The following is a 230,686-nucleotide window of genomic DNA, read 5'->3' on the forward strand; positions in this document are numbered from 1 at the left end:
GAGCCTTACCTGACCGACCAGTGGTATGTGAATGCGGCTGAACTTGCAAAGCCAGCTATGGCTGCGGTTCGTGATGGGCGCACGCAGATTGTGCCGAAGAACTGGGAAAAGACCTACTTTGACTGGATGGAAAACATTCAGCCATGGTGTGTTTCGCGTCAGCTCTGGTGGGGTCATCAGATCCCGGCATGGTATGGACCAGATGGAAAGTGGTTCGTCGAGAAGAGTGAAGAGGAAGCCAAAGCTGCGGCTCTCGCACATTACGGCGAAAACGTTGCTCTGGAACGCGATACGGACGTTCTGGATACCTGGTTCTCATCAGGTCTCTGGCCGTTCTCCACACTCGGCTGGCCTGACAAGACACCTGAACTCGCGGCCTATTATCCAACCAGCGTTCTGGTAACTGGTTTCGATATTCTGTTCTTCTGGGTTGCCCGCATGATGATGATGGGCATGCAATTCATGGAGGAGATTCCGTTCCACACGGTTTATCTCCACGCACTCGTGCGCGATAAGCACGGCGCAAAGATGTCGAAGTCCAAGGGCAATGTTATCGATCCGCTTGAGCTGATGGATGAGTATGGCGCAGATGCTCTGCGCTTCACACTTGCGATCATGGCGGCTCAGGGACGCGACGTGAAGCTCGATCCAGCGCGTATTGCTGGCTATCGTAACTTCGGCACCAAGCTCTGGAATGCAACACGTTTCGCGCAGATGAATGGTGTTAAGCTCGACCCGAACTTCAAGCCTGATGATGCGAAACTCGCTGTTAATCGCTGGATTCTGACTGAGCTTACGAAAGCAACAAGCGCAGTTACTGACGGCATTGCGAACTATCGTTTCAACGAAGCAGCAAGCGCTGCCTATCGTTTTGTCTGGAACCAGTTCTGCGATTGGTATCTGGAACTGCTCAAGCCGATCTTTATGGGCGATGATGAGGCTGCCAAGGCAGAAGCACAGGCAACGGCTGCTTACTGTCTGGATGAGATCTATAAAATCCTGCATCCATTCATGCCGTTCATGACCGAAGAGCTTTGGACGTTGACCGCAGGCGAAGATGCAAAGCGCGATACAGTTCTTGCTTTGGCAGAATGGCCAGAACTGTCGTTTGAGGATGAAGAGTCCGCCGCAGATATCAACTGGCTGGTTGATCTTGTCATGGGCATTCGTTCTGTTCGTGCGGAGATGAATGTTCCGGCAGGTGCTGTTGCACCGATTGTTGTTCTCGAAGCGAATGAAACAACCATTGATCGTTTCGCGCGTCATGATGCTGCTATCAAGCGTCTTGCGCGTGTGGAATCGGTTTCCTTTGCTAATGAAGCACCAAAAGGCTCTGCTCAGCTGGTGCATGGCGAAGCCACGATTTGTCTTCCTTTGGGCAGTCTGATTGATCTGAAAGCTGAAGCCGCTCGCATGGCGAAGGAAGCAGGTAAGATCGCGGCCGAAATGGAAAAAATCGAGAAGAAGCTCTCAAACGAAAAGTTCGTGGAGAACGCCAAGGAAGAAGTTGTTCAGGCAGAACGTGAACGGCTCGCTGAGCTCAAAGATGCGGCTGCACGCGTTGCAACCGCCGAAGCACGTATCCGTGAAGCAGGCTGATTTCGGCAGTTAGCAACAGCTTTACCTCGAATCACAAGCCCGGCAATTTCGCATTGCCGGGCTTTTCTGCGTCGGTGGGTCACAATTAGCTTGTTTCAAGGCGCTCTAAAGTTCATCGAACCGCCGTTTCGATTGTTTTTCCGCGCTGTTGCGCTTTAGCAACAAGGCGTGATTTGGGCCGAAAAGTGGCTAAAATTGGCGTTTTAAAGAAGGTTAGAACCAAGAAATTTAGAAGAATTCGCAATTAGCATGCTAATTTTGTGCTTTTCGCCAAAACACATCTTCGCTACTCGCTGTTCTCCCAATTTATCTATCTTGCGGGCTGAATCCTTCCTGATTTACGTTTGCGTCAAAGTAAATTGCTGAAGTTCATTGCATTCTGTTTGGGAGGACACTTTATGAAACTGCAGCGCATGAAAGCTGTCGGAATCGCAGCCGGTCTGTTGGGGAGTGCCGTAAGTGCACATGCAGGCGGTTTGGAGCGTAGCTCGCAGGATTTTGATATCCTGTTTGAGCAGGGAACCGTGATCGACACGACGGGGACTTTCGTTTCGCCACAGCGTAAGCTGAAGAACATTCGTGGTCCAATTGGCGACAGAACCGGCAACATCAACCCGTTGAGCGGTCGTCCTTATTCCTCTGACGTCGATGAGGCCAAGAGCTATTGGGTTCCGAAGTTTTCGGCAAAGGTTGATCTTACTGACGATCTCGCTTGTGCGGCCCAGTACCGTCAGCCTTGGGGTATTCATACGGATGTAGGTACAGACAACCTTCGTATGTTTACGGCTATCGAGCAGAAGATTTCCTCCAACGATTACGGCCTGAACTGTTCTTATCGGTTCAATGCGGGGGAAAAGGGTTACTTCCGCCTTCTCGGTGGCGTTAGCTATCAGGAGCTGAAGGGTGAGCAGACCCGTATGATCCCTCCGGGTTCAGCTTTCGGTGGTACGTTCCGTGTCGCTTCGCTTGATGTTGAAGACAAAGCTTTTGGCTGGCGTATCGGTGCTGCCTACGAACTTCCTGAATACGCAATTCGTGCAAGCGTCGTGTATCAGTCTGAAGTCAAGTACAATCTGGAAGGCACTATTGATAACCTGGCTCTGAGCCCGCTCACTGGGCGCTCGCTTCCAATCGCTGTCGCAGGTGATGTTGCTACGCCGCAGTCTGTAGAGTTCAAGTTCCAGACGGGTATTGCTCCTGACTGGCTCGCATTCGGTTCGGTCAAGTGGACCGATTGGTCGAGTGTTGAAACTGTTGCGTTCGACTCTTCTGCCAATCTTCAGCTGGCACCTGGTGTAATTGTTCCTAAGGGAACGAACATCACAAACCTGAACCTCTACTATCAGGATGGCTGGACTGTCAGTGGCGGTGTTGGTCACAAGTTCAACGAACAGTGGTCTGCTGCTGCAACCGTTACCTGGGATCGCGGAACGACAACCGGTTTGACATCGCAGACCGACCTCTGGCTCTTTGGTCTGGGCACAAACTACAAGGCAACGGAAAACTTTGAAATCCGTCTCGCTGGCGCTGCTGGCTGGCTCACGTCGGGCGAAATGGACGATACCATCGTGAACGGTAAGCCAAACGCTACCGGCTCGAAGGGTGAGTTTGGTAATGATTTCGTCGGCGGTCTGTCGCTGACGGCCAAAGTTAAGTTCTGATCGTCTGAACACCACAATGAAAAGCCCGGCTTCGAGCCGGGCTTTTTTGTTTCAAGCTTAGTATCTTATTGCTCAAGTCGAGCGAGCAGAGAGGAGGTATCCCAGCGACCGCCGCCGATCTTCTGCACTTCCTTATAGAACTGATCAACAAGGGCTGTTACCGGAAGAAGCGCGCCGTTGCGGTTGGCTTCCTCAAGGCAAATCCCAAGATCCTTGCGCATCCAGTCAACGGCGAATCCAAACTCATATTTGCCTTGGTTCATCGTGTTATGACGATTTTCCATCTGCCAGGAGCCTGCAGCTCCTTTGGAAATAACGGCAACCAGTTTCTCGATATCGAGACCAGCTTTTTTGCCAAAGTGAATACCTTCCGCCAGTCCTTGCACCAGACCTGCGATGCAAATCTGATTGACCATCTTGGCAAGTTGTCCAGAACCAACAGGCCCCATAAGCCCGACCGAGCGCGCATAGGATTCAATGATCGGCTTTGCTTTTTCAAAGACCGCCTCTGATGCGCCGACCATGACGGTAAGGACGCCGTTTTCAGCTCCAGCTTGACCGCCGGAAACTGGCGCATCTATGAAGTGAAAACCGCGCTTTTGCGCTTCCGCGTCAAGCTCGCGTGCAACTTCGGCTGAAGCTGTCGTGTTATCGATGAACACGGCATTCTTTTTCATTGTTGCAAAGGCGCCGTTCGGCCCGGTTGTCACTTCACGCAGATCGTCGTCGTTGCCCACGCAGCTGAAAACAAAATCTGCATCACGAGCTGCTTCCGCCGGGGTGCCCGCATGATTTCCACCAAACTGTTCTGCCCACTTGGAAGCTTTTGCACTTGTTCGATTATAAACGGTAACGTCGTAGCCGCCCTTGGTTTTCAGGTGACCAGCCATTGGATAGCCCATCACGCCGAGGCCGAGGAAGGCCACTTTAATTGCTGTCATTGTCAGATACCTCCGGAGGGAATGCGTAGAAACATCGATTAGGTGAGGGGTGTCATCACTGCCTTACGATAGGCTGCACGCTGCGTAAGACGCTGATACCAGCCTTCAAGGCGCGGCATTGAGGGGCGTGTGATGGGTAATCCGAACCAAGCATAGGCATAGCAACCAAGTGGAATATCACCTATGCCGAAATTTTCGCCGGAAAACCACGGCTGTACGGCAAGTGCTTCTTCCGCAATTTGGAGCGATCGAGTCATGCCTTCAATGCCGCGCTGCAAAATCGCTGGATCGCGCTTGTCTTCAGGTAAACGGATCAGATGCATCATCACATCTCGGAAATCGCCAAACAGGGTGGTCGACGACCAATCCATCCACTTTTCAGCTTGGGCGCGCTTGGCAGGATTTTCGATCCATAAGCTGCCATTGGCGCGGCTAGCTGCAAGATAGCGTACAATGACGTTGGATTCCCAAAGTGTTGTGTCACCATCCTGTAAAAGTGGAATGAGTCCGTTGGGGTTTAGCGCCAGAAAGTCGGTATCCTGTAAGCCGCCAAATGAACCGCCAATGTTGACCTGTTCATATTCAAGGCCAAGCTCTTCAGCCGCCCAAAGCGCTTTTCTTACATTGGTGGAATTAATTCGACCCCAGATTTTCAGCATGATGTAGCCTATCGCATTGCTATGAAAACGCGCGGGCAGCGCATTTGAATAAGTATGCATTTAAAGCAGATCGCCCCCGGTAGCTGCAAGGCTAACGGGGGCGATAAATTTTCTTTTGTTTCGATGATTAGCGGACCAAATGTCTTGTCAGTCGCCGTTCAATGAAATCCCATATATGTCGCAAACACTCGACGATCAGCAGATAAATAACTGCCGCCCAGAGGTAGGTCTGGAAGTCGAATGTGCGCGAATAAGCACGGCGCGTTTCACCCATCAGATCGAGGATCGTGATGATCGAGACAATCGCAGAACCTTTAATCATCAGAATGATTTCATTGCCGTAAGGACGCAGAGCCACGATCAGTGCCTGAGGCAGAATGACCTTCCAGAATGTTACGCGTTTGGAAATACCAAGCGCTGCTGCACCTTCCCATTGCCCGAGAGCCACACTCTGAATCGCACCGCGAAGAATTTCGGCCTGATAGGCAGCTGTATTGAGCGAGAATGCGAGGATAGCGCAATTCCAAGCGTCCCGGAAAAACACCCAGAGACCAATGCTTTCAAGAAACGGACGGAACGTACCGAAGCCGTAATAGATCAAGAATGTCTGCGCGAGCAGTGGCGTGCCGCGGAAGAAGTAGACATAGCCAAACGCAATGCCACGCAACCAGCGATTATTGGACATACGCGCTGCGGTAATTGGCAGGGAAAGCAGCGCACCGATGACGATAGACACTGCAACCAGTTGCAGCGTCGTCAGCAGACCCGACCAATAACGCGGCGCATAGGTTTCAAAAAGATCGATGCGCCACGTATTATAAAGATAAATGGCAAGTCCTGCGAAAAGCAGAGCCCAGAAGGCTACGATGAGGTGGCCAGCGATGCGGATGCCTGTCCAGCTTTTAACGACTGGCGGCGGTGCGAGAACTTCTGCTGCGCCTCGTGATGTGATCTCACTCATGATCATGCACCCCGCGACGCATTGTTGCCGGCATCAGCCCAACGAGCGATGCGGTTGATGAAGTAGGACGAAATGATCGCAAGGCCGAGATAGAGAAGACAAGCCACGCCGAAGAACAGGAATGGCTCTTTCGTAACGCGTGCTGCAATCGAAGTCTGGCGCAAGATGTCTGACAAAGTGATCACGGATACCAGAGACGTATCCTTCAGCAGAACGAGCCAGAGATTGGCGAGACCCGGAAGGGCGATACGGATCAGCTGTGGAAGCACGACTTTGCGCATGGTCTGCCAATGGGAAAGACCGACAGCATAGCCGCCCTCATATTGACCGCGCGGGATCGCACGAAATGCGGACAGGAAGACTTCACTCGAATAGGATGAGAACACGAAACCAAGCGCCACCATACCGGCGGCAAAAGCATTGATTTCAACATTTGCATCAACGCCAAACAGACTAAGTAGGCGCTGCAAGCCCAAAGATGCACCAAAATAAACCAGGAAGAGCGTCAGAAGCTCAGGCAGTCCGCGGAAAATGGTGGTGTAGATATTGCTGGCGAGTCGGATGGATGGTTCTTGTGATTGTTTGCCCAAGGCAACAAGAAATCCGAGCGCGAGGCCGACTGGCAGAGTTGCTATTGCCAAAGATATCGTGACCAGAAGGCCCCAGGCAATACTCATCCCCCAACCGTCGGGACCGAAACTTAACAAGGTGGCGTAGTGTTCCATGCGCCTAATCTCTTCCTAGGGCTTCTCAGGTCTGCGAGTAGCAAAGCCCGATAACTTTTGAAGTTTCTCTTTATAGCCCAAATAGTTACGCCGGCTTACTTGTGAGTAAACCGGCGTTTTGATGTTAAAATATCTTAGTTTTCTGCACCGTAAGCGTCGAAATCAAAGTACTTGTCGTTGACTTCCTTGTACTTACCGTTTGCGCGGATCGCTTTGATTGCTTCGTTGAACTTTTCAATCAGCTCAGGGCGACCCTTTTTGAAGGCAACGCCGGCACCAGGACCGTGAATCTCGATCACTGGAGGGAAGGTGCCAACCATCTTACAGCAAGCGCCATCTGGCGTCTTCAGCCATTCAGCCAAAGTCACGCTATCATCGTTGACGGCATCGAGACGACCGTTCGCGAGATCAAGACGATATTCTTCGGCTGTCGGATAAGCCTTGATGGTGCTGTCGGTGAAGGTCTTTTCCGAATAATTGGCGTGCGTTGTCGAAACCTGAACACCGATTGTCTTGCCAGCGAGATCTTCCTTGGTCACGCCCTTGATGTCCGTGTCCTTAGGTGCGGCGATACCTGGAGGTGTGTTGTAATACTTGTTCGAGAAGTCGACCTGCTTCTTGCGCTCATCCGTAATGGACATGGATGCGATGAAGGCATCGAATTTGCCGGACTGAAGGGCTGGAATAGCGCCGTCCCACTCCTGGGTGACGAACTCGCATTCAGCCTTCATTTCTTCGCAGAGCGCTCTGGCGATATCGACGTCGAATCCCGACAGCGTGCCATCTGGCTTGATAAAGTTAAACGGAGGATACGCACCTTCCGTGCCGATCTTCAGCTTCAGTGGTTCCTGAGCGGTCGCAGTGCCTGCGGTCATGGAGCCAATGGTAATTGCAAGTGCTGCAACTGATGCTGCTGCGGCGATACGCTTTAATACGCGCATTCTAAGTCCTCTCGTTTGTTAAGGCTGGTTCCCTGATTATTCTTCTGGTTCAGCCGCTTCAAGGTACACTGTCATTCTAAACTTTAAGTAGCAATTCTGACAGTGAATCCCTTGTTGTCTACAATTAGATGCTAGAGCTGACAACGCGCAATATTTTTTCGCACTTATGCCCAATCATCCGCCCGTAATCTGATATTCCCACCATTTTCCATGTCATGGCAATACGGCTAGAGTAATTTAATTGTGCATGCAAAAAGGCTGATTTAAAAGGATATCCGTGCTATATCTGCGCGTGGTAGAATTTTACCCTATAGTTTAACGTTTAGATGGGGAAATTCTCAAAGCTCCATCAGCTCTACGATGAAATCGGCAATTTCTTCAATTTTATCGATATGGAAAACGGGCAATCTTTCATCATTGGAGAGATGGTCACTGGCCAGTGCAACGATGCTCGGATCATCATCAGAAAGCGGTGGTCCATCATGCCCGCCGCTACGCCTCAGCTCGACCTTCCTATGAGATTCGCGCTTATAGCCCTCGATCAAAACGAGATCGCATGGGGCCAGCTTGCTAACGATGGCTTGTAGCGAAGGTTCTTCTTCACCCATGTTTTCATGCATAATCGCGTAGCGAGCTGATGAGACTATGGCGACTTCGGAAGCTCCGGCATTTCTGTGTCGCCACGAATCCGTACCGACGTGATCAATATCGAAGTTATGGTGAGCGTGTTTCACGGTCGAAATTTTATAACCGCGCTTGGTCAGTTCCTGAACCAGCCGTTCGGTCATGGTGGTCTTGCCCGAGTTTTTCCAGCCGGTGATACCGAATAGTTTATGAGTCATCTCAGAGCCTCATTCAGCCGTTTTGCTTCAGCAAGATCGTCTGGTGTGTTGATGTTGAAGAATGGATCAAATGTTTCGCCATTGGCAAGTTGTACCAAAGGGAACTCTACCTCTTCAAAGCCGATATGCCGTGCGAAAGCAAAGACACTGGCTTTTTCAGCCTGTACCAACCAGTCATTGAGCGGCTGCGCCAAATCAGTTTTCCATAGCCCGAAGATTGGATGAACACGTCCGCCTGAACTCGCCAGCACGATAGAAGCCCCTGTTTTCTTTTGTCTTTCACAAAGTTGAGTCGCAAGATCGAGTGGAAGAAAGGGGCTGTCAGCTGCGACGCTCAACAGAAACGGGAACCCAGATGCATATTCGAATGCTGTTCGAAGACCGACAAGCGGCCCACCATGAGCGGAGGGCAAATCTGAGACAATTGGAATATTGAGCTTTGCTAGACGGTTAGGGTCGCCATTCGCATTGACAAAGAGGTTGCTCACCTGTGGCGAAAGCCTTGAAGCGACGTGTTCAATTATCGTTCGGGAATCAAGTGATTGGAGAAACTTGTCGCCTGCGATGCCACCTTCCTGCATACGGCTGGATAGGCCACCTGCGATGATAACCCCTGCAAGTCTGATCCCGTCTGGTGTCACGACGGCTCTACTCCTGTCGGTGTTGTGGCCAAGGTGCTCTTGTTCTGCTCGCGCCTTTTGCGAATGTTCTCGCGGTAAACCATATAGATACCGCTGCCAACGACAAGGATTGAGCCGGCAATTGTGTAGGAGTCCGGGGCTTCGTTGAAAACGACGGTGCTCAACAAAATGGCCCATAACAGGCTCGAATAACGGAATGGCGATACGAAAGAGATCTCGCCTTCACGCATCGCCATGATGATAAAATGATAACCTACCAGCAATAGCCCGGCGGCCAGCGCCATAATCAGCACTGGTCCAATACCAACCGGTTGCCATCCGCCCATCGGGTGGATGAGCCCTCCGCCTGTCAATGCTATGGCCCCAGCAGTCAGCGTTGAGAGATAAAGGGTAGGGACATGCGCTGGCACGCGACGCGTTGCGATATCCCGCATAGCCGCGAAGCAAACGCTGGATAGCAAAATTCCGACGGCTGCGAGACTTGCTGAGCTATCGGTGCCGGGGCGGATGATGATGATAACCCCCACAAGGCCAAAGGAAATACACATCCAGCGTCGCCAGCCGACTTTTTCGTTGAGGAAAAGAACAGCGCCAAGGGTTACGACCAAAGGGGTTGCCTGAAAAACTGCAGAGCAGAAAGCCTGCGAAAGGTGACCAAGAGAAAAAATATAGGTGACTGTCGCTAAAACCTCGCCGAGAACGCGAAGAACGGTCATTAAATCCAAAGAAAGGTTGCGAAGGGCGCCGTTGCGCCAGGCGAGTAAGCCAATTGCAATTGTCGCGAATATGCCCCGGATGAACATATACTGACCGCTATTCATCTGGGTCAGCAGATATTTCGTCATAGTATCGCCGATGGTGAATGTACCCATAGCGAGAAGCATAAAAATACTTGCACGGAAGTTTGCTGACTGCGGCACGATATGAAATCCGGTTTAGGATTGTATATCGCTATCGTATCATTTGGATTCGGTCCAATTTATACTTGTTGCAAATCCATCTAATTTATTTATCCGCCGGTAAGGCTCATATGGCGTGCGACTGCCGGGCGATTATGGTCGCGATCAATAATGAAATCATGGCCCTTGGGCTTACGTGAGATTGCCTCGTCAATCGCATCGTTTAGAACGCTGTCACCTTCACTTGCACGCACCGCCGCACGCAAGTCTGCATCATCATTCTGGCCAAGGCACATATAAAGCATACCTGTGCAGGTGAGGCGCACGCGATTGCAGCTCTCGCAGAAATTATGCGTAAGTGGCGTGATGAAACCGAGACGCCCGCCCGTTTCTGCAATCGTGACATAGCGGGCAGGGCCGCCGGTGTGATACGGGATATCGGACAGGGTGAACTGTTGGCCGAGGTCGTCGCGGAGCTGCGAAAGCGGGAGGTATTGATCGGTGCGATCAAATTCGATTTCGCCCATCGGCATGGTTTCGATCAGGGTCATGTCCATGTCACGGCCATGCGCCCAGCGGATCAGTTCAGGAATTTCAAATTCATTGAAATTCTTGAGTGCTACCGCGTTGATTTTGACACGAATGCCAGCCTTTTGCGCGGCCTCGATGCCTTCGATGACGCGGTTAAGATCGCCCCAGCGGGTAATCGTGCGAAATTTTTCAGGATCAAGCGTGTCCATCGAGACATTGATGCGCCGTACACCGCAATCTGCGAGTTCGTCAGCATAGCGCGCAAGCTGTGAACCATTGGTAGTCAGCGTCAGCTCGTCCAGCGCACCGGTCTTCAGATGCCGCGAAAGCTCGCGAATGAGATGCATGATATTCTTGCGAACAAGCGGTTCACCGCCTGTCAGACGCAGTTTACGAACACCCTTCTCGATAAATGCGCTGCAGATGCGGTCGAGTTCTTCCAGTGTCAGCAGATCTTTTTTCGGCAGGAAAGTCATGTGTTCCGCCATGCAGTATGTGCAGCGGAAATCGCAACGGTCAGTAACGGAAACGCGCAAATAGGTGATGGCACGCCCGAACGGATCAATCATTTGTCCGGTCGGGGAAACAACAGGCAGTGTTTGAGAACGTTGCATAGAGTAAGCCATTGTTTCCACATGCTGCAGAGCCCGTCTGCATCTTAGTCCTAGAGATAGGTTCCGCGAAGCGCTTTGTCCAGTTTACACCTTGGTATAGCAGCTTCAAGCAAGAGCACATTAATCGAACAGATCGATCCCTTGGCTCTTCTCATAATGGATAAAGATCAATATCTCTTTGATTTGACGCAATTCGAAGCGGCTACTGCAGTAATTATATGCAAGCCGTCAGATATTGCAGAATGAAACACCGCTGGAATGACGGAGAACAATTATGAGTGATGTCTGGCCTACCGAATTGCGGGTCTCGAAGGATCGCAAGCTTTTGACGGTGGCTTTTGAAAGCGGTGAACGTTTTGAGCTGACTGCAGAACTTTTGCGGGTTCTGTCGCCTTCAGCGGAAGTGCAGGGGCATTCACCTGAACAACGCGTGACGGTCGGTGGCAAGCGCGATGTTGAAATCATGCGCATGGACCCGATTGGCAATTATGCCGTCCGCATCACCTTTGACGACATGCACGATACCGGGCTGTTCTCATGGACCTATCTTCACAAGCTGGGCACCGAGAAAGACACGCTTTGGCAGACTTATCTGGACGAGCTTGCGGAAAAAGGTCTGAAACGCGATCCGCGATGAGGAAAAGGGCGGACTTTATTTTTTGCGCATCCCGAAAACCGCTGCACAGTTTTGGGGATGCGCTTAAGCCGCCCTTTTTTCTTTAACCGAGATTGAGTTCCTTGAAGAAGTCGTTGCCCTTATCGTCGATGACGATAAAGGCTGGGAAGTCGACGACTTCAATACGCCAGATGGCTTCCATACCTAGCTCTGGATATTCGACAACTTCGACCTTCTTGATGCAGTCTTGCGCGAGACGAGCGGCTGGGCCACCAATCGAGCCAAGATAGAAGCCACCATGCGTGCCACAGGCTTCGCGAACCTGACGCGAACGATTGCCCTTGGCGAGCATTACCATCGAGCCACCGAACGACTGGAACTGATCGACATAAGAATCCATACGACCAGCAGTGGTTGGGCCGAACGAACCAGATGCGTAGCCGGTTGGTGTCTTGGCCGGGCCTGCATAATAGATCGGATGGTTCTTGAAATAATCCGGCATAGCTTCGCCGTTTTCCAGACGTTCGCGGATTTTCGCATGCGCGAGATCGCGCGCAACAATAATCGAGCCGGTCAAGGAAAGCTGCGTCTTCACCGGATGCTTCGACAATTCCTTGAGAATGTCTTCCATCGGTTGATTGAGGTCTATCTTGACCACATGTGACGACAACTTTTCTTCGTCGATTTCCGGCATATATTGTGCTGGATTGGTTTCAAGCTGCTCTAGGAAAATACCTTCCTTGGTGATCTTTCCCTTGGCCTGACGATCCGCCGAGCAGGAAACACCGAGGCCAATCGGCAGCGATGCGCCATGACGTGGCAGACGGATAACGCGCACATCATGGCAGAAATATTTGCCACCAAACTGCGCACCAACGCCGAGTGACTGGGTCAGTTTGTGGATTTCAGCTTCCATCTCCAGATCACGGAACGCATGGCCGTTATCGGAGCCTTCGGTTGGAAGCTCATCGAGATAGCGGGTGGAAGCGAGCTTCACCGTCTTCAGGTTCATTTCAGCCGAAGTGCCACCAATGACAATCGCCAGATGATACGGCGGGCAGGCGGCTGTTCCGAGACTGAGGATCTTATCCTTGAGGAAGTCGATCATGCGGTCATGCGTCAACAGCGATGGCGTTCCTTGAAACAGAAACGTTTTGTTAGCCGAACCGCCGCCCTTGGCAACAAACAGGAATTTGTAGGCGTCTTCGCCTTCTTCGTAGATGTCTATCTGCGCAGGCAGATTGTTCTTGGTGTTCTTTTCCTCGAACATCGACAGTGGAGCGAGCTGCGAATAGCGCAGATTCTTCTTATTATAGGCATCGAGCACGCCAGCACCCAAAGCATCGGCATCGCCACCTTCGGTCCAGACGCGGCGGCCCTTCTTGCCCATGATGATCGCTGTGCCTGTATCCTGACACATAGGTAGAACGCCGCCCGCTGCAATATTTGCGTTCTTCAAGAGATCATAAGCCACGAAGCGGTCGTTATCGGTTGCTTCGGGGTCCTTCATGATATTTGCGAGCTGTTGCAAATGGCCTGGGCGCAGCAGGTGATTGATGTCAGCAAAGGCAGCTTCCGAAAGGATGCGCAGCCCTTCAGCGTCGACGCTCAGAATTTCCTGCCCCTTAAACGTATCGACCGACACATGATCGGAAGTCAGTTTGCGGTAAGGGGTTTTGTCTTCGCCAAGTGGGAATAGATCGGCGGCGCTTGCTTCTGCCATTGTGGTACCTCGCTTGCTTGCCTGCCGCATCCAAGTGCCGCCTTCGGCCCAACGGATGCGCTCCGTGATTCAGCCCTGACAAAGTCAGGGGCATATTCTGCGGGGCTTTTAGCGCGATGCAGGGCGGAATCCACTGCGGCACATTGTTCTGTTCGACACGAAACGGAGCTCGAGTGTGTCCGCAAAATCGCTTTTCAAGAAAAATTGATAGAGTTGGACGCAAAATAATAGGAGGATGCGTTAACGTTAAAAGATTCTATACGAGATTCATCAATTCTATGGGCAAAGATTGACGCGGCTTCGCTTAATAGCGGTTGCATTGAATTGGCGGTTGGAATGCAGTTCTCCAGAAATTTGAATCGGAACATTAAAGATAATCGCAAGCGCGGTCCTTATGTCCGTAACGCGATGGCTTTCGCACTGGCAGCATCGACACTTTTCTCGACAGCGCAGGCGCAGGCAGCTAACTCTCTGCTTGAGCTGTTCCAGCAGCGTCGTCAGCAACAGGCGCAGCCGGTTCAGCCGCCTGTGCAGGTCGCGCCAGCACCAAATACTGCTAAGCCAGTTTCCGTGCCGAGAGCTGCCGTGCCGCCAGCACAGCGCGTCACGGTTAAAGGACCGCAGATCTACAATTATAAGCCGGATGCTTTGATCAAGGTCGATTTCAGCGCTCTTGATATGCAGGTGACAGCGGCAGTTGATCCCGCGCGCGTCGATCCTCTGACATCGGGAATGTCGCCGATTGGTCCGGTAAAAAAGACTGACGAATCCCAGGGTGAGCTCGCTTTCGATGCCGCAACGGATTATCTGAAGACCGTCGATGTCAAAGCGGAAAAGCAAATTGCTGAAGCTATCGTCAGCTTCTATTCCGAAAAACGCACCTTTCTTTGGTCAGCAGACAACAAGGCGCTTGATAAAGCCCGCAATGTTGCAGCCTTTTTTGCTCAGGCTGACGATGATGGTCTGAACCCGGAAGAATATGCCGTCGCTATTCCTGGCGATCATTTCGAAGAAGCACAGCTTGCCGAACGTCAGCAAAAACTTGCTGACTTTGAAATTCGCATGTCTGCGCGTGCATTGCGCTATGCAATTGATGCGGGCGAGGGCCGTGTGATTGCAGACCGCCTCAGTGGTTTTTATGATCTGCCGCGTAATCGCGTCGATCCTAAAGCTGTTCTGGCCCGTCTGGCATCTGAAACCGACCCGGTTGCTTATCTGAAAAGCTTCCAGCCGAACAACCAAGCCTATGCTTCATTGAAGCGTGAACTGGCCAATACGGAAGCGCCAGCTGGCGAACCTATTCGCATTTCGCTTGATAAAGCTATTCGTCCGGGTGATTCCAGCGATCAGCTTGCAAATGTTGTCGCGCTCATCACGAGACATGCTCCAGCTAGCTATCTGGAACAGCATCGCAATGTTCTGCAGGCTCACGCAGATGGAAGCATCTATGATCCGGAACTGGCCGCTGCCATCAAGGATTACCAGAAGCTTTCAGGCAGCACGCCCGATGGCATCATTGGTAAGAACACGATTGCAGCCCTTCAAGGCGAGCAGGATTCGGTGAAGCGTGATCGCATTCTCTATTCGATGGAACGCCTGCGCTGGCTGCCACATGATTTCGGCTCGCGTTACGTGATGGTCAATCAGCCATCCTACCGCGCCGAATATTTTGAAGACGGCAAAGAAAAGCTGGCCATGAATGTGGTCATCGGTTCGCCAACCCATCAGACCTATTTCTTCTATAACAAGGTCCAGACGGTTGTTTTCAATCCATCCTGGGGCGTGCCGCGTTCGATTATTCTGAACGAAATGCTGCCAAAGGTGATGCGTGATACGAGCTATCTCGATCGCAACGGCTACGAAGTTTATGTCAGCGGCAAGAAGGTTTCGGCGAGCGCTGTAAACTGGAGTGCAGTTGCTGCAGGCAAGGCGCATGTCGGCATCCGCCAGAAGCCAAGTCTCGATAATGCTCTGGGCGAACTGAAGATTCTTTTCCCGAACGCTCATGACATTTACATGCATGACACTCCGGCGAAATCCTATTTCAGCCGCGATATGCGTGCCTTGAGCCATGGCTGCATCCGTCTGGAGCGCCCGCGTGATATGGCAGCAGCAGTTCTTGGTAAGCCGGTTGAAGAGCTGAGCAAATATTTCGGTAAGGACGAACGCGGCTTGAAGGTTGCAAATCCGGTTCCGGTCTATATCGCTTACTTCACGGCTTGGCCTGATGCCAACGGTAACGTTCGTTACTTCAGCGACGTTTACGACCGTGATGCGGGTATGCAGAAAGCTTTCGATAAGACGGCAGAGTCACGCATGGCCGCTCTTTGAGCGGTCGGCGGTAACTCGGCTAAAGAATGTTTTTATCGAACAGTGCTGCTTGCATAGACAAATAACATCAAGAAAAAAGCGGACTTAGAGCATTTCAAGCAAAAGTGCGAAGCGTCTCTGCAGGGAAATCAGTTCGTCGGACTGATTTCTTTTCCTGCTGCGCTGCGTCGGATACTGCCATAAAAACAAATAGATAGAGCGGTTTCAAAGATTCGGTATTAACTGGAACCGCTCTACCCCTCTTTTCGTTCTTAATTCTGAATGAAACAGGCTTTTCCGACACCGCGTGCTGGATCACCGAAAGCACGGTTGTCACATCGTACGCCATCACGGAATACGCGCTCTACAAAACGCCCTTTCGCTCCGTAACGAACGACCTTACGACCATAGAAATCGCAGAAGCCTTTTTCTTTTGCGCATTGCTGCCACTCGCCACGACGACGATCATCGCGTCTGTTATCACGCCAATCATCACGGCGATCGTCACGCCAATCGTTTCGGCGATCATCACGACGATTGTCGCGCCAATCGTTGCGACGATCATCACGTCGATCTTCATAACGATCACGGACAACGAATGAGCAGCTTTTCTGTGCGCCAGGGGCCGGATCACCGAAAACTTGATTTGAGCAGCGCACATTCGGACCATCGATAAACTGAGACGTGCCCCGGCCATTCGCGCCATAGATCACTTCAGTTGGATACGGAAGCCTGCAGGTTTCATTTTCACCGGCGCAACGCTGCAATTGCGCAGCCTCAGCGGGTGCTGGAGCAATTACGTACATAGATGCAATAAAAGCTGACATGCCTGCGACGAGGCTAAGTTTATTAGACAGAAGAGCTGCCATGGCTAACACCATTGTTTGAATGTCTGATGAGTTCTTATAGATTTCAGTTCTTGAACATAGAATGAACGGCGACTTACGTTTCAACTGGTCAATATCGCGAATGATTGTAAATATTTGAACGCAAATCGTGTAAAAATTCCAGATAGATAGTTCCCTTTTTTTGCTGAATCCGCAAGAGTGCGAATAGATGTTTCTCGTCAGCAAGGTCGTAAGAAAATGCATGGTGAATACAAGGTCCACGGTGGCAAGCTGGTTGTTATCGATCTCGAAGTTCAGGATAACAAACTGAGCCAGGTTCAGGTCGCGGGGGACTTTTTCCTCGAGCCTGCAGAAGCCCTTGATGACATTCGTGATGCATTGAACGGTTTGCCTGCGACTGCCTCATCGGAAGAAATTGCTAATGCGGTCCGCAAAGGACTTCGCCCAGACGCTTTTATGATCGGTTTCAGCCCTGAAGCTGTCGCTATTGCTGTGCGTCGCGCTCTTGGCGTTGCACGTACCTGGCGCGACTACGAATGGCAGATCATCGATATTCCGCCGCTGACGCCAACGATGCATCTCGCGCTTGACGAAGTTCTGGCACGTGAAGTGGCCGCTGGGCGCCGTGCGCCGACCTTGCGCTTTTGGGAGTGGGAGCGTCCATCCATTATCATTGGAGCATTCCAGTCGCTGCGCAATGAAGTGGATATGGAAGCGACTGCTGAACTCGGCGTCGAAACAGTGCGCCGCGTAACAGGCGGCGGCGCGATGTTCGTCGAGCCGGGCAACTCGATTACCTATTCTCTTTATGCGCCGGGTGAACTCGTGCGTGATATGAGTTTTGCCGATTCCTACGCATTTCTCGACGAATGGGTCCTGAAGTCGCTTAATTCGCTTGGCATCGACGCGTTCTATAAGCCGCTCAATGATATTTCGAGCTCGAAAGGCAAGATCGGTGGAGCGGCCCAGAAGCGCTATTCAGGCGGAACTGTTCTGCATCACGTCACCATGGCTTATGACATGGACGCCGAGAAAATGGTGAAGGTGTTGCGCATTGGCCGGGAAAAGCTGTCTGACAAGGGTACGGCCAGTGCGGTCAAACGCGTCGATCCTGTCCGCGGCCAGACGGGGTTGCCGCGCCGCGAAGTCATTGATCGCATGAAAGAGATGTTCGTTTCGTTGAATGGCGGTGTCACCGGGACGATAACACCGGAAGAATACGCAGCAGCCGAGAAGCTCATTGAAGAAAAATTTGCCACGAAGGAATGGCTGCATCACATTCCGTAAGCAAACATAGCTCGCAATGTCATCGCGCCGCGTGACAGCGGGGGCAAGCCATGTCATAGGGAGGCCAAGTTATCACAAGGCCTCCCACGCACATGATCCGCATCGACAGCATCAGCAAGTCCAACAGCCACCGTATTCTTTTTATCGAAGCTTCTGCCGCGTTGAATCGTGGGGAAAAAATAGGTCTCGTCGGCCCAAACGGTGCCGGTAAAACCACGCTTTTCCGCATGATTACCGGCGAAGAACTGCCCGATGAAGGGCAGGTGAATGTCGAAAAGGGTGTGACGATCGGCTATTTCAACCAGAATGTTGGTGAAATGGGTGGTCGTTCGGCTGTCGCGGAAGTTATGGAAGGCGCAGGTCCGGTCAGTGTTGTGGCCGCAGAGTTGCGCGAACTTGAAGCCGCGATGTGCGATCCTGATCGTCTTGATGAAATGGACGCGATTATCGAGCGATACGGCGAAGTGCAGGCTCGCTATGAAGAACTCGACGGCTATGGTTTGGATGGCCGTGCGCGCGAAGTGCTTGCGGGTCTGAGTTTCAGCCAGGAAATGATGGATGGCGATGTCGGCAAATTGTCCGGCGGCTGGAAAATGCGCGTGGCTCTCGCTCGCATTCTTCTCATGCGCCCCGACGTTATGCTTCTCGACGAACCGAGCAACCATCTCGATCTTGAAAGCCTTATCTGGCTTGAAGCTTTCCTTAAAAACTATGATGGCGCATTGCTGATGACCTCGCACGACCGCGAGTTTATGAACCGCATCGTGACCAAGATTATCGAAATCGACGGCGGCTCGCTCACGAGCTATTCCGGCGATTATGCCTTTTATGAAGGCCAGCGTGCACTGAACGAAAAGCAGCAGCAAGCGCAGTTTGAACGCCAGCAAGCAATGCTTGCCAAGGAAATCAAATTCATCGAACGCTTCAAGGCACGCGCATCACACGCATCTCAGGTACAGAGCCGTGTGAAGAAGCTTGAAAAGATTGATCGCGTGGAACCGCCACGTCGTCGCCAGACAGTGGCTTTCGACTTCGCACCAGCGCCACGATCTGGCGAAGATGTCGTGAGTCTCAAGGGTGTCAACAAAAGCTATGGAAGCCGCACGATTTATGACGGGCTGGATTTCATGGTTCGCCGTCGTGAGCGGTGGTGCATCATGGGCGTCAATGGTGCAGGCAAGTCGACATTGCTCAAGCTTGTCACCGGCACAACGGAGCCTGATCAGGGTATCGTCAATCTCGGTGCGAGTGTGAAGCTTGGCTATTTCGCACAGCACGCCATGGATATTCTCGACGGTGACAGCACCATTCTTGAATGGCTGGAACAGCGCTTTCCAAAGGCGGGGCAGGCGCCTTTGCGTGCACTCGCAGGCTGCTTCGGCTTTTCTGGCGATGATATCGAAAAGAAATGCCGTGTGCTTTCTGGCGGTGAGAAAGCGCGATTGGTCATGGCAGCAATGCTGTTTGATCCGCCAAATTTCCTTGTACTCGATGAGCCGACTAACCATCTGGATCTCGACACCAAGGAAATGCTCATTCGGGCCCTTTCCGCTTACGAAGGCACAATGCTTTTCGTATCGCACGATCGTCGCTTTTTGTCGGCGCTCTCCAATCGCGTATTGGAACTCACGCCGGACGGCATTCACCAATATGGTGGCGGCTATACGGAATATGTTGAAAGCACAGGCCAGGAAGCGCCGGGCTTACACGTTGGTTAAGAAAAGGCGGGAAATTTCCCGCCTTTTCTTTTGTCATATGCTTAGCGGTAAACAATGCCGCCATCAGTCAGGATAGCCTGTCCGGTAATATAATCTGAATCTGGACTCGAGAGGAACGATACCAGCGATGCAACGTCTTCCGGGGTCTGGGCGCGGCCAAGAGCAATGCCTTCCACATACTTCTTGTAGGTTTCGCCCTTTGGCGCGCCAGTGATTTCCGAGAAGCGCTCATCGATCTCAACCCACATATCGGTGCCGACGATGCCCGGGCAATAGGCATTCACCGTTATGCCTGCGCTCGCATATTCTTTAGCGGCGGCTTGAGTCAGCGCACGCACAGCGAATTTCGTAGCCGAATAAACACCCAGCATTGCGAAGCCATCATGGCCAGCAATCGACGAGGCATTAATAATCTTGCCCTTATGTCCGCGCGCTTTGAATTTGGCTGCTGCTGCCTGAATGCCCCACAGAACACCTTCGATATTGATTTTCAGGATACGGTCGACTTCTTCGGGCTTAACATCGGAAATAGGCTGAACCTGTGCGATGCCCGCATTGTTGACGATGACGTCGAAACCGCCGAGTTCCTTTTCTGCATGGTCAATTGCCGCGTAGACATCATCGCGTTTGCTTACATCTGCTGAGAACGTAGAGGCCTTGCGACCCAGTGCTTCAACTTCCTTTTTTACGGATTCTAGCTTGTCTGCTTTCAGGTCGACCAGTGCAATATCAAAGCCGTCTTTTGCAAGGCGCAGAGCAATACCGCGACCAATGCCCTGTGCTGCACCTGTGACCAATGCAACTTTAGCTGTGTTTGACATGATTTATCCTTTTCTGCTGTTAAGCTGATAAGCAGTCGGGAGAACTGCTGTTGTTCAAGCTGGCATTGCCAGATGACATGCACAAGACTGTAGAACGCCGTGCTTTCTGTTCATTGATCACAATCAAGTGCGCGCTAAATTATTGATGTGCCAATCAGAAACAGCTTCTTAATTAGATTGGTAAGCAGTATAGTGGATTAAATTTATCAACTTTTAGAATGTGCCATGCGCTTCCGTTCCGACGACAGAAAAACATCCTCAAAAATTGAACTACAACGCCGTCGTTTTCTCGCGATATCAGCGATGGCTTTCGCTACAAGCTTGCTGCCATCGATGCTCTATGCCGAAGAGAGGCAATCTCTACGTATTGCGCTTGCAACTAGTGTTTCCAACCAAGCTGCGGAGGTGGCAGCTACTGAAGCAAAAGAGCAGGGGCTCGATGTCGAACTGATCGAATTCAGTGATTGGAATACGCCGAATACGGCAGTTGCCGATAAGACTGTTGACGCCAATCTTTTTCAACATATTCCCTATCTGGATTACACCAACTCCAAGACTGGAAACGGACTCGTGCCCATAGCACCTGCTTTCAGCACGCCATTCGGGCTTTACTCGAAGAAATATTCAAAGCTCGAAGATCTTCCGGATAATGCGCAGATCGCGTTTTCAGGCGATGTGATCAATACCGGCCGGTCGCTTCTTCTTCTGCAGAAGGCGAGCTTTCTGGAGTTGAAGCCAGGCACAGACCACCGTGCGAGCCTCGAAGATGTTGTTATCTGGAAGAAACCGCTCAAGATCGTGCAACTGGACGGACCACAAATCGCGCGATTACTGGACGAGGTGGATGCTGCGGCAACCTATCCCACTTTTGCAAAACTCGCAGGGCTGGAAGTGTCATCAGGACTGATCTTCGAGAACGAACCGATCTATGCCTTTCAGTTCGTCACACGTCCGGAATTGCGAGATGATGTTCGATTAAAGAAGTTCATCGAGATTTATCAGAACTCACCCGCTGTTAAAGCAAAGCTGCAGGAGCTCTATGGCGTTATGGTTTCGTTCCCGCGTTAAAGTGCGTAAAGCGCTTGCATTTGATCTCTGGTGGAACATGCGGTTTTTAGTGGTCATTTTGCCAAATAGACCATTGATGCAGAGACGTGGTTCAGCTAGAAACGCCTAGATTGAGGCGATCACGCCTCCCGGCAATGCACCCGTAGCTCAGCTGGATAGAGTGCTGCCCTCCGAAGGCAGAGGTCACAGGTTCGAATCCTGTCGGGTGCGCCATATAATCAATGACTTAGCGTAAATTTAGGTGATGCTCACAGGTTCATTGAACCTTCTGGTCAAATGTTAAATTCGCGTTTGGATCTAGCCTACAAAGATTCGTTACGAGTTTCGTTGCGCTGACACTGTTACTTTTAACTTTCCTAATTCTTATTGTTGCTCCAAGAGCGCTCGTGCCTTGTCTCATTAGAAGACTCAGGTTTTATTACGCCCAACTTTAAGAGGGTAAGGTAATATGGCTAAGAAAAGTGTGGCGGGTGCTCCAGCCGTTATGGCTGTGGTAGGAGTAATACTCTTGGGTGGCGGGTTTTATCTCCAGTCCAGCGGATCGGGTGTTTCACCGGCCGATCAGTCGCGCTGTGAGGAAAACGTCAAGAACCTCTACAAAGATAGCGCTGAAGCCCAACAAACATTTATATCCAAATGCAATGAACCGGGCGTCGTTGCGATGATTGATGCACGGGTAAATGACTCTGGTGCGTCTGATACAGCCGCGGCCATTGCGTCGGCCAACCAGTCCGAGATCGGCTCTGGCGCTCTTGGTTACGGTATCATGGGTGTGGGCGTAGCACTGCTTATTTCAGGGCTTTTCGGCCTGTCTCGCGCCAAAAAGCGTGGTTGAAGCCACCGTTTAATGCCGGCTCTCTGCAGCTGGCATTAAACAACGAATATGGAATAATCCACATCTTTGAAATCGACTGAATCAGCCGATTATGTCGCTATTTTCCGTAAAGAACTGAAAGTAGGTGATGAGCAGAACTGCGAATACATCCTGCAAAACGGGTTCCGGCTTCCAATCTAGTATGCTTTAAGAAGCCCAACGTATTTTAGCAGGAGTTCGACGTGCGCTTATCCAGCAAAGCAGCCCTAACCAGCGTGATGGCTTTTCTGATGGTTTCTCCGGCGCTTGCCGATGCAAAAACGGATTCGCTTCAACTTAGAAAAACCGTGGTCGATGGGCTTTATACCTATATCGAACTGGGCGAAAATTCCGAAGGGCGATCAAAAGCTCTCGGTGTCGAGATGGAAGACAAGGTAAAAGTACCTGTTGCAAAAGCGCAATCGGAGTGGCGGGAGATAGCGCAGAACAGTACAGATCAGGCTGGCTATCAAACCTATAAAATGTGCGATACGGCAGCCAGCTCGCTTCAAGATATTATTGATACAATTGCTGGCTACATTAAAAGCGACAGCACGCAAGAGCCTGACTACGAAGCCACTTTGACCAAGTTTGGCGCGGATTTGACCGAGTGCGAAAAGGCACTGGATGTGCAGTTAACTTTCTAGCTTTCAGGATAATGGCGGCATCCATATTTCGAACGCCGCCATTCAGATAATTACTTTAGTTCAGCAATCATATCATCATAGACTTTGCATGCGCTCGTTGGATCAGAAGCGAGCTGCGACTGCGCGCCGGAAAGCTTCTGAGCAACTTCAGCTGCTTTCTGAGGGTCCTTTGCTGCCAGTTCCTGCATCTTTGTAGAAAATTCTGTCGCTTTTGCAGTAACGTCTTCAGCTGTGCAGGCGAGCGAAGGTGAAGCAGCGGCCATCACAACAGCGATTGCGAGAAGGTATGCTTTCATTGTTCTTTCCTCGTGACTAGTCAAAGTTATATTAGACAACTCCCTATAACCGGCTGAATATAAGAGGGAAATAATATTTGAATCACATAGTGTGTACAGATTTAACAATATTCCGGAGCATTATGTACGAGGTGCTTCCGCGCCGCATTTCTGATAATTTTGTTAATATCGGTTCTGCTTGATTAGAATAGATCTAGTAAGATCAAAATAGTTGTCGATACTCAAACATTAAGCTTCGTTTTGTTTTCAATTCTCTGAGTTTTGCGCTTATTGAGCACTTATTAATTAAGCGTAACAGGAGATGATATGCGTCATATTCCAACTGCTATTGCCGCATTTATCGGCTTAGCCATTTTGAGTGTCGTTCTGGGGTCCTGGTATACTGTCGACGAGGGGGAACGTGGCGTCATTCTGCGTTATGGAGCCGTGGCCGGCGTTGCACAGCCGGGGCTTGGTTTCAAAATTCCATTGATAGATTCCGTCGTTCGCGTTTCGGTTCAATCCAAGGCAGCTATCTATAACGGCATGGAGGCCTATAGCCGGGACCAGCAACCAGCAACGATGAACCTCTCGGTCAACTATCGTATTCCGCCGGACCGCGTTGAAGAAGTTTACGCCACCTATGGCGGTGAAGATGGACTTCTGTCGCGTTTGGTTGAACGGCGCGTGTTCGAGGAAAGCAAGACTGTATTCGGTCGCTTCGCAGCTGTAACAGCCATTCAGGAGCGCGGTCGCCTTAATCAGGAAATCGCAGACGCTATCCAGAAAAGCGTAAGCGGTCCGGTCATCATCGATAGCGTGCAGATCGAGAATATTGATTTCTCTGATGCCTACGAGGCTAGTATTGAGCAGCGTATGCTTGCTGAGGTCGAAGTTCAGCGTCTGCGTCAGAATGCAGAACGTGAAAAGGTGCAGGCGGAAATTACCGTGACGCAGGCTAATGCGCAGGCTGACGCCCGTCGTGCAGATGCGCAGGCGCAGGCTGATTCTGTGAGGCTTCAGGCACAAGCTGATGCAGAAGCCATTCGTCTGAAAGGTGACGCTGAGGCTCAGGCCATCAAGGCGCGTGGTGATGCATTGCGCGATAACCCGGGTCTGGTTTCGCTCACACAGGCCGAAAAGTGGAACGGACAACTTCCGACGACAATGCTGCCGAACGGCGCCATTCCGATGTTGAACCTTACGCAGGAATAAGACGTTTTGATTAAATGGCGGGTCGCGAGGCTCGCCATTTTTCGTTCGTCCGAAAACAAAGAAAACACGCAAAGCTTCCGCTCTGCGTTTACATTATCTAATTTAACTATCTAATTGATAGGGAAGCAAACTTTGTCCCTGAACATTCCTCTATCTAAGAGAGGAATGGCGCGAGTGACGGGGCTCGAACCCGCGACCTCCGGCGTGACAGGCCGGCACTCTAACCAACTGAGCTACACCCGCGCATTGTTCCGATGCTTTCGATCAGGAACGGTGCTCATGTATGCGGGAACGGGATCAGCGTCAATCGTTTCTATGCGTAAGACCATAAAAAAATTCGGATAATTCTAATTTAAGGCTGATCTTGTGGAAAAGATGGAGGAATGGGAGCATTTCAGCGGTTAAAAAAGCGTATCAAATGGCGGTTTCACTAAGAAGCGGCACATCTGACTAATGTGCCGCCTGCTGGAGATTCGTTTTATCGAACAGATTCGCCTGTTTTGGGATCGATCTTGATTTCGACCTTTGCCCCATTCTTCATAAAATATTCGATTTCATAATAACCGCGATCATTCCAATCGACTTCATCAATATATTGCACATCGGCTGTTTGCTCGATTTTGGCGATTATCTCGGATAGCTTTGCGCCTTCTGGCGCGGCTGCAAAAGCGCCGACGGAAGTCGCAGTGAGAAGAATGGCTGCAAGCATGGTGCGCATGAAGAACTCCTTTGATCGTTACAACCTCTAGGTAAGGCCGCAAATTCACTAATCAAGGATACGCTTAGCTGGATCTCTTATTGCCACGAGCCGAAGTGTGTCTGCAGAAAGCAGCCAAACACGAGGAAGGCCGCTATGGCCAGGGCGATCAAGAGTATTTTCATTTTTTGATCATCCGCATTGTTCAGATCACATACAAGAAAACTGTATGTGATCTGAAGCTGTCAGATAGACCGCCTTAAGGAAATGATTTCGATCAACGGTTACGATTATCGACCGAAAATGCGCCAGCGCCAGTTGCGACGAGCGTCAGGAATACGAAGCAGAACAGAATTGCCGCATCGCCACCATTCGCAACTGGGAAGAAGCTTTTCGGAAAATGCGCCATGAAATAGGCAAAAGCCATATGACCCGATAGGATGAAGGCGACAGGACGGGTGAACCAGCCCAGCAAGATCAACGCGCCGCCAACAACCTCCAGCAAGGCTGATGCGATTTGCAATGCAGACAGGCTATCAGGGCCGGCAATAGGAAAACTGAATGCTTTCTGCGTGCCATGCTCGATATAAAGCAATGCCGTCACAATACGAAGTATGCCAATGGCATGAGGTTGATATTTGTTGAGCGAGCTGGTTTCTGCCATTAGTTTCTCCAAACATGAGTTTAAAATTCAACAAACCCATGAAGCCGGAAACAGGAAGAAATGCAAGCAATTGCTAATTAGAAATTGCGGGTGATGTCAGCGACAACGAGATTGTCCCAACTTCACATCAAACTGGCGCGGACCGACCATCCCATTTTTCATAGACTTTGAAACGATCGTCGCTCTTACGGAACAAGGGCCAGCAATCACCTGATACTGATCTTCTTTTTGATAGATGACCTTGCTGATCGGGTAATTCGGAATGGCTTGTGCAACCGCTTCAATAACAGCGTTCAGTTCTTTTGCGCGCTGAAAATTTGGTGCAAGCGCCGCATAGGATACATGGGTCGCAGCCAATAAAGAAACTGCGCCGAGCATGAGTGTTAACCGTGCCATTGCAATCTCCATCCAATAGCAAGTGAGTTACATTGGAGCGGGTAGCGGGAATCGAACCCGCGCATTCAGCTTGGGAAGCTGACAAGCTACCATTACATCATACCCGCCCGCCGTGGTGATAAGGTAACATCAAGTCAGAGCGTTTTCATAATTGAAATTGATGGTATTCGCGACACTCAGTTTAATCCTGGTGCATTCATTAAAAGCCGTAAAAAGAATTCATCTCGTTTCCCCATTGATATCCGAGAATCCATCGCCATTTCCGGTGTTCGATAATTCAACTTGAATATTCAATGGGTAGTTTATGGCCATAGCTTCCAAGCGCCGAGCATTGCTGATCGTCAACCCGAAAGCCCGAAATGGTAAAGGGTTCAGCGCTGATATGCGCGCGATTCTGGAGCGAGGCGGGATATCACTGGTAGAGAAGACTGCAAAAAGCGACGAAACAATTTCAGATGTCATTCTTGGCAATCGCGATGTTGATTTGGTGATTGTCGGCGGAGGCGACGGTACACTCAATGCAGCCGCAAAAGGACTTATGGAAACGAAACTGCCACTGGCTATTCTGCCCTTAGGTACCGCGAATGACTTTGCTCGTACGATTGGCATCCCCGCAGACCCAACGGAAGCCACGCGCCAATTACTGAATTATCAGCAACTCCCCATCGATCTGGGCGAGGTCAACGGTCATCTCTACTTCAACGTCGCAAGCATCGGTTTTAGTGCTGAATTGGCGCAAAAACTCAGTGCCGATGCCAAGAAGAAATGGGGCAAGCTTGGCTATGCCATCGCCGCTAGCCGTATTCTGATGAGATCCGAGCTTTTCACGGCCTATCTTGAACATGACGGCATAACCGAAAAGATAAAGACGCTTCAGGTGTCGGTTGGAAATGGCAAGTTTTACGGCGGCGGCATGGCTGTCGAAAAAGATGCAGCCATTGACGATGGAAAGCTCGATTTTTATAGCCTCGAAGTCGATCATTGGTGGAAGCTGTTGCGGCTTCTGCCAAGTCTTCGACAGGGTACCCAGTCCAAATGGGATGATGTGCGTGCATTCCCTACGACGGAAGTCATCATACGCACCAAAAAACCACGCCCAGTGAATACCGATGGCGAGCTCTCGACCTGGACGCCGGCTCATTTCCGCCTGCACCGCAAAGCAATAGAAGCATACCGGCCAGCATCGTTTTAAGATGAGATAAAAAATGGCCCGCTCTCATGGAACGGGCCCAATTCATGACGTTAGGTGACTGGCTCGGAGGTCATAAGAGCCGTATAAGTAACGGCTCAACTCCGGGATTGTTCCCGGACTAGAAGAAAAAGTACCAGATAAACAGCACTACAATAAAAGGCACGCCAAGAAGCCAAAGGATAAGTGCACGGAACATTTTATTTCTCCTTCATGTTGAAAAATCAACGCGCTAGAAGCACCAAAGTTCCCTGTTCGTTGAGACAGATATTTAACCATCCACAACGACTCAATTGTGGGATTTGCAAAAGCTTTAATGATCCGTCAATAATTCGGTGACATCACTAATTCCTAATAGATATTTTCGATCGACTGGTCGTGTGTAGAGTTGCGGGCGTGTGGCGTATGAGTTCGAACCGGTGGCAAAACCGTGCTGGAAACGTAGGGCTATCGATTAAGCGTGAAAAACGCGGATCGACTGCAATGTTGACATTCATGGCATTAGCCGTGGCGCTCGCGGGTTGTGCAAGCGCCCCTCAACCGAAGTCATCGAAGAAAAAGCACCCCAAAGAATATTTTGCCGAATCCAAATATGGCGTCAAAGCCAGCCCTCGCGTTACCAATGTTCAAGGGAAGCCTCTGCCTCGCGGCGGTGGGCGCAACCAGATCGGTCAACCCTATCAGGTCAAAGGCCGTTGGTATTATCCAAAAGAAAACAAGAACTACGCCTCGACAGGCCGCGCCTCTTGGTATGGCAGCGCTTTTCATGGCCGTCTGACCGCCAATGGCGAAATCTACGACATGACGCATCTGACGGCAGCGCATCCAACAATGCCGCTGCCAAGTTATGCGCGTGTCACCAACACTTTCAATGGCAGCTCCATCATTGTTCGCGTGAATGATCGTGGGCCATTCGAGCGTGATCGCGTTATCGATCTGTCGCAGAAGGCTGCCGAAATGCTGGATTATCAGCATCATGGTACCGCTGATGTGAAGGTTGAATATGTTGGGCGTGCGCCACTTGATGGGCAGGATGATGCTTATCTGATGGCGTCTTACCGTTCAGGCAATGGCGATCCTATCGGACAGCCAGCCACGGGCGTCATGATGGCCATGAATGCGCCGACACCAACACCTGCGGGTATTGCAGCCATGCCGGTTCCACAGTCTTCGCCATTTGAAGTTAATCCCGCTTATGGCGATGGTGAATTGCCGTTGCTTCCTGCCAACGTTCCAGTTCCATCACAGCGTCCGGCTGGCAGCTTTGGCGTCGCCACAGCAGCGCGTATTGGCGGTCTTGGCTATGCGTCGGATCGCCTGGCTGCATCAGCCTATGCAGAAGAGCGTACCTATGGCAGCATCCTGACAGCAAACGCTGTTTCCGATGCATGGAAGCGTCGCAATACGGAAGATCAGCGTGAATATGTCGAAATCGGCATGTTTAACTCGCTGGAAGATGCGATGAAGCTCGAAAAATCTCTGCCTCGCTCTGCGCGCGTTACGCGCACAAAAATACCGACAGAGCAGGGTGATATTTACGAGCTGACAGCTTTTGCCGAAAAGGGCAATAACGACGATCTGCTTCGCGCTGCATGGAAGGCTGGAGCGACCGACGCCTTTGTCGTTCGTGCGGACTGATTTCGGCCAGAAACGCCGCTTAGCTTCGTCAAAGAAGAAGCATGACGGGTGTAAGATGGGGCGTTTCTCGATAAGCATAAAGCTTGCATCGGCGGTTGCCGCTGCCGTTTTAATAGCCGCACCGAGCTATGCGCAGACGGTGCAGGCAGGCTTTGCAACGAAAGCGCCACATGTGCTTTTGTTAGACGACAAGAGCGGCACAGTTCTTCTTTCAAAAAATCCGGATATGAAAGTCCCACCGGCATCACTTGCCAAGCTGATGACAGCGGAAGTTGTCTTTGAGGCGCTTGAAAAAGGCAAAACGACACTCGAAACCACCTATCCGGTTACTGAATATGCCTGGCGTACCGGCGGGGCGCCGTCCGGCACATCGACCATGTTTGCTGCCATCAAATCCACCCCGACCGTTGCCGATCTTCTTCAGGGCATGATCGTGCAGGCGGCCAATGATGGCGCCATCATTCTCGCCGAAGGCCTGTCTGGTAGTGAAGGTGCTTTTGCTCAAGCAATGAATGAGCGTGCGAAAGAGCTTGGTTTGACTAGCTCGAATTTCGTGAACTCCACCGGATTACCCGCTCCTGGACAAACGGTGACGCTGTCGGACCTGATAAAACTCGCGCGCCACATCCACAGCGCTCATCCGGAACGCTATAAATATTACGCGCAAGAAGCGTTTACCTGGAACAAGATCATGCAGCGCAATCGAAACCCGCTTTTGCGGCTCGATATCGGTGCTGATGGCATGGGAACGGGTTACACTGAAGCGTCCGGTTATGCGCTTGTTGGATCGGCCGAACAGAACGGGCGTCGGCTTTTCCTGGCGATGAGTGGTCTAACAAGCATTAAAGAGCGTGAAGAAGAGGCCAAAAAGCTCATTCAGTGGGGCATGACTTCGTTCGATACCGTCGATATTTATGCGGCTAATGAAGAGATCAGCACGGCGCAGGTTTTTGGTGGTTCGGCGTCCAGTGTTCCGCTGAAAGTGAATGCTGACGTTGAATTGTTGCTCCCCAAGGAAGGGCGCGACAAGCTGAAAGCGCGTATTACATATCAGGGACCGCTCAGTGCGCCTGTTTTGGCAGACACGGAGGTCGGGACGCTGCAGTTTGAACTGAATGGCAATGTCGTTCAGCAAATGCCACTTTACACGGCGCAGGAAGTACCTGTTGGTACGCTATCGCAGCGAGCGATGGGCGCAGTCATGGAACTCTCAACCGGTTGGTTGAGGAAGTATCTTTAACGCGCTTCCTGAAAAGTGCGCACCGGTTTTCGGATGTGATGCGCGTTAGAAGAGATATCTGGCGTGCTGATCTGATGTAATCAGATCGAAAAGCGGTCCAGATACTCGACCTTGTGAATAAACGCCGTTAAATAGATTAAGAGCCTGAACAGGCGATAATTCAGTTTGCGGAAGTCAATTTGACCGGATTATTCATTACATTCGAGGGTGGGGAAGGCGCGGGTAAATCAACCCAAATCGCCTTGCTGGCAGAGCATTTGCGCGCTCTTGGGCTTGATCCATTGATAACACGCGAACCCGGTGGTTCTGCGGGTGCAGAGGCTGTTCGCCATGTGATTCTGAGCGGTAATGCCGAAAACTATGGTCCGGCCATGGAAGCATTGCTGTTTGCCGCCGCGCGTGCCGATCATGTTGATCAGCTGATCCGTCCTGCGCTTGCTGAAAACCGCATTGTGCTTTGCGACCGCTTCATCGATTCGAGCCGCGCCTATCAGGGTGTTACAGGCAATCTCAATGCCACCTATATGGCGGCGATCGAGCGTATCGCCATTGACGGCGCCATGCCTGATCTCACGATCATGCTCGATATTCCTGCGGAAAAAGGTCTTTCACGAGCCAATAGGCGGCGAGGGGCTGACGAGGCGGACCGTTTCGAGAAAGAAGCGATTGCTGTGCATGAAGCGCGCCGTCAGGCGTTTCTTGCCATTGCAAAAGCTGAACCCGACCGCTGCAGGGTCGTCGATGCGGACCGCGCTCAAGATGTAATTTCTGCCGACATCATCGCCATCGCTGATGAAATTTTGAAGAAAAGAGGTCTTCTGTGATCGAAGAACTCGATGTCCCAAAAGCCCATGATTCCATTGAGGGTGTCGCCGAACCGTCGGCAAGCGATTATCTCACCGGCCATAGTGAAATCGCAGCTTTTCTCGCGCAAGCCTATCGCGAAGGCCGTATGCATCATGCGCTGCTTTTTGAGGGCGAGCAGGGTATTGGCAAGGCGACGCTGAGCTTTCATCTGGCAGGCCATATGCTGGCCCATGCAGATCAGGCACTTGCCCCTGAAACTATAGGCGTACCTGATTTCAGTAAGCCACTCTGGCGACAGATCGCAGGCGGTATGCATCCAGCTGTGCTGCATATCAACCGCCCCTTTGATCAGAAGACGGGCAAGTTTAAAACCGGTATTCCCGTTGAAGAAATTCGCCGTGTTACCCATTTTCTGACCCGCACGGCATCTGACGGCGCATGGCGTATTGTGATTGTCGACCCCGCCGACGACATGAACCGCAACGCTGCCAATGCGCTTCTCAAAACGCTGGAAGAGCCGCCAGCCCGCGCAATCTTCATTCTGATTTCGCATTCGTCGGGACGGTTATTGCCGACGATCCGTTCACGCTGCCAGAGCATCCAGTTCAAGCCACTTGCGGATGAACCACTCACCAATGCATTGGAACATATAGGGCCAAGTGTTGGCCTTGATGCGGGTGACATCACGCCAGCGTTGCTCACGCGTTCAGAAGGCAGCGTGCGCAAGGCGTTGCTGCTTGTGGCGCATGGTGGGCTGGAAATATCCGATACGGTTGATGCAATCTTGCAAGGGCAGAATTTCGACCTGCCGAAAGCACAGGCGCTATCAGGTGTTCTCAATGGCCGTGAGGCGGAGGTTCAGTATGAGCTGTTCCGCGATTATCTCATGAGCCGGATCGCCGATGAAGCTCGCCGCTATGCAGATTCGGGCCAACTGCGCGAAGCCGATCAGTGGTCACGCTACTGGAGCGAACTGACACGCGAAATTTTCAATGCCGAGACCTATAATCTCGACCGCAAGCAGGCCGTTATGATCCTTTTGGAAAAAACGCATCGTGCTTTTCGATCTGGCGTGCCTCCGCTTACGTGACATGCCGACTTAGTTGCGTTATGTCACCGCTAACGTTTTTTAAACATCACACTTGAAGAAGCCGGATTTCTGATGAGCCGCGAAAAATTCTACATCACCACCGCGATTGCTTACCCGAATGGCAAGCCGCATATCGGCCATGCTTATGAGTTGATTGCGACCGATGCCATGGCGCGTTTTCAGCGTCTGGATGGTAAGGATGTTCACTTCCTGACCGGCTCGGATGAACACGGCATCAAGATGTTGCAGAGCGCGCGCAAGGAAGGCATCACGCCCCGCGAACTCGCAGATCGCAACACGGCTGCTTTCCAGCGCATGGGTGAGTTTCTGAACAGCTCGCACGACGATTATATCCGCACCTCGGAAGAACGCCACTACAAGGCCAGCCAGGCAATCTGGCAGGCAATGTCGGCCAATGGCGATATTTATAAGGGCGGTTATGCGGGCTGGTATTCAGTTCGTGATGAAGCCTATTACGGCGAAGAAGAAACTGAGTTGCGTGCGGACAATGTTCGCTACGGTCCACAGGGCACGCCGGTCGAATGGGTTGAAGAAGAAAGCTATTTCTTCCGCCTGTCGAATTATCAGGACAAGCTCCTTGAACTCTATGAAAACAATCCCGGCTTCATTATGCCTACGGAGCGTCGCAACGAGATCGTTAGCTTCGTAAAGTCGGGCCTGAAGGATCTGTCAATTTCGCGCACGACGTTCGACTGGGGTATTCCTGTTCCGGGCGATGAAAAGCATGTCATGTATGTGTGGGTCGATGCGCTGACCAATTACATTACCGCACTCGGCTATCCTGATACGACTGACGAGAAGTGGGCTTACTGGCCTGCGGATGCGCATATTATCGGCAAGGATATTTCGCGTTTCCATGCGGTTTACTGGCCTGCATTCCTGATGTCGGCGGGCGTTCCCCTGCCAAAGCGCGTATTCGCGCATGGCTTCCTGTTCAACCGCGGTGAAAAAATGTCGAAGTCTCTCGGCAATGTCATCGATCCGTTTGAACTGGTCCAGCGCTACGGCCTTGATCAGCTGCGTTACTTCCTGATGCGTGAAGTGCCGTTCGGTCAGGATGGCAGCTACAGTCACGATGCAATCGTCAACCGCACCAATGCCGATCTCGCCAATGATCTTGGCAACCTCGCACAACGTTCGCTGTCGATGATTGCAAAGAACTGCGAAGGCAAGGTTCCGGTTCCTGGTGCATTCTCAGATGCTGACAAAGCCATTCTCGATCAGGCTGATGCTGCATTGGAAACCGCGCGGAAAGCTGTCGGCGATCAGGCATTGCACATCGCCCTCGGGGCTATCTTTGCCGTTGTTGCGGAAGCAAACCGCTATTTTGCGGGGCAGGAGCCTTGGGCGCTGCGCAAGACTGACATGGAACGGATGGGCACAGTGCTCTATGTGACGGCAGAAGTGATCCGCCGCGTTGGCATCATGGTTCAGCCTTTCATTCCGCAGTCGGCAGAAAAGCTGCTCGATACTCTGGCAATCCCGGCAGATCAGCGTCAGTTCTCTGACGTAAGCGCACATCCGCTTGTCGGTGGCGCAGAGCTGCCTGCACCGCAGCCGGTTTTCCCGCGCTATGTGGAAGCGGAAGAACAGAACTGAGCTGAATATGCTGGTTGATAGTCACTGCCATCTCGACTTTGCGGACTTCGAGCCCGAGCGCGACGCTATTGTAAGCCGCGCGCTCGACGCCGGCATCAAACGCATGGTCACGATTTCAACGCGAGTGCGCAAGTTCGATACGATCCTCGCACTGACCGAGAAATATGATTCAGTCTATTGTTCGGTTGGTACGCATCCGAACAACGCACATGAAGAGCTGGATGTTACTGCCGACGATCTCGTGCGGCTGGCAGAGCATCCGAAAGTTGTCGCCATAGGCGAGGCGGGGCTTGATTATCATTATGATTATGCGCCGCCAGAAGCCCAACGTCAGGGCTTCCTCGTGCATATTGAAGCTGCACGTCGTACGCAGTTGCCACTTGTGATCCACGCACGCAGCGCGGATCAGGACATGGCTGACATTCTGGAATCTGAGACAGCGAAGGGTGCATTTCCCTTCATCCTGCATTGCTTTTCGTCAGGACGCGCTCTGGCCGAAAAGGGCGTCGAGCTGGGCGGCTACGTGTCATTCTCGGGCATTCTGACTTTTAAGAACTCGGCTGATATTCGCGAAATAGCACAGATTGTTCCGCGTGACCGTTTGCTGGTTGAGACTGATGCGCCTTATCTTGCGCCTATGCCGCATCGCGGCCAGCGCAATGAGCCTTCATTCGTGCAGCACACAGCAGCCGTGTTGGCTGAAACGATTGGTGTAAGCCGCGAAGAAATCGCTGACATTACCAGCGAAAATGTCTTCCGGCTTTTCTCCAAAATGCCAAAGCCTGCCGGGGAATAATCATCGTGGTATCGCCTCGCAATTGTCTGCGTTTCACAATTCTCGGGTGCGGTTCGTCTCCCGGTGTGCCACGCATCAACGGTGATTGGGGCAATTGCGATCCTGAGAATCCAAAGAACAAGCGCCGCCGCGCGGCTTTGCTTGTTGAACGGTTCGACGCCGACGGGAACAGCACGGTCGTTGTCATCGACACGGGCCCGGATTTCCGGGACCAGATGATTGATGCCAACGTGCCGTCGCTTGACGCTGCTGTTTACACGCATCCCCATGCCGACCATATCCACGGCATCGATGACTTACGAACCTATGTCGTTGAAAACCGGCGATTGATGGATGTGTATGCCAACCGGCTGACACGCAACCGCCTGTTTGAAGCCTTCGGCTATTGTTTTGAGACGCCAGTGGGATCGAGTTATCCGCCGATCCTTTCGATGCATGATATTATGGCAGAAACAGCATTCTCGATCAGGGGGGCGGGCGGCTCGATCCGCTTTGAGCCATTTATGCAGGTGCATGGCGATATTGAATCGCTTGGCTTCCGCATTGGCAATGTCGCTTACTGCACGGATGTCAGTGCGTTCCCGGATGAGAGCCTGAAATATATCCGCCATGCCGATGTGCTGATTATTGGTGCGCTGCAATATCGCCCGCATCCAAGCCATTTCTCGTTAGAACAGGCGTTGGAATGGATCGAATTCTTCGGACCAAAACGCGCAATTCTGACCCATATGCATGTGCCGCTCGATTACGACACGGTTATGCGGGACACGCCTGATCACGTAGAACCCGGCTATGACGGCTTGCGATTTGAAGTGCCTCTTTAGAAAGAAAAAGCCCGCTGCGAATTTCGCAGCGGGCTTTTTTCATTGATACGCAACGGTATCAGGCAACAGAGCCCTTAACCGGGAATGGCATCACATTGCTTTCTTCAGCTTCTCCGTTCTGAGCCTTTTCAGATTTGTCTTCAAGCTGCAGACCGCCAGCACGAAGCAGGTCGGAGAAGCGGCCACCACGCGCAGCCAGTTCATCGAAGCTGCCGCGTTCGACCAGATGACCTTTGTCCATGAACAAGACAATATCGGCAGAACGGACGGTCGACAGACGGTGCGCGATAATGAAGGTCGTGCGGTTCTGGCTTAGATCATCAACAGCCTGTTTGACCTTTTCTTCTGTCTCGACGTCAAGCGCACTGGTCGCCTCGTCGAGTACCAGGATTGGTGAATCTTTCAGGATAGCGCGGGCAATCGCCAGACGCTGACGTTCACCACCCGAAAGCTGCGAACCACGTTCACCGACCACTGTATCGTAGCCATTGCCCTTCGCAAGAATGAAGTCGTGGGCAGCAGCAGCCTTGGCAGCAGCATGAACCATTTCATGAGACGCATCTTCATTACCGACGCGGATGTTTTCTTCAACCGAACGATTGAACAGACCGGCATCTTGAAACACGGTTGCAATGGCATGGCGTAGCGAACGACGGCTGACAGTACGTGTATCGGTGCCATCAATCAGGATGCGACCAGCGGCAGGATCGAACACGCGCTGAAGGATATTGATCAGTGTGGTCTTACCGGCACCTGTAGGACCAACAATAGCGACGGTCTGTCCCGGTTTCACTTCAAACGAAACGTCATAGACGCCCTGACCCGAATTCGGGAATTCGAAGGTCACATTGTCGAACACAATGCCACCCTTGACGTTTTCAAGATCGGTTGCGCCTTGCGGTTCCTGACGGTCGGCCGTCGCGTCTTCCATCTCGAAGAATTCTTCAAGCTTGGCACGGGCGGTCACAGTCTGGTTGATGAAGGCGCTGATCTGGTCAAGACGACCGATCATCAGCTGCGCAAAGCCGATAAAGGCAATCACGTCACCAACGCGCATCTGACCCTTGGTCACAAAATATGCGCCAAGCAAAAGCACGATAACCATCGAGAAGGTCGAGGCCATACGGTTAAGACCGCTGGCGAGGGCCCACCAGTTGAGAACCGGGAACTGGACGTTTTCGAGGTTTTTGGCATAGGTACGCAGGGCCTGCGTTTCAGAGGCAATGCGGTTATAGCTCTGCACCACCGAAACATTGCTGATCGTGTCGCTCACATGCTCGAACAGCTTGTGGTGATGCTTTTCAACGGCGGTCTGGCCATCTTTAGTCTTACGCATGACGAGCTGGCCAATCATCACATAGATGACGCCGAGCACGATAAGAACCATGGACATGCGAAGGTCCATGCTCATTGCAACCGGAATAAGCGCGCCCAGAGCCACAATCGTGGTCAAGTGCTGACGCATGAATTCAAGCCAGAGAGTGAAGAGCGAGTCTGTCGCGCGGATCAGCGTATGCAGTGCATTCGACGTACCGCGCTTCTGGTGCCAGGAAAGTGGCATGGTGATGATGCGCTCATAGGAGTCTATCATCACGCCCAGACGGCGACGATGGGCGAGGCGGTCAGCCCCACGCGCAACGAAGACTGCTGCAATGATGTTAAACCCGCCAAGAGCGGCCCACATGGCGAGCTGCGTAACGATATCTCCCTTGTCGGAGATAGCCTGAATTACCCGACCGAAAAGGATCGGTTCGGCCAGCATGACAAGGGCAACCAATACGCTTGCTATACACATGGTTATGGTTGCGGCTTTCTCAGCCGCAAGATATTCCATGGCACGCCAGTAGATTTTGAGCAATGACACCTTCGGACTCCCGCTCGTTCTATTTCACTGGACTAAATGGTGCAGTCCCGTTGTTCTATCAATATGCAATGACGGCAAGAAGTGGCGATTGGGTGTCAAGGTTGACCATAAATTAAAAATAGATGTAACCGACCGTGAAGAGTCTAAGGCAGTTTTGTTACAGTGGCAGATTGTTGTTTTCGTCGATTATGCCTAGCAATCCGGCCTTGGCGCGTCTATTGACAGATTTAAAGCGCATTCCGGCGACCGGCTCACGGTTACGGCCTGTAAGACGCACCAGAGACAGGCACGCGAAGCTCGTGCCCCTAAGAAGTATTGATCGGGTTTTCCATGGCAGGCGTTGAACAAAAGAATGTGGCTGCAGACGAGACGGGTATGCGTCTTGATCGCTGGTTCAAGGTCCATTTTCCCGGACTTGGGTTCGGACACCTGCAGAAACTGCTGCGTTCCGGACAGGTTCGCGTGGATGGCGGTCGCGTAAAGGCAGATACACGTCTGCAGGCAGGCCAGTCGGTCCGTATTCCGCCATTGGGCGTTGATGAGAAGGCCACCGGTCCTGTAACTGCGCGCACCATTCGCAGTCAGGAAGATGGTGATGTCCTCAAGCAGATGTTGATTTATGAAGACGCGAAGGTCTTTGTTTTCAATAAGCCTGCGGGTCTGGCAGTGCAGGGCGGTTCCGGCCTTGTCCGTCATGTGGACGGTATGCTTGAAGCATGGCGCAATAAGAAGGGTGAAAAGCCTCGCCTCGTACATCGTATTGACCGAGATACTTCGGGCTGCCTTGTTGTTGCAAAGACACGCGGTGCTGCACAGGCTCTGACCGCTGCATTCCGCGAACGTGACACCAAGAAAACCTACTGGGCACTTGTGAAGGGCGTTCCACGCAAGCGCGAAGACAAGATTTCAACTTGGTTGGTCAAAGAACAAACGCCGGATGGCGATAAGATGCGCGTTTGCCAGCATGGTGAACCGGATTCCGATCATGCCGTCTCTTATTACAGGATCATCGAGAAGGTCGGTAACAACCTGACGTGGTTGGAAATGGAGCCTTACACGGGCCGCACTCATCAGCTGCGCGTTCATGCAGCGCATATCGGTCATCCAATCATCGGCGATCCAAAGTATTTTGAAGCTGACCAGAACTGGGAGTTCCCGGGCGGCATTCAGAAGAAATTGCACCTTCACGCCCGCCGCATTCGCATCCCAAATCCATCGGGTGGCACCATTGATGTCACGGCACCGCTGCCACCGCATATGGTGCAGTCGTGGAACTTGCTTGGCTTTGATGAGGCAGACGCGGAAGAATAAAGATGTCGGCTACGGGGGGAGGATCGGTTCAGGGCCGGGTGTCGTTCGACGGGCTGGCAATTGCCCTCGTCATGTTCATCATGTTCACCTGGGGGCTTAACCAGGTTGCCATCAAGATAGGCAATCGCGGCTTTAATCCCATGCTCATGGCCGCAGGTCGTGCAGCTTTAGGCGGCCTTTGCGTTTTTCTCTGGTGTTACTGGAAGCGCATTCCGCTGTTTGGCCGTGATGGCACACTGAAGCCGGGTATTCTGGCCGGTCTTCTTTTTGGTGTCGAATTTGTTCTGATCTTTCTGGCGATGGAACTGACCAGTGTGGGACGTGTCACGCTGATGATGAATGTCATGCCGTTCTGGGTAGCCATCGGCAGTCATTTTCTTTTGGGCGAACGAATGTCCATGCGTGCCTTCATAGGCATGTGCGTGGCGTTTCTTGGTGTTTTCGTGGTCTTTTCAGATCATATCAGCCGTCCCGGCCCCAATGCGGTCTACGGCGATCTGCTCGCACTGATTTCCGGTATGCTTTGGGGAATGACTACACTCGTCATTAAGCGGTCGAAGCTTGCAAGTGCTGCGCCTGAGAAGACGTTGCTTTATCAGCTTGCCGTGGCAGCACTCGTGCCGTTGCCATTCATGACTTTGAGCGGACCATTGATCCGCGATCCCGATATGCTCTCGGTTCTGTCATTTCTATTTCAGTCAATGTTCGTGGTAGCTGTGACATATCCATTGTGGTTCTGGATGGTGCGTCGCTATCCGGCGTCCAAACTGTCCAACTTTGCATTCCTAACGCCAGCTTTCGGCGTACTCCTCAGCGGACTGCTGCTCAATGAACCACTAGGTTGGAAAATCTTTGCGGCACTCGGTCTGATCGGGCTAGGCCTCATTATCATCAATCGACCAGCAAAAGCCGGAGCCGCCCGATGAAACTCGTTCTCTTTGATTGTGATGGCACGCTTGTCGATAGTGGTGACACTATTCACCATTGCATGGTCGCCAGCTTTGTTGACGCTGGACTTGTTCCGCCTGAAATCGAGCAGACCCACTCAATCATCGGTCTTTCTCTTCCAATCGCCATTGCGCAGTTGCTCGGTCGCGAAGTTGACGAACAGGCGCACTGGCTCACGCAGCGTTACAAGGAAAACTTTGTAAAGTACCGTCAGAAACCTGATTTTGCAGAGCCGCTTTATGACGGTATTCTGCCACTTCTGACTGAGCTTGGCAGTCGCGATGATTTGTTGTTAGGCATCGTTACCGGTAAGTCGCAGCGTGGCGTGCGTTCGATTTTCGAACGTCATGGCATTGGACATCATTTCATGACCGTTCGTACCGCCGATGATTGCCCGTCCAAGCCTCATCCGGCTATGGTGCTTGAATCCTGTGCCGAAATGGGGATAGAACCAGAGCGAACAATCGTGATCGGCGATGCGATTTACGATATGCAAATGGCTCGTTCAGCGGGTGCGCGTGCCGCTGGTGTTTCGTGGGGCTATCATAAGCCTAACGCACTGAAAGATGCAGGCGCCCATTATGTCATGAACAAGCCTGAAGAGCTTCATGCGATTCTGCATGAAATGGATGCTTTCGCATCCTGACCTACAATAATTGGATATTATTATGCGCGACACTCTGAGCGATCCCCAAGCTGAAATGCCGATTTCGCAAACCGACCCGGTAAAGCGCTCTCAGGAATTGATGCGCACACCGCTGCCAAAGCGCTTTTATGAAAAAGCTGAAGTTGCCGAAACCGAAGGCGGGTTCACCGTGCATCTCGATGGTCGTCCGGTCAAAACACCGGCACGGGCTGTTCTGCTTCTCCCAACAAGCGAAGCTGCGGAAATTATTGCGGAAGAATTCCGTGCACAGGTGGAAGTTATAGATCCTTCCAAAATGCCTGCAACGCGTTTGGTGAACACCGCGATTGATGGCATTGCTCAAGATCCGCAGGCGGTTTTCGAAGACATTCTGCGTTTTGCCGGAACGGACATGATCTGTTACCGCGCCGCAAGCCCGAAAGAGCTTGTTGCTCGCCAGACCGAGCAATGGGACCCGCTGATCGATTGGGCTGAGAGCCTTGGCGCACGTTTTGCGCTTGCAGAAGGTGTGATGCATGTCGAACAGTCACGTGAAGCAATTTCAGCTTTCGGCATTCATCTGTCGGAATTCAAGAATCCTATTGCGCTGGCATCGCTCCACACGATGACCACGCTGACCGGCTCCGCACTGATTGCATTGGCAATTGCCAAAGGTGAAGTCTCTGTCGAAGACGGTTGGAACCGTGCCCATCTCGATGAAGACTGGACCGTCGAACATTGGGGCGAAGATGCTGAAGCGCAGGCACGTCGTAAGACGCGTCTAGGCGAAATGATGGTCGCAGCCCGCGTACTTCAAGCGCTCTAGTTATTATTTATCTAATAGCTGTAACAAACTGTATAAAAAGAGAAAACCCGGCTTTCGCCGGGTTTTCTTTCGCGCGCCTTCTGGCACGTCGTTCCCCTCGGTAACTCAAGCGCATCCCCAAAATCGTAAAACGGTTTTCGCATAAGAGGCGCTTTAAAGAAGTAACCGGAGCGCGTGGCAATCTCTGATTGCCACGCGCAATCCCGATTAAACCGAGTAGTACATATCGAACTCAACCGGATGCGGCGTTGTTTCATAACGCAGCACTTCAGCCATCTTGAGTTCGATGAAGCTATCGATCTGGTCGTCCTCGAATACGCCACCAGCCTTGAGGAATTCGCGATCCTTGTCGAGCGCCTGCAGGGCTTCACGAAGCGAACCGCAAACGGTTGGGATCTTCTTCAGTTCCTTTGCAGGCAGATCGTAGAGATCCTTGTCCATGGCCTGGCCCGGATGAATCTTGTTCTTGATGCCATCAAGACCAGCCATCAGCAGCGCTGAGAAGCAGAGATATGGATTTGCTGATGGATCCGGGAAGCGAACTTCAAGACGCTTCGACTTCGGCGACGAACCGAATGGAATACGGCAGGAAGCAGAACGGTTGCGAGCCGAGTAAGCCAGCAGGACTGGAGCTTCATAGCCAGGGACCAGACGCTTGTAGGAGTTGGTCGATGGGTTGGTGAATGCGTTCACAGCCTTGGCGTGCTTGATAACGCCGCCGATGAAGTACAGGCAGTTTTCCGACAGACCGGCATATTCATTGCCAGCGAAGGTTGGCTTGCCGTCTTTCCAGATCGAGAAGTGAACGTGCATACCCGAGCCGTTGTCGCCGAAAACTGGCTTTGGCATGAAGGTTGCAGTCTTGCCGTAGGCATTGGCTACCTGATGCACGACATATTTCTGGATCTGCATCTTGTCGGCGTTGCGGACGAGCGTGTCGAATTTTGTACCCAGCTCGTGCTGAGCTGAAGCCACTTCGTGGTGATGCTTTTCAACCGTTACGCCCATTTCCGTCAGAACGGTGAGCATTTCGGAGCGCATGTCCTGAAGACTGTCCACTGGTGGAACAGGGAAGTAACCACCCTTGACGCGTGGGCGATGGCCCATATTGCCGGTTTCGTAATCGGTATCATCGTTCGATGGCAGTTCGGTCGAATCGAGCTTGAAGCCGGTGTTGAACGGATCGACCTTGTACTTGACGTCATCGAATACGAAGAATTCAGCTTCCGGGCCGACGTAAACAGTGTCGCCAATGCCGAGCGACTTCATGTAGGACTCAGCCTTCTTTGCAGTCGTGCGTGGATCGCGGCCATAAGCTTCACCCGAAATCGGATCAAGAATGTCGCAGAGAATTACCAGTGTGGACTGAGCAAAGAACGGATCAATGTGAGCCGTTTCCGGATCTGGCATGAGAACCATGTCGGATTCATTAATAGCCTTCCAGCCACCAATCGAAGAGCCGTCGAACATGACGCCATCTTCAAACATCTCTTCATCGATCAGGCCGACATCCATCGTAACGTGATGCAGTTTGCCTTTTGGGTCTGTGAAGCGGAGGTCAACAAACTTGACGTCGTTGTCTTTGATCTGTTTCAGAATGTCATTGGCAGTCGTCATTTTGGTATCCTGTTTGCACGACGATGGTCGGTAGACTTGGTTTCGTTAGATCGCGTCCACGCCGGATTCGCCGGTACGGATACGGATAACTTCTTCGATATTGGAGACGAAAATCTTACCGTCACCAATGCGGCCCGTCTGGGCTGCCTTGCGGATAGCTTCAATGGCGCCATCGACGGTTTCGTCGGCGACGATGACTTCGACTTTCACTTTTGGAAGAAAATCGACGACATATTCCGCGCCACGGTAAAGCTCGGTATGGCCCTTCTGTCGGCCGAAACCCTTGGCTTCAATTACAGTAATACCCTGCAAACCAACTTCCTGAAGGGCTTCCTTCACTTCATCGAGCTTGAAAGGCTTAATGATGGCTTCGATCTTTTTCATCAGAGAATTGTCTCCGCTCTTGTTCGGAAATGGACATTGTGCCCGTTTCGTAAATATAGAAGCATGAACTGTGCCAACTCGATCTATGCCGATCAAATTTTTTAAGTTCCTTGCTTTTTCAAGCAAAAATTCCCGAAGTTGCCCTGTCATTCCCAGAGAAAATGGCACCAAAGTCAAGGCTAGCGCATTTTCAGTAATTTCAGAAGTGCAACTTTCTTTGGCCCAGAGTGGCATTATTATTGTCATTGAGACAAGGCTGTCCGTATGAAAGATATTCAACAAGGTTTCGAGCTTGTTAGCGATGCATAAAAAATAGACAAAATGCGCAGAAGTTAATCAATCTTGATGGAGCGCAAGTGCCGCGTAATTAATCACTTCGATAATAAGGGGAAGTGGAAGCCATGTTTGAACTGCTGACACCAGCGGAAATGTCGAGTGCGGATCGACTGACTATCGAATCTGGCACGCGTGATGGTTTTTCACTGATGCTTGCCGCCGGTCATGCGGTCGCGCATGCGGCTCTGGGCATGTTTGCAGGTAAGGGGCCGATAGCCGTTCTTTGCGGACCCGGAAATAATGGTGGGGATGGTTATGTAGCCGCGCAGTTTCTGCTTGAGGCTGGCATGGATGTCATGTGCTTTGGCACTGCGCAGCCCCGGCAGGGCTCCGACGCGATGCGGGCATTGCTGTTCTATAAAGGAGAAGTGCGTCGGCTCAGTGCGTTTTCGCCGGCCGATTTTGCATGCGTTATTGATGCGCTATATGGTGCAGGCCTCACGCGTAGCATCGGGGGTGTCGAAGCTTCCGTTATTGGAGAGTTAAACGCATCCGGCATTCCGGTTATAGCTGTCGATTTACCGAGCGGTATTTCCGGCGAGAACGGACAAATATCGGGTGGAGCCGTCAATGCACGCGCAACGGTGACGTTTTTTCGCAAGAAGCCGGGCCACTTGCTGCAACCGGGCAGGGCACATTGCGGAATTCTTCATGTTGCAGAGATTGGCATTGCTGATGACGTTCTGACCACTATCAAACCCCAGACATTTGAAAACTCACCTGAGCTTTGGCGAGGTCAGCTGCCGCAGCTTTCAATCAACGCGCACAAATATAGTCGTGGTCACGCGGTTGTCTTTTCCGGACCTGCGCATTCAACCGGTGCCGCGCGACTGTCAGCAATGGCTGCGGCACGGAGTGGTGCCGGGGCAGTTACACTTTTATCGCCGCCTGATGCACTTCTGACAAATGCCGCGCATCTGACGAGCATCATAGTACGCGAAACCCGCAATATCAAAGATGTAGAGACATTCGTGAAGGATCGCAAAGTAGCTGCCTGTGTGCTCGGTCCGGGATATGGCAGCCCGTCATTTGCGCGAGATCATGCTTTGGCACTCTTTTCCGCGATTGATGGGCAGGCAGAATATCTGAAAGGGGTGGTGCTCGATGCGGATGGCATAACGGCATTTGAAAATAAGCCAGATCAGCTTTTTAAGGCCAAGCGTAGTGCGCATACGGCTCTTGTGCTCACGCCACATGAAGGCGAGTTCAGACGTCTTTTCCCGGATATTGCTGCGGAAGCAGATAGTTCAAAGACGGATAAAGTGCGCAAAGCCGCAAGCTGCGCAAATGCCGTCGTGATCTATAAAGGTCCTGATACGGTGATTGCTGCGCCTGACGGTCGTGCCATTATCAACGCAAACGGTACAGCGTTTCTCGCAACAGCTGGATCCGGCGATGTACTGGCGGGTATTGTTTGCGGACTGCTTTCACAGGGGATGCCAGCCTTTGAGGCGGCAAGTGCAGCTGTGTGGATACACGCTGACGCTGGACGACGCTTCGGTCACGGGCTTATTGCAGAGGATTTGCCGAACCAACTTCCCGCTGTCTTGTCTGCACTTGAACGATTAGCGCCCTGAGCTGCGGCTACCACCGGTTCCGACATCGACTGTAACACTGCCGGAAATCGAAACATCGGTATTGCCGACGCGGAAGTTTTTCCAGCTTCCGGCGGGTTGCGAATTGGGTTCCGGGGCAGGCGGAGGCGCAGATACAATAGGCTTCTGCGGTTCTACGCCTGGCAATCCTGTCGGTGCTTGGTCTTGAGCAAAAGCGCTAGCTGATAATACTGTTGAGGAAACAGCAGTAAATATTAGAAATCGCTTCATATTCTCAATCCTTATTTCAGACTTGATCTGCAACTGCTTCCAGAAGCTGTTCAGCCATATTGAGCGTGAACTCATCATAGTGAGAGATGACGCGGCTCGGTTCATAGTGCTGTACCGGCAAGTCAGTATAACCGAAATCTACGGCAACCACAGGAATACCAGCTGCCTTGGCCGTGTCGATGTCTGTACGGCTGTCGCCAACCATGATGGCGCGGTCGCGATTTCCGCCCGCTTTGGCAATCGTATCTGTCAGGTGGCGTGGGTCAGGCTTGCGATAAGCAAAGGTATCTGCACCACAAATTGCTGCAAAACGGTTGGCTTCACCCATAGAAGTCAGCAATTTGACGGCCAGAGCCTCAAACTTGTTTGTGCAGACCGCCAAGGTGTAACCATTCGCGCTGAAGCGATCCATTGCTTCAAGAACGCCAGGATAAAATGTCGAGTGACCCGGCATATGCGCTGCATAATGTTCACGGAACTCTTCGACAAGGTGATCAAGCTTCACGTCATCGACCTGCTTCTGCTGCGCTGCAAAAGCGCGCTCGATCATGACGCGGCCGCCCTGTCCAACGAAGCGGCGCAGAGATTCACTATCAGCGGTCCGCAGGCCTGAAATAGCAAGGCAATGATTCAGACTGTCCAAAAGGTCCGGAGCCGTTTCGACCAGGGTTCCGTCGAGATCGAAAACGATAATGGGCTTGGAATTGACAGCAGACATGTGACTTCCTTCAGGAATGATACTTGCGAGCGCATTGCTAAACGCTTTCTCAAATAGGCCAAATTGCTCGCAGAAACGAGAGCCTATCGCAAAAATCGCGATATTTTGTATTGAGCGCTTTGTTGCGCTGCACGCACATGCTAGAGGCGTTCACGGAGCCGGCTGAGAATCCGCTGGGAATATAGGAATTCAGGCATGGATGAAGCACGCAAGCTGAAAATCGCCGCCGCTGCAGAGGCACTGACGCACGTCAAGGACGGAATGCGTCTGGGAATTGGAACAGGCTCAACTGCCGAAGAATTCGTGCGTCTGCTGGCCGAAAAGGTAAACGGTGGTTTCAAGATCATCGGTGTGCCGACATCTGAGCGGACTGCTGCTCTTTGCGCTGAACTCGGTGTTCCACTGACGACACTCGAAGAAACGCCGCATCTCGATCTGACCATTGACGGTGCGGACGAAGTCGATGCCAATCTGTCGCTTATAAAGGGCGGCGGTGGTGCGCTTCTTCGTGAAAAGATTGTCGCGGCTGCATCCGACTCAATGATTGTTATTGCGGACGGATCGAAGGTTGTTGAAGCGCTTGGACGCTTTCCGCTGCCGATTGAGGTTAATCGTTTCGGTCTTGGCGCAACTTTGCGCAGCATTGAGTTGGCAGCATCGCAATGTGGCCTTGCAGGTCCACTGGTCCTGCGGTTAAAAGATGGCTCGCCGTTTGTAACGGATGGTGGACATTATATCGTGGATGCATCTTTTGGCCGCATTCCCGATCCAAAGATTCTATCTGACGCTCTCTTCGCCATACCGGGCGTTGTTGAGCATGGACTTTTCATCGGACTGGCACGGGCCGCGATTATCGCAGGCGCTGACGGTATCCGAACCATGAACCGGCCTTGAAGCGCCGACACGAATTGTTTGAACGGAGTACCGACCATATGATCCCGGCAACTGGCTTCCGCCGTCTGATTGCACCGTTTTCCGCACTTGTCCTGATGTCAGGCGTTCATGCGGCTTCTGCACAGGAAATTTCCGCTTCGCATCTGGAAGCTGCACGCGCAGCGATCGCTTCTATCAATGCGACGGAGCAGTTTGATGAGATCCTGCCAAGTGCAGCTCGCGCTCTGAAGGGTGAACTCATCCAGAAAGATCCGAATCTCGAAGCTCTCATCACCAAGACCGTTGATGACAAGGCTCTCGCTCTTGCGTCGCGTCGCGCAGACCTCGAAACCGAATCTGCCCGCGCTTATGCAAACGCATTCAGCGAAGATGAACTCAAGGCAATTTCGGCTTTCTACACCTCGGAAGCAGGCAAGAAGCTTCTCGCTGAAGGTCCAATCGTGACTCGTGAAGTCGTTAAGGCTGCAAATATCTGGCAGAACGGCATTGCTCGTGACCTCGCAACCGGTGTTGCAGAAGTTCTCGCAGCGCAGGCTGGCGCAACTGCTGCCCCAGCTACCCCTGAGCAGCCAGCGCAGCAGTAATTGCTTGCAGTAAACTAAAATTTAGAAGCCCGGCGACTTGGCCGGGCTTTTTCTTTTGCTTACATAAAGCGCAGTGTTGATTTTGAATGGAGAGCACCATGGCCGACTACGATTATGATCTTTTTGTTATCGGCGGTGGTTCCGGCGGTGTCCGGGCAGGGCGTCTGGCCGGTGCCATGGGCAAGAAGGTTGGTCTGGCCGAAGAATATCGCATGGGTGGAACATGCGTTATCCGTGGTTGTGTTCCCAAGAAGCTCTTTGTCTATGCTTCGCAATTTCCCGAGCATTTTGAAGACGCCGTTGGCTATGGCTGGGAAGTTGGCAAATCGAGCTTTGACTGGAAGAAGCTGATCGAAGCCAAGGACAACGAAATTACCCGCCTTGAGGGCCTTTATCGAAAAGGTCTGGAAAATTCCAAGGTCGATATTTTTGCAAGCCGCGCCGAGCTTATCGATGAGCATACTATTGAGCTGAAAGCAGATGGTCGTCGCGTAACCGCTGACCAGATTCTGATTGCAACCGGTGGGCACCCAAGTGTGCACGACTCTCTACCGGGCGCAGAATATTGCATCACCTCCAACGAAGCATTTCATTTGGAGGAACTGCCGAAAGCAATCGTCATTGCAGGCGGCGGTTATATCGCTGTCGAGTTTGCCAATATTTTCCACGGTCTCGGCGTTGAAACCACGATTGTCTACCGCGGCAAAGAAATCCTGTCGCGCTTTGATCCTGACCTCCGTCATCTGCTCCATGAAACGATGGTAGCAAAAGGCATCCGTATCATCTGTGGTGCAGTTTTTGAGAAGGTCGAAAAGCAGTCTGACGGCGAACTGAAAGTTTCACTGACCAATGGTGAGGCACTCAATGTCGGTCAGGTCATGATGGCTATCGGCCGCAAGCCTAACACGAAGGGCCTTGGTCTCGAAAAGGCTGGCGTTAAAACCGACGCGCAGGGTGCTATCGAAGTCGACGACTATTCGCGCACCAGTGTTTCCAATATTTGGGCCGTCGGTGACGTTATCAATCGCGTTCAGCTGACACCGGTGGCAATCCATGAGGCCATGTGCTTCCTCGAGACCGCCTTCAAGGACAATCCAACCAAGCCGGATCATGAGCTGATCGCCACTGCAGTCTTCTCGCAGCCTGAAATCGGCACCGTTGGATTGCCGGAAGATGAAGCTGCGAAGAAGTATCCAGAATTGGAAGTCTATCGCGCCTTGTTCCGCCCGATGAAGAACACGCTGTCTGGCCGTAACGAAAAGATGCTGATGAAGCTCATCGTTGACGCCAAGAGCCGCAGGGTTGTTGGCGCCCACATCATGGGGCCGGATGCCGGTGAAATGGCACAGCTTCTGGGCATTTCGCTCAAGGCTGGCGCAACGAAGGATGACTTCGACCGCACCATGGCCGTTCACCCCACAGCGGCTGAAGAACTGGTCACGATGTACAAGCCGACCTACCGCGTTGTGAACGGAGAAAAGGTCGACGGCTAAATCTTTCGTCGCACGCTGATCCTGTTAACGATTCTTGCTGGTATAAAGCGAGCGACTACATTATATCAACGCGATCACGTATGCCGGTTTCCGTGTTTGGGCATTGAGTTGTCCAATAGAAACGGATGCCGGCTTTCGTGTTAAGGAGGACAAAATCCGAGAGAAATCGCGCGGATAATTAAAACAGGTGTGAAATGACGAAGAACTGGACCCCGAATTCCTGGAGAGACAAACCGATCAAGCAAGTGCCGTTTTATCCAGACGCACAGGCTCTGACCGATGTTGAAGCTCGCCTTCGTACCTATCCACCGCTCGTATTTGCAGGTGAAGCCCGCAAGCTGAAGAACCAACTCGCGGATGTTGCCGAAGGCAAGGCATTTCTGCTTCAGGGCGGCGATTGTGCGGAGAGTTTCGCAGAACATGGCGCGGATAATATCCGCGACTTTTTCCGCGTCTTTTTGCAGATGGCCGTTGTTCTGACGTTTGGTGCCTCCAAGCCTGTTGTTAAGGTTGGCCGTATTGCTGGTCAGTTCGCCAAGCCGCGTTCTTCCGACATGGAAACGCTCAATGGCGTCGAGCTGCCATCATACCGTGGCGACATCATCAACGGCATCGATTTCGATGAAGCTTCGCGTATCCCTGATCCGCAACGTCAGGACATGGCTTACCGCCAGTCTGCTGCAACGCTGAACCTGCTGCGTGCATTCGCGCAGGGTGGTTACGCTAACCTTGAGAACGTGCATCAGTGGATGCTCGGCTTTGTTGGCAAAAGCCCGCAGGCAGAGCGTTATGCAGCTCTCGCACAGCGCATTTCGGAAACGATGAACTTCATGCGTGCCATTGGGATCACTTCCGATAGCAATCATTCGCTCCGTGAAACCGATTTCTACACCAGCCATGAAGCATTGCTGCTTGGCTATGAAGAAGCGCTCACACGCGTCGATTCGACTTCTGGCGACTGGTACGGCACTTCAGGTCACATGATCTGGATTGGCGACCGCACACGTCAGGCCGATCATGCGCATATCGAATATTGCCGTGGCATCAAGAACCCGCTCGGTCTGAAATGTGGCCCATCGCTGCAGCCGGATGATCTCATCCGTCTGATAGATCTTCTCAACCCAGAAAACGAAGCAGGTCGTCTGACGCTCATTGCTCGTTTCGGTTACGACAAGGTCGGCGATCATCTGCCACAGCTCATCCGTGCTGTTGAGCGTGAAGGCCGCAAGGTCGTCTGGTCTTGTGACCCGATGCACGGCAACACGATCACCGCAGGCGGTTACAAGACGCGCCCGTTCGACCGCATCCTCAAGGAAGTGGAATCCTTCTTCGCGATTCATCGTGCCGAAGGTTCGCATCCGGGCGGTATTCATGTCGAAATGACTGGCAAGAACGTCACCGAATGCACCGGCGGCGCTCGCGCAATTTCGGCGGAAGACCTGCACGACCGTTACCACACGCATTGCGATCCACGTCTCAACGCGGATCAGGCGCTGGAACTGGCCTTCCTTTTGGCAGAATTGCTCAAGAAGGAACGTGACTCGGGCGCGGAAAAGCAGGCCGTTAACGCCTAGTCGGATCAAGCCACATCAATTCAACACAGGGCGGAGGATTTATCCTCCGCCCTGTTGTGTTTCGGCTGAATTCGCTTATTGATTTTGGCGAAAACTCACTTGGGGGCATCGATGAAGCGGATTATTCTGGCGTTTCTCAATTCAATGCGTGCTCTCCGGCATTTGGCCAAGCACGAGAAAGCGGTTCAGCAGGAGCTTGTCCTGTTTCTGCTTTCGCTGCCAATCGCATTTTTCCTGGCTCCTAGTGCGCTGGCATTTCTGCTGATGACGGGATCGATCCTGTTCCTCATTCTGGTTGAAGTGCTCAACACGGGTATTGAGGCCACTTGCGATGCAGTCTCGCGTGATTTTCATAAAGAAATTCAGATTGCCAAGGATTGCGGGTCGCTCGCCGTCCTGATCGCGATTGTGTTTGTAGCTGCCACATGGGGCTATATTCTTATTACGACCTATATGATCTGACAAAGAACAGCCGTTCTTGAACTCCATCCGTTGCAATTAATTGCACAAGCGCGCTAAAGCTTGGGCATGATCAGCACCAGCGAGAATCTCGATATGCTTCGTATTGCCGTTGCACAGCTCAATCCTGTTATGGGCGACATCGCCGGAAATCTTGCCAAGGCTCGTGCAGCCCGCGCAGAAGCAGCCAAAATGAACGCCGACCTTGTGATGTTCACCGAGTTGTTCATTGCAGGTTATCCGCCGGAAGATCTTGTGCTGAAGACTGCCTTTGTCGCGGCCTGTGAAAAGGCTGTTGGTGAGCTAGCCAAAGACACCGCTGACGGCGGCCCGGGCGTTATTATCGGCACGCCTATGCAACGCAATAGCGGTTTGCATAATTCGATTGCTGTACTGGATGGCGGCGAAATTATTGCCGAGCGTTTTAAGGTCGATTTGCCGAATTACGGCGAATTTGACGAAAAGCGCGTCTTCCAGCCGGGTCCAATGCCAGGTCCGGTTAATTTCCGCGGTGTGCGCATTGGTATTCCGATTTGCGAAGATATCTGGGGCGACCTCGGAGTAGCCGAAACGCTAGCTGAAAGCGGCGCTGAATTTCTCTTGGTGCCAAACGGTTCGCCTTATCACCGCGCCAAGATCGAACGCCGCTATCAGGTTGTTCTGAAACAGGTTATCGAAACCGAACTTCCGATGCTCTACGCCAATCAGGTTGGCGGGCAGGATGAACTGGTTTTCGATGGTGGTTCCTTTGTGTTCAATACCGACAAGACTCTTAGCCTGCAGATGCCGCAATTTGCGGAAGCGATTACGCTAACTGTCTGGAAGCGGGACGGCGAGGGCTGGCATTGCGAAGCAGCCGAAAAGGCAAAGCTGCCAGAAGGTTTGGAAGCTGATTATGCGGCCTGTATGCTGGGTCTGCGTGATTATGTGAACAAGAACGGCTTCAAGGATGTCGTGCTTGGTCTGTCAGGTGGTATCGACTCCGCAATCTGCGCGGCATTAGGTGTCGATGCGCTTGGCAAGGATCGCGTGCGCTGCGTGATGCTGCCATATCGCTACACCTCGGAAGAGTCGTTGAAAGACGCTGCTGATTGCGCGAAGGCGCTCGGCGTGCGTTACGATATTGTGCCTATCGCTGAGCCTGTCGAAGGCTTCCTGTCTGCATTGAAGCCAATGTTTGAAGGTACTGAGAGCGGCGTTACTGAGGAAAACCTGCAAAGCCGCGCACGCGGCACCATCCTTATGGCAATTTCCAACAAGTTCGGTTCGATGGTTGTGACCACAGGCAACAAGTCGGAAATGTCGGTGGGCTATGCAACGCTTTATGGCGACATGAATGGTGGCTTCAACCCCATCAAGGACGTCTATAAGATGCAGGTTTTTGCTCTGTCCGAATGGCGCAACAACAATGTTCCGGTTGGCAGCCTTGGCCCTTCTGGCGAGATTATCCCGACAAACATCATCACAAAAGCGCCATCCGCAGAATTGCGTGAAAACCAGACAGATCAGGACAGTTTGCCACCTTATCCGGTGCTGGACGACATTCTCGAATGCCTCGTTGAAAACGAAATGAGCAATGCCGAGATCGTCGCGCGTGGCCATCAACTTGAGACGGTGCAACGCATCGAGCACCTGCTTAATCTGGCAGAATACAAGCGCCGCCAATCTGCGCCTGGTGTCAAAATTACCAAGAAGAATTTCGGACGTGATCGTCGTTATCCAATAACGAACCGCTTCCGCGACCGCTGAGAGATTTCATAATGACCGTAACAGTTCGTTTTGCACCGTCGCCGACGGGGTATATTCATATTGGCAATACACGTACCGCACTTTCAAACTGGCTTTACGCCAAGAAGAACGGCGGCAATTTTATTCTGCGTTACGATGATACAGACGTTGAACGCTCCAGGCAGGAATATGCCGATGCTATTGCCATTGATCTCGCATGGCTGGGTGTCACGCCTGACCGGGTCGAATATCAGTCAAAGCGCTTTGATGTGTATGCCAAGGCTGTCGAGAAGCTGAAGCAGGCCGGTCTTCTCTATGCCTGCTATGAAACGGCCGACGAACTCGAACGCCGTCGCAAGCTGCGACTCGCGCGTCGTTTGCCGCCAGTCTATGGCCGCGAAGCTCTGAAGCTGACCGATGATGAAAAGGCAGCTTTCGAAGCTGAGGGCCGCAAGCCGCACTGGCGCTTCCTTCTACCAAACTTTGAAAGCGATCCTTTCGCAACCACACGCACCGAAGTCCATTGGGATGATCTGGTGCGTGGACCACAGACTGTAGATCTGGCTTCCATGTCCGATCCGGTTCTGGTTCGCGAAGATGGCACTTATCTCTACACGCTGCCATCAGTTGTTGATGATATTGATCTTGGCATCACCCACATCATCCGTGGCGACGACCATGTCACTAATTCGGGCGTGCAGATTGCAATCTTCAAGGCGCTCGGTGCCGAACCGCCGGTCTTTGGCCACCACAACCTGCTCACCACGGTTTCGGGCGAAGGGCTTTCCAAGCGCTCTGGCGCTCTTTCGGTCGGTAGCTTACGTGAAAGCGGTTATGAGCCGATGTCTGTCGCTTCGCTGGCCATTCTGATCGGAACATCCGAGTCCGTTTCGGCTGCGATCGATATGGATGCCTTGGCAGAACGTTTTGATCTGGCTGCGATTTCAAAGTCGTCGGCAAAGTTTGATCCAGCAGAACTTGATACGCTTAACCGCGCTTTGCTGCATGATATGCCTTTTGAGAAAGCGAAAGAGCGTCTCGAAGCACTCGGCATTTCAGGCGATCAGGCAGAGGCTTTTTGGGCAACTGTTCGTGGCAATCTTGAGCGTTTCAACGATGCGGCTCATTGGTGGCAGATCATCAATGGCGATCTGCCGGAAAAGCCGGAGCTAGCCGAAGAAGATCAGGTGTTTGTGCAGGAAGCCTTTAAACTGCTACCTGCAGCTCCTTGGGATAAGCAGACCTGGAAAACATGGACCGATGCTGTGAAGATCGCGACGGGACGCAAGGGCAAGACATTATTCATGCCCCTGCGTATCGCCCTTACGGGACAGGCGCATGGTCCGGAGCTTGCGGACCTACTGGTTTTGCTTGGTCCGGATAGAACGAAGACCCGACTACTCTAACTTTCGAGCTTTCCGTATAGGTGCGCTCCGCTGGCGGTGTGGTTGCTGTCGGAGCGATATAGTCAGTTGGTTGAACTTTTGGTTGTGATGTCGGCGCGTAACTCGATTCCGATGCTTCGTATGGTGGAACAACGAAATCTTCGACCGGTTCACTTACGGTTTTCGCGACTTTAGTCTGGTCGTTTTTAGATATTTTGTTTGAGGCTGTTTTTCTGGGAGCAGCCTTCTGCGCTTTTCGAGCGGGTGCCCAAGTCGCTGAACATGCCTGAACATATCGACCAGCGTGCGATCTGCCAGCTATCGTGGCGTTTAGCTCAGAGAGCTGGTTTTCAAGAGTTTTAACGTCCGACTGCAGTTTATCGGCTCGTGTCTTAAGGCGCGTGCACGATGTGGATTTGCCCGCACTGAAACAGCTTTGCTTTGATAGTTCAGTACGAGTCCGTGCAAGCTGAGCTTTGCTTTGTTCAAGTTTTGCTTTCGTCGATGCAACATTGCTCGACAATCGCGCTTTCTCTTTTGGAGAGCATTGCTGCACCGGTTGGGTGGTTGTACAGCCGGCTATCAATAATGCGGTCGTTAACACCATCGCTGGCGATGCCAGGCGAAAAAAACGTCTACAAGCAATCATCATAGAACAAGCCCGTCCTGTTTGTTCGTACGTATCGATTGTTATGTATTGTATTTAAGAAAGCATAAACGCCAAGTATGATTATGCATACTTGGCGTTTATTATACATTGATAATATATATTATGGCAAGTTCTTATTCTATTTTACTTCTTCAACTCTCCCGAGCGCTGAAGTGCTTCAACAACTGCCAGAGCCGTCATATTCACAACGCCACGCGATGTAACTGACGGCGTAAGGATGTGAGCAGGGCGCGCTGTGCCGAGCAGAATTGGCCCAACATGCAGTGCATCAGTCACCGTCTTGACCACGTTTAGCGTGATGTTTGCCGCGTCAAGGTTCGGGAAAACCAGAAGGTTTGCTTCGCCCTTGAGGCGCGAGTTCGGGAATACACGATCCCGCAAAGCTTGCGAAAGCGCAGAGTCGCCATGCATTTCACCATCAGATTCAAGCTCTGGAGCTTTTTCTGCCAGCAACGCTGCGGCCCGACGCATCTTCTCTGCGCTTGCGGATTCTTTCGATCCGAAGTTGGAATGTGAAACGAGTGCAGCCTTTGGTTCAATTCCGAAACGGCTGATTTCCTTGGCAGCCAGAATTGCCATTTCAGCGATTTCTTCGGCTTCCGGTTCTACGCTGACATAAGTGTCGGTGAGGAACAGTGCGCCGCGCTGCGAAATTAGCAGGCTGAGGGCAGAATAATCGCTGATACCTGGAAGCTTGCCGATAATCTGCTTCACGACGCGCATATGGCGCTCAAAGCGTCCTTCCAGACCACAGATCATGGCATCTGCTTCATCGCGCATCACAGCCAGCGCTGCAATTGCCGTCGAGTTGGTACGTACGATTGTACGTGCCGCCTCAGGGGTCACACCCTGACGGCCCGTATAGGACAGATAAAGGTCGACATAATCACGGTAACGTGGATCATCTTCTGGATTGATAAGATCGAAATCAGTGCCTGGACGAATCTTTAGACCGTAGCGCTGAAGGCGTGTTTCGATAACGTGTGGACGACCAACGAGGATTGGTGCAGCAATACGTTCTTCGATAACCACCTGAGCAGCACGCAATACACGTTCATCTTCACCGTCAGCATAGATCACGCGCATCGGCTTGCTCTGCGCGCGGGCTGCCGCGAAGACTGGCTTCATGATGAGGCCGGAACGGAAGACGAAGCGGTTCAGCCTGTCGGTATAAGCTTCCCAGTCTTCGATTGGACGCGTTGCAACACCGCTTTCCATCGCAGCCTTGGCAACCGCAGGAGCGATACGCAGGATCAAACGCTGATCGAATGGCGATGGGATAATGTGATCTGGTCCGAAAGTCGGTGTATCACCCGAATAGGCCCGGGCAGCAACATCAGAAGGTTCTTCGCGAGCCAATGCTGCAATAGCACGAACCGCTGCGAGCTTCATTTCTTCATTGATTGCAGTCGCACCCACATCAAGTGCGCCACGGAAGATGTAAGGGAAGCAGAGGACGTTGTTGACCTGGTTCGGATAGTCTGAACGTCCTGTGCAGATCATAGCATCGGCGCGTGCTTCGCGCGCAGCTTCCGGCATGATTTCTGGATTTGGATTAGCCAGTGCCATGATCAATGGCTTTTCAGCCATCTGCTTGAGAAGCTCAGGCTTCAGAACACCAGCCGCCGACAAGCCGAGGAAAACGTCTGCGCCGCCGATAACATCGGCCAGCACGCGTGCGTCGGTCTTCTGTGCGTACACTTCCTTCCAGCGATCCATAAGCGTATTGCGGCCTTCATAGACCACGCCTTCAATATCGCAGACAAAGATGTTTTCGCGCTTGGCGCCAAGATTAACCAGCAGGTTAAGACAGGCAAGCGCCGCAGCACCAGCGCCTGAAGTTACAATCTTGGCAGTGCCAATTTCTTTTCCAGCCAATTCCAGTCCATTGAGCACTGCGGCGGCGACAATAATTGCCGTTCCATGCTGATCGTCATGGAAGACCGGAATATTCATTTTGGCGCGCAGTTGCTCTTCAACTTCAAAGCATTCAGGTGCCTTGATGTCTTCGAGGTTGATACCGCCAAAGGTCGGTTCGAGTGCGGATACAACATCAACGATACGGTTGATTTCATGTGCATCGACTTCAATGTCGAAAACATCGATATCCGCGAATTTCTTAAAGAGAACGGCCTTGCCTTCCATCACTGGCTTGGATGCAAGTGCGCCGATATTGCCAAGGCCAAGAACCGCGGTGCCGTTTGAAATAACTGCGACCAGATTGCCACGCGCCGTATATTCGGCAGCTGCAGCGGGATCTTCATGGATGGCGAGGCAGGGGGCGGCGACGCCTGGCGAATAAGCAAGCGCAAGGTCGCGTTGATTTCCGAGCGGCTTGGTGGCTTGAATTTCCAGCTTGCCCGGCTTCGGGTAGCGGTGGAAGAACAGGGCCGCTTCGTCAAAATCCGAACGCGTGGAAGTGGAGGGGGTCTTTTTATTCGTCATTATCGCATCGCTTTCCGGTTCATGCGCGCAGCTGGGGGAGGAAACCGCGCAGGGACGCTTATTTGCGTCTTTTGAGCCATTATCGTTCTTATCTCAAACTATCAAATCACTATAGGCCCGATTTCGAGAAGCAGTTATTCCGCAGTTGAATGGTATTTCGAGTGAAACAGCTTCTTTTATGGCAACAGACATGCCACCAAGCCAATGTCGCAATCAACCGGATTTTGGTTGACGCGCGGAAATGTCCACCTGTTCCGCGCTTTTTTACCACTCAAATAATTGCGACCTTAATTTTACCGGGAATATCGCTTCGATTTTGAAAATTTGTATCCCTCATTATCTGGGATAATTTATATAAGAAATTACTTTAATAGCTAACTATATAGCACTGTTTCGTTTAATTTTTGGAGGCTTATACTTAGTAAAATTCAGTAAACAGACTAGGATATATGTGTCATGCGCAGTGGCCTTGAAAATATTGTCGTCGCCGAAACCGTTTTGTCGGATGTCGATGGTCTTTCGGGAAAACTCATCATTCGTGGGCGATCGCTCGATAATCTTGTTCCTCATACCAGTTTTGAGGATTGTATTGAGCTTCTATGGGATGGCTTGTTTGATGACCTTCCCAAGGGAGAGGAACTTCAGCGTGCGCTCGGTGAGGCTCGTGCTCAGATTTTTCATCACACCGATGCAATAGACGATGTGTTGCTTGAACTGCCGCCGATAGAAGTCGTGCGTGCGCTGATGGCCAGAATCCCCGACGGAGATGACCTTACAGCCGCTCTTTATATGGTTGCAGCTCCGGCTGTTTTCACTCCTGCCATTATGCGTATGAAACGTGGACGACAGATGCTGTCTCCCGATCCTTCTCTTCCGCATAGCGTCGACTTTCTACGTATGATGAATGTCAGGATGCCGGAGGAAATTGATGTTCAGGCCCTCAATAGCTACCTCGTATCTGTTTCTGATCACGGTTTGAATGCATCGACCTTCGCTGCCCGTGTGGTTGCTTCGACACAGGCGGGGATGACGTCATCAATTCTGGCCGCAATCGGCGCTTTGAAAGGCCCACTTCACGGCGGAGCACCTGCTCCTGTGCTTGATATGTTGGACGCGATTGGAAATGCCAAGAATGCAGAAGTTTGGCTGGATAGGGCTGTTTCCGAAGGTGAGCGTTTAATGGGGTTTGGTCATCGGATTTACCGCATTCGTGATCCCCGGGCCGTTGTAATCAAAGCCGCGCTTCATCGCATTATAGAGAGCAAAAACGCTAACAAAGACAGGCTGCATTTGGCTGAAGCGGTGGAAACTGCAGCAATCGCTGTTCTGAATAAGCATAAGCCGGAACGAATGCTGTCAACCAATGTCGAATTTTACACGGCTTTACTGCTTGAACAGCTTGATATCCCTCGCGCAGCTTTCACCTCCGTATTTGCCATGGGGCGAACATTGGGTTGGGTTGCACACTGCCGTGAACAAATAAAAGAGAACAAACTTATTCGTCCACAGTCGATCTATGTTGGTCCCAAGCTTGATACAGTCACTTAGTTTTGCATCGACATATTTGATCTCAGCCCCTGAGATAAACATTCAGATATACTGAAAATTTTGTTTGAGAGACGCGAAGTTATTGGCTTTGCGTCTCTTTTTTGACCGTCATATGTCTGTGACATGAATCGGGTTTTCTGCGCTCAAATCCGGGTTGCCATCGGAAGGACAACCAAATGAGCGATGAACAGACTGAGTCAAAGAAATACCGCACTCTGTTTATTTCTGACGTGCATCTTGGCTCCAAAGCGGCTCAGGCCGAACTTTTGCTGGACTTCCTGCGTTGCCATGATGCTGAAACGATCTATCTGGTTGGTGATATCGTTGATGGCTGGCGTCTGCGACGCAACTGGCATTGGCCACAGGAGCACAACGATGTTGTGCAGAAGCTTCTGCGCAAAAGCCGCAAGGGCGCGACAATCATTTATATTGCCGGCAACCACGATGAGTTCCTGCGCAATTTTCAGGGTACGCATTTTGGCGGCATCGAAGTGATGAACCGCGCTATTCATGAAGCGGCGGACGGACGTAAATTCCTCGTCATTCACGGCGATCAGTTCGATGTTGTGGTGCGCAATGCTCGTTTCATCGCCTATCTCGGTGACTGGGCTTACGATACGGCCATCTGGATCAACACGATCATGAGCCGCGTGCGTGCAATGTTTGGTCTGCGTTACTGGTCGTTTTCCGCTTGGGCTAAATTCCGCGTCAAGAAAGCGGTCAACTTCATCGGCAAGTTTGAAGACGTGGTTTCAGAAGAAGCACAACGCATCGGCGTCGATGGCGTTATCTGCGGTCACATCCATCATGCGACCATCGAGAAGATGAACGGCGTTGAATATATCAACACCGGCGATTGGGTAGAAAGCTGCACAGCGGTTGTCGAGCATTTCGATGGACGCATGGAGTTGCTCGAATGGACTGAACGTCTGGGCCAGAAACCATCACTCCCTGCCGTGCAAGACGCAAATCCAGGTGGAAGAATAATCAGGCTTCCGAGAGCAGCCCGAAAAGCGGTGAATGGCAGCAGATGAAGAAACTGGTCATCGTAACAGACGCCTGGCATCCACAAGTAAATGGCGTTGTGAGAACGCTGGCGAAATGCTGTGAACTGATGACCGAACGTGGCTATGAGGTGATTGTCATCTCTCCACAGGATTACCGTTCGGTACCTTGTCCGACATATCCCGAAATTCGTCTGGCCATGACGACCCCATCAGCCTTCCGCCGACGGCTCGTGAAATTGCAGCCGGACTATGTGCATATAGCCACCGAAGGTCCGCTGGGCTTCATGGCGCGGCGTGCATGTCTTAAAATGGGTTGGAGCTTTACAACAAGCTTTCACACCCGCTTTCCTGAATATCTTCAGGACAGGTTTCCAATTCCGCCAAAGTGGACTTATGCGTTCTTGCGCCGTTTTCATAATGCGGCGTCTCATACACTTGTTCCAACCCAATCAATCCTCGACGATTTGCATGGACGTGGTTTTACAGGGCTGGAGCTTTGGACCCGCGGTGTTGATCGCACGCTTTTTCATCCACGCGACGATGTTAAAAGGGACCTGCCGCAGCCGGTCTTTATCTGCGTCGGACGCGTCGCTACAGAAAAGAACCTGCCAGCATTTCTGGAGTTGAAACTGCCGGGAACGAAATTGATCGTCGGTGATGGTCCGGCACTCGACGATTTGAAAACCCGTTTTCCTGAAGCCGTTTTCATTGGCAAGAAAGAGGGCAAAGACCTCGCGCGTGTCTATGCATCGGCGGATGTGTTTGTGTTTCCGAGCAGAACCGACACGTTTGGCCTCGTTCTGCTGGAAGCCATTTCGTCGGGCCTGCCTGTGGCGGCATTTCCCGTACCGGGATCATCCGATGTTGTGGGCGCAACAGGAGCGGGGGTTTTGTCCGAAGATTTGCATGAAGCATGCATTGCGGCACTTGAAATGCCAGCCTTTGATCCCGCTGAAGTGCTCAAGCCTTTCACATGGGAAGCCTGTGCGGACATCTTCGAAAACGTTCTGTCGTCAACGAAGAGTGTCGCAAAATCTTTCAGCAGAACCGAGAATCAACCCCAGACAGTCGCCTCTGGCGGATAAACCAATGCCCCGTCATAGCGCAGTCCCGGATCACGGTCGTGTGCCAATAACAGCGGACCGTCCAGATCAACGACATCGGCTTTCTGCGCAAGCAAAACGGCAGGCGCCATGCCAAGCGATGTACCAACCATGCAGCCAACCATGATTTGCAGCCCGAGCGAAGTAGCCTTTTCGCGCATAATCAAACCTTCGGTCAGGCCACCAGCCTTATCGAGCTTGATGTTCACAGCATCATAGCGCTTGGCGAGATCTTCCAAACCGACAGACGTATGAACGCTTTCATCGGCGCATATAATCACCGGGCGTTCGATGCGGCTTAGAATATCATCTTTACCGGCGGGCAGGGGCTGTTCAATCAGAACCACGCCTGCTTTGGCTGCGGCAGCCATATTTTCTTCGATATTATCTTCAGTCCAGCCTTCATTTGCATCGATAATGATGCGGCTGTTTGGAGCCGCATCGGCAACTGCGTGAATACGCTCGATATCGTTGTCGCCGCCCATTTTCACTTTGATTAGAGGGTAATGCGCGACCTTCGCAGTCGATTCCGCCATTTCTTCGGGCGTTCCGAGCGACACTGTAATGGCGGTTTCCAGCGCCCGCGTTGGTGTGCCAAGTGTATCGGCGACACTCTTGCCAGAGAGTTTGGCTTCCAAATCCCACATTGCACAATCAACCGCATTGCGGGCTGCACCTGCTGGCATGAGCGTCTGAATATCCTGACGTGTGGCACCGCTTTCAATAGCTGAGCGCACGGCTTCAATTTGTTCGCTTACGCTCTCAATTGATTCGCTATAGCGTGCATATGGAACGCATTCGCCGCGCCCCAATAGGCCATTATGCCCGATCTCGCATACGATCACTGCGGCTTCAGTCTTCGAGCCGCGGGAGATTGTGAATTTCCCAGCGATGGGATAGCGTTCATGAATGATTTTCAAGCTATTGTGCATGGATATGCCCTTTAGGACGCAGTATTTCGGTCGTGCAACGACTCGTGTATGAGGTTAGGCCATGTTGACCGACACTGCCGACAAAGCAAGTACTGCTGCCAATGTCGCGCCAAAGATTGATTTGGCCGAGCACGATGGCGCGCGTCTTGTTAGCCTGAGCGGACGCTGGGTTTCCCAAAGCGTCAACTTCGTTGACAAGAAAATGCGCGAGCTTGAAAAAGTTGGCGGTTCGCAGGCAGTCATCATAGATGCGACTGACGTGGCAGGCCTCGACACGGCTGGTGCATGGCTCATAGAGCGTCTGCGTCAGAGGCTGAAGTCTCAAAATATTGATGTTCGTCTTGAGGGTGTTAAGCCCGCCTGGCTTCCGCTTATGGAAGAGGTCGGTAATGCCGTCGAGCGTACACTTGATGTGCCGCAAGTCAAAAAGCCATTCGTCATTATTCGTATGCTGGAATCGCTGGGCCGAGGCGTCGTCTCGATCTATGACGATTTCAAAATGGCCATGCATATTCTTGGCGCTACCATCCGTGGAGCTCAGCTGAAAGCTGGTCGCGGCAGTGGTATTCCTATCCCGGCTATCGTCACACAGATGGATCGTATGGGCGTTGGTGCCATTCCGATCATTATACTTATGTCGACGATTGTTGGTGCGATTATCGCACAGCAGGGTGCCTTTCAGCTCCGCTATTTTGGCGCTGAAATCTTTGTTGTCGATCTGGTCGGTATTCTTGTACTGCGCGAACTGGGTGTCTTGTTGACCGCCATCATGATCGCGGGCCGTTCAGGAAGTGCGATTACCGCTGAAATTGGTTCGATGAAAATGCGCGAGGAAACAGACGCGCTTACGGTTATCGGTCTTAATCCGGTCGGCGTTTTGGTGTTTCCGCGTCTTGTGGCACTCGTCGTCGTTCTGCCGCTGCTGACAATCATCGCCGATCTTGCGGCTTTGATCGGTGCCGCAGGCGTTGCCTGGTTTTACTCAAATATTTCACCGGAAGCTTTTATCAGCCGTCTGCATGATGCAGTGGCGCTCAATACATATTTCGCTGGCCTCATTAAAGCGCCGTTTATGGCAATGATCATTGGCATTCTCGCCTCGGTTGAAGGCATGAAGGTCGGCGGCAGCGCAGAATCGCTTGGGCGTCGCGTTACTGCTTCTGTGGTCAAAGCGATCTTTGTCGTAATCGTAGTAGATGGCATGTTTGCCATGTTCTATGCCGCTATTGATTTTTAAAAGTGTGACGATCCGTTGTTTTTATGGGCTATTTCGGACACAGTCAGAGATAAATCAGACTTGAGATTCTCGCTTGCGGTTCAGTCTCAGAGCAAGCTCGGATAAAGAATAGGTATGGAGAGCAGTATCGATCAGCAGCCACAATCACACGACGAGGAAAGCAATCAGGCGCCCGTGCCGATCATATCGGTGCGTGATGTTACTGTTTCTTTCGGCGGTCGTGCGCCTGTTCTCGATAAGCTGTCGCTTGATATATACAAGGGCGAGGTGCTTGGCTTCATCGGACCGTCCGGTTCCGGTAAGTCGGTGCTTATGCGCACAATTCTCGGACTGAATAAAAAGCAGTCTGGAGATATCGAGATATTGGGCAAAAACATCGATCGTCTGGGCGACGTCGAGAAAATGGCCATCGATATGCGCATGGGTGTTCTGTTCCAGCATGGTGCGCTTTTCTCAGCGCTGAATGTACTGGAAAACATTCAGGTGCCGATGCGTGAATATCTCGATCTTTCACCAAAGCTTATGGATGAGCTTGCGCGTTTGAAGATCGATCTGGTGGGACTGAAACCGGATACAGCTGAGAAATTCCCGTCAGAGCTTTCAGGCGGCATGATCAAGCGCGCAGCTCTAGCCCGCGCACTGGCTCTTGATCCCGATATCGTCTTCCTTGATGAGCCGACTTCGGGTCTTGATCCGATCGGTGCAGCAGACTTTGACGAGCTGATTGCGAACCTTCGCGATACAATGGGACTGACTGTCTATATGGTCACCCACGACCTCGACAGTCTGTTTGCGATTTGCGATCGCATTGCAGTTTTGGGCAACAAAAAAGTGTTGGTCAGCGGTTCCATTGAAGACATGCTGACTGTAGACGATCCATGGGTTAAATCCTATTTTCAAGGCAAGCGCGCGCGCCAGATTGACACTTCGGCGCCAAGCAGACGGCGGCCGGGTAGCCGCTTGCAGACTGGATAAGGTATGGAAACGAGAGCCAATTACGTACTGGTAGGAGTGTTCACGCTGATCGTCAGTCTGCTGGCGTTCGGTTTCGTGTACTGGATCGCCCGCTTCGGTGAAGCGAGGGATTCGGTTGCTCTTGATGTGCGCATTCCGGGTTCGGTAACGGGCCTCAGCATCGGTAGTCAGGTGTTGTTTAACGGTATCAAGGTTGGTGATGTGCGCCGCCTGCATCTCGATGAGACCAATCCCGGCATGGTGATCGTGCAGACGCGCGTTAATGCGACAACGCCGATCACGCGCTCAACTGCCGCTACGCTCGGTTTTCAGGGCCTTACAGGCCAGGCTTACATCGAATTGAAGGGCGGGCGTCTGGATGAACCCAATCTTCTGACCGAAGCTGCAAAGGAAGACACGGTTGCGCGTATCGACGCCGATCCGTCCTCAATCAACAATCTTCTCGCCACCGCACAGGACATCTTTGCCCGCGCGAACAGTGTTTTGGGCGAATTGGAAGGCTTTGCAAAAGATGCGCGCGGCCCTCTGACTGACACGATCAAGAACACGAAGACTTTCACAGACGCGCTGGCGAAGAATGCCGATGTGATTGAAGAACTTGGTTCCAATACTGGCAACATCAATCAGATCATCACAGATGCAAAAGATATGATGGCCCGCTTGAATGCAGCATCCGTTCGCGTTGAAGGTATCATGGCCAAGGCTGATAAGCTTCTGTCTAGCGACGACAAGGATGGCGTCGTAGCGCAGGCAAAAGCCACGCTTGAATCAATCCGCCAGACCTCAACCAATCTCGACAAGCGTCTCGGACCGATTGCAGACAATCTGCAGCGTTTTTCAGGCCAAGGTCTGCGCGATGTTCAGTCGGTTGTGGTTGACAGCCGTCGTTCGATCCAGCGTATTGAACAGGCAATTACAGATCTCGAACGCAATCCGCAGCGTCTGATTTTCGGCGGACAAGGTAACGTACCGCAGTATAACGGGAGGGCGCGTCATTGATTTCCAGAATCGGTTCCGTTGATATGAAATCACGCCGCTCGCTCATCAAAGCTTCTGCTGTGTCTGCACTCGTTGTGGGCCTTCTCGCAGGCTGTGGAACGACAACGCCTCTCGACACTTTCAACCTTTCGGCACCGCAGCCCAATGTTTCTTCCCCTAGCCGGAAGAGCATTCAATTGCTGATACCGACTCCTACGGCGTTGAAAGCCCTCGACAGCGAAAATATCGTTATCAGCTCTTCACCGGGCTCAATCGAATATCTGAAGGGCGCACAATGGGGCGACCGCCTGACGAATATCGTTCAGTCGCGAATTGTGCAGGCCTATGAAAATACGGGTGTCTTTGGTGGTGTAGGCCGTCCTGGCGACGGCTTGGCAATCAATTATCAGATACTCACCGATCTGCGCATGTTCGGCGTTCAGGTCTACGGTGGACAGCGTGTTGCAGTCGTAGAGCTTGCCGTGAAGCTGATGAATGACAAGAATGGTGAAGTACGCTCAACGCGCGTGTTCCGCTCATCCGTTCCGGTCAGTGGCGCGACAAACAGCGCCTATGTCAAAGCACTGGACGCTGCGTTTGATCGGACTGTAAGCGAGGTCGTGGGCTGGACGATATCGTCGCTCTAATCATTTCAGAACGCGTCTAAAGTCAAAGCATAATCCTATCGGGGTGAATCGAGGATCGATAAGATTATGCTTCAAATAAAAAGGCTTAGGGCGTCGATCTAATCCAATCAAATCAAATCGAAACACACTCCAAAGCAGGTCGGATAATCTCCGGCCTGCTTTTTTCGTGCCAGCCTAAAGCATGTTGCAGCTAAATGGATTCATTTAGCGTTCGCGAACATGCGACAACTAACAGTATCTGGAGCGAGCGCCATGGGTGCGACTAAGCGCGACACGCTCTGGTGCATGACGCGGAAACGTCGGAGCCGGGGATTTGCGTGTAATCAGTCCAATGAACTGATTATTCATCCCGGTTTGCTCCACCTTGAACTCGTTTCACTCGGTTGCTCGGTTTCGATAGTTCGCGACGTGCAGCTTCGATAATCCGTCTTCATTCCAAAACAAAAAACGCGGCCCGAGAGCCGCGTTTTTCTTTCATACTATATGGTCCGCGATTAGCGCAGACGTCCGCTTGCGTGAGCGAGCATGGTGTAAACCTTGCCGGTATCCGACGTGAGATAGGTCTGTGTGACCATGTTATCGCGATCGTTGCGTGCAACGTCTTCAAGCAGGCGCTGGAAGTCGTCCATGTAACGGTCTACGGCGCGGCGGAATTCACCATCCGTCTGATACTTACGCTTGATGTCGTCAAATGTCTGCTGACCCTTCAGCGTGTAAAGACGACGGGTGAAGACATTGCGTTCGCCACGGCGGTAGCGGTCCCAGAGCTCAACCGATGCTTCATGATCGATTGCACGAGCAATATCGACCGAAAGCGAGTTGAGCGATTCAACGACGTGGCTCGGTGAACGCGGAGCCTGTGTCGACTGCGGCTGCGATGGCGCTGCAGCTTCATCGTCACGGGAGGCGCGAGCCAGAAGGTCCGAAACCCAACCGCGTGGCTTTTCAGCCGATTGCGCAGGCTGAGCGGCCTTTGGTGCCTCTACAGGGCGGCTACGGACTGCAACATCAGCCTGTGGTGCCTGAGCCTGTGGGCGTGGCGCGACAGGAGCTTGAACTGGTGTCGGAGCTGGAGCAGCGCGCTGGGTCTGAACCGGACGGGAAACCGAGCGGTCTGCACGGCTTTCGCCAACATCGACCAGACGTCCCGACTTGTTGACGATTTCAGCAAGCTCCTTGAGAGCATTGATCTGCTCGCCAACCGCCTTGCGCATGGCACTCGTCGTTTCTTTTGCTTCTGCAGGCATGTCGAGAACGCCACGCTTGAGCTCGCCACGGGTTGTGTCGAGTTCGCTGCGAATTTCCGAAGCCGTGCGACGGATATCGTCGGTGGCAGCAGAGAACTTCTGCGAAGCCTGTTCCACGATCTCGGAAACGCTTTCGCGCATCTTTTCAGCAGAAACGCGAGTCTGTCCTTCAGCACGCTGGAAGGCAGATGCAACAACCGTTTCAAACGACTGCATCAGCTTCTCGATGCCTTCCGACTTTTCAACCAGACCGGAAGCTAGCTTGTCGAGCGCCAGGTGACGGTCTTCAAGAGTACCTGCAAGGCCATTCTGAGCCGAGTTGATCATGTCCGAAGCAGACGAGAGAACCTTGCCGTGTTCTTCAAAGCGTTCCGCAATATCAGCGATCTGCGACAGAGTACCATCCGAAAGCGCACGCAGCGTTCCGATGTTGTTGTCGATGAGACCGGTCGAAGCCTGGAACATCTGTGCTGCGCGGTTTGCATTTTCAACGAAGCTGCTGGTTGTTTCAACGAGACGACCATCAATGTCTGTCAGGTTGCGGGCTGCAGCGTCGATCAGTTTGCCGAGTTCACCGTTTGAAGCGGCGAGGCGGTCGATCAGTTCGCTGACATTTTCCGAAAGGCCAGACTTCGCCTGCTGAACAGCAGCAATTGTTTCAGCCGTACGGCTGGCCAATGCGTTGACCAGTGCTGCATTTTCCGAACGAAGACGGTCAGTTGCTGCATGGGTTGCTTCTTCAAGCTGCTGAGCAAGGCCGCGACCGCTATCTGCAAGACGCTGTACAAGCGGTTCAGCAGTATCATTGAGGATCTGCGTGATTTCCTGTGAACGTGCAGCGAGGACAGCATTCAGCTCACGGGTACGTTCTTCAAGCGTAACGGCAGTCGTATCGGTAACTTGAGCGATACGGGCTTCAACCGAACCAAGTTCCATCGTGATGCGCGAACCGATGTCGCCGAGGCGCGTTGCAATGGCATCTGCGCGTTCAGCAAGGCGAGCTTCAGTGCCGGAAAGATTTTCCGTAACACTTGAAGAGAATGCTTCGCTATGACCGGCCAGTGTTTCACTGGTTTTGGTAGCAGTGTCTGCGATACGGGCTTCAATTGCTGAAAGCTCACCGGTGAGGCGGCTTTCAATGGCTTCGAGACCGCCGGCAATCGCGCTTGCACGTTCATTCAGGCGAGCTTCTGTGCCAGCCAGATTATCGGCAACGCTTGCGGCAAATGCTTCACTGTGACCAGCAAGCGTATCGCTTGTCTTGGTTGCGGTATCAGCAATGCTGCTTTCGATCTGCGACAGACGTTCTGCAATTGCATTTGCGCGTTCGCCGAGGCGTTCTTCAGTGCCGGAGAGGTTCGCAATGAGATCGGCACTGAAGCTCTGACCAAAGCCGTCGAGAGCCTGACCAGCTTTCGCTGCTTCAGCAGAAAGCGTGCTGGCTGCTTCCGTGATCTTCTCACGCAGCGAGCCTGCGACGACACCAGCACTCTGTTCGAGTGCGCGACGAACATTGTCGACGCCAATCGAAAGCGCCTTTTCCATGGTCTGTGTACGTTCTTCGATAATGCCGGTCTGGCCTTCGAAAGCGCGGCTGATCGCATCGCTGCTGTTCTCAATCGCGTTGTGCAGATTGGTCGTGCGCTGCGAAAGGATATCGCCATGATCCTGAAGGGTCTGGCTGAGCGACGCAGTGCTTTCAGTCAGAGTTTCGCGGATTGCAGCGGTGCGGCCTTCAATTGTCTGTTCATGCCCATCAAGGATATGGACGAGGGCGCTGTTATGATCGTTGAGAACCGAGCGCAGTCCACTCGTGCGTTCTTCGACGTGCTGAACGTGATGATTGAACGTTGCTTCAAAGGCAGAACGGCTTGCACCGATTGTTTCGCTAAGCGTCTGCGAGCGTTCGTCGAATACGCGTGCCAGCTCCTGCTGATTGTCAGCAATAAGAGTCTGCAGCGAATTGACCCGTTCATCAAAAGTACGAGCGATCAGTTCACGATTTTCGTTGAAATTATCGCGCAATACGCTTGTACGTTCATCCATCAGCTGAGCAAGCATTGCCTGATTGCCAGCGATGACACCCTGCAGAGAGGCTGCACGCTCTTCGAGCGAACGCGAGTGATCTGCGAAGGTCGCATCGAGGCGCGAAGCGCTGTTTGCCATTTCTTCCTGAAGAACACTTGTTCTGTCAGCAAGAATAGCCGCGTGCCGCTCAGCAGCTGAATCCAGAGCCGAAGCGCTGTTGTTAATTGCGTTTTCGATATCGCTTGTGCGTGCGGCAAGCGTATCAGCATGGCCACGGATAACCGCTGAAACGCGTTCAGTTTCACCTTCAAGCGAAGACGCCAGAACATCGCGGCTTTCTGCAAGCTTGCCAGCAAAAGCCGAAGCTTTTTCGTTGAGAACGCTGCCAACGCTTTCGCTGATCGAAGTCAGATCATCGCTGATCTTGGTCTTCGTTTCATCGATCATTGCGCTCAGTGCATTGCGGCCACCAGAGAAGGTTTCTGCAATTTCACGAGTACGTGCAATGAGATTTTCGTTGATCTGACGCGAACGGGTTTCAAGAGCCGCGTTCAGCTTTTCAGTGCTGCTGTCAAGTGCATGGGCGCGTGTTTCAAACTCGGAAAGGAGCGAGCGGCCACGTTCATTCAGCGTTGTGTCGAGCTGGGTCAGGCGTGCGTCGAACTCGCTAACCATCGACTGCGTGGCGCCGCCAAGCAGAGTTGCGATGCCAGCTGTACGCTCATCAAGCGCCGAGCTTACGCGTTCCGAAATTTCACGCGACTGCTGATCGAGCGTCGCAATACGTGTATCCAGTTCGCTTGCAAAAGCTTCGCCGGAAGTCGTGATGCGTGTTGCAATATCGCCGGTACGCTTTTCAATGGCGTCAGCAATTGCGCCGCCGCTTTCGTTGATGCTGCCGATCAGACGTTCGCCAGAATCGCCGAGAAGCGAGCTGAGCTGCTGAGATGCAGATACAACATTATCGCGTATGATATTGGCAGCGCTCGACAATTCTTCCTTGAGCTGCTCATGAGCGCCAGTAATGGAAGAGCGAACGCGTTCGGCATGGCTGACAACAGCTTCGCGCTCATTGCCCAGATCGCTGACAAGCGAGCGAATGCGCACTTCATTGTCGCTATAAGCGCGTTCAAGCTGATTAACTTCGGATTGAACGAGTGTTTCAAGTTCGACAGCGCGTGCGAGCGTGCGCTCGATGCCTTCGTTCATCGCTGCAACTTCGCGGCGAACAGCCTGGCTCAGCGTGGAAACGCGGTCGCCTGCAGCGGCTTCAGGCTGCAAAAGCTTGAGCGCTGCTTCCGACATGCTGCGTGCTGCAACGTGCATTTCCTGCGCACGACGCACCAGATGCGCGAAGCCCCAGAACATGATGACGGGCAGCGCCACGCCAGCTGTTACGCCGAGACCGGCAGGGGATGTGAAGAAGTCTTTTGTTGCCTGAAGGCTGGAGAATACATCAGGGCTGATTGCCTTGCTGATCGCAACGCCGCCGGCGGCCCAAAGGACGCTCATGGCAGTCGTTGTCCAGAAAAGCTTGGACGAGCGTTCGGTAATGCGACGCGGTGCTGCAGCAACGGCTCTGCCATTGCGCGAATCGTCGTTGGCAGGCGTAAGAGCGGCGGCAGGCGTGGCGGCTACAACGGATGGCGCAGGAGAAACAGGAGCTGTTGCAGCTTTTGGTGCTGCGTCCTGAACTGGCGCCTTGGCTTTGTTGACTGGCTTTGATGCAGTGTTAGCGGCTTCCGGCGTGGCGGATGGAAGTACTGCACTGACGACTGGAGGCACAGGTGGCGCAGCAGGGCTTGCAATGACTGAAACGGTAGAAATCGTTTCCGCCTTCGCTGTTCCTTCGGTGGTAATGTTTACAGGAGAGACTTTCGCGGCTTCGACCACTTTCGTGTTCTGCTCTGCGACCAGTTCTTCGGCCGCACGCGAAATCTGCTCTTCAAGGTCATCGACGGAGAATTCTTCGTCAATTGCACTCAGGTCCATATCAATATCGAAATCGTCACCGAAATCGATGTCGAGTGCCTGTTCAAGTGCCTGTTCAACCTCGTGGTCGAGCTTTTGCGCCTTGGATTTAGAAGCCATAGCCTTGCCTACCTCGTACTCATTACTGCGACGGCCGGATCAACATAGAGCCGTTACAAAACTTACTCCGCCATTTTTCATCGTATCGGCTCAGGCTTGTTAAGGAAATAGGCGCCCGCGCCGGATGTCTAAAACTTTAAATACAAGGTTAACAAAAAAGGGTTCAGTTTTAAAAAATCCCGGTTTTCCGGCGTTTTCAAGTTAACGATCATTCTGTGGAAATCAAACCGAAACGACAAACCACTATAATGCATCTGCTAAAAATCGTTAACAAAAATGCACGTTAAAAGAGAGCTGTTATTTTTATTCTACCAATAGTTTGATTCATGCGGCAAAAAAATAACGCTACACGGACTGATAATTCCAACTTGATGATAATGCCTATATCACCCATGCAGCAAGAGCTCTCGTCCAAATAGGTGATCTAGGGCAGGAACGTTGAAAAGGAACGGCATTTTGGCGCAGTTTTCAGTCCAAAGCGCCGCAATGGTTGAACTTGAACCGATTACACCGTATCTGCCTCAGCAAGATATTCAAGAAGCCTGTTGTTTCCTTCAAGGAAGTCGGAACAAAAGCTATCAATAGCGCCGTGTAAGGTGCGCAGGAACTGACAATGACAAAAATTATCTTCGTGTCCGCTGACGGCGCTTCGCGAACTGAAGTCGAAGCCGATAATGGATCGAGCGTGATGGAAGCAGCCATTCGCAACGGCATTCCCGGCATTGATGCTGAATGCGGCGGTGCCTGCGCCTGCGCCACATGCCATGTCTATGTGGATGAAGACTGGACTGAAACTGTTGGCGGTCCGGATGCGATGGAAGAAGACATGCTGGATTTCGCTTATGAAGTGCAGCCAAACTCACGTCTTTCGTGCCAGATCCGTGTAAGCGATGAGATCGACGGCCTTGTCGTTAAGGTGCCTGAGCGCCAGAACTAAAATAAAAGGAAAGAGCGGCGATACATTAGGGAGCGCAAATGGAAGTCGAACGTCATTCAGACATCGCTATCATCGGCACCGGGCCTGTCGCTCTTTTTTCAGTTTTTCAGCTGGGCCTGTTCGGCCTTACGTGCCGTTTGTTTGATTCAGCGAGCCGAGCAGGCGGTCAGTGTACTGCGCTTTATGCTGACAAGCCCATTTTCGATGTTCCAGCTTTTGCAAAGATTATGGGTGAAGAGCTTATTGAGCGGCTATTGACCCAAATAAAGCCTTACAAGCCTGCCTTCGAATTCGATCAGCTTGTGACCGGCGTTTCAGCTAGTGAAAACGGTATTCAGCTCAAAACGGCTACCGGAACAATATTCAGCTCAAAATGCCTGGTGATTGCTTCGGGCCTTGGGGCATCTACCTCAGAAGGCCAGATCGTTCGCCCCGATCCGCTTGCCGCATTGGATCTTCAGCGTTTCGGCAATTCAATTGTCGTGAATACTGAAACGTTTCGCACGTCGCAGCCAAAAACCTATGCGATTGGCGATGTTTGCCACTACCCCGGAAAACTGAAACTCATTCTTTCAGGTTTCCACGAGGCTGCCCTGATGACACAAGCCATCAGGAAAAATTTGCAACAAGCTAAATAGACCCCGGCGTTACTGGGTCATTTTCTCAAGTCGATAAGTCAAAAGACGCTCAAAGCGTCGTTCAAAGTTGATCGTCTCAACACGATCAAAACGCTCCTGCGCTTTATCATGCGCTGCCATAAGCCGTTCCGTCACCTTATCGATGTCTGCACGCAACGTGGCGCAGTCTGTTCGGCTCCGCAATGAGCGTATCTGACGCTCCATTTCACTCGCATGGCTGCGCGCGATAACGATATGGCTTTCCTCGTGACGACGAATATCCTGATACAAAGTATCCCAAATCAATGCGAGTTCAGGGCCAGCCTTGCGGCGCTGTTTCCAGCGCGGCAGCATGACCTTTGCATGAACATTCACATAAACGCCCTGAACCTTGCAGGCGCGATCACCCGTAGCACGCCCATAGCGTACCTTGGCATCGAAGCGGATTTCTGCAGCGCCAGGATGATGCTGACCGGTCTTCTTGAGAAACGGGCCACTGCGCGACAGTGCCTTGTCGAGATCTGCAGCTGTCTTCCCGTTGACATTATAATAGCTAAACGTCCGGAAAATGGAGGCAGCTTCTGCCTGTGGAGCAACAACAGCGAGGGCTAAGCCCAAAGCCAGAACTCGTTTTTTAAAGGACATGTTCTGGCACCTCTTCATAAAACCAGAAAGAAACTCGTACATTCACTGATGTGCAACATGGCATGCAATCGTCAAGAGAACTATAACGACCATCAATAAACGCCATATCGCCCGTTTGGCTGCATAAAGTCCGACAGAAAAGACAATTGGAATATTCTTCAATGATAAAACAATGGCAACTTGCCCACGGTCGTAACCTCCAATTGGGCGCAAAATCTGTCATCATGGGCATTTTAAACGTCACACCGGATTCATTTTCCGATGGTGGACATCACAATGACCTGGATGATGCATTGATTGTTGCGAAAACCATGCTGGACGATGGCGCAACGATTATCGACGTCGGAGGGGAATCGACTCGCCCCGGTGCTGCTTTAGTTGACGCCGAAACAGAAGCCGCACGCGTTGTTCCAGTCATACGTGCGCTTGCGAAAGAGTTTGGCTGTATAATCTCAATCGATACCTATCACGCATCAACAGCTAGGCTTGCGGTAGAGGCGGGCGCCCATATCGTCAATGATGTATGGGGGCTTCAGCGAGAACCGGAAATCGCTCAGGTTGCGAAAGATACAGGTGCCGGACTGGTCATCATGCATACGAGCCGCGATAGAAATACCGACCCCGATGTGATTGCCGATCAGTTCGCCTTTCTCGATGTATCTCTGGAAATTGCGAGCAGGGCAGGTATTGATGCTGGCAGTATCGTGCTTGATCCGGGCTTTGGTTTTGGCAAAAACAAGGATGAAGACATCGCTTTGATGGCACGCATGGAAGAATTGCAGCGTTTCAGCTATCCTCTATTGGTGGGAACGTCGCGCAAACGTTTCATTGGTGCCATCACAGAACAGGCTGATCCATTGATGCGGGATATCGGAACGGCTGCAACGTCGGTTGCAATGCGATTGGCAGGAGCCGACATCTTCCGTGTTCACAATGTCGCTTTTAATAGGGACGCACTTGCAGTTGCCGATGCTATCCTGCAAAGCAGATTAAAGAATTAATAGGAAACAGGGCCGTGTACACCATCCGCATCATGAACTGCGCATTTTTCGCGCATCACGGCGTCTTTGACGAAGAACATAAGCTTGGTCAGCGTTTCTACGTTGATGCTATCCTGGATGTCGATCCGGGTGACTCGCTTGAAAATGACGACATTGAAGGCACGGTCCATTACGGCATCGCCTTCACAGTCATTCAAGACATCATCACCGGCAGCCAGCGCTATCTCATTGAAACATTGGCACTTGATGTCGGCAAGGCACTGACTGCGCGTTTCCCGCAGATCAAACGTGCTGAAATCACCATTCGCAAGCCTAACGCACCAGTTCCAGGCGTGCTTGATCATGTTGAAGTAACGGTGGTTTATCCACGCTGATGAGCATTGCTTTGCCTTATCGCGCCTGGCTTGGGCTTGGCGGCAATATCGATGACCCTATCGCTTCGATGGCCAAGGCGCTGAAACTCCTTGATGCGCGCACCGATACGAGTGTTATCGCGGTTTCTCAGGTCTATCGCACACCGCCATGGGGAAAGACCGATCAGGCCTGGTTTCACAATGCCTGTGCACAGATCGAAACCGCACTTGCGCCGCTTCAGCTCATCGACACCTGTCTTGATGTAGAGCGTTCGCTCAAACGCGTTCGACTGGAGCGATGGGGACCGCGTATCATCGATATTGATATTCTCGCGATTCAGGATGATGCAGGCGAGGCGATTATCATGAACGAACCTGCACTGGAGCTTCCACACCCGCGTATTCAGGAGCGCGCATTTGTGCTCGTGCCGCTCAATGATATTGCGCCGTCACTTCAGATTGCGGGTAAAACTGTTTCGGAGTGGGAAAAGGCCTGTGCCACTTTTGAAATAGAAAAAGCCCGCACTGATGCGGGCTGGTGGCTGGATTAGATTGTAACCACTCTAATCCCTATTTTTACACAGAGCCGCTTAATTTTTGGCGATGCTGCCAACAGCGATATTATCTATACGCTTGAGGCTCATACCGATTACCGGAACAAGTTCCTTCTCAACGCGGACCGAAACAGTCACATTCATGGTGTTCTTGTCGGCAACGCGAGCAAGCATCGCGCCATTGAGCTCTTTACGGTTAAGACCGAGAACCACCTTGTTGCCGGTTACGGAGCCAGAGGTAACGTTGAGGCCTTTACCTTCAGCGCCATCATTAAACTTGCCCGAATAGTTGGAGCCGACGCGCGTCACGGTTGCCTTCATAGGCTGAGAGAAAACACCAACGCGGCAAGAACCATCAAGCGTCATACCAACCGCATTGTCAGGGGTAGTGCCTGCGAGTGTGCAGACAAATTTTGTGCCCTTGTATTTTCCGGCAACAATTTCGCCCGGACCGGACCATTGGCCTTCAATCGTCTGAAAAAACTGTTCATCCTTGTCTGCAGCCAGAGCTGGCGCAGCAAAAAGCGATGCGGGCAGTAGCGTAAGGCATGCAGCGATGTAGTTTTTCATATTCAGCTCTGTCCCGGAATCTCGACCGCTAGGCACCATTCCAATAGATGATCTACAAACACTCCGCAACCGAACGTCAGGGTGTTTTGTTGGCGCAAGGATCACAGATTCGAGCACCTGATAGTGAAGCTTATAATCGTTTCGAATGGTTAACGCTTCGTTTTCATGGCGGCTGAAGTCGCAGAGATTATTGGGAAGAGCTCATTATTTTCGGTCAGTCGGCTTGTTGACCTTTTCACCATTGATGCGGGCAATATCACCAATAAAGTCGCCTACGCCGGGACGTTTTTCAGCATTGAACGGGAAGGGGCGTACAACGTCCATCGCCGCAATCCCGATACGCGCAGTCATTAGGCCATTGACCACGCCTTCACCCAGTTTTGCGGAAAGACGCGATGCCAGACCATGACCTATCAGCTGCTGGATAACGCTATCTCCCATAGCAATCGTACCGGTAACGGCCAAATGCGCTACGACGCGTCGCGCAAGCTTGAGAAAGCCCAATGTGCCGGGACGGCCACCATAGAGCTGTGACAAGCGGCGTATAAGGCGTGCAGATTCAAAGATCACATAGCCAATATCGACAAGAGCCCGCGGACTGATAGCTGTTACGATGGAAACACGCTTGGAAGCATTGAGAATGAGTGCGCGTGCCTCGCGATCAAGTGGTTTCAGAATTTCCGTTTCGGCAAGACGAATAAGATTACGGCCATCGATGATTTCATCGGTCAGTCCATCAAGCATCTGACGGCCGCGAGCGGTTTCCGGCAAGCCGGCCGCTATTGTCCGTAATTCATCGACCGCCTTTCGCGCAGCGGCCATATCATCACGTTCCGCTGCATCGGCTGCGTCTTTGCGCAAATGTTGAACAGAGGCGAGCCGTCTTAATGCGATCAGCTCGCGCACGATGATGGCGATGAAAGAAGCAAGCGCAATCATTGCAACGCCAAGCGCCGTCCAGCCGAGCCAGTCTGCGCGCGTAAAAAGCGCCTGAATGAGATCTTCGGTCCAGATGCCGATCGCAAATGAAACAAGGATGCCCAACGCACCAAACAATATTTTGCTCAACGACCATCGCCGGCGAGGCGGAGCTTCAAATGAAGGGTCCAGAACTTCCAGCTCAGCAGCCTCTTCATCCGTCAGTGCGAAGACATCGACCTCGGGAATGACCTTCTCAAGATCGGTAACCGCACGCGGGCGGCGTGGCGCATCATTCGGTGCTCCAGAGGGCGAAATCGTATCCGTCGGCTTTTGAACGGTAAATGCTGCGGGTTTGCGTGGAGGCTGTTCACTCATGCCAGACGATCCCCGATTAGAAACTGCAATGCACGATCAAGCCGAATATGCGGCAACGAAAGCGTTATGCCTTCCGCCGTGCGCTCTAGCCGCGGAGGCCGGAAACGAACAAATCGAATGGCTGGTTCATCACTCGAAATCGATGGTTCGAATATTACATTAGGATTTTTTGGTAAATCACCGGGGAATATAGCTGTTTCTGTTTCACCGTCGAATATTTCCGCGTCGATGCGCTCGCCTTTTAGCGGTGTCCCGATAATGACAGGCAAGGTATCCTTGCCTTCCTTTACTGTCGCCTCACGCGTGGCGCGGACAGCCGCCATAGCCAATACGTCGATATCGGCACCCGAAAAATCAGCGCGTTCAATCGCCCGCTCAACAAGACGGCGAACGATTGCCTGCAACCGGTCATGGCTTTCATGGTGAAGATGATCGGCCTTTGTAGCAGCAACCAGAATGCGTCCTATGCGCCGCTGAATGAGCCCGGTCAGCAGATTTGCCCGCCCCGGACGGAAACAGGAGAGAATATCGGTCAGCGCCCGCTCAAGATCAGCAACCACAGCGCCACCGGCATTCATGGCCTGCATGGCATCGATGAGGATAATCTGTCGATCAAGCCGCGCGATATGTTCCCGAAAAAATGGTTTGATCACATGCGTCTTATAGGCCTCATAGCGGCGCTCCATCATTGCGGCCAGACTGCCGGTTTTAAAATCGTCAGGTTTTAGGTCGGGCAGAGGGGCAAAAGTAAGCGCTGGCGAACCTTCAAGATCGCCAGGCATCAAAAAGCGCCCCGGAGGTAGGGTGGAGAGCGCACGCTCATCAGCTTTGCCTGCACGCAGATAGGCAGTGAAGCTTTTGGCCAGCCGTTGCGCTGTCAGCTCATCTGCGTTTTCAGAGGGAACAATTGCTTTTGCTTCATTAATCCAAGCTTGAGCAAGATCGATATGCGTCGGCTCATGAGCCAGAGCGAAGGAGTCTGCACTGAACTCACTATAGGTTTTGCCCAACAAGGGCAGATCAAGCAGCCATTCGCCGGGATAGTCGACAATATCCACCGAAAGTCGCCCCGGTGACAGCCAGCGCCCCCAGGCAGAAGCTGTTTCATATTCGATTGTCAGACGGAGCTGTGAAATGGCGCGCGTAGAATCTGGCCAGATACGTTCATCAAGCAGTGCCGAAAGATGCTCTTCATATTGAAAACGCGGAACTGCATCATCGGGCTGCGGCTCAAGCATGGAACGCGAGATGCGTCCCGATTTGTAAGCTTCAAACAGGGGCAGGCGACCGCCATGCACCATATTATGCACCAGAGCCGTGATGAAAACCGTTTTACCAGCGCGAGAAAGCCCTGTTACCCCCAATCTCAGCGACGGAGACATCAAGCCTGTGGCTCGGTCTGTCAGCGTGTCGAGCGCGATCCTTGCTTCATCGCCGAAACTGGTCAGTTTTGCCAATTGTTTCCTCGTGAGAATTACGTCCTGTCACAGCCATAGATAGGAATTCATGAGCCGTATCAACAAGGAGACTGCAGATAGAATGATGAAGCGTCTTAACGCGGCAAAGGAAAACTTTCCAGAAAACCACGATCACGCGCGATTTCCGATAGCGGCCCATCGAAGGTTATTGTCGCAAGAGCAGCGGTAGGAAAGCCAGCTTCAAGACGCGAAAGGCTCGAAGGTTCACCGTCGCCACATAGCGCCAAAGCCAAATCTTCTATGCTGGGATTATGTCCAACAAGCATGAGTTGATCGGAGGCGGCATTGTTCTTGATGGCCTTCATATATTCACCTGCACCACCGCTATAGATTGTTTCATCGATAACGGTTTCAACATCAATACCAAGCCGCTCAATAAGCCCAAATGCCGTTTCGCGTGTCCGACAGGAGGCGGAGAGCACAACCCTGTCAGGCAAAATACCAGACATCTTCATAGCTTGTGCCAACTGGTCCAGTGAGGAAATACCTTCCTCATCCAGCGGCCTGTCGAAGTCTTTCATCGCGGGCTTGGCCCAAATTGCCTTGGCGTGACGGAGTAGAAAAAGGCGACTCATGAAAGGCTCCAAACAACATTTTGAGGCTTCTGAAGCGTAATCCATGCCACAATTTCTGCAAGATTGCTCCCACCACCTGCAGTTTCAGACGATTTTTCGACGAACACTCACAATATACACAGGTAGTTTTGCTGCAATAATGGGCAAAAACGAGAGCATAGGCTATGCTAATTCGGCAATTATATTTCTTAAGCAGCAACCGATCTAAAATATTGAAGTTTTTTACGAAAACAAAATTGAATTAATTATCTGTGTTTTAAAAAATGCTTATTTTTTCATCAAAATCACACAATTTTGATGAATTAAAAAGTAGTGAGACGCGTGTGTTTGATGTTGTGTCCTTGTTGCGATCGACTTATATAACCGCTCGCGTCTCCTAGATGTGGGGTGATTCAGAATGAGTGAATTGATCGACCTTGACTATAGGCCCACTGAAGACGAGCCGTTCATGAATGAACGGCAGAAGTCTTACTTCCGTGCAAAACTTGTTGCATGGAAGAATGATATTCTGCGCGAAGCGCGCGAAACATTAGAAGCGCTGCAGCAGGAAAATGCAAATCACCCGGACCTGGCGGATAGGGCATCCTCCGAAACGGATCGGGCAATTGAACTTCGCGCTCGCGACAGACAGCGCAAACTGATTTCCAAAATCGATGCAGCTCTCGGCCGTATTGACGAGGGGACCTATGGTTTTTGTGAGGAGACCGGCGATCCTATCAGTTTAAAACGACTTGATGCACGACCAATCGCAACGCTTTCTATTGAAGCACAAGAGCGCCACGAGCGCCGCGAAAAGGTCTATCGCGACGATTGATCTTCATCCAGTCGAATAAGAAATTTCAAGGCTGCGGTTTACCGCAGCCTTTTTTATTGGTTGGTTCTACTGCTGAAAAGAAAAAGTCACCGGTCTATTCGACGGATTGTCGTCATTCTTGAACCTAGCTCGGATGCCATCAATTAAGGCGCCAGCAGTGCTAACTGCTTTCCGATTTTATTTTTCATCATCGCTCACTTGTCAGTCCTTATCCGTTCAATCTCTTCGGGAGAAAATACGGATTAATCCGGCAACTGCGCTTCGATTACTGAATAATGCACGTACCCGGCCAATCGCGGCATGATCGATTGGCACAGCCAGTAACGACAGCCGTAAACGCGATTAGGCAAATAAGGATTGTTATTCTTTTCATATATGCTGCCCCGCTAAATTCTCGTCGCTCCAACACAGTTTTGTATCAGGGGATACGTGTAGATTGCCGGTGCTGAAAGCCGCATACGTTTTGAATAATACCAAGAGACCGAAGACGGGCCATCACAAAGCCTAAAACGACAAGCGTTCCCGCTTAAGCCAGTTCTACCCTGCAAACTCTCAACATAGATACCACTCGCGATCAAAGTCGCCACTCGGGCTTAACCAAAAACTCCTGAGTCATGCTCAGGAGTTTGGTATTATCCGCAAATCAGAATTTGCGTGTTTCGTCCTTGGTCAGTTCACCAAGCAGCTTTTCCATTTCGTCCTCGATATCGTCGCTTGGCTTGCCACCGTTCGGCGAAATATCGAGAGATCCTAGAAGTTCTTCTTCAAAAATATCGACTTCCAGCATTTCCGGCTCTTTGTTGCCAGATGTGGCAGACGTATCGGTTTCGAGATCTGCCATGATCGCGTCATGCAGTGCTCCGCCCAGATCTTCGAGACCGTCGTCTGTTTCTGGTTCTTGATCAGAAACAACAGCTACAGGTTCCAATTTCGGGGCTGCAGGCGTGAAATCAGGCGCTGATGAGGTTGTGACTGCAGGGCTCTGGAGAATGTCGCCAATCTCTGGTGCCGGGGTTTTCACGCTTGGCGCCACTTCACGCTCAGGCGTGACGCTACCAAGATCAGCTGCCGCAACCGTTGCTGCTGCGGCTGCACTGGCACCAAGACCTGATGTCGAACTCAAAACACCACGCGAAACCTGGCTAAGCGGATAGGCAGGATGCAAACGCGGTGCCTGCGGCTGCTCTGCCGGGCGTGCTGCAGGAAGAACGGTGCGTGGCTGTGGGGGATAGTTCGGCGTTGGACGGGGCGGCTGCTGAGGACGGGCTGGCGCAACCGGCGTTTCAGCAACCTTTGGCGCCTGAGGCGTTACTGGAGGCACAGGAGGGCGCGGAGGCGCACGGAATTGCGGCGCTTCGGGTGCAGCCTGTTGCACAGGCGTTTCACGTACTGGCTCGGGCTTGCGTTGAACAGACGTATCAATTGGAGAATTGAGCTGAATGGCTTCGTCTTTTTGAATCGTCTGCTGGCTCTGCTGGGAAAGGGCCGGGCGCTCGCTTACCTCAGTTGTGATGCTGGCTTCATGCTGGCGAAAACGTTCGATATGTTCCGGTTCGATACGTGACGCTTGCGACCGCGCGTTGGCGCGCGATTCCATAACGATGTTCTGTTCAACAACGACATCTGTCGGACCACCGATGAGTAGAAGGTGTTCAACATCGTCGCGACGAATAAGAACGAGTTTACGACGGCTGTCGACCGCGGCTGCATCCATCACTGAAAGTCTAGGCTGGCGTCCTGTTCGACCGTTCGTGGCAAAAGTCCCGCCGCCAAAGCGACGGATGATACTAAGAACAACGAAAATTCCGCCAAGAATGATCGCAAAAATAAGGATAAAGCCGACAATATTTGCGGCACTTTCTCCAACAAGACCGCTGAGCCATTCCTTCATGCGGGTAACCCTCTCATACTAAAAACGAATAATGTCCAGTCGATGAAGCCACACTTCCCCGCGCTCCATCTACTGCGACAACACATATCTCGCAGAACACTAGTTCAATTTGCCTGACTTGGGAATGTTCCATCAATTTACGAGAAACATATGATCCCCAGCCAAAACAGTGCAAAACGCATTGGTTCATGCTGTTTTGAGGTCGGGATGCTTGTGCTGTCAGGCAATTAACGCATTCTGCGAATCGGATATACCCTGCAATATGCGTCAAAATCTGGCACAAGACATAAAGCAGGGAACGTGATTGGTTTTGCTTGATGAATAAGATAGCGCTTGAGCTGGAAGAAACGGCGAACGGACGGTTTATCGTCCATGCAGTTCAGCCAAATAGCATGAAAGGGCAGTGGGCCTGATGTCGCGACAAACGGACAATAATTATCCGAAACCGCTCGTCATGCCGAAGCGTGGCTCAAGTGCAGCTCTGCGGCTTTTGATTATCGGCGTCGTGTTGACGGTTGCAGCGCTCGTCTATTTTGTATTTCGCGACCAGCTTGGTGATGGCTTTGCCATCATACTCATGGGCATTCTGTCCATGATCGGCGTTTTCTATCTCTTTGGCGCAGCGACTGGGCTCATCCATTTCAGCCAGCGGCATGGTGAGCAGGATCTCGCACACACTTTCATGGATACGTTGCCTGAAGGCACTGTTATTTCGGATGCTCGCGGCCAGATCGTTTATGCAAACCACGCCTATGCGGGCATGACTGGTATTGCGAGCGCTGATGGTATCCGGTCACTTGATAATATTCTGACCAGTGAGCCAGCCGCCTCTGACGCTATTTATCGCCTCACAAATGCAGTTCGCGACGGTCATTCGGCGCAGGAAGAAGTACGCATTTCCGGCGGCCTCTCGCGTGAAGGTCAAAGTTCAGCCGCGCCCGTCTGGTATCGGATCAAGGCGCGCCCGGTCGATGGCGGACAGGATTTTAAGGGACAACTCGTCGCCTGGCAGATTGCAGATATTTCCGATGAACGCGCCGAACAGGAGCGCTTTTTTCAGGAACTGCAGGAAGCGATCAACCACCTTGATCATGCACCAGCAGGCTTTTTCTCGGCTGATCCTTCAGGCCGGATCATCTATCTCAATGCGACGCTCGCCGAATGGCTTGGCGTTGACCTGACACAGTTCACGCCCGGCTCGCTAACGCTCAATGACATTGTTGCCGGCAGTGGCATGGCATTGATCAAAGCCGTCAAGGCAGAGCCAGGCACCAGCCGTAACACGGTCATCGACCTTGATCTTATCAAGCGCAATGGCCAGAGCCTCGCTGTTCGCTTTTATCACCGCGTTCAGGCCGCTCGTGATGGCACGCGTGGTACAAGTCGTACAATCGTACTGGATCGTGCCGAGGGTGAGGATTCATCCGCAGCATTGCGTTCCGCTGAAGTACGTTTCACGCGCTTCTTCAATTCGGCTCCAATGGCCATTGCGGCAGTGGATGCTGAAGGTCATACGCTGCGGACCAATGCGCGGTTCCTCGATATTTTCGCCCCTGTAGTTGATCGCGATGCGGTCGATAATCGCGTGAAGCTTGAAAATGTCGTTCATGAACGCGACCGCGAAACCTTCAACAAGGCACTGGCTGCAGCCTTTGCAGGGCAGGCCAGTATCTCGCCTGTCGACACGGTTCTGCCGGGTAATGAAGACCGTCACATTCGCTTCTATATGAGTGCCGTCACTGATCTTGGTGAAACAAGCGAAGAAGCGGCGATCATTTCTGCCGTTGAAACCACCGAGCAGAAGGCGCTTGAAAATCAGATGGCGCAGAGCCAAAAGATGCAGGCTGTCGGTCAGCTTGCTGGTGGTATCGCGCACGACTTCAACAATGTGCTGACCGCGATCATCATGTCTTCGGATTTGCTGCTGAGCAACTACCGCGCTTCCGATCCGTCCTTCCCGGACATCATGAACATCAAGCAGAACGCCAATCGTGCAGCCTCGCTCGTGCGGCAGCTGCTCGCGTTCTCGCGCCGTCAGACGCTCCGCCCGGAGGTTCTCGATCTTACAGACGTTCTGGCCGATCTGCGTATGCTTCTCGCGCGTCTTGTCGGCAAGGATATTGGCCTCAAGATCGAACACGGACGCGATGTCTGGCCTGTTAAGGCCGATCTTGGCCAGTTCGAACAGGTTGCCGTCAATCTCGCTGTAAACGCCCGCGACGCAATGCCGGAGGGCGGCGAGATCACACTGCGCACACGCAATGTCAAAGCGAACGAAGCGGCAAAGCTCAACTATCGTGATCTGCCTGAAGCCGACTATGTAGTCTTTGAAGTTGAAGACACCGGCACGGGTATCCCAGCCGATGTGCTCGAAAAAATCTTCGAGCCATTCTTCACAACAAAGGAAGTCGGAAAGGGCACCGGTCTTGGTCTCTCGATGGTCTATGGCATCATCAAGCAGACCGGCGGCTTCATCTATTGCGATTCCGAGGTTGGAAAAGGCACGACGTTCAAAATCTTCCTGCCACGCCATATTGAAGAAAAGGGCGCAGACAATGCACCCGTGGCGGTCAAGGAAAAGAAGGTCGAAAAGGCTGCCGATCTTTCCGGTTCCGCAACTGTGCTTCTCGTTGAAGACGAAGACGCGGTGCGCATGGGCGGCGTGCGTGCGCTGCAATCTCGCGGCTATACCGTGCACGAAGCAGCATCCGGTGTCGAAGCACTCGAGGTGCTTGAAGAGCTGAACGGTCAGGTCGATATCGTCGTCTCCGACGTTGTGATGCCGGAAATGGACGGACCGACGCTGTTGCGCGAATTGCGCAAGACGCATCCAGACATCAAGTTCATCTTTGTTTCGGGCTATGCAGAAGACGCTTTTGCACGCAATCTGCCGGCCGATGCCAAGTTTGGTTTCCTGCCAAAGCCTTTCTCTCTCAAACAGTTAGCAACTGCTGTTAAAGAAATGCTGGAGAAAGAAGATTGATGTGTGAGTGCGGTGCAGACAGCGATGCGTGAGCGTGTGATTGCGATTTTCGGTGGTGGACCAGCAGGACTGTTCGCCGCCGAGCATTTGTCTGCGCTTGGATATTCGGTCACAATTTACGAGCAGATGCCGACGGTCGGGCGCAAGTTTCTTCTGGCGGGAAAATCCGGTCTCAACATCACCCATTCAGAAGATTTTGCGCAATTTGCCCAGCGCTATGGTGCGAGCAATGATCGCCTCTGGCCTGCATTGCAGCAATTCACACCGCAGAATTTGCGCGACTGGGCGGATGCGCTCGGCGCTGAAACCTTTGTGGGTTCTTCAGGACGCGTGTTCCCCAAGGCCATGAAAGCATCACCACTTCTTCGCGCATGGGTGCGAAAACTGGAAGCGCAGGATGTCAAAATACTGACCCGTCATAAATGGATCGGATTCCAATCCGGAAAGCCACTCATTGAATCTCCGGCGGGTATCGAGCCCATATCCTGCGATGCAGCATTGTTCGCGTTTGGTGGCGCAAGCTGGCCCAAGTTAGGCTCCAATAGTGCATGGCTTGAACCTTTCACCGAGCAGGGTATTCAGATTGCTCCTATGCGTCCGGCCAATTGCGGCTTTGATGTCAGCTGGAGCGAACTCTTTGCAGAACGTTTTGCGGGAGAACCGCTCAAGTCTGTAACGATCTCCAGCAAGGCTGGTGTAACGCAGGGCGAATTCGTCATCACGCGTGGCGGCGTGGAAGGCAGTCTTGTCTATGCACATTCAGCTGCTTTGCGTGATGACCTTGAACGCGATGGCCATGCCAACCTTATTCTCGATCTGGCACCGGGCCGTACGCTTGAACGATTGACACTTAATCTTTCGCGTCAGGATAAGAAGCTAAGTATTAGTAATCTCTTGCGAAAGGGTGCGGGCCTTACCGGTGTAAAGGCCGCACTTGTGCTCGAGTTTCAGCGCGAAAAAGACCCCGCCAAACTGGCGCAAACCATCAAGGCACTGGAAGTTCCGCTCCTTCGTCCACGCCCCATTCAGGAAGCTATATCTTCCGCAGGCGGCATAGAATGGAGCGAAATCGATGAGCATTATATGCTCACAAAGCTACCCGGCGTGTTTGTCGCCGGTGAAATGATTGACTGGGAAGCACCTACAGGCGGCTATCTTCTCACCGCATGTTTTGCGATTGCGAAGGCCGCAGCAGAAGGCATGGATTACTGGCTCTCGAGAGGCAGTTAGACGCCTCACTATTCAGGCTCATGGGAGGGAATATGATACGCTTTTTGAAAATTGTCGGTTCCATTGTCCTCTTAATCCTGTTGGGTGTCGTTTTGTGGCTCGGCTTTCGGCCACCGGAGCTTCTCAAAGTCGGCACCGGCTATGCCGCAAAGATCGTTTGCTCCAATGTATTTTTGGCAAACCGCAACACGCAGGAGGTTCTGGCGCTTGATGTGCAGGCGCCGGGCCACCCGCTATTAAAATTTGTCGATGTGTCAGTCGATAACGGAAGTGAAACTGTCACTGCGCATATTTTTGGCTTTTTCGCGCCAAGCAAAGCTGTCTATCGTCCGGGCCTTGGCTGCGCCAACGTGCATGATGAAGACCTGCGTCCTCAACTGACGATGCCCATGGATGCGGCCGCTCTCATAGCCGACATCAATATTAACCCGGCCGTTCAAAGCATCATCGAAAACCCCGCATTGGCAGGACCCGGTATGCGTGCCGTGGCTGTGCTGAAAGACGGCCAGATCATCGCCGAAACCTATGCGCAGGGCTTTGATGCCGATACGCCTCTCTTGGGCTGGTCCATGACGAAATCCGTTATGGCAACGCTGATTGGTATGCGCATTTCGGAGGCAAAAATGGACCTGCAGCGCGACCATCTTCTGCCAGAGTGGGAAGGTGACGACCGCTCGAAGATCAAGCTTGCCGATCTTCTTGGGATGGAAAGCGGCCTTAAATTCGATGAAGACTATGGCAATGTCACAGACGTTACCCGTATGCTTTTCCTCGAAAACAACATGACTGAATTTGCAGCTTCCCTGCCACTGGAAGCGCAGCCCGGCACTAAATTCAACTATTCGAGCGGCACAGCCAATATCCTGTCAAAGCTCTATATGGAAAGCTTCGACACGCCTGAAGAAGCATTTACCTACGCGCAGAAAGTGCTCTTTGAACCATTGGGCATTGCAAGCGCCACGCTGGAAGCAGATGCGAGCGGCATATTCGTCGGCTCTTCTTATCTTTATGCCAATGCGCGCGACTGGCTCTCCATCGCCCGCCTTCTACTTGATAAGGGGAAGGTCGGCGAAAAGCAGCTCTTGAGCGAGGATTTTGTGCGTCTGATGCAGACGCCAGCCACAGCATCGCAGGGGCGTTACGGATCAGCTCAAACATGGCTGCAAAGTGCGGGCATTCAAGTGGGCATAGAAGGCATCCCGGCGGACGCCTTCTGGATGTCGGGCCATGATGGCCAGAGCCTGATCATTATACCTTCGATGAACCTGGCCATTATTCGCCTTGGTCTCACACCGTCGCGCACGGGTTACAAGGTTCCCGAACTTCAGGCCGCTATCATCAAGGCTTTGCAGTGACGGCAGGCAAATCCGCAAGACTGAGCTTGCGGAAATCACCGCCGCTTGGGTTCTGGAACGGATAGAGGCCGAATTCCGGCATCACTGCATAGAGATGGTCGAAAATATCGGACTGGATCTGTTCATAAGACGCCCAGACGGTCGTATTGGTAAAGCAGTAGATTTCGAGCGGCAAACCATCCGGTGTCGGGTCCATCTGGCGCACAAGAAGCGTCATGCCCTTGTGAACGCCAGGATGGTTTCGCAAATAGGTTTCCACATAGGCGCGGAACGTTCCTATATTGGTGAAGCGGCGCGTATTGACCGGGTTCTTTGCCTTGTCGCCAAGCTTTGCATTCCAGTCGGCGATTTCCTTTTCCTTCTTTGAAAGATAGCCTGTGAGCTGATCGATTGAAGCAAGGCTCTGGAGTTCATTTTCGTTCAGAAAGCGGATTGTCGCCTGATCGATAAACAGCGCACGTTTAATGCGTCGGCCACCGGATTGCTGCATTCCGCGATAATTTTTCATTGGCTCGGTGATGAGCTTGCGGATCGGAATCGTGGTGATTGTCTTATCGAAATTCTGCACCTTGACCGTATAAAGCGCGATCTCGACCACATCGCCATTGGCGTCGAGATTTTTCATCTCGATCCAGTCGCCGACGCGAACCATGTTCGATGAAGCAATCTGCATACTGGCAACGAGCGAGAGCAGCGTATCCTGAAACACCAGAATAAGAACCGCAGCCATGGCACCCACACCAGACAGCAGGATCACAGGTGATCGATCAAGAAGCGTCGCGATGATCAACACGATCGCAATAATGTAGATTACGAGCTTGCTGACCTGAATATAACCTTTGATCGGGCGATCTTTGGACTCTTCGCGGCGGCTGTAAAGCGTATCAACCACGCTCAGAACAGCGCTTACCGTGAAAGCCAGTGTCAGAATAATAAATGCCGTCGCCACATTGCTGATTACTGTCAGTGCAGTCTGTGGCAGTTCAGGTACAGCTGCGATGCCCGACGAAATAATCAATGCCGGAACGATATTAGCGAGATGGCCAATCACGCCATTTCGCTTGAGCTCTTCATCCTGACCAAATGCCGTCCGTTGAACGATCCTGTCGAGAACCTTCAGTAGTATCGCTTTGATAAGGAAGTTTGCGACAAACGCCGCAAGAAAAAGACCGCCAAGGGATGCAACCGTTTGCGCCCAGGGATGGGCAATGAAGAATTCCGACAATAGACTTTCCCGAATAAACTAAGCCAAATGATCTGGTGATTGTGAAACACTGGTACGTGGATGAGTTTCTGAAATCAACCTTCGAGCCTCATTTCAAATAAAAGCCCCGGCCAAAAGGCCAGGGCTTTTACCATACAGGACACAAGGATTTTTAAGTTACTGCGCGGGGGCAGGTGTGGCTGGTGCCGGTGCAGGGTCAGATGCTGGTGTATCTGCTGCAGGCGCATTGGTTTCGCCAGTCGCTGTTTTATCAGCAACACCGTCCGCAAAGAGGGCGGATCGATCAAAAGCAGGAGCTTCTGTCAGCTGCTCCTTTGAAGCCTTGATGACAAGCCACTTTTTACCATCACTACGCGTTGCAAGCTGAAGCTGATCCGGGCTTACCGCGACATCCTTTTCACCAACGCCAAGGAAACCACCGACGCCGATCACGGCTGCTTCAATCTCACCTTCCGGGCTTGCAATCAGATCGTTCAACTTACCGACTGAGGCTGCGTCAGGTGCATCACTCTCATAAATACTCTGTCCGATGAAGCTCGAAACGAGCATCTGGCCATCCTTGGCTTCCATAAAGCCAACCTGATCGGCATTTTCCGCTGGCGGGCTGCCAAACATATTCTGGGACGAAACCGGCATCTCCGGTGCTGCGGCGGGCGCATCTGTGGGGGCGGGTGTCGCAGTCTGCGCGAAGGCTGTGCCACCAATAAACAATGCACACGTCGTTGTCAGAAGCGCTGTTCTAAGCATAATTATCTCCTTTATACGCTCGGTTGCATTAGTTGAACGTAGAGAAGACAATTGAGTTCCAATATTTTTAATTTTCTTCTTAGAAAGAACACTGACTAATTTAACTGATATCCGGCTAATAATCTCTAATATAAAATAAGACAGGCCGGAAAAACCCGGCCTGTCTTTTATATCATCTCTAATCTTTAAAGTATTTCCAGCAAATGTTAATATCGGTTTTGCGTAGAATAATAAGAATAGACGAATAATTAGAGCGTTACCTATGATTCAATCGAAACAGGTAGCGCTCTAAAGATCAGCTGCAGCCGCTTGTCGCGCCGCAGGTGTCGCACTTAAGGCAGGTGCCATTGCGAACCATCGTGAAGTTCTGACACTCCGTGCAGCTGTCGCCGGTATAGCCCTGCATCATCGACTTGATGCGACGGTCAGCTTCAAGCTTCTTCGCAGCATTAGCAGTTTCTGCACGGGCAGATGCCGCATCAGACGCCGCCTTATCCGAGAACAGTTCAGTCGCAGCAACATTGTCCTGCTGTGGCGCTGCTGCTGGCTGCTCTTCAAACTCGCGCTTGAATGCAGTTGCACCATCCGTCACGAGACCGACAGTCGCCGGGCGAGGAGACGAAGACTTGAGTGTCGTTACATTCGAAACCGATGGAGCCGTTTGTGCCGAACCCTTGGATTCGTTACCCGAAGGGCTGTTTGAAACCAGCGTTGGCTTGTAGCCACGGGTCCAGCCAGTGGAAACGAGGTTGGTCTTGCCTTCCTTGATGCCCTTACCGAGTGCCGTGTTGGAGAAATCGCTCGTATCAACATGAGCGAGATCGTTGCGGCCAAGGTAAGACACTGCCAGTTCGCGGAATACATAGTCGATGATCGACGTTGCCGTCTTGATGGCATCGTTGCCGATAACCATGCCTGCAGGCTCGAACTTCGTGAAGGTGAAAGCCTCGACATATTCTTCGAGCGGCACACCATATTGCAGGCCGAGCGACACAGCGATGGCGAAGTTGTTCATCATCGCACGGAAAGCAGCGCCTTCCTTGTGCATATCGATGAAGATTTCGCCGAGACGACCATCACCAAATTCACCAGTGCGCAGGTAAACCTTGTGGCCACCAACGACTGCCTTCTGCGTGTAACCCTGACGACGGTTCGGCAGTTTTTCGCGCTCGTGAACGATCTTTTCAATGACCTTCTCGACAACGCGTTCAGTAATCTGAACGGCGCGCGCTGCAGCTGGTGCTTCGATCAGCGCTTCAACCGCATCATCCTCGTCTTCATCGTCAGAGATGAGCGACGCATTGAGCGGCTGCGAAAGCTTGGAGCCATCGCGATAAAGTGCATTCGCCTTGAGGGCCAACTTCCAGGAAAGGAGGTAGGCGCTCTTGCAATCTTCAACCGTTGCTTCGTTCGGCATGTTGATCGTTTTGGAGATCGCACCCGAAATAAACGGCTGGGCAGCGGCCATCATGCGGATGTGGCTGTCGACCGAGAGGTAACGCTTGCCGATTTTGCCGCAAGGATTGGCGCAATCGAACACTGCGTAATGCTCTTCCTTCAGGAAAGGCGCACCTTCAAGGGTCATTGCACCGCAAACGTGAACGTTGGCTGCTTCGATGTCCTTCTTGGCAAAGCCAAGTGCTGGCAGCATTTCAAACGAGAAGTCGTTGAGCTGCTCATCGGTAAGCTTCAACACGTCCTTGCAGAAATCCTCGCCCAGCGTCCACTTATTGAAAGCAAACTTGATGTCGAATGCGCTCTTCAAAGCAGCATTCAGCACTTCAATCTTCTCGTCGGTAAAGCCCTTCGACTTCAGCGATGATGGATTGACACCTGGAGCCTGATTGATGTTGCCGTGACCGACTGCATAAGCTTCGATTTCAGCGATCTGGCTTTCAGCGTAACCAAGTGTGCGAAGCGCTTCAGGAACTGCGCGGTTGATGATCTTGAAGTAACCACCGCCGGCAAGCTTCTTGAACTTTACCAGCGCGAAATCTGGTTCAATACCGGTTGTGTCGCAATCCATGACAAGGCCGATCGTGCCGGTTGGCGCGATAACGGTTGCCTGTGCATTGCGGTAGCCGTGCTTTTCACCGAGCTCCAGTGCCTTGTCCCATGCAGCGCGTGCGTGGGTAATCATGTCCTGATCTGGGCAATCCTCAGCAATCAGTGCAACCGGATTGACGGCAAGGCCTTCGTAACCTTCGGTTTCGCCATGAGCGGCGCGACGATGGTTGCGGATAACGCGCAGCATATGCTCAGCGTTTGGCTCATAGCTTGGGAACGCGCCAAGTTCACGCGCCATTTCAGCTGACGTGGAATAGGCAACACCGGTCATGATCGCGGTGAGGGCGCCGCCGATGGCGCGACCTTCATCGGAGTCATAAGGAATACCATTGGTCATCAGCAGGCCGCCAATATTGGCATAGCCGAGGCCGAGCGTACGGTATTCGTAGGAGAGACGAGCAATTTCCTTCGAAGGGAACTGCGCCATCATCACCGAGATTTCAAGAACCATCGTCCACAGACGAGCAGTATGCTCATATGCGTTAATGTCGAACGAGCCGTCCTTATTGCGATAGGTCAGCAGGTTGATCGATGCCAGATTACAAGCCGTGTCATCAAGGAACATGTATTCCGAGCACGGATTGGACGCACGGATTGGGCCTGCGGTCGGGCAGGTGTGCCAATCATTCATCGTGGTGTTGAAGTGCAGGCCCGGATCAGCCGAAGCCCAGGCAGCATAACCAATCTTTTCCCAAAGATCGCGCGCCTTGAGCGTCTTCATGACGCGACCATCGCGGCGTGCAGTCAGGTTCCAGTCGCCATCTTCTTCAACGGCGCGCAGGAATTCATCCTTGAGCGATACCGAATTGTTCGAATTCTGACCTGCGACTGTCAGATAGGCTTCCGAATCCCAGTCGGTGTCATAGGTCTTGAACTGAATGTCCGTGTAGCCCTGACGTGCGAACTGGATAACACGCTTGATGTAGTTTTCAGGAACCTGATTCTTCTTGGCAGCACGAACTTCGCGCTTGAGGGCAGGGTTCTTTGATGGATCGAAGCAATCATCCCGGGTTTCTGCCGAGCCGGCTTCGCAATTGACGCAAGCCTTCATGATTGCAGCCAGATGCTGCTTGACGATCTTGGAACCGGTTACGAGAGCAGCAACCTTCTGCTCTTCCTTTACCTTCCAGTCGATATATTCTTCAATATCTGGATGATCGACATCGACGACGACCATCTTGGCCGCGCGACGGGTCGTGCCGCCGGACTTGATCGCGCCCGCTGCACGATCGCCGATCTTGAGGAAGCTCATCAGACCTGACGACTTGCCGCCGCCCGAAAGTTTTTCACCTTCGCCACGCAGATAGGAGAAATTCGAGCCGGTGCCCGAGCCGTATTTAAAAAGTCGTGCTTCACGAACCCAGAGATCCATAATGCCGCCTTCATTGACGAGATCATCGCCAACGGACTGAATGAAGCAGGCATGTGGCTGCGGATGTTCGTACGCTGACTTCGATTTCGTCAGCTTGCCGGTCTGCCAGTCAACATAGAAGTGGCCCTGACCAGGACCGTCGATACCATAGGCCCAATGCAGGCCGGTGTTGAACCATTGCGGGCTGTTTGGCGCCACGCGCTGCGTCGCCAGCATGTATGCGAGTTCATCGCGGAAAGCACTCGCATCTTCTTCCGTATCGAAATAGCCGCCCTTCCAGCCCCAATAGGTCCAGGTGCCGGCGAGACGATCAAAAACCTGACGCGCATCCATTTCGGAACCGAAGCGCTCACCTTCAGGGAGCTTCGCAAGCTTGTCTTCGTCCGCTACCGAACGCCAAAGCCAGGAAGGAACGTCGTTTTCCTCAACCTTCTTGAGATTGGCGGGAACGCCAGCCTTGCGGAAATACTTCTGCGCGAGAATATCAGCAGCAACCTGGCTGAACTGCGCAGGAACATGGATGTTCTCAAGGCGGAACACCACAGAGCCATCGGGATTCTTGATCTCGCTGGTCGCTGTGCGGAACTCAATATCGGCATAGGCCGACTGATTCTCTTTCGTGAAACGGCGTTCGATCTTCATCTGTCCCATCCAAACGTTCTATATATAGTGGCCAGACCGATAAATTTCAGCCTCGGCCTGCCAGCCACGGTACGCATCGCGTCGATTTGTTTCGAACGTCCTCCCAACAGGTGAGAGGGCAATCGTATTGAGAAGCGAACTCCTCGGAAATTCATCTGGCCAAACATCCTCATGAGAGGCGTATCAGCACTCCGGCCAGTGGCCGAACTTATTCGAAGTCGAGCAAGCTTTCAGATCAGGATTTCCCCATCTGGTATGTTACCATGATTGAAAATACTAAATCTAGTATTAATGCGACGCCGCCATCAATAAATCCAGCTTTCCGTCACACCTAGTCGGCCTGAGTTTCAGACGCAAAAAACCCCGCGCGATACACGTCTTTTCGACGCAACGCCCGCTAGGAATTCAACTAGTTTGAAGAAAAGACCGACTAAATTGACTACGCTCGGCCACGCCACTCACGCAACGACAGGCTCATAAAAAACGACTCGGACATGAGCGTCAAGCATTGGTTTACCATAAGGCCGCAGACGCTAGATATTGTGGGAAAGCTCTGGGGGCAAATGTGGATAACGGGGAGAATGACGGTTATGTGAAAGACAAAAAATTTAGCCGGAAAAACAAAATACAGAACACCGGACACCGCAAAAGCCATTCACGACTGATGCATGACGGTTCAAAAATCGTTTATAAGCAGAAGGTTACTCGGCAGCAATCGCGATAGGCGAGTCGCCAAAGTCGAGAAGAATGCGTTTCAGGTCGACTTCATCCACACGCGCAGCAGCTTCACGGGGTGAGACCCATTCACAAACGCGCTGTTCGCGTTCCGGCCAATCTTTCGCGCGTTCGACAAAGTGCAACGCATAGACTGCAACCGTAAACTGGTTGATGCACTCAGGTGGCAGGTCATTTTTGCAGTAATCAAAGCTGCCGATTGGCTGAGACGATATCTCACCGCGAACGCCAGCTTCTTCATAAGCTTCACGAGCGGCAGTATCTGCAAGCGTGCGACCGACCTGCGGCCATCCCTTTGGGATAATCCAGCGACCCGTTCCACGACTGGTGATCACAAGTATCTGCAATTCATGAGCTTCATAGCGGTACACCAGTGCCGCAACTTGTTGCAAACGACCAGAAGGCGTCAAAATACGCTTCTCTGTCGCAACAAATTTTTTGGCCTGTGTTTTCACCGCGAAAGTCCCACCATTTTCCAAACAGAATGGATTGATTCGCCAAAATGACAATGGATTTGTTTAACAGGGCCTCAGAATAAGAAGCTGAAAATGCTTTTATTTTTAAGGTTTTGCTGAAATTAGCAGCCACATCGCTTTAACTCAAAAGCTTGGTGACATGCCTCCATCTCATTTCGGCTGACTTTCAATATAGTGCGATTGCGGCGAATTTACCACCGCAATCGTCTTTCATTTATTTTCGTTTATCCGCGTTTTCCGCCAGCGATCGGTTCCTGATATGTGAAGCCCATATCCCATGGGAAGTAGATCCAGGTGTCCTGAGAGACTTCCGTTACGAATGTATCGACCAGCGGACGGCCTTTTGGCTTTGCATAAACAGTTGCAAAATGTGCCTTTGGCATCATTTCACGAACGATGGCTGCAGTTTTGCCAGTATCGGTCAGATCATCGACCACGATTACGCCTTCGCCGCCATTTTCGAGAAGCGGAGCGCTAATTCCTTTCAGAATTTCCATTTCGCCCTGCGATGTATAATCGTGATAGGACGCAACGCAGACCGTTTCGATGAGGCGGATGCCGAGTTCACGGCAAACGATGGCAGCAGGAACCAGACCACCGCGGGTGATTGCAACGATGGCACGCCATTCGCGGTCCATATCTGCAATACGCCAGGCAAGCGCGCGGGCATCACGGTGGAACTGATCCCAGGAAACGGGAAAGGCTTTATCGGGCAACGACATCGAAACGCTCCATGGAGAGTCCGGTCGAGATATGCCGGACCTATCAAACCAAAAATGCGCGATGACGGGTGCCATTCGCGCTGAACTGTCTAGGCTTTCTTTATTCGCGCACAGTGAAGTTTTCACATGCAGCACAATGCAGAAAGGCTTTGTCCCGGCACAGTCAGCGCCGGGTGATGCTGATAACCGCAAAAATGCCTATTGTGCAAGAGCGGCGTGAGATCGCACGCCTATAGATTGCTAAATTAGAAGCAAAAAAATGATACGCCGATCAAAATCGGCGTATCAAGCAACTGTTCAGAGCATTTCCAGCAAAAGTGCGAAGCGGTTTTGCGTGGGATAATGCGATAAAGCAAAGAAGACCGTTCCAATGATTCAGTATTACAGCATTTCCAGCAAAAGCGTGAAGCGGTTTTGCGCCGGATAATGCGTAAAAACAAACAGTTACAGCGGTTCTAACGATTCATTCTTAACTGAAACCGCTGTAACTGGAACCGCTCTAACGCGAGAAAAGCGTGAGGATAGGGAGGTCATTGAGCATGGCGCGGGTAACACCGCCGAAAACCAGCTCACGGAGCCTTGAGTGGCTATAGGCGCCCATGACCAACAGGTCGGCACGCTGCGCTATGATGTGTTCTCGCAAGACATCCTGCGCATAACGATTATGGGATGCCAATGGCGTTACGCTTACGGCAAGTCCATGACGAGAAATGGATTCAGCAAGATCGCTACCTGCAAGTGCTTCATCCTCACCTTCGCGCTCAGGCGGATCAATCCAGACAATTTCAGTTCGGCTTGCATTCCTCATCAAAGGAAGCGCGTCGAAAGTGGCGCGTGCCGCCTCGCGTTTGCCATTAAATGCCACGACAATGCGGTCCAGCGCTTCCATTGCAATAACGGGTGTGTGCGGAACGAGAAGAACCGGGCAGCTGGAATTAAACACCAGCGTATCCGCCGTTTCGTCATTGGTTGCCGCATCTTCAGGATCTGGCTGCCCAGCCACAAGAAGTTCTGCACCAAGACAGGATGTGAGAACACCATCAGCTGCCGTTCCGGTTTCCGAACGGGTTATGCGGAACTCATGATTTGCACCCTGACGGCGCATTTCCTCCTCAAAGCGTTCTTGTAGCCTCTCGGAGATTTCCTTGTGCTGCTTGTCGTGCAGCTCAAACATGCCCGGATCGATAAATCCGTTCGGGTCCGCATACACAATAGGAGAGGGAATAGAGTAAAGTCCGATGACGTGAATGTCGGGAAACTTTCGCATCAAAAGCCCAACTGCAGACAGAACCCGCTTCAACTCGGCTTCACTGCGGGAATAGGCTACCACCGTCTTGTAGGACATATCAGATCTCCTTCCGGCTATACTTCTATTTTAGCATATAATGCGATTGCGCGAGCAGGCAAAACCACCCGATTTCAAGCGGCTCCCTGATTTTGCAATGTTGTAATCATCGCTTCGATTGCAGCAACAGCAATATCGATTTTGGCGACATCACTGCCGCGCACCACCAGTTCCGTACTGAACCGGCCATTTTCAAACTTCGGATAAGACCCGATGATCGTTTCAGGATTCTCTTTCTGGATCGCGGTGAGCGGTGCTCCAATAACGCCTTCACCAAACGGGCAGCGCACGGCCTTCGACAAAAGCTTGCGGCCAGTTTTCAAGGTTGGGAGAACATTGTCGAGCATCGCCTGAAACACAGATGGCACGCCGGCCATCACATAGACATTGCCGATATGAAATCCGGGCGCAGCGGATACCGGATTGTCGATATGTTCCGAGCCCTGTGGCATACGCGCCATGCGCTTGCGTGAGTCCGTAAACTCCAGATCACGCTTGGCGTAATTGTCGCCCAGCAGCTTCATCGCCTTTTCATCATAAATGCATAGCACTTCAAAAGCGCGTGATACAGCGTCTGCAGTGATGTCATCATGGGTTGGACCGATGCCGCCGGACGTGAAAACATAGTCATAGCCCGGCCGCAACGCGTTTAGCGCTGAAACAATCGCATCTTCGTCGTCGGGCACAATCCGGACCTCTTTGAGATCAATGCCTGCAGCTGTCAAAACATCAGCTAAATGGCCGATATTCTTGTCTTTCGTTCGTCCTGAGAGAAGTTCATCGCCGATGGCAAGCATTGCAGCCGTAACGGCCTGCTGCGGGGTATTCGTCATGCCCAGACTCCATTCTGTGTATGCACAGTTAATCCCCGGCAGAAGAATGCTGCAACTGGTTTTCTGTGTTTTTCAAACTGGAGACCCCGCATGCGACTGATTGTTTTCACTATAACTTTCATTCTCCGAAATCGTTGCGGGTAATTTATTGAATATTTTTGGCGGCACTCTCGCGACAATTTCCACTGTCATTAAATCCAGTTATTAAAACGCCGGAAACAGCTTGAATTTGCTTCACAAATCATGACATAGAATTCCTCAGCTGCGGTCGTGGCGAAATTGGTATACGCAACGGACTTAAAATCCGTCGCCTTTTAGGCTTGCGGGTTCAAGTCCCGCCGACCGCACCACCCATTCTCTTAGATAAAACATTACAATTTTACTCAAGTTTATCGTTTCAAGCTTGTTTGCGCTCTCAAAGCCATGTAGCCATGCGCAAATATTGTTATGAATGCAGAAAGCTGACCGATGAACGCCTTCGTTAAAGCCGTAGCTCAAGCTGAAACTGCCATGCGTGCGCTCTTCCCAGAGACGCCGTTGCAGCTCAATGACTATCTTTCACGGAAATACGGCGCGGAAATTTGGCTCAAGCGCGAAGATTTGACACCAGTTCGCTCTTATAAAATACGTGGCGCCTTCAACTTCATTTCGCGCGCGGTAAAAACTGCTGACGAAAATGCGGTCTTCGTTTGCGCATCGGCTGGCAATCACGCGCAGGGTTTTGCCTTCGCCTGTCGCCACTTTGGTCGCAAGGGTGTGGTGTTCATGCCTGTAACAACGCCACAGCAGAAAATCGACAAGACCCGTGCTTTCGGTGCGGAATTTATCGAGATCAAGCTCGTCGGCGATATTTTCGATGTCTGCTATGCTGCATCGCAAGAATATGCAGAGGCAAATAAAGGCGTGATGGTGCCGCCATTTGACCATGCAGGCATTATCGAAGGGCAGGCGACTGTTGCACTCGAAATCGAACGCCAGCTGCCGGATGGCAAGAAACCGGATTTTGTCTTCCTGCCTGTTGGCGGTGGCGGCCTTTCGGGCGGCGTGACGCAGTATTTCACCGCGCTGGGCTGGAAGACTGCCTATCGCTTTATCGAGCCACAGGGTGCGGCGAGCCTCAAGGGCAGCCTTGAAGCAGGCAAGCGTATCAAGCTTAGCCAAGTCGATAATTTTGTTGATGGCGCAGCCGTCGCAGAGATCGGCAAGGAGAACTTCAAGCTTCTCAAGGGCTTCGACAAGAATCTTGTCATCACGGTTCCGGAAAATCGCGTCTGTTCAACCATCGTCGAGATGCTGAATATTGAGGGAGTCGTCCTTGAACCTGCCGGTGCGCTCGGCATTGATGCGCTCAAGGATTTTAAGAAAAGCGAACTCAAAGGCAAGCGCATTGTCATCGTCGTATCGGGCGGCAATTTCGACTTTGAACGTCTGCCAGACGTTAAAGAACGCGCGCTTCGCTATGAAGGTCTCAAGAAATATTTCATCTTCCGCTTCCCGCAGCGTCCCGGTGCGCTGCGCTCATTCCTTGATCTGCTCGGTCCGGAAGATGACGTTGCACGCTTTGAATATTTGAAGAAATCTGCACGCAATTTCGGTTCTGTGCTGATTGGTATTGAAACCAAGGACGCTGCAAACTTCAAAATTCTCGAAAAGAAATTTGCGGAAGCAGGCTGGGCTTATCAGGATATTACCGACAATCAGGTGCTGGCAGATTTCATCATCTGATTGAACTAAAGGCAAAATTCATTTGCTTTTTAGGGGATAATACCCCATATGGCGGCTTAGGCGCATGGGCTGAACAATTTCAGTCTTCCCGGAATCGGACTTGTTGCGTCTCGCCTCTTGCAGTCAGAATGGTCTGATAGCAGGGGAGACCCGACTGGTTTCGGGCACGGCAGCGCAAGTCGACCGGAGTATTCCGGCGTCCCGTCGTACATCCAAGATATTCCCGTTCGGCAAGTTGCGCTTGTCCGAAGTTTTAAAGCGGACCGCAACTTTGCGGTGCCGCCGAAAGAGTTTAAATTGACTACTGAGAATATTGAACACACTGGCGGCTTTGCCGCTCTTGGCGTTACCGGTGTGCTGCTCAAAGGCGTTGAAGCTGCTGGCATGACTGAGCCAAAGCCAATCCAGACACAGGCTATTCCGCACCAGCTGGAAGGCCGCGACATTCTGGGTATCGCACAGACCGGCTCTGGCAAAACCGCTGCATTCAGCCTGCCGATCCTGCAGAAAATCATCGCACTTGGTGACAAGCGCAAGGGCAAGACCGCACGCGCGCTGATCCTCGCGCCAACCCGCGAACTGGCCGTGCAGATTGAAGAAACAATCCGCACCGTTGCCAAGCAGGCCCATATCTCCACCGCACTTGTTCTCGGCGGCGTTTCGCGTCTGAGCCAGATCAAGCGTATGCAAGGTGGTGTGGACGTTCTTATTGCAACGCCGGGTCGTCTGACCGATCTGGTCCGCGAAAACTGCGTCGATCTGTCGGAAACCCGCTGGCTGGTTCTCGATGAAGCTGATCGTATGCTCGACATGGGTTTCATCAACGATGTGAAGCGCATTGCCAAGGGCACGCACAAGAACCGTCAGACAGCACTTTTCTCGGCAACCATGCCAAAGGAAATCGCGGCACTCGCTCAGAGTCTGCTGCGCGATCCAATTCGCATTGAAGTTGCTCCACAGGGCACGACAGCTGCTGAAATCACGCAGGTCGTGCATCCTGTTCCAACCAAGGAAAAGCGCCGTCTGCTCTCCGGACTTCTGGGCGACAAGGGCATGAAGTCCGTCATCGTCTTCACCCGTACCAAGCATGGAGCGGATGCGGTCGTTCGTCATCTCGAACGTGATGGCTTTGACGTTGCTGCGATCCACGGCAATAAATCGCAGAATGCTCGTCAGCGCGCGCTGAACGGCTTCCGCGATGGCACATTGCGCATTCTGGTTGCGACCGACATCGCTGCACGCGGTATTGACGTTCCGGGCATCAGCCACGTCGTCAACTACGATCTGCCGGATGAGCCTGAAACCTATGTACACCGTATTGGCCGTACTGGTCGTAACGGCGCAAGCGGTGCTTCGATCACGCTTTACGATGCAGCAACAGAAGATTCGAAGCTGCGCGCGGTTGAACGCGTTACGCGTAACAAGCTGACCATCAAGGAAGCTCCGGTTAAGCTTGCACCAGCACCGGCTCCAAAGTTCGATGATGCAGAAGACCGGCCACGTTCGGACCGCAAGCCAGGTTCGCATTCCATGCCGCAGAAGCATCGCCGTCCTGCAAACAAGATGGCAAAGTCTGGCGAACATCGTTCGGGCCAGGGTTCCCAAGGTTCAAAGCCTGCAGGTGGAGAAGGCGCAGCCAAGCCAAAGCGTCCATTCCATCGCAAACGTCGTCCAGGTGGCGGCGGTGGCGGCCAACGCGCTGCTTAATCGCAACACTACTTTTTCTAAAAGCCGCCCTTAACGGGGCGGTTTTTTCGTTTTAGCTGGATTGGTGAGTTAGTGCTTGCAATTTCAGTTGGAAAATTATTCCCCGCTTGCTTGAAGAACGTCGTGCTTCCACATAGTTTCCTGTCAACCAGAAGGAACGGAAGCCATGCTCAATTTGGCACTCGATGCAATCGGCAATACACCACTGATCCGCTTGAAAAAGGCTTCTGAAATCACCGGTTGCGAAATCTATGGCAAAGCCGAATTTCTCAATCCCGGACAGTCGGTCAAGGACCGCGCAGCGCTTTACATCATCCGTGATGCCGAAAAACGCGGACTGCTCAAGCCCGGCGGCGTTATCGTTGAAGGTACAGCAGGAAACACCGGCATCGGCCTTACCTTTGTTGCCAAGGCGCTTGGCTATCGCACCGTTATTGTTATTCCGGAAACCCAAAGCCAGGAAAAGAAGGATGCGCTGCGTCTTCTTGGCGCTGAACTGATTGAGGTTCCTGCCGCGCCTTATCGCAATCCGAACAATTATGTGCGTCTTTCCGAGCGTCTGGCCGAGCAACTCACCAAAACCGAGCCCAACGGCGCAATCTGGGCCAATCAGTTCGATAATGTCGCCAATCGCATCGCACATATTGAAACGACAGCGCAGGAAATCTGGCGTGATACCAGTGGAAAGGTCGATGGTTTCGTCTCGGCTGTAGGTTCAGGTGGCACGCTCGCAGGCACTGCATTCGGCCTCAAGGATAAGAATGCGGATATCAAGATCGCTCTCGCTGATCCGCATGGTGCAGCACTTCATTCCTTCTACACGACAGGCGAGTTGAAATCAGAAGGTGATTCCATCACCGAAGGCATCGGGCAGGGGCGCATCACGGCCAATCTCGAAGGCTTTGCACCCGATTTTTCCTACCGTGTTGGCGATGCCGATGCGCTCGATATTCTGTTTGATCTGGTGCAGGAGGAAGGACTCTGCTTGGGCGGTTCTTCGGGCATCAATATTGCCGGTGCAATCCGCCTTGCAAAAGATCTCGGGCCGGGCCACACAATCGTGACCGTGCTTTGCGACTATGGTAATCGTTACCAGTCCAAGCTGTTCAACCCTGCTTTCCTGCGCGGCAAAGATCTGCCTGTGCCGGGTTGGTTGGAAACGAAAACTGATGTTCACATACCGTACGAGGGATAATCATGGCATACGAGACTGAAGCTCTGTTCCGCGAAGATGCATATCTTTCAACCGCGGAGGGTTCGGTCATTGCCCTGACAGATACCGGCGGGATTATTCTTAATCAGACAAATTTTTATGCCACTTCCGGCGGTCAGCCGGGAGATACCGGCTTTTTTGAGCGTGCCGATGGCTCACGTATTGAAATTGCTGCAACCGTGACCGGTGAAAGCAAAAATGAAATCGTCCATGTGCCTGCCGAAGGGCAGGCGCTCCCTGCTATTGGTGAGAAGCTGGTTCTGCATATCAATTGGGAGCGCCGCTACAAGCTGATGCGTATGCATACAGCCTGCCATCTTCTTTCTGTCGCGTGCCCGTTTCCAATCACCGGTGCTGCGGTTGGTGAAGAGGAAAGCCGTGTCGATTTTGATCTTCCAGATGCGAGCTACACCAAGGAATCCGTTACGCAAAAACTTATGGAAATGGTGAAAGCCAATGATCCAGTTACGCTTCGCTGGATCAGTGACGAAGAGTTTCTGGCCAATCCGGATATTGTCAAGTCGAAGAACGTGCGCCCACCTGTGGGTGCAGGCCGGCTTCGTCTAGTGGTTATCGGCGAAAATGGTTCGGTGGATTCGCAACCTTGCGGCGGAACACACGTTTCTGAAACGCAGGAAGTGGGTGAAATCCACATCGGCAAAATCGAAAAGAAGGGCAAGGAAAACCGCCGATTCCGCATTCGATTTGGCAATGCACCATTAGTTTAAGTTCAGGAGCAATCATGTCCGACAAAAGCGCATTTGTTATCTCCCGCGATGATCTGAAAGCTCGTCTGGGCGAACCGGGTCTCGCAATCGTGGATGCATCCTGGTATTTGCCCGCAGCCGGTCGCAATGGGCGCGATGAATATGATGCAGGGCACATTCCGGGCGCAGTCTTCTTTGATCAGGATGTGATTGCAGACAAGGATTCGGGTCTCCCGCATACTTTGCCATCACCGGAGCTTTTTGCCCGCCATGTAGGTGCAATGGGCATCACTGCGGATGAAACCATTGTGGTCTATGACGGCCCCGGCATGTTTTCCGCACCGCGTGTCTGGTGGATGTTCCGCGTGATGGGCGTGAAGAACGTTCTGGTTCTCGATGGCGGTTTTGATGGTTGGAAGGCAGCAAACTTCCCCGTCACCGATGAAGTTACGAAAATCGCCGCAACACTTTTCACGCCTTCATTCAATGCGTCAAAGGTCGTTGATTTTGCCGAAATGAGCAAAATCGTGGATGGACGCAGCTCTCAGATTGCTGATGCGCGTGCCACAGGCCGTTTCACAGGCCGCGATGCAGAACCGCGTGAAGGTATGCGTTCCGGCCACATGCCGGGCGCTCGCAACGTTCCGGTCGGTTCCCTGTCTGAAAACGGTCAGCTGAAAAGCCTCGACAGCCTTCGCGAAATCTTCGCCAGTGCCGGTGTAGACCTCAATAAACCAGTCGTCACCAGCTGCGGTTCCGGCGTGACCGCTGCCGTTATCACACTGGCATTGACCTCGCTTGGCCATGAAGACAATCGGCTTTATGATGGCTCATGGAGTGAATGGGGCAGCAGGCAGGATACGCCTGTAGTGACCGGCGAAGCAGACTAAGCATGACTGAAAAAATGATGGCCAGAGTAACCCATCTGGAAATGACAGCGCGTCCTGCGCTGTCGGTTCCGGTTCCCTCCGGCCTGCGCCTTGCCATAATGCGCTCGACCGAAATGCCGGTGCATTTCTATCGTTATCTCTATGAACAGGTTGGACGCCAGCATCACTGGATGATGCGTCGCGTGCAGAGCGATGCGGAAGTGGCCGAAGCCATTCACGCTGAAACTGCCGAGATTCACGTTCTCTACGCTGACGGCAACCCGGCTGGCCTTCTCGAACTGGATTTGTCTGCATTGCCTGAAACGGCTGAAATTCTCTATTTCGGCCTGATTCCCGACTATCAGGGCAGGGGATTGGGCAAATTCTTCCTCAATGAAGCAATTTCCACGGCCTGGTCCCATAGCCCGCAGAAAGTGGCTATCCACACCAACACGCTCGATAGCCCGCGTGCATTACAGCTTTATCAGAGGATGGGATTTGTGCCTGTCGGCTGGTCCGAAGAAGAAGTCACAACCTGGGACTAAATTATCCGCGCGCGACTTCGCGTCCGTTGGTGATCGAAACGACGGACGCACTCGTAATACGACCGCTTTCTTCATCAAAGACGACGCAGTTTCGACCGCGCTGCTTGGCCATATAAAGGCAACGATCAGCGCGGCTTAACACCTGCGAGTTGGTTTCATTCTTCGGTGCAGACGCCACACCGATACTGATCGTCAGCGGATATACCTGATATTCAGTAGCGTGGAAAGGTGTGTTCTCTACTTCCGCGCGTATTCTCTGTGCGACACGAATACCGGTTTCCCCCGTTGCACCCGGAAGAAAAACGCAGAATTCTTCGCCGCCAATACGCCCTACGAGATCGCCTTTACGCGTCACATTCTGCAGTGCGAAAGCAATCAGCTTGAGTGCGCGATCACCAACGCTATGCCCAAACGTATCATTGATCGCTTTGAAGTGATCGGCATCAATAACGAGAAGCGTCCCGCTTTCAATACGTGAACGGCTGATCTTCATCGCATCAAACAATGCTTCGCGGTTGAGCAGCCCGGTCATGTGATCGACGCGCGAGCGCGCCTGCAGCTCACTATGCGCTTTTTCAAGCTGCGTATAGGCTTCACCAAGTTTGCTATGCTGCAGAAAAATATAGAGAAGTGAAGGGAAGGCCGTGGCCAATGGGATAGCGGCGCTAAGGCTGATAGCAATAACGCCCGGCATCGATCCGGAAAAGAATCCGACGGCTAAACTGGAGCCAACGGAAAACAGCACAACAGACAACGTTATCAACGCTGCCTTCCATAAAGCTGCCTTCATGCCGATGAACTCCCCCAAACCCCGATGAAGATGTTTTTAGGTGCCTGTCTCTGAACCCTCTGTGAACAGGCCTGATCGCCGTGGGCCTTATAGGCCGAACATTTTAGCGATTGAAGGCATGTTCCTGCACTTATGCAATTTTTTATATATGCGTGCTATTATTGACACAATCTAAAGTAGTGCAGCCAAAATATATTACTCATAGATTAGCTCTACGACAACTATCTTTAAAAGAAATAACACTCGATGAAATTTTTAACACGTTACTAATTTACGATGTTGGCGATCAATAACGTAAAACAACTGAAGGACGCCTTTTGGGCGTCCTTCAGCTTTGAAATCTTGATATCGCGGGCGATTAGAAGACTGCCAGGTACTTCAGAAGCGATATGATACCGATAATAATGACGATTATCTGGGCAATCTGTTTCACTTTCCCATCAAGCGGCAGCATGTTGATAAGGTAAAGAACGAGGAAGATAACCAGAATTGTTATCAGCAGACTAATGAGGATAGACATAGGCAGTCGGACCCTTCCCGGAACGGCTGTTATTTGTGTCACTCGGCGGCTGTTCCATCGCTGCACCGAATTCAGTCTTCAAAACCTTGGGAAGCACGGCTCGATAAAGCCAGAGACTGTCCCCGATCTCCATCGTTTCTTTGCAGAAATGATGTGCCGGTTAACGTTCCAATGAGAATAAGGTTCCACTTAATTGCAAAGCAAAACGGCGGCTTCCGCCGCCGTTTCATACATCTAATTTCAAGCAAGCCACTACTTCAGCATCGAGCCTGTCTGCTTGCGGCGGCTATGCCAGCTGAATGCTTCTTCCAGCAGGTGAGGGGTGTGACCTCCGCGCTCACAGGCACGTTCAAAATAGTCGTTCAACTGATCCCGGTAATCCGGATGCGCGCAATTGTTGATAATCAGGCTTGCACGCTCACGCGGCGCAAGGCCGCGCAAATCGGCGAGGCCTTGTTCAGTGACCAGAATATCAACATCGTGCTCAGTATGATCAACATGCGTCACCATCGGCACGATTGACGATATGGCACCGTTTTTGGCTTCGGACTTGCTCACGAAGATCGAAATATAGGCATTGCGCGCAAAATCACCGGAACCGCCAATACCGTTCATCATATGGGTGCCATCGACATGGGTCGAATTCACGTTGCCGTAAATGTCGAACTCAAGCGCGGTATTGATGCCAATAATGCCCAGACGGCGAATGACCTCGGGGTGATTGCTGATTTCCTGCGGACGCAGGATCAGCTTGTCACGATAACGGTCGATATTGTTGAAAACGCGCTCGCCGCAGGCAGGACTGAGTGTGATCGACGAGCCGGACGCATAATCAAGCTTGCCCGCATCGAACAGATCGAAGGTGCTGTCCTGCAGCACTTCGCTATACATGCGAAGATTATGGAACGGGCTTTCGGCAAAACCGTTCAGAACTGCATTTGCAATAGTGCCAATACCAGCTTGCAACGGGTTAAGCGTCAGATCGAGACGACCGGCCTCGACCTCATTCAACAGGAACTTGATCAGGTGCGACGCAATCGCAACGGTTTCGCCATCAGCAGGCTCGACCGTTGAGGCGCTGTCGTTCTCATGCGTAATAACAATGCCGGCGATCTTTTCAGGGGGGATCGGAATATAGGGCAGGCCGACACGGCTGTCGCAGGCCGTCACCGGGATTGGATCGCGGGAAGGGCGCTTGGTTGGAATATAGATGTCGTGAAGCCCTTCCAGCGCCAATGGCTGGTTCAGGTTGACCTCGACAATGACCTTCTCAGCCAGAATTGCGAAGCTCGCTGAATTTCCAATCGACGTTGTCGGGATAATGCCGCCATTCTCTGTGATGGCCAGCGCTTCGACCACAGCATAATCGATAGGGCCGATCTGGTTGGAGCGCAGCTGTTCGACAGTCTCGGACAGGTGTTGATCAATGAACATGACTTCGCCGCGGTTGATCGCTGCACGCAATGTGCGATCCACCTGAAAAGGCATACGGCGCGCCAGAACATGCGCTTCAGTCAGCAGCTTATCGACATCATGGCCAAGGGAGGCACCGGTAATCAGCGTAATCTGAAATGGATCATCGGCAGCGCGTGCGGCCATTGCGAGTGGGACAGCTTTCGCATCGCCAGCGCGGGTAAATCCACTCATGCCGACAATCATGCCATCTTTGATCAGGCTTGCTGCTTCTTCCGCAGTGATGATCTTATCACGCAGAGACGCGTTCCTGATACGTGCTTCCAACATGGTATCTACCTTCCTTGCAGACCGGCTTTAGGCCGGAAACAACGCTCTCCGGTACGTGAAGCGCTTAGGCTAACGATCGGAGTCGGCGCATGGAGGTAATAGCCTAAGCAGACAACTATTACACGCATGCTTTGGTCTTAGATTGGGGTCTTAGATCGACAATCAGCAGCTACATTGAAATGGAGCATCAGGGAAATGATTACAATCAAACGGAAACAGTTCCCATCCCGATAAAAACAGCATAAACGTAAATGTGTTGGCACCGTCCTTCTCACAAAAACACTGAAGCGCATTTCTTTCAGAAGCACCGTCTGGCTGGAGATTGAGCCTTCGCAAACAGAGGTTATGCGATGAACGATATCGCTAATCAGAATGTCGGTTTCGGACGAATTGCGGCTATGATTCCTGTCAAAGACATGGCCCGAGCCTATCATTTTTACGGTGAAATTCTTGGTTTCGAAAAAGTCTTCGAAAACGGAAATCCTGTTGGCTTTATGATCTTGCGAAATGAGAAAGGTGAACTGCATCTTTCACTGCAGAAAGATCACAAAGCTGCAAACTTCAACATTGCACATATGCTGGTCGATAATGTCGATGCTCTGCACAACATCTGCAAACAGAGCGGTATGCGGATCATAAAAGGCTTGCAGGACAAGGACTATGGCTTGCGGGCTTTTGTGTTTGAAGATCCGGACGGTAATCGTATCGATGTCGGGCAGAAGATCTAAAGCTTAGGCTGAAACCGGATGAACACTGTTTCATCCGGTTTCGTTTATGAGCCGCGTTAAACATCGGTTGGCTCTTCAAAAGAGAGCAGGCGTCGCAATCGTCAGTCGGTCACAGCACGCACAAACGGATACAACCTATGTGAGGTCAGGCTGAAGCGCGACTTTTGCCGTTTGAGTTTACGCAAAATGATGTCTGTTTGCGAAGATTTTCTGCCGAAAGACTTCTGCGGGCGTTTTGTACCCCAAACATTTGCGCGGCGTATTGTTGAGCCGATGACAGATGAATGCGAGGTCTCGATCACTGAGGGTGAGCGGATCAAGGTCTCGGGGGAGCCAACGTCTTGTGCGTCTGTTGGTGTTTTCAACGGTGCCTTTCTGCCAGGGTGATTGCGGATCGCAGAACCATATTTGCGACCCTATTCCATTCTGTAGATACGACCACTCTGTAAACTCAGTGCCACGATCAAACGTGATTGATCGGCGGGCCATTTGGGGCAGGGGTTGGAGTACCCTAATCACGCCATCCATCACCGGCCGTGACTGACGATCATTGTTACGTAGCAACACAGTAAAGCGGCTCACCCGCTCGACCAGAGACGTCACATTGGCCTTGCCGAACCTCTTGCGAAACTGGATGAGGTCGCACTCCCAATGACCGAATTGCTTGCGCCTGGCAACCATATCCGGGCGGTGCAAGATGCTCAGTTCAGGCGGAAAGCGGCGTCCATGATGACGCCGGGCATGACGTGGGCGGCGTCGGGCACGACGTTCCGGCAGATATTTCCAAAGCTCTTCTTTGCGACCGTCGGTGGAATACACAAACTGATAGATTGTTTCGTGACTGACAGAGATGGGATGCCGCTCCAGTCGCATTCTCCCGGCAATCTGTTGCGGTGACCATCCATCGCTGATGTGATCGATCACGGACTGCCGGAGCTCATCATACCGGATGAGCTTGCGTTGCTTCGAACGCCGCTCGCGGCATTTCTGGTCAGCAATCGTACAGTAATAGCCGTTTAAATCCTTAATCTCATCATCGTTAAACTGATTGCGTTTCAGTTCACGAAAAATCGTCGAGCGATGCCTTCCAAGCTTCTCAGCAATAACGTCAACGGAAAGCTTTGCAGTGCGCCAGCGTGCTATTCTGCGACGTTCATCCAGATCAATATGCGAATAGGTGCGGTCCATGACGGGTTCCTTGCATTGGATAACTCATTGTTATCATTTGCAAGTCGCACTTCAAACTAGAACCCACCAAACTGAACACATCGATTGCATAAGATAGATTATGGAACGCAACTCTATGATTTGGAGCCAGCATACGCCGATATTATCGGCGCTGAGCGATATATAAATGTCCTGGAACTGGCGAACCTTGCTCGCTACGGACGACAATATCCTCACAGCGTATGCATTCCATGCCATGCGCAGATAAAAGCGCACGCACATAGGATTGTGCATGGGCAAAGCGCTGATAATCACCCACCATGAAATCACGTCCGGCAAAACGCTCGTCAGGCTGCGTTTCACTGGAGAAGCCGAAATAGCCTCCGGCTTGCAGATGATTGGCTACGCCTGAAAAGAACTCATCCAGCCCCCCCATATAAGGCAGCACGTCGGTCGCGACGATCAGATCCCAATTGGCTTCTTCAGTGGTCTCAAGAAAGCGAACAGCTTCTCCGACGAACAGCGCGTCGTAATCGCCTTTTTCATACGACACTTCAATCATGTTTTCAGAAATGTCGACGCCAGTTTTGTGGTCTGCCATGTCGTCCAGCGCATCGGCAGAAAGGCCAGTTCCGCAGCCAAGATCAAGCATACGCTCAGCCTGAAACTCTTCGTCCATTTCAAGAAGCATTTCGCGCAGCTGCAATGGCACATCGTAACCAAGCTGATCGACAAGGATCGTGTCAAACATCTCGGCGTGTTGATCAAACAGCGTTGCAACATAAGCGTCTGGCGCTTTTGGCGGCACGTTTCCGCGCCCCATGCTGGCAAGACGCACCGCAGCGCCACCATGGTCTTCCGGGTCGAGTTCCAGAACGGCCTGATATGCCTTTTCAGCAGCATCCAGATCACCGGCTTTTTCCAGCGCGAGCGCATGGTTATAAGCCTCGGCCAAAGCCTCCTGATCAAATGAATCCGTCTTGCCGGATTTGCCGTTCTGCTTGGACATATCAATTGCCTTTTCTTGAGCCCTTAGTGAACGCGGATAGCCACTAGAAAGCAAATAACTGGGTTAGGGCCGTCTGCTCTATAAAAGGAAAGGGCGAGGCGAAACCACTCGCCTGCCCTCCTACCCTCATATGAGGATCACAGCAAGAACCAGTTCTATTCAGCTGCTGCAGTCGCCGTATTTGCAGCAGGCTTATGATCGGCAAGTTTACGCGCAATCACTGCGCAAGCCATCAGCTGGATTTGGTGGAAAAGCATCAGCGGCAACACCACGCTACCGACATTTGCGCCTGCAAATATAGCACTGGCCATCGGCGCACCACTGGCAAGGCTCTTCTTGGAGCCACAGAACATGATCGTGATACGGTCGGCGTGATTAAAGCCCAGCGCCTTGCTGCCATACCAAGTCGCCAGCATGACAATCGCCAGAAGCAGAATATTCACGCCGATCATTACACCGAGATCGTTCCAGGAAACTGTATGCCATAGACCTTCGACAATCGCTTCACTGAACGCCAGATAGACAACCATCAGGATCGAGCCCCGATCGACAAATCCGAGCGATTTGTTGTGACGACGCATGAAATTGCCGATCCACGGCTGCAAAATTTGCCCAAGAACAAACGGTGCAAGCAATTGAAGCAGAATAGATTCAAGCGCATCGACAGAAATACCGCCGCCACCTTTCACTGCGAAAAGCAGGCCGACAAGCAATGGCGTCAGGAACATACCGAAAATGTTGGATGCAGATGCCGAAACAATGGCAGCGGAAACATTACCGCCTGCCATCGAGGTAAAGGCGATTGACGATTGAACCGTAGAAGGCAGAACGCAGAGATAGAGAATGCCGAGATAGAACGGCGATTGCGCCAGTCCCGGAATTGTCCAGCCTGCGGCCAGTCCCAAAATCGGGAACAAGACGAATGTCGAGCATACGACCGCCAAATGCAGTCGCCAGTGCGTAACACCCGCAACAACCGCTTCACGCGACAAACGTGCGCCATGCAGGAAAAACAGAAGTCCAACCGCGATTTTAGTAGCAATCCCGAACCACTCAGCGAAATCGCCCTGCACCGGAAGGAATGACGCAAGCAAAATGGTTGCAATCAACATGCAAGTGAACTTATCGGGCAGAAAACGCATTATCTCGGTAGTCCTTCATTACTTCGGGCCGTAAACCGGCCAGCCATCCCTCCAGTTGTAATAGTCCAATCAGACTTTGGTACAATACTTAAGGATAGGTGGCGCATATAGCCGGTTCACTTTTCCGGGAGAACAGGACTGAAATACAACAGCCCTACTCTGCCGCTTTATTCATATCCGTTTGGATTTTTAGACTGCCAGTTCCACATGTCCTGACACATTTCACGAAGGTCTTTTTCAGCGGTCCAGCCCAGAAAATCACGCGCGAAAGCAGGATCGGCATAGCATTCGGCAATATCACCTGGGCGGCGCGGCGCGATCTCGTATTTGATCTCACGGTTTGACACATGCTCGAAAGCCTTGACCACATCAAGAACGCTGTAGCCCTGCCCTGTACCCAGATTGACTGAAAAGCACTTCGGTTCATCAAGCTTTTTAAGCGCTTTCAGATGCCCGGCTGCAAGATCAACAACATGGATGTAATCGCGGACACCTGTGCCATCCGGCGTATCATAATCATTGCCCCAGATGTTGAGCTTCTCGCGACGGCCCGTCGCAACCTGCGCGATGATTGGCATCAGATTGTTTGGAATACCCTTTGGATCTTCCCCAATCAGACCGCTTTCATGTGCGCCAACTGGATTGAAATAGCGCAGGATCGCAATTTTCCAGCTGTTATCGCTGTTATAGAGATCGCGCAGCATATCTTCGATGACGAGCTTCGTGCGGCCATAAGGATTTGTTGCGGACAGTGGCTGGTCTTCGGTGATGGGGAGTTTTTCCGGATCGCCATAAACCGTAGCCGAAGAGCTGAAAACCAGCGTTTTGACGCCTGTAGTTTCCATCGCCTGCAACAAGCGTAGCGTACCTAGCACATTGCAATCATAGTAATGCAGCGGCTTTTCGCTCGACTCACCTACGGCTTTCAGCCCGGCAAAATGAATAACAGCCGTGCATTTGTGACGTGTAATGATCTGTTCCAGCAGGGTACGGTCGCGAATATCACCAGGTTCGCGAATTGGCGCGCGCCCCGTGATCTTTTCCACACGATGGAGAGCTTCCGGATTACTATTATCAAAATTATCGACCACAACCACGTCGTGGCCAGCCTCAATCAGCTGTACGCATGTATGAGAACCGATATATCCGGCACCACCAGTTACAAGAATCGTCATTCTTTAAATACCTGCTTGTTGAACATACTGCCCCAATGTGCGATCCCCCAAAGGCGTTTATTGGCTGACTATGCAAAAACCATAGCCGACTGCAACCCAAACCCTTCGATTCTCGCAGATTGCCTCAACAATGCGACATCAATTTAATGGAGCGAAGATGGAACCCTCCCGCAATATCGACCGTCTTCTCGAAATCATGGTCGCTCTGCGCGATCCGGAAACCGGCTGCCCATGGGATGTCGAGCAGACCTCAAAATCCATCGCACCTTATACGCTTGAAGAAGTCTATGAGGTTCTGGATGCCATTGAACGTGACGATGTGGATGATCTGCGCGAAGAGCTTGGCGATCTGTTGCTACAAGTCGTATTTCATGCGCGCATGTCGGAAGAACAGGGAAAGTTCGGTTTCGGTGATGTCGTGGAAGCCATCACGCACAAAATGATCCGCCGTCATCCGCATGTCTTTGGCGATACTGAGGCCAGAAGCGCTGGCATGGCGAAGGGCTCGTGGAATCGCATCAAGGCGGAAGAGAAGGCCGAGCGTGCAGAACGCCGTGCTAAACTTGGTTTGGAAACTGTTGAGAAAACACGTTATCTCGATGATATTCCAAATGCCTTCCCTGCCCTTCTGCGCGCGCTGAAACTCCAGCAGAAAGCCGCCAAGGTGGGGTTCGACTGGTCGGAAGCAGCGCCGATTCTCGACAAGATCGCTGAAGAAACTGCCGAACTCAAAGAAGCAATGGCCGCTGAAGACAAAGCTAATATCGCCGAAGAATACGGCGATCTGCTTTTCGCGATGGTCAATCTGGGTCGACATCTGGAAATAGATGCCGAAACAGCCCTGATCGCGGCGAATGACAAATTCAAGCGCCGCTTTGATTTCATTGAGAAATCCTTGAAGGATACAGGCAGCAGTCTTGAGGCCGCAGAACTCGACGAGATGGAAAATATCTGGATCGAAGCAAAGAGAAAGGGGCTGTAATCAGCCCCCTCAAATCTACAGCATAATTTCTAAAACTTGAATCAGTTTAAAATAAAATTATGCTGTAAAATCAAAATACTATAGCTATAATTTCGCGCCCAGCAGGGCGAACGGCGCTCTAATCTTCCCACTTCGGTCGGAACATCTGATAGACGTCCTCAGTCGTCGCATAATCCATATAGCCAAGCCGTGTGACGGGCTTGGCTTTTCTTATGTCAAACAGTCCATCAGTCAGCACGCTTTCATCGATGTGAACGCCGACAACTTCACCGATGACCATATAATTGTCGGTCGGCCGGCCCTCTTTGTCCTGTAGACGTTTGGTCTCGACTGCAACGCATTCGAGTGCTGCATAGGCTTCTTTCACATATGGCGCTGCAATGACCTTGCTGTGGGCAATACCAAGGCCTGCATATTCAAACTCGCTCACACTGCGTGGCGCATTGACCGAAGAAGCATTCATCTTCTCTTTCAGATGGTCACTGACCAGACTGGCGGTAAACTCACCCGTTTCCTCGATGAATGTCACGCTATCTTTCACACCTGAAGACGAAAACATCACCATAGGTGGCGTATCGCAGACGGCATTGAAAAACGAGTACGGAGCCAGATTGACGCTTCCTGATGCCGAACGCGTACCGATCCAGCCAATCGGACGCGGAGCGACAATTGCCTTGAACGGATTGTGGGGCAGTCCGTGACCATCTTCTGGCTTATAAAACATCTTGTTTTCCGTAGTTTATCAGAGAAAACTAACCTAGTTTATTCAGTCCAAGGTCCACTATAATCGGAAACGATCTTTTCCATATCGGCGCGCGGACGCTCAGGCATCTTGTTTTCTGCTGTCCCGATATGCACGAAACCGGCAACCCGTTCATTCGGAGCAATCCCCAGATGAGCGCGTGCAGGCGCATCGTCGGAATACCAATTGGTGATCCAGTTGGTGGCATAACCAAGCGCATTTGCTGCGGTGCAAAGGTTCATTGCAGCAGCGCCTGCCGACAGAAACTGCTCCCATTCCGGAATGCGCTCGTGAGCGACCGGCGAAGAAACCACACCGATTACCAGCGGTGCGCGCGCAAAACGCGCCCTCTCCTGATCCTTCCGACTGTCCGGCAATGGGCCTTCCCGCTCTTCTGCGCGCTTGGCAAGATATTCACCAACCTTGTGACGAACATCACCACGATAAAGAATGAAACGCCAAGGTGTCAGACGACCATGATCCGGCACGCGCGCTGCCACTTTCAGCAATTCGTCCAGTTCAGCGCCTTCGGGTGCTGGTTCTGAAATAGCCGAAATAGGTGTGGAGCTGCGCTGAGCCAGAAAATCAAACACCGGATGTGTCACGGGGGGAAACCTCATCGCTAAAATCTGCATATGTCACTCCACTTAAAGCATAATGCGACCAGAGTGAAATGGAGATCGCCAAGATTATGCTGGAAATGGAATGGGACTGCTTCTCACCTGTCATTGTTGGCCTGTAAAGCCAAGAATCTGTGACAACGCATGGAGCGCCCATATAAATTGCCATGTCTATGGTCGATTTGGCCTTGAATTCGCCACCCGCTTGGGGTCAAAACATGTCCATGTCAGATACTATGGGTCTGTTTCGAGCAAACAGTGCAAAATCATCGCGCAGCAAGACACTTGCCGCGACCCTTTCTTTTGTCCTGATTGCTTCGTCTGCTTTAGCGCAAGGCCCCGGTGGCCCGGGCGGACCGGGTGGTCCCGGCGGCGGAATGGGCGGGGGATTTGGCGGCGGTCCGCAGGGAGGTCCCGGCGGCGGCTTCAAATTACCGAATTTCCAGCTTGAGCCACCAGCACCGGCACTAGCTGCCCCACCTGCCATGCAGGCCCCTTCCGGCGGAAATGGATCAGTTCAGACCAACAGCACTAGCGGCTTGCCAAATTTTCCAGAGCCAAAGCTTAATTTGCCAACGCTCAGCCCCTACGCAAGCCCAATAAGCCCTGAAAACAATCCTCTTGTGAAAACAAGCGAACTGGATCTCAAGGCACGTCTCAAACAAGACGGTCCGGATATTTCGACCGGGCTTGTCTGGCGCGTCTTCGCACCTGAGGTTGGGGCAGACGGACAACTCGCGCTCATCGCTTCTTCAAAGGGCGGCAGCACAGTTTTCAATCTTCCTGAAGGTAGTTATCTCGTACACGCCGCCTATGGCCGTGCGGGAGCAACCAAGCGCATCACACTGACCAATGCCAGCCGCCATGAAATAATGACCCTCGATGCAGGCGGCATGAAGCTCAGTGCAGTTCTGCCAGATGAAGGCAAAATCAAAAGCGACCTGGTGCGATTCTCGATTTATGCCGACGAAGACAACAATGACCGCTCGCTCATCGTGCCGGATGTAAAACCAGACACGATCATCCGTCTGAACAGCGGCACCTATCATGTCGTTTCCAACTACGGTTCTGCAAATGCCATCATTCGCGCAGATATTCGCGTCGAAGCAGGCAAGCTGACGGAAGCCACCGTTCAGCATCGTGCGGCCGAAGTTGTGCTGAAGCTTGTTCGCGAAAAAGGTGGCGAAGCGCTCGCCGATACCTCTTGGTCAATCTTGAACGCTTCCGGTGACGTCGTTCGCGAAAGCGCTGGCGCCTATTCTTCACTCGTTCTCATCGAGGGGGACTATGTCGCCGTTGCCAAGAACAAGGACCGGATTTATCAGCGTGATTTCAAGGTTTCATCGGGCAAGAATGAAGATGTCGAGGTTGTCACAAGCAAGGAATTTGAAGCGTCCGACGACACTGTAGATTGATTTCTCACCCATCTATAGCGCATTGCTTCCCTACGCCTGTCAAATTCAGCCCGTAAGAATTATCGTTCTGTGTATGGATGCATAAAAAACCGCGCCTAAGCGCGGTTTTATTTGATTACTTCTTCAGACGAAGAAGATCTGGTGGCGTCGCCTCTTCTGTCAGACGAGCAATCGCTTCGTCCAGCGTCATGGCTTCCTGATCGCGCGATCCGAGACGGCGCATATTGACCGTCTTTTCTTCCGCTTCACGCATACCGCAGACGAGAATGACCGGAACCTTCTGCAACGAATGTTCGCGAACCTTGTAGTTGATCTTCTCGTTACGAACGTCAGTCACGACCTGGAGACCAGCAGCCTTGAGCTTTGCTGCAACTTCAGCAGCATAACCATCGGCTTCCGATGTGATCGTCGCAACGACAACCTGAATCGGTGCAAACCACAGTGGCATGTGACCGGCGAAGTTTTCGATCAGAATGCCAAGGAAGCGTTCCATCGAACCGCAGATCGCGCGATGGATCATCACCGGCTGCGTCTTTTCCGAATTGCTGTCGATATAGAATGCGCCAAAACGTTCCGGCAGGTTAAAGTCAACCTGTGTTGTTCCGCACTGCCATTCACGGCCGATCGCATCCTTCAGCGTGTATTCGAACTTAGGACCGTAAAACGCACCTTCGCCCGGCAGAATTCCGGTCTTGATGTCTTCTGACTGTTCCGCGATTTGTTCCAGAACCGTCATCATCACGCTTTCAGCGCGATCCCACAATTCATCCGAACCCACACGCTTTTCAGGGCGGGTTGAAAGCTTGATCGTGATCCCTTTAAAGCCGAAATCCTTATAGACCGACAGGATAAGATCATTGATGCGAAGGCATTCGGCAGCCATCTGCTCTTCGGTGCAGAACACATGCGCGTCGTCCTGCGTGAAGCCACGCACACGCATCAGGCCATGCAATGCGCCCGATGGTTCGTAACGATGCACATTACCAAATTCTGCAAGCTTTATAGGCAGATCGCGGTAAGACTTAAGACCATGCTTAAATATCTGAACGTGACCTGGGCAGTTCATCGGCTTCAACGCGAACACGCGATCATCGTCGGTATCGTCACCGGCAACAGTCACCTTGAACATGTTGTCACGATACCAGCCCCAGTGACCGGATGTCTCCCAAAGGGACTTGTCCAGAACCTGTGGTGCATTGACTTCCTGATAGCCGTGGCTGTCGAGACGGCGGCGCATATAGGCGACCAACGTCTGGAACATGCGCCAGCCTTTGGCGTGCCAGAACACAACGCCCGGACCTTCTTCCTGAAAATGGAACAGGTCCATTTCACGGCCCAAACGGCGGTGATCGCGCTTCTCGGCTTCTTCAAGCATATGAAGATAAGCGTTGAGATCGGCATCATTGGCAAATGCCGTGCCGTAGATGCGGGTCAGCATCGGGTTGTTGGCATCGCCGCGCCAGTAAGCACCAGCAACCTTCATCAGCTTGAATGAATTGCCGATCTGACCCGTGGATGCCATATGCGGGCCACGGCAAAGATCGAACCATTCGCCCTGATTATAGATCTTAAGATCCTGGCCTTCAGGGATCGCATCAACGAGTTCGACCTTGTAGCTCTCGCCCTTATCGGCAAAAACCTGCTTGGCCTTCTCGCGCGACCATACCTGCTTGGTGAACGGCTTGTTGCGCTGAATGATTTCGCGCATCTTCTTTTCGATCACCGGCAGATCATCAGGCGTGAAAGGCTCATTACGAGCAAAGTCGTAATAGAAACCGTTCTCGATGACTGGACCGATTGTTACCTGCGTTCCCGGAAAGAGTTCCTGCACAGCTTCAGCGAGAACGTGAGCCGTATCGTGACGGATCAGTTCCAGCGCGCGCGGGTCTTCGCGGGTCAGAATTTCGATTGCACCGGAAGCGCCAAGCGGATCGGAGAGATCGCGCACGGTACCGTCTACGGCATAAGCCACGGCCTTCTTTGCAAGTGATTTGGAGATTGATTCAGCTAATTCGGCACCGGTTGTTGCGGCATCATATTCGCGCACCGAGCCATCAGGAAACTGCATAGATACATTCGACATCATTTTCTTCCTTATCCAGTCCCGCCAACGATTGCGGGTGGTTTTGCATGAAACGATCCTGCTCAAGCTGTCAGAACCGCCTATATGTTGCTTGCACAACAGGAATTATAGCATTCCAGCAAAAGCGCGAAGCGGTTCTGCGTCGGATACTGCGTAAAAACAAACAGTTACAGCGGCTCCAAAGATTCAGTCTTAACTGGAGCCGCTGTAACGTTTGGGTATTAATCTTTTTTGATTAATAGGTAAAGCAAAAGCGCCGTGGCAAACTGCATCACAGCGCCTTCAGCATTCTGGAAACTGGATGAACTCAGTTGCGGATGGCGAGGCAGGGAACGCCCTGCTGCTTGAGCTTCGCACAAGTCTTTTCAGCTGCATCCGAATCCTTGAATCCGGAGAAGCGAACACGGTACATCTTGCGGCCGCGCGGAGCGGTCGAAATTTCAGCCTTTGTACCCGGCACCAGGTTGCTTACAACCGGCAAATACTTGGCTTGCAGCTCGTCTGCGCCCTTGCGGGATGGCGTTACACCAACCTGAACACGCCATGCAGACATGGCAGACTTCACCAGAAAGCCGCCGTCGCCCTGCTCGATCTTGTTGTCGTCGATCATATCGGCAACAGCATCAACCTTTGGCTTCTGTGGCTTAAGCGGCGAGATAACGGGCAAAGGTGTCTGAACCGAAGCTGTAACGATTTCGTCTGTGGACTTTCCAGCGCCTTCCGTGCCGAAGCGCGTCAGGAGTTTCGCCATGCGGTCATCACGCTCGCGCGATGAGCCAGCGCCAAGCACAACGCCCACGAGATGCTTGTCATTGATGATTGCTGACGAAACGAGGTTATAGCCGGAAACATCTGTATAGCCGGTCTTGATGCCGTCTACTCCCTGATAGCGATACATCAGATTGTTGTGGCCGTTGAACGGACGGCCTTTATAGGTAAAGGAGCGCTCCGAAAACAGCGCATACTCTTTTGGAAAATCGCGACGCAGCGACATGCCAAGCACGGCCATATCGCGTGCGGTTGTCAGCTGGGTCATCTTCGCCGTCAAACCCGATGGGTTCGCGAAATAAGTGCTTTTCATGCCGAGGTTTCGGGCTCTTTGCGTCATCAGGCGGCCAAAGCCCGCTTCCGATCCACCGAGATATTCGCCAACAACCGTTGCGGCATCATTTGCCGAAACGATAACCATACCCATGACGGCATCACGAACTGAAATTGTTTCGCCTGCTTTCAGATACAGCTTCATTCTGACTTTGGCAGATGCGTTCTTGGAGATCGGCATTTGATCATCCCAATTCAGCCTGCCAGTCTTGAGAGCCTCAAAGGTCAGATAGAGCGTCATCATCTTAGCCAATGAAGCAGGCGCGTGCTGCTCGGTTGCATCGTCTTGTCCCAAAACGACACCAGTATCGGCATCAAAAACCACCCATGAAACATTCGCCATGGCGTTGGTAGCGCAGAAGATGCTGGCACCAAGCGCAACACCGGCAATCAGCTGGGAGGTGCGGGACAACGATTTATGCATATTGGCTCACATGAAAAGAAAACTAGATGCAAATGAAGCCGAATTGCGGCGCGAAAAAGACGCCGGGCCGACCTGATTTCCTTTTCCCGATAAAACAGAATTATCATTAACGAATTCTAATCAACGGGCAATAAACTAACAGATTTGTTGCAATCTTTTAAAAACAAACACTTAGCTTGTGGGTGACGAGACCCGCCAGTAGCGCCAAGGCAAATACCAGCGATAATAGGCCGACAATTCTCGCGGAACAGGATCGAATCCGTGAGTTCCCATGGGGCCGCAACGCATTATCCGGAACAGTCCCATCCAGCTGCCATTCCACAATCCGTAACGGGCCACAGATTCGTAGGTGTATTCAGAACAGGTCGGCATATGTCGGCAGGAATTGCCGATAAAGGAGGACAGCGTGAGCTGATAAAGCCTTATCAGACTGGTGCCGAGCACCCTGCCCGGCGTTTTGCGCCATGGATCGGTAAAATTGCGGGTCTGGCGCTTTCCCGTTGCCGTCGCACCGCCCGAATGATCTTTCCCGCAACTGCACATATGCTATCCTAAGCCGCCTGCACCTTTTCTTCGATCTGGCGAATGCAATCGATAACCGCGTCGAATGTCAGAAGCGTCGATGCATGACGGGCTTTATATTCACGAACCGGTTCAAAATATTTGAGATCCTCAAAACGGCCTTCCGGCGCAGGGCCGTTTTCCTTGAGCATCTTATACATCGAATCGCGTACGGCGCGCAGCTCTTCCGACGTGCAGCCAACCACATTGCGCGCCATGACCGACGATGAAGCCTGTCCCAATGCGCAGGCCTTCACCTCATGCGCGAAGTCTGTAACCACGCCGTCTGACATGCGCAGATAGACGGTAACTTTGGACCCACATAATTTGGAGTGAACAGTTGCGACCGCATCGGGGTCAGCAATTCGTCCGAGTCTTTCAATATTCCCTGCAAATTCAAGGATACGTTTGTTATAAACATCGTCGATCATTGAGGGAAACCTTCCGCCTTTCCGGAGAAAAATGTAAAATTGTCGTCCGGTTACGGTTTGAAGTTGCAATTTCCTGTCTATATAATAGGCAAGTAGCGACTGCGCCATGGGTAGATTATCACATGGTGATGAGTAGCCGCGGAAATGCCCGTCCGGCAGCTTGGTGTTGCCGGATCAATACATCGCACGCTCGCAAATCAGACTATGGGGCGCATCGTTGTATTGTCCGTTTAACTCGTCTCCTCCTTGAAGGAGACTACTGGAGAATACTGATGGACGCTCGCATCCTCAAGATTGATGACGAATCCAATCCGTCTGCAGACCTGCCACGGCCAACTCAGGCCGAAGCAGAAGCTGCTGTGCGCACTCTTCTTCTTTGGGCAGGAGACAATCCTGACCGCGAGGGCCTGCTGGATACACCAAAGCGCGTTGCCAAATCCTACAGCGAACTTTTCGGCGGCTATGCCGAAAGCCCGGAGGATGTGCTTGGCACCACTTTTGAAGAAGTATCCGGCTATAATGACATGGTGCTGGTGAAGGACATCTCCTTCTTCTCGCATTGCGAACATCATATGGTTCCGATCATCGGCAAAGCGCATGTCGCTTATCTGCCAGATGGCAAGGTGCTTGGCCTGTCGAAGATTGCACGCGTTGTTGATATTTTTGCGCGTCGCCTGCAAACGCAGGAAAGCATCACTGCCCAGATCGCTGAAAGCATTCAGCGCATTCTGAAACCGCGCGGCGTTGCAGTAATGATTGATGCAGAACATATGTGCATGGCGATGCGTGGCATTCGCAAGCAGGGTTCAAGCACAATCACGACGACCTTTACCGGCACGTTTCAGGAAGAAGTGAACGAACAGGTTCGCTTCATGAGCCTTATCCGCCAGTAAAAAGACAACCAGGCGCAACAATGAGTATTTTTCCCGTCCAGCCTTCCGACAAGAAGGCGATTGAAGAAGGCGCGGTTTTCATGCCGCGCTTTGACGCATCAGGTTTGATCACGGCAGTCGTCACCGACGAACGTGATGGCGAGTTGCTGATGGTCGCTCATATGAACGAGGAAGCACTGCGCCTGACGCTCGAAACCGGGATCGCGCATTACTGGTCGCGCTCCCGCAATACGCTTTGGAAAAAGGGCGAAACCTCTGGCAATCTGCAAAGCGTGATCGAGCTGCGTACAGACTGCGACCAGGATGCGCTTTGGCTGAAAGTCCGCGTTGCTGGTGATGGTCCAACTTGCCACACCGGTCGGCGCTCGTGTTTTTACCGACAGGTTCAGTCAGAAGATGGTCAGGTCAGCTTGTCGCTAAATGGTTCCTGCGACCACGATCACTAAATTCTCTCACGATCTGTGACCCCTCTCAAATCGATGTGAAGGCGTGATTTTCTCTCGCGCCTTCAATTTGCAGCATTTATTGTTTCGATACAGTGTTTTGATACACTCACCGAAATGAAAGGTGCTTGGTCGATATGCTCGCATGGGGTCAAAGGCGCAAGGCAGCCAATACGCAACCCTTGAAGCCGGAAGAAGAAGTCATCGAACTGCCGCAGGTACGGCATGAACCACGCCGCATTGCGCTTGCGCTTGGCGGTGGTGCGGCGCGTGGCTGGGCACATATCGGTGTGCTGCGTGCGCTTGATGAAGCAGGCATCGAAATCGAAATGATCGCCGGCACCTCAATCGGCGCACTGGTTGGCGGCTGCTACCTTGCGGGCAAGCTCGATCAGCTTGAAGAATTTGCGCGCAGCCTCACTCGCCGCCGTATGTTCAACCTTCTCGACATCACATTTCGCGGCAGTGGCCTGTTTGGCGGCATGAAGCTTGATAGCCGTATGCGCGAGCACCTCGACGGCTTGCGTCTTGAAGATCTGGATCGCCCATTCGTTGCCGTTTGTACCGAACTGCGCACAGGCCATGAAATCTGGCTCTCTACAGGTCCACTGGTTGAAGCCATGCGGGCATCCTACGCCCTGCCCGGCGTGTTTGAACCCGTTCGCTGGCAGGAGCGCGTGCTGGTCGATGGTGCGCTGGTCAATCCAGTTCCGGTCTCGGTCTGCCGTGCCTATGAACAACGCCTCGTTCTGGCGGTAAACCTGCATTACGACCAGTTTGGACGTGCTGCGGTCATCAAACATGCTCAGTCGCGCCAGGATACCTTGAGCGAAACGATCCACGGTGAGAAGGAAAGCCGCCTCGGTATTACCGGCGTGATGATGGAAGCCTTCAACATCATTCAGGACCGTATTTCCCGCGCGCGTATGGCTGGCGACCCACCCGATGTTTCGCTGATGCCCACGGTCGGGCAAATCGGCCTGGCCGACTTTCACCGGGCATCAGAAGCAATCGATATTGGCTATGCGGAAACCGTAAAGCGGCTGGAAGACATTAAAAGACTGCAGGGAATAAGCGGCTGATGGGTGCAGCAGATTCGTCGTCATCTATGGCAAATCCGCATAGATCGACCCCGAAAGCCGCAGAATGGCCACAATCTTGACACCAAGAAGCCAGGGAAACTGAAGTTTTAAGCGCCTTAAATTGCAGTATTACGACTTTTAGGCACTCTTTTTTGAAAAAGATCGGCAGAAGCACAAGATCGGGCTTGTGCCTGTCTGATCGATTTGCTAGATGCCTCCTCGCTGACAAGTTCAGCTTCTACCACACAGTGCGGTCGTGGCGGAATTGGTAGACGCGCAGCGTTGAGGTCGCTGTGGGGCAACCCGTGGAAGTTCGAGTCTTCTCGACCGCACCATTCTCTTACAAGAGTTTTGATTTCTTTTAAAACGCAGCTCTGCGATCTGGTTAAACACCAGATGAAGCAGGGATTTTTTGCGTTTTAAAATCAGATATTTAAGCCCAACATAAAATAATTTCATTCAATTGTGCTCAACTGCAAGAATGGCCTTGTGCAGTCCAGATTGATTTGCTAAATGCCCTCTCGCTGACATTGTTCAGCTTCTACCACACAGTGCGGTCGTGGCGGAATTGGTAGACGCGCAGCGTTGAGGTCGCTGTGGGGCAACCCGTGGAAGTTCGAGTCTTCTCGACCGCACCATTCTCTCCCCTTAAAAATTTGATTTTTTTGCGCTGCAGCAATGAATAGCTTCTCGAATTTGGGATGTTATCCAACCTGCTAAAATGCTTTATTGCATCGTGCAGACGCCAATCAACGACGGGAAGAGACAATGAAAATCAGCGCACGCAATCGCCTCAAAGGCACAATCGTCGATGTCACCAAAGGTGCAACCACAGCGCATATCCGCATTGATATCGGAAATGGTGTCGTTGTTACCTCATCCATCACCAATGAAGCCGTGGATGAACTTGACCTCAAGGTTGGCAAGACGGCCTATGCAGTCGTTAAAGCATCAGACGTCATGGTTGCCACCGACGACTGACCTACTAAAAACCCCGCTTAAAGCGGGGTTTTTGTTATATATCATTCTTGTGCTCGCCCAGTTTCGGTGATCGCCTGTCGAGCTTCAGTTCGGCGTCCGAGAATCGGATTGGCGTACGCAAGCCCGGCACACCATCGGGATCGATTCTCATCTGCCGCGCGATGAATTGCGGATCGGCAAACACATCTTCAACCGTGTTGATCGGCCCGGCGGGCACCCCTGCCTTAGCAAGCGCTGCCAGAAGATCATCCCGTAACCATTGCGTTGTACGCTCTTCAAGCATTGCTGTCAGTGCATCGCGATTGGCGACGCGTGATGCATTGGTGAGGAAGCGGGAATCGCGCGCGATTTCACCGATTCCCAGCAAAGCCGTCAGTTTTGCAAACTGCCCGTCATTGCCGCAGGCGATAATGAAATAACCGTCCGATACAGGCAGCGTCTGATAAGGCGCGATATTGGGATGCGCATTGCCCATACGCTTGGGCGAAACGCCGGACGCCAGATAATTCATCGCCTGATTGGCAAGAACCGCTGACATGCAATCAAACAGCGCCATATCGATATGCTGACCCTTGCCCGTGCGCTCACGCATGATGAGTGCCGACTGGATAGCGATGACGCTGTAAAGCCCGGTGAAAATGTCTGCGAAAGCCACACCGATCTTCTGCGGTTGCCCGTCCGGCTCGCCAGTCAGATCCATGATGCCGCCCATGCCCTGGATCATGAAATCATAACCCGCACGTTCTGCATAAGGCCCGGTGTGACCAAACCCCGTGATTGAGCAATAGATCAGCCGCGGATTGATCGCTTTCAGGCTTTCATAGTCGAGGCCGTATTTATCAAGACCGCCGAGCTTGAAATTCTCAATCACCACATCCGCATCGGCAACCAGCTTGCGCACAAGCTCCCTGCCCTCATCAGAGCGAAAATCAGCAATAATCGATTGCTTGCCACGATTACAGGCGTGGAAATAGGCTGCCGACTTTTCGCCTTCAACCTCGATAAATGGCGGCCCCCATGTGCGGGTGTCGTCACCTTCAGGGCTTTCGACCTTGATGACGTCGGCACCAAGGTCGGACAGTGTCTGTCCGACCCATGGACCTGCCAGAATGCGGGCCAGCTCAATGACTTTAAGACCCGCAAGCGGTGTATTCTGCATTTCTCAAAACCTTTTCGAGCGATCAGAGCGTGTTGCGCTTAATTGTAGCCACCACGCTCGCTCTATTCCTTTGTTTTGAAGCATGTCTTTATCCCAAAAACCGGTTCCCACTTTTGGGAGACATGCTTTAGAAGAAGGCCTGAATTCCGGTCTGCGCACGTCCGAGAATCAGCGCATGAACATCATGCGTACCCTCATAGGTGTTGACGGTTTCAAGATTCTGCGCGTGGCGCATGACGTGATATTCGATCTGAATGCCGTTGCCGCCATGCATGTCACGAGCCTGACGCGCAATATCGAGCGCCTTACCGCAATTGTTGCGCTTGACGATGGAAATCATTTCGGGCGCCATTTTGCCTTCGTCAAACAGACGACCAACGCGTAAGCTTGCCTGTAAGCCCAGCGCTATTTCTGTCTGCATATCGGCGAGCTTCTTCTGATAAAGCTGCGTGCCAGCCAGCGGCTTGTCGAACTGCTTGCGATCAAGACCATACTGACGCGCACGGAACCAGCAATCCTCTGCCGCGCCCAGCACACCCCATGAAATGCCATAGCGCGCACGGTTGAGACAGCCGAACGGACCCTTGAGGCCCGATACATTCGGCAACAATGCATCTTCCGATACTTCCACGCCATCCATGACGATTTCGCCCGTGATCGAAGCACGCAACGAAAGCTTTCCGCCAATCTTGGGGGCAGAAAGACCCTTCATGCCCTTTTCAAGCACAAAGCCACGGATCGCACCGTCATGGGCAGTCGACTTGGCCCATACCACGAAAACGTCGGCAATCGGCGAATTGGAAATCCACATTTTGGAACCGCTGATGCGATAGCCGCCATCGATCTTATCGGCGCGGGTTTTCATGCCAGCAGGATCAGAACCGGCATCAGGCTCAGTGAGACCAAAGCAGCCGATCAATTCGCCGGAAACCAGACCCGGCAGATATTTCTTGCGCTGTTCGTCGGAGCCATAAGCATAGATCGGATACATGACGAGCGACGACTGAACGCTCATCATCGAACGATAGCCGGAATCGATGCGCTCGACTTCGCGTGCCACCAGACCATAGGAAACATAGCCAGCATTGGCTGCGCCGTATTCTTCGGGAAGCGTTACACCAAGAAGGCCAGCCTGCCCCATCAGACGAAACAGGTCCGGATCGGTCGTTTCATCAAGATAAGCTTTTTCAATGCGCGGCAGCAGAACATCGCTCGCGAAAGCCTGCGCCGAGTCGCGGATCATCCGCTCGTCTTCGGTCAGTTGCTCATCAAGTAGAAACGGATCTTCCCAGTTAAACGCGGCACGCGACATGAATAATCTCCTCAAATTCAGGTGCCCAAATGTGACCGGAAAAGCGGAATCATGCAATGAACGTTTACTCATCGATCTATTCCGTTTAGTAATAGATGATGACATCACTATCGAGACGCCTGCTTCCTTCGACAAGCGCGCTTGCTGCCTTTGATGCAGTGGCGCGACACGAGAGCTTTTCGAGTGCGGCGGAAGAGCTGTCTCTGACGCAAGGGGCTGTCAGCCGTCAAATAGCAGCATTGGAAGAACAGCTTGGCGCTGCTCTGTTTGACCGCACCAGCCGCCATGTTTTACTGACCGATGCCGGACGTGCCTATCTGAGTGGGATCAGCCCTGCCCTTGCCTCCATTCGCGCGGCCTCATTGCAGGTCATGTCGCAAATGCGTGGGACAACGCTCAATCTTGCATTTCTACCGACCTTCGGCACCCGCTGGCTGATCCCGAGAATTCCGCGTTTCGTCGCGCAATATCCGGATATTATTCTGAATTTTGCCACCCGCATTGGCCAGTTCGACTTTGAACGCGAGGGCCTTGATGCGGCAATCCATATTGGCCAACCGGACTGGCCGAATGCCGATTGCACATTTCTGATGGAGGAAACGGTTGCGCCTGTTTGCAGTCCAGCTTTTCTGAAACAGCACGCCATCACCGAGCCGAATGACCTGTTGCGCCTGCCGCTTTTCAACATGGCATCACGCCCCGGCGCATGGAGCCACTGGTTCAAAAGCCTCGACATTGCAGCACCTGTTGCGGGCGGAATGCGCTTTGAGCAGTTCTCAAATGTTTCTCAGGCTTGTGTCGCAGGTCTTGGGATTGCACTGATGCCGCTATTTTTGATCAGTGCGGAAATTGAAAGCGGGCAGCTTGTGGTGGCCTATCAGCACACTGTCAAAAGCCCGAGCAGCTATTACTTTGTGACACCGCAGGCGCGTGCAAATACGCCTGCGGTCAAAGCTTTTCGCGATTGGCTTCTTACTGAGGTCAATCGCGAGTTCGATCCTCACGCCATCGAGTTGCTGACGATCTCATAAGAACGAAGACGCTTCTGATGGTCATAGATCATGCCCGTCACCATCAATTCGTCCGCACCAGTGCGTTCGGCAAATTCGCGAATGCCCTTGTCGACGGTTTCAGGACCGCCCACCACACGACATGATAGCATCTGGCGAACCAGTGCCTGTGCGGAAGGATCAAGCTGCTCCTGATAGCCCACAACGGGCGCTGGCAACTTGCCCGGACGGCCGCTGCGCAAGTTCACAAATGCCTGCAATTGCGACGTGAACAGATGATGTGCTTCTTCATCCGTATCCGCTGCAATGACGTTAAGCCCAAGCATGACATAAGGCTTCTGCAAATATTCGGACGGCTCAAATCGTTCGCGATAAAGCTCTACAGCGCGTTCCATGTCAGCCGGTGCGAAATGGGAGGCGAAGCCATATGGCAGTCCCAGCATCGCAGCCAGTTGCGCGCCAAACAGGCTCGAACCGAGAATCCAGGCCGGGACATTCAGCCCCGCGCCCGGCACGGCCTGAACGCGCTGTGCAGGATCGGCCGGCTTGAAATAATTGAGAAGCTCCACGACATCACGCGGAAAATCATTGGCGCTGCTTTCCAGATTCCGGCGAAGCGCATGAGCTGTCATCTGATCGGTGCCGGGCGCACGACCAAGGCCCAGATCGATACGCCCCGGAAACAGCGAAGCCAGTGTGCCGAACTGTTCGGCGATCACCAATGGCGAATGGTTCGGCAACATGATGCCGCCCGCACCAACGCGAATGGTGGACGTGCCCGCTGCCACATGGCCGATAACGACCGAGGTAGCCGCACTGGCAATACCGGGCATGTTGTGATGCTCGGCCAGCCAATAGCGCGTAAAGCCCAGTTTTTCAGCCTGCTGGGCCAATTCGAGCGTGTTGCGCAGAGACTGTCCTGCATCGCTGCCTTCAGGGACGGGTGAGAGATCGAGTACGGATAAAGGTATCATGCCTGCTCATATGGTAATTAAGAGTTGGAATACAAATGATCCCAAGAAAAAGGGCGGCCCACATGTGGCCGCCCTTCGTCTTATTATTCAATACAAGTTTCAGTGATGCGGTACAGGAGCAGGCTGTCCGCCCTCTTCCTTTTCAGGAACGAATTCACCCTCAACATCTTTCTTTGCAATGAACGTATAGAACATCGGAACCACGAAGAGCGTGAAGACTGTACCAATGGTGATACCGGTGAAGATCACCAGACCCATCGAGTAACGAGCCGCCGCACCCGCACCACTTGCGATGATGAGCGGGACAACGCCAAGCGCCATTGCAGCCGTGGTCATCAGAATCGGACGCAGGCGGGTTTCTGCCGAGAGGATGATGGCCTCACGACGCGAATGACCATGCAGGCGACGCTGCTGATTGGCAAACTCCACCATCAAAATACCGTGCTTGGTTATCAACCCGACAAGGGTAATCATACCAACCTGCGTATAGATGTTGAGCGTGCCAAGTCCCAAGTTCAGCGGAACGATAGCACCGAAGATCGAAAGCGGAACCGACATCATGATGATGAACGGATCGCGGAAGCTTTCGAACTGCGCCGCAAGCACCAGATAGATCACGATAACGGCAAGGCCGAAGGCGATCATGATCGTGTTGCCCTGCTCGACTTCCAGACGCGACTGACCGGAATAGTCAAGGAAGAAGCCTTCCGGCATCTTCTGCTGCGCCAGATTGACGAGTGTTTGCAGGCCCTGACCTGTGGTGACACTCGGCATTGGCAGAGCGGAAATCGTTGCCGAATTCAGCTGGTTGAACTGCTCGATAGCGGCAGGCGAAGAGTTCGTCTTGATCTGAATGACAGAAGACAGAGGAACCATCTCGCCCGAAACACTGCGAACATAGAAATCACCGAGCTTTTCAGGATTGGAACGATAGATGTCCGGCACCTGACTGATGATGTCATAGCTGTTTGAATCGCGGTCGAACTGAGCAATCTTTGCACCACCGGTCAGAAGACCAAGCGTCGAGCCAATATCACTCACCTGCACACCCAGCGTTGCAGCCCGGTCACGATCAATTGTGATGGTGGTCTGCGGCGCATTATAGGACATGGAGTTCTGAACGATAATGAACTGGCCAGTCGCCTGTGCTTCGTTTTTGATTTCCTCAGCAAGCTCGAACACCTGACTTGACGGTCCGGTCGACTGAAGAGCAATCGAAATCGGCAAGCCACCACCAGCACCCGGCAGCGACGGAGGCGCAAAGATGAAAGCGTCAACGCCGGCAACCTTGGTCAGTCGGGCAGTCAGGTCTTCCTGAATCTGCTTCTGCGAACGCGTGCGCTCAGACCAGTCCTTCAGCACCCAGAGGGCGATACCGGAGGTTGTGCCACCGTCCATGCCGACAATCTGGAAGCGTGTGTCGAGTTCCGGCAAATCCTTGGTCAGACCATCGATCTGCTCGGCATAGAGGTTGGTATAGGCAGAGGTTGCATATTGCGGAGCCTGGAACATCGAGAACAATGCGCCTGAATCTTCTTCCGGTGCCAGTTCGCTCGATGTGTTCACAAACAGGAAGCCTGTGAGACCAACCAGAGCAATAACGATCATCAGCGTAATCGGGCGATAATTAAGCGACCCCGATACCAGACGATGATATCCCTTTTCGAGCTTCTTGAAGTTCGTATCAATGAACTTCTGGAAGCGCGATGCCTCGCCATGTTTCAACATACGCGCGCACATCATCGGCGAGATTGTCAAAGCGGCAACGCCGGAAATGATAACCGCACCTGCAAGCGTGAAGGCAAACTCGCGGAACAGCGATCCGGTCAAACCACCCGTAAATCCGAGAGGCGCAAACACCGCAGCCAGCGTGATCGTCATCGCGATAATGGAGCCTGTGATTTCCTTCATACCCTTGAAGGCCGCATCCATAGGACGCAATCCCTCTTCGATATGTCGGTGAATGTTCTCCAGAACCACGATGGCGTCATCCACCACCAGACCAATCGCCAGAACCATTGCCAGAAGTGACAGAAGGTTGATTGAGAAGCCCAGAATATACAGGAAGAAACAGACGCCAATCAGCGAAATCGGGATTGTTACAATCGGGATAAGCACCGACCGGAACGAACCCAGGAACACGATAATGACCAGAATAACGATAGCGACTGCTTCGCCGATGGTCGTGAACACTTCGTTGATCGATGAGCTGATCTGTTCGGTCGCATCATAGACCAGATCAAGCGTCATGCCTTCAGGCAAGGATGCCTGAATGGCCGGGAGTTCTTTCCTGAACGCTGTCGCAACATCGATAGGGTTCGCTGAAGGCGTTGGGTAGATTGCAAGGAATGTACCCGCAGAACCATTGAACGAAACGATCGTGTCCTTGCTTTTCGCCGCCAGTTCCACCTTGGCAACATCGCGCAGACGAACGACTTCATCGCCGGAAGTCTTGATCGGCATCGCACCGAAAGCTTCCGGTGTCTGCAAGGTCGATTCAAGTGTAATCGAAGAGGCAACAAACTGGTTTTTGGTCGTACCCGGTGCCGACAGGAAGTTCGACGCATTGATCGCAGCCAGAACTTCCGGTGCGGTGATCTGGCGTGCGGCGAGCTGAATTGGATCAAGCCACACGCGCATCGAATAGACCTGACCACCCAGAATTTCGGCCTTAGCCACACCCTGCACCGTGGAGATGCGCGGCTGCATGACGCGTTCCAGATATTCCGTAATCTGCTCGCTCGTCATGTTCGGGTTCTGTGCTGCCAGATACATGGTAGCAAAGCTCTGGCCCGTTCCCTTGACGATTACAGGGTCATCAGATTCAGACGGCAGATTGCCGCGAACCTGATTAACCTTTGCAATCACCTCGGTCAGTGCCGCATCAGGATTTGCGCCAAGCTTCATCTGCACCGTCACCGTGCTCGACGATGGACGGCTGGATGAAGTGACGTAATCGATGTTTTCAGTGGTCGCCACGGATTCCGCGATTGGCGATGTGATAAAGCCCTGAATAAGCTCCGCACTCGCACCCGCATAAGCAGTGGTGACGGTAATAACGGTTTCATCGACCTTTGGATATTCACGCACCGAAAGCTGCGCGATACCCTGAAGGCCAAGGAGAATGATCATGAGAGCGACCACGGTAGCAAGTACGGGTCGCCGGATGAAAATATCGGAAAAACTCATCTTGCTCGCCTATTACTTGTCAGCCGCAGGCAGCGGATTGACTGTGTTGTCGATCGTAACAGCAGCACCCGGCGAAAGCCGGTTCTGACCTGCAGTGATCACGATATCACCAGCCTTCAGGCCATCGGTGATTTCAGCAACGCCGCCATAACGACGACCAACCTTGACGAAAACCTGCTGCGCGACCTGCTTTGCAGCCTGTCCTTCAGGAGCTTTTTCGCCTTCTTTTGGCTGCTCGGGACGAACAGCATAAACATAGTCACCGTAAAGGCTTGTCACGATTGTTGTTTGTGGCAAAGCCAGAATATTGTCTTCCTGTGGAAGCTCAACGCGAACCTGAACGAACTGACCAGGCGTCAGACGTGGTTCATCATTCTGCACTTCTGCACGCACGGAGACCAGACGGCTTGCAGGGTCGATCTTCGGATCAATACCAACAATCGTGCCGTTATATTTCAGGGCGTCCATGTTTGGTCCGACCTTCACAGGCTGTCCAAGCTTCAGGGAAGAAAGCGACTGCTCCGGTACAGAGAAGTCGATACGCATCTTGTCGGTTTCCTGCAAAGTGCCGATAACGGTGCCCGGCGTCAGGTACTGACCGAGATCGACCTTGGAAATACCGATAACACCGTCAAATGGCGCCGTTACGGTCTTCTGATCAAGCACTGCCTGCATCTTGGCAACAGCGGCCTTCTTGGCGCTGGCAGCAGCAGCTGTTGTGTCAACGTCAGAAACTGCACCCACGCCACGCGTGCGCAAGGTTTCAGCGCGCTTCAGGTTCTGATCAGCAAGCACAGCTTCAGCCTGAGCAGCCACCAGATCGGCAGTCTCAATGCTGTTTTCCAGCTGAAGAAGGACAGTGCCCTTCTTTACTTCCTGATTGGCGGTGAATTCGATTTTATCAACGATACCATTGACCTGAACTGTCAGATCGACACCATTGATTGCATTGGCAGAACCAATCGCTTCAATGCCTGGAGTCCAGACGCCCGGCTCAAGCGTGACAGTCGAAACCGTCTTGGCAGGCTGCTGCATATTCGCGAAGAAATCCTTGATCGCCTGCGTTCTGAACAGGTTGAAACCAACGAGCCCCCCCACGACGATCACGAGAAAAATTATTGCCAGAATGAGGCGTTTGATCATTGCGGATGCACTCCAGGGTGTCGTTGGCGTGCTTCCTTTATGTTCCTCACAATTTGGTCGCACGTATTTTACTTGAATATCAGATGAAAATAACTGTACCGTCTGGACGGTATTGTCAACTATCGAACTGTCAGGAGACCATAGGAATTGCACACAAAGAATAAGGTCTCTTCGCGAGAGCGCATTTTGCGCGCAGCAGTGGAACTCGCCCAAGAGGTCGGACCAGCACATATATCTCTCGACGCGGTTGCCGCCCGCGCGGGCCTCTCAAAAGGAGGATTGCTTTACTCGTTTCCAACGAAAGCAAAGCTGCTTGAGGGCGTGGTCGAAGAGTATATGAAAGAGCATGAACGTGCGATGGAGGTTCAGGAACGCCTGCAGAGCGGAGATAAAAACCGTGTCGCACGTGCTTTTTTTGATGTTTATCGCGTTCAGGCTGACGATGAGCCCCCAGCCAGCGGAATTCTTGCTGCGCTGGTCGAGAACCCGGATTTCATGATCCCGGTCAGACATTATCACCGGGCCGTACTTGATCGGATGCTAAAAGACGCTTCCGACTCCAATCTCGTTTTGATTACTTATCTTGCGCTTTCCGGACTTGAATGCGGCCGCTTGCTTGATTGTGACATCGTAAGCGAAGAAGAGCGCCATTCCGTTATCTGTCGTCTGGAAAAGCTGCTCGAAGCCGGATAGGTTTATAACATTTCCAGCAAAAATGCGAAGCAGTTTTGCGTCGGATAATGCGTAAAAACAAACAGTTACAGCGGTTCCAACGATTCATTTTTAACTGGAGCCGCTGTAATAGATACAAAAAACGCGCCTTAAAGGCGCGTTTTAAAACTCTAATAGAGATGAAAAATCAAAGGGCTGGTATATCGCCCCTCTCCCATCCGGCCGTCGTTTCAGCCGCGAAGTCTTCAAAACGACCTTCAGCGATTGCCGCCCGAATGCCCTGCATGAGATACTGGTAATAGGCCAGATTGTTCCATGTCAGCAGCATCCCGCCCAGTGCTTCACCCGATTTGACCAGATGATGCAGATAGGCGCGGCTGTAATCACGCGTCGCCGGGCAGTTTGATTCTGGATCAAGCGGACGATGATCATCGGCATGACGCGCATTGCGCAGGTTCACCTTGCCAAAGCGCGTGAACGCCAGACCATGACGGCCAGCACGCGTTGGCATCACGCAATCGAACATGTCGATACCGCGGGCGACCGATTTCAAAATATCATCCGGCGTGCCGACGCCCATCAGATAGCGTGGCTTTTCTGTAGGCAGGATCGGGCAAACCACTTCGAGCATCTCGAGCATGACGTTCTGCGGCTCACCAACCGCCAGACCACCAACGGAATAGCCTTTGAGGTCCATAGCCTTCAATGCTTCAGCCGAGCGCTCACGCAGGCGCGCATTGTCACCGCCCTGCACGATGCCGAACATCGCCTTTCCAGCTTGTGTGCCAAACGCCACCTTGCAGCGTTCTGCCCAGCGCAGCGACAATTCCATTGCGCGCTCGGTGTTCTTTTCAGGCGATGGCAGCGCCACGCATTCATCGAGCTGCATCTGAATATCGCTATCAAGCAGCCCCTGAATTTCGATGGAACGCTCCGGCGTCATTTCATAAGGCTTGCCGTCGATATGCGAGCGGAAAGTCACACCGTTTTCGTTAAGCTTGCGGAGCTGCGCGAGCGACATGACCTGAAAGCCGCCGGAATCGGTCAGAATTGGGCCTTTCCAGCCGCCGAATTCATGCAGACCACCAAGACGAGCAACGCGTTCCGCACCCGGACGCAGCATCAGATGATAGGTGTTGCCGAGAATGATGTCGGCGCCCAAATCCTTCACCTGATCCATATACATGGCCTTGACGGTTCCGGCTGTGCCAACTGGCATGAAGGCAGGCGTACGCACCACGCCGCGCGGCATGGAAATTTCGCCCTGACGGGCTGCGCCATCACGCGCAAGCACTTTGAATTCAAAATTTTCGCTGGTCATGCCGTGTCTCTAATGAATTATGCCGAAAAAGGGAACCGTTTCATTTCCTCTCAAGAAGACTGGAATCTCCATAGGAATAGAAGCGGTAGCCTGTCTCGATTGCGCGCTTATAAGCGTCCTGCATCGTCTCAAAGCCACTAAAGGCCGAAACAAGCATGAAGAGCGTCGAGCGCGGCAGATGGAAATTAGTCATCAGCAGATCGACTGCACGGAACTTATAGCCCGGTGTGATGAAAATATCGGTCGGACCCGCCCATGGGCGAATGATGCCATCTTCACCGGCAGCGCTCTCAATCAGGCGCAGCGATGTTGTGCCGACACAGATCACCCGGCCACCTCGGGCATGAACGGCATTCAACGCATCCGCAGTTTCCTGGGAAACGTATCCGATCTCCGAATGCATCTTGTGGTCCGTCGTATCGTCGGCTTTGACGGGCAGAAATGTGCCCGCCCCTACATGCAGCGTCACGAAATGTTCTTCGATGCCACGATCACGGATTTTTTTGAGCAGATCGGGTGTGAAATGCAGCCCTGCAGTCGGGGCTGCAACAGCCCCTTCCTCACGCGCATAAACAGTCTGATAATCGCTGCGGTCGCGCTCATCTTCTGCGCGCTTGGATGCGATATAAGGCGGCAAAGGAATATGGCCGACCGAAGCAATTGCTTCATCCAGCATTGCGCCAGAGAGGTCGAACACCAGCAGAACTTCGCCAGCGTCACCCTTTTCGGCAACGGTTGCGTCGAGTGTTCCGAGGAAGCAGCTTGAACCGGAATGACCGAAACGGATGCGGTCGCCTTCCTTCACGCGCTTGGCAGGACGCAGGAATGCCTTCCAGCGATCAGGGCCGGTACGCATGTGAAGCGTCGCACTCACCTGCGAAATATTGCCATCGCGCTCGCGCATACCTTCAAGTTGTGCAGGAATGACTTTTGTATCGTTGAAAACGAGCGCATCGCCCGGCTGCAACAGATCAGGCAGCTCGAATACCTGTCGATCTTCGAATGGCTGACCGGGACGCACGCGCAAAAGCTTGGCGTGGTCGCGCGGTTCGGCTGGACGCAGAGCAATGCTCTCTTCCGGCAAATCGAAATCGAAAAGATCAACACGCATCATAAACCTCATCAGAGCATTTCAAATTTCAGAAATGCATCAAAGCAAGAGCGGCCCCGGCAAAACCGGAGCCGCTATATTTCTATAGAAACGACTGAATTAGATGTCTGCAGCGATGCGTGCAGTTACGATCACGTCTGGATCGGTAACAGGTTCGCCGCGCTTGATCTTGTCGACATTGTCCATGCCTTCGATAACCTGACCCCATACGGAGTACTGACGGTCAAGCCATGGAGCGTCGGTGAAGCAGATGAAGAACTGCGAATTAGCCGAGTTCGGGTTCTGCGAACGAGCCATCGAAGCAGTGCCGCGCTTGTGCGAGGTGTTCGAGAATTCAGCCTTGAGGTCAGGCTTGTCCGAACCGCCCATACCAGCACGCGAGCCATTGAAATGCGCGCCGCCCGTCTTGCCGAACTTCACGTCGCCGGTCTGCGCCATGAAGCCGTCGATAACGCGGTGGAACACAACGCCGTCATAAGCGCCTTCGCGTGCCAGTTCCTTGATGCGTTCGACATGGCCAGGAGCCAGATCAGGGAAGAGTTCGAGAACGACATTGCCCTTGGTGGTTTCAAGAACGAGCGTGTTTTCCGGGTCTTTGTAAGCCATCGGGCCTCTCCTATTGAGCGTATCCCCAAAAGTTTGAATCATTTTTTGGGACAGGGATACGTGTTGAATTTAGAGCGCATCCCGAAAAGTGTGAAACGGTTTTCGGATAAGATGCGCGTTAGAACAGATATTTAGAGCGCCGATCTGTTTCAATCAGATCGAAAAGCGCTCTAAAACTCATTTCTTTTCGATCGTGGCTTTGATGATCTTGTCAGGGCTTTCGACCGAACCATTATCGGATTCACTTCCCTTTTTGATCTTATCAACCACGTCCATGCCACTGACAACCTTACCAACAACCGTGTACTGGCCGTTCAGGAATGCGCCGTCATTGAACATGATGAAGAACTGCGAGTTGGCGGAATTCGGGTCCTGGCTGCGCGCCATACCAACCGTGCCACGCACAAATGGTTCCTGCGAAAATTCAGCCGGAATGTTCGGCAGTTCAGAACCACCGGTACCAACGCGCGATGCATTGAAGCCCTTGTCAACGTTACCGAACTTCACATCACCGGTCTGAGCCATGAAGCCGGGAATCACGCGATGGAAAGCCACGCCGTTGTAAGCGCCTTCCTGAGCCAGCTTTTCAATCTGTGCGACATGCTTTGGCGCAAGGTTTGGACTCAGCTCAATAGCGACATTGCCGTCTTTAAGCTGCAGATTGAGGATGTCAGCAGCAAAGGCCGCACCTTGAGAAAACGCAACAATGCTGGCTGCGACAAGCGCCGAACGAACGAATGACATAATCGAGAAACTCCCTGAATCAGGATTTGAATTTTGCTTCCAGCGCAGCCGCAACAGCTGCAGGAACGAAGGGCTTTATATCGCCTCCCATTGAGGCAATCTGGCGAACCAATGTGGCAGTAATCGTGCGCACAGCAGGATCGGCTGGCAGAAAGACGGTTTGCAATTCCGGCGCCATCGTTCCATTCATGCCCGCCATCTGCATTTCATAATCGAGATCGGTGCCATCGCGCAGACCACGCACCATGAGCTTGGCGCCATGCTTACGCGCAGCATCAATGACAAGGGCATCAAACGAAATCACGGAAACGCGCTTCGCGTCAGCCCCAAGCAAAGCCTTGGCGCTTGCATTGATAAGCTCGACACGTTCTTCAAAACTGAACAGCGGCTTCTTGCCCGGATGCACGCCAATAGCGACGATAACCTGATCGGCAAGACGCAGCGTGCCTTTCAGAACATCCATATGGCCATTGGTGACCGGGTCGAATGAACCCGCATAAATCGCGATCGTCATTTCTTCCAGCTAGCCTTTTCTAATCAGATTTTCAACAACAACCACAATTGAAAGAAATCAGAAACCAAGAAAATAGATGAATGCGATATGAACAACGATTTCACGAGAAGTTCACAACCGATTTACCAAGATAGGCGCAAGTTTGGTGCAACCTTTTCGCTTCTGAAGCGTATCTATAACGAAAGGATACCGCGATGATGATATTTCTTCTGGCATTATCCATGATGGTAGCAATGGCTGCATCGGCGATTGTTTTGCTTCTGGAAGAGAATGAAGCGAAGCGCCAACGCGTACGTCCCGCCGCTTTTAGTCTAAGCGCCATGCGTAAACTGAGTTCGCATTAAGTACAGTTTTGAGTTTCCAGAGATCGCCAGTTCCCTCCAGTCCTGGCATCTGAAAAAGGCCGATGGTGAACCATCGGCCTTTTTATTTGGAATGTGAAATCCCCTGATACTGCTTGCATCAGGGGATTTCCTTTATTCTTCGCCACCAGCTGCAGGTGCATCACCTTCAGCTGCGGTTTCATCAACCTCGGCAGCGCCATTCTCTTCATCGCTTTCGGTTTCCGAAATGCGCTCGACCGAGACGACCTTTTCGCCGTCAGCCGTATTGAAGATCGTGACACCCTTGGTCGAGCGTCCAGCGATACGAATGCCGCCAACCGGCACGCGGATCAGCTGACCACCATCGGAAACCAGCAGGATCTGATCGCTTGCCTCGACCGGGAACAGAGCTACCAGCTTGCCGATTTCGTCGGTTTTCGACGTATCGGTTGCACGGATACCCTTACCGCCACGGCCAGAAACGCGGAACTCATAAGACGAGGAACGCTTGCCGTAACCATACTCACTAACCGTGAGAACGGTCTGCTCGCGAGCCTTCAACTCCTGATAGAGTTCTTCATTCAGCTCGGCTTCCACCGCAACTTCTTCACCGACGACAACGATATCATCGGCGTCGTCTGCACCCTGTGCCCGACGTTCAGCAATCGAGCGCTTGAGATAAGCGGCGCGCTGCGAAGCGTCTGCATCAACGTGATGCAGAATTGCCATCGAGATGACCTTATCGCCTTCCGCCAGATTGATACCGCGTACGCCGATCGAGTTACGACCAGCAAAGACGCGAACATCCGTGACAGGGAAGCGAATGCACTGGCCACCAGCACAGGTCAGAAGCACGTCGTCGAATTCCGTACAGGTATCGACCGAGAGGATTTCATCGCCCTCGTCTTCGAGCTTCATCGCGATCTTGCCGTTGCGGTTGACCTGAACGAAGTCCGACAGCTTGTTACGGCGAACCGTACCGCGCGTGGTCGAGAACATGACGTCGAGGTTTGCCCAGGATTCTTCATCCTCCGGCAGCGGCATGATCGTGGTAATGCGCTCGCCCTGCTGCAATGGCAGCATATTGATGAGTGCCTTGCCGCGCGACTGCGGATTACCGACTGGCAGACGCCAGACTTTTTCCTTGTAGACGATGCCGCGCGAGGAGAAGAACAGCACCGGCGTATGCGTATTGGCGACGAACAGACGGGTTACGAAATCCTCGTCCTTCGTTGCCATGCCGGAGCGGCCTTTGCCGCCACGACGCTGCGCACGATAGGTCGCCAGCGGTACACGCTTGATATAACCGGCATGGCTGACGGTGACGACCATATCTTCGCGAGCGATGAGGTCTTCATCGTCCATTTCGGCGCCGCCAAGACCAAACTCGGTACGGCGCGGCGTAGCGAACTCATCACGAACAGCAATCATCTCTTCCTTGACGATTGTCATAACGCGAATGCGCGAGCCAAGAATTTCCAGATAATCGCGGATTTCTTCGCCGATCTTATTCAGCTCGTCCGCAACTTCATCGCGGCCAAGTGCTGTCAGGCGCTGCAAGCGAAGATCAAGAATAGCACGCGCCTGCTCTTCCGAGAGGTTATACGTGTTATCATCGTTGATCGCATGACGCGGATCATCGATAAGACGGATCAGCGGTGCCACATCGGCGGCAGGCCAACGACGTTCCATCAACTGCTCACGCGCGGTTGCCGGATCTGGCGCACGACGAATGAGAGCTATAATCTCGTCAATATTGGCAACTGCGATCGCAAGACCAACCAACACATGCGCGCGATCACGCGCCTTGTTGAGCAGGAACTTGGTGCGGCGCGTTACCACTTCTTCGCGGAACGCCACGAAAGCGCGCAGCATGTCGAGAAGATTGAGCTGTTCCGGCTTGCCGCCATTCAGCGCCACCATATTGCAGCCAAACGAGGTCTGCAGCGGCGTGTAGCGATAAAGCTGGTTCAGCACGACATCGGCAACAGCATCGCGCTTGAGCTCGACGACAACGCGATAACCATCACGGTCCGATTCATCGCGCAGATCAGAAATGCCCTCGATACGCTTGTCGCGCACCAGTTCGGCCATTTTCTCGATCATCGAAGCCTTGTTCACCTGATACGGTATCTCGGTGATGATAATAGCTTCACGGTCGCCGCGCATTGGCTCAATCGCCACGCGACCACGCATAATAACGGAACCACGACCCGTGCTGTAGGCCGAATTGATGCCGGCACGCCCAAGGATAATACCACCGGTCGGGAAATCCGGACCAGGAATGATTTCCATGACTTCTTCCAGCTCAAGAGCCGGATTGTCGATCAGCGCTACGCAACCATCAATGACTTCGCCAAGATTGTGCGGCGGAATATTGGTTGCCATACCAACCGCAATACCGCCTGAACCATTGACAAGCAGGTTTGGAAAGCGGGCAGGCAGAACCATAGGTTCCCGCTCGCGACCATCATAGTTGTCCTGAAAATCAACCGTATCCTTGTCGATATCCGACAGAAGAGATTCGGTGACTTTTTCCAGACGGCATTCGGTATAACGCATCGCCGCTGGCGGATCGCCATCGATGGAACCGAAATTGCCCTGTCCGTCCACAAGTGGATCGCGCAAGGAGAAGTCCTGCGCCATACGCACCAAGGCGTCATAAATAGAAGAGTCGCCGTGTGGATGGTATTTACCCATCACTTCACCGATCACACCTGCCGACTTTCGGTAGGGGCGATTGTAAGCGAGGTTCATCTCGTTCATGGCGTGGAGAATACGGCGATGTACGGGCTTCAAGCCGTCGCGCACATCAGGCAGAGCACGGCTCACGATAACGCTCATTGCGTAATCGAGATAGGAGCGCTGCATCTCCTCAATAATGGAAATCGGTTCGATACCTGTAGGGCCGCTTGGGCCGCCATCCATATCTTCGGAACCGGGTGGAGGTGTTTGATCTGACACTATTCAGATATCTTTCTCAACAGAATCGATAAAGTCACTTTATAGAATAAAACGTCACAAAACGCCAATTTCGGGGCCATTTCAACCGGCGAATTTCATTCATCGAATCAATAACTTGAAAGATATTCACATAAAGATCGCGCAATGATGTTGCCTGAGCGTGCGCTTTGCGTCGACCGAGCGCCACTCATCGGCTACAATCCGTTTCACAAATCAGGCAAAGAATACCAACAAAAGGGGCGAGTTTAGCATGGGGTTCTACGATACGGTTTTCAGCGCCTTCGTCACCCTCCTCGTCACCATTGATCCGCCCGGTCTCGCGCCGCTGTTTCTGGCACTCACACCTGGCATGGATCGCAACCATCGCGGACAGGTCGCGCTGCGCGCATCCATCATCGGCTTCATCGTTATGGCGCTGTTTGCGATTGCTGGCGCGCAGATACTCGGCATGTTCGGCATCAGCATCGGCGCCTTCCGTGTCGCAGGTGGCCTGCTTCTCTTCTGGATCGCTTTCGAAATGATTTTCGAAAAGCGAACCGAGCGTAAGGAAAAGAGCGCCGAAGTTGCCATTACCAAGGACCATATCCGCAACGTCGCGGCATTCCCGCTGGCCATTCCGCTGATCGCAGGTCCGGGTGCTATTTCGGCTATCGTGCTGACATCAGATTCTTTTGACGGCATCGGTCCCCGTGCCGCCCTTCTCGGCGTCATAGCCGTCTGTTTGCTGATTACCTACTTCGTGTTGCTGCTCGCAGAACGCGTCGACCGGTTTCTTGGCGAAACCGGCCGTTCTATTCTGACCCGTCTGCTCGGTGTGATCCTCGCAGCGCTCGCAGTTCAGTTTGTGGCAGATGGCGTTAAGACACTCATCAATGGTTAGAGCGCATCCCGAAAAGTGCGAAGCGGTTTTCGGGATGTGCTTTAAGCCGATTTCATCGCCTTCTTTCCAATCATCGCGTGGCGAAGCTTGGACGAGAACCAGTCGATAACAGCGACGGCGATCAGGATCATGATGATCAGGAAGGAAACGTCCTGAAGATTGAGAACCTTGATCTGCTCAGCCAGATGCGCGCCGATGCCGCCTGCCCCAACGATACCGATGATAGTTGCCGAACGGGTATTTGACTCAAAGAAGTAAAGCACCTGACTGCCGATCAGCGGCAGAACCTGCGGCAGCACGCCGAAGCGATAGCCGTGCAGTTTGCTCCCGCCCGATGAGACAACGCCCTCGACCGGCTTCTTGTCTGCGCCTTCAATGGCTTCCGAGAACAACTTGCCGAATGCCCCGAAATCCGAACAGGCAATTGCGAGAATACCGGCAAACGGTCCGAGACCCACAACCGACACCCAGATCAGTGCCCAGATCAGCGTATCGACGCCACGAATGGTATCGAGGAAGCGACGAATGCCGAAATGCAGGAATACATTCGGGATAATGTTCTTGGCAGCAAGAAAGCCGAATGGGAAAGCAAGAATTGCCGCCAGCAATGTGCCGAGATAGGCGATTGCCAGCGTTTCCATCATCGACCACAGATAAAGGCTGAAACGCCCACCGGACGAAGGCGGCATCATCATAAGCGTGAAATCGCCGAGGCGACCCAGGCCATTGAGAATGCGCAGCAGCGAAAAATCGAGCCAGTAGAAAGCGAACCAGACGGAAGCAATCAAAGCTACGGTTAAAATCGCCAGATTTCGCCAGGCACGCGCGCTTCCGAACAATTCGGCATGTTCTGCCCGAAGTTCCTTTTCATGCGCGTGCGCCTCACGGGAGAGACTTTGTGCAATATCGGTCATAATTCTCTCTTTTGTTTGAGCATGATCTTTTCCGAAAACCGGTTCTCACTTTTCGGGATCACGCTCCTCAACCAATACGGCCCAGAAGCGCATGGCGAATACGCTGTGTAATGAGATCGATGGCAACAATGGTCACGATAATCAGAAGCAGAATGGCACTGACATCGCTGTAATAGAACTGGCGGATCGAAGTCAGCAGTTCCTGCCCGATACCGCCCGCACCCACAAAGCCCATAACCGAAGCACCGCGCACGTTGATTTCAAAGCGCAGCAGGCCATAGGACGCAAAATTTGCGGCGACTTGCGGAAGCACGGCGAAGCGGATGACCTGAAAGCCAGAACCACCCGATGCACGAATGCCTTCCACCGGACGCATATCGATGTTCTCAACAACTTCGGAGAACAATTTGCCCAGCGCTCCCGTTGTATGAAGCATCAGCGCCAGCACACCAGCCATCGGCCCAAGACCGAAAGCGATGACGAAAAGCAGCGCGAAGACGATTTCGGGAACCGTACGCAGCAGCTCAAGCCCGCGGCGAACGACGAAACGCACCGTCGAATTGGGAGCCATGTTGGATGACGCCGCAAATGACGCGGCAAAAGCGATGATGCCGCCGATCAATGTTGCCAGATAGGCAATGAGCAGCGTCTCAAACAGCATCTTGAGCCAGCCGCCGAGATTCCAGTACCAGGCAGCGAGATCGCCCCAGAAATTGGCAATCGTCAGATCCGGCAGGATGCGGCCAAGATAGCTTGTAAAGCGAAAGAGATTTTCGACCAGAGTGCCCGGCCGAACATCGGCAACGACGGAGGCAGCAATGGCGACAACGACGAGCGCAAGGAGGAGCGCGATACCGTAGAGACGCCGTTTGCCGACTTCTCTCCGATAATCGGCAAGCAGGCTTTTTGCTCCGTTGCCGTCGAGTGAGGATACCGTCATGCGATCTTTCCTATAAAAATGCCCGGAACGGGTTACGTTCCGGGCACTTCAATTGTTCTACGGATTAAGACTTGCGAGCCTTGTCGTTGAACTTGAGCATCTCGATGATTGGCTCATATTCCTTGGCTTCGGTCGCTACGAATTCCTTATCCTTGCCGTCGGAAAGAGCGTCAAAGCCGGCCTTGTCCTTGGTTGGCATGTCGAGGAAAGCCTGCTTGATGTCAGCCTTGAGCTGATCTGGCAGGGTGCTGAGAACCGCAAATGGGCCTTCTGGAAGGAAGTCCGACTTGAAGATGATGCGGAAATCATCCTTCGTCATTGCCTTGCCGTTTGCATCCTTGAGAACGCCGCGGCTGACCATGCGGGTCAGGTTGGAATCGTCTTCCGAGTTCCAGGAGTTTGCAGCAGCGTCTGCGGTGCCCTGTGCGAGAGCGAGAACTGCGTTTTCGTGGCTGCCAGCAAAGAAGTTCTTACCAAAGAACGTATCGACGCTATAGCCATCGCGGTTCAAGAAGAAGCGTGGCGCGTTGTTGCCCGATGTCGAGTTAGGATCGACGAGAGCAATTGCTTTGCCCTTGAGGTCATCCATCTTCTGGTACGGGCTGTCGGCGCGAACATAAACAACCGAATAATAGCCGTTTACACCAGTGTCATGACGCTGGTTGACGAGCGGAGTGGTTTCAACGCCAGTCATCACAGCGCGGGCGTAGGAAGCCGGGCCATAGAATGCGATCTGAATGTTGCCAGCGCGCTGACCTTCGATAACAGCCGCATAGTCGTTAGCAACGCGCAGCGTAACCTTCGTGCCGAGTTCCTTGCCGAGATAAGCTGCCAGAGGCGCATAACGGTCGGAAGTGGTCGAAGCGTTTTCAGCTGGGATCACGCCCAGAACGATTTCTGGATAATCCTTGCTCCAGTCTGCAGCCTGTGCAGTGGAAGCCATCATCGGCATGGTCAGCGTAGCGGTAAGCGCAGCAGCCGCCAGAAAGTTTCTACGGTTAAGCATAGGTATCTCCTGTTAATCCCTGATTTTGGAGCGTAATTTTTTCCGGAGCTTTGTGCGCTCAGGCGGAAAGCTGGCGCAGAACGGCTTCGGCCGACTGCGGAACTGGCATTGGCATTGTTTCAGCCTGTTCATCGGCATCGATGACGTCATCGGCTTCCATGCCGTAAAGGTCGCGTGATGCCATATCGGTCAGCATCGACGGTGTGCCGCGGAATACGATCTTGCCGGCAGACATGCCGACGAGGCGGTCGCAATAGCTGCGCGCAATATCGAGCGAGTGCAGATTGCATAGAACCGTGATGCCATATTCGCGATTGATGCGACGGAGAGCGTCCATGACGCTGCGGGTATTTCGCGGATCGAGCGATGCAATCGGCTCGTCTGCGAGAATGATGCGCGGCTGCTGAACAAGCGCACGGGCAATGGCCACGCGCTGCTGCTGACCACCCGAAAGCTCATCAGCCCGATGGGCAGCAAGATGCGCAATATCGAATTGCTGCAACGCCGAAAGAGCGATCAGACGCTCTTCATCGCTCCAGATACGCAGGAGCGACTTAGGCGTCGAAACATAGTTGAGACGCCCCATCAAAACATTGGTTAGAACATCAAGACGATCGACCAGATTGAAATGCTGGAAAATCATCGCGCATTGTGCGCGCCAATCGCGCAATCCCGAACCCTTGAGCCCGGTAACGTCGCGACCATCCCAGTGAATTGTTCCCTCTGAAGGCTCAACCAGGCGATTGATCATACGCAGCAGCGTCGACTTTCCCGCGCCCGAGCGACCAATAATCCCAACAAACGAGCCCGGCTCGATCTCGAGGTCAACACCCGAAACCGCCACCTTATCATTATAGCGGCGCGTTACGTTTTTTAGTTGAAGCATGAATTCGTCTCCATTCATGCTCACTATTGATCCGTTCAATGACACTGCAATGAACGGACCATGACGTTTGTGTAAACTTACATTCCGCTTTAAGATTTTAATTTAGGCAATTGTTTTAATGCTCATTTCCTGCAGGTGACGCAGGAAGGCATCTGTGGAAGCAGCGACTTCACCCGAATTGTCTATTATGACGACATCGTCTGCACCGTCATCGAAGCTCACTTCGCGCTTAAGTCGCAAAGCGATTTCTTCTCGACTTTCACGTCCGCGCGATGCAAGCCGCTCTGCGAGTACTTCCGGCCTAGCCGAAATGACGACCACGGACCGTTCCGAATAAAGCCTGCGGATATCGCCAAGTACACGCCGCGAGACATTGGCAATCACCACGATACCGTCGGCGATTTCATCATCAAGCGATTTCGGCAATCCATAGCTCAGGCCATGCGCCTGCCAGTGCAGCGCGAAAGCACCCTCGCCTGCGGCTTTTGTAAATGCTGCTTCATCCAGACTGTCGTGATCTTCCGTGCCCGGCATTTGCGGACGCGTGATGATCCGGCGCACAAAATGAAACCGCGTGTCGCCCGCAAGAGCCACACGCGCTGCATCCATAATCGTGTCTTTGCCGGCCCCACTGGGGCCGACAACGGCAACGAAACAGCCTTTCGGCGTATCGGATTGCATCTGCATCAAAGCACCCGTTCGCCTTCGCGCCAGACAGTGCGCACAACCGGAATTGCACCTTTCGGACGCACACGAACCAAATCGGCACGCTTTCCGATAGCGATTTCGCCGCGATCATCCATAGCCATGGCATCAGCCGGGTTCTTGGTTACGAGGCGGACAGCCTGTGGCAGCGCAATCGGACGCTCCCCCGAAGCAAGGCCGAAAGCCGACTGAATGAGGCTGAACGGAATGTAATCCGAGGACAGAATGTCGAGACTGCCATTATCGACGAGATCGCGTGCAGCGATATTGCCGGAATGCGAGCCACCGCGCACAATATTGGGCGCGCCCATCAGAATGGAAAGGCCTGCACCTTTTGAGGCACTGGCTGCTTCCATCGTGGTCGGAAACTCGGCGATCCGCACACCATGGTCGAGTGATTCATCGACATGCGCGCTGGTCGCATCATCATGGCTGGCCAGCACGATGCTGCGCGCTGCTGCCAGTTCGGCAATGGCGCGACGATGTTTGGCCGAATAGGCGTCCGAATCCGCCATACGCTTCTCACAATGCACCCGGAACTCCTCATCCGTGAGCTTCATCTTGCGCATGTAATAAGTGCGATACGTATTAAGATCAACGAATTGACGCTGTCCCGGTGCATGATCCATCAGCGAAGCGAGTTTAACGCGGTCATCACCTGCGAAAAGCTCGAATGTTTCAAGGCAATCTGCTGAGGATACTTCGCAGCGCAGGTGCAGAAAGTGGTCTGCACGCAGGCGATTTTCCCGAACACCGCTTTCGATGGCGTCAGCAAGCATCCGCATATCCTTGCCCACGAAGTCACGGTCATAATCAGAACCAACGCGCATCGCATCGAAAACTGTCGTGATGCCCGATGCTGCAACCTGTGCATCATGCGCCTGAACCGCTGCATCGACATTCCAGCGCACCTTTGGACGCGGCGCGTAATGGCTTTCCAGCTGATCGGTATGCAGCTCGATGAGGCCCGGAATGACATAATCGCCATCCATGTCATCGCCGCCATTGGTATTGCCCTGATCGATGGCGGCAATTTTGCCATCACGGATCAGGATAGAACCGGAAACGATCTCACCAGCAAGCACGATCTGCGCATTTTTCAGAACGGTTTCATTAGCCATTGGATAGCTCTTTCATGACCGCATTCGCATTGGCGGCCGTTTCATATTTCGAGAGGAATGCTTCGATATCGAGCGCGCGGAAATCATCGAGCGCCTGGCGCAGACGATCATGGCTCCAGTCCCACCAGGCCAGTCGATCCAGACGATTGCCGGTCGCAGCGTCGAAGCGTTCGCGAATGAGACGCGCCGGAACCCCACCAACAATTGTATAGGGCGCCACGTCCCTGCTCACGACAGCTCCGGAACCGACAACCGCACCATTGCCAACCGTCACACCCGGCAAGATGGTGGAGCCATGGCCGAGCCATGTGTCGTGACCGATTTTCACGGCATTGCCGCGACGCCAATCAAAGAACTCCGTCTCATCCTTTTCTTCCGGCCAGTAATCACCGGCGCGATAGGTGAAATGATGCAACGTCGGACGCCATGTCGGATGATTGGTGGCGTTGATACGCACATGGCTGGCGATATTGGAAAACTTACCGATCTCAGCACACCAGATTTCGCAATCGATACCGAGATAGGAATAGTCGTCCAGCACAGTCTCCGAAACACGGCTGCGCGCGCCGATCTCGGTATATCGACCAAGCTTGCTACCGTTTACTTCAGCCGTTTCGTGAACCAGTGGTTCTACCGAGAGCTTGGTCATGCTGCTGCCCTCGGCGAGAAAGCGGTTACGTCGATAATGCGATCAGCAACCTGTTCACGCACATCTTCATCGTGGAAAATGCCAAGCATTGCGACACCTTGCGCCTTCTTGGCCTTGATGAGATCAACAACCACTGCCCTGTTTTTGGCATCGAGCGAAGCGGTCGGCTCATCAAGCAGCAACACCGGATGATCCGTGATGAAACCGCGCGCAATATTCACGCGCTGCTGCTCACCGCCGGAGAAGGTTGCTGGTGGCAATGCCCAGAGCCGTTCCGGCAGGTTGAGCTGCGCGAGCAATTCGCTTGCACGATTGCGAGCAGCATCGCGATCAACACCGCGAGCCACCAATGGCTCCGCAACGACGTCGATTGCCGCCACGCGTGGCAATGTGCGCAGGAACTGGCTGACATAACCAATCGTATCACGCCGAACGGCCAGCACTTCGCGCGGATCGGCTGTTGCCAGATCCACCATACGGTCTTCGTGACGAATGAGGATTGAACCTGCATTCACGGCGTAATTGCCATAGACCATCTTGAGAATGGAGCTCTTACCAGCACCGGAAGGTCCGCCAAGCACGGCGCATTCGCCTACTTCCAGATTGAAGTCCACGCCACTTACGACTGGCAACTGAATGCCACCCTGCAAATGCATCGTGAAAGTCTTCGCCAGACCCGACACGGCCAACGGAGAGGATGTTCTAACTTGTGTCATTTTTCACCTCACATGAAGTTTCGCTAATTTACGAACAACACGCTGCAAACATCTGTTTTAATTTACTAAACCTGCAGAATAGACGACACGAGCAGCTGCGTGTAAGGCGCTTGCGGGTCATCCAGAACGCGGTCAGTCAGGCCCTGTTCGACAATATGGCCGTCTTTCATGACCATGATGCGATGGGACAGAAGACGCGCCACTGCGAGATCGTGGGTCACGATGACAACCGAAAGGCCGAGATCGCTCACCAGACCGCGCAGCAGGTCGAGAAGGCGTGCCTGCACGGACACGTCGAGACCGCCGGTCGGTTCATCCATAAAAACAAGACGCGGAGCCGTGACGAGATTGCGCGCAATCTGGAGACGCTGACGCATACCGCCAGAGAAAGCGCGGGGCTGGTCGTCGATGCGGTCAGCAGCGATTTCGACACGTCCGAGCCATTCAGTTGCCGTGTTGCGAATATTGCCATAATGGCGCTCGCCAACAGCCATCAACCGTTCACCGACATTAGCACCCGCCGAAACGGTCATGCGCAGACCATCCGAAGGATTCTGATGCACGAAGCCCCAGTCGGTACGCATCAGGAAGCGGCGTTCAGCCTCTCCGATCTTGTAAAGATCACGGAACTCGCCATCACGCATCCGGTATTCCACACTGCCCGATGTCGGTTCCAGACGTGTCGCCAGACAGTTGAGCAAAGTCGTCTTGCCCGAACCGGATTCGCCGACGATGGCCAGCACTTCGCCTGGCCACAGCGAGAAATCGATATCCGCACAACCGCGACGACTGCCATAAAACTTCGAGAGATTACTGACTTTCAGCAAAGGTTCGACGCTCATTTCAATACTCATTTCAGGGCTCCCTTGGCTGCGGCCTCATTGTTCGCTGCCAGATGACCAAAGTGACCATTCGCCTGACGATCTTCACAATAATCGGTGTCGGAGCAGACAAACATCGAGCCGCCACGGTCATCGAGCACGACTTCGTCGAGATAGACGCCGCGAGCGCCACACAATGCGCAAGGCTGTTTGAATTTCTGCACTTCGAATGGATGATCCTCGAAATCGAGGCTCACGACATCCGTATAAGGCGGTACGGCATAGATACGCTTTTCACGACCGGCACCAAAAAGCTGCAAAGCTGGCGACATATGCATCTTTGGATTGTCGAACTTGGGCGTCGGCGACGGTGCCATGACATAGCGCCCTTCGATCATCACCGGATAATCATAGGTCTTGGCGATATGGCCGTGGCGCGCGATATCTTCGTAAAGCTTCACATGCATGAGGCCATATTCGGCAAGCGCGTGCATCTTGCGCGTTTCGGTTTCACGCGGCTCCAAAAAACGCAGCGGCTCAGGAATTGGCACCTGATAGACAATCACCTGCCCTTCAGTCAGCGGATACTCAGGAATGCGGTGACGTGTCTGGATGATAGTCGCCTCACCCGTATGGGTGGTCACGGCAACATCGGCAGTTTTCTGGAAGAATGCCCGGATGGAAACGGCATTGGTCGTATCATCAGCGCCCTGATCGATAACTTTGAGCACATCATCCTGACCGAGAATTGCCGCCGTCACCTGCACGCCGCCTGTGCCCCAGCCATAAGGCATCGGCATTTCACGGCTTGCGAACGGAACCTGATAGCCCGGAATAGCAATGGCTTTCAGGATAGCACGACGGATCATCCGCTTTGTCTGCTCGTCCAGATAGGCGAAATTGTAATTGGCTAGATCGCTCATTCTGCTGCTTCCTTGCCTGCGGCAATATTGGCTGCTGCTTCCTTGCCTGTGCCGATATTGGCTGCTGCTTCGGTTGCCAAAACTTCAGTCTCGTTGTTCGCTTGTTCATATTCCGCACGCATACGGCGGATGAGATCAAGCTCGGCCTGAAAGTCCACGTAATGGGGCAATTTCAGATGCTCGACGAAGCCCGTCGACTGCACATTATCGGAATGGGAGATGACGAATTCTTCGTCCTGCGCGGGTGCTGTCACATCCGCATCGAATTCGCGGACACGCAGCGCCCGGTCGCAAAGCGACATCGACATGGCTTTGCGCTCGCTTTGTCCGAACACCAGACCATAGCCACGAGTAAACTGTGGAGCCTGCTTGGACGAGCCTTTGAACTGGCTCACCATCTGGCATTCGGTCAGCTGAACACGGCCAAGCGAAACGGCAAAGCCGAGCTCAGGCACATCGAATTCAACCTCCACCTCGCCAATGCGGATTTCACCGACAAATGGATGCGTGTTGCCATAACCGCGCTGCGTGGAATAACCCAGCGCCAGCAGGAAGCCTTCATCACCGCGCGCCAAAGCCTGCAAGCGCAGATCACGCGGCATCGGGAACGTCCAAGGTTCGCGGGTAAGATCGCCCGGCTCATGCCCTTCCGGCATCGCACCGTCTTCTTCGATCATGCCGTTGACACCGAGAATATCGGTCACGCGTGGCGTTTCTTCAGGCTCAGTCGCACGCACTTCCGGCTCGGGAACACTGACATCACCCGCCAGTTCCGGATCAAGCAGACGATGCGTGTAGTCAAATGTCGGTCCCAACAGCTGCCCGCCGGGCAGATCTTTATAGGTGGCCGAAATGCGGCGTTCGATCAGCATATTCGCGGTCTCAAGGGGTAGCGAATAGCCAAAACGCGGCAGGGTTGTGCGGTAGGCACGAACCAGAAAGATTGCCTCAATCAGATCGCCCCGCGACTGGCGCACGGCAAGTGCTGCGAGTTCTCGGTCATAAAGCGAACCTTCGGCCATGACGCGATCAACGGCGAGACCCAGCTGTTCGGCAATTTGGTCAAGACGCAACGCCGGAACCGAGCGGTCGCCACGACGGCGATCATCAAGCAGACGGTGGGCATTGCGGATGGCGGTTTCACCGCCCTTTACAGCAACATACATGGATCAATCCTCCAAACTTGCTATACGCGTGGTGCGGGGAAGCGCTGCGACTTTGCCGTCAGCGACGAGCACCAGATCGATACCCAGCGGAAACAACACGCCATTTTCACGCCACTGCGCAGCAAAATCCTGCGGCAAACCATCAACAGTCAGCACAGTTTCATCCTTGATGCCCGGGCCTTTGAGGCTGAAACCCTGCCCACTCGTCAACGACGAAACTGCTAGAACAACAGTCGTCGAACGATCCGGAAATTCAGGGTCTCCCTGCGCGAAGGAAGCAAGTGCCGGCAACGATTGCGCATCCGTTACAAGTGCGAACTGCGCTTTCGACTGATCGCCGACGATTGGTGCACCGGTATGGAATGTCAGCCATGCCGTTGCGTCCTGATTGGCTGCTATTTCAGCATCGACCCAGACGCTTGCGTCGTGATCAAGAAGCGTTGCTGCGATCAGGCCAAGCTCAGGCGTAAGCGGCTTTGATGGCACAGCCGCACTAGGCAGCGAATGGATACGACCAGGATTGGCCATTGCGTGCATGACTGCATGAAACGCCGACTGCGCTTCATTGACTGGATCAGCCAGTCCGCCTTCAAATGCAGAAGAAGAATGGAGCATCAGTTATCTCCCCGAACCATTGTGAAGAAATCGACCTTCGTGGCAGCAGCTTCGCCGCGCCGTTTTGCATCCGCAGTATCGACACGACCACGCAATGCATTGAGCACGCTGCTTTCGATCGCATCGCGGGTGGCCTCATCGAGCCAGAGCGCATCAAACAGTGCAGCCAGCTTCGCCTTTTCCTGATCACGTCCCAGCGCATAGGAGTGCCCAACCGAGCCATTCGCCAGACGAACAGTTGCGCGGGTGACGGTTGCCTCGCCAACATTGAACGGAGCACCGCCACCGCCAATACTACCGCGCATCATAACAAGTCCGGTTTCCGGACCACGCAAAACTTCAAATTCAGGCTTGTCTGCCCAGTTCTGCCAGAACGTTTTCAATTCTTCGCCGCTTGCGCGAGCGAGGAGCGCCATACTGGCCTGACGTGCTGCTTGCGTTGCATCCGGCGCCAAATTGCTTCCAGCGGTGGAGCCACCTCCACTTTCAACTGTGCTGTGCCGCGTAGTATGCCCCGTCGTGTTCATGAGCTTATCCGCCCTATCTAATCCGGTTGACTTGATCGCCTTAATTGTCTATTCATATAGACAACTATACAATACCAGAATGAATACACCCTGCCAATGACAGGACGATGACAATTGACGACAAAGGCGCAGATGAAAAAGAGCGGACGGATTGAGAGAAACAGCGGTGTAGCCATCTGGCGGCAGATTGCCGACGAGATACGCGGCGACATCATGGCCGGGAAACTTGCTACGGGCGCGCGTATGCCAGCCGAAATGGACCTGGCAGAACGATTTGGCGTCAATCGCCATACGGTGCGCAGCGCAATTGCGGCTCTTACGCAGGAAGGCGTATTGCGCGCGGAACAAGGACGCGGCACCTTTATCGCCAATGCAAAACGCCTCACCTACCAGATCGGGCGCCGCACGCGTATTTCACAATCGCTGGCTTCGCAGGTACGCGACATGAAGGGCGCATTGCTCGCTTCCGACACAGTGCCCGCTTCTCAAGACATAGCCGAAGCTCTTGCGATTGAGATCGGTTCACCTGTTACGCAACTGGAAACCTTACACAGTGCCGACGGACGCCCTGTGTCGCGCGCTACACTTTGGATTAGCGCCGAAAAATTTCCGGAAATCACTACGGACTATGCAGAGAGTGGTTCTGTCACCGTGGCGTTCAGAAAAGCAGGTCTTACGGATTATTTCCGCAAATCGACAATCATATCCGCCCGACATGCAGATTCGGATGATCTGAAACATTTGAAACTTTCGCCAGGCGCCATTGTGCTGACAGCCAAGGCTATCAATGTGAACACAGATGGGGAACCGATCCAATATTCGCTCACCCGGTTCTCTGCCGACAATATGGAATTCTCAATCGAGACTTATCCCGGCGACCCTCAGATGAATGACATGAACTAGATCATACTAATTCAGATACTGCTAAAAGCGACCCAGAAGCGGCTTTAATCACGCACTAGTGGTCTGATTCTAACATTTGCTCAGCATAAGTGTCAGCCGGGATTCAAACGACAAACTCAATCCACGAGTGCGCCGTGCGCCCTTTTTGGCGCACAAAAGTCGCTCTAACACTTTATATTTACAGCATAGTTTTACCTTAAACTGATTCAAGTTTAAGGAATTATTCTGTAACTAATTCAGGCAGGAAAACGCCGATGACAGTGACTATTTTTCACAACCCGAAATGCGGCACTTCGCGCAATACGTTGGCAATCATCCGCGCCAGCGGTGAAGAACCAGTCATCATCGAATATGTACAAAACCCGCCTACACGGGAACGTCTGACAGGGCTTCTGGCGGCCATGAATGTAAAGCCGCGGGAATTGTTGCGCGAGAAAGGCACACCTTATGTCGAACTCAACTTGTCTGACCCGAAATGGAGCGATGACGCGCTGATCGACTTCATGATGGCTCATCCAATCCTGATCAATCGGCCTATTGTAGAAACACCGCTCGGCACGAGACTATGCCGCCCTTCAGAACTGGTTCTGCCTCTTCTGGAAAATCCCGTTGCTTCATTCACGAAAGAAGACGGCGAGCAGATCACATATCCGGATAGACCACACTGATAAGCCTCTTTAGAGCGGTTTCTGTTAAAACCGAATCATTGGAACTGCTCTATCTCTTTGTTTTTACGCGCATCTTGTTCCCAAAACCGGTTCGCACTTGTGAGGATGCGCTTTAAATGCGCTCCTAGTTTGTGCTGTCTTTGATTTTGGCCGCTAACAACCAATAGAAAAGGCGCTGTAAAAACAGCGCCTTATCGTGTTTATCTTATAAAGCAGATTATATCCGCTCTCAGAATGGAATTTCGTCGTCGAGATCGCGGGAGAAACCACCGCCGCCGCCACCCTGATTGGATGGGCCGGAGGAACCGAAATCACCGCCGCCGCCGGAATAATCCGACATCTGGTTGCGATTGCCACCGCCACCACCGCCGAATGAGCGACCTTCGCCGCCGCCTTCACCACGGCCATCGAGCATCTGAAGCTCGCCGCGGAACTTCTGCAACACGATTTCGGTGCTGTAGCGGTCGTTGCCGTTCTGGTCCTGCCACTTGCGGGTCTGGAGCGCGCCTTCGATATAAACCTTGGCACCCTTTTTCAGATACTGCTCGGCAACCTTGGCAAGATTTTCGTTGAAAATGACAACGCTGTGCCATTCGGTACGATCCTTGCGTTCGCCGGTCTGACGGTCGCGCCAGCTTTCCGAAGTCGCAATGCGCAGATTGGCGATCTGATCACCTGAATTGAGGCGACGAATTTCAGGATCGGCACCAAGATTGCCGACCAGAATGACTTTGTTGACGCTACCAGCCATCGAAAACTTACTCCGGGTCTCGCAAGCACGCCTTCCCGCACGTCTTCATCCAGACTTCATCCAGATTTATCCAGACAAGGGGTGCTTTCCAAAATAAAGATCAGGCGCAACCATGCGCCATCACCAGAAACTCAGCAAACACTCTACAACAGCCACTCTCCATGCGCTCTCATTGGAGGGGCTATTTTAATAGTGTTCCACAGAAGTTATGTTCTTGTTTTGTTCAAAACGCAATAACTACTGACAATTTTCAGCAGATAATTCTTGAGAGAACAGAGATAAGCCCTGCCGCTCACTGTTTATTAGGCGCGCAGGGCTTGGGGTTGAGCAATGCTCTTATATCGACAGTACTTCGCCGATAAATCTAATCGGAAATCTGAGGTACGAGACCATATTTCCGCGCATGTTTTAAATTTTCTGCAATTACCTGTTTCAATCAAAAATGCATCATTCCTTGCAGATGAGGCAGCTATGACCGCAAGCAATTGTGCTTTCATCAATATGAAAGCTAGGCAACGTAGTCAGGTGGACTCATGCTCCTTTACCTCCCTGTTGCGTTGGCTCGACTGACTGGGACCTCTTGTCGATATCGTTTCATCCCTTCCGATATCTCCCCATTCAGCGAGTAAATGTAGTCTGCTCCTGTCAGGAGTAACAGTCAACGCTCTTGCGTTCACATTTCGTATCGCCTATCAGAAGGCTGGTTGTTCGATCTTTGTTCTGGTGCTAAATCTGCATCGAACGATTGACCGGCCCCCTTTCCCTGGAAGGGGTTCATCCCCATATTATGGAGCGGCGCGACGTATATCGGCGCCCGAACACTCCATGACATGACCAAACAGGCAGGACGCGGAATGAGCGATCAGAAATTCATTTCCATACGTGGCGCGCGTGAACACAATCTGAAAAATGTCGACCTAGATCTGCCACGCGACAAGCTGATCGTGATGACAGGTCTCTCAGGCTCCGGCAAATCATCGCTGGCCTTCGATACGATCTATGCGGAAGGTCAGCGCCGCTATGTCGAAAGCCTTTCGGCTTATGCGCGCCAGTTCCTTGAGATGATGCAGAAGCCGGATGTCGATCAGATCGACGGTCTGTCCCCTGCCATCTCCATCGAACAGAAGACGACAAGCCGCAATCCGCGCTCGACTGTCGGCACCGTCACTGAAATCTACGACTATATGCGCCTGCTTTTCGCGCGTGTGGGCGTACCTTATTCGCCAGCCACCGGCCTGCCGATTGAGAGCCAGACAGTCAGCCAGATGGTTGATCGGGTTTTGACATTTGAGGAAGGCACGCGACTTTATATCCTCGCGCCTATCGTTCGCGGTCGTAAAGGCGAATACAAGAAAGAGCTGGCCGAGCTTCAGAAAAAGGGGTTTCAGCGTGTGAAGGTCGATGGCACCTTCTATGAAATCGCTGACGTTCCAGCCCTCGACAAGAAGTACAAGCACGATATTGATGTGGTCGTGGACCGTGTTGTGGTACGCGCTGATCTCTCGACCCGCCTCGCCGACAGCCTTGAAACCTGCCTCAAGCTCGCTGAAGGTCTGGCGATCGCCGAATTTGCCGACAAGCCACTGCCGCCGGAAGAAACTGCCGGAGGTGGTGCCGCGAACAAATCGGCCAACGAGACACATGAACGCGTAATGTTCTCGGAAAAATTCGCCTGCCCTGTTTCCGGCTTTACAATCCCGGAAATCGAGCCGCGCCTGTTTTCCTTCAACAATCCGTTTGGCGCCTGTCCGACCTGTGACGGCCTGGGCACGCAGCAGGCAATCGATCCAAACCTGATTGTTCCAGATGTGAATGCTGCCCTGAAAGATGGAGCGATTGCGCCCTGGGCTCGCTCATCTTCGCCTTATTATAATCAGACGCTCGAAGCGCTCGGCAAAGCCTATGGTTTTAAGGTCAGTGCCAAGTGGTCGGATCTTTCCGGTGAAGCACAGGACGCCATTCTCTATGGCACTAAGGGCAAGGAAATCACCTTCCAGTATGATGATGGCCTGCGTTCCTATCAGACCACCAAGGCTTTTGAAGGTGTGATTCCCAATCTCGAGCGCCGCTGGAAAGAAACCGATTCGGCATGGTCGCGCGAAGAAATCGAACGCTTCATGTCTTCGACGCCCTGCCCGGCCTGTAAAGGCTTTCGCCTGAAGCCGGAAGCGCTGGCGGTGAAGGTTGGCATGAAACATATCGGTGAAATCACCAGCATGTCGATCCGTAATGCGGATCAGTGGTTCCGCGATGTCGATGGCACATTCAACGACAAGCAGCGCGAAATAGCTGCCCGTATTCTCAAGGAAATCCGCGAACGTCTGGAATTCCTCAACGATGTTGGTCTCGACTATCTGACACTGGCACGCAATTCCGGCACGCTTTCGGGTGGTGAAAGCCAGCGTATTCGCCTTGCCTCACAAATCGGCTCCGGTCTGACTGGTGTGCTTTACGTGCTCGATGAGCCGTCCATTGGCTTGCATCAGCGCGACAATGCCCGCCTTCTCGACACACTTCGTCACCTACGCGATCTCGGCAATACCGTTATCGTCGTCGAACACGATGAAGATGCGATCCTGACAGCAGACTATGTGGTCGATATCGGCCCTGCAGCTGGTGTTCATGGCGGCAAGATCATCGCGCAGGGCACGCCGAAAGACGTTATGTCCAACCCGAATTCGCTCACCGGCAAATATCTGTCGGGTGCGATGGAAGTAGCTGTTCCCGCTGAGCGCCGCAAGCTAACCAAGAACAAGCGCATCCGCGTTGTCGGCGCGCGTGGCAACAATCTGAAGGATGTTTCAGCGGATATTCCGCTTGGCACATTTACAGCCGTTACCGGTGTCTCGGGTGGTGGTAAATCAACATTCCTGATCGAAACGCTGTTCAAGGCCGCTTCGCGCCGTATCATGGGCTCGCGCGAACATCCGGCGGAGCATGACCGCATCGAAGGGCTCGAATTCCTTGATAAAGTCATCGACATCGATCAGTCGCCGATTGGCCGCACGCCGCGTTCCAACCCGGCGACCTATACCGGCGCGTTTACACCGATGCGCGATTGGTTCGCTGGTCTGCCGGAAGCCAAGGCTCGCGGTTATCAGCCCGGACGCTTCTCGTTCAACGTGAAAGGTGGACGCTGTGAGGCCTGCCAAGGCGATGGCGTCATCAAGATTGAGATGCACTTCCTGCCGGATGTCTATGTCACCTGTGATGTCTGTCACGGCAAGCGCTACAACCGCGAAACGCTGGAAGTGCAGTTCAAAGGCAAGTCGATTGCCGATGTTCTCGACATGACGGTTGAGGAAGGCGCTGAGTTCTTCTCCGCAGTTCCAGCCGTGCGTGACAAGCTTGAAACGCTGGTGAAGGTTGGCCTCGGCTATATCAAGGTCGGTCAGCAGGCAACGACACTTTCGGGTGGTGAAGCGCAGCGCGTGAAACTCGCCAAGGAACTGTCGCGCCGCGCAACGGGTCGCACACTCTATATTCTTGACGAGCCGACAACCGGCCTGCACTTCCACGACGTTGCAAAGCTTCTCGAAGTGCTGCACGAGCTGGTCGAACAGGGCAATACGGTTGTGGTCATCGAGCACAATCTCGAAGTCATCAAGACTGCCGACTGGGTTATCGATCTTGGTCCGGAAGGTGGTGATGGCGGCGGCGAGATCGTGGCAGTTGGACGTCCGGAAGATATCGTGAAGGAAAAGCGCTCTTATACAGGCCAGTTCCTGAAAGAACTGCTGGAGCGACGCCCAAAGGGCAAAGCAGAAGCTGCTGAATAATTATCTAGCCGGGCAATGCCCGGCTTTTTTTATTCTACAAGACCAACAACTGGCCCATATCCGCCATGCCACGAGATATCGTTTCTCCCCATGGCTGGATTGTAAATTCCAGCACCGCCACCACCGTCGAGGAACAGTGCGTTCGCGCATTTCAGCTCGTCTCGAAACAGTGACGCGAAATCATAGAAATTCACCGCATCTTCGCTGATGGCAAAGCGGATGGTCTCATCGGCGCAAACACCAACACCACTTCTGCGGGTCCGGTCCGTCGATCCTTTGATCAGAATCGGATTGAGCTTGTTCTGAATGACCAGCATCGGTCCGGATTGAGTCGCAAAGCGCGCCTGCGGCCGACGTTTCAAAAACCTGTCGGTCGAAACAATGCCGGCGCTGTCATCACTAAAATAGAAAACACCATTGGGCTTTTTATAGAAGTTCGGAACTGGGCCAGACGCGCGCTGAGGCACTTTCGTATCGGCAGCAACCAGTTCCTGCCCGTCCTCGACATAGAGCCCCATAGGCGCGAAATCTTCCCTGTACATTCCCGCATTAAACGCGAACGACAGCGTTTTGCCTTGTGCAGCCTCAGCATCCGCAACTTTCGAGAAATTGCGATAAGGCTCGCCATCTGCGCCCTTCCAGAACAGACGCAGGTTTTCTTTGGCCTTCACCGTACAGATGATGAATTTGGTGTCCTGAAAGACCTGCTCGCCACAGCTTTCCGCTTGCGAGGATTGGATACCGAAAAGGAGCCCTGCGAAGCCAATAACCGGGAGAGCCATACTCATTTTACGAAAGCGCATCGCGAAACCTCCCAATCGAAACCATAGACCGTAGAAATGAAAAAAGCCCGGTCAAACCGGGCCTTCTCGCATAACTGATCGCGATCATGCCGCGCCAGTTCATAAGGATTAGCCGTTAACGGCATCCTTCAGGCCCTTGCCAGCCGAGAACTTCGGCACGTTGCGGGCAGGAATAGCAACTTCCATACCGGTCGAAGGGTTACGGCCAGTCGAAGCTGCGCGATGCGAAACGGAGAAAACGCCGAAGCCTGGCAGGCGTACTTCTTCGCCAGCCTTGAGAGCACCGGTGACAGCTGCGAGTACAGCGTCAACAGCAGTTCCTGCGTCGGCCTTAGTCAAACCGCCCTTTTCCGCTACTGCGGCGACCAATTCGTTCTTGTTCATAGGCATTTCCTTTCTTTATCTACCGGAACGAATAACGCGACCGGATTGGGTGCAGTTTATTCAAATCGGTTGACAAACCAAGCCTGTCAACACGAAAAAACCCCGGAAAACCGGGGTTAAACACAGAAATGCCGGGCATTTAGCCCGGCATTGTATGCTTATTAGCCACTAGCAATGACTAATGTGCTGTTGAAACACCTGCATCGTCGTCCACAGGAGCGGATGCAACAGGCGTTTCAGGCTCTGTCCACTCGATCGGCTGCGGCTCACGAACCAGTGCATGTTTCAGCACTTCACCGACTCGCGACACTGGAACGATCTCAAGATTGTTCTTCACATTGTCCGGAATATCCGCCAGATCCTTGGCGTTTTCTTCCGGGATCAGAACCTTCTTGATGCCGCCACGCAATGCAGCAAGCAGCTTTTCCTTGAGACCACCGATCGGCAGAACACGTCCACGCAACGTCACTTCACCGGTCATCGCAACGTCCTTACGAACCGGGATACCGGTCATAACAGAGACAATTGCCGTGACCATGGCGATACCAGCCGACGGGCCATCCTTTGGTGTCGCACCTTCCGGTACGTGAACGTGTATGTCGCGCTTGTCGAACAACGGAGGTTCGATGCCGAAATCAACAGCACGCGAGCGAACATAAGATGCCGCCGCAGAAATCGATTCCTTCATCACATCACGGAGATTACCCGTGACAGTCATACGGCCCTTACCAGGCATCATGACACCTTCGATGGTCAGCAATTCGCCGCCCACTTCGGTCCATGCCAGGCCTGTGACAACACCGACCTGATCTTCGCCATCAATCTGACCATAACGGAAGCGCTCGACACCGAGATAATCGGAGAGGTTCTTGTCAGTGATCTTCACCGACTTCTTCTTCGACTTCAGAATCTCGGTCACGGCCTTACGTGCCAGAGTCATCATCTCACGTTCAAGGCTACGAACACCGGCTTCACGCGTGTAAAGACGGATAACGTTACGCAGCGCATCGTCCGTGACCGAAAACTCCTTCGGCTGCAGAGCATGATCCTTGATCGCCTTTGGCAGCAGGTGGCGCTTGGCAATCTCGAGCTTTTCATCTTCGGTGTAACCGGCAATACGGATGACTTCCATACGGTCCAGAAGCGGACCAGGAATGTTCAGCGTATTGGCGGTCGTCACGAACATGACGTTCGACAGATCATATTCAACCTCAAGGTAGTGATCCATGAAGGTTGAGTTCTGTTCTGGGTCCAGCACCTCAAGCATTGCCGATGATGGATCGCCACGGAAATCCTGGCCCATCTTGTCGATTTCATCGAGCAGGAAGAGCGGGTTGGACTTCTTCGCTTTCTTCATCGACTGAATGACCTTGCCGGGCATCGAGCCGATATAGGTGCGGCGATGACCGCGGATTTCAGCCTCGTCACGCACGCCGCCGAGCGACATACGGACATATTCACGGCCGGTAGCCTTGGCAATCGAACGAGCAAGCGAGGTCTTACCAACGCCGGGAGGTCCAACGAGGCAAAGGATCGGACCCTTGATCTTGGTCGAGCGAGCCTGCACCGCGAGATACTCGACAATGCGCTCCTTGACCTTTTCCAGACCAAAGTGATCGTCACCGAGTACGCCTTCGGCAAAGTTCAGATCCTGCTTGATCTTCGACTTCTTGCCCCAAGGAATAGACAGCAGCCAGTCGAGATAGTTACGAACAACAGTCGCTTCCGCCGACATCGGGCTCATGCTGCGTAGCTTCTTCAGCTCAGCCTGTGCCTTTTCGCGAGCTTCCTTGGAAAGCTTGGTCTTGTTGATGCGTTCTTCGAGTTCAGCCGCTTCATCGCGACCATCCTCACCATCACCAAGTTCCTTCTGGATCGCCTTCATCTGTTCGTTGAGGTAATATTCGCGCTGCGTCTTTTCCATCTGGCGCTTAACGCGGCCACGGATGCGCTTCTCAACCTGCAGAACCGAAATCTCGGATTCCATGAAGGCAAGTGCCTTCTCAAGACGCTCACGCACCGAGAGAATCGACAACATTTCCTGCTTTTCAGGAATCTTGATTGCGAGATGCGAAGCAACCGTATCGGCGAGCTTGGAATAGTCGTCGATCTGGCTGGCAGCACCAACCACTTCCGGCGAAATCTTCTTGTTCAGCTTGACGTAGTTTTCGAAGTCGGAAACCACCGAGCGGGCCAGAGCCTCAACTTCAACAGCATCTTCTTCCGGCTCAGGCAGAGCCGTTGCGTAAGCTTCGTGATAATCCTCACGATCGGTAAACTTGGAAACCTTAGCGCGCGCGGTGCCTTCGACGAGAACCTTGACGGTACCGTCTGGCAGCTTGAGAAGCTGCAGCACATTGGCGATCGTGCCGATTTCATAGATTGCATCCGGTGCCGGATCGTCGTCAGCCGCATTCTTCTGCGTTGCGAGCAGAATCTGCTTGTCGACACCCATCACTTCTTCAAGTGCTTTGATCGACTTTTCACGTCCAACAAACAGCGGAACAATCATATGGGGGAAGACTACGATATCGCGCAACGGCAGAACGGCATACAGCCCGTCTTCGCCACCCGCTGGGGTCTTCTGTTCAATACCCGTCATTATTCAGTCCTTTCTCAGGTCATTCGACCCGATTGCCACAGGCTGTGGCCCCTTTCATTATGAGGCAGTCCACAACCAGTGCTTCGGTCCATAATTGGAGTGTCGAACTCCTTAATTCAAGCTGCTTTAAGGGGCAGCATTCATAGAATCGTCATCTATCCTGCGCCGTCACGGGAATTTGTACAATAACAAGCGCTCGTTGTATTCAGCATCAGCCAAGACATAGACAAGAAAAAGGCCGCTTGCGCGGCCTTTTCCAAAAGTTCTCGCAATCGTCAGGCCGACGCATTGCCCTTTTCTTCCTGCCGCTCAGCGTAGATATAGAGCGGACGAGCGCTTCCATCCACAACATCACCGGAAATGACCACTTCCTGTACGCCTTCCAGCGTTGGAAGCTCGAACATCGTGTCGAGCAGGATCTTTTCCATGATCGAGCGCAGGCCGCGAGCACCGGTCTTGCGTTCAACCGCCTTGTTGGCAATCGCGCGCAGAGCGTCGTCGTGGAAGCTCAGCTCGACGCTTTCCATGTCGAACAGACGCTGATACTGCTTCACGAGCGCGTTCTTTGGCTCGGTCAGGATCTGTACCAGTGCATCGACATCCAGATCTTCCAGAGTGGCGATAACAGGCAGACGACCGACGAATTCCGGAATGAGACCGAATTTCAGCAGATCTTCGGGTTCCAGTTCCTTGAACACGTCACCGATACGACGCTCATCAACCGACTTCACGTTTGCACCGAAACCAATCGATGTCTTCTCGCCGCGTGCCGAGATGATCTTGTCGAGACCAGCAAAAGCACCACCGCAGATGAACAGAATGTTCGTCGTATCCACCTGCAGGAATTCCTGCTGCGGATGCTTGCGACCACCCTGCGGCGGTACGGAAGCAACGGTGCCTTCCATGATCTTCAGAAGCGCCTGCTGAACGCCTTCGCCCGACACATCGCGGGTGATCGAAGGATTGTCCGACTTGCGGCTGATCTTATCGACTTCGTCGATATAAACGATGCCACGCTGTGCGCGTTCAACGTTGTAATCAGCCGACTGAAGCAGCTTTAGAATGATGTTTTCGACGTCTTCACCGACATAGCCGGCTTCTGTTAGCGTCGTGGCATCAGCCATGGTGAACGGAACATCGATAATGCGTGCGAGTGTCTGAGCAAGATAGGTCTTGCCGCAACCCGTAGGGCCAACCAACAGAATGTTGGACTTTGCCAGTTCGATGTCGCTGCTCTTCGTCTGATGCGCGAGACGCTTGTAGTGATTGTGCACGGCTACAGCGAGAACGCGCTTGGCGCCCTTCTGGCCGATGACATAATCGTCAAGAACGTCCATAATTTCCTGCGGCGTAGGTACACCTTCGCGCGACTTCACCATCGAGGTTTTGTTTTCCTCGCGGATGATGTCCATGCAAAGTTCGACGCACTCGTCGCAGATAAATACGGTCGGGCCTGCAATCAGCTTACGAACTTCATGCTGGCTTTTGCCACAGAACGAGCAATAAAGCGTATTCTTTGAATCGCCGCCGCTGTTGCTGACTTTGCTCATTGCAGTTTCCTTTCAATTGACCGAATTGAACGCTATTCCGCGATGCGCCCACTTCAATCGTTTCTTCCGGTTCGGATCCAATTGAGGGAACAATACACCGTCGCCTCAATGGTCGTATCAGCAGTCAAAACGCACTGCTTACATTCTCTGGATTCCAGTCACCGCAGGCTTCCCGACCGAAGAAGCCTTTTTGGCGACTTTTGCAGAACCTTAGGCGGGGAACAATTGAAAAATCGCCATTCCCGCCAGTTTCTGCACAATCTGAGCGATTTTAGCGCACTGAACCCCAACAGATGCTTAACGCCACTCGTTAACCTTCAGGTACGAACAACAAATAAGCCGCTTTTGTGGCAAAGAGCACCAAAATATGGAGAGGCAGTCAAACTGCCTCCTCAAAATTACGTGGCTTCTTCAGTGCCTGCGTCGCGCGATTCGATCACCTTATCGATCAAACCGAACTCGAGAGCTTCCTGTGCGGTCATGAAATGATCGCGATCAAGGGTACGCTCAATCGTCTCATAATCGCGACCGGTGTGCTTGACGTAGGTTTCATTCAGACGGCGCTTCATCTTGATGATGTCCTGCGCATGACGCTCGATATCCGACGCCTGCCCCTGGAAGCCGCCCGAAGGCTGGTGAACCATGATGCGGGCATTTGGCAACGCATAACGCTGGCCAGTGGCGCCTGCAGTCAGAAGCAGCGAGCCCATGGAAGCAGCCTGGCCCATGCAGAGCGTGGAAACAGGAGGCTTGATGAACTGCATCGTGTCGTAGATCGCCATGCCGGACGTAACAACGCCACCTGGCGAATTGATGTACATGTTGATCTCTTTCTTCGGGTTTTCAGACTCGAGGAAGAGCAACTGCGCGCAGATCAGCATCGACATGCCATCTTCGACAGGACCGTTGACGAAGATAATGCGTTCTTTCAGCAAGCGCGAGAAGATATCATAGGCCCGCTCGCCACGGTTGGTCTGCTCGACCACCATCGGCACGAGGTTCATGACGGTTTCAATGGGATCTCTCATAATGGGCCTCTGCATATTTATGGCGAATATGAATCGTACGGATGTTCCATACATAGGGCTTTGCAGCCCTGTTCCGCAAGATGCCGATCAATCCCAGTCGGAATCCTGTTCGACAGGCTTAATGCCGCGTTTCTCATCGAGCATTTTGCGTGCCGTTTCAGTCAGGCGGGCCTGAATACGAACAGAGCCATCTTCCAGATCTTCGCGCTTCACGTCGCTGCCATGCTGGTACATCCAGTCGAGGATACGAAGCTCGGACGGAGAAAGCACAACATCAACAGTGCCAAGCGCGCCTGCAATGCGGGTCTCGATCAAAGAAAGCAACCTGTCAACGCCTTCACCGGTCCAGGCTGAAAGCGGGATGGGACGTCCCTCCTCGCTGCCTGCAGCCGCCAGACGGGAAGCCGCTTCACGGCCAGCTTCATCCAGATTGTCGATCTTGTTCCATATCTGGATCACGCGCTTATGATCATGCGGCTCGACGTCGAGACCAGACAGAATGCTTTCGACATCCTCGGCCTGTGCTGCATTGTCGGGGTCAGAAATGTCGCGAACATGCAGAATCAGATCGGCCTCAACCACTTCTTCCAGTGTTGCACGGAATGCAGCAACCAGATGGTGCGGAAGGTTCGAAATGAAACCCACAGTATCCGACAGAATAACCGTCTCGCCATGCGGCAAACGAATACGACGCAATGTCGGGTCGAGCGTGGCGAACAGCATATCTTCCGCCAGCACATCCGCGCCCGTCATACGATTGAACAGCGTTGATTTGCCCGCATTCGTATAACCAACGAGCGCGACAACCGGATGCGGCACCTTGCGGCGCTTCTGCCGGTGCAGCGTACGCGTACGCACAACCGTTTCAAGCTCACGCTTGATCTTCAAAATCTTGTCTTGAAGCATACGTCTGTCGGCTTCGATCTGCGTTTCACCCGGACCACCGAGGAAGCCGCTACCGCCGCGCTGACGCTCAAGGTGAGTCCAGCTTCGTACCAGACGGCCCTTCTGATAGTTCAGATGCGCAAGCTCAACCTGCAACGCACCTTCCTTGGTGCGCGCTCTCTCGCCGAAAATCTCGAGAATGAGGCCGGTACGGTCAATAACCTTGACGTTCCACTCTTTTTCAAGATTGCGCTGCTGCACAGGCGTCAGCGCATGATCAACGATAACAAGGCCAATCGCCTTTTCTTTGACGACTTCAGCAACAGCCTCAACCTTGCCGGTTCCCAGAAGGGTCGCAGGCCTCGGCTGATTGACGATCACGTTTTCGGCATGGGCAATTTCGAGATTGATCGCACGCGCAAGACCGACGGCTTCTTCCAGCCGCGCTTCATTGGAGCGCTGGAACTGGGGTCTCTCGCCTTCTTCACTTGCAGTGCTTGTATTGTGCCGCTCTGGCAAAATTGGAACGATAACCGCCGCTCTTGTGGGTTCTGGTTCAGACACACCAAATCCCTTGTTTTCATCGGCAGGCGATACGTTCTTACCCTTGAATTTCGACAAATAAACTTACTCCGGGATACGGAAACGAACTATCCAGCAGATAGGTCTCCGCACTTGCGGTTTCAAACAGAAGACGCCCCGGCTAATCAAATCATGATCCATATTGCCCAAACCGGGCGTGGATCGGAATCGAAAAAACTGGAGCGGTGTGACAGTTTCAAGAGATCACCACGCTCCAGCATAAAACTGGTCAGTTATAAACTGATAAGCGTCAGACTTCCTCACCCTCGAACATCTGTACCGGCTGGCTCGGCATGATGGTCGAAATTGCATGCTTGTAAACAAGCTGCGAATGACCATCGCGACGCAGCAATACGCAGAAATTGTCAAAGGACGTCACGATACCCGTGAGCTTCACGCCATTAATAAGGAAGATGGTCAGTGAAATTTTCTGCTTGCGTACAGAATTGAGGAAAAGGTCTTGAAGATTTTGCGATCGTTCAGCCATTGTTTTTATTCCTTTAATCGATCAGCAGTTTGTTCGTTTAATGCCAGACGAACACGCGCGCACACATAAATCAAGCACCCGGATTGCGCAAAGCCTGGCACTGATCGCAATTGCTGTGGAAAGACAACTGCTTCGCTCTTTAGCTTCGGTTAACAGGATGGGAATCTTTGCGCAACCAGCAAATTCAAATGCAGGCAAGCAATTCTTTCTAGGCACCAACGGATGAGCACTGATTTTGCTCGAAAGAAAGTGGCTCACCAAGCAGCGGTCTCACGCGGTCAATCGCCCACATATAGAAGCTTCCCGGTTGCATCGAGACGACTTCCTTATGCTTCTTATGGATATGAAAGCCAATGAAATCAGGATGTTTGGTAGGTTCAATCCCATAAGCCGGATCGTAAATCCGCGTCGCTTCCTTACCGACCCAGTAATAGAAATTCTCCTGCGGAGCTGCATTTCTGAAGATGCCATACTTGCGCGCCAGCCGGGATATGCCGTCATTTCCAAAAATAGTGATTCCAATGGCGGCGGGCGTAACTTCCTTACCGATCACGCGATAATAAAGCGGGCGCAGCTTTCCACGTCGCAATCCAAGCCAACGCGGCAACGGATAGCTGGCAGCCACATAAGCTTCAAATTCGCGGATAATCGGATGGTCATGCGGCAGATAAAGCGCGGACACGCCAACACGGAATCGATTCTCGCGCGCGAGATATGGTTTTGACGGGTCGGGATGAAACTGCTTGAGCAGGTAAACATCCGTATCAAGCCACACACCCTGCTTATGCTTCATCAGCATTATACGGAAAATATCGCTGAACTGAACGATCGTTGTCCGGCTGTGGAAATTCGGATAGCCGGGATCAAGACGCTTAAACACCAGCTCAGGCAGAATGCTGCTGGCATCGTGTAGTTCGACGCCCGCTGGCACGTTCTCGATAGGCGCGTATGAAAACAGCTTCACACGCTGACCGGTCATCACCATCGATGCCAGACAGATGCGATCAACATCGCGCAGCCGCGGCCCATACCAGAAAGTGCAGATATCCATGAATGACACCGAGGAAGAAGAACTGCGGCATCATATAAAGATCAGCTAATAAAATAGATACATCAAATTGCTAGCTAGAAGAACTCGAGGCTTACGCGGAACATTTGCTCCACATGCTTGATAGCATCAGCGGTCGCAAAGATCACAACACGGTCTTTCGGCTTGATGCGAACATTGCCATTGGGCTGGATAACCTGTCCGTCGCGATAGATTGCGCCGATTCGCAGGCCTTCCGGCAGATCGAGATCGCGCAGAGGCGCACCGACCAGCGACGACGTCTCAAGCGCTTCCGCCTCAATGATTTCCGCCATGTCCCGATAGACACTATAGACGGCACGGATACGACCACGCCGGACATGCTGCAATATCTTCGATACGGTAACGGCTTTCGGATTGATATAGGCGTCAATCCCCACCATGTGGGTGAAATCCTGATACGCAACCGTATTGATCAAAGCCATATTGGCCTTACAGCCAAGGCGCTTGGCCATGATACTGGAGAGGATATTGACCTGATCCTGATTGGTCAGCGCCACAAAAAGATCGGCGTCCTCGATATCGGCTTCCTGCAAAAGTGCCTGGTCAAGCGCACTGCCATGCAGAACCATGGTCCGGTTGAGCTGGTCGGCAATCGCGAAGGCGCGCTCGTGCTCGCTCTCGATCATCTTGATGCGCGTCTGCCACTTACGCTCTTCAATAGCCTTGGCGACATAAAGCCCGATATTACCACCGCCTGCGATAACAATACGATGCGCTTCCGGCTTCTCATGCCCGAATAATGACAGCGTTCTGCGGACCTGCTCACGGGTCGTGACGACATAGGCAAGATCACCGGCATGTAGTTGATCGTTGGAGCGTGGAATAAACAAGCTACCATTGCGAACAACGCCCACGACTGTCGCAGCCAGTCCAGGAAAAAGGTCGGATAGCTGTTTCAGCGGCGTATTGATAACCGGGCATTCTTCCAGACATTCGATGGCGAGACCGATGATCTTATCATCGGCAAATCGCAGCACATCGGTCGCGCCCTGTAAGGCGATGCGCCTCAAAACCACTTCACCGACCTCAAGCTCCGGCGAGATAATCACATCAATGGGCAGGTTTTCGCGCAGGAACAGGTCCTGATATTCGGCCTTGAGATAAGACTGTGCGCGAATGCGCGCAATCTTGGTCGGCACATTGAAAACCGAATGCGCCACCTGACAGGCCACCATGTTGACTTCGTCAGACAGCGTCACCGCAATAATCATATCGGCTTCGTTGGCACCGGCGGCGGCGAGTACATCCGGTTGCGAGCCATGGCCGACGAAGCCACGCACATCCAGTGTGTCGCGGACAATCTCGATATGGCGCGCGGACGTATCAATGACGGAGACGTCATTTTCTTCGGCAGCAAGCCGCTCGGCAATACCATAGCCGACCTGCCCTGCTCCGCATACGATTACACGCATATCATCCCGCCTACTTGAATATTAAACGCCGAGCGACTTCAGCTTGCGATGCAATGCCGAGCGTTCCATGCCGACAAATTCAGCCGTACGCGAGATATTGCCACCAAAGCGATTGATCTGCGCAATGAGATATTCCTTCTCGAAACGCTCACGCGCCTCACGCAACGGCAATGCCATGATGTGCTGATCGGATTCAGTCGGCGCGCGCGGCAGCGTGTCGCCAATTTCCGCAGGCAGAAGATCAGCGGTTACAGGTGCTTCCGGGTCATCGCCACGCGCCAGAATCATCAGGCGTTCAACATTGTTGCGCAGCTGGCGAATATTGCCCGGCCAGCTATGCGCCTGCAGAACTGCCATGGCGTCAGATCCGATTTTGCGCGGTTTGATACCGGCCTGCTCGGCAATCTGAGTCATGAAATATTCGACCAGCGATGGAATGTCTTCGCGGCGCGCTGCAAGCGGTGGCACATGTACAGGCACCACAGAAAGGCGATGGAAAAGGTCTTCGCGGAAAGTACCCTCGGCAATCATGCCTTCAAGGTTCTGTGCCGTAGAGGAAATGATGCGGACATCCACCTTTACGCGCTTGGTTCCGCCAACGCGTTCAAACTGCTGATCGACGAGAACGCGTAAAATCTTGTTCTGCGTTTCGCGCGGCATGTCGGCGACTTCATCGAGATAAAGAATGCCGCCATGCGCTTCTTCAAGCGCACCGACCTTGCGTTCACCACCATCCATTTCAGTGCCGAAAAGCTCAATTTCCATACGCTCTGGCGTAATGGTTGCAGCATTGACGGTCACGAATGGGCCATTGGCGCGGCTCGATTGCGCATGAATGGCGCGTGCCGCGAGTTCTTTACCTGCACCCGAAGGGCCGGTAATCATGATGCGGCTATTGGTTGGTGCAACGCGCTCGATAGTCTGGCGCAGCTGGTTGATCGCAAGTGACGCGCCAATCAGTTCCATACTGTTGCCGCCGCGCTTGCGCAGATTTGAAACCTCACGCTTCAGCTTCGACGTTTCCAGCGCACGTTCGGCAACCAGAATGAGACGATCCGCCTTGAACGGCTTTTCAATGAAATCATAAGCACCGCGACGGATCGCAGACACAGCCGTTTCAATATTGCCGTGACCGGAAATCATCACCACTGGCAGATCGGGATGCTGCTTCTTGATTTCATCGAGCAGTGCAAGACCATCAAGACGGCTGCCCTGCAACCAGATATCAAGAAACACCAAACGTGGCACGCGATCATCAATCGCCGCAAGCGCACTATCGGCATCAAAGGCTGTGCGGGTTTCATAGCCTTCGTCGCTGAGGATACCTGCAACGAGTTCCCGAATATCCGCTTCGTCATCAACTACAAGAATATCGGCTGCCATATCAGTTCACCTGTCCAATTATCTCGTTTCCGGGATTTCCCTCTTCCGCACCGGATGGACCGGCGGAAACCTCAGGAAAGATCATACGTATCATTGCGCCACGTCCTCCGTGGAAATCTGCTGGCGCATCATGCAATTCCAAATGTCCGCCGTGGTCTTCCACGATCTTGCGGACGATAGCGAGGCCAAGACCCGTGCCTTTTTCTCGCGTCGTCATATAAGGCTCCAGGAGCTTCTGACGATCATCACCCGGCAGACCTTTGCCGTTATCGATGACATCGACGATCAGGTTCCCGTCCGCCTTCATTGAGCGCACAAGAATATGCCCCTCGCCGCGCTCTTCCTTGGGCACAGCATCAATTGCTTCACTGGCATTCTTGATGACGTTGCCAAATGCCTGACCGAGCAAGCGGCTATCAAACGAACCAATCAGCTTTTCAGAACCATATTCATTGGCGAACTGAATATCCTGACGGCTGACTTCAATGAGGAACAATGCTTCCCGCAGCGCCTCGCGCATATCCATGGCCTTCATTTCAGGCTTGGGCATACGCGCAAAAGCGGAGAATTCATCGACCATACGACCAATATCGCCGACCTGACGAATGATCGTATCGGTGCATTGATCGAAGACTTCGCGATCCTCGGTAATCACCTTGCCATAACGACGACGAATGCGTTCAGCCGAAAGCTGGATCGGTGTGAGCGGGTTTTTGATCTCATGCGCAATGCGGCGCGCAACATCAGCCCATGCAGACGAACGCTGTGCCTGAACGAGATCGGTAATGTCATCAACGGTGACGACATAAGAGTGATCGTCGGATTCCGCATCCTCAACAGTTACCTGCACGTTGAAGGTACGCGCAACACCGCCACGAGTCATGCTGACCTGCTCGCGATGAACAGTGCGACCCGTCGTGCGGGCAACTTCAAAGGCCTGTCCGATTTCAGGAGCAATGCTGCTTAGACTCTTGCCAATTGCATCCTCTGAGCTGACCCCGAACATATGCTCGGCAGAGCGATTGAGGATCGAAATCGAGCCATCCGTTTCGATACCGATAACACCGGCTGTAACGCCCGAAAGCACGGCTTCGGAGAAGCGACGGCGCTCGTCGATCTGGTCTTTGGCAGACAGAAGTTCGTTACGCTGGCTCTTAAGCTCGGCGACCATGTTGTTGAAGGTGCCCGAAAGCGCACCAACGTCACCATCCGACGAGCGTACCGGCACCGAAATATCGAGATTGCCAGCAGCCACATCATCAGCAGCACCAATCAGCAGCCTGATCGGGCGAACCAGACGGTCAGCAACGGCAATACCGGTCCAAATAGCCGACAACAGAACAATGAGAGTCAGACCAAAATAGAGAAGCGCAAAAGCGATCTGGGTCGGGATGCGCGTAGCATCCATCTCCTGATAGCGTTCTGTGTTGGCTTTCATCAAACGCATTGCGTCCAATATCTGCTGATCGATAGCCCGAACCGTATAAAGATACAGATCCGGTATTTCGCGCATCTTGATAACAGCGCCGACGAAGTTCAGATCACCCGGGGGGATGATAACCGGCTTACCGTCAGAGGCTGTTTGCAGAGCATCTTCGGTAGGCGGTGGAAGACGTGTTTCCACACCAGTTTCGCTTTTAACGATAACGGTGCCGTCTTCACGAACCAGAAATGCACCGAGCAGCCCGCGGCCGCCGGCTTGCAGCGTCATATAGCGGATGAACCCGCCCCTATCGAGACTGTAAAGCGTGCGTTGAGCATCCAACTCCTGCAGCATCGAAAAAGAGGTGCTCTGCAAGTTAAGTGCCGTGTCGCGAAGATAGGAATCGGCCAAACTCTGCGACGAACTCACGATATCGCGTGTATTCGTATCAAACCACCGATCAAGTCCGAGATTAAGCGTCACGGAAGCGACAATTGCCACCACGATTGCCGGAACAGCCGCAATCAATGAGAACAGCGCAACGATGCGGACATGCAGACGAGAAGCTGCTTTTCCCGATCTGCGAGCCGATACGATACGGAAAATCTCGCGGCAAATCAGCAGGATAAGAAAAACAATCAGCGCCACATTGACGATAACCAACGCAATCGTCACGTTGCGATCAGGCGTGATTGGCGTGATACCGATGAGGATGGCAAAAGAAATTGACGCTGTAACCAGCGCCAACACAACGGTAATGATACCGGGCAATGCAAGAAGCCTGCGCCCCTCACCGCCTTGCGATGATCGCCCCACCTTATCCATATCCGTCGTCAGATTCGCTGTATTCATGTTAACCATGTTACCCAATAGCGTTGCATCTATGCAACGCATTGTGGCGAAAATGCAACGATTGTTTACAGCTTAAATGAGACTTCGCGAAACTGTGAGCGGTCTTACTGCCCGGTTTTTACTGCTTTGTGCCCCGATAGATGTTCACGCCAAGCTCTCTGATCTTTTTACGCAACGTATTGCGATTAAGTCCGAGAATCTCTGCAGCCTTGATCTGATTACCTCGCGTTGCGGTCAGACAAGCAAGAATCAGCGGATATTCCAGTTCCGCCAGCACGCGATGATAAAGCCCTGGTGGGGGCAAATCAGCACCAAACGATGCGAAGTATCGCTGCATATTCTGCTCAACCACCTGCGATATGGTGATGTTTTCAATGTCGCCCGCAACCGCAATTGGAATATCAGGCTTTGAAAGCTCTGATTTCAGCTCGGTCTCGATGATTTCCGGCGAAATCTCATCCTGCGGATAAAGTGCTGAAAGCCTGCGCACGAGATTTTCGAGTTCGCGCACGTTACCCGGCCACGGATAGCGACGCATCATTTCAATGCCAGCGGGTGTAATGCGTTTCTCTGGCAGGCCTTCTTCGGCAGCGCGCTTGAAGAAGTGACGAACCAGATCAGGCACATCTTCGCTGCGCTCACGAAGCGGCGGCAAGCGCAGTGGCACGACATTCAGGCGATAATAAAGGTCTTCGCGGAACAGACCCTGTGCGATGAGCTGCCGCAAATCCTTGTTGGTTGCGGCCACGATGCGCACATCAGTCTTGATCGGCGTGCGGCCACCGACCGTCATATATTCGCCCTGCTGCAACACACGCAGCAAGCGCGTCTGCGCTTCCATCGGCATGTCGCCGATTTCGTCAAGGAACAGCGTACCGCCATTGGCCTGCTCGAAACGTCCGCTGGAACGGTTCTGTGCGCCGGTAAACGCACCTTTTTCATGGCCAAACAGTTCGGATTCGATCAGATCGCGTGGGATTGCAGCCATATTGATGGCAACAAACGGTCCTTTGCGACGGCGCCCATATTCATGCAACGCGCGCGCGACCAGTTCCTTGCCTGTGCCCGACTCACCTGTGACCATCATGGTCAGGTCGGTCTGCATCATACGGGCCAAGACGCGATAGATTTCCTGCATGGCTGGCGAACGGCCAACGAGCGGCATATTTTCTGCCTGCTCATCCTGCAACACGGCAGCTGGTTTATGCTTTGGCTCTGAAAGCGCACGACCAACAATATTGATGAGCTCTGTCAGATCGAACGGCTTTGGCAGATATTCATAAGCTCCCGCTTCCGAAGCCCGGATCGCGGTCATGAATGTATTTTGCGCGCTCATCACCACAATCGGCAGATCGGGGCGCATTTTCTTGATGCGTGGCAGCAGATCAAACGCATTTTCGTCTGGCATATTGACGTCGGTAATAACCAGATCGCCATCGCCAGCTGCCACCCAACGCCACAGCGAGGTCGCGTTGGATGTAACCCGAACATCGTAGCCAGCACGCGAAAGTGCCTGATTGAGCACTGTGCGAATTGCAGCATCGTCATCCGCAACGAGAATCGTACCTGTCGGACGTCCGGCAATCATGCGTTATCTCCTGTCTTTGCAGACATGCTTGGGCTCTTGGAGCCCGTGTTATCAGCAGAACTTTTCCATGCAGGCATGAGAATGCGGAATGTGGTGCGCGATGGATGACTGTCGCACTCGATCACACCGCCATGATCTCCAATGATTTTGGCCACAAGCGCTAGTCCGAGGCCCGACCCATTAGTCTTGGTCGTTACAAACGGATCAAACAGATGCGGCAGCATATCTTCCGGCACGCCCGGACCATTATCATGGACGCAAAACTCAAGTGGCAGCGCAACACGATCACTGGCGCCCGGCACTTGCAGGCGAATGCCCGGACGATAAGCCGTCGAGAGCGTGATCTCGGCACCTTCACGGTCGCCAAGCGCCTCAGCAGCATTTTTCACCAGATTGAGGAAAACCTGCACAAGCTGATCGCGATTGGCATAAACCGGTGGCAGCGATGGATCATATTCCTCGACAAAGCGGATATGCCGCGCAAAACCGTTTCGCGCCAATGTCTTCACATGATCCAGCACCGAATAGATATTGACCGCCGTACGCTCGATAGGTCGTTCATCGGAAAACACTTCCATACGATCAACGAGCTTCACGATGCGATCAGTTTCATCGGTAATCAACCGTGCCAATGCGCGGTCTTCATCACCAACCACCTGTTCAAGTAGTTGAGCGGCCCCGCGAATGCCTGAAAGCGGGTTCTTGATCTCATGCGCCAGCATGGAAGCAAGCCCCGTCACCGAACGTGCTGCCCCGCGATGGGTCATCTGACGGTCAATCTTCTCCGCCATGGTTTTTTCTTTAAACAGAATAACCACAGCACCCGGCGTTTCGATGACCGGCGCCACGTAAAGATCTACAATGCGTTCGGCACCGAGTTTCGGCGATGAAATATCGACACGATACTCGTTCACCGGAACCTGAGCGGTGCGAACCTGATCGACAAGAGCCAGCAACGGACTGCCGAAAGGCAGAAAAGATTCAAGACGGTTACGCGCCAGAATGGACGAACCCGAGCGGAAAAACTGCTCCGCATCCATATTGGCATAAACAATATGATTGTCGGCGCTGACCATAATGACAGGCTGATTGATTGCATCCAGAATGATTGCTGGAATGCCGTTCGTTTCACCTCTAACGCCCATCACGCGACCTTTCTGTCTGCTTCACGCAGAAAAACGCGGGTCAATGCCGCGACAACCGCTTCCGGGTCGATGAGCGTCATGATTTCAGCCTTGTCTGCGGGAGAAAATGCTTCGACTGCATGACAATCCAGATACCAGCCAAGATGCTTTCTTGAATGGCGAATACCCGTCTTGCTGCCATAATGGTCGAGCATATCTTCGTAATGTCTTATAATATAAGAAAGAATGCCATCCTGCGACCGCGGTGCGAAATCGCTGCCGGCGATCAAGCCAGCAAGCCAGGGCTGACCATAGGAGGCGCGCCCGACCATCACGGCATCAGCGCCTGAGCGACGCAGCAATTCTTCCGCATCTTCACGTGACGACACATCGCCATTGGCGACAAGTGGAATCTTCACGACATCGCGTACCGCATGAATGGCGTCCCAGTCGGCTTTGCCTTCATAAAACTGGCAGCGTGTGCGTCCATGAACCGTCACCATCGCAATACCCGCATCTTCGGCACGCTTTGCAAGTTCCGGTGCGTTGATACTGTTTTCGTCCCAGCCAAGACGCATTTTCAGCGTAACTGGCACTTTCACGGCATTAACGGTTGCTTCAACCAACGTCATCGCATGATCGAGATCGCGCATAAGGGCTGAACCCGAATAGCCGCCTGTCACTTTCTTGGCAGGGCAGCCCATATTGATGTCGATAATATCCGCGCCCTCGCCCTCGGCGATGATGGCTGCTTCGGCCATCCAGTGCGCTTCGCGGCCTGCAAGCTGCACAACATGCGTGCCAAGCCCTTCGCCGGATAAGCGCAACATGCTTTCCTTATGGCGATTGCAGAGTTCAACACTTGCCACCATTTCCGAAACAACCATGCCCGCGCCAGCCTCGGCGGCGCGTTTTCGGAACGGAAGATCGGAGACGCCTGACATGGGCGCGAGAAATACGCGGTTTGGCAGTGTCACACCGCGTATATTCAGAGGTTGTCCAAGGGTAGTCACCAAGAAATGCCCATTTGATGTGCATGATGCAATTAGCACACACTTTAATCATTCAATGCATTGAACGCAAGGAAAAGCGCGTAGCTGCGATGATAAATCGATTGCCGTCTGGCAATTATTTGCGCAAGGCATTATTCCGCATGTAACTAGATGAATCTTTTGGCGAAGGCGACCGACATTTCACGGGCAGCAGCAGTCATCGTAGCCGCAGGACGCGGCGAACGGGCGGGACAGAGCACTGAAGGGCCGAAGCAATATCGGCGGATCGGCGGCGAAGCAGTGCTTTCGCGCACGCTGCGTGCTTTTGCGCATTGCGCTGAGATCGATCAGATCATCGTGGTCATCCATGCCGATGATGCGGCGCTTTATGAGAATGCCATCACCGAATATTATGAGAATGTGCGCGTTGTCACCGGTGGTCCGACGCGCCAGGAATCCACACGACTTGGATTGTTGGCGCTCAACAAGAACGCCCCTGACTATGTCCTCATCCATGATGGTGTGCGTCCATTCATTGAGCAGGATTTGCTTGCACGCATATTCGACAATCTGACACCGCAGGAAGGTGTGCTGCCTGCCCTTGCGGTTTCGGACACGTTGAAGCAATCGGCCAGTGACGGCACTGTTAGAACGACTGTCCCTCGTGCTGGTCTTTTTGCAGCACAGACGCCGCAGGCCTTTCCCTTTACCCCGATCCTGGACGCCCACGAAAAAGCTTATCTCAGCGGCCGGTCGGATTTTACCGACGATGCCTCGATTGCGGAAGCTTATGGACTTTCCGTGCGTATCATCGAGGGTTCGGCAGACAATACCAAACTCACATGGGCCAAAGATATAGAAATGGCCGACAAACGCTTGAGGCATGGCATGACTTCATTTCCAGATATCCGCACCGGCAATGGCTATGACGTTCACAGTTTCGAGCCGGGCGACCACGTCACGCTTTGCGGTGTGGCCATTCCGCACAACAGGAAACTGAACGGTCACTCGGATGCCGACGTGGCCCTCCACGCACTGACCGATGCCCTGCTTGCCACACGCGGCGCAGGCGATATTGGCACACATTTCCCGCCTTCCGATCCGCAGTGGAAGGGTGCTGCATCGCATATCTTTGTTGAACATGCGGTCAAGATCGTGCGTGAAGCCGGTGGTCGTATCGCCAACGCAGATGTGACGATCATCGCTGAAGAACCTAAGATTGGTCCGCATCGCCCGGCAATGATGGAAGCCATGGCAAATATGCTCGGCATTTCGCATGACCGTGTTTCCGTCAAAGCGACCACCAACGAGAAAATGGGCTTTGTTGGTCGCGGCGAAGGCATTGCGGCTATCGTAACGGCAACAGTAATCTATCCCGGTGAGGTTCCAGAATGACACTGGTTGCGGAAGCCCAGTCCATCGACGTACTCAACGCGTGCCGCAAACACGGCATCATGATTGCGACAGCAGAATCCTGCACAGGCGGGCTTATCGCGGCAGCACTCACCGATATTGCAGGTTCATCCGATGTGGTGGACCGCGGCTTTGTAACCTACTCCAATGAAGCCAAGAATGAGATGGTCGGCGTCCCGATGGAACTGATCAACCAGGTGGGTGCGGTTTCAAAAGAAGTGGCAATAGCTATGGCGGAAGGCGCGCTGAACAATTCACGCGCTGGCATCAGCATTGCCGTTACCGGTATTGCCGGCCCCGGTGGCGGGTCAGCAGAAAAGCCGGTCGGTCTCGTGCACATTGCCAGCGCGCGCAAAGGTTTTGCCACGCTACACAAAGAATGCCGTTTTGGTGAAAAGTCACGCGAAGACATTCGGCATCAAACCGTGCTTTCTGCGCTGGCACTGGTCCTTGAGGCGCTGAACTCTAAAGCCTAAGCCAGACCGTAAATTGCGTCAGCACGCTTCTCAAAGGCTTCTGAGAACTTGCGGAAAGCCAGATCGAACATTGATCCCATCAGCAGCCCAAGCGTGCGACTTTTGAATTCATAGTCGATGAAGAATTCGACGTCACATTCATAACCATCGCTCACCGGCTTAAATGTCCAGCGATTGTCGAGATAGCGGAACGGGCCATCGACATATTTCACGTCGATGACGTTTTCGTCCGGCTTCAGAAGCACCTGGCTGGTGAATGTCTCGCGGATCAGCTTATAGCCAACCGTCATGTCGGCGATCAAAAGCGTCTTGCCCTCCCGCTCCTTTCGGGAGCGAATTGAGAGTGCTTCGCACATCGGCAGGAATTGCGGATATTTTTCAACATCGGATACCAGGGCAAACATCTGGTCTGCCCTGTGATGAACGCGTCTGACATTCGTAAATTGCGGCATGCGAACTTAAGCCTGTGCTGCAACCTGCGCTTCGCGAGCAGCCTTGAGCTTTGCGAAATCGTCACCGGCATGGTGCGATGAACGCGTCAGCGGGCTGGACGCAACGAGCGCAAAGCCCTTGGTACGACCAATCGTCTCGAAAGACTTGAATTCGTCTGGCGTCACGAAACGGATCACCGGATGGTGCTTGCGGGTTGGCTGGAGATACTGACCGATGGTCATGAAATCCACTTCAGCAGAACGAAGGTCGTCCATCAGCTGAAGGATTTCGTTCCGCTCTTCGCCAAGACCAACCATGATGCCGGACTTCGTGAAGATTGTCGGGTCGAGTTCCTTCACGCGCTGCAACAGGCGGATCGAATGGAAATAACGAGCGCCCGGGCGAACCTTAAGATACTTCGACGGAACCGTTTCCAGATTGTGATTGAACACGTCAGGGCGTGCCTTGACCACGATCTCAAGCGCGCCTTCCTTGCGCAGGAAGTCTGGCGTAAGAATTTCAATCGTTGTCTTTGGTGTTGCCGCGCGGATCGCGCGAATAACCTCGGCAAAATGCTGCGCGCCGCCATCGGCCAGATCGTCACGGTCAACAGAGGTAATAACGACGTGGGTAAGGCCCATCTGCTTGACAGCCTTAGCGACATTTTCCGGCTCATTTGGATCAAGAGCCGTCGGGATACCGGTCGATACGTTACAGAAAGCACAGGCGCGGGTGCAGATTTCGCCCATGATCATGAAGGTCGCGTGCTTCTTTTCCCAGCACTCGCCAATGTTCGGGCAACCTGCTTCTTCGCAAACGGTAACAAGCTTGTTCGAGCGGACGATCTCGCGCGTCTCGTTATAGCCGCGCGAAACCGGGGCCTTGACGCGGATCCAGTCCGGCTTCTTCAGAATTTCGGTGTCTGGACGGTGAGCCTTTTCAGGGTGCCGCTGACGTCTCTGGTTCACTGTATCGAGAACTGTAACCATGCTGTTTCCTGCCTATCTGAAACAAATGCCTGAGAGCTGATCTGTTCCAATAATGGGTAGACCCCTGACTTAACGCTTGCCCTAACAATTTGATACGCTGCAATGCAATGGCATTTGCTGCGGCTTACCGTCTCGCTGCCATACCTAATGCTCTGAAAACCAACGCCCAGATGAGGCCAAACAGAAAGCCGCCTAATCCGAGAGCCAATGTCAGTATCCAGACGCCGTACCAGCCAGCGATAGCCATTCCGTTGACCGATATGGTGTTTCCGCCGAGCAAGCTCAAGCTTCCTGCCAGAAAGCCTAAAGCAAGACCGCCTGTCGTACACCATTTAATCATGGGCCAAGCGGCACGCCGCCATGGCCCTCCATTATCAATCAGCGGAATGAGTTCACTCCTTTAAGAGCGTTTCCTCGTGAATTGAATTCAAAGTTTGAAAACCGACATTTGCACAACACTTGTTGTGAAGAGGTGCAAATGTCGGAATCAGGTCTCTGAATTACATATTCAGCGCGCGGCCATAGGCATCCAGTACGCTTTCCTTCATCGTTTCGGAAATCGTTGGATGCGGGAAGACCGAGTGCATCAGTTCTTCTTCAGTGGTTTCAAGGTTCATCGCAACGACGAAGCCCTGAATAAGTTCGGTCACTTCGGCGCCAACAAGATGCGCGCCCAGCAGCTGTCCGGTCTTCTTGTCGAAGATCGTCTTGACCAGACCCTGATCTTCACCAAGTGCAATCGCTTTACCGTTTGCTACAAATGGGAAACGACCGACACGAATGTCGAGGCCTTTTTCCTTTGCCTTGGCTTCAGTCAAACCAACCGATGCAACCTGTGGGTTACAATAGGTGCAGCCTGGGACCATATTGCGGTCAAGCGGATGAACATTTGGCAGACCTGCAATCTTTTCAACGCAGATAACAGCTTCATGCTCAGCCTTGTGAGCTAGCATCGGCGGACCAGCAACGTCACCAATCGCATAAATGCCATCAACATTGGTCTTGCAATAAGCGTCGATGGCAATGCAGCCACGATCAGTCTTAACGCCAAGTGCTTCAAGACCGATATTCTCGATATTGCCCTGAACGCCAACAGCCGAAATCATGCGATCAACGGTGAGTGTCTGAACCTTGCCATCCTTGGTTTCGATATGAGCGGTCACATTGTTTGCGCCCTTCTCAACTTTGGAAACCTTGGCTTCGGTGATGATCTTGAGACCGCGCTTTTCGAGCTGCTTGCGTGCGAAAGCCGAAATTTCCGCATCTTCAACAGGCATGATCTGCGACATCAGTTCAACGACGGTAACATCAACGCCCATGTCGTTATAGAACGAGGCAAACTCGATGCCGATTGCGCCCGAACCCATGACCAGCATGGTTTTCGGCAGTTCCTGTGGCACCATCGCTTCAAAGTAAGTCCAGATCAGCTTGCCATCTGGCTCAATGCCTGGAAGCGCACGCGGACGCGCACCTGTTGCAACGATGATGTGCTTAGCCTTGTAAGTGCCCTCGCCAAGTGTGTTCTTCGGCTGAGGTGCCTGTGGCAACATCGGCGCCTTGGAAGTCTTGGAAACGACGATTTCACCCGGCTTGGAAAGCTTTGCTTCGCCCCAGATCACATCGATCTTGTTCTTCTTCATCAGGAAGCCGACGCCACCGTTCATGCGCTCGGCAATGCCGCGCGAACGGGAAACAACAGCCTTGATATCGGCAGTGATTGAACCTTCAAGCTTCAGACCATAATTTTTGGCATGATCAGCGAGGTGCTTCACTTCAGCCGAACGCAGAAGCGCTTTGGTCGGGATACAACCCCAGTTGGAGCAGATGCCAGCGAGATGTTCGCGCTCTACAACAGCCGTCTTGAGCCCGAGCTGTGCTGCGCGGATCGCCGCAACATAGCCTCCAGGACCGGATCCGATAACAATAACGTCGTAAGTGTCGGCCATATTGTTCCTGCCTTTGCTCAGTTCACATTCCGGGTAAGCAATACCCAGTCATGAACTTTGTCCTGCCCGATACGCTTCACAGCTTCGAGCCGTTCCATTTCTTCAAATCCATAACCGCGATAAAGCGAAAGCGCTACGCTATTATGGCTTTCTGTTATCAGGCTGAGACTGGCGTTCCCGCTCAGTTTTGCCTGCTCGATTTCATTTGCAACGAGTGCGCGGCCGATGCTCTTGCCACGAAATTTCTGATAAACGGCAACGCTGTCTATAAAACGACTGCCGATCACCTTGCATTGAAGTGCAATAAGTTGAGCCAGAACCTCGTTCTGTGGCTTTAGCTCATGCAAGCTTTCGTCCAGAGTAAAACCGATAGATAATCCAGCTGTAACGCCATCCCACTCGGCGATGGTCGTTCCTTGCCAGCCCTCCATGCCAGCTTCCTGCATCTGACGTAAGCCCGCCTCCATCACGGTCTCAGCGTCGCAATCATGCATAACACTTTGCCACAACCAATGTGCGAAGCCATGAGAAGAGATATCGACCAAAATGGCTATCTCGGCAGCATCATGGCGTTCAGCCGGGCGAAGTTTGAGTAGTCCTGCCATTCAAAACCTCAAGCGCCGCATTCTGAGAATGCGGCGCATTTAAAGGTCATCCAATCAGACCAGCATACCCATCGGGTTTTCGATGTGACGCTTGAAGGCCTGTGCAAGTTCAGCGGCCAGAGCACCATCGACAGCACGGTGATCGGTGGAAAGGGTTACGGACATAACCGTCGCAACCTTGATTTCACCGTTCTTGACCACTGCGCGCTGTTCGCCCGCACCGATTGCGAAGATCGTCGCATGTGGTGGGTTGATGATTGCTGCAAAGTCCTTCACGCCGAACATACCGAGGTTGGACACAGAGGTCGAACCACCCTGATATTCATCAGGCTTGAGCTTGCGATCACGCGCACGCTTGGCAAGGTCCTTCATCTCGTTGGAGATGGCGGACAGCGTTTTGGATTCCGACTGACGCACGATTGGCGTAATCAGACCGCCAGGGATCGACACAGCAACGCCGACATCCGCACGCTTGTGCTTGATCATGCCGCCTTCAGTCCAGGAGACATTGGCTTCAGGAATGTCGCGCAGCGCAAGAGCAACAGCCTTGATCACCAGATCGTTGACAGAAAGCTTGTAGGCCGGAACCTCACCCTTCTCCGTCTTGGTCAGTGGTGCAGCCGAATTGATCTGCGAACGCAGAGCCAGAAGCGCATCGAGTTCGCAATCGATCGTCAGATAGAAATGCGGAACAGTCTGCTTCGATTCAACCAGACGGCGGGCAATGGTCTTGCGCATACCGTCGTGAGGAACGATTTCGTATGTGCCTTCTTCAAAGAGCTTGAGGATGGCATCATCCGACTGAGGCTTTGGAGCCGATGCAGCTGCCTGAGGTGCAGCGGATGCTGCTTTCGCTCCGCCGGATTTAATTGCAGCTTCAACGTCACGCTGAACGACACGGCCATGAGGGCCAGTGCCTTTTACAGCGGAGACATCAACGCCTGCATCCTTGGCGATGCGACGAGCAAGCGGCGATGCGAAAATGCGATCACCCTTGTTCTCGGCACTCTTGGCTGCTGCCGGAGCAGTTGCTGGGGCTTCAGCCTTTGCAGGAGCCGCGGTTGCAACTTCCTTCTTTGGCTCTTCCTTAGCCGCTTCTGCCTTTGGTGCAGGAGCGGAATCGCCGCCTTTGGCTGCTTCTGCAACATCCTCGCCGTCTTCGGCGAGGATTGCGATCAGCGCATTGACCTTGACGCCTTCGGTTCCAGCAGGAACGACGAGCTTGGCAACAACACCTTCGTCGACAGCTTCGACTTCCATCGTCGCCTTGTCGGTTTCGATCTCAGCGATCACATCGCCGGACGTAACCTTGTCGCCTTCTTTGACCAGCCACTTGGAGAGATTGCCCTCTTCCATGGTTGGTGAAAGTGCTGGCATGGTGATTTTAATCGGCATGTCCAGTACCTCCTCAGGCGGTGTAGGTCACGGCTTTCACCGCTTCCACCACTTCTGCAACAGTTGGCAGAGCCAGCTTTTCGAGATTTGCCGCATATGGCATCGGAACGTCCTTGCCAGCGATCGTCAGGATCGGCGCATCGAGATAATCGAATGCCTGCTGCATGACGCGGGTAGCAATTTCAGTACCAACGGAAGACTGTGGGTAGCCTTCTTCAACGGTAACGAGACGACCGGTCTTCTTTACCGATTCAACGACCGTTGGAATATCCATTGGGCGGATGGTGCGCAGATCGATGATTTCGACATCGATGCCCTGTGCAGCCAGCTCTTCAGCAGCCTTGACCGCATAGGTCATGCCGATACCGAACGAAACGATGGTCGCGTCCTTGCCCTGCTTGTGAATGCGGGCCTTGCCAATTGGCAGAACGAAATCGTCAAGCTTCGGCACATCGAAATGATGACCGTAGAGAATTTCGTTTTCAAGGAAGATGACCGGATTTGGATCGCGGATAGCAGCCTTGAGAAGACCCTTCGCGTCAGCAGCCGAGTAAGGCATGACGACCTTCAGGCCAGGGATCTGGCTGTACCATGCGGCATAGCACTGGGAGTGCTGGGCGGCAACGCGGGCAGCAGCGCCCGAAGGACCGCGGAACACCATCGGTGCGCCCATCTGGCCACCCGACATATAAAGCGTCTTCGCAGCCGAATTGATGATCTGGTCAATCGCCTGCATGGCGAAGTTGAAGGTCATGAATTCGACAATCGGCTTCAGGCCAGCCATTGCAGCACCAACGCCGACGCCGGCAAAACCATGCTCGGTGATCGGGGTATCGACAACGCGGCGTGCGCCGAATTCGTCGAGAAGGCCCTGCGTGATCTTGTAGGCGCCCTGATATTCGGCAACTTCTTCACCCATGATGAAGACGTTCTCGTCGCGGCGCATTTCTTCAGCCATGGCGTCGCGCAGTGCTTCACGCACAGTCATCGAAACCATTTCTGTACCGGCTGGAATGTCCGGATCGGAAGCAACTTCAACTTTCGGAGCAGCAGGCACGCTATCGGCCTTCTTTTCCTCAGTCTTTGGTGCTTCTTTTGCTTCTTCTTTCGGTGCTTCAGCTTTTGCAGCAGGAGCAGAACCGATGTCGGAGGCGCTTTCGCCATCGCCGAGCAAAACAGCAATCGGCGTGTTGACCTTCACGCCTTCGGTTCCTTCTGCGATGAGAATTTTACCGACGGTGCCTTCGTCAACAGCTTCGACTTCCATCGTCGCCTTATCGGTTTCGATTTCAGCGATCACGTCACCGGATGTGACCTTGTCGCCTTCTTTTTTCAGCCACTTGGACAGTTTGCCTTCTTCCATCGTCGGGGAAAGGGCAGGCATGAGAATTTCTACGGGCATGACAATACCTTTCCTGAATTAGAGCAGAATATCCGTGTAGAGCTCGGAAACATCCGGCTCTGGATCGTTTTGAGCGAAATCGGCCGAATCAGCGACGATGTCGCGGACTTCCTTGTCGATTTCCTTCAGCTCTTCTTCAGTGGCCCAGTTATTTTCAATCAGGCGCTGTTTGACCTGTTCAATCGGATCGTGCTCGGAGCGCATCTTCTGCACTTCGTCCTTCGAGCGATACTTCGCAGGATCGGACATCGAGTGACCGCGATAACGATAGGTTTCCATTTCGAGAATCAATGGGCCCTTGCCAGCACGCGCCCATTCAGCAGCGGCTTCAGCAGCAGCAGCAACGGCGCGAACGTCCATGCCGTCAACCTTGATGCCCGGAACGTTGAACGAAACGCCGCGCTTGGAGAAATCTGTTTCAGCGGAAGAACGCGAAACCGACGTGCCCATTGCATAGCGGTTGTTTTCGATCACGTAGATCACCGGAAGCTTCCACAGCGATGCCATGTTGAAAGCTTCATAGACCTGGCCCTGATTGGCGGCACCATCACCGAAATAGGTGACGGAGATATTGTCATTGCCGCGATACTTGTTCGCAAAGGCAAGACCAGTGCCAAGAGGAACCTGAGCGCCGACGATACCATGACCGCCGTAAAAGCCCTTTTCCTTCGAGAACATGTGCATGGAGCCGCCCTTGCCCTTGGAGTAACCTCCACGGCGGCCGGTCAGCTCGGCCATAACGCCACGCGCTTCCATGCCGGTTGCCAGCATGTGACCATGGTCACGATAGGAAGTGATGATCTGATCACCTTCCTTGAGCGCACTCTGCATACCAACGACGACAGCTTCCTGACCGATATAAAGGTGACAGAAACCACCAATAAAGCCCATACCGTAAAGCTGTCCGGCCTTTTCTTCGAAACGGCGGATCAACAGCATTTCGCGGTAAGCGTTCAGTTCCTGCTCTTTAGTGAAATCAGCTGGCGCTGGAGTCTTGGGAACATTCCCAAAAGACGCCTGCGATTTTCCAGCCGACGCCTTATTAGCCTTCGGTGCCATATCTCGCTCCCTACAGCATGCACCCAAAATCGGGATCGATTTTGAAAGCAACATGCGTCGATTCAAATTATCAGAGCACATTCACGCACACGAAGGACGCGCGGCGCTCTACGATTGTCGTTCTATTGTGACGTTATACGGGCAATTTACAAGATACAATATGCGCGCAGAGCATAGCTGCTATGCCGCCAAGCCCTTAAAAACATATCACAAAAAGACAATTAACCGGGATTTGGTTAATTCGATCGATCCTCCCGAGAAACGATAATTGTCATTTCATCGGGATGAGAGAGATTAAGCGCTCTGCGGGCCTGCTCGTCAAGCATGTCCTTTTCAATCGAACCATCACGTAAAAGCGTGACTCGCTTTTCAAGTGCTGCTCTGTCGGCAGTCACCTTATCGAGCTGCTGCGTCAGCAAGCTCTTCTGTTCTTCAAGCTGGATGCGGGAATAAAGACCGAATTCGCCATGATAGGCGTGAAAGCCGAAATAGCTAAGAAACGCAGCCGTCAGAATAGGCAGCACAAAACGGCCGCGGATAGATTTACGTTTCTGCTTGGTCCACATTTCGACTTCCTTCCCGGACATTCAGAGCGGCTTTGATTCTGAATTAAAGCGCACCCCGAAAAACGGGAACCAGTCTTCGGAACAGGTTGCGCATTAATAAAGATAGTCAGAGTGCCGATCCGTTAGAATCAGATCGCACGCGTTCTGACCACGTCAATCCGATTTCCACCATGAAGCATTATTTTGCTTAACAGAGCTTTACCGCGGAGTGATGACAGGACAATTCAGGCGTAGAATTTTTACGACATATGGCTCTCGTCTGAATCAGAAATGGCGGCCGAAGCCGCCATCTCATCAACGAATCCTGTGCAAATCACACATCAAGAATTGTTGAGAAGCCACCCATGATCATGCGCTTGCCATCAAATGGCATGGTATCGCCCATGTCCTTCATGCGCGGATCGCTCATCATTTTTTCATTGGCAGCATCGCGCGTGGCTTTGTCCGGATATTCGAACCACGAGAAGACAACCTCTTCGTCGTCCTTGGCCTGTACCGCACGGCGGAAATCGGTAACTTTGCCATCAGGCACATCGTCGCCCCAGGCTTCCACCATCCGCGTCACACCGAATTCCTTGAACAAGGCCGAAGCCTTGGCTGCGTGTTTCTGATAGGTTTCCTTGTTCGCCTTAGGAACTGCGACAACAAATCCTTCTATGTAAGCCATTTCTCTCTCCCATTTTGGCCCACCCATTTTTGATTAGATGCGTCTGCCCTCGGTCAGCATTCCCTAGAAATAGGACACCGAGTGAAACGGGCAACCGCACTTATATTGATATCAATGTAATTTGTTTTGTCAAATCGACTATAACGGCTGCAAAGGCCATAAGAGGAATGGAAGACAACTATAAGATAAGGCTCTGCGTGATTTAGTTCGAATGGTTTGTGAGAAAGCTCAGCGCTGTGACAGTACCGAATGCCACAAAGTCGGCTTCTGATCGTAGCCACCGCCCTGCCAACTCGTGAATGACACAACATCCCAGATTACGTCTTCACTCCGCGTAGATCAGCGAAATTTTTTAACGCCTCATCCGCAGGGTTTCGAATTGAGCCAGGCTAAGTTTATAGTTTGCTCACCACATATTGGAATTGCTAGCTACATAAGAGAAGCCGAATATCTTCCTGCATTTTTATTGTAAAATGGAGGATGAAAAAATGCGTAAGCTTGTTCTCTTGGCGTCAATTGTTGGTGCGATTTCTGTGTCATCGGCACAATTCGTATCAGCTGAGAACGCAGTCGGTCCGTCTCGTCAGTCACATATTATTTGCACTGCTGAAGGAAAAGATGCCGGCTACTGTGCAAAATATTGCTTAGCATGGATTCTTAATTACGCTCTATGCTTGTAGTGCGCCCTTCATCATTAATGATATTTTTGTAATTATTAAAAATACACACTACTATTAATAGGCTTTATCAAAGATAACTCACTGTAAAGACGCGTATTCTAGAGAATACTCGGTCTACGTTCATATTTATCCGCACGAAGACACAAAGAAAAAGGCGAGCCGAAGCCCGCCTTTTTAATTCAGATATCAATTCGATCTTAGAGGAACTTCAGTGCGCTGCGGCCTGCATAGCGAGCCTGCTTGCCAAGTTCTTCTTCGATGCGGATGAGCTGGTTGTACTTTGCAGTACGGTCTGAACGAGCCAGCGAGCCGGTCTTGATCTGACCGCAGTTGGTTGCAACTGCGAGATCGGCAATGGTCGAATCTTCGGTTTCGCCCGAACGGTGCGACATGACCGAGGTGTAACCAGCCTTGTGTGCGGTTTCGACGGCGTCCAGCGTTTCGCTGAGCGAACCGATCTGGTTGACCTTGACGAGGATCGAGTTGGCAACGCCCATCTTGATACCATCGCGCAGACGAGCCGAGTTCGTTACGAACAGATCGTCGCCAACGAGCTGGCACTTCTTGCCAATCAGGTCGGTCAGATACTTCCAGCCTTCCCAATCGTCTTCAGCCATGCCGTCTTCAATCGAAACGATTGGGTAATCAGCAGCGAGCTTTGCGAGATACTCAGCCTGCGCCTTTGGATCGCGGGTCTTGTTCTCACCTTCATAGACGTAGTTACCGTCCTTGAAGAATTCAGTCGCAGCACAATCGAGACCGATAGCAATGTCTTCGCCCGGCTTGAAGCCAGCCTTTTCGATCGATTCTACAACGAAATCGAGAGCAGCTTCTGCGCTCAGCAGGTTCGGAGCAAAGCCGCCTTCATCACCAACATTGGTGTTGTGGCCAGCATCTTTCAGACGCTTCTTGAGCGTGTGGAAAACTTCCGCGCCATAACGAACAGCTTCGCGCAGTGATGGAGCACCAACTGGCAGGATCATGAATTCCTGGAAGTCGATTGGATTGTCGGCATGAGCGCCACCATTGATGATGTTCATCATTGGAACTGGCAGAACATGGGCGTTAGCACCGCCAACGTAACGATAAAGCGGCAGGCCGGTCGACTGTGCAGCAGCCTTGGCAACAGCAAGCGAAACGCCGAGAATTGCGTTTGCACCGAGATTGCCCTTGTTTGGCGTGCCATCAAGTTCAATCAGAGCCTGGTCAACGAGAAGCTGATTTTCAGCATCGATGCCAGCGATTGCGTCGAAAATCTTGCCATTGACTGCTTCAACAGCCTTTTCAACGCCCTTGCCGAGATAGCGGCTGCCGCCGTCACGAAGCTCAACAGCCTCATGTGCGCCAGTAGAAGCGCCCGATGGCACAGCTGCGCGGCCAAAAGAGCCGTCTTCGAGTACGACGTCGACTTCAACAGTCGGGTTACCGCGGCTGTCGAGAATTTCGCGACCAACGATGTCGATGATTGCAGTCATAGGGGCAAGTCCTTCCCTGTAGATAGCCCCGCTCCTGCCGCGAGGCACATTGAAGAAATCCGATGTGAGACTTCATTACAGAAATAAAAGGCGGAGGAACATCCCCCGCCTGTGAATTTCTAATGAAATTTTAAATCGATTTAGAAATCCTGTCGAAAGCCATGAGTTTTTCGAGAAGTGCAGGCATTTTATCAATCTGAACCATGTTTGGACCGTCAGATGGTGCATTATCCGGGTCTTCATGCGTTTCGATGAATACACCGGCTACACCCACAGCAACCGCAGCGCTTGCAAGCGTTTCAACGAATTCGCGCTGGCCACCGGACGAACCACCCTGCCCGCCAGGCTGCTGCACGGAATGGGTTGCATCGAAAATCACCGGCGAGCCGAAACCTGCCATGATAGGCAGCGAACGCATGTCGGAAACAAGTGTGTTATAACCGAAAGACGCGCCGCGTTCGGTGGCCAGAACATTCGGGTTGCCATTCTCAGTGATCTTGGCCAGCACGTTTTTCATGTCCCAGGGCGCCAGAAACTGGCCCTTCTTCACATTAACCGCACGGCCTGTCTTTGCAGCGGCGACCAAAAGGTCAGTCTGGCGGCAAAGGAACGCTGGAATCTGCAGAACATCGACAACTTCAGCAACAGTTGCGCATTGCTCTTCAGTATGGATGTCAGTGAGAACAGGAAAGCCGAACTCTTTCTTGAGATCGGCAAAAACTTCGAGCGCCTTATCCAGACCAATGCCGCGCTGTGCACTAAGCGAGGTGCGGTTGGCCTTGTCGAAGCTCGACTTATAGACGAGGCCCATGCCGAGCTTGTTGGTAATCTCCACCAGACGTCCGGCCATGTCGAACGCATGTTCACGGCTTTCCATCTGGCAAGGCCCGGCAATCAAAGCCAGTGGCGCGCTGTTGGAGAACGTAACATTGCCGATTTTCACGGCAGAATTAGCGGTCGTCATGATTGTGAACCTTCAAATACAAACAATGTCCCCTGACCTGCGGCAGGATGGACGAGAACACGACCATCGCTCTTTGTAAAAGCGATTCCGTTACGAGTGAGGAGTTGCTCAACGGCATAAAGCGAAGCAACCAAGAAAACCAGTCCTGATAGCCGCAGGCCACGACCATGCAGTGCCGGCGTCCATCCGAAACAGCGATTAAACTGTGTCGGCGTCATGACCTCTATATTGGAATTTTTAGCCGTGATTGCCAGAGAGCCATCTTCACGTCTCCGAGCAGCGGCATGAAATACGCCCTGCAAGAGATCGGAGAAGTCTTCCGGTTGTTCTTCACACAGCAATATCTCACGTAAGCCTGTTACGCCATTTTCATGTGTGATCAGGTGCGAACGGTCAGTCTTGGGGTATGCCATACGTTGACAGGTGAAGAAGAATGCGTCCGGCGCGCGCAAATCCACTGCAAAAGCCAGCCGGAAGCTGCCTTTCTCACGTTTTCCCTCAGACGAGATGAAGCTGCGCGAAAACTCGACCATGCGACCGCCGGAAATACCGCGCCGCTTGAATTCCGCATGATCGCCACGCGAATCGTCGGTCTTGAAGGCTATCCCGGAAAAACCATCATCACCGTTTCGAAAACGGTAGGATAAATCACGCTGGATAAAGCTGTTGTTTCGCTGTGCGGCGGCTTCATAAAGCGGCGAACGGTCTACAGCCAACATTTCTAGATAAGTATCGTCTGCAAAGAAACTGCAGACATTAGCGGTGCCGAACGGATGTTGTGCGTCCGGCGCCACTGTAAATCCCAGAAGGGAAAGTCTCCTGCGCGCCTCACTCAGTTGAGAAACTGGAAGCACCAGATGGTCAACTGAACGAGCTTTGCGCGCAAGATCATTTGTCATGCATCAAACCAGTCTGCCCTGTTCCATCGCAGCCGCGATGAAGGAAGAGAATAGTGGGTGTGGTTCAAACGGACGCGACTTCAGTTCCGGATGGTACTGAACGCCGATGAACCAAGGATGGTCAGCATACTCAACCGTTTCCGGCAGAACGCCGTCAGGTGACATGCCCGAGAATACCAAGCCGCTAGCTTCGAGGCGGTCCTTATAATCAACGTTCACTTCATAGCGGTGACGATGACGTTCAGAAATCTCGGTCGAACCGTAAATCTCGGCAATACGTGTTCCAGCCTTGAGCGTGGAATCATATGCACCAAGGCGCATCGTGCCGCCCAGATCACCCGACTTCGTGCGCTTTTCGAGCATATTGCCCTTGAGCCATTCGGTCATCAGACCAACAACAGGTTCCTTGGTCGGGCCAAACTCGGTCGAAGAGGCATTTTCGATACCGGCGAGATTACGCGCGGCTTCGAGACATGCCATCTGCATACCGAAGCAGATGCCGAAATAAGGGACCTTGTGTTCGCGTGCGAATTTGGCCGCAAGGATCTTGCCTTCCGCACCACGCTCACCAAAGCCGCCTGGCACCAGAATGCCGTGGACTTTTTCGAGATATGGCGACGGGTCTTCGCTTTCAAAGACTTCTGCTTCGATCCAGTCGAGCTTGACCTTGACCTTGTTGGCAATGCCACCGTGCTGCAGCGCTTCGATCAGCGACTTATAAGCATCCTTCAGCTCGGTATATTTACCGACAACGGCAATGGTAACTTCGCCTTCAGGGTTGTGCAGAAGATGGGAAATACCTTCCCAGCGTTCCATACGTGGCTTCGGTGCCGGTTCGATACCAAATGCTGCAAGCACTTCGTTGTCGAGACCTTCCTTATGATAGGCAATCGGCACATCATAAATGGTCGAGACGTCGAGCGCCTGAATAACCGCACTTTCACGCACATTACAGAACAGCGACAGCTTGCGGCGTTCGGAAGCCGGAATCTCGCGATCCGCACGAACCAGAAGAATATCCGGAGCAATACCGATCGAACGCAGTTCCTTGACCGAATGCTGTGTCGGCTTGGTCTTGAGTTCACCTGCCGCTGGAATATACGGCATCAATGTCAGATGGATATAGACTGCGCTGTTACGTGGCAGTTCGTTGCCGAGCTGACGAATAGCTTCGAGGAACGGCATGGCTTCGATATCGCCAACCGTACCGCCGATTTCGCACAGCACGAAATCATAATCGTCATTGCCTTCAAGAATGAAGTTCTTGATTTCATCCGTGACGTGAGGAATGACCTGAACCGTCGCACCGAGATAATCGCCGCGGCGTTCTTTTTCGATGATGTTGCGGTAGATGCGACCGGTGGTGATGTTATCCCGCTGATTTGCTGGACGACCGGTGAACCGCTCGTAATGGCCCAGATCAAGGTCTGTTTCGGCACCATCGTCAGTGACGAACACCTCACCGTGCTGGTAAGGCGACATCGTGCCGGGGTCGACGTTCAGATAAGGGTCGAGTTTACGGATACGCACGCGGTAACCGCGTGCCTGAAGGAGTGCAGCCAATGCTGCTGCGGCAATGCCTTTTCCAAGGGAAGAAACCACGCCGCCTGTGATGAATACATATCGCGCCATGGGCTTATGTCGTTAGACCCTTCTTGCTGATTCCGCCACTAAAAAAAGTGTGACCAGCGTTTTTTCCATCAAAATCACACCCGTTCAGCCTCCCATATGGGATAACCGGATGCTTCCACCAAGTTCAGTCCTGCTCGCAGCATGTAGCCTTATTAGTTACACGCGCACGAAAAAAGGCCGGGAAAATCCCGGCCTTTCGGGTATTTCTACAAAAAATTAGAGAACGACGACTTTTGCGCCCATGCCGACGCGATCATAGAGATCCAGAATGTCGTCATTGGTCATACGGAAGCAACCGTTCGAAGCCGGGCTGCCGATTGTCCATGGCTGAGTGGTACCGTGAATACGGATATACGTATCCTTGTTGCCCTGGAACAGATACATGGCGCGCGAACCAAGTGGATTGCCTGGACCGCCGTCCATACCGTTCTTGTAGCGACCATACTGAGCCGGATTGCGTTCAATCATTTCCTTGGTCGGAATCCAGCGTGGCCATTCGCGCTTTGCGCTGACAGTTGCTGTTCCCTTGAACTCAAGTCCGACTTTACCGACCGCAATGCCGTAACGGCGCGCAGTGGTCGAGCTTTCGACGAGATAAAGGAAATACTTCGCAGGATCGATGACGATCGTGCCAGCTTCGTAACCGGTGAAGGATACCGTCTGCGCCTGATAGCGCGGGTCGATATTGTAGCGGTTGAGGGCAACCTTCTTCGCAGCACCTGCGTTCGAAGCGCTCTTCTTTTTCTTCTTTGCAGGCTTTTCCTTGGCATCGTTTGCCATAGCGACCTGCTGAACACCCGTTGCCGCAGCCGTAAGTTCAGCTTCAGCACCAGCTGCAAAACTTGGGCCCGTAAGTCCAATGCAAAGGCTTGCAATGCCAGCCATCAAAATAAAACGTGAAGACATGATCTGTTCCCGAAAACCCAAGCAGTGCGGAAAACACCTGTCGCAGTATCGCGTTCAGGCTTTCGCTCTCCATACTGCAAAGGGCAGCACTACTCAATTATCCACAATAGCTATCCCTCACGATTCGAGAGGGGCTATTGCCCGTGTGCAACACTTTGCAATCTGATGCTTAACAAAAAGAAAACCGGCCCTTTCGAGCCGGTTTTCAAATTTTCTGCAATTACAAAGCTCTTATTGTGAGCTTGGAACCTGTGGAGCCTGTGGCTGAGTGCTGTCAGGCTGCGCTGGTGCAGTTGCTGGAGCTTCACCCGAAGCAGGTGTTTCAGCTTCATTGGTGCGCGAAGACTCACCCCCCAGCTGATTGAGAATGCCACCGCCAGTACCGGTACCAGTTCCACCAGCAGGAGGATTCTGCGTGCTGCCAGCTGCAGGAATACGGTTCAGAATGTCCGTTGGCTTTTCGCCATAACGGGCCATGATGCCGAGAACGAGCGAAGTGGCGAAGAAGCCAATCGCAAGAATAGCTGTCGTGCGGGTCAGCGCGTTAGCCGCGCCGCGTGCCGTCATGAAGCCCGAACCACCGCCGATACCAAGGCCACCGCCTTCGGAACGCTGGATGAGCACAACGCCAACAAGCGCCAGAACGATCAACAAATGAATGACAATGACTATGGTCTGCATAGGTTACGGTCTTTATATCTCTGGACTAATGCATAACCGGGAAAAACCAAGCGATTTCCGCCCCGGATAGCGATGATACAAATAGATAGAGCGGCTCTTTACACGCTATTGCATGATAATCCAAGCCCTGCGCCCGATATAGATTTAAGGACGCAGATGCTCATCACAGATTACGATAGGTTTCGCATATGGCGAGGAAGTCTGTTGCTTTCAAGCTGGCTCCGCCAACCAATGCACCATCGACATCCGGCACGCTCAACAATTCAATGGCATTGGCTGGTTTGACCGAACCACCATAGAGAAGTCGCAGATGCGCGCCGCTGGTGCCAAAACGTTCGGTGAGCTTGTCACGCATGAATGCGTGGGCTGCGCGCACATCCTGAACAGTCGGCGTCAAACCAGTACCAATGGCCCAAACTGGCTCATAAGCAACAATCGTGTTTTCAGCCTTCACACCTTCGGGAAGCGAAGCTGCAAGCTGGTCGCCGATAACATCAAGTGTGCGATCTGACTTGCGCTCATCAGCGGTTTCGCCAACACAGACAATCGCAATAAGACCAGCAGCCCAGGCGGCTTCAGTCTTGCTGCGCACCAGTTCGCTGGCTTCGCGATGATCGGTACGACGTTCCGAGTGGCCGAGGATAACGTGGCTTGCGCCTGCTTCTTTCAGCATTTCTGCCGAAACATCGCCGGTATGTGCGCCAGACACTTTCTGGTGACAATCCTGACCGCCAAGCGCGACTGTTTCACCTTCAAGCGTTTCAGCAGCGCGCGACAACAATGTCGCCGGAACGCAGATCACGGCATCAAGCTTACGACCCAGATCGGAACTCAGGCCCGCAGAAATCGCGCGCAATTCCGTGAGGGATTCTCCTGTACCATTCATTTTCCAGTTGCCAGCAACCAGAGGACGGATTCCCGGAGTCATTTCATTCTCCTCGCCTTAAAGAACGCCGGACCGCATATTTTTGCGTGAGCGGCGCCAAATTTTGCCACTGACTAAGCGTATTCGTCACGCAATGCAACGTTCTTGGCGATGTTCTTGGTGGTTGACGCTCAATGAGAACTTGCATCATGGCCTAGCTTAAGGTTATCCCCTCACACGGGTTATCTTTATCGATAGCCGGGCTTTGTTTTGTTCTTAAAGGGTTTCCAATGCTCGACAGTATGCGTGATGCCGCCAAATCCTGGGTTGCTAAGCTTCTCCTCGGTCTGCTCGTTCTGAGTTTTGCAGTCTGGGGCATCGCTGATGCATTCCGAGGCGACATGTCTGGCAATGCAGCGCTGAGCGCTGGCAAGTCGGAAGTGAGCGCAACAGATTATCGCTTTGCTTACGAGCAACAGCTGATGCGTCTGTCGCAGCAGTTCCGTCAGCGACTGACCCGCGAACAGGCACAACAGTTCGGTGTCGACAATCAGGTTCTTGCACAGCTCGCAGCTGGCGTTGTTCTGGATGAAGAAGCACGCAACATGCAGCTTGGTCTTTCCAAGGATGGCATTGCGCGTCTGACCGGCGAAGACCCATCGTTCCAGGATGCCAGCGGCAACTTCAGCCGCGCACAGTTCGATGCAGTTCTGCGCCAGTCAAACATTCGTGCGCAGGACTATCTCGATAACCGCGCGAAAGTTGCTCGTCGCCAGCAGATTGTTGAAGCAGCAACCGACGGCATGAAAATGCCAAACACCATGCTCAAGGCGCTTGCTCTTTATCAGGGTGAAAGCCGCAGCGCGGATTACATCACAATCCCGGCTGAAAAGGCCGATGCTGTTCCGGCGCCTTCCGATGACGCTCTCAAGGCTTACTTTGAAGAGCACAAGGATGAATATAAGGCTCCGGAATACCGCAAAATCACCTATGTGAAGCTTGAGCCGTCGGACATTGCCGATGCTGCTGCTGTCACGCAGGATGAGATCAAGGAATATTACGAAAAGAACCAGAGCCGTTTCAGCACCACTGAAACGCGCACAATCGAACAGCTGAACTTTGCTGATGAAGCAGCTGCTACGGCCGCACAGCAGAAAATCGCAGCAGGCACAAGCTTTGTCGATATCGGCAAAGAACAGGGCAAGAGCGAAGCTGATCTGGTTCTCGGAACCTTCGAAAAGACCGCTCTTCCAGATGCAATTATCGCAGAAGCAGCATTTGGCCTTAATGAAGGCGGCGTAAGTGACGTTGTTAAGGGCGCATTCGGCCCGGTCATTCTCCGCGTTACCAAAGTTAATCCGGCAAACACCAAGTCGCTGTCGGATGTTGAAGGCGAAATTCGCGATACCGTTGCCACCAACATTGCAATCAGCAGCATCAACGGTATTCACGATTCCTATGAACAGCAGCGTTCGGACGGCGCAAGCATGGCCGATGTTGCCAAGGGGCTCAGCCTCAAGACCGTAACCATTGACGCTGTCGATGCCGAAGGCAACGATCCAGCCGGCAAAGCGGTTGAACTGCCAAACTCCGAAGCGCTTCTCGCTGCCGCATTCCAGGCAGAACAGGGCTTCGATAACGATGCGCTCACCATGGGTAACACCGGTTATCTCTGGTACCAGATTGATGGCACCACCCCTGCCCGTGACCGCACCCTTGATGAAGTTAAGGACAAGGTCATTGCAGCATGGAAGGGCGAAGAAGCCGTCAAGCGTTTGAACCAGCGTCTGGAAGAGCTGAAGAAGCGCCTGGATGGCGGTGAGACGCTCGATGCGATTGCTGCTGAAGCTGGTCTAGAAAAGCAGACCAAGCGCGGCATCACCCGCAACACTAACGATGCGGATTTTGGCTCGGCTGCAACCGCTCAGGTATTCCGTAGCGCAAACGACCACACCGGTACAGCGGCTGCGGCATCTGACGATGCACAGATCTTGTTCAAGGTTGTTGAAGTCACCGAACCAACCGCTGCAGGTCCGGAAGCAATTCCTGAACAGCAGCAGACCTATCTGTCGACGACACTCACAGATGATGTTCTTGAGCAGATGGTCGGCGAACTGCAGAAGCAGTATCCGGTGCGGATCAACCAGACCGTAATCAACAATGCATTGGCCTTCTGATCAGCGGCGGACATGGAATAATGGCTGACTTAAAACCCTATATCGCCAAGGCTGCCTCCGGCAATCCGTTGTCGCTCGAGGATTCCAAGGCAGCTTTCGACATCATGATGTCCGGACAGGCTACGCCGTCACAGATCGGCGGCTTTCTGATGGCTCTGCGTGTTCGTGGTGAAACTGTGCCGGAAATAGCCGGTGCTGTATCATCTATGCGCTCACGAATGCTTCCAGTTTCCGCTCCGGCGGGCGCTGTAGATATTGTCGGCACTGGCGGAGATCAGTCCGGCTCCTACAACGTTTCCAGCTGTTCCGCCTTTGTCGTGGCCGGCGCAGGCGTTCCGGTTGCAAAGCATGGTAATCGCGCTCTCTCTTCCAAATCAGGTGCAGCAGATGCGCTGGCAGCCCTTGGTGTGAACATCGAAGCCGATGCGAACACGATTGGCCGCAGCATCAATGAAGCTGGTCTTGGCTTCATGTTTGCGCCGATGCACCATTCTGCGATGCGTCATGTCGGACCATCGCGCGTTGAACTCGGCACCCGAACGATTTTCAATCTGCTCGGTCCGCTTTCAAACCCGGCAAGCGTCAAGCGCCAGCTGGTTGGCGTGTTCTCGGCAGAATGGGTTGAGCCTTTGGCTCAGGTTCTCAAAGAACTGGGCTCTGAAACCGCCTGGGTGGTCTATGGCGATGGTCTCGATGAGATGACCACGGCAGGCACCACAAAGGTTGCAGCACTTGAAAACGGCACTATTCGTACTTTTGAGATTACACCAGAAGACGTTGGCCTTCGTCGGGTCGATATGTCGGAGCTCAAGGGTGGAGAGGCCGAAGTTAACGCAAAGGCGCTGCTTGGTGTTCTTGAAGGTGCACAGAACGCATATCGCGATATTGTGCTCTTGAACTCTGCCGCAGCACTGGTGATTTCCGGCAAGGCGAAAGACCTGAAAGACGGCATTGCTCTTGCAGCGCAGTCAATCGACAGCGGAGCAGCTTTAGCCGTTCTGCAAAAGGTCATTGCTGTGTCAAACGATAACCCGCTCTGACGGAGAGGATCAAACCATGTCCACCGACATTTTGCGGAAAATCGAAGCTTACAAGCGCGAGGAAATCGCTGCTGCCAAGGCTCGTCTTCCACTCGAAGAAGTGAAGGCGCAGGCCAAGGATCAGCCTACAACACGCGGCTTTCTCAAGGCACTGGAAGCCAAGCGCGCCGCCAACAAGTTCGCGCTCATTGCTGAAATCAAGAAGGCGAGCCCTTCCAAAGGCCTCATCCGCCCTGATTTTGATCCGCCAGCGCTGGCCAAGGCTTATGAAGACGGCGGCGCGGCCTGCCTGTCCGTTCTCACGGATACGCCATCTTTTCAGGGCGCGCCGGAGTTTCTGACAGCGGCACGCAATGCCTGCTCGCTGCCCGCCTTGCGTAAGGATTTTCTCTTCGACACCTATCAGGTCTATGAAGCGCGCAGCTGGGGTGCAGATTGTATCCTCATCATTCTGGCAAGCGTCGATGATGATCTGGCCAAAGCGCTCGAAGAAACCGCTTTCGAACTCGGCATGGATGCTCTCATTGAAGTCCATGACGAAGAAGAAACCGAACGCGCGCTGAAGCTTTCATCGCGTCTCGTTGGCGTCAACAATCGCAATCTGCGGACGTTTGAAGTCGATCTTGCTGTTTCCGAACGCCTCGCAAAAATGGTACCTTCGGACCGTCTTCTGGTCGGCGAAAGCGGCATCTTCACCCATGACGATTGCCTGCGTCTTGAAAAGTCGGATATCGGCACATTCCTCATCGGCGAAAGCCTGATGCGCAAGGATGATGTTGCTCAAGCAACCCGCGAACTTCTGACCGGCAAGGTGTAAGCCATGACAGCCAAACTCACCCATATCGACCAGACTGGCGCCGCCCATATGGTCGATGTCGGCGATAAGGCTGAGACTGAACGCCAGGCAACGGCTGAAGGTGCAGTCAAAATGAAGCCAGAAACTCTGGCCCTCATTCTGGAAGGCAATGCCGCAAAAGGCGACGTTATCGGTGCTGCCCGTCTGGCGGGCATTATGGCCGCGAAGAAGACTGCCGATCTCATTCCGCTTTGCCACCCTTTAATGTTAACAAAGGTCTCGGTGGACATCGAGACCGACCATACGCTCCCCGGCCTTCGCGTCTCTGCGACTGCGAAGCTGAAAGGCCGCACGGGAGTTGAGATGGAAGCGCTGACTGCCGTATCAGTCACCTGCCTGACAATCTATGACATGGCGAAGGCCGTTGATCGCCACATGGAAATTACCGATATTCGCGTTTCCGCAAAAAGTGGTGGCAAATCGGGCGACTGGAAAGCCTGATTTTCAAACGAACTTGCGGCAAATCAATTCATGGCCGCAGTTAATCTGCTTTAAGCAGCGAAGCATTTCCGGCATGAGCATTTAGCAGCCTGTGTGAGATAATGCGCAGAACAAGCGAAATAACGAGATTATTTTCTACGAGAGGAAGCCAATGTCCCTTCTCCCGGTCGATGAAGCCCTTGCACGTATCCTGAGCTCGGCAGAGCCACACGGTTCTGAGCAGGTTCCTTTGACTTCAGCCGGTGGACGCGTCGTTGCTGAACCTGTGAAAGCTCACCTTCTGCAACCTCCCTTTGATTGCTCTGCTATGGATGGCTATGCGCTGATCGCACCTGAAAACATCAGCTATCCGCTTGAACTGACGGTAATTGGCGAATCAGCAGCCGGTAAGCGTTTCGATGGGCAGCTGGGCGAAGGTCAGGCGGTCCGCATTTTCACCGGCGCACCAATGCCAGCAGGTGCAGATAGCATCGTTATTCAGGAAGACACGGAGCGCTTCGGCGACAAGCTGACGATCCGGCAAGGCCTCGATAAAGGTCGGCACATTCGTCGGGCGGGTCTCGATTTCGCACCCGCCGATGTTGTTCTTCCGGTTGGCAAGGCACTCGACGCCCCGGCACTTTCCCTTGCTGCGGCCAGTGGCAACGCAGCCATCTCCGTTTTCAAACAGCCCCGCATTGCAATACTCGCGACTGGAGACGAGCTCGTCCCGCCCGGTACAGTTCCCGGCCCGGACCAGATTGTCGCCTCCAACAGCGTCGGCATCGCCGAAATCGTTCGCCGCGCAGGCGGCAGGCCTGAAGATATGGGCATTATTATCGACGACCCTGCGAAGATCGAATCCGCAATTAGTGCCGTTCTCGAAGATGGCATCGATGTTCTTGTGACGATTGGCGGCGCGTCGGTTGGAGATCGCGATTACGTTCACGGGGCTTTACAGAATTGTGGTGTCGATCTCGACTTCTGGAAGATCGCGATGCGCCCGGGTAAACCGCTGATGTATGGTCGCAAGACAGTTTCGGGTAAAACCGTGCATGTCATCGGTCTGCCGGGTAATCCGGTTTCAAGCCTTGTCTGCAGTCTCGTATTTCTGCGCCCATTGGTGGCAAAGCTATCGGGCACTGACTTAACTGCAGATATTCGTCCCGCGAAATTTGGTCAGCCAATGAATGCAAACGATCATCGTAGGGACTTTGTTCGTGCGACGGTCGAAAAGGCAATCGACGGCACATTGATTGTAAAGCCATTTCCAGTTCAGGATTCTTCAATGCTTTCTGCTCTTGTGCGTTCCAATGCACTACTGATCAGAGAAGAAAATGCGCCAGCTGCAGCGCTTGGAGATGCTTGCACAATATTGATGCTGTAACGAACGGCATCAATTCCCGCCCTCATTAATCATTTTAAAACCATTGCAGAACAAGACTGGAACATATAGTGTTCGTTCTGGTTTTGTTTTTATTTGATTCTGGTTTGGAGGGTGTAGCGCATGTTGACCCGTAAGCAGCACGAGCTTCTGCTGTTCATTCATGAACGTCTTAAAGAGACGGGCATCCCTCCGTCTTTTGACGAGATGAAAGAGGCTCTCGATCTAGCCTCGAAATCGGGCATTCATCGCCTCATCACGGCCTTGGAAGAACGTGGCTTTATCCGCAGACTTCCTAACAGAGCACGCGCTCTGGAAGTCCTGCGGTTGCCAGATTCGATAGCACCGGGCTTGAACTCGCAGAAGAAGTTCGCTCCGAGCGTCATCGAAGGAAGCCTTGGTAAAGCTCCCCCTCCTCCACCGGCACGCCCTGCTCCGGTCATGGCGGACAATGATTCCTCAACAATGGTTTCTGTGCCTATGATGGGACGCATCGCTGCCGGTGTGCCGATCTCGGCAATCCAGAATCAGACACACTCACTGAGCCTTCCTCCGGAAATGCTGGGTGCCGGTGAACACTACGCTTTGGAAGTCAAAGGCGATTCGATGATCGACGCCGGTATTTTTGACGGCGATACAGTCATCATTAAACGCGGTGATACAGCCAATCCGGGTGAAATTGTCGTCGCACTGGTGGACGACGAAGAAGCGACATTGAAGCGTTTTCGCCGCAAAGGCGCTTCCATCGCGCTGGAAGCAGCAAACCCGGCTTACGAAACCCGCATCTTCGGACCTGACCGCGTGCGCGTTCAGGGCAAGCTTATCGGTCTGATCCGACGCTATTAAATCTTACACATAACCGCTGCACTTCCGTGAGATATGTGGCGGTTAATGTTCATAGTATTTCCGGCAAAAGTGCGAAGCGTCTCCGCAGGGAAATCGGTTCGCCGGACTGATTTCTTTTCCTGCTGCGATGCGTCGGATAATGCGTAAAAACAATCAGTTATAGCGGTTCCAACGATTCATTCTTAGCTGGAACGGCTGTAAGTCTGCCAGAAAACCATGAACTAGAGCGGTTCTGACTTATCTTTAAAAGCTGGAGCCGCTTCGAGCTTAGAGTTCTTTTCAGAGCCAGCCTTCTTTTGATATTCGCGCTCAGCTAGCCCCCGCGCTGCTCGCGAATAAAGACGATGAAGGTGCCAAGGCCTCGCTGGCGCATCAATGGCAAAGCTCAAATGATCTGCATAGCCGGCTAATTTACGAGATTTTGCGGGTTCGAATCGGTAGATTTTATCTTCGTTGTCGACTTCGTGGACAGCCGAAACTGTTGCAGCTTCGCCTTTCGAGGACTCCTTCTTCTGCCCCAGCCTTAGTTCAAGCGTTCCCTTTAAGGCAAGCTCTTTTCGATCCACCACAAGCACATCAGGGCGCTCGCAGCTCAGATTTTTGCCTGCTATCGCGAGAACGACGATATCGCCAATATTGCAGGCGATGTCCTTCATCTCTTCCTGCGCGGTATAAGCAAACATCCGCCCGTCCTGCAAAGGGATCGTACACAGTCCCTCTTCGCAGACAAACGCATCAGTGGCGGATACCAGCTTCTGCTTTTTTACAATCTGCGGCGGAATAAACGTTTCGATCAAATAGGCTGTCTGCCAGTTTTGACCTGTGAATTTTGGCGGCCTGCTGCGATTGGCTGCGAAATTGCCATCAGGTAGGCGCACGGCCACAAATTTTGCATCCTCGCTAACGAGAATGTCTGGCAATGGCGGTCGTATAAAAACGACAAGCCCGGCAATGACAAAGGGTAAAGCCAGCCATCGCAACCGGGTCGTGGAAACAACCGCGATAACAAGCGCTACGGTCCAGAGGATAAGCGTGCTTGCAGGCATGACGCCCGGATTGCCGTCAGGAGAAAAGCTAGCGACCAAACTTGCAATATGCCTGACCAATAGGACACCAAATCCCATGATCTGTAATGGCAGCCAGTCAAGCTGCAATGGCATCAACACCAAGCTCAGCACTGCAAAGGGCATCACAAGGATCGAGATAACCGGCAGGGCCAATACGTTTCCGACGAGGCCTAAGGGTGCGGTGTTGTTGAAATGATAGGCGGCGAATATTCCGCTCGCTATACCGGCAACAATCGATGTTGCTCCTGTCGCCACCGCAGGAACGAGCATTTTTGATACAAATCCGCGTGGATTAGAACGTCGATTTTCATTGGCCGTTTGATTGCGTGCTTTCCTGTCGCTCCACCATGCAAATGCAGCAATCAATCCCGGAGTCGCTGAAAAAGACATCTGAAAACTCGGCCCCAGAATTTCATGCGGAGAAATTGCAATCATCGCGACAGACGCAATCGCAAGATTGCGCATACTGATGGCAGCACGGTCAGCCAGCAATGCGCAGAGCATCACGACAATCATGACGTAACTGCGCTGTGCTGCAACATCCGCACCCGACATGGCGAGATAAAATGTGCAGCTTAGAAGCGAGAGAAAAGCCGCAAACTTTTTGACCGGATATCGGGCGCTAAACCCCGGCATCAGAGCAAACAGCGACCTCAGCGACATCATCACAACGCCAGCGGCCAGCACCATATGCAGGCCGGAAATCGACAGGATATGCGCCAGACCTGCCTTGCGCAGATCCTCATTCGTTTCTTCGCTGATCCCTGCTCGCTCACCCGCTATGAGCGCTGCGGCAACACTGCCATCCTCACCAGAGAGCACTTCCGCAATACGTTCGGAAACATGCACGCGTAACTGAGCAATGGAACTCGCAATTTTTGCCGTCATGTCGTTTGGTCCTGGCACATCGGCAATCTTTGGTGTTCCAAGAAAGAAACCGTTGGCACCGATACCGCCGAAATAGGCATGGAAGGCAAAATCGTAATTCCCCGGCCGCACAGGTCCCGAAGGCACCCTCAGGCGCGCAAAGCCGGTTAGCCCGCTACCAATCGTCGTATTGGCCGGAATGTCGCGTGCAGTAATGCGGATGCGGTGCGGTGCGTAGCGAAGTTTCGGCCTTTGCGTTTCAAGCAGATCAAGCGTCACACGCCAGCTGCCATTGTCGCGATATTCGAGACCAGCCACTCGGCCGGTAACGCGCGTTGCAACCTCTGAACCCAACAATTGCGTGCTTCGTCGTTCAGTCTCAAATTTCCCCGCTATCATGCCGAGCTGCAGAGCCACGACGAGCGTCAGCAATTGCGATAGCAAGAAGCGTTTGCGCACAAAAAAGCGCAATATAAAGACCGCTGTCAGGGTCGAAAGGAGCGGCACCCAGTCAGGCTCGAAAGAAAGCGTGAAATAGACAACTGCTCCCACGCCCATCATCACGGGAAACAGAAGGAAGAATATCCCGCGACCCACTTCCCGACTCAGCGCTCTGCTTAAGTTCAACCACGCGGCGTCTAGTAGAACGCGCGCGCGTTCAGAAGGCGCTAGAACTCGATCTGGCAGGGCAGTAGGATAAATTTCTTCGTGTTCATCCGGAGCCCACGGAGCGGGCATCAAAGCGCGAGCCAAACCATCGGGCATGTCTTTGACAAATGCCCGTTCGCTGATCTCCTGTGCTTCCCTTGTGCCCGTCATGCCCCCGCCTGACTGCAAAAGTGCTCCCCGCTAACCTAAAGAAGAATACCGGATCGGTGCGAAAGGGACGTCAAGCCCTTGCGCGCTGTGCTACCTATGCTACATGAACGCCAGCCAAAATCGAGAGGGTTCGCGTCGAGAGCCCCGATTGCCTGTAGAACACAATCAAACGGGCACTATATACTCTAATTCTGCCTCGCCCTCGGCGTCCTGCCGCAGTCCCACGAGGCTCTGACACAGTGGAGCTGTCATGTCGAAACCGGTCGTCACCCGTTTTGCCCCTTCGCCCACGGGTTATCTGCATATTGGCGGAGCTCGCACGGCTCTTTTTAACTGGCTTTACGCAAAGCACACCGGCGGCAAGATGCTGCTGCGCATCGAAGATACCGATCGCGAACGCTCCACCGATGCAGCCACAGCCGCAATTCTGGACGGCCTGAACTGGCTTGGTCTCGATTGGGATGGCGATGCAATTTCTCAGTTTGAGCGCGCTCCACGCCACCGTGAAGTGGCCGAAGAACTGGTTGCAGATGGCAAAGCCTATTATTGCTATGCAACGCCGGAAGAGCTCGAAGAAATGCGCGAAAAGGCACGCGCTGAAGGTCGTCCGCCGCGCTATGATGGCCGCTGGCGTGACCGCGATCCTTCGGAGGCACCTGCAGGCGTAAAGCCGGTTATTCGAATCAAGGCACCACGCGAAGGTGAAACCCTTGTACGCGATGCTGTTCAGGGCGATGTTCGCTTCCCGAACAAAGACCTTGATGATTTCATCATCCTGCGTTCCGACGGCACACCGACCTATATGCACGCGGTTGTCGTGGACGACCACGACATGGGCGTCACCCACATCATTCGTGGCGACGACCATCTGACCAATGCGGCACGCCAGACCGTGATCTACGATGCGATGGGCTGGGAAGTCCCTCAGATGTCGCATATTCCGCTTATTCATGGTGCAGACGGAGCCAAGCTCTCCAAGCGTCATGGTGCGCTGGGCGTCGATGCCTATCGCGCCATGGGTTATCTGCCGGAAGCGCTTCGCAACTATCTCGTCCGTCTTGGCTGGAGCCATGGTGACGACGAAATCATGTCGACCGAACAGATGATCGAGTGGTTTGACGTCACCGACATCAACAAAGGTGCTGCGCGCTTTGACTTCCAGAAGCTCGAAGCCATCAACGGCCTTTACATGCGCGCAAGCGACGACAAGGCTCTGTTTGATGCGCTGATTGCCGTATTGCCGGAAATCGAAGGCGGCAAAGAACTGGAGGCTTCCCTTGATGAAAAGGGTCGCGCTCAGCTTCTCACCGCAATGCCGGGCCTTAAAGATCGCGCAAAGACACTGGTGGAACTTGCTGATGGTGCGAAGTTTATCTTCGCAAAGCGCCCGCTTGTATTTGATGAGAAGGCCGCATCTCTGCTTAACGACGAAGGTCGCGAAGTTCTGAAAGCTGTCCTTCCGCATTTGGAATCAGTCAGCGAATGGACCGTAGACGCGCTCGATGCGGCTGTTCGGGCCCATGCAGAAACAGTAGGCCTCAAACTTGGCAAGGTAGCACAACCACTGCGCGCTGCCCTTACAGGTCGAGCTACATCTCCGGGTGTATTCGACGTACTGTTTGTGCTCGGCCGTGAAGAGTCACTTGCACGCATAAAAGATCAAATCGTTTGAACTGTTAGCATTCACGCTGACGTGACAAATCGGACTTAATTAGACCAAATTACGCATTGCATCGCAAAATCATTGGGATAGTTTGGCGGGCGAAATCGTTTGGATAATGCGTTGAAAATCCGTTCTTCTACGGGAACGGCTAACACATAAAAATAATGCGGTTTCCCGCGTTGGCGGGAAACACATAGATGTTACAAGAGACAAGTTATAACGACGATTAAAATTCAGCCGCCACACGGGCGGCAAAGTGGACACGAAAGGAAACACGATGTCAGATAAGACAGCTAGCTTTACCCTCGACGGCAAAACGTTCGACCTGCCTGTACGACAAGGCACTGTCGGGCCGGACGTCGTCGACATCGGTCCACTTTACAAGAACGCCCACGCTTTCACTTACGATCCAGGTTTCACTTCGACCGCTTCATGCGAATCCAAGATCACCTATATCGACGGCGATGAAGGCGTGCTGCTGTATCGTGGCTATCCGATTGATCAGCTTGCTGAACATGGCGACTTCCTCGAAACCTGCTACCTGCTGCTTTACGGTGAACTGCCTACAGCAACCCAGAAGGCCGATTTCGATTACCGCGTGACCCGTCACACGATGATCCACGAGCAGATGACGAAGTTCTTCACCGGCTTCCGTCGTGACGCGCATCCAATGGCTGTCATCGTCGGCTGCGTCGGCGCAATGTCAGCATTCTATCACGACTCGACCGACATCACTGATCCGCATCAGCGCATGGTTGCTTCGATCCGTCTGATCGCCAAGCTGCCTACGCTCGCTGCAATGGCCTATAAGTACCACATCGGCCAGCCATTCATGTATCCGAAGAACGACCTAGATTTCGCGTCGAACTTCCTGCACATGTGCTTTGGCGTTCCTTGCGAAGATTACAAGGTCAATCCGGTTCTGGCACGCGCCATGGACCGCATCTTCATCCTGCACGCTGACCACGAACAGAACGCTTCGACATCGACCGTTCGTCTCGCTGGTTCGTCTGGCGCAAACCCATTTGCATGTATCGCTGCTGGTGTTGCCTGCCTCTGGGGCCCTGCACACGGCGGCGCAAATGAAGCAGCGCTCAACATGCTGGCTGAAATCGGTTCTGTCGACCGCATTCCAGAATTCATTGCACGCGCCAAGGACAAGAACGATCCGTTCCGTCTGATGGGCTTCGGCCATCGCGTTTACAAGAACTACGATCCGCGCGCCAAGATCATGCAGAAGACCTGCCATGAAGTTCTCGGCGAACTCGGCATCAAGGACGATCCGCTTCTCGACGTTGCTCTGGAACTCGAAAAGATCGCTCTTACCGATGAATATTTCATCGAAAAGAAGCTCTATCCAAACATCGACTTCTACTCCGGTATCACGCTGAAGGCTCTCGGCTTCCCAACCGAAATGTTTACGGTTCTGTTCGCCCTCGCCCGCACCGTCGGCTGGGTCGCTCAGTGGAAGGAAATGATCGAAGATCCACAGCAGAAGATCGGTCGTCCGCGCCAGCTCTATACTGGTGCTCCAGAACGCGATTACGTGCCAGTTGCAAAGCGCAAGTAATCCTATCCCAGAATGCAGAAAACCCCGGCAATTTGCCGGGGTTTTTGTTTGCTCTCAATTTGAGTTCAGCGTTTTCTGCCGTTCTCGGCCAGATCGAGCAAGACCTTTGCTCCGATCTCGCCGGAAGGTCGCTCCGTGGCCATTATTGATATCACTTTATCAAAGCCATCAAGCTGCGCCTGACGCGACGCACTTTTCTGCATAAGCTTATCGACATAACGGGCAAGATTACCCGGCCTTACCGATTCATTGAAAAACTCCGGCACAACGGGTTCGTCAGCGATAATGTTCGGAAGAGCCGCACTCCAGATCGTGATCTTGGACAGCAGAAACTGGCGTGCAAACCAATCAGCCTTGTATGACAAAATGGTCGGGATGCGCGACAGTGCAAGCTCCAGCGAAACAGTACCCGACGCAGCCAGTGCTGCATCTGCACGCGCAAAGGCATCCCACTTGGCTTCATCGCCGGTAACGATAAGCGGCTTAACGGCCCAATCCTTGGAAAGCTCACGCACCATTTCCTCAATGCGCGGCAATGTAGGCAGAATGACCTCAAGCTTTTCGACACGCTTTGACAGCTCTTCTACAGCCTTGCCGAAGGGTTCCATAAGCGTCTGGATTTCGCCACGGCGCGATCCGGGAAGCAACAACAGGCAGCGTGAGCCATCAGGCCAGCGTTGCGCTTCAGCGGCGCGCTGCGCAACCTGTACTTTCACAATCGGCGCGTAGCTGCTGAGACGATGTCCGACATAGGTCGATTGCGGACCGTTAAGCCGTTTCATGACCTCAACTTCAAACGGTAATACCGTGAGCACATGGTCGACATAGGAACGCATCGCTTTGGCGCGCTGCGGACGCCAGGCCCAGACACTCGGAGCGATATATTTTACGATTGGAATTGAAGGGCTGGCCGCGCGGATTTTTTTCGCAACACGATGGGTGAATTCCGGGCTATCGATGAGCAAAACACAATCAGGCTTTTCTGCAACGATCCGCTTTGCTGTCTGATTTATACGCAGAATAAGCCCTGGCAGATTCTTGAGAATAGCACCAAGCCCCATCAAGGCTATTTCATGCGGGTCGAAGAAGGTTTTCAATCCACGTTCAGCAAGATGGTCACCACCAACGCCAACGATATCGACGAGCCGATCTGTCTGGCCGCGAAGAGAATCAACCAAATCAGCACCGAGAAGATCGCCGGATTCCTCTCCGGCCACGATCGCAATTTTCAATGGCCGGCTGGTTTTGCTCAACGTGCTAAGTCCCTTTGGTTTCGACTGATCGTCTCAATGAAAAGACCTTTTTCATTGGCCGCAGCCATGGTTTCACCAAGGCCGAGAATGAAAGTGCGACCAGCTTCAATCGCAATACCGGACAAGCCAGCACGGGCTGCGTTCTCCACTGTCGATACGCCGATTGCCGGCAAATCTGCGCGCTCATCCTGTCTTGGCTTGGCCATTTTGACAAGTACGCCGCCACGTTTGGGAATACGACCTGCCTGACGAAGTGCGTAAACACGCTCGATCATCTGATCGGTTCCTTCTGCACCTTCAAGCGCCACAACGCGGCCACCTGCAGCAATTGCACCCTGCCCGACATCCAATTCGCCAAGACGAAGCGCAGCTTCCATAGCGAGCAAAACGTTCCGGCGTTCGCGGGAATCGGGCGTCAGACGCGTGATCGCTCTCGGCGGTGTCGGTGAGAGAAGATCAGGAACAACTTCATGCGCTCCGACCATCTTGAAGCCATAGCGCTCAAGCAGGCGCATGAATGCACGCAGTAACGCATCATCGCCTTGACCGAGCGCGGTCAGAACATAGCGCACAGCCCTTATCGTCGGAAGATTGAGTTTAAGATCACTCAGATGCGGACGGTTACGAAGGCCACCGGCAAGGACAACTTGAGTGACGCCAGCCGACCGCATGGCACGGATGAGCATGCCAAAATCAATCGCTGCGATTTCCTGATGTTCATATTCATAGAGCGATGCATCAGCCTCACCACGCAATGGAAGCATAAAAGGCGGATTTCCATCCGCCTTCAGAGCTTCAGCCACTTTTATCGGCAAAAGGCCATTGCCAGCAATAATGGCTGTGCGTTGACGCTTTACCGCGCTATCAATCGTCGTCGCCGTCATCCATCGCTCCACCTACCGATGAGCCAAGCGGCGGCGTGCAATAAGCGCGCTTATTTTCCACCAGAATGAAGGAGATAAGATCAGCCACACCATCAGAATCAGGAATAGCCTTAAGCACATCCTGTGCACGCTCACGCACCGGCTTGGTGCGGTCAAAGAGCATGTGGACTGCATGACGCAGATTATGGATATCCTTGCGCTGCATACCGGAACGCTTCATTCCGATGATGTTCAGACCGCCGAGATAAGCATGGTTGCCGATCGCACTGCCGTAAGGAATGAGATCATGGGCCAGTGCCGCCATACCGCCAACAAAAGCATGATGGCCAACACGCGTGAACTGGTGAACAGCAGAACCGCCGCCGAGAATGGCGTGATGACCGATTTCGACGTGGCCACCAATCATAACGTTGTTAGCAAACGTGACGTGATCGCCGACATCGCAATCATGAGCGACGTGTGCATAGGCGAGAAACTGGCAATTGTTGCCAACGCTCGTGTAACCACGGCTACTGTCAGAACCGCGGTGCATAGTAACACCTTCGCGGACAAGGCAGTTATCGCCAACAACTAGCGTCGTCGGGCCGCCCTTGTGCTTACCGTTCTGTGGATCGCAACCCAAAACAGCGTGCGGATAAACCTTGGCATTGGCGCCAAGACGAACAGCATCGCTAATAACAACATGGCTCATCAGTTCAGAATTATCGCCGATGACGGCGCCGGACTGAACGTGACAAAAAGGACCGACGGAAACGCCCTGTCCAAGTTCCACACCCGGCTCCACGAGAGCGGTAGGGTGGATAAAAGTTTCCTTCATTGAAGTACTCATGCCTTCTCTTCGGCTACGCCAACCATTGCGGCGACTTCAGCTTCGGCAACCTTTACGCCATCAACTTCAGCCACGCACTCAAATTTAGAGATATTTCCGCGTTGTTTAACCTTCTTCACGTGAAGGTGAAGCTGGTCACCAGGAACAACTGGACGGCGGAACTTGGCTTTGTCGATTGTCATGAAATAGACGAGGCTTGGCGCGTCAGAACCCTGATTGAGAACAGTGATCGCGCCTGCCGTCTGCGCCATGGCCTCAATAATGAGAACACCTGGCATAATCGGCTTGTCGGGAAAATGACCCGTAAAATGCGGCTCATTGATCGTGACATTCTTGATGCCAGTCGCAGACTCATCACCATTGATATTGATGATGCGATCAATCAGCAAAAATGGATAACGATGCGGGAGCGCACGCAGAACAGCCTGAATATCTGCAACTTCCAGCTTCTGATTAGTTTCACTCATCAGAGGATTGCTCCTTTTTGGGTTTCCCGATGCTCCGGATATTTGCGATATCCCTGAACCATTGTTTAATAGGACGAGCGGGGAAGCCCCCCCAACGCTCGCCATCGGGTATGTCATTCATCACACCGCTTGCTGCGGCAATCTGCACGCGCGAACCAATAACCAGATGATCCGCAAGACCAACGCGGCCTCCGAGCATCGTCTGGTCACCGATCACGCAACTTCCCGAAATACCGCAATGCGCGGCAACGATACAAAACCGGCCAATACGCACATTGTGTGCGATTTGCACCAGATTATCGATCTTGGTGCCCTCACCGATAACAGTGTCGCTCAAAGCGCCACGGTCGATCGTGGTGTTCGCACCAATCTCAACGTCATCCTGAAGGATGACGCGGCCAAGTTGAGGAACTTTTTCAAGGCCTCTAGGACCGGGAACATAGCCGAATCCGTCCTGTCCTATACGGACACCCGGATGCAGGGATACGCGATTACCGATCATAGCGAACTGAACAGCAACGCCCGGCGCAATATAGCTATCGCGGCCGATCTGGCAGCCTTCACCGACCACAGCTGTCGCCGCAATAAGCGTTCCTGTGCCAACGCTCACACCTTTGCCGATGACTGCGCCTGCTTCAATCGTAGCACCCGCCTCAATCGATGCAGTAGGATGCACATAAGCAGCTGGCGAAACGCCCGTTTCACCGAGCCAGCTTTCAGGCCGCACAGAAACAGGAAACAGCATTCGCCCAACGGACGAAAAATCGCGTTGTGGATTTCTGGTTACAAGCGTAGCAACATTGGAAGGCACGCTGTCAGCAACATCTTCAGAACACAAAACGCCCGCGGCTTTTATGCCAGCAAGAGCCTGTGCGTTCTTTTTACCATCGACAAATACGAGGGCATCATCACTCGCGTCATTCAATGACGCCAGACGCGCAACAGAACGCGGTGCAAGCTTCGGGTTGCGAAGGCTTGCACCGGTAAAATCAGCAATATCGCCAATCGTGAGGTCACGAGAAGGCTTGAAGAAAATGGGATCTGCCATCAAAGCACTTTCTTGCCCGGGGCATGTCTGCCCCGGGAAAAGGCAAATCTATTAGAACTTGGTCGAAACACCAAAGTTGAAATTCTGAACCTTATCGGTGTCAGCCTTTGCAATCGGGAACGCATAGTCGAAGCGCAGCGGACCGAACGGCGAAGCCCACATCAAGCTCACACCAGCCGAAGCGCGGAGTTTCTTGTCATCGCCCAATACGCCCGGGGTATCGTTTCCGTACAAGGTTGCAGCGTCTGCGAACAGAGCACCACGGATACCAAGGCTTTCTGGAACGAGCGGCATCGGGAACTGAACTTCAGCAGTACCGCTGAAGTAGGTGGTGCCACCCATCCAGTAACGGTTGCCGTTAGCAGCATCCTGATAAGGACCAATACCGTTGAACTTGAAGCCGCGGATAATGTCGGTGTTGTTCTTGAACAGATCGAAGATACGAACGCCGTCACTACCAAATTCGTGGATGTAACCACCGCCGACACCCAGCATACCGACAATGTCGGCTTCCTGCATAAGCGTGGTGTAGTAGTTACCCTTGAAAGTCGTCTTCAGATACTTCGCGTCGCCACCAAGACCTGCGAATTCCTGCGTGAACTTGGCATAAAGGCCTTCATGCGGGTTCTTCATGTCGTCGATCGAGTTATACGTCAGCGAGTAGCTGATCGACGAACGCAGCCATGGGCTATGCTCAGCAGCTTCAATAAGTGCTGGAGCATAATAGTTTGGATCTGGATTACCATTCTGGTCAGAAACGTACAGGTCGTACTTTTCCTGAACCAGGTTATAGGCCAGACCAGCCGAGAAGTTGTCAGTGATTGGCAGGCCGAAGCGGATCGTACCACCCGTCTGCTGAACGTCATAACGACCACCGTTGTCTACGCGGTACGAACGACGGAATACGTCAAAACCGGCCGACATGCGATAACCGAGGAAGTAAGGCTCAGTGAACGACAGTGCGTAGTTACGCATTTCGTCCTGACCTGCACCAGCACTGATTCGGATAAACTGACCACGGCCGAGGAAGTTACGCTCGGTAATCGCAGCTTCAACCTGCGCACCTGGTGATTCACCACCGGTCGTGTAACCACCACCGATCGAGAATTCACCGGTCGACTTTTCGACAACGTCAACCACCAGGATAACCTGATCAGGCTCGGAGCCTGGAGCCGTCGAAATATTGACGGTCTGGAAGAAGTCGAGAGCTTCAAGACGGCGCTTAGCGCGCTGAACCATAACCTGATTGAAGGCGTCGCCTTCGTTCATGTCGAATTCACGACGAATCACGTAGTCGCGCGTCTTGTCGTTGCCGCGGATTTCAATGCGCTGAACGTAAGCGCGTGGACCCTGATCAACGCTATAAACAACCGAGATTGTGTGATTGTCGAAGTCGCGGTCGCCGCGTGGCTCAACCTTAGCGAAAGCGTAACCGCTACCAGCAACGTTTTCGGTAACCGCAAGAACGGAGTCTTCGATTTCCTTGGCGCTGTAAGGCTTACCTTCGCGGGTCTTGACCAAATGACCGAGCGACTGCGTATCAACGCCATCAACGGTGCTTTCGACGCTGACATTACCAAAGGTATAGCGCTGACCTTCATCAACCGTAACGGTGATGTCGTATTCGTTGGTCGATGGATTCAGAACCGCATTAGACGACAGTACACGGAAATCTGCATAACCGCGATTGTAGTAGAAGCGGCGCAGCGTTTCTTCGTCAGCCTGCAGACGGCCTTCATCGTAAACGTCATTACGGGTCAGCCACGAAAGCGGGTTCGAACGCTTTGTGGAGATCACGTCACGCAGACGACGGGCGCTGTATGCGCTGTTACCAACGAAATTGATGCTGGCGATCTTCGTGCGCGAACCTTCAGTGATTTCATAAACCACGTTCACGCGACCCTGACCGAGATCAACAGTGCGAGCGTTTACAGTCGCATCGCTGCGGCCGATATGAGCATATGCACCCTTGATGGCTTCCTTATCAGCTTCCATCGTTGCCGCATCAAACGGCGAACGGGCTTTAAGCTGAACAGCACGAGCCAGATCAGGATCTTTGACCTTCTTGTTGCCCTGGAAGAGGACATTGTTCACAACCTGGCGCTCGCTCACCTGAACGATCAGCGAACCACCCGACTGGTTGATGCGCACGTCCGAGAACAGCCCCATTGCGAACAAGCGCTTAACAGCAGCATCAATATCATTGCTGTTGAAAGCTTTGCCCGGGCGAATGTCGATGTTGTCACGGATTGTCTGAGCATCGACGCGCGTATTACCGCGAACTTCAATGCGATTGACGACCGCAGCCTCAGCAGCATTGATCGATGCCAGAGAGAGCGCAGCAGTACCAGAAGCTACAAGAGCCACCGACATGGCGAGCGCTGAAGCGGCGCCAAAGAATTTAGAACTTGCCGTCATAGGCTTTCCGAACCTTCGTTTCTTTCTGTCCCCGGGGCGAATTTCCCAGAAATGCACGTATAGATACAACCGTAATAGCCGGTTTTTCTATACAAGCAAGCGTCGCGGTTAAAAACTGTTTACTTAAACAACCGGCGTGGCATCCGCGCCACGCGATTTAACTGTTATGGTAAACAGATCACTACGCTTTTCCAGTCCTCACTCCCAATGTTCATTTCTGATTAACGCCTCCGTACGGCTTCCGCCACACGTTGCGCTCCTTACGGTGGAGAGTCTCGCCAATCAGCAGCGCGACCCGGCTCCCCGTTTGCCAGCCGGACAGTGATCTAGCAGGCAAACAGGTCGTTGAAAAGTACGAACCCCATGAATCCCATCACAACGAGGAACCCAACACGATAAAAAATTTCCTGTGCCCCAACAGACACTGGGCTGCCCTTAATTGCTTCCACAGCATAAAAAACCAAATGTCCGCCATCCAATGGTGGCAACGGAAACAGGTTCAAAAGCCCAATACCAATGGAAAGCATGGCTGTCAGCTGGATAAGCCAGTCGAATCCCTGACTTGCAGCTTTGCCAGCCATATTGGCAATTTTCACTGGACCGCCGAGTTGGCACTTATCTTCACGACCAACGGCAAAGCGTTGAAAAAACTCACCAGTCCGGCTGATGATGTGCCCGGTTTCGACAATCGCCTGCCCCACTGATTCGAGCGGACCATACTCAATGCGTCGAAAATTACCGACCGCCTGTGTAGTTTCCACGCCGATAGCACCCATCTTGACCTTGTTACCCAGCGGATCAGTACGTTCGACAAGGGCAGGTGTCGCTTTCAGATCGACCATCTTGCCGCCGCGTTCAACGGTAAAGTCCAACTCATCACCTGAGCGACCAGAAACTATCCGCTGAACATCGGAGAAAGTTGTGATTTTCTGTCCCTCAACACTGACAAAGCGGTCGCCCGGCTCAAAACCAGCTTCGGCAGCCGGGCTACCGGGCTGAACCCCAGCAACAAGCGGATCAGCGATCTGCCGACCATAAAGCGCAAAGAACACGCTGAAGATGACAACCGTAAGAATGATGTTGAAGGCGGGACCTGCAAAAACAGTCGCGGCACGTTTCCAGACAGGCTGGGTATGAAATGCCCTGCTCTGTTCTTCTGCACTGAGATTGGAGTTATCCACACCCACAGGTGAGCTTGTGGCGCTCTCATCACCCAAAAACTTCACGTAGCCGCCGAGCGGAATCGCAGAAAGCTTCCAACGCGTGCCATGCTTGTCGGTGAAACCGATCAGTTCGGGTCCGAAGCCGATGGAAAAGGCACTCGCACCGATGCCGCACCAGCGTCCAACGAGATAGTGGCCCATTTCATGCACAAAGACGACAACCGTCAGTACAAATAGAAATGGAATTATCGTTCCTACAAGCAGACTTTCGCTGCCGATAAAAAAGGCCAGAGCCTCCTGCAAATCACCACTCCTACGAATTCACACGCATCAGAAACTAAAGAAAATTGCAGACGGAACATCTGGCTCGGCAATAATCGCACCGAAGATGTACAAAAGTGCAGCAGCCGCAACAAGTCCGTCAACCCGATCCAGAACGCCGCCGTGTCCTGGCAGAAGGCGGCCCGAATCCTTTGCACCGAACTGACGCTTCACCCATGATTCTGCGAGATCGCCAATCTGCGAAACAATCGACAGCAGCAATGCCAGCAATGGCACAACCCAGCTTCCGGGAGGTGCAACGAGCGATGCAACCAGAATACCACCCGCAACTGCAGCAGCGGCTCCGCCTAAAGCACCAGACCATGTCTTGTTTGGTGAAAAACGCGGCGCCAGTTTCGGTCCGCCCAGAGCGCGCCCATTGAAATAGGCTGCGATGTCGGTGGACCATACGACGGCAAAAAGAAAGCAGATAGCTGTGAAACCGAACGGCTCATCGCCTCGAAGCAGCGAAAGCGAAATTGCAGAAAAACCGGCGTAAAAGAGGCCTGCAGCGGGCCAACCACGCCCGGTCTTCCACTGAGTTACGAGAAGAACAATTGAACCTGCAAGCAGCGCCCCGATAGTCAGCAGCGCGCTACGATCAAGCACAAGAAGAATAAATGTGAGAATAAGCCAAGCCCAGCCAAAGAGGCGGGAAAAGGACGTCTGCTTTGTCGCACTGAGTTCCGTCCACTCATAAAACATCGCCAAACCGATCGCGATGGAAAAAAGCGTGAAACCCAGTCCGCCTACCCAGGTCAGCCAGAGAGCTGCAGCGCCGAGAACGATGGCGGTCAGAATGCGAGTTTGCAGATTTGACATTGATACCTTTCGGCTAACCTAAACTGTTAGAGCGGCCTTTGTGCGCCCCACCGGCCGCACGGCACTCTATGCGGCCAGGCCGCATCAAACCGCTGCACCTTTTGCTGAAGTGCATTCGATTGCAGGTGAACACTCTTCGAGCTTGTCACGCACCTCTACACCACCAAAACGGCGCTCGCGCTGACGGAAGACCTCATAAGCCGCATCAAGATCGGCAGGCTTGAAGTCTGGCCAGTGGCCAGGAACGAACAGAAATTCTGCATAGGCTGCCTGCCAAAGCAGAAAATTAGACAGGCGCATTTCGCCACTGGTACGGATAATCAAATCCGGATCGGGAATACCGGCCGTGTCCAGATTGGCGGAGATCAGCTCCGCAGAAATCGATGATGGGTCAAGACGGCCAGCCGCCACATCACGCGCAAGGCTTTGCACCGCGCGGACGATTTCATCGCGAGAACCATAGTTGAAAGCGATAATGAGGTTAAGGCCGCTATTATGGCGGGTCAGAGATTCTGCTTCGCCAAGCAGGCTGCAAATGTCTGCGGCCAGCCCTTCGCGCTCACCAATAATGCGCACGCGCACATTATTACGATGCAGTTCGGCAAGATCGCGGCGGATAAAAAGCTTCAGCAATCCCATGAGATCGCCGACTTCACCGCTTGGGCGCGACCAGTTTTCTGACGAGAATGCAAAGAGGGTAAGATAGCCAAGGCCGCGGTCGCCAGCGCCCCTCACCGTCTCACGCAAAGCTTCGACACCGGCCCTGTGACCGGCGCTGCGCGGCAAACCGCGTGCCTTCGCCCAACGGCCATTGCCATCCATAATAATGGCTATGTGGCGCGGATCGGACATGGCGAAGCTCTCCTCATTGGTAAATCATGCACAGCCAGTGCCTAACGTCATAAATCTGTAGCGCTTTGAAAAACACAATCAGAATTTCATAACTTACCAGACACTGGCAACAACTTGTTTCTAGTAGCCCATGCTTTCAAAGCCGCACTTTTCTGAAAAAAGAATTCGCGCGCTCCAAAATCAGGAAACTAGACCTGCATGATCTCACCTTCCTTGACCGAAACGATCTTATCCATTTCAGCGATCGTATCATCGGTGAGCTTCTGAACCTTCTCAGAAAGACCACGACTGTCATCCTGGCTGATATCGCCGTCTTTCTCGAGCTTCTTCAGCGTATCCATACCGTCACGACGAACGTGACGGACTGCAATACGACCCTGTTCAGCATACTGATGCGCAATCTTGACCAGTTCCTTGCGGCGCTGTTCGTTGAGCTCCGGCAAAGGAATACGCAACGTCATACCGTCAGTAATCGGATTAAGGCCGAGACCGGAATCACGAATCGCACGCTCTACAGCGCCAACCATGGTCTTATCCCATACGGAAACTGACAGCATACGCGATTCAGGTACCGTAATATTGGCAACCTGATTGATCGGCATTTCAGATCCGTAAGCCGTAATCGTGATTGGTTCGAGCAAGCTTGCAGAAGCGCGACCCGTACGCAGACCACCAAGGTCATGCTTCAGGGCATTAACAGCGCCTTCCATGCGTCGCTTCAGGTCGTTGATGTCAAAAACATCGCTCATGCATGTTCTCCTTCAGTGCGCGACAAGACAAACGATCAATACGCCGATCAATTATCGGAAACGATCGTGCAGCGTCCTTTGCCTTGTAGAATTTCGGCCAAGCCGCCGTTTTCATGGATGGAATAGACTATTATCGGAATGTTGTTCTCGCGTGCAAGGGCGACCGCCGTTGTATCCATGACGGCAAGCCCGCGATCAAGAACTTCCTTGTGCGTAAGCGCGTCAAATCGCGTTGCGGTTGGGTCTTTCTTCGGATCGGCGGAATAGATGCCGTCAACCTGAGTACCTTTAAGAAGCGCATCGGCGCCCACTTCAGCTGCACGCAGAGCTGCCGCAGAATCTGTCGTGAAGAAAGGATTGCCCGTGCCGCCTGCAAAGATCACAACCTTGCCCTCGTCCATATAAGCAGTTGCCTGTCGCTGCGAGAAACTCTCGCAAATTTCAGGCATTGCTATGGCGGAGAGAACAACCGCATCCACGCCGATCTTGTGAAGCGAAGTACGCAGCGCCAGCGAATTGATCACGGTGGCAAGCATCCCCATATGGTCGCCTGTCACGCGATCGCCGCCCTTGGATGCAACCGCTACGCCACGGAAAATATTTCCGCCGCCAATAACGACGCCCACCTCAACACCAAGCTCCCGGGCTTGTTTGATATCATTGGCAATACGGTCAGCAACCGAAACATCGATGCCAAAGCCCTGACTGCCCATCAATGCCTCGCCCGAGGCTTTCAAAAGAACGCGTTTATAGGCGGACTTAACGGACATGGAGTGTTCTCCGCAGATTGTGATCAACTGTTAGTATTGGGGTTCCGATACACGAAGGGCACCGCGTTGTCACGCGATGCCCTTCATAATCAAAAGCCTTTTCAGATGAAAAGACGAATTAGCCCTTGGCTGCAGCAGCAACTTCAGCAGCGAAATCGCTTTCTTCCTTCTCGATGCCTTCACCGAGAGCGATACGTGCAAAGCCAGTGATCTTAGCAGGAGCGCCGATCGACTTTTCAGCTTCCTTGAGGGCAGCTTCAACAGTCAGATCAGGATTGATAACGAAAGCCTGCGAAAGAAGAACAACTTCTTCATAGAACTTGCGCATACGGCCTTCAATCATCTTTTCGATGATTGCATCTGGCTTGCCCGATTCACGAGCCTGCTCGATGAAGATCGCCTTTTCGCGTTCTGCAGCAGCTGGATCAACGTCAGCAGCGGTCAGAGCGAGTGGGTTGATAGCAGCAACGTGCATCGCAACCTGACGACCGAACGCCGTTGCAGCTTCTGCATTGCCTTCGGTTTCGATTGCAACGAGAACGCCGAGCTTGCCGAGGCCATCCGAAACACCGTTGTGGATGTAGGTAGCAACTGCACCCTTGGAAACTTCAAGAGCTGCCGAACGACGGAAGCTGATGTTTTCACCAATGGTCGCAACTGCGTCCTTAGCAACCTGCGTAACGGACTTGCCGTCGATGTTTGCTTCAGCAACAGCTTCAGACGAACCGTCGGTCGAAAGAGCAGCCTGAGCGATCTTGCGGACGAGATCTTGGAAAGCGTCGTTACGAGCAACGAAGTCGGTTTCGGAGTTGACTTCAACGACTACAGCCTTGTTGCCGGAAGCAGCAACGCCAACCAGACCTTCAGCAGCCGTACGGCCAGCCTTCTTGTCAGCCTTAGCGATACCCTTGGCGCGCAGCCAATCAACAGCGGCTTCTACGTCGCCGTTGGTTTCAGCAAGCGCTGCCTTGCAGTCCATCATGCCTGCGCCGGTCAGTTCGCGGAGTTCTTTAACCTGTGATGCGGAAATGCTCATTGTGTCGCCTTTCACGAAAGCGAAGGCACACCGAATGGGTGTGCCAACTTTTAACCGACGCTCATTGCATCGGAACGAATGAAGTTATCCACCCGTCATGTGACGGATGGATGAAATTCATGAGCGCTGATTATGCGCCTTCAGCTGGAGCTTCGAGAGCTGGCTCGATAGGAGCTTCAGCCTGTGCGCCAACGTCGATGCCGAGAGCGCCCTGCTGACGTGCAATACCGTCGAGAGCAGCGCGAGCAACCAGATCGCAATAGAGCGAAATAGCGCGTGCAGCGTCGTCGTTGCCTGGGATTGGGAAGTCGATCTGGTCTGGATCGCAGTTCGAATCAATAACTGCAACAACTGGAATACCAAGACGCTTGGCTTCCTGGATAGCAATTGCTTCCTTGTTGGTGTCAATGATGAACATCAGGTCAGGAACCGAACCCATGTCCTTGATGCCGCCGAGAGCGCGGTCAAGCTTTTCGCGTTCGCGTTCGAGGTTCAGGCGTTCCTTCTTCGAGTAACCCTGAGCGTCGCCAGCGAGAATTTCGTCGAGCTTGCGCAGACGCTGGATCGAGTTCGAGATCGTCTTCCAGTTGGTCATCATGCCGCCGAGCCAGCGTGCATTGACGTAGTACTGAGCCGAACGAGCTGCTGCGTCAGCGATGATGTCCGAAGCCTGGCGCTTCGTACCAACGAACAGAACGCGACCGCCGCGAGCAACGGTGTCCGAAACGATCTTCAGCGCGTTGTGCAGCAGAGGAACGGTCTGGGACAGATCAAGAATGTGGATGTTGTTGCGGTCGCCATAGATGTAAGGAGCCATCTTTGGGTTCCAGCGGTGGGTCTGGTGACCGAAGTGAACACCAGCTTCCAGAAGCTGACGCATGCTGAATTCAGGCAATGCCATCTGTATTTTCCTTTTCCGGTTGAACCTCCACGGGCTGAGGCGATTGCTCGCCACCGGAGGCTGAGGCAGGATTTCTCCCTGCAAAAGCCCAATCCCGTGTGTGGAATAGGCGCGCTGTTAAACCAACACGCCGATAAATGCAAGCCTTGCGACCATTATAACGCCAAAGGCTGTGGCAAACGACCTATTTGCAATCCGCTTTGGGCGCTTTGTCATCATAGACATCAAGCTTAACCAGCTTTCCACGCATGGCGAAATCACCGTAATCCATAGTCAAGTCGCGGGTGATACCGTTTTTGTAAAGCTTGAAGTTGATGCGATAGATTGGAAGACCGTCCTGTTTTTCCTTGTCGTCGAAGTAGGAGATCGTCACCGGCCAGACATTGTCCTTCGTGAACTTGCCCATGGCTTTGGTTTCGTCGTTCTTGGCTTCCTGCTCCTTACCAACGACAACCGTCGTCGAGACAACGCGGTCCGCATCTTCCGACGCATCATAAAGAGACGTCTGATAGAACTTTTCACCAGCTACCGCTTTGGCGATCAGCTCTTCCATATGCATCGTCGGAAACTGCGTCGCCTTGAGATCGAGCTTGTTCTCCTTCGGCTTGGTCAGTTCGACAAGGGTCTTGCCATCTGCAACCTTGGCATCGCCACGAACTTCCTTGACCAGTTCCTTGTCAACGAAGGTTTTGTTGACGAAACGGAAATCCTTGCCGTTGCCGCTTTCAAACGTTGTCGTCTGCTGATCGGTCACGCGTTGCGGCTGCTCATCCATATCGATGCGCGTCACAAAGCGAAAATTCGTCGTATAGCCTTCGCAAGCCGAGCCATTGAACTCATAGACCATACGCCCCGTCAGGCCACTAATCCCGGATTTCTCATCGGCGCGATCCAATGTGAGATCATACACTGCGCGATGCGGAACCAACGTTACCGTCGAAGCAGCATTGGCAATCGTTGCCGAACCACCCCAAACACAAACTGCCGCTCCAGTCGCCGCAAATGCCATTCTCAAAAAACGCATACATGAATCTCCCGATCTATTGAGGAGCATGATAAAAAAACTCGTGGCGGAAGCGAGGCAAAAAACGCACCCTCCCCAAAAGCTTCACCGATTCTATTTAATGTATCGGGTGCGAAAGGCATTAAGTTAGCAAGGATTAATGGAATGACCGACACAATCGACAGCCGTCTTAAAAATCTGGGTATATCTTTACCGGAAGCTGCAGCACCGGCTGCAAACTATGTGCCTTTCGCGCAAACCGGCCCTCTGTTGCTGACTTCGGGCCAGCTTCCATTGGAAAACGGCAAGCTCATTCACACTGGTCAGATCGGCGATGCGCTGACGGTTGCTCACGGCCAGGCCGCGGCACGCGCCTGCGCCGTCAATATTCTCGCACAGGCAAAAGCAGCTCTTGGCGATCTGAACAAGATCAAGCGCATCGTAAAGATCACCGTATTCGTTTCCTCGACAGCTGATTTCGTTGAACAGCATCTGGTTGCCAATGGCGCATCAGATCTTCTCGTCGCTGTCCTCGGCGATGCTGGCAAACACGCCCGCTCAGCTGTCGGCGTTGCAAGCCTGCCGCTGAATGCACCGGTTGAAATCGAAGCAATCATCGAGGTTGCATAATGTCATCTCCTGAATGGCTCAAGAAACAGCCAATTGCGCATCGTGGCCTCCACGATCTCAATAAAGATCGCTGGGAAAACACGCTCGCAGCCTTTGATGCAGCAGCGAAAGCTGGCTTTGCAATTGAATGCGACGTGCATCTGACCAAAGACGGCGGCGTCATCGTGTTTCATGATGATGACCTCAAGCGCCTTACCGGGCGCGAAGGCCGTATCAGCGATCTGACGCTCGCAGAGGCTACTGAGCTTCATATTGGCGGCACCGCTGATCGCGCGCCAACGCTCAAACAGATGCTTGATCTGATTGCTGGCCGCGTGCCTGTCGTGATTGAGCTCAAAGGCATCGAAGGCCGTGATGATGGTCTCGTGGCGGCTGTTGCAAAAGAACTCGCTGCTTATAAGGGCGAAGCTGCAATCATGTCTTTCGACCATCATCTGGTTCGACTGTTTGCAAGCGACGCTCCCGGCATCACGGGAGGCCTGACAGCCGAAGGCACGCGTACAAAGGATTTCGAAGCGCATTTCTCAATGCTCGCGCATCAGATTTCCTTTGTATCCTATAATGTGCATCACCTGCCGAACCCATTCGTCAGCTTCGTTCGGGAAAAGCTCGCCCTTCCGGTTATCAGCTGGACAGTACGCGATGCAGAAATGAAAAAGCATAGCGATCTCAACGTGGATCAGATCACCTTTGAAGGCTTCGATCCGCGCGCACTGGTCGCTTAACAGGACATTTCGCCATGAGTGACGACGAGAAGCAGACTGAGCAAAGCTTCGCTCTTCGCATCGTTGAAAGCGTTGGCGACTTTTCGGAAGACGAATGGAACCATCTTGCCGGAACTTCCCGGCAGGATGGCAATTATAATCCGTTTATTTCCCGCGCATTTCTTCTGGCGCTGGAACAGTCAGGCTCCGTGTCACAACAGGCTGGCTGGTTGCCTCACTATCTGCGCCTCGAGGACGATCAGGGGTATCTTATCGGGGCAATTCCCAATTACCTGAAAGGCCATAGTCAGGGCGAATATGTATTCGACCACGGCTGGGCAGATGCTTTTGAACGCGCAGGCGGTCGTTACTACCCCAAGTTTCAGGCATCAGTTCCGTTCACACCCGCAACCGGCCCGCGCCTGCTTCACCATCGGGAGTTTGAACCCGAAGCCATCCAGGTTGCTCTCGCGACGGGGCTTCGGCAACTCACTGATCAGACAGGCGCTTCTTCTGCTCACGTTACATTCGCGCCCCAAACCGAGATTTCATCGCTCGAAGCAGCCGGTTTTCTGCATCGAACCGATCAGCAGTTTCATTTTATAAACAATGGCTTTTCCGATTATGATGATTTTCTAAATGAGCTTGTGTCGAGAAAACGTAAAGCTCTCAAAAAAGAACGCCGAGAGGCGCTTTCAGAAGGCATCGAAATCGACTGGCTGACCGGCAAGGAGTTGACGGAATCGGTCTGGGATGACTTTTATGAATTCTATATTGATACAGGCAGCCGGAAGTGGGGCCGCCCCTATCTCAACCGCAAGTTTTTCTCGCTGATTGGCGAAACGATGGCGCAGGATATCCTGCTGGTCATGGCGAAACGTAATGGTCGTTACATTGCCGGTGCAATCAATTTCATTGGTAGCGATACACTTTATGGACGTCACTGGGGCTGTATCGAGGATCACCCATACCTCCATTTTGAGGTTTGCTACCATCAGGCGATAGACTTCGCGATTGATCGCAAATTACGGGTTGTGGAAGCAGGTGCACAGGGCGAGCACAAGCTTGCGCGTGGCTATGTGCCTGTTACGACCCATTCCGCGCATTATATTGCGCATGAAGGTTTCCGCCGCGCTGTCAGCGACTATCTGGAACGTGAGCGGCGAGAAGTTGATCAGATACATGCAGCACTGGAAGAGCACACGCCCTTCAAGCAGGCATGACGATAACAACCGAACAAGAGACTGAACTGGAGAGAACAGTATGTCCGCCACCTATGATGACAACAACATCTTTGCAAAAATCCTGCGCGGCGAGATTCCGTCAACGCGCGTCTATGAAACGGATGATGTTGTGGCATTCATGGATGTCATGCCACAGGGAACCGGCCACACGCTGGTTGTTCCAAAAGCTCCTTCACGCAACCTGCTTGATGCAAAGCCGGAAGCGCTCGCCGAAGCCATCAAAGCAGTACAGAAGATCGCGAATGCCGTGAAAAAGGCTTTTGATGCGGATGGCGTCACGGTCATTCAGTTCAATGAACCTGCAGCGGGTCAGACAGTTTACCACCTGCACTTCCACGTCATCCCACGTTTTGAAGGTATAGAACTGAAGCCTCACACCGGAAAAATGGAAGACGCGGCCGTACTTACAGCAAATGCTGAGAAAATCCGCGCAGCACTTTGATAAGAATCGTCTTTATAAGCTCAACAATCCGGCAATCAGCAGCGCTTCTGCCACCACAATACCGACAAGCAAGCGCTTGCCCGCGATAAGATAAGCGACGAATCCGGCAGCTGCCGATCCAACACGAAGCCACATCGGGGAGTTTGCGAGCTCCCCGTTCGGATACAGAATAAGCTGTGCGATCACGCCTGCAACGAGTGCCGTCGCAACACAGCGCACAAACACCAGAACCTCCGAATCCTCACGTACCCGGCCACCGACAACCACTCCCATGACGCGGAAGATGTATGTTGGAAGTGCTCCTGCAAGCAGGATGAATACAAGCGGCCACCACCAATCGGAATAGCTGTCCCAATTCATTGCAGAGCCTCCTTGCTCGCCTTGCGCGAGCGGTGAAAGGCGAATGAAATCAGCCCGCCGAAAATACCAGTCAGAAGCAGATCATAGCCCGGTGCAAGCTGGTGGAAGATCGGGAAAAGCACGATGCCCGAAACCATCGCAATCTGCCCCGCCCGTTCGCGGGCCGATCTCCAGAGCGATGTTAGAAAGTACATCGGCGTGAGCATGAAAAGCGCTGCAAACACGACAGGCGGAAAAGATGCCGACAGCATATAAACCAAGGCGACCACAAGCGCATTCGTGCCGACAAGAACCGTGCCGATCCCTGCAAAATAGCTAGTCCGCATATTGCGCGGCACGTTACGCAGCTCTTCCATTGCCATGACCCAGGCCGTCACCGCCACAAAATGGCATAGGGCCGCAAGCGTCAGCTTGCGTGTCTTTGGGCCTTTCAATTCTGGTAAAAGCGCCACCACCATCGGCATGAGGCGAACAGACGACAATCCGACAGCCAAGGCCGCTGCTGGGATTGATACCCCGGCGCTAATCGCACCAATGAGTACGACCTTTGCAGGCAGAGCCCAAATGGTCAGTGTCATAAACACCGCCTGCCCAGCTGTTATGCCGCTTTCAATTGCCAGCCCTGAAAAGCCAATAAAAGAACTCATCAGCAAAATGGCAGGTACGCTCACGATTCGGCGCGTACCGCGAAAAAACCAGCCAAGATGGCCAGATTGCTCTGCTGACTGTTGGTCAGAACTGGGGGAAAGACTCGAAGACATGCTTCAAACTAAAGCATTTCCAACAAAAGTGCGAAGCGGTTTTGCGCAGGATAACGCATATTAAAAACTGAAGACGTATTTAAGCCAAAAGTGCGAAGCGGTTTTTCAGCCGCAAATGCGGTCAATAAAAAAGGCCCTTCATGTGAAGGGCCTTTTTAAGTTCTTATTTCTTACGCGGCACTTTAGGAACCGACGATTTCGCCGTCGAAGCCTTGGTGGCAGGTTTTGGCGCGGCCTCATCCTTGCCAGCCAGAACCTTTTCCTTTTCAGCCTTCTTCGGTGCTGCCTTCTTGCGCACAGGCTGCTTCTTTTCAGCCGGAATATCCTTCTTCGGAGTAACCGGCTTGTCGGAAACAGTCTCAAGAGCAAGATCGGTCTTGCCGTCGTCCTTTGTCGTCACATCGACGCGAACCGTACCGCCATGCTTGAGCTTGCCGAACAACACTTCATTGGCCAATGGCTTCTTGATGTGTTCCTGAATCACACGAGCCAGCGGACGCGCGCCCATGCGCTCGTCATAACCCTTGTCAGCAAGCCATGCGATAGCAGGCTCGGTCAGTTCGAATGTCACGCCACGTTCTGCAAGCTGTGCCTCGAGCTGCAGCACGAACTTCTGAACGACCTGATGAATGACCGGAACCGGCAGCGGACCGAATGGAACGATTGCGTCGAGACGGTTGCGGAACTCCGGCGTGAATAGCCGGTTGATCGCTTCCATGTCGTCGCCTTCGCGCCGTGTCGAACCGAAACCAATCGCAGCCTTTGCCATATCGGCGGCACCGGCATTGGTGGTCATGATCAGAATCACGTTGCGGAAATCGATCTTCTTGCCGTTGTGATCGGTGAGCGAGCCATGATCCATAACCTGCAACAGAATGTTGTAGAGGTCTGGATGCGCCTTTTCGATTTCGTCGAGCAACAGCACGCAATGCGGATGCTGATCGACACCATCGGTCAGAAGGCCACCCTGATCAAAGCCGACATATCCCGGAGGGGCACCGATCAAACGCGATACAGTGTGACGCTCCATATATTCCGACATGTCGAAACGAAGCAGTTCAACGCCCAACGAAGAAGCAAGCTGCTTGGCCACTTCCGTCTTACCGACACCTGTTGGGCCGGAGAACAGATAGGAGCCGATTGGCTTGTCTGCTTCCCGCAAACCTGCGCGGGCAAGCTTGATTGCAGAGGAAAGCGCTTCAATCGCCAGATCCTGACCATAGACAACGCGCTTCAGTTCCGATTCGAGATGTGCGAGCACCTGCTCGTCATCCTTCGAAACAGATTTCGGCGGTATCCGCGCCATGGTGGCAATGGTTGCTTCGATTTCCTTGACGCCAATGGTCTTCTTGCGCTTGTTTTCCGGCAGAAGCATCTGGCTTGCACCAGTTTCATCGATCACGTCGATGGCTTTGTCGGGCAACTTGCGGTCGGAGATATAGCGTGCAGAAAGCTCTACAGCCGACTTGATGGCATCAACCGTATATTTGACTTTATGGAAGTCTTCAAAATACGGCTTCAGACCCTTCATGATCTCGATCGCATCCGGAATCGATGGCTCATTGACATCAATCTTCTGGAAACGACGCACCAGAGCGCGATCCTTCTCGAAGAACTGACGATATTCTTTATATGTCGTCGAACCAATGCAACGGATTGCACCCGAAGAAAGCGCTGGCTTTAGCAGGTTCGATGCATCCATCGCACCGCCCGAAGTGGCGCCGGCACCGATGACGGTGTGAATTTCGTCGATGAACAGAACCGCACCCGGATATTCTTCGAGCTCCTTTACGACCTGCTTCAGACGCTCTTCGAAATCACCGCGATAACGTGTACCGGCAAGCAGCGTACCCATGTCGAGCGAGAAGATCGTGGCATCAGCAAGCGCTTCAGGCACATCGCCTTCCACGATTCGCTTTGCCAGACCTTCGGCGATTGCGGTTTTACCAACGCCCGGATCACCCACATAAAGCGGGTTGTTCTTGGAGCGACGACAGAGAACCTGAATCGTGCGGCTGATCTCGCTGTCACGACCGATCAGCGGATCGATACGACCGGACTTGGCTTTCTCATTCAGATTGACGCAATAGGCAGTAAGCGCATCCTGCTTTTTCTTTGCGCCTTCTTCCGGCTCCACACTCGTACGTTCTTCGCTCGGGCTTTCAGCGCCACGCGGCGTACGCGTTTCGCTGCTCTGCGTGCGTTTTGAAATGCCGTGCGAAATATAATTGACGGCATCATAGCGCGTCATCTGCTGCTCCTGCAGGAAGTAGGCAGCATGGCTTTCGCGCTCGGCAAAGATGGCAACCAGCACATTCGCGCCGGTAACTTCTTCACGGTTTGAGGATTGGACGTGAATCACGGCGCGCTGGATCACGCGCTGGAAAGCTGCCGTCGGCTTGGAATCCTCGTCATAGCCGGTGACGAGATTGTCCAGTTCACGGTCGATATAATCGGTCACGATCCGTTTGAGATGCTCGAGATCGACGTTACAGGCGCGCATCACTGCGCCCGCGTCCTGATCGTCGATCAGGGCAAGCAAGAGGTGTTCGAGCGTCGCATATTCGTGATGCCGCTCGTTCGCGATGGTAAGCGCTTGATGCAGCGCCCTTTCAAGGCTGGGAGAAAACGATGGCATATGACCTCACTTTTTCTCCATTACACATTGTAATGGATGCTGGTTTTGGCGGGCAAAATCCATGACCTGGCTAACCTTGGTTTCGGCAACTTCGTAAGTGAATACACCGCACTCACCGACACCGTGGTTATGAACATGCAACATAATACGCGTTGCGTCGTCCATATTCTTTTGAAAAAACCGCTGCAGGACATGAATGACAAACTCCATAGGAGTGTAGTCATCATTGAGAAGCAGGACACGATAGAGGCTTGGCTTCTTGGTTTTAGGCTGCGTACGCGTGACCACAACCGTACCGTTATCCGGTCCGTTCCCGCCGTTGGTCTTGCTCTGCAT

201 protein-coding genes, 6 tRNA genes and 4 pseudogenes (2 of these 211 running past the window's edge) are annotated in these 230,686 nt (G+C 52.8%); 84 read left to right on the forward strand and 127 right to left on the reverse strand.

The features are described 5' to 3' along the window. Positions 1-1,599 carry the 3' portion of a valine--tRNA ligase gene (locus ABWV94_RS02530; protein WP_113498770.1) on the forward strand. The gene continues 1,134 nt to the left of window position 1, outside the view, so 1,599 of the gene's 2,733 nt are visible here — the last part of the coding sequence; its start codon lies beyond the left edge, outside the window; it ends in the stop codon at positions 1,597-1,599. A gap of 413 nt (positions 1,600-2,012) precedes the next feature. Beyond that, positions 2,013-3,260, forward strand: a complete 1,248-nt coding sequence (locus ABWV94_RS02535; RefSeq protein WP_268876929.1) for an OmpP1/FadL family transporter — start codon at positions 2,013-2,015, stop codon at positions 3,258-3,260. 65 nt (positions 3,261-3,325) lie between these two features. Here the strand turns inward: ABWV94_RS02535 and ABWV94_RS02540 are convergent, their stop codons facing one another. From ABWV94_RS02540 to moaA, 9 genes are all read right to left on the reverse strand, one after another. Further along, positions 3,326-4,201, reverse strand: a complete 876-nt coding sequence (locus tag ABWV94_RS02540; protein ID WP_113498772.1) for an NAD(P)-dependent oxidoreductase — start codon at positions 4,199-4,201, stop codon at positions 3,326-3,328. Between the two features lie 38 nt (positions 4,202-4,239). Next, positions 4,240-4,860 carry a glutathione S-transferase family protein gene (locus tag ABWV94_RS02545; RefSeq protein ID WP_113498889.1) on the reverse strand — a complete coding sequence of 207 codons (621 nt, stop codon included), beginning with the start codon at positions 4,858-4,860 and terminating at the stop codon, positions 4,240-4,242. Positions 4,861-4,987: 127 nt separating this feature from the next. Then, on the reverse strand, positions 4,988-5,821 hold the full coding sequence (locus tag ABWV94_RS02550) for an ABC transporter permease (RefSeq protein WP_007874829.1): 834 nt from the start codon (positions 5,819-5,821) through the stop codon (positions 4,988-4,990). A gap of 2 nt (positions 5,822-5,823) precedes the next feature. Continuing rightward, positions 5,824-6,546, reverse strand: a complete 723-nt coding sequence (locus ABWV94_RS02555; RefSeq protein ID WP_039859731.1) for an ABC transporter permease — start codon at positions 6,544-6,546, stop codon at positions 5,824-5,826. Between the two features lie 134 nt (positions 6,547-6,680). Next, positions 6,681-7,487 carry an ABC transporter substrate-binding protein gene (locus ABWV94_RS02560; protein ID WP_007874831.1) on the reverse strand — a complete coding sequence of 269 codons (807 nt, stop codon included), beginning with the start codon at positions 7,485-7,487 and terminating at the stop codon, positions 6,681-6,683. A gap of 338 nt (positions 7,488-7,825) precedes the next feature. Further along, complete coding sequence (gene mobB, locus ABWV94_RS02565) at positions 7,826-8,329, reverse strand: molybdopterin-guanine dinucleotide biosynthesis protein B (protein WP_113498774.1); 504 nt, start codon at positions 8,327-8,329, stop codon at positions 7,826-7,828. Continuing rightward, positions 8,326-8,970: a molybdenum cofactor guanylyltransferase MobA gene (mobA, locus tag ABWV94_RS02570; protein ID WP_113498776.1), complete on the reverse strand. Its 645-nt coding sequence runs from the start codon at positions 8,968-8,970 to the stop codon at positions 8,326-8,328. The genes mobB and mobA overlap by 4 nt, the downstream gene beginning before the upstream one ends. Continuing rightward, complete coding sequence (locus ABWV94_RS02575; protein ID WP_051063913.1) at positions 8,967-9,854, reverse strand: DMT family transporter; 888 nt, start codon at positions 9,852-9,854, stop codon at positions 8,967-8,969. The genes mobA and ABWV94_RS02575 overlap by 4 nt, the downstream gene beginning before the upstream one ends. Positions 9,855-9,979: 125 nt before the next feature. Then, entirely contained in the window at positions 9,980-11,014 is a 1,035-nt protein-coding gene (moaA, locus tag ABWV94_RS02580; RefSeq protein WP_113498778.1) for a GTP 3',8-cyclase MoaA, read from the reverse strand. Positions 11,015-11,288: 274 nt separating this feature from the next. Between moaA and ABWV94_RS02585 the strand changes: the two genes are divergently transcribed. Beyond that, complete coding sequence (locus tag ABWV94_RS02585; protein ID WP_105518451.1) at positions 11,289-11,651, forward strand: gamma-butyrobetaine hydroxylase family protein; 363 nt, start codon at positions 11,289-11,291, stop codon at positions 11,649-11,651. A gap of 82 nt (positions 11,652-11,733) precedes the next feature. Here the strand turns inward: ABWV94_RS02585 and ABWV94_RS02590 are convergent, their stop codons facing one another. Further along, positions 11,734-13,353, reverse strand: a complete 1,620-nt coding sequence (locus ABWV94_RS02590; RefSeq protein WP_007874840.1) for a fumarate hydratase — start codon at positions 13,351-13,353, stop codon at positions 11,734-11,736. A gap of 336 nt (positions 13,354-13,689) precedes the next feature. Between ABWV94_RS02590 and ABWV94_RS02595 the strand changes: the two genes are divergently transcribed. Further along, on the forward strand, positions 13,690-15,684 hold the full coding sequence (locus ABWV94_RS02595) for a L,D-transpeptidase family protein (RefSeq protein WP_113498780.1): 1,995 nt from the start codon (positions 13,690-13,692) through the stop codon (positions 15,682-15,684). A 251-nt stretch (positions 15,685-15,935) separates the two neighbouring features. On the opposite strand, the gene ABWV94_RS02600 is transcribed toward ABWV94_RS02595, so the two are convergent. Continuing rightward, positions 15,936-16,532 carry a hypothetical protein gene (locus tag ABWV94_RS02600; RefSeq protein ID WP_235820829.1) on the reverse strand — a complete coding sequence of 199 codons (597 nt, stop codon included), beginning with the start codon at positions 16,530-16,532 and terminating at the stop codon, positions 15,936-15,938. A gap of 216 nt (positions 16,533-16,748) precedes the next feature. Between ABWV94_RS02600 and lplAB the strand changes: the two genes are divergently transcribed. Both lplAB and abc-f read left to right on the forward strand, forming a co-directional pair. Continuing rightward, complete coding sequence (gene lplAB / locus ABWV94_RS02605) at positions 16,749-17,798, forward strand: lipoate-protein ligase LplAB (protein ID WP_113498782.1); 1,050 nt, start codon at positions 16,749-16,751, stop codon at positions 17,796-17,798. 92 nt (positions 17,799-17,890) lie between these two features. After that, complete coding sequence (gene abc-f / locus ABWV94_RS02610) at positions 17,891-19,516, forward strand: ribosomal protection-like ABC-F family protein (protein WP_064320548.1); 1,626 nt, start codon at positions 17,891-17,893, stop codon at positions 19,514-19,516. Positions 19,517-19,557: 41 nt separating this feature from the next. Here abc-f and ABWV94_RS02615 read toward each other — a convergent pair whose 3' ends face one another. Beyond that, a complete protein-coding gene (locus ABWV94_RS02615) occupies positions 19,558-20,337 on the reverse strand; it encodes an acetoin reductase (RefSeq protein ID WP_113498784.1) in 780 nt (259 codons plus the stop codon). 303 nt (positions 20,338-20,640) lie between these two features. Between ABWV94_RS02615 and ABWV94_RS02620 the strand changes: the two genes are divergently transcribed. The 4 genes from ABWV94_RS02620 (at position 20,641) to ABWV94_RS02635 (ending at position 22,905) form a co-directional block, all read left to right on the forward strand. Beyond that, a complete protein-coding gene (locus ABWV94_RS02620) occupies positions 20,641-21,405 on the forward strand; it encodes a MetQ/NlpA family ABC transporter substrate-binding protein (protein ID WP_162761739.1) in 765 nt (254 codons plus the stop codon). A 136-nt stretch (positions 21,406-21,541) separates the two neighbouring features. Continuing rightward, positions 21,542-21,618: transfer RNA gene (locus ABWV94_RS02625), tRNA-Arg, on the forward strand. 235 nt (positions 21,619-21,853) lie between these two features. Continuing rightward, positions 21,854-22,240 (forward strand): hypothetical protein, encoded by a 387-nt coding sequence (locus ABWV94_RS02630; RefSeq protein WP_285540114.1) that lies wholly within the window; start codon positions 21,854-21,856, stop codon positions 22,238-22,240. A 221-nt stretch (positions 22,241-22,461) separates the two neighbouring features. Then, a complete protein-coding gene (locus ABWV94_RS02635; RefSeq protein WP_113498790.1) occupies positions 22,462-22,905 on the forward strand; it encodes a hypothetical protein in 444 nt (147 codons plus the stop codon). Between the two features lie 50 nt (positions 22,906-22,955). On the opposite strand, the gene ABWV94_RS02640 is transcribed toward ABWV94_RS02635, so the two are convergent. Next, positions 22,956-23,201, reverse strand: a complete 246-nt coding sequence (locus tag ABWV94_RS02640; protein ID WP_007874857.1) for a hypothetical protein — start codon at positions 23,199-23,201, stop codon at positions 22,956-22,958. A 306-nt stretch (positions 23,202-23,507) separates the two neighbouring features. On the opposite strand from ABWV94_RS02640, the gene ABWV94_RS02645 reads away from it, so the two are divergent. Then, positions 23,508-24,395 carry a prohibitin family protein gene (locus ABWV94_RS02645; protein WP_007874859.1) on the forward strand — a complete coding sequence of 296 codons (888 nt, stop codon included), beginning with the start codon at positions 23,508-23,510 and terminating at the stop codon, positions 24,393-24,395. A 166-nt stretch (positions 24,396-24,561) separates the two neighbouring features. Here the strand turns inward: ABWV94_RS02645 and ABWV94_RS02650 are convergent. The 5 genes from ABWV94_RS02650 to ABWV94_RS02670 all read right to left on the reverse strand — a co-directional run bounded on the left by ABWV94_RS02650 (position 24,562) and on the right by ABWV94_RS02670 (position 26,259). Next, positions 24,562-24,638: transfer RNA gene (locus tag ABWV94_RS02650), tRNA-Asp, on the reverse strand. A gap of 235 nt (positions 24,639-24,873) precedes the next feature. Beyond that, complete coding sequence (locus ABWV94_RS02655) at positions 24,874-25,113, reverse strand: PepSY domain-containing protein (RefSeq protein ID WP_007874862.1); 240 nt, start codon at positions 25,111-25,113, stop codon at positions 24,874-24,876. 256 nt (positions 25,114-25,369) lie between these two features. Next, positions 25,370-25,756, reverse strand: coding sequence for a DoxX family protein (locus ABWV94_RS02660; RefSeq protein ID WP_007874863.1), 387 nt, complete (start codon positions 25,754-25,756; stop codon positions 25,370-25,372). A gap of 96 nt (positions 25,757-25,852) precedes the next feature. Then, complete coding sequence (locus tag ABWV94_RS02665) at positions 25,853-26,152, reverse strand: hypothetical protein (RefSeq protein ID WP_113498792.1); 300 nt, start codon at positions 26,150-26,152, stop codon at positions 25,853-25,855. Positions 26,153-26,185: 33 nt separating this feature from the next. Continuing rightward, positions 26,186-26,259, reverse strand: a tRNA-Gly gene (locus ABWV94_RS02670). Between the two features lie 197 nt (positions 26,260-26,456). Here ABWV94_RS02670 and ABWV94_RS02675 point away from each other — a divergent pair. The 8 genes from ABWV94_RS02675 to ABWV94_RS02710 all read left to right on the forward strand — a co-directional run bounded on the left by ABWV94_RS02675 (position 26,457) and on the right by ABWV94_RS02710 (position 35,356). Then, positions 26,457-27,344, forward strand: a complete 888-nt coding sequence (locus ABWV94_RS02675; RefSeq protein ID WP_064320585.1) for a lipid kinase — start codon at positions 26,457-26,459, stop codon at positions 27,342-27,344. A 402-nt stretch (positions 27,345-27,746) separates the two neighbouring features. Beyond that, the gene (locus ABWV94_RS02680) at positions 27,747-28,979 is read left to right on the forward strand and encodes a septal ring lytic transglycosylase RlpA family protein (RefSeq protein ID WP_113498794.1); all 1,233 of its coding nucleotides are present in this window, start codon (positions 27,747-27,749) and stop codon (positions 28,977-28,979) included. Between the two features lie 55 nt (positions 28,980-29,034). Then, positions 29,035-30,219: a D-alanyl-D-alanine carboxypeptidase family protein gene (locus ABWV94_RS02685; protein WP_113498796.1), complete on the forward strand. Its 1,185-nt coding sequence runs from the start codon at positions 29,035-29,037 to the stop codon at positions 30,217-30,219. 179 nt (positions 30,220-30,398) lie between these two features. Then, complete coding sequence (gene tmk, locus ABWV94_RS02690; protein WP_113498798.1) at positions 30,399-31,043, forward strand: dTMP kinase; 645 nt, start codon at positions 30,399-30,401, stop codon at positions 31,041-31,043. Beyond that, positions 31,040-32,116 (forward strand): DNA polymerase III subunit delta', encoded by a 1,077-nt coding sequence (locus tag ABWV94_RS02695; protein ID WP_113498800.1) that lies wholly within the window; start codon positions 31,040-31,042, stop codon positions 32,114-32,116. The genes tmk and ABWV94_RS02695 overlap by 4 nt, the downstream gene beginning before the upstream one ends. Positions 32,117-32,188: 72 nt before the next feature. Next, on the forward strand, positions 32,189-33,736 hold the full coding sequence (gene metG, locus ABWV94_RS02700; RefSeq protein ID WP_113498802.1) for a methionine--tRNA ligase: 1,548 nt from the start codon (positions 32,189-32,191) through the stop codon (positions 33,734-33,736). A 7-nt stretch (positions 33,737-33,743) separates the two neighbouring features. Beyond that, positions 33,744-34,532, forward strand: a complete 789-nt coding sequence (locus ABWV94_RS02705) for a TatD family hydrolase (RefSeq protein WP_113498803.1) — start codon at positions 33,744-33,746, stop codon at positions 34,530-34,532. A gap of 5 nt (positions 34,533-34,537) precedes the next feature. Further along, positions 34,538-35,356 (forward strand): MBL fold metallo-hydrolase, encoded by an 819-nt coding sequence (locus ABWV94_RS02710; RefSeq protein ID WP_113158565.1) that lies wholly within the window; start codon positions 34,538-34,540, stop codon positions 35,354-35,356. Between the two features lie 58 nt (positions 35,357-35,414). Here the strand turns inward: ABWV94_RS02710 and ABWV94_RS02715 are convergent, their stop codons facing one another. Next, entirely contained in the window at positions 35,415-37,220 is a 1,806-nt protein-coding gene (locus tag ABWV94_RS02715; RefSeq protein ID WP_353412577.1) for a glucan ABC transporter ATP-binding protein/ permease, read from the reverse strand. Positions 37,221-37,550: 330 nt separating this feature from the next. Here ABWV94_RS02715 and ABWV94_RS02720 point away from each other — a divergent pair, with 330 nt between their 5' ends. From ABWV94_RS02720 to ABWV94_RS02735, 4 genes are read left to right on the forward strand one after another with little or no spacing between them, the layout of a single operon-like run. Beyond that, positions 37,551-38,531 carry an RluA family pseudouridine synthase gene (locus tag ABWV94_RS02720; RefSeq protein ID WP_064320594.1) on the forward strand — a complete coding sequence of 327 codons (981 nt, stop codon included), beginning with the start codon at positions 37,551-37,553 and terminating at the stop codon, positions 38,529-38,531. Between the two features lie 2 nt (positions 38,532-38,533). Continuing rightward, positions 38,534-39,457, forward strand: coding sequence for a DMT family transporter (locus tag ABWV94_RS02725; RefSeq protein ID WP_007874901.1), 924 nt, complete (start codon positions 38,534-38,536; stop codon positions 39,455-39,457). After that, positions 39,454-40,125, forward strand: coding sequence for an HAD-IA family hydrolase (locus ABWV94_RS02730; RefSeq protein WP_113498807.1), 672 nt, complete (start codon positions 39,454-39,456; stop codon positions 40,123-40,125). Before ABWV94_RS02725 ends, ABWV94_RS02730 begins: the two co-directional genes overlap by 4 nt. Before the next feature lie 22 nt (positions 40,126-40,147). Beyond that, complete coding sequence (locus ABWV94_RS02735) at positions 40,148-40,930, forward strand: ATP12 family chaperone protein (RefSeq protein ID WP_064320597.1); 783 nt, start codon at positions 40,148-40,150, stop codon at positions 40,928-40,930. 207 nt (positions 40,931-41,137) lie between these two features. On the opposite strand, the gene glnA is transcribed toward ABWV94_RS02735, so the two are convergent. Next, positions 41,138-42,547, reverse strand: a complete 1,410-nt coding sequence (gene glnA, locus ABWV94_RS02740) for a type I glutamate--ammonia ligase (protein ID WP_007874907.1) — start codon at positions 42,545-42,547, stop codon at positions 41,138-41,140. 45 nt (positions 42,548-42,592) lie between these two features. Next, complete coding sequence (locus ABWV94_RS02745) at positions 42,593-42,931, reverse strand: P-II family nitrogen regulator (protein WP_007874909.1); 339 nt, start codon at positions 42,929-42,931, stop codon at positions 42,593-42,595. A gap of 401 nt (positions 42,932-43,332) precedes the next feature. On the opposite strand from ABWV94_RS02745, the gene ABWV94_RS02750 reads away from it, so the two are divergent. Then, positions 43,333-44,844 carry an NAD(P)H-hydrate dehydratase gene (locus ABWV94_RS02750; protein WP_113498809.1) on the forward strand — a complete coding sequence of 504 codons (1,512 nt, stop codon included), beginning with the start codon at positions 43,333-43,335 and terminating at the stop codon, positions 44,842-44,844. Positions 44,845-45,109: 265 nt separating this feature from the next. Here the strand turns inward: ABWV94_RS02750 and ABWV94_RS02760 are convergent, their stop codons facing one another. Continuing rightward, the gene (locus ABWV94_RS02760) at positions 45,110-45,811 is read right to left on the reverse strand and encodes an HAD family hydrolase (protein WP_079211843.1); all 702 of its coding nucleotides are present in this window, start codon (positions 45,809-45,811) and stop codon (positions 45,110-45,112) included. Between the two features lie 195 nt (positions 45,812-46,006). Here ABWV94_RS02760 and rpiA point away from each other — a divergent pair, with 195 nt between their 5' ends. From rpiA to gltX (ABWV94_RS02795), 7 genes are all read left to right on the forward strand, one after another. After that, positions 46,007-46,705 (forward strand): ribose-5-phosphate isomerase RpiA, encoded by a 699-nt coding sequence (rpiA, locus tag ABWV94_RS02765; RefSeq protein WP_007874915.1) that lies wholly within the window; start codon positions 46,007-46,009, stop codon positions 46,703-46,705. Between the two features lie 38 nt (positions 46,706-46,743). Next, positions 46,744-47,289 (forward strand): DUF2059 domain-containing protein, encoded by a 546-nt coding sequence (locus ABWV94_RS02770; protein WP_064320600.1) that lies wholly within the window; start codon positions 46,744-46,746, stop codon positions 47,287-47,289. A 98-nt stretch (positions 47,290-47,387) separates the two neighbouring features. Next, the gene (gene gor / locus ABWV94_RS02775; RefSeq protein WP_113498811.1) at positions 47,388-48,782 is read left to right on the forward strand and encodes a glutathione-disulfide reductase; all 1,395 of its coding nucleotides are present in this window, start codon (positions 47,388-47,390) and stop codon (positions 48,780-48,782) included. Positions 48,783-48,976: 194 nt separating this feature from the next. Then, positions 48,977-50,356 carry a class II 3-deoxy-7-phosphoheptulonate synthase gene (locus ABWV94_RS02780; RefSeq protein ID WP_007874927.1) on the forward strand — a complete coding sequence of 460 codons (1,380 nt, stop codon included), beginning with the start codon at positions 48,977-48,979 and terminating at the stop codon, positions 50,354-50,356. Between the two features lie 111 nt (positions 50,357-50,467). Beyond that, positions 50,468-50,818, forward strand: coding sequence for a diacylglycerol kinase (locus ABWV94_RS02785; RefSeq protein WP_007874929.1), 351 nt, complete (start codon positions 50,468-50,470; stop codon positions 50,816-50,818). A 66-nt stretch (positions 50,819-50,884) separates the two neighbouring features. Continuing rightward, positions 50,885-52,564, forward strand: a complete 1,680-nt coding sequence (locus tag ABWV94_RS02790; RefSeq protein WP_112804800.1) for an NAD+ synthase — start codon at positions 50,885-50,887, stop codon at positions 52,562-52,564. A gap of 11 nt (positions 52,565-52,575) precedes the next feature. Beyond that, positions 52,576-53,949, forward strand: a complete 1,374-nt coding sequence (gene gltX / locus ABWV94_RS02795; protein WP_113498815.1) for a glutamate--tRNA ligase — start codon at positions 52,576-52,578, stop codon at positions 53,947-53,949. A 772-nt stretch (positions 53,950-54,721) separates the two neighbouring features. Here gltX (ABWV94_RS02795) and ABWV94_RS02800 read toward each other — a convergent pair. Further along, the gene (locus ABWV94_RS02800) at positions 54,722-57,043 is read right to left on the reverse strand and encodes an NADP-dependent malic enzyme (RefSeq protein WP_007874938.1); all 2,322 of its coding nucleotides are present in this window, start codon (positions 57,041-57,043) and stop codon (positions 54,722-54,724) included. A 456-nt stretch (positions 57,044-57,499) separates the two neighbouring features. Between ABWV94_RS02800 and ABWV94_RS02805 the strand changes: the two genes are divergently transcribed. The 3 genes from ABWV94_RS02805 (at position 57,500) to ABWV94_RS02815 (ending at position 60,683) form a co-directional block, all read left to right on the forward strand. Beyond that, entirely contained in the window at positions 57,500-58,591 is a 1,092-nt protein-coding gene (locus ABWV94_RS02805) for a citrate synthase/methylcitrate synthase (RefSeq protein WP_113498817.1), read from the forward strand. 176 nt (positions 58,592-58,767) lie between these two features. Beyond that, entirely contained in the window at positions 58,768-59,625 is an 858-nt protein-coding gene (locus tag ABWV94_RS02810) for a UDP-2,3-diacylglucosamine diphosphatase (RefSeq protein ID WP_087510648.1), read from the forward strand. Further along, on the forward strand, positions 59,622-60,683 hold the full coding sequence (locus tag ABWV94_RS02815; RefSeq protein ID WP_113498819.1) for a glycosyltransferase family 4 protein: 1,062 nt from the start codon (positions 59,622-59,624) through the stop codon (positions 60,681-60,683). The genes ABWV94_RS02810 and ABWV94_RS02815 overlap by 4 nt, the downstream gene beginning before the upstream one ends. Here the strand turns inward: ABWV94_RS02815 and dgcA are convergent. Further along, positions 60,653-61,633, reverse strand: coding sequence for an N-acetyl-D-Glu racemase DgcA (dgcA, locus tag ABWV94_RS02820; RefSeq protein WP_113498821.1), 981 nt, complete (start codon positions 61,631-61,633; stop codon positions 60,653-60,655). The two genes, ABWV94_RS02815 and dgcA, sit on opposite strands and share 31 nt — an antisense overlap. Before the next feature lie 61 nt (positions 61,634-61,694). Between dgcA and ABWV94_RS02825 the strand changes: the two genes are divergently transcribed. From ABWV94_RS02825 to ABWV94_RS02840, 4 genes are all read left to right on the forward strand, one after another. Then, the gene (locus ABWV94_RS02825) at positions 61,695-62,870 is read left to right on the forward strand and encodes an ABC transporter permease (protein ID WP_064320610.1); all 1,176 of its coding nucleotides are present in this window, start codon (positions 61,695-61,697) and stop codon (positions 62,868-62,870) included. A 114-nt stretch (positions 62,871-62,984) separates the two neighbouring features. Then, entirely contained in the window at positions 62,985-63,845 is an 861-nt protein-coding gene (locus ABWV94_RS02830; protein WP_007874947.1) for an ABC transporter ATP-binding protein, read from the forward strand. Positions 63,846-63,848: 3 nt separating this feature from the next. Next, positions 63,849-64,844, forward strand: coding sequence for an MlaD family protein (locus ABWV94_RS02835; RefSeq protein ID WP_064320612.1), 996 nt, complete (start codon positions 63,849-63,851; stop codon positions 64,842-64,844). A 23-nt stretch (positions 64,845-64,867) separates the two neighbouring features. Next, positions 64,868-65,470: an ABC-type transport auxiliary lipoprotein family protein gene (locus ABWV94_RS02840; RefSeq protein ID WP_407976340.1), complete on the forward strand. Its 603-nt coding sequence runs from the start codon at positions 64,868-64,870 to the stop codon at positions 65,468-65,470. 494 nt (positions 65,471-65,964) lie between these two features. On the opposite strand, the pseudogene ABWV94_RS02845 reads toward ABWV94_RS02840, so the two are convergent. Next, positions 65,965-70,359: pseudogene (locus tag ABWV94_RS02845) on the reverse strand (apolipoprotein A-IV repeat region-like domain-containing protein); the annotation flags it as partial. A gap of 1,090 nt (positions 70,360-71,449) precedes the next feature. On the opposite strand from ABWV94_RS02845, the gene ABWV94_RS02850 reads away from it, so the two are divergent. After that, positions 71,450-71,773, forward strand: a complete 324-nt coding sequence (locus tag ABWV94_RS02850) for a 2Fe-2S iron-sulfur cluster-binding protein (protein WP_007874958.1) — start codon at positions 71,450-71,452, stop codon at positions 71,771-71,773. Positions 71,774-71,811: 38 nt separating this feature from the next. After that, positions 71,812-72,411, forward strand: a complete 600-nt coding sequence (locus ABWV94_RS02855) for an FAD-dependent oxidoreductase (protein WP_113498825.1) — start codon at positions 71,812-71,814, stop codon at positions 72,409-72,411. Between the two features lie 9 nt (positions 72,412-72,420). On the opposite strand, the gene ABWV94_RS02860 is transcribed toward ABWV94_RS02855, so the two are convergent. Next, positions 72,421-73,035, reverse strand: a complete 615-nt coding sequence (locus ABWV94_RS02860; protein ID WP_007874962.1) for a DUF922 domain-containing Zn-dependent protease — start codon at positions 73,033-73,035, stop codon at positions 72,421-72,423. Between the two features lie 161 nt (positions 73,036-73,196). On the opposite strand from ABWV94_RS02860, the gene folP reads away from it, so the two are divergent. Genes folP through folK form a run of 3 tightly spaced genes read left to right on the forward strand, consistent with a single transcriptional unit; the run spans position 73,197 to position 74,940 of the window. Beyond that, the gene (gene folP / locus ABWV94_RS02865; protein WP_113498827.1) at positions 73,197-74,036 is read left to right on the forward strand and encodes a dihydropteroate synthase; all 840 of its coding nucleotides are present in this window, start codon (positions 73,197-73,199) and stop codon (positions 74,034-74,036) included. A gap of 14 nt (positions 74,037-74,050) precedes the next feature. Then, positions 74,051-74,410, forward strand: a complete 360-nt coding sequence (gene folB / locus ABWV94_RS02870) for a dihydroneopterin aldolase (protein ID WP_007874966.1) — start codon at positions 74,051-74,053, stop codon at positions 74,408-74,410. After that, entirely contained in the window at positions 74,410-74,940 is a 531-nt protein-coding gene (folK, locus tag ABWV94_RS02875; RefSeq protein ID WP_113498829.1) for a 2-amino-4-hydroxy-6-hydroxymethyldihydropteridine diphosphokinase, read from the forward strand. The genes folB and folK overlap by 1 nt, the downstream gene beginning before the upstream one ends. A gap of 39 nt (positions 74,941-74,979) precedes the next feature. Here folK and ABWV94_RS02880 read toward each other — a convergent pair whose 3' ends face one another. From ABWV94_RS02880 to ABWV94_RS02895, 4 genes are all read right to left on the reverse strand, one after another. Beyond that, a complete protein-coding gene (locus tag ABWV94_RS02880; protein ID WP_007874968.1) occupies positions 74,980-75,513 on the reverse strand; it encodes a hypothetical protein in 534 nt (177 codons plus the stop codon). A 204-nt stretch (positions 75,514-75,717) separates the two neighbouring features. Further along, positions 75,718-76,809, reverse strand: a complete 1,092-nt coding sequence (locus tag ABWV94_RS02885; protein WP_064320619.1) for a YcjF family protein — start codon at positions 76,807-76,809, stop codon at positions 75,718-75,720. After that, on the reverse strand, positions 76,806-78,266 hold the full coding sequence (locus ABWV94_RS02890) for a YcjX family GTP-binding protein (protein WP_113498831.1): 1,461 nt from the start codon (positions 78,264-78,266) through the stop codon (positions 76,806-76,808). The genes ABWV94_RS02885 and ABWV94_RS02890 overlap by 4 nt, the downstream gene beginning before the upstream one ends. 95 nt (positions 78,267-78,361) lie before the next feature. Further along, positions 78,362-78,862: a SixA phosphatase family protein gene (locus ABWV94_RS02895; RefSeq protein ID WP_113498833.1), complete on the reverse strand. Its 501-nt coding sequence runs from the start codon at positions 78,860-78,862 to the stop codon at positions 78,362-78,364. A gap of 397 nt (positions 78,863-79,259) precedes the next feature. Here ABWV94_RS02895 and dksA point away from each other — a divergent pair, with 397 nt between their 5' ends. After that, on the forward strand, positions 79,260-79,676 hold the full coding sequence (dksA, locus tag ABWV94_RS02900; protein WP_007874975.1) for an RNA polymerase-binding protein DksA: 417 nt from the start codon (positions 79,260-79,262) through the stop codon (positions 79,674-79,676). A gap of 643 nt (positions 79,677-80,319) precedes the next feature. Here the strand turns inward: dksA and ABWV94_RS02905 are convergent. Continuing rightward, complete coding sequence (locus ABWV94_RS02905; protein WP_113498835.1) at positions 80,320-81,567, reverse strand: flagellar biosynthetic protein FliO; 1,248 nt, start codon at positions 81,565-81,567, stop codon at positions 80,320-80,322. Positions 81,568-81,979: 412 nt separating this feature from the next. On the opposite strand from ABWV94_RS02905, the gene cckA reads away from it, so the two are divergent. From cckA to ABWV94_RS02920, 3 genes are read left to right on the forward strand one after another with little or no spacing between them, the layout of a single operon-like run. Then, positions 81,980-84,550 carry a cell cycle histidine kinase CckA gene (gene cckA / locus ABWV94_RS02910; RefSeq protein WP_064322411.1) on the forward strand — a complete coding sequence of 857 codons (2,571 nt, stop codon included), beginning with the start codon at positions 81,980-81,982 and terminating at the stop codon, positions 84,548-84,550. Positions 84,551-84,574: 24 nt separating this feature from the next. Then, entirely contained in the window at positions 84,575-85,780 is a 1,206-nt protein-coding gene (locus ABWV94_RS02915) for a TIGR03862 family flavoprotein (RefSeq protein WP_113498837.1), read from the forward strand. A gap of 32 nt (positions 85,781-85,812) precedes the next feature. Further along, complete coding sequence (locus ABWV94_RS02920; RefSeq protein ID WP_113498839.1) at positions 85,813-87,135, forward strand: serine hydrolase domain-containing protein; 1,323 nt, start codon at positions 85,813-85,815, stop codon at positions 87,133-87,135. Here ABWV94_RS02920 and ABWV94_RS02925 read toward each other — a convergent pair. The 7 genes from ABWV94_RS02925 to ABWV94_RS02955 all read right to left on the reverse strand — a co-directional run bounded on the left by ABWV94_RS02925 (position 87,119) and on the right by ABWV94_RS02955 (position 97,299). Further along, positions 87,119-88,360 (reverse strand): mechanosensitive ion channel family protein, encoded by a 1,242-nt coding sequence (locus ABWV94_RS02925; RefSeq protein WP_353412589.1) that lies wholly within the window; start codon positions 88,358-88,360, stop codon positions 87,119-87,121. The genes ABWV94_RS02920 and ABWV94_RS02925 overlap by 17 nt on opposite strands. 156 nt (positions 88,361-88,516) lie before the next feature. Then, positions 88,517-89,107 (reverse strand): PRC-barrel domain-containing protein, encoded by a 591-nt coding sequence (locus ABWV94_RS02930; RefSeq protein ID WP_353412591.1) that lies wholly within the window; start codon positions 89,105-89,107, stop codon positions 88,517-88,519. A gap of 295 nt (positions 89,108-89,402) precedes the next feature. Further along, complete coding sequence (locus ABWV94_RS02935; protein WP_113498891.1) at positions 89,403-93,188, reverse strand: vitamin B12-dependent ribonucleotide reductase; 3,786 nt, start codon at positions 93,186-93,188, stop codon at positions 89,403-89,405. Between the two features lie 701 nt (positions 93,189-93,889). Next, positions 93,890-94,378: an NUDIX hydrolase gene (locus ABWV94_RS02940; RefSeq protein ID WP_064322413.1), complete on the reverse strand. Its 489-nt coding sequence runs from the start codon at positions 94,376-94,378 to the stop codon at positions 93,890-93,892. Between the two features lie 245 nt (positions 94,379-94,623). Continuing rightward, positions 94,624-95,121 (reverse strand): xanthine phosphoribosyltransferase, encoded by a 498-nt coding sequence (gpt, locus tag ABWV94_RS02945; protein WP_007875001.1) that lies wholly within the window; start codon positions 95,119-95,121, stop codon positions 94,624-94,626. A 499-nt stretch (positions 95,122-95,620) separates the two neighbouring features. Further along, positions 95,621-96,466, reverse strand: a complete 846-nt coding sequence (locus ABWV94_RS02950; protein ID WP_105518531.1) for a universal stress protein — start codon at positions 96,464-96,466, stop codon at positions 95,621-95,623. 74 nt (positions 96,467-96,540) lie between these two features. Next, positions 96,541-97,299 carry a competence/damage-inducible protein A gene (locus ABWV94_RS02955; protein WP_113498843.1) on the reverse strand — a complete coding sequence of 253 codons (759 nt, stop codon included), beginning with the start codon at positions 97,297-97,299 and terminating at the stop codon, positions 96,541-96,543. Positions 97,300-97,563: 264 nt separating this feature from the next. Between ABWV94_RS02955 and ABWV94_RS02960 the strand changes: the two genes are divergently transcribed. The 7 genes and pseudogenes from ABWV94_RS02960 to ABWV94_RS02990 all read left to right on the forward strand — a co-directional run bounded on the left by ABWV94_RS02960 (position 97,564) and on the right by ABWV94_RS02990 (position 104,065). Further along, positions 97,564-97,649 (forward strand) — tRNA-Leu (locus tag ABWV94_RS02960). 118 nt (positions 97,650-97,767) lie between these two features. Next, complete coding sequence (gene ilvA / locus ABWV94_RS02965) at positions 97,768-99,024, forward strand: threonine ammonia-lyase IlvA (protein ID WP_113498845.1); 1,257 nt, start codon at positions 97,768-97,770, stop codon at positions 99,022-99,024. 69 nt (positions 99,025-99,093) lie between these two features. After that, positions 99,094-100,731 (forward strand): annotated as a pseudogene (locus ABWV94_RS02970) (DEAD/DEAH box helicase). Positions 100,732-100,897: 166 nt separating this feature from the next. Continuing rightward, entirely contained in the window at positions 100,898-101,926 is a 1,029-nt protein-coding gene (locus ABWV94_RS02975; RefSeq protein WP_113498847.1) for a cysteine synthase A, read from the forward strand. 2 nt (positions 101,927-101,928) lie between these two features. Then, positions 101,929-102,672, forward strand: coding sequence for an alanyl-tRNA editing protein (locus tag ABWV94_RS02980; RefSeq protein WP_113498849.1), 744 nt, complete (start codon positions 101,929-101,931; stop codon positions 102,670-102,672). Positions 102,673-102,686: 14 nt separating this feature from the next. Further along, positions 102,687-103,541, forward strand: coding sequence for a 3-mercaptopyruvate sulfurtransferase (gene sseA, locus ABWV94_RS02985; RefSeq protein WP_113498851.1), 855 nt, complete (start codon positions 102,687-102,689; stop codon positions 103,539-103,541). 2 nt (positions 103,542-103,543) lie between these two features. Beyond that, on the forward strand, positions 103,544-104,065 hold the full coding sequence (locus tag ABWV94_RS02990) for a GNAT family N-acetyltransferase (protein WP_112804760.1): 522 nt from the start codon (positions 103,544-103,546) through the stop codon (positions 104,063-104,065). Between the two features lies 1 nt (position 104,066). On the opposite strand, the gene ABWV94_RS02995 is transcribed toward ABWV94_RS02990, so the two are convergent. The 3 genes from ABWV94_RS02995 to scpC form a co-directional block, all read right to left on the reverse strand. Next, positions 104,067-104,855, reverse strand: a complete 789-nt coding sequence (locus ABWV94_RS02995; protein ID WP_007875013.1) for a GGDEF domain-containing protein — start codon at positions 104,853-104,855, stop codon at positions 104,067-104,069. Positions 104,856-105,213: 358 nt separating this feature from the next. After that, the gene (locus ABWV94_RS03000) at positions 105,214-105,375 is read right to left on the reverse strand and encodes a Thivi_2564 family membrane protein (RefSeq protein ID WP_007875014.1); all 162 of its coding nucleotides are present in this window, start codon (positions 105,373-105,375) and stop codon (positions 105,214-105,216) included. A 252-nt stretch (positions 105,376-105,627) separates the two neighbouring features. Continuing rightward, positions 105,628-107,118: a succinyl-CoA:acetate CoA-transferase ScpC gene (scpC, locus tag ABWV94_RS03005; RefSeq protein WP_007875015.1), complete on the reverse strand. Its 1,491-nt coding sequence runs from the start codon at positions 107,116-107,118 to the stop codon at positions 105,628-105,630. Between the two features lie 350 nt (positions 107,119-107,468). Between scpC and ABWV94_RS03010 the strand changes: the two genes are divergently transcribed. Beyond that, positions 107,469-107,846, forward strand: a complete 378-nt coding sequence (locus tag ABWV94_RS03010) for a glyoxalase superfamily protein (protein ID WP_113498853.1) — start codon at positions 107,469-107,471, stop codon at positions 107,844-107,846. 177 nt (positions 107,847-108,023) lie between these two features. On the opposite strand, the gene ABWV94_RS03015 is transcribed toward ABWV94_RS03010, so the two are convergent. The 4 genes from ABWV94_RS03015 to galE form a co-directional block, all read right to left on the reverse strand. Then, the gene (locus ABWV94_RS03015; RefSeq protein ID WP_113498855.1) at positions 108,024-109,034 is read right to left on the reverse strand and encodes an IS30 family transposase; all 1,011 of its coding nucleotides are present in this window, start codon (positions 109,032-109,034) and stop codon (positions 108,024-108,026) included. 142 nt (positions 109,035-109,176) lie between these two features. After that, positions 109,177-110,022, reverse strand: a complete 846-nt coding sequence (locus ABWV94_RS03020) for a class I SAM-dependent methyltransferase (protein ID WP_113498857.1) — start codon at positions 110,020-110,022, stop codon at positions 109,177-109,179. Between the two features lie 155 nt (positions 110,023-110,177). Next, positions 110,178-111,164 (reverse strand): bile acid:sodium symporter family protein, encoded by a 987-nt coding sequence (locus tag ABWV94_RS03025; protein ID WP_112808802.1) that lies wholly within the window; start codon positions 111,162-111,164, stop codon positions 110,178-110,180. A 167-nt stretch (positions 111,165-111,331) separates the two neighbouring features. Next, positions 111,332-112,339 carry a UDP-glucose 4-epimerase GalE gene (galE, locus tag ABWV94_RS03030; RefSeq protein WP_007875034.1) on the reverse strand — a complete coding sequence of 336 codons (1,008 nt, stop codon included), beginning with the start codon at positions 112,337-112,339 and terminating at the stop codon, positions 111,332-111,334. Positions 112,340-112,496: 157 nt separating this feature from the next. Here galE and mazG point away from each other — a divergent pair, with 157 nt between their 5' ends. Next, positions 112,497-113,321, forward strand: coding sequence for a nucleoside triphosphate pyrophosphohydrolase (gene mazG, locus ABWV94_RS03035; RefSeq protein ID WP_112806534.1), 825 nt, complete (start codon positions 112,497-112,499; stop codon positions 113,319-113,321). A gap of 118 nt (positions 113,322-113,439) precedes the next feature. On the opposite strand, the gene ABWV94_RS03040 is transcribed toward mazG, so the two are convergent. Together ABWV94_RS03040 and ABWV94_RS03045 are read right to left on the reverse strand one after the other, a co-directional pair. Then, the gene (locus ABWV94_RS03040; protein WP_079211916.1) at positions 113,440-114,045 is read right to left on the reverse strand and encodes a flavin reductase family protein; all 606 of its coding nucleotides are present in this window, start codon (positions 114,043-114,045) and stop codon (positions 113,440-113,442) included. Positions 114,046-114,083: 38 nt separating this feature from the next. Continuing rightward, entirely contained in the window at positions 114,084-114,668 is a 585-nt protein-coding gene (locus tag ABWV94_RS03045) for a nitroreductase family protein (RefSeq protein WP_064320635.1), read from the reverse strand. A gap of 500 nt (positions 114,669-115,168) precedes the next feature. On the opposite strand from ABWV94_RS03045, the gene ABWV94_RS03050 reads away from it, so the two are divergent. Next, positions 115,169-116,098: an RgsD C-terminal domain-containing protein gene (locus ABWV94_RS03050; protein WP_408913754.1), complete on the forward strand. Its 930-nt coding sequence runs from the start codon at positions 115,169-115,171 to the stop codon at positions 116,096-116,098. A 115-nt stretch (positions 116,099-116,213) separates the two neighbouring features. Here ABWV94_RS03050 and thrS read toward each other — a convergent pair whose 3' ends face one another. The 4 genes from thrS to ABWV94_RS03070 form a co-directional block, all read right to left on the reverse strand. After that, entirely contained in the window at positions 116,214-118,184 is a 1,971-nt protein-coding gene (gene thrS / locus ABWV94_RS03055; RefSeq protein ID WP_039859776.1) for a threonine--tRNA ligase, read from the reverse strand. A 304-nt stretch (positions 118,185-118,488) separates the two neighbouring features. Continuing rightward, positions 118,489-119,706, reverse strand: coding sequence for a D-alanyl-D-alanine carboxypeptidase (locus tag ABWV94_RS03060; RefSeq protein WP_105518584.1), 1,218 nt, complete (start codon positions 119,704-119,706; stop codon positions 118,489-118,491). A gap of 171 nt (positions 119,707-119,877) precedes the next feature. Then, entirely contained in the window at positions 119,878-120,249 is a 372-nt protein-coding gene (gene yidD / locus ABWV94_RS03065; RefSeq protein ID WP_007875042.1) for a membrane protein insertion efficiency factor YidD, read from the reverse strand. 8 nt (positions 120,250-120,257) lie between these two features. Continuing rightward, positions 120,258-120,698, reverse strand: coding sequence for an iron-sulfur cluster assembly scaffold protein (locus ABWV94_RS03070; protein ID WP_113498861.1), 441 nt, complete (start codon positions 120,696-120,698; stop codon positions 120,258-120,260). A 272-nt stretch (positions 120,699-120,970) separates the two neighbouring features. On the opposite strand from ABWV94_RS03070, the gene folE reads away from it, so the two are divergent. From folE to ABWV94_RS03100, 6 genes are all read left to right on the forward strand, one after another. Then, positions 120,971-121,591, forward strand: coding sequence for a GTP cyclohydrolase I FolE (gene folE / locus ABWV94_RS03075; RefSeq protein ID WP_079211921.1), 621 nt, complete (start codon positions 120,971-120,973; stop codon positions 121,589-121,591). A gap of 20 nt (positions 121,592-121,611) precedes the next feature. Beyond that, positions 121,612-122,037, forward strand: a complete 426-nt coding sequence (gene hisI, locus ABWV94_RS03080) for a phosphoribosyl-AMP cyclohydrolase (protein WP_007875047.1) — start codon at positions 121,612-121,614, stop codon at positions 122,035-122,037. A 134-nt stretch (positions 122,038-122,171) separates the two neighbouring features. Continuing rightward, a complete protein-coding gene (locus ABWV94_RS03085) occupies positions 122,172-123,116 on the forward strand; it encodes a patatin-like phospholipase family protein (RefSeq protein ID WP_007875048.1) in 945 nt (314 codons plus the stop codon). Positions 123,117-123,366: 250 nt separating this feature from the next. Further along, positions 123,367-123,451, forward strand: a tRNA-Leu gene (locus tag ABWV94_RS03090). Between the two features lie 218 nt (positions 123,452-123,669). Then, positions 123,670-123,754: transfer RNA gene (locus ABWV94_RS03095), tRNA-Leu, on the forward strand. 130 nt (positions 123,755-123,884) lie between these two features. Further along, complete coding sequence (locus ABWV94_RS03100) at positions 123,885-124,097, forward strand: TOBE domain-containing protein (protein ID WP_064320641.1); 213 nt, start codon at positions 123,885-123,887, stop codon at positions 124,095-124,097. Positions 124,098-124,131: 34 nt separating this feature from the next. On the opposite strand, the gene ABWV94_RS03105 is transcribed toward ABWV94_RS03100, so the two are convergent. Both ABWV94_RS03105 and ABWV94_RS03110 read right to left on the reverse strand, forming a co-directional pair. Further along, positions 124,132-125,256: a CaiB/BaiF CoA transferase family protein gene (locus tag ABWV94_RS03105; RefSeq protein WP_079211923.1), complete on the reverse strand. Its 1,125-nt coding sequence runs from the start codon at positions 125,254-125,256 to the stop codon at positions 124,132-124,134. Positions 125,257-125,383: 127 nt separating this feature from the next. Beyond that, entirely contained in the window at positions 125,384-126,568 is a 1,185-nt protein-coding gene (locus tag ABWV94_RS03110; RefSeq protein ID WP_064320643.1) for an acyl-CoA dehydrogenase, read from the reverse strand. 98 nt (positions 126,569-126,666) lie between these two features. Here ABWV94_RS03110 and ABWV94_RS03115 point away from each other — a divergent pair, with 98 nt between their 5' ends. Beyond that, positions 126,667-127,599 (forward strand): LysR family transcriptional regulator, encoded by a 933-nt coding sequence (locus tag ABWV94_RS03115; protein ID WP_007875052.1) that lies wholly within the window; start codon positions 126,667-126,669, stop codon positions 127,597-127,599. Here ABWV94_RS03115 and ABWV94_RS03120 read toward each other — a convergent pair. The 3 genes from ABWV94_RS03120 to ABWV94_RS03130 form a co-directional block, all read right to left on the reverse strand. Then, the gene (locus tag ABWV94_RS03120; RefSeq protein WP_113498437.1) at positions 127,569-128,552 is read right to left on the reverse strand and encodes an LLM class flavin-dependent oxidoreductase; all 984 of its coding nucleotides are present in this window, start codon (positions 128,550-128,552) and stop codon (positions 127,569-127,571) included. The two genes, ABWV94_RS03115 and ABWV94_RS03120, sit on opposite strands and share 31 nt — an antisense overlap. 99 nt (positions 128,553-128,651) lie before the next feature. Then, positions 128,652-131,741: an efflux RND transporter permease subunit gene (locus tag ABWV94_RS03125; RefSeq protein WP_112812770.1), complete on the reverse strand. Its 3,090-nt coding sequence runs from the start codon at positions 131,739-131,741 to the stop codon at positions 128,652-128,654. Positions 131,742-131,753: 12 nt separating this feature from the next. Beyond that, positions 131,754-132,884 carry an efflux RND transporter periplasmic adaptor subunit gene (locus ABWV94_RS03130; RefSeq protein WP_007875055.1) on the reverse strand — a complete coding sequence of 377 codons (1,131 nt, stop codon included), beginning with the start codon at positions 132,882-132,884 and terminating at the stop codon, positions 131,754-131,756. 147 nt (positions 132,885-133,031) lie between these two features. Here ABWV94_RS03130 and ABWV94_RS03135 point away from each other — a divergent pair, with 147 nt between their 5' ends. Further along, entirely contained in the window at positions 133,032-133,577 is a 546-nt protein-coding gene (locus ABWV94_RS03135) for a TetR/AcrR family transcriptional regulator (protein ID WP_007875056.1), read from the forward strand. A 166-nt stretch (positions 133,578-133,743) separates the two neighbouring features. Here ABWV94_RS03135 and tgt read toward each other — a convergent pair whose 3' ends face one another. The 5 genes from tgt to coaD form a co-directional block, all read right to left on the reverse strand. Beyond that, on the reverse strand, positions 133,744-134,877 hold the full coding sequence (tgt, locus tag ABWV94_RS03140; protein WP_024897156.1) for a tRNA guanosine(34) transglycosylase Tgt: 1,134 nt from the start codon (positions 134,875-134,877) through the stop codon (positions 133,744-133,746). 40 nt (positions 134,878-134,917) lie between these two features. Next, entirely contained in the window at positions 134,918-135,988 is a 1,071-nt protein-coding gene (gene queA / locus ABWV94_RS03145; RefSeq protein WP_079211926.1) for a tRNA preQ1(34) S-adenosylmethionine ribosyltransferase-isomerase QueA, read from the reverse strand. A 99-nt stretch (positions 135,989-136,087) separates the two neighbouring features. Continuing rightward, positions 136,088-136,594 (reverse strand): peptidylprolyl isomerase, encoded by a 507-nt coding sequence (locus ABWV94_RS03150; RefSeq protein ID WP_007875065.1) that lies wholly within the window; start codon positions 136,592-136,594, stop codon positions 136,088-136,090. Between the two features lie 177 nt (positions 136,595-136,771). After that, entirely contained in the window at positions 136,772-137,338 is a 567-nt protein-coding gene (locus ABWV94_RS03155) for a peptidylprolyl isomerase (RefSeq protein WP_007875066.1), read from the reverse strand. 19 nt (positions 137,339-137,357) lie between these two features. Then, entirely contained in the window at positions 137,358-137,852 is a 495-nt protein-coding gene (gene coaD, locus ABWV94_RS03160; protein WP_007875067.1) for a pantetheine-phosphate adenylyltransferase, read from the reverse strand. Between the two features lie 194 nt (positions 137,853-138,046). Between coaD and ABWV94_RS03165 the strand changes: the two genes are divergently transcribed. Next, entirely contained in the window at positions 138,047-138,196 is a 150-nt protein-coding gene (locus ABWV94_RS03165; RefSeq protein ID WP_007875068.1) for a hypothetical protein, read from the forward strand. A gap of 132 nt (positions 138,197-138,328) precedes the next feature. Here ABWV94_RS03165 and gyrA read toward each other — a convergent pair whose 3' ends face one another. Next, entirely contained in the window at positions 138,329-141,103 is a 2,775-nt protein-coding gene (gene gyrA / locus ABWV94_RS03170) for a DNA gyrase subunit A (RefSeq protein WP_113498441.1), read from the reverse strand. A 286-nt stretch (positions 141,104-141,389) separates the two neighbouring features. Here gyrA and ABWV94_RS03175 point away from each other — a divergent pair, with 286 nt between their 5' ends. Continuing rightward, on the forward strand, positions 141,390-142,019 hold the full coding sequence (locus ABWV94_RS03175) for a MarC family protein (RefSeq protein WP_113498443.1): 630 nt from the start codon (positions 141,390-141,392) through the stop codon (positions 142,017-142,019). A gap of 41 nt (positions 142,020-142,060) precedes the next feature. Here ABWV94_RS03175 and phnE (ABWV94_RS03180) read toward each other — a convergent pair whose 3' ends face one another. The 13 genes from phnE (ABWV94_RS03180) to phnG all read right to left on the reverse strand — a co-directional run bounded on the left by phnE (ABWV94_RS03180) (position 142,061) and on the right by phnG (position 153,008). Next, on the reverse strand, positions 142,061-142,933 hold the full coding sequence (phnE, locus tag ABWV94_RS03180; protein ID WP_113498445.1) for a phosphonate ABC transporter, permease protein PhnE: 873 nt from the start codon (positions 142,931-142,933) through the stop codon (positions 142,061-142,063). A 67-nt stretch (positions 142,934-143,000) separates the two neighbouring features. Continuing rightward, complete coding sequence (gene phnE / locus ABWV94_RS03185) at positions 143,001-143,873, reverse strand: phosphonate ABC transporter, permease protein PhnE (RefSeq protein ID WP_024897149.1); 873 nt, start codon at positions 143,871-143,873, stop codon at positions 143,001-143,003. Positions 143,874-143,937: 64 nt separating this feature from the next. Continuing rightward, positions 143,938-144,879, reverse strand: coding sequence for a phosphonate ABC transporter substrate-binding protein (phnD, locus tag ABWV94_RS03190; protein ID WP_007875077.1), 942 nt, complete (start codon positions 144,877-144,879; stop codon positions 143,938-143,940). Positions 144,880-144,937: 58 nt separating this feature from the next. Beyond that, on the reverse strand, positions 144,938-145,765 hold the full coding sequence (phnC, locus tag ABWV94_RS03195; RefSeq protein WP_064320649.1) for a phosphonate ABC transporter ATP-binding protein: 828 nt from the start codon (positions 145,763-145,765) through the stop codon (positions 144,938-144,940). 102 nt (positions 145,766-145,867) lie between these two features. Continuing rightward, the gene (phnN, locus tag ABWV94_RS03200) at positions 145,868-146,446 is read right to left on the reverse strand and encodes a phosphonate metabolism protein/1,5-bisphosphokinase (PRPP-forming) PhnN (protein ID WP_007875085.1); all 579 of its coding nucleotides are present in this window, start codon (positions 146,444-146,446) and stop codon (positions 145,868-145,870) included. 5 nt (positions 146,447-146,451) lie between these two features. Further along, entirely contained in the window at positions 146,452-147,591 is a 1,140-nt protein-coding gene (locus ABWV94_RS03205) for an alpha-D-ribose 1-methylphosphonate 5-triphosphate diphosphatase (protein ID WP_113498447.1), read from the reverse strand. Further along, a complete protein-coding gene (locus tag ABWV94_RS03210) occupies positions 147,584-148,240 on the reverse strand; it encodes a DapH/DapD/GlmU-related protein (RefSeq protein ID WP_113498449.1) in 657 nt (218 codons plus the stop codon). Before ABWV94_RS03210 ends, ABWV94_RS03205 begins: the two co-directional genes overlap by 8 nt. Further along, a complete protein-coding gene (gene phnL, locus ABWV94_RS03215; protein WP_113498451.1) occupies positions 148,237-148,956 on the reverse strand; it encodes a phosphonate C-P lyase system protein PhnL in 720 nt (239 codons plus the stop codon). The genes ABWV94_RS03210 and phnL overlap by 4 nt, the downstream gene beginning before the upstream one ends. A gap of 65 nt (positions 148,957-149,021) precedes the next feature. Then, positions 149,022-149,798 carry a phosphonate C-P lyase system protein PhnK gene (gene phnK / locus ABWV94_RS03220; RefSeq protein ID WP_007875095.1) on the reverse strand — a complete coding sequence of 259 codons (777 nt, stop codon included), beginning with the start codon at positions 149,796-149,798 and terminating at the stop codon, positions 149,022-149,024. 8 nt (positions 149,799-149,806) lie between these two features. Continuing rightward, positions 149,807-150,700: an alpha-D-ribose 1-methylphosphonate 5-phosphate C-P-lyase PhnJ gene (locus ABWV94_RS03225; protein ID WP_007875096.1), complete on the reverse strand. Its 894-nt coding sequence runs from the start codon at positions 150,698-150,700 to the stop codon at positions 149,807-149,809. Beyond that, positions 150,697-151,866, reverse strand: coding sequence for a carbon-phosphorus lyase complex subunit (locus ABWV94_RS03230; RefSeq protein WP_105518596.1), 1,170 nt, complete (start codon positions 151,864-151,866; stop codon positions 150,697-150,699). Before ABWV94_RS03230 ends, ABWV94_RS03225 begins: the two co-directional genes overlap by 4 nt. Positions 151,867-151,869: 3 nt before the next feature. Then, a complete protein-coding gene (phnH, locus tag ABWV94_RS03235; RefSeq protein ID WP_079211930.1) occupies positions 151,870-152,481 on the reverse strand; it encodes a phosphonate C-P lyase system protein PhnH in 612 nt (203 codons plus the stop codon). Next, positions 152,481-153,008 (reverse strand): phosphonate C-P lyase system protein PhnG, encoded by a 528-nt coding sequence (gene phnG, locus ABWV94_RS03240; RefSeq protein ID WP_113498453.1) that lies wholly within the window; start codon positions 153,006-153,008, stop codon positions 152,481-152,483. The genes phnH and phnG overlap by 1 nt, the downstream gene beginning before the upstream one ends. A 132-nt stretch (positions 153,009-153,140) precedes the next feature. Here phnG and phnF point away from each other — a divergent pair, with 132 nt between their 5' ends. Together phnF and arsC are read left to right on the forward strand one after the other, a co-directional pair. Beyond that, entirely contained in the window at positions 153,141-153,911 is a 771-nt protein-coding gene (gene phnF / locus ABWV94_RS03245) for a phosphonate metabolism transcriptional regulator PhnF (protein WP_039859800.1), read from the forward strand. 254 nt (positions 153,912-154,165) lie between these two features. After that, positions 154,166-154,579, forward strand: a complete 414-nt coding sequence (arsC, locus tag ABWV94_RS03250) for an arsenate reductase (glutaredoxin) (RefSeq protein ID WP_113498454.1) — start codon at positions 154,166-154,168, stop codon at positions 154,577-154,579. A gap of 229 nt (positions 154,580-154,808) precedes the next feature. Here the strand turns inward: arsC and ssb are convergent, their stop codons facing one another. Next, positions 154,809-155,330 (reverse strand): single-stranded DNA-binding protein, encoded by a 522-nt coding sequence (gene ssb / locus ABWV94_RS03255; RefSeq protein ID WP_079211933.1) that lies wholly within the window; start codon positions 155,328-155,330, stop codon positions 154,809-154,811. Positions 155,331-156,184: 854 nt separating this feature from the next. On the opposite strand from ssb, the gene uvrA reads away from it, so the two are divergent. After that, positions 156,185-159,109 (forward strand): excinuclease ABC subunit UvrA, encoded by a 2,925-nt coding sequence (uvrA, locus tag ABWV94_RS03260; protein ID WP_113498455.1) that lies wholly within the window; start codon positions 156,185-156,187, stop codon positions 159,107-159,109. 29 nt (positions 159,110-159,138) lie between these two features. Here the strand turns inward: uvrA and ABWV94_RS03265 are convergent, their stop codons facing one another. The 15 genes and pseudogenes from ABWV94_RS03265 to dusB all read right to left on the reverse strand — a co-directional run bounded on the left by ABWV94_RS03265 (position 159,139) and on the right by dusB (position 177,315). Then, positions 159,139-159,912 carry a phosphodiester glycosidase family protein gene (locus ABWV94_RS03265; protein ID WP_502905149.1) on the reverse strand — a complete coding sequence of 258 codons (774 nt, stop codon included), beginning with the start codon at positions 159,910-159,912 and terminating at the stop codon, positions 159,139-159,141. A gap of 108 nt (positions 159,913-160,020) precedes the next feature. Further along, complete coding sequence (locus tag ABWV94_RS03270; protein WP_007875106.1) at positions 160,021-160,296, reverse strand: HU family DNA-binding protein; 276 nt, start codon at positions 160,294-160,296, stop codon at positions 160,021-160,023. A gap of 178 nt (positions 160,297-160,474) precedes the next feature. Then, entirely contained in the window at positions 160,475-162,898 is a 2,424-nt protein-coding gene (gene lon / locus ABWV94_RS03275; protein ID WP_007875107.1) for an endopeptidase La, read from the reverse strand. 275 nt (positions 162,899-163,173) lie between these two features. Continuing rightward, positions 163,174-164,448, reverse strand: coding sequence for an ATP-dependent Clp protease ATP-binding subunit ClpX (clpX, locus tag ABWV94_RS03280; protein WP_007875108.1), 1,275 nt, complete (start codon positions 164,446-164,448; stop codon positions 163,174-163,176). Between the two features lie 398 nt (positions 164,449-164,846). Next, positions 164,847-165,476 (reverse strand): ATP-dependent Clp endopeptidase proteolytic subunit ClpP, encoded by a 630-nt coding sequence (gene clpP, locus ABWV94_RS03285; protein WP_113498466.1) that lies wholly within the window; start codon positions 165,474-165,476, stop codon positions 164,847-164,849. Positions 165,477-165,563: 87 nt separating this feature from the next. Then, positions 165,564-166,982: a GTPase HflX gene (hflX, locus tag ABWV94_RS03290; protein WP_079211936.1), complete on the reverse strand. Its 1,419-nt coding sequence runs from the start codon at positions 166,980-166,982 to the stop codon at positions 165,564-165,566. A gap of 211 nt (positions 166,983-167,193) precedes the next feature. Next, positions 167,194-167,430 (reverse strand): RNA chaperone Hfq, encoded by a 237-nt coding sequence (gene hfq, locus ABWV94_RS03295; protein WP_007875113.1) that lies wholly within the window; start codon positions 167,428-167,430, stop codon positions 167,194-167,196. Between the two features lie 5 nt (positions 167,431-167,435). Next, positions 167,436-167,664: pseudogene (locus ABWV94_RS03300) on the reverse strand (hypothetical protein). Next, positions 167,639-168,481: a glycosyltransferase gene (locus ABWV94_RS03305; protein ID WP_007875114.1), complete on the reverse strand. Its 843-nt coding sequence runs from the start codon at positions 168,479-168,481 to the stop codon at positions 167,639-167,641. The pseudogene ABWV94_RS03300 and the gene ABWV94_RS03305 overlap by 26 nt, the downstream one beginning before the upstream one ends. A gap of 74 nt (positions 168,482-168,555) precedes the next feature. Beyond that, positions 168,556-169,932 carry a Trk system potassium transporter TrkA gene (trkA, locus tag ABWV94_RS03310; RefSeq protein WP_007875115.1) on the reverse strand — a complete coding sequence of 459 codons (1,377 nt, stop codon included), beginning with the start codon at positions 169,930-169,932 and terminating at the stop codon, positions 168,556-168,558. 21 nt (positions 169,933-169,953) lie between these two features. Then, entirely contained in the window at positions 169,954-171,315 is a 1,362-nt protein-coding gene (gene ntrX / locus ABWV94_RS03315) for a nitrogen assimilation response regulator NtrX (RefSeq protein WP_007875116.1), read from the reverse strand. Position 171,316: 1 nt separating this feature from the next. Continuing rightward, entirely contained in the window at positions 171,317-173,632 is a 2,316-nt protein-coding gene (locus tag ABWV94_RS03320; protein ID WP_113498468.1) for a sensor histidine kinase NtrY-like, read from the reverse strand. A 76-nt stretch (positions 173,633-173,708) separates the two neighbouring features. Then, entirely contained in the window at positions 173,709-175,178 is a 1,470-nt protein-coding gene (gene ntrC, locus ABWV94_RS03325) for a nitrogen regulation protein NR(I) (RefSeq protein WP_007875118.1), read from the reverse strand. Further along, positions 175,175-176,323: a two-component system sensor histidine kinase NtrB gene (locus ABWV94_RS03330; protein WP_064320663.1), complete on the reverse strand. Its 1,149-nt coding sequence runs from the start codon at positions 176,321-176,323 to the stop codon at positions 175,175-175,177. The genes ntrC and ABWV94_RS03330 overlap by 4 nt, the downstream gene beginning before the upstream one ends. Further along, complete coding sequence (gene dusB / locus ABWV94_RS03335; protein ID WP_353412608.1) at positions 176,323-177,315, reverse strand: tRNA dihydrouridine synthase DusB; 993 nt, start codon at positions 177,313-177,315, stop codon at positions 176,323-176,325. The genes ABWV94_RS03330 and dusB overlap by 1 nt, the downstream gene beginning before the upstream one ends. 150 nt (positions 177,316-177,465) lie before the next feature. On the opposite strand from dusB, the gene ABWV94_RS03340 reads away from it, so the two are divergent. Both ABWV94_RS03340 and ABWV94_RS03345 read left to right on the forward strand, forming a co-directional pair. Beyond that, positions 177,466-178,689, forward strand: coding sequence for a bifunctional 2-C-methyl-D-erythritol 4-phosphate cytidylyltransferase/2-C-methyl-D-erythritol 2,4-cyclodiphosphate synthase (locus ABWV94_RS03340; protein ID WP_353412610.1), 1,224 nt, complete (start codon positions 177,466-177,468; stop codon positions 178,687-178,689). Next, positions 178,686-179,183 (forward strand): CinA family protein, encoded by a 498-nt coding sequence (locus tag ABWV94_RS03345; protein WP_113498472.1) that lies wholly within the window; start codon positions 178,686-178,688, stop codon positions 179,181-179,183. Before ABWV94_RS03340 ends, ABWV94_RS03345 begins: the two co-directional genes overlap by 4 nt. Here ABWV94_RS03345 and ABWV94_RS03350 read toward each other — a convergent pair. From ABWV94_RS03350 to tpiA, 17 genes are all read right to left on the reverse strand, one after another. Beyond that, entirely contained in the window at positions 179,180-179,635 is a 456-nt protein-coding gene (locus ABWV94_RS03350) for a type II toxin-antitoxin system RatA family toxin (protein ID WP_007875135.1), read from the reverse strand. The genes ABWV94_RS03345 and ABWV94_RS03350 overlap by 4 nt on opposite strands. Before the next feature lie 6 nt (positions 179,636-179,641). Beyond that, on the reverse strand, positions 179,642-180,604 hold the full coding sequence (lipA, locus tag ABWV94_RS03355; RefSeq protein WP_112812785.1) for a lipoyl synthase: 963 nt from the start codon (positions 180,602-180,604) through the stop codon (positions 179,642-179,644). 124 nt (positions 180,605-180,728) lie between these two features. Beyond that, a complete protein-coding gene (locus tag ABWV94_RS03360; RefSeq protein WP_113498474.1) occupies positions 180,729-180,944 on the reverse strand; it encodes a hypothetical protein in 216 nt (71 codons plus the stop codon). 160 nt (positions 180,945-181,104) lie between these two features. Next, on the reverse strand, positions 181,105-182,550 hold the full coding sequence (lpdA, locus tag ABWV94_RS03365; RefSeq protein WP_007875138.1) for a dihydrolipoyl dehydrogenase: 1,446 nt from the start codon (positions 182,548-182,550) through the stop codon (positions 181,105-181,107). Between the two features lie 17 nt (positions 182,551-182,567). After that, positions 182,568-183,155, reverse strand: a complete 588-nt coding sequence (locus ABWV94_RS03370) for a GNAT family N-acetyltransferase (RefSeq protein ID WP_105518606.1) — start codon at positions 183,153-183,155, stop codon at positions 182,568-182,570. Between the two features lie 54 nt (positions 183,156-183,209). After that, a complete protein-coding gene (locus ABWV94_RS03375) occupies positions 183,210-184,550 on the reverse strand; it encodes a pyruvate dehydrogenase complex dihydrolipoamide acetyltransferase (protein ID WP_113498476.1) in 1,341 nt (446 codons plus the stop codon). A gap of 13 nt (positions 184,551-184,563) precedes the next feature. Next, complete coding sequence (locus ABWV94_RS03380) at positions 184,564-185,952, reverse strand: pyruvate dehydrogenase complex E1 component subunit beta (RefSeq protein WP_007875141.1); 1,389 nt, start codon at positions 185,950-185,952, stop codon at positions 184,564-184,566. Positions 185,953-185,970: 18 nt separating this feature from the next. Further along, positions 185,971-187,011 (reverse strand): pyruvate dehydrogenase (acetyl-transferring) E1 component subunit alpha, encoded by a 1,041-nt coding sequence (gene pdhA / locus ABWV94_RS03385; RefSeq protein WP_007875142.1) that lies wholly within the window; start codon positions 187,009-187,011, stop codon positions 185,971-185,973. Positions 187,012-187,247: 236 nt separating this feature from the next. Further along, the gene (locus ABWV94_RS03390; RefSeq protein ID WP_007875144.1) at positions 187,248-187,577 is read right to left on the reverse strand and encodes an FtsB family cell division protein; all 330 of its coding nucleotides are present in this window, start codon (positions 187,575-187,577) and stop codon (positions 187,248-187,250) included. A gap of 313 nt (positions 187,578-187,890) precedes the next feature. Next, positions 187,891-188,244, reverse strand: coding sequence for a DUF1428 domain-containing protein (locus ABWV94_RS03395; protein ID WP_007875146.1), 354 nt, complete (start codon positions 188,242-188,244; stop codon positions 187,891-187,893). Positions 188,245-189,121: 877 nt separating this feature from the next. Beyond that, the gene (gene eno / locus ABWV94_RS03400) at positions 189,122-190,399 is read right to left on the reverse strand and encodes a phosphopyruvate hydratase (protein ID WP_007875148.1); all 1,278 of its coding nucleotides are present in this window, start codon (positions 190,397-190,399) and stop codon (positions 189,122-189,124) included. A 130-nt stretch (positions 190,400-190,529) separates the two neighbouring features. Beyond that, entirely contained in the window at positions 190,530-191,363 is an 834-nt protein-coding gene (kdsA, locus tag ABWV94_RS03405) for a 3-deoxy-8-phosphooctulonate synthase (RefSeq protein WP_079211944.1), read from the reverse strand. Next, a complete protein-coding gene (locus tag ABWV94_RS03410; RefSeq protein ID WP_113498479.1) occupies positions 191,360-192,262 on the reverse strand; it encodes a VOC family protein in 903 nt (300 codons plus the stop codon). The genes kdsA and ABWV94_RS03410 overlap by 4 nt, the downstream gene beginning before the upstream one ends. A 3-nt stretch (positions 192,263-192,265) precedes the next feature. After that, entirely contained in the window at positions 192,266-193,894 is a 1,629-nt protein-coding gene (gene pyrG, locus ABWV94_RS03415) for a CTP synthase (RefSeq protein ID WP_113498481.1), read from the reverse strand. A 216-nt stretch (positions 193,895-194,110) separates the two neighbouring features. Further along, the gene (locus ABWV94_RS03420; RefSeq protein WP_007875152.1) at positions 194,111-194,800 is read right to left on the reverse strand and encodes a L,D-transpeptidase; all 690 of its coding nucleotides are present in this window, start codon (positions 194,798-194,800) and stop codon (positions 194,111-194,113) included. Positions 194,801-195,031: 231 nt separating this feature from the next. Then, entirely contained in the window at positions 195,032-195,481 is a 450-nt protein-coding gene (secG, locus tag ABWV94_RS03425; protein WP_007875153.1) for a preprotein translocase subunit SecG, read from the reverse strand. 163 nt (positions 195,482-195,644) lie between these two features. Then, the gene (tpiA, locus tag ABWV94_RS03430; protein ID WP_079211947.1) at positions 195,645-196,409 is read right to left on the reverse strand and encodes a triose-phosphate isomerase; all 765 of its coding nucleotides are present in this window, start codon (positions 196,407-196,409) and stop codon (positions 195,645-195,647) included. A gap of 227 nt (positions 196,410-196,636) precedes the next feature. Here tpiA and ABWV94_RS03435 point away from each other — a divergent pair, with 227 nt between their 5' ends. From ABWV94_RS03435 to lexA, 6 genes are all read left to right on the forward strand, one after another. Continuing rightward, the gene (locus ABWV94_RS03435) at positions 196,637-198,523 is read left to right on the forward strand and encodes a peptidyl-prolyl cis-trans isomerase (protein ID WP_113498483.1); all 1,887 of its coding nucleotides are present in this window, start codon (positions 196,637-196,639) and stop codon (positions 198,521-198,523) included. 20 nt (positions 198,524-198,543) lie between these two features. After that, positions 198,544-199,563, forward strand: coding sequence for an anthranilate phosphoribosyltransferase (gene trpD / locus ABWV94_RS03440; protein WP_007875158.1), 1,020 nt, complete (start codon positions 198,544-198,546; stop codon positions 199,561-199,563). Positions 199,564-199,579: 16 nt separating this feature from the next. After that, a complete protein-coding gene (gene trpC, locus ABWV94_RS03445; RefSeq protein ID WP_113498485.1) occupies positions 199,580-200,380 on the forward strand; it encodes an indole-3-glycerol phosphate synthase TrpC in 801 nt (266 codons plus the stop codon). 3 nt (positions 200,381-200,383) lie between these two features. Beyond that, positions 200,384-200,860, forward strand: coding sequence for a cyclic pyranopterin monophosphate synthase MoaC (gene moaC, locus ABWV94_RS03450; protein WP_113498487.1), 477 nt, complete (start codon positions 200,384-200,386; stop codon positions 200,858-200,860). Between the two features lie 151 nt (positions 200,861-201,011). Then, on the forward strand, positions 201,012-202,226 hold the full coding sequence (locus ABWV94_RS03455) for a molybdopterin molybdotransferase MoeA (RefSeq protein WP_113498489.1): 1,215 nt from the start codon (positions 201,012-201,014) through the stop codon (positions 202,224-202,226). Between the two features lie 120 nt (positions 202,227-202,346). Next, positions 202,347-203,069, forward strand: coding sequence for a transcriptional repressor LexA (gene lexA / locus ABWV94_RS03460; RefSeq protein WP_007875164.1), 723 nt, complete (start codon positions 202,347-202,349; stop codon positions 203,067-203,069). Between the two features lie 221 nt (positions 203,070-203,290). Here lexA and ABWV94_RS03465 read toward each other — a convergent pair whose 3' ends face one another. Further along, the gene (locus ABWV94_RS03465) at positions 203,291-205,822 is read right to left on the reverse strand and encodes a ComEC/Rec2 family competence protein (RefSeq protein WP_353412616.1); all 2,532 of its coding nucleotides are present in this window, start codon (positions 205,820-205,822) and stop codon (positions 203,291-203,293) included. Between the two features lie 250 nt (positions 205,823-206,072). Between ABWV94_RS03465 and gltX (ABWV94_RS03470) the strand changes: the two genes are divergently transcribed. Together gltX (ABWV94_RS03470) and gltA are read left to right on the forward strand one after the other, a co-directional pair. Then, the gene (gene gltX, locus ABWV94_RS03470) at positions 206,073-207,494 is read left to right on the forward strand and encodes a glutamate--tRNA ligase (RefSeq protein ID WP_105518618.1); all 1,422 of its coding nucleotides are present in this window, start codon (positions 206,073-206,075) and stop codon (positions 207,492-207,494) included. Positions 207,495-207,762: 268 nt separating this feature from the next. Continuing rightward, positions 207,763-209,055 carry a citrate synthase gene (gene gltA / locus ABWV94_RS03475; RefSeq protein ID WP_007875170.1) on the forward strand — a complete coding sequence of 431 codons (1,293 nt, stop codon included), beginning with the start codon at positions 207,763-207,765 and terminating at the stop codon, positions 209,053-209,055. 65 nt (positions 209,056-209,120) lie between these two features. On the opposite strand, the gene lpxB is transcribed toward gltA, so the two are convergent. The 14 genes and pseudogenes from lpxB to eipB all read right to left on the reverse strand — a co-directional run bounded on the left by lpxB (position 209,121) and on the right by eipB (position 223,592). Then, positions 209,121-210,308: a lipid-A-disaccharide synthase gene (lpxB, locus tag ABWV94_RS03480; RefSeq protein WP_113498493.1), complete on the reverse strand. Its 1,188-nt coding sequence runs from the start codon at positions 210,306-210,308 to the stop codon at positions 209,121-209,123. Further along, complete coding sequence (locus ABWV94_RS03485) at positions 210,305-211,192, reverse strand: LpxI family protein (RefSeq protein WP_007875185.1); 888 nt, start codon at positions 211,190-211,192, stop codon at positions 210,305-210,307. Before ABWV94_RS03485 ends, lpxB begins: the two co-directional genes overlap by 4 nt. Continuing rightward, complete coding sequence (gene lpxA / locus ABWV94_RS03490; protein ID WP_007875193.1) at positions 211,173-212,009, reverse strand: acyl-ACP--UDP-N-acetylglucosamine O-acyltransferase; 837 nt, start codon at positions 212,007-212,009, stop codon at positions 211,173-211,175. Before lpxA ends, ABWV94_RS03485 begins: the two co-directional genes overlap by 20 nt. Positions 212,010-212,017: 8 nt before the next feature. Beyond that, positions 212,018-212,488, reverse strand: a complete 471-nt coding sequence (fabZ, locus tag ABWV94_RS03495; protein WP_007875195.1) for a 3-hydroxyacyl-ACP dehydratase FabZ — start codon at positions 212,486-212,488, stop codon at positions 212,018-212,020. Then, positions 212,481-213,536, reverse strand: coding sequence for a UDP-3-O-(3-hydroxymyristoyl)glucosamine N-acyltransferase (gene lpxD / locus ABWV94_RS03500; RefSeq protein WP_007875197.1), 1,056 nt, complete (start codon positions 213,534-213,536; stop codon positions 212,481-212,483). The genes fabZ and lpxD overlap by 8 nt, the downstream gene beginning before the upstream one ends. Positions 213,537-213,587: 51 nt before the next feature. Further along, a complete protein-coding gene (gene bamA, locus ABWV94_RS03505) occupies positions 213,588-215,954 on the reverse strand; it encodes an outer membrane protein assembly factor BamA (RefSeq protein WP_007875200.1) in 2,367 nt (788 codons plus the stop codon). Positions 215,955-216,280: 326 nt separating this feature from the next. After that, a complete protein-coding gene (rseP, locus tag ABWV94_RS03510; RefSeq protein ID WP_007875202.1) occupies positions 216,281-217,420 on the reverse strand; it encodes an RIP metalloprotease RseP in 1,140 nt (379 codons plus the stop codon). A 27-nt stretch (positions 217,421-217,447) separates the two neighbouring features. Continuing rightward, positions 217,448-218,260, reverse strand: a complete 813-nt coding sequence (locus tag ABWV94_RS03515; RefSeq protein ID WP_007875204.1) for a phosphatidate cytidylyltransferase — start codon at positions 218,258-218,260, stop codon at positions 217,448-217,450. Positions 218,261-218,344: 84 nt separating this feature from the next. Next, positions 218,345-219,127 (reverse strand): annotated as a pseudogene (locus ABWV94_RS03520) (isoprenyl transferase); the annotation flags it as partial. Between the two features lie 173 nt (positions 219,128-219,300). Beyond that, positions 219,301-219,861, reverse strand: a complete 561-nt coding sequence (frr, locus tag ABWV94_RS03525) for a ribosome recycling factor (RefSeq protein WP_007875208.1) — start codon at positions 219,859-219,861, stop codon at positions 219,301-219,303. Between the two features lie 47 nt (positions 219,862-219,908). Then, a complete protein-coding gene (gene pyrH, locus ABWV94_RS03530) occupies positions 219,909-220,631 on the reverse strand; it encodes a UMP kinase (RefSeq protein ID WP_007875209.1) in 723 nt (240 codons plus the stop codon). A gap of 118 nt (positions 220,632-220,749) precedes the next feature. Beyond that, positions 220,750-221,667 (reverse strand): translation elongation factor Ts, encoded by a 918-nt coding sequence (gene tsf / locus ABWV94_RS03535; RefSeq protein ID WP_064320684.1) that lies wholly within the window; start codon positions 221,665-221,667, stop codon positions 220,750-220,752. Positions 221,668-221,797: 130 nt separating this feature from the next. Then, positions 221,798-222,568 (reverse strand): 30S ribosomal protein S2, encoded by a 771-nt coding sequence (gene rpsB, locus ABWV94_RS03540; protein WP_007875213.1) that lies wholly within the window; start codon positions 222,566-222,568, stop codon positions 221,798-221,800. Positions 222,569-222,752: 184 nt separating this feature from the next. Next, positions 222,753-223,592 carry a cell envelope integrity protein EipB gene (gene eipB, locus ABWV94_RS03545; protein ID WP_113498495.1) on the reverse strand — a complete coding sequence of 280 codons (840 nt, stop codon included), beginning with the start codon at positions 223,590-223,592 and terminating at the stop codon, positions 222,753-222,755. Between the two features lie 144 nt (positions 223,593-223,736). On the opposite strand from eipB, the gene ABWV94_RS03550 reads away from it, so the two are divergent. The 4 genes from ABWV94_RS03550 to ABWV94_RS03565 are packed head-to-tail and all read left to right on the forward strand — an operon-like array spanning position 223,737 to position 226,591. After that, positions 223,737-224,201 (forward strand): RidA family protein, encoded by a 465-nt coding sequence (locus ABWV94_RS03550; RefSeq protein ID WP_007875216.1) that lies wholly within the window; start codon positions 223,737-223,739, stop codon positions 224,199-224,201. Continuing rightward, entirely contained in the window at positions 224,201-224,926 is a 726-nt protein-coding gene (locus ABWV94_RS03555) for a glycerophosphodiester phosphodiesterase (protein WP_312468694.1), read from the forward strand. Before ABWV94_RS03550 ends, ABWV94_RS03555 begins: the two co-directional genes overlap by 1 nt. 14 nt (positions 224,927-224,940) lie before the next feature. Then, a complete protein-coding gene (locus ABWV94_RS03560; protein ID WP_113498499.1) occupies positions 224,941-226,128 on the forward strand; it encodes a GNAT family N-acetyltransferase in 1,188 nt (395 codons plus the stop codon). A gap of 40 nt (positions 226,129-226,168) precedes the next feature. Further along, positions 226,169-226,591, forward strand: a complete 423-nt coding sequence (locus ABWV94_RS03565) for an HIT family protein (RefSeq protein ID WP_079211959.1) — start codon at positions 226,169-226,171, stop codon at positions 226,589-226,591. A gap of 12 nt (positions 226,592-226,603) precedes the next feature. Here the strand turns inward: ABWV94_RS03565 and ABWV94_RS03570 are convergent, their stop codons facing one another. From ABWV94_RS03570 to clpS, 4 genes are all read right to left on the reverse strand, one after another. Beyond that, positions 226,604-226,951, reverse strand: coding sequence for an AzlD domain-containing protein (locus tag ABWV94_RS03570; protein WP_079211960.1), 348 nt, complete (start codon positions 226,949-226,951; stop codon positions 226,604-226,606). Then, a complete protein-coding gene (locus ABWV94_RS03575; RefSeq protein WP_079211961.1) occupies positions 226,948-227,712 on the reverse strand; it encodes an AzlC family ABC transporter permease in 765 nt (254 codons plus the stop codon). The genes ABWV94_RS03570 and ABWV94_RS03575 overlap by 4 nt, the downstream gene beginning before the upstream one ends. Before the next feature lie 163 nt (positions 227,713-227,875). After that, positions 227,876-230,350, reverse strand: coding sequence for an ATP-dependent Clp protease ATP-binding subunit ClpA (gene clpA / locus ABWV94_RS03580; RefSeq protein WP_079211962.1), 2,475 nt, complete (start codon positions 230,348-230,350; stop codon positions 227,876-227,878). Between the two features lie 6 nt (positions 230,351-230,356). Further along, a protein-coding gene (gene clpS, locus ABWV94_RS03585) for an ATP-dependent Clp protease adapter ClpS (protein ID WP_171380119.1) crosses the window boundary here: on the reverse strand, positions 230,357-230,686 show its 3' portion. The gene runs 21 nt beyond the window's last position; 330 of the gene's 351 nt are visible here — the last part of the coding sequence; its start codon lies off the right edge, out of view — the gene reads right to left on this strand; its stop codon occupies positions 230,357-230,359.

The sequence above is a fragment of the Brucella sp. NBRC 12953 genome (assembly GCF_040369775.1).
In the GTDB taxonomy this organism is placed as follows: Bacteria; Pseudomonadota; Alphaproteobacteria; order Rhizobiales; family Rhizobiaceae; genus Brucella; species Brucella pseudogrignonensis.

Excerpts from the sequence above, each read along its gene's own strand:
- ABWV94_RS03350 (WP_007875135.1), bottom strand. The coding sequence starts at position 179,635 with ATGCCGCAATTTACGAATGTCAGACGCGTTCATCACAGGGCAGACCAG.
- ABWV94_RS03550 (WP_007875216.1), top strand. The coding sequence starts at position 223,737 with ATGACCGACACAATCGACAGCCGTCTTAAAAATCTGGGTATATCTTTA.
- ABWV94_RS02860 (WP_007874962.1), bottom strand. The coding sequence starts at position 73,035 with ATGTCCTTTAAAAAACGAGTTCTGGCTTTGGGCTTAGCCCTCGCTGTT.
- ABWV94_RS02665 (WP_113498792.1), bottom strand. The coding sequence starts at position 26,152 with ATGGCACGGTTAACACTCATGCTCGGCGCAGTTTCTTTATTGGCTGCG.
- trpD (WP_007875158.1), top strand. The coding sequence starts at position 198,544 with ATGGCTGACTTAAAACCCTATATCGCCAAGGCTGCCTCCGGCAATCCG.
- ABWV94_RS02760 (WP_079211843.1), bottom strand. The coding sequence starts at position 45,811 with ATGTCTGCTGTCAATTCCAAGCCCATTATCGTTTTCGATCTCGACGGA.
- ABWV94_RS03085 (WP_007875048.1), top strand. The coding sequence starts at position 122,172 with ATGCTCGCATGGGGTCAAAGGCGCAAGGCAGCCAATACGCAACCCTTG.
- lpdA (WP_007875138.1), bottom strand. The coding sequence starts at position 182,550 with ATGGCCGACACTTACGACGTTATTGTTATCGGATCCGGTCCTGGAGGC.
- ABWV94_RS02585 (WP_105518451.1), top strand. The coding sequence starts at position 11,289 with ATGAGTGATGTCTGGCCTACCGAATTGCGGGTCTCGAAGGATCGCAAG.
- ABWV94_RS03465 (WP_353412616.1), bottom strand. The coding sequence starts at position 205,822 with ATGACGGGCACAAGGGAAGCACAGGAGATCAGCGAACGGGCATTTGTC.
- ABWV94_RS03115 (WP_007875052.1), top strand. The coding sequence starts at position 126,667 with ATGACATCACTATCGAGACGCCTGCTTCCTTCGACAAGCGCGCTTGCT.
- ABWV94_RS03560 (WP_113498499.1), top strand. The coding sequence starts at position 224,941 with ATGAGTGACGACGAGAAGCAGACTGAGCAAAGCTTCGCTCTTCGCATC.
- ABWV94_RS02595 (WP_113498780.1), top strand. The coding sequence starts at position 13,690 with ATGCAGTTCTCCAGAAATTTGAATCGGAACATTAAAGATAATCGCAAG.
- ABWV94_RS02680 (WP_113498794.1), top strand. The coding sequence starts at position 27,747 with ATGAGTTCGAACCGGTGGCAAAACCGTGCTGGAAACGTAGGGCTATCG.
- arsC (WP_113498454.1), top strand. The coding sequence starts at position 154,166 with ATGACAGTGACTATTTTTCACAACCCGAAATGCGGCACTTCGCGCAAT.
- ABWV94_RS03205 (WP_113498447.1), bottom strand. The coding sequence starts at position 147,591 with ATGGCTAATGAAACCGTTCTGAAAAATGCGCAGATCGTGCTTGCTGGT.
- ABWV94_RS02590 (WP_007874840.1), bottom strand. The coding sequence starts at position 13,353 with ATGGCAGAAGCAAGCGCCGCCGATCTATTCCCACTTGGCGAAGACAAA.
- metG (WP_113498802.1), top strand. The coding sequence starts at position 32,189 with ATGAGCCGCGAAAAATTCTACATCACCACCGCGATTGCTTACCCGAAT.
- ABWV94_RS03105 (WP_079211923.1), bottom strand. The coding sequence starts at position 125,256 with ATGCAGAATACACCGCTTGCGGGTCTTAAAGTCATTGAGCTGGCCCGC.
- clpX (WP_007875108.1), bottom strand. The coding sequence starts at position 164,448 with ATGAGCAAAGTCAGCAACAGCGGCGGCGATTCAAAGAATACGCTTTAT.
- ABWV94_RS02850 (WP_007874958.1), top strand. The coding sequence starts at position 71,450 with ATGACAAAAATTATCTTCGTGTCCGCTGACGGCGCTTCGCGAACTGAA.
- coaD (WP_007875067.1), bottom strand. The coding sequence starts at position 137,852 with ATGACGATCGCGATTTATGCGGGTTCATTCGACCCGGTCACCAATGGC.
- frr (WP_007875208.1), bottom strand. The coding sequence starts at position 219,861 with ATGAGCGATGTTTTTGACATCAACGACCTGAAGCGACGCATGGAAGGC.
- ntrC (WP_007875118.1), bottom strand. The coding sequence starts at position 175,178 with ATGATTGCCGGACGTCCGACAGGTACGATTCTCGTTGCGGATGACGAT.
- pyrG (WP_113498481.1), bottom strand. The coding sequence starts at position 193,894 with ATGGCGCGATATGTATTCATCACAGGCGGCGTGGTTTCTTCCCTTGGA.
- ABWV94_RS03570 (WP_079211960.1), bottom strand. The coding sequence starts at position 226,951 with ATGAATTGGGACAGCTATTCCGATTGGTGGTGGCCGCTTGTATTCATC.
- ABWV94_RS02805 (WP_113498817.1), top strand. The coding sequence starts at position 57,500 with ATGCGCAGTGGCCTTGAAAATATTGTCGTCGCCGAAACCGTTTTGTCG.
- hfq (WP_007875113.1), bottom strand. The coding sequence starts at position 167,430 with ATGGCTGAACGATCGCAAAATCTTCAAGACCTTTTCCTCAATTCTGTA.
- ABWV94_RS02750 (WP_113498809.1), top strand. The coding sequence starts at position 43,333 with ATGTTTGAACTGCTGACACCAGCGGAAATGTCGAGTGCGGATCGACTG.
- ABWV94_RS02995 (WP_007875013.1), bottom strand. The coding sequence starts at position 104,855 with ATGAAGGCAGCTTTATGGAAGGCAGCGTTGATAACGTTGTCTGTTGTG.
- phnL (WP_113498451.1), bottom strand. The coding sequence starts at position 148,956 with ATGACACAAGTTAGAACATCCTCTCCGTTGGCCGTGTCGGGTCTGGCG.
- ssb (WP_079211933.1), bottom strand. The coding sequence starts at position 155,330 with ATGGCTGGTAGCGTCAACAAAGTCATTCTGGTCGGCAATCTTGGTGCC.
- pdhA (WP_007875142.1), bottom strand. The coding sequence starts at position 187,011 with ATGGCACCGAAGGCTAATAAGGCGTCGGCTGGAAAATCGCAGGCGTCT.
- gltX (WP_113498815.1), top strand. The coding sequence starts at position 52,576 with ATGACCGTAACAGTTCGTTTTGCACCGTCGCCGACGGGGTATATTCAT.
- lpxA (WP_007875193.1), bottom strand. The coding sequence starts at position 212,009 with ATGAAGGAAACTTTTATCCACCCTACCGCTCTCGTGGAGCCGGGTGTG.
- ABWV94_RS02575 (WP_051063913.1), bottom strand. The coding sequence starts at position 9,854 with ATGCTTCTCGCTATGGGTACATTCACCATCGGCGATACTATGACGAAA.
- ABWV94_RS03020 (WP_113498857.1), bottom strand. The coding sequence starts at position 110,022 with ATGTCCAAGCAGAACGGCAAATCCGGCAAGACGGATTCATTTGATCAG.
- ABWV94_RS02630 (WP_285540114.1), top strand. The coding sequence starts at position 21,854 with ATGGCTAAGAAAAGTGTGGCGGGTGCTCCAGCCGTTATGGCTGTGGTA.
- ABWV94_RS02950 (WP_105518531.1), bottom strand. The coding sequence starts at position 96,466 with ATGTCCTACAAGACGGTGGTAGCCTATTCCCGCAGTGAAGCCGAGTTG.
- ABWV94_RS03565 (WP_079211959.1), top strand. The coding sequence starts at position 226,169 with ATGTCCGCCACCTATGATGACAACAACATCTTTGCAAAAATCCTGCGC.
- ABWV94_RS03410 (WP_113498479.1), bottom strand. The coding sequence starts at position 192,262 with ATGACAAATGATCTTGCGCGCAAAGCTCGTTCAGTTGACCATCTGGTG.
- hisI (WP_007875047.1), top strand. The coding sequence starts at position 121,612 with ATGAGTATTTTTCCCGTCCAGCCTTCCGACAAGAAGGCGATTGAAGAA.
- kdsA (WP_079211944.1), bottom strand. The coding sequence starts at position 191,363 with ATGACGACCGCTAATTCTGCCGTGAAAATCGGCAATGTTACGTTCTCC.
- ABWV94_RS03070 (WP_113498861.1), bottom strand. The coding sequence starts at position 120,698 with ATGATCGACGATGTTTATAACAAACGTATCCTTGAATTTGCAGGGAAT.
- mobB (WP_113498774.1), bottom strand. The coding sequence starts at position 8,329 with ATGACTCATAAACTATTCGGTATCACCGGCTGGAAAAACTCGGGCAAG.
- ABWV94_RS03330 (WP_064320663.1), bottom strand. The coding sequence starts at position 176,323 with ATGGGCGTTAGAGGTGAAACGAACGGCATTCCAGCAATCATTCTGGAT.
- rpiA (WP_007874915.1), top strand. The coding sequence starts at position 46,007 with ATGGATGAAGCACGCAAGCTGAAAATCGCCGCCGCTGCAGAGGCACTG.
- ABWV94_RS03230 (WP_105518596.1), bottom strand. The coding sequence starts at position 151,866 with ATGTATGTTGCTGTAAAGGGCGGTGAAACCGCCATCCGCAATGCCCAC.
- ABWV94_RS03100 (WP_064320641.1), top strand. The coding sequence starts at position 123,885 with ATGAAAATCAGCGCACGCAATCGCCTCAAAGGCACAATCGTCGATGTC.
- ABWV94_RS03130 (WP_007875055.1), bottom strand. The coding sequence starts at position 132,884 with ATGATCAAACGCCTCATTCTGGCAATAATTTTTCTCGTGATCGTCGTG.
- lon (WP_007875107.1), bottom strand. The coding sequence starts at position 162,898 with ATGACGGGTATTGAACAGAAGACCCCAGCGGGTGGCGAAGACGGGCTG.
- ABWV94_RS03515 (WP_007875204.1), bottom strand. The coding sequence starts at position 218,260 with ATGTCAAATCTGCAAACTCGCATTCTGACCGCCATCGTTCTCGGCGCT.
- folP (WP_113498827.1), top strand. The coding sequence starts at position 73,197 with ATGATAAAACAATGGCAACTTGCCCACGGTCGTAACCTCCAATTGGGC.
- ABWV94_RS02735 (WP_064320597.1), top strand. The coding sequence starts at position 40,148 with ATGCGCGACACTCTGAGCGATCCCCAAGCTGAAATGCCGATTTCGCAA.
- ABWV94_RS02975 (WP_113498847.1), top strand. The coding sequence starts at position 100,898 with ATGCTCAATTTGGCACTCGATGCAATCGGCAATACACCACTGATCCGC.
- phnK (WP_007875095.1), bottom strand. The coding sequence starts at position 149,798 with ATGAGCGTCGAACCTTTGCTGAAAGTCAGTAATCTCTCGAAGTTTTAT.
- folK (WP_113498829.1), top strand. The coding sequence starts at position 74,410 with ATGAGCATTGCTTTGCCTTATCGCGCCTGGCTTGGGCTTGGCGGCAAT.
- cckA (WP_064322411.1), top strand. The coding sequence starts at position 81,980 with ATGTCGCGACAAACGGACAATAATTATCCGAAACCGCTCGTCATGCCG.
- secG (WP_007875153.1), bottom strand. The coding sequence starts at position 195,481 with ATGCAGACCATAGTCATTGTCATTCATTTGTTGATCGTTCTGGCGCTT.
- ABWV94_RS02645 (WP_007874859.1), top strand. The coding sequence starts at position 23,508 with ATGCGTCATATTCCAACTGCTATTGCCGCATTTATCGGCTTAGCCATT.
- ABWV94_RS03305 (WP_007875114.1), bottom strand. The coding sequence starts at position 168,481 with ATGGATATCTGCACTTTCTGGTATGGGCCGCGGCTGCGCGATGTTGAT.
- ABWV94_RS03150 (WP_007875065.1), bottom strand. The coding sequence starts at position 136,594 with ATGGCTTACAAAGACCCGGAAAACACGCTCGTTCTTGAAACCACCAAG.
- ABWV94_RS02600 (WP_235820829.1), bottom strand. The coding sequence starts at position 16,532 with ATGGCAGCTCTTCTGTCTAATAAACTTAGCCTCGTCGCAGGCATGTCA.
- folE (WP_079211921.1), top strand. The coding sequence starts at position 120,971 with ATGGACGCTCGCATCCTCAAGATTGATGACGAATCCAATCCGTCTGCA.
- gltX (WP_105518618.1), top strand. The coding sequence starts at position 206,073 with ATGTCGAAACCGGTCGTCACCCGTTTTGCCCCTTCGCCCACGGGTTAT.
- queA (WP_079211926.1), bottom strand. The coding sequence starts at position 135,988 with ATGCGTGTTGATCTTTTCGATTTCGATTTGCCGGAAGAGAGCATTGCT.
- ABWV94_RS02990 (WP_112804760.1), top strand. The coding sequence starts at position 103,544 with ATGACTGAAAAAATGATGGCCAGAGTAACCCATCTGGAAATGACAGCG.
- ABWV94_RS03120 (WP_113498437.1), bottom strand. The coding sequence starts at position 128,552 with ATGATACCTTTATCCGTACTCGATCTCTCACCCGTCCCTGAAGGCAGC.
- ABWV94_RS03060 (WP_105518584.1), bottom strand. The coding sequence starts at position 119,706 with ATGCATAAATCGTTGTCCCGCACCTCCCAGCTGATTGCCGGTGTTGCG.
- ABWV94_RS03380 (WP_007875141.1), bottom strand. The coding sequence starts at position 185,952 with ATGCCCGTAGAAATTCTCATGCCTGCCCTTTCCCCGACGATGGAAGAA.
- ABWV94_RS02880 (WP_007874968.1), bottom strand. The coding sequence starts at position 75,513 with ATGAAAAACTACATCGCTGCATGCCTTACGCTACTGCCCGCATCGCTT.
- ABWV94_RS03155 (WP_007875066.1), bottom strand. The coding sequence starts at position 137,338 with ATGTCATTCGTTCGTTCGGCGCTTGTCGCAGCCAGCATTGTTGCGTTT.
- thrS (WP_039859776.1), bottom strand. The coding sequence starts at position 118,184 with ATGATGTCGAATGTATCTATGCAGTTTCCTGATGGCTCGGTGCGCGAA.
- ABWV94_RS03320 (WP_113498468.1), bottom strand. The coding sequence starts at position 173,632 with ATGCGTTGCATAGATGCAACGCTATTGGGTAACATGGTTAACATGAAT.
- ABWV94_RS02720 (WP_064320594.1), top strand. The coding sequence starts at position 37,551 with ATGGCAGGCGTTGAACAAAAGAATGTGGCTGCAGACGAGACGGGTATG.
- ABWV94_RS02855 (WP_113498825.1), top strand. The coding sequence starts at position 71,812 with ATGGAAGTCGAACGTCATTCAGACATCGCTATCATCGGCACCGGGCCT.
- dgcA (WP_113498821.1), bottom strand. The coding sequence starts at position 61,633 with ATGCACAATAGCTTGAAAATCATTCATGAACGCTATCCCATCGCTGGG.
- trkA (WP_007875115.1), bottom strand. The coding sequence starts at position 169,932 with ATGCGTGTAATCGTATGCGGAGCAGGGCAGGTCGGCTATGGTATTGCC.
- ABWV94_RS02615 (WP_113498784.1), bottom strand. The coding sequence starts at position 20,337 with ATGTCAAACACAGCTAAAGTTGCATTGGTCACAGGTGCAGCACAGGGC.
- ABWV94_RS03050 (WP_408913754.1), top strand. The coding sequence starts at position 115,169 with ATGCAGGCCCCTTCCGGCGGAAATGGATCAGTTCAGACCAACAGCACT.
- ABWV94_RS02815 (WP_113498819.1), top strand. The coding sequence starts at position 59,622 with ATGAAGAAACTGGTCATCGTAACAGACGCCTGGCATCCACAAGTAAAT.
- ABWV94_RS03360 (WP_113498474.1), bottom strand. The coding sequence starts at position 180,944 with ATGATTAAATGGTGTACGACAGGCGGTCTTGCTTTAGGCTTTCTGGCA.
- ABWV94_RS03435 (WP_113498483.1), top strand. The coding sequence starts at position 196,637 with ATGCTCGACAGTATGCGTGATGCCGCCAAATCCTGGGTTGCTAAGCTT.
- ABWV94_RS03040 (WP_079211916.1), bottom strand. The coding sequence starts at position 114,045 with ATGTTTTATAAGCCAGAAGATGGTCACGGACTGCCCCACAATCCGTTC.
- ABWV94_RS02810 (WP_087510648.1), top strand. The coding sequence starts at position 58,768 with ATGAGCGATGAACAGACTGAGTCAAAGAAATACCGCACTCTGTTTATT.
- ilvA (WP_113498845.1), top strand. The coding sequence starts at position 97,768 with ATGAACGCCTTCGTTAAAGCCGTAGCTCAAGCTGAAACTGCCATGCGT.
- moaA (WP_113498778.1), bottom strand. The coding sequence starts at position 11,014 with ATGCAACGTTCTCAAACACTGCCTGTTGTTTCCCCGACCGGACAAATG.
- ABWV94_RS02660 (WP_007874863.1), bottom strand. The coding sequence starts at position 25,756 with ATGGCAGAAACCAGCTCGCTCAACAAATATCAACCTCATGCCATTGGC.
- lplAB (WP_113498782.1), top strand. The coding sequence starts at position 16,749 with ATGCATGGTGAATACAAGGTCCACGGTGGCAAGCTGGTTGTTATCGAT.
- scpC (WP_007875015.1), bottom strand. The coding sequence starts at position 107,118 with ATGTTGGAAGCACGTATCAGGAACGCGTCTCTGCGTGATAAGATCATC.
- ABWV94_RS03270 (WP_007875106.1), bottom strand. The coding sequence starts at position 160,296 with ATGAACAAGAACGAATTGGTCGCCGCAGTAGCGGAAAAGGGCGGTTTG.
- ABWV94_RS02640 (WP_007874857.1), bottom strand. The coding sequence starts at position 23,201 with ATGAAAGCATACCTTCTCGCAATCGCTGTTGTGATGGCCGCTGCTTCA.
- ABWV94_RS03125 (WP_112812770.1), bottom strand. The coding sequence starts at position 131,741 with ATGAGTTTTTCCGATATTTTCATCCGGCGACCCGTACTTGCTACCGTG.
- ABWV94_RS02895 (WP_113498833.1), bottom strand. The coding sequence starts at position 78,862 with ATGAGTCGCCTTTTTCTACTCCGTCACGCCAAGGCAATTTGGGCCAAG.
- tpiA (WP_079211947.1), bottom strand. The coding sequence starts at position 196,409 with ATGACTCCGGGAATCCGTCCTCTGGTTGCTGGCAACTGGAAAATGAAT.
- yidD (WP_007875042.1), bottom strand. The coding sequence starts at position 120,249 with ATGTGCAGTTGCGGGAAAGATCATTCGGGCGGTGCGACGGCAACGGGA.
- eipB (WP_113498495.1), bottom strand. The coding sequence starts at position 223,592 with ATGCGTTTTTTGAGAATGGCATTTGCGGCGACTGGAGCGGCAGTTTGT.
- ABWV94_RS03340 (WP_353412610.1), top strand. The coding sequence starts at position 177,466 with ATGAATCTTTTGGCGAAGGCGACCGACATTTCACGGGCAGCAGCAGTC.
- ntrX (WP_007875116.1), bottom strand. The coding sequence starts at position 171,315 with ATGGCAGCCGATATTCTTGTAGTTGATGACGAAGCGGATATTCGGGAA.
- ABWV94_RS02540 (WP_113498772.1), bottom strand. The coding sequence starts at position 4,201 with ATGACAGCAATTAAAGTGGCCTTCCTCGGCCTCGGCGTGATGGGCTAT.
- ABWV94_RS02655 (WP_007874862.1), bottom strand. The coding sequence starts at position 25,113 with ATGCGCACCATGCTTGCAGCCATTCTTCTCACTGCGACTTCCGTCGGC.
- abc-f (WP_064320548.1), top strand. The coding sequence starts at position 17,891 with ATGATCCGCATCGACAGCATCAGCAAGTCCAACAGCCACCGTATTCTT.
- phnE (WP_113498445.1), bottom strand. The coding sequence starts at position 142,933 with ATGACCGATATTGCACAAAGTCTCTCCCGTGAGGCGCACGCGCATGAA.
- ABWV94_RS02830 (WP_007874947.1), top strand. The coding sequence starts at position 62,985 with ATGGAGAGCAGTATCGATCAGCAGCCACAATCACACGACGAGGAAAGC.
- ABWV94_RS03370 (WP_105518606.1), bottom strand. The coding sequence starts at position 183,155 with ATGGCAGGACTACTCAAACTTCGCCCGGCTGAACGCCATGATGCTGCC.
- ABWV94_RS02545 (WP_113498889.1), bottom strand. The coding sequence starts at position 4,860 with ATGCTGAAAATCTGGGGTCGAATTAATTCCACCAATGTAAGAAAAGCG.
- ABWV94_RS03375 (WP_113498476.1), bottom strand. The coding sequence starts at position 184,550 with ATGCCGATTAAAATCACCATGCCAGCACTTTCACCAACCATGGAAGAG.
- galE (WP_007875034.1), bottom strand. The coding sequence starts at position 112,339 with ATGACGATTCTTGTAACTGGTGGTGCCGGATATATCGGTTCTCATACA.
- fabZ (WP_007875195.1), bottom strand. The coding sequence starts at position 212,488 with ATGAGTGAAACTAATCAGAAGCTGGAAGTTGCAGATATTCAGGCTGTT.
- lpxD (WP_007875197.1), bottom strand. The coding sequence starts at position 213,536 with ATGGCAGATCCCATTTTCTTCAAGCCTTCTCGTGACCTCACGATTGGC.
- ABWV94_RS02785 (WP_007874929.1), top strand. The coding sequence starts at position 50,468 with ATGAAGCGGATTATTCTGGCGTTTCTCAATTCAATGCGTGCTCTCCGG.
- ABWV94_RS03265 (WP_502905149.1), bottom strand. The coding sequence starts at position 159,912 with ATGCGCTTTCGTAAAATGAGTATGGCTCTCCCGGTTATTGGCTTCGCA.
- ABWV94_RS02905 (WP_113498835.1), bottom strand. The coding sequence starts at position 81,567 with ATGAAGGAATGGCTCAGCGGTCTTGTTGGAGAAAGTGCCGCAAATATT.
- phnH (WP_079211930.1), bottom strand. The coding sequence starts at position 152,481 with ATGCTCCATTCTTCTTCTGCATTTGAAGGCGGACTGGCTGATCCAGTC.
- lipA (WP_112812785.1), bottom strand. The coding sequence starts at position 180,604 with ATGGTTACAGTTCTCGATACAGTGAACCAGAGACGTCAGCGGCACCCT.
- trpC (WP_113498485.1), top strand. The coding sequence starts at position 199,580 with ATGTCCACCGACATTTTGCGGAAAATCGAAGCTTACAAGCGCGAGGAA.
- ABWV94_RS02800 (WP_007874938.1), bottom strand. The coding sequence starts at position 57,043 with ATGACGAATAAAAAGACCCCCTCCACTTCCACGCGTTCGGATTTTGAC.
- clpP (WP_113498466.1), bottom strand. The coding sequence starts at position 165,476 with ATGAGAGATCCCATTGAAACCGTCATGAACCTCGTGCCGATGGTGGTC.
- ABWV94_RS02935 (WP_113498891.1), bottom strand. The coding sequence starts at position 93,188 with ATGAAGATCGAACGCCGTTTCACGAAAGAGAATCAGTCGGCCTATGCC.
- ABWV94_RS02555 (WP_039859731.1), bottom strand. The coding sequence starts at position 6,546 with ATGGAACACTACGCCACCTTGTTAAGTTTCGGTCCCGACGGTTGGGGG.
- ABWV94_RS02705 (WP_113498803.1), top strand. The coding sequence starts at position 33,744 with ATGCTGGTTGATAGTCACTGCCATCTCGACTTTGCGGACTTCGAGCCC.
- ABWV94_RS03025 (WP_112808802.1), bottom strand. The coding sequence starts at position 111,164 with ATGCGTTTTCTGCCCGATAAGTTCACTTGCATGTTGATTGCAACCATT.
- dksA (WP_007874975.1), top strand. The coding sequence starts at position 79,260 with ATGAGTGAATTGATCGACCTTGACTATAGGCCCACTGAAGACGAGCCG.
- ABWV94_RS03165 (WP_007875068.1), top strand. The coding sequence starts at position 138,047 with ATGATGATATTTCTTCTGGCATTATCCATGATGGTAGCAATGGCTGCA.
- ABWV94_RS02980 (WP_113498849.1), top strand. The coding sequence starts at position 101,929 with ATGGCATACGAGACTGAAGCTCTGTTCCGCGAAGATGCATATCTTTCA.
- gor (WP_113498811.1), top strand. The coding sequence starts at position 47,388 with ATGGCCGACTACGATTATGATCTTTTTGTTATCGGCGGTGGTTCCGGC.
- ABWV94_RS03210 (WP_113498449.1), bottom strand. The coding sequence starts at position 148,240 with ATGACCAAGCTCTCGGTAGAACCACTGGTTCACGAAACGGCTGAAGTA.
- ABWV94_RS02620 (WP_162761739.1), top strand. The coding sequence starts at position 20,641 with ATGGCTTTCGCTACAAGCTTGCTGCCATCGATGCTCTATGCCGAAGAG.
- phnC (WP_064320649.1), bottom strand. The coding sequence starts at position 145,765 with ATGCTTCAACTAAAAAACGTAACGCGCCGCTATAATGATAAGGTGGCG.
- ABWV94_RS02920 (WP_113498839.1), top strand. The coding sequence starts at position 85,813 with ATGATACGCTTTTTGAAAATTGTCGGTTCCATTGTCCTCTTAATCCTG.
- ABWV94_RS03110 (WP_064320643.1), bottom strand. The coding sequence starts at position 126,568 with ATGTCGCGTGCCGCGTTTAACTGGGAAGATCCGTTTCTACTTGATGAG.
- phnF (WP_039859800.1), top strand. The coding sequence starts at position 153,141 with ATGAAAAAGAGCGGACGGATTGAGAGAAACAGCGGTGTAGCCATCTGG.
- ABWV94_RS02725 (WP_007874901.1), top strand. The coding sequence starts at position 38,534 with ATGTCGGCTACGGGGGGAGGATCGGTTCAGGGCCGGGTGTCGTTCGAC.
- mazG (WP_112806534.1), top strand. The coding sequence starts at position 112,497 with ATGGAACCCTCCCGCAATATCGACCGTCTTCTCGAAATCATGGTCGCT.
- ABWV94_RS02835 (WP_064320612.1), top strand. The coding sequence starts at position 63,849 with ATGGAAACGAGAGCCAATTACGTACTGGTAGGAGTGTTCACGCTGATC.
- tsf (WP_064320684.1), bottom strand. The coding sequence starts at position 221,667 with ATGAGCATTTCCGCATCACAGGTTAAAGAACTCCGCGAACTGACCGGC.
- moaC (WP_113498487.1), top strand. The coding sequence starts at position 200,384 with ATGACAGCCAAACTCACCCATATCGACCAGACTGGCGCCGCCCATATG.
- ABWV94_RS02770 (WP_064320600.1), top strand. The coding sequence starts at position 46,744 with ATGATCCCGGCAACTGGCTTCCGCCGTCTGATTGCACCGTTTTCCGCA.
- ABWV94_RS03485 (WP_007875185.1), bottom strand. The coding sequence starts at position 211,192 with ATGACGGCGACGACGATTGATAGCGCGGTAAAGCGTCAACGCACAGCC.
- ABWV94_RS03390 (WP_007875144.1), bottom strand. The coding sequence starts at position 187,577 with ATGTGGACCAAGCAGAAACGTAAATCTATCCGCGGCCGTTTTGTGCTG.
- ABWV94_RS03455 (WP_113498489.1), top strand. The coding sequence starts at position 201,012 with ATGTCCCTTCTCCCGGTCGATGAAGCCCTTGCACGTATCCTGAGCTCG.
- ABWV94_RS03345 (WP_113498472.1), top strand. The coding sequence starts at position 178,686 with ATGACACTGGTTGCGGAAGCCCAGTCCATCGACGTACTCAACGCGTGC.
- ABWV94_RS03555 (WP_312468694.1), top strand. The coding sequence starts at position 224,201 with ATGTCATCTCCTGAATGGCTCAAGAAACAGCCAATTGCGCATCGTGGC.
- gyrA (WP_113498441.1), bottom strand. The coding sequence starts at position 141,103 with ATGGATGGCGGCCCAAGCGGCCCTACAGGTATCGAACCGATTTCCATT.
- ABWV94_RS02535 (WP_268876929.1), top strand. The coding sequence starts at position 2,013 with ATGAAAGCTGTCGGAATCGCAGCCGGTCTGTTGGGGAGTGCCGTAAGT.
- gltA (WP_007875170.1), top strand. The coding sequence starts at position 207,763 with ATGTCAGATAAGACAGCTAGCTTTACCCTCGACGGCAAAACGTTCGAC.
- eno (WP_007875148.1), bottom strand. The coding sequence starts at position 190,399 with ATGACTGCAATCATCGACATCGTTGGTCGCGAAATTCTCGACAGCCGC.
- rpsB (WP_007875213.1), bottom strand. The coding sequence starts at position 222,568 with ATGGCATTGCCTGAATTCAGCATGCGTCAGCTTCTGGAAGCTGGTGTT.
- ABWV94_RS02915 (WP_113498837.1), top strand. The coding sequence starts at position 84,575 with ATGCGTGAGCGTGTGATTGCGATTTTCGGTGGTGGACCAGCAGGACTG.
- uvrA (WP_113498455.1), top strand. The coding sequence starts at position 156,185 with ATGAGCGATCAGAAATTCATTTCCATACGTGGCGCGCGTGAACACAAT.
- ABWV94_RS02780 (WP_007874927.1), top strand. The coding sequence starts at position 48,977 with ATGACGAAGAACTGGACCCCGAATTCCTGGAGAGACAAACCGATCAAG.
- ABWV94_RS02675 (WP_064320585.1), top strand. The coding sequence starts at position 26,457 with ATGGCCATAGCTTCCAAGCGCCGAGCATTGCTGATCGTCAACCCGAAA.
- ABWV94_RS03395 (WP_007875146.1), bottom strand. The coding sequence starts at position 188,244 with ATGGCTTACATAGAAGGATTTGTTGTCGCAGTTCCTAAGGCGAACAAG.
- ABWV94_RS02745 (WP_007874909.1), bottom strand. The coding sequence starts at position 42,931 with ATGAAAAAGATCGAAGCCATCATTAAGCCTTTCAAGCTCGATGAAGTG.
- tgt (WP_024897156.1), bottom strand. The coding sequence starts at position 134,877 with ATGACCAGCGAAAATTTTGAATTCAAAGTGCTTGCGCGTGATGGCGCA.
- ABWV94_RS02560 (WP_007874831.1), bottom strand. The coding sequence starts at position 7,487 with ATGCGCGTATTAAAGCGTATCGCCGCAGCAGCATCAGTTGCAGCACTT.
- pyrH (WP_007875209.1), bottom strand. The coding sequence starts at position 220,631 with ATGTCCGTTAAGTCCGCCTATAAACGCGTTCTTTTGAAAGCCTCGGGC.
- lexA (WP_007875164.1), top strand. The coding sequence starts at position 202,347 with ATGTTGACCCGTAAGCAGCACGAGCTTCTGCTGTTCATTCATGAACGT.
- ABWV94_RS02685 (WP_113498796.1), top strand. The coding sequence starts at position 29,035 with ATGGGGCGTTTCTCGATAAGCATAAAGCTTGCATCGGCGGTTGCCGCT.
- ABWV94_RS03575 (WP_079211961.1), bottom strand. The coding sequence starts at position 227,712 with ATGTCTTCGAGTCTTTCCCCCAGTTCTGACCAACAGTCAGCAGAGCAA.
- ABWV94_RS02550 (WP_007874829.1), bottom strand. The coding sequence starts at position 5,821 with ATGAGTGAGATCACATCACGAGGCGCAGCAGAAGTTCTCGCACCGCCG.
- gpt (WP_007875001.1), bottom strand. The coding sequence starts at position 95,121 with ATGTCGTTGCCCGATAAAGCCTTTCCCGTTTCCTGGGATCAGTTCCAC.
- ABWV94_RS03175 (WP_113498443.1), top strand. The coding sequence starts at position 141,390 with ATGGGGTTCTACGATACGGTTTTCAGCGCCTTCGTCACCCTCCTCGTC.
- ABWV94_RS03010 (WP_113498853.1), top strand. The coding sequence starts at position 107,469 with ATGAACGATATCGCTAATCAGAATGTCGGTTTCGGACGAATTGCGGCT.
- phnG (WP_113498453.1), bottom strand. The coding sequence starts at position 153,008 with ATGAACACGACGGGGCATACTACGCGGCACAGCACAGTTGAAAGTGGA.
- ABWV94_RS02825 (WP_064320610.1), top strand. The coding sequence starts at position 61,695 with ATGTTGACCGACACTGCCGACAAAGCAAGTACTGCTGCCAATGTCGCG.
- ABWV94_RS03015 (WP_113498855.1), bottom strand. The coding sequence starts at position 109,034 with ATGGACCGCACCTATTCGCATATTGATCTGGATGAACGTCGCAGAATA.
- ABWV94_RS03000 (WP_007875014.1), bottom strand. The coding sequence starts at position 105,375 with ATGTCTATCCTCATTAGTCTGCTGATAACAATTCTGGTTATCTTCCTC.
- ABWV94_RS02730 (WP_113498807.1), top strand. The coding sequence starts at position 39,454 with ATGAAACTCGTTCTCTTTGATTGTGATGGCACGCTTGTCGATAGTGGT.
- ABWV94_RS03420 (WP_007875152.1), bottom strand. The coding sequence starts at position 194,800 with ATGTCTTCACGTTTTATTTTGATGGCTGGCATTGCAAGCCTTTGCATT.
- ABWV94_RS02930 (WP_353412591.1), bottom strand. The coding sequence starts at position 89,107 with ATGCTTAGAACAGCGCTTCTGACAACGACGTGTGCATTGTTTATTGGT.
- phnE (WP_024897149.1), bottom strand. The coding sequence starts at position 143,873 with ATGACGGTATCCTCACTCGACGGCAACGGAGCAAAAAGCCTGCTTGCC.
- ABWV94_RS03225 (WP_007875096.1), bottom strand. The coding sequence starts at position 150,700 with ATGAGCGATCTAGCCAATTACAATTTCGCCTATCTGGACGAGCAGACA.
- bamA (WP_007875200.1), bottom strand. The coding sequence starts at position 215,954 with ATGACGGCAAGTTCTAAATTCTTTGGCGCCGCTTCAGCGCTCGCCATG.
- phnD (WP_007875077.1), bottom strand. The coding sequence starts at position 144,879 with ATGCTTAACCGTAGAAACTTTCTGGCGGCTGCTGCGCTTACCGCTACG.
- ABWV94_RS02955 (WP_113498843.1), bottom strand. The coding sequence starts at position 97,299 with ATGACGAATACCCCGCAGCAGGCCGTTACGGCTGCAATGCTTGCCATC.
- ABWV94_RS02840 (WP_407976340.1), top strand. The coding sequence starts at position 64,868 with ATGAAATCACGCCGCTCGCTCATCAAAGCTTCTGCTGTGTCTGCACTC.
- clpA (WP_079211962.1), bottom strand. The coding sequence starts at position 230,350 with ATGCCATCGTTTTCTCCCAGCCTTGAAAGGGCGCTGCATCAAGCGCTT.
- glnA (WP_007874907.1), bottom strand. The coding sequence starts at position 42,547 with ATGACGACTGCCAATGACATTCTGAAACAGATCAAAGACAACGACGTC.
- phnN (WP_007875085.1), bottom strand. The coding sequence starts at position 146,446 with ATGCAATCCGATACGCCGAAAGGCTGTTTCGTTGCCGTTGTCGGCCCC.
- ABWV94_RS02790 (WP_112804800.1), top strand. The coding sequence starts at position 50,885 with ATGATCAGCACCAGCGAGAATCTCGATATGCTTCGTATTGCCGTTGCA.
- ABWV94_RS02885 (WP_064320619.1), bottom strand. The coding sequence starts at position 76,809 with ATGAGTGAACAGCCTCCACGCAAACCCGCAGCATTTACCGTTCAAAAG.
- sseA (WP_113498851.1), top strand. The coding sequence starts at position 102,687 with ATGTCCGACAAAAGCGCATTTGTTATCTCCCGCGATGATCTGAAAGCT.